The following is a 230,686-nucleotide window of genomic DNA, read 5'->3' on the forward strand; positions in this document are numbered from 1 at the left end:
ATTTTGTTGACACTCTATTTTTCTCATGACCCTCTAAAAAATAGTCGGAAGCCATCCGTCGTGTTGATTTATAAAAATATCAATAATATAAACATAAAAAAACCGACTCCTAAAGGAGCCGGTTCTGTCCTTCCTTGCCTATTCTACTTTAATTGTATCGAAGAATTTCTCCTGCACTGTTTTTGCAGCAGCTTCAAGCTGTGTCTTGGAATCTGTTCCTTTTTTGGAGAACAGCTCTTGAATTACATTGGACATGGTTGCGTAGTAGTCCTGTGTATTGTATTGCGCTTCCGGTTTACCGTCCAGCAAGCCTAAAATATCAGGGCTGTATTGATATACATTTGTATATTTATCATACACAGCTTTTGTTTTCTTACCGAAGTCAGAATCTGAAGAATAGTAATCTAAGAGCGGCGGAATAAAGTATTTGCCATCCGTTGTACGTTGTTGCAGAACCGCATCCAGTGCTTCTAGACCTTTATCGGAGAAGTAATCAAATGTAATATAACGAAATGCCATTTCTTGCTCGTCTGGTGTTGCATTTGGATTGATTACAAGGTAGTCACCACCAAGTACCCCAGTGTGTTTTCCGCCTTTTTCCATCGCAGGCATTGGATACGTAAGTACATCTTCTGGTTTCAGACCGCCTTGATTCAACGCTTGCTCAATAACACCGTCAGATCCAGCCATTACCATTGCTGTACGACTTTGTTGGAATGCGCCTACAGCATCACCCCAGCCCAGTGCCCAGTCCTGAGGAATCGCGTTTGCTTCCCATCTAAGTTTCTTGTAGAAATCCAGCGCTTTAATCCCAGCCTCAGAATTAAAAGTAGCTACAACCTTACCGCCTTCAATCTTCTGAATTTCACCGCCAGCCTCGAACAGGAAGTTGGTCCAGTTCCAGCCTGCTTCATTCCCTTTACCCATTGGAGCAATACCGGAAATCCCTTTTTTGGTATCAGCTACACCTTTCGCGGTATTCAGCATATCATCCCAAGTCCAATCCATAGATGGAACAGCAACGCCTTTTTCATCCAGCATTTTTTTGTTGATCATTGTGGTTGTTACATAACCCTTTTGAGTAACGCCGAATACTTTTCCGTCAATGATAAATTGGTTTTGGAGAACCGGGTTAATTTGATCCTTAAATTCGTATTTATTCCACAGATCCGTAATGTCAGCTACCCAGCCTTTTTCAACTAGGAATTTTGCTTCTGTAGCGTAAGTGTTAAAGAAGGTTGGAGCTTCATTCGCTGCCATTTTGATGCCGATTTCACTTACATTGTACTGCCAATCGTCTTTGACGATTTCAACATTCGGATACTCCTCTTGGAAACGTTTGATCTTGTCATCTTCCTGTGCTCTAACTTCGGTTAGGTCAGGGGTTGGATAGTGAATTTTGATGGTCACTTTTCTTTGTGTGATATCATCAGTTGGCGCTGCTGTAGCACTGCCAGCATTATCTGTTGCAGCATTCGTTGGCGCAGTAGTCGCTTCCCCTTCCTTGTTTCCTGTTGTGTTTCCGTTATTGTTGTTACCGCCGCATGCGGTTAACAATGATCCGGCCACAAGGAGGCTTAGTAGCACGCTAGAGTACTTACGCATTGAAACTCCCCTTTTCAATTCATAGTTATCTTACATATCGATCATAAAAGAGAAATCGTTTACAAACGAGGTGCATTTATATTCCTTTCATGTGCATGTTTACGATCCGTGACTAAATTCGTCGATCCGCGCTTATCCCTTAACTGCTGATAATGCGACGCCACGCATAATGAACTTTTGGAAGATCAGGAAGACAAGGATCGGCGGCAACGATACGATAAATAGGATAGCGAATTTAATATTCGTATTAAGTGCCTTTACATTAATAACGTATTTATAGATTGCTGTCGCGAGCGTATATTTCTCTTCACTGTGCATAACCAGAGATGGCCAGAACCAGTCATTCCATGCAGTAGAAAAGATAAAGATCGCCAGCGTAGCAAATATCGGAACCGACAATGGCACTGCAATGGAGAAAAAGCTTCTCGGCTCAGAGGAGCCGTCAATCCGCGCGGCTTCAAAAATTTCAGGATGTATCCCATCAAAAAAGTTCTTTAAGAGTAGAAAATAGAATGTATTCGCACCAGCCGGCAGCCAAAAGGCAGCGTACTGATTCAGTAATCCAAGCTCTTTTAGATTGACAAAGTTGGGAATCATGTAGCTGGTCGCCGGAATAAATAATGTCATCAGGAAAAAGAAATAAATTGCCTTTCTGTAAGGAACATTCATACGAGAAATGCTGAAAGCAGACATTCCCAATACGACTAGTGTCACGACCATATTCCCCACAAAAATATAAATAGTGTTCTTAAGGAACATCAGCAGATCAATGTAGTTCATCGCTTCTTTAAGGTTGCTGAAGTGCCATTCCTGCGGGAAAAAATGCGGTGGGAATGAGTTCACCTCTTGATTCGATTTCAGTCCGTTAAATAACGTCATACAGATCGGATACAGCATGCTAAACACCATAATCAAAATAACCACGCACATCAAGCCATAAACGATCTTATTGCTTGTTTTTTTCAAATCATGTTCTGAGAGAATCCCTCTATCTGCGCTCTTCATCTTAGTTGTCCTCCTTGTTAAGCTTGAACTGTAAAATGCCCAAACCACCTAGGACTATGAACATTAGCATGCCAAGCGCAGTCGCTGTTCCATAATCGAGTCGCGTAAAAGCATATTTTACGATCAGCAGCGCATAGGTAAGCGTAGTATTATTCGGCCCACCATCAAGCAGCGCCATTTGTGACTGATACCCTTGTGAAGTCCCGATAATCTGTAATATAAACATCAAAATGATCAAATTACGTAGCGAAGGCAATGTGATGTACTTTATACGTGCCCACACACCCGCCCCATCAATCTCAGCTGCTTCATACCAATCCCGCGGAATGCTGAGTACAGCAGCCAAGTATATTAACATCCCTGATCCAAACTGCTGCCACGTCTCCATAAAAACAAGGGAAATCATCGACCACCTTGTATCTGTCAGGAAGGCAACCTGGTCCACACCAAGCGAGCTTAATACTGCATTGATTGGGCCCACAGGATCATAAAGCCATCTCCAGAGTCCATATAGCACCACACCAGGCATTACAAAAGGTAGGTAAGCCGCTACCCGCACAAAGCCCCCAAACCTTCTCAGCTCCGAGATCATAATAGCAAAAGCAATCGGAACCCAGAACCCGATAATAAGACATAGAAGCATGTAATACCCTGTATTTTTTAACGCGGTCAAAACATCCGGATCACTAAGGGCTCTAGCATAGTTCTCAAAGCCAACAAAGCTATTCCCTTTTACAAAATCAACATGGTAGAAGCTGTACAACAAGCCTTTAAAAATTGGCACCCACAAGAACATTACAAAAATAATCACAGCAGGTACGAGGAACATATATCCCCAAAAGTTTTTCTTCCAGCGGTTTTGCTTGTAAGGTGTACCCTTCAGCGCCGGCGGATTTTCGGATACAACTGCGGTTTGATTCATCAGGCTCCCTCATTCCATTTTTCTTTCAGCATTTTTCGCAAAATGCTTCCTACCTTAAATTGTAGAAAATGAGGGTTGTACTGAACATGTCTAAATCTACCGAAGTAGTATGTGTTTTTACTTCTTCAATTCACTGGGGCTAATCCCATAATATTTTTTGAAAATTTTACTAAAATGCTCCGGTGATTCATAACCTACACGCTCGGCGATTTCGTATCTGCGAAGATCTGTGTTCAAAATCATCTCCCGGCTTTCTTCCATCCGCAGCTTAATTACATATTCCCACAGGTTGTAACCTGTATTTTTCTTAAACAGATAGCTCAAATAATTGGGGCTGACATGGTTTTTCTTAGCCACTTCATGGATGGTTAATCCTTTTTGCGCATAGTTCTCGTCAATATACTCTCTCGCTTTCTCTACAATCAGATTGCTGCGTGTATGAAGCTCTTCTACTGAAGGATCGGTTGTGTAGCTGTTCCAATTAAAATCCCCGTAGTAAAACACATAATGGTCATTGTGTTCATTATTCCAGAGAATGGCTTTGGAGGCTTGACGGTTCAATACAGCCATAAAAGAAAGACCCTTGAGAATCTGGCTGATGCCGATAACTGCATTTAAGTGCAGATATTTTTGAATATTAAAATGAAGACTACGGCCAAGGATATCTAGCCTATTAATTTGGCTGGCAGACGAATCTTCATAGCTTTTTTCATCCCACTGAATAATGATCGTAATCTCTTCATCCTCTGCGTAAAAGGCTGTCGAGTTCCACTCCTGATCCATCAGCTCTTTGGCGATATTCAGCGCGGCATAACAAAGAAGCCGTCTGTCCCGCAGGGTGTAGTGCTTCTCCTGATTCGTTCCAGCCAGAGGTACCTTAATTTTTAAGACGGAAAAATACGGCCCTTGCAGCTTCAGGTTATCCAGCTTTTGCAAGCGTTCTGCATCACACAGTACACCTTCAGGCTCAATGAGCAGCTCATTCAATAACTTGCTGTATTCCGGAAGCGGCTCTTCCAGCCGAAAGCTTTCGTTAATTCCTGACATGAAAATATCCAATTCTGGTGATGGTTTCCCCATCTTAAGCAGCACATTTCGCACCGAATCCAGAAATTGCTCACTATTCAAAGGTTTGATCAAATAATCCTTCGCTCCAAGCCTAACGGCCATTTGCGCATATTGAAACGTCTCGTGTGCAGAAATCACGATGGTCTGTACCCAGGGTTTGGCCAATTTTGCATGCTGCATTAGATCAATCCCGCTCATTGCACCCATCTGAATATCAGTAACGAGCAGGTCTATTTCCTCCATCCGAATGCAGTCCAGCGCTTCAAAACCACTGTTTGCTGTATAAATATGGTCTATGTTTAACCCCGAAGAAGCTAATAAATTGCTCAGCCCTTTACAAATCAAGGGTTCGTCATCCACAACTAATATATTGAACATATCTGTATGCTCCCCTTCCTTAGTCCTGATTCTCTGATTTCGGAAGCTTAACCGTCACCAATGTACCGCCCTCTTTACGAGGGGTATAGCTGATGCCATAATCAGAGCCGAAGTGTAAATGAATACGCTGGTTAATGTTGCGAATCCCGTAACCGCTGGCCGGATTTGGACTGTCGTCATTCAGCACAGCTTCGATGGCCTGATAATCAACAGTCTTATAGCCATTATCTTCAATAGTGATCTCGACGGTATCGTCCACACAAACTGCGCTAATGATGATTTCCCCATCCTCGCCCGTATTTTTGACACCATGAATAATAGCATTCTCAATTAACGGCTGCAGGGTAATTTTAGGAATTAGATTTCTTTTCGTATCTGGATGAATCTCCATTACTACACGAAATATATAATCATACCGGTGCTGCTGCAGCTTGATGTAGGCCGTTGCATGCTCCAGCTCTTCTTCAAGGCTAATCAGCTCCCTTCCCCGACTGAGGCTAATCTTCATAAGCTTGGATAATTCCTTGATCATCTCGGCGGATTCAACGTTACCTTCCAGCGAGCTTTTCCAGTAAATACTCTCCAAAGTGTTGTAGAGCAAATGCGGATTGATCTGCTGATAGAGCAGTTGAAGCTGTGATTCCTTCTGTTTTAGCTCCATCTGGTATTTATAAGTAATTAGTCCATTTAGCCTGCGGGCCATGTCATAGGTAGATCCAATCAGCACACTGACCTCATCGTTACTCCCTCTTTTTGGCGTCTCAGGGACACGATTGCCTGGCTCAAACTTCCGGACGAAAAAAGCTAACTTTTGCAAAGGCGTCATTAATGAACGCCAGAAATAAGTAATCATGATTAATCCAAAAACAGCATAGGCCACAGTTATGTATTGAATCACACTTTTCATTTCGTTTTGTTGCTGCAGCAGCGCTTTTACGGCGATTTTGTAGACTAGCTTCTGTCCTAAGGCATGGTTATTATTGACCACATAAATAAAATCCGAGGTAATAACATCCACGGTTCCCTCCAAATCCTCAGCAACGACCGTCTCCGGCAGCGTAATGATCTCACCAGTATTATTCGTAGTAGAAGCGAGTACACGATTATCCAGATCTGTTAAGTAAATATCACCATCAGGCAACGATATGGATTTAAGGGATTCTCCGATTTTTGCGTCCATTTTGGTAATGACTAAAACCCCAATGGTCTCAGCTTTTCTGGAGATGTTATTGACAGCTCTCATATAGGTAAGAGTCTTCAAGTTTTCCGCTTGTGCACTTAGCTTCCCTGTAAATTTTAGAGATCCGCGACCCTTTTTCTGGACAACCTCCTCGAACCAATAGGGCTCTTCCGCTTTGGAAAAGAAATATACTCCCGCCTTCTTAACCTGTGGGAAATTGGGTGCAAAAAAATAATAATCCTCGGGATCGTATATATAAAGGGAATAATAGATGCCGTCCCCACGCTCCGCTCCCTGCGAGTAACTGACCAACAGCTTCTCTATCGTCTCATATCGTTTAACCCGCTCCAGAATGGTATCCGAACCCGTCATATTAATCTGTTGAATCAGAGGATTTTGAATTACAGTGGTAGTAATTTTATTTACGGTATCGATATCTCGGTTAATAATGGTGAAGTTTTGCTTGTTCAGCTCTACATAAGCATTCGTCACATGGCGCTTCAGAATTTGCTCAGCCTTCATATTCCCGTAAATGTTCAAAAACAGAATCGGCGAGATCATAATCAGAAACAGCAGGATAAGCTGTTGTTTGACGTTTAGCTTCAAAATCGGCCTAATCAGCCTAGACAACATCGAGATACACCTCCGGGTTCAATAACTATATCAAAGTGATAAACGCTTACATATGTTTATTTTAAAGTTTTTTATGTTCATTTGTATGTAGTTTTTTCTGTTGGGCGGATAAAAAGAGCATGATGATATGTCCGCCACTACGTAGAGCGTTTGGGCTTACGATCGCTGTTATCCTCAGATTTCCTGATTTTATACCGCTGAGCGGTAGAAATCCGAGGATAAAGGCGACCACTGGCGTTTCTCCAGCTCCAAACCTCCACTTCGCAACTCCATCAACGGAACTCTAAAAACCGCAAACAGAAAAAGTGGGAGGCGACGTAAAGGACACTGCGTGGGGCTAGGAGGAATGAACTCTATATGGAAGAAGTACCATGTATGTTCTTGAACACTTGAACACTCAAGTACTTCAATACTTGAATGTGCTTTGTTGTTGGGCGTCTGGATTGCTTGATGTGCGATGGTGGCGTTGTAGGGCGTTGTGGGCGTTGGATTACTTAATGTGCGACTTACTACTTATTCGGCGTTTTACATTTCCACACACACTCTTTTCACGATGAGCTATCGGACTCAGATGCAGCTATTTGAACAAATTCCTGCTTTTACGGGGAGGTTCGGACTCCAGAGGCGTTATTCGTTCCAAACGTGTGCGATACGAGGGCTTTTCGAGCCAATAGCGACTATGGGGTCCGATAGGATCGCAAATGAGCCGGATTATTACTTATAGCGACTATGCGGTCCGATAAACTGTTGAGCTTTTTGACTAACCTTCTGAATTATTTACTGTGCGACTTGCTGCTTGTTGTGCGTTTGGATTACTCAATGTGCGACTTACTACTTATTCGGCGTTTTGCATTCCCACACACACTCTTTTCACGATGAGCGATCGGACTCAGATGCAGCTATTTGAACAAATTCCTGCTTTTACGGGGAGGTTCGGACCCCAGAGGCGTTATTCGTTCCAAACGTGTGCGATATGAGGGCTTTTCGAGCCAATAGCGACTATGGGGTCCGATAGGTTCGCAAATGAGCCGGATTATTACTTATAGCGACTATGCGGTCCGATAAACTGTTGAGCTTTTTGACTAACCTTCTGAATTATTTACTGTGCGACTTGCTGCTTGTTGTGCGTTTGGATTACTCAATGTGCGACTTACCACTTATTCGGCGTTTTGCATTCCCACACACACTCTTTTCACGATGAGCGATCGGACTCAGATGCAGCTATTTGAACAAATTCCTGCTTTTACGGGGAGTTTCGGACCCCAGAGGCGTTATTCGTTCCAATCGTGTGCGATGTGAAAGATTTTCGCGCCAATAGCGACTATGCGGTCCGATAGGTTCGCAAATGAGCCGGATTATTACTTATAGAGACTATGGGGTCCGATAAACTGTTGAGCTTTTTGACTAACCTTCTGAATTATTTACTGTGCGACTTGCTGCTTGTTGTGCGTTTGGATTACTCAATGTGCGACTTACTACTTATTCGGCGTTTTGCATTCCCACACACACTCTTTTCACGATAAGCTATCGGACTCAGATGCAGCTATTTGAACGAATTCCTGCTTTTACAGAGAGGTTCGGACTCCAGAAGCGTTATTCGTTCCAAACATGCGCGATACGAGGACTTTTCGAGCCAATAGCGACTATGGGGTCCGATAGGCTCGCAAATGAGCCGATTTATGGCTAATAGCGACTATGGGGTCCGATAGAAAGTCTGAGCTAGCTAAATACAGAGACTTTGCACAAAAAAAGACCGCCCCCAAAGTCATCCGCTACTTTGGAGTCGGTCCCATGTTCATTTAGAGCCTTAGTCTGTCAGCAGCTCATACAATCCTTTTACGACCAGATCAGCTTCCTTCAGCACCTCAGGTTTGCCGATACCTACAACCTCCATCCCAGCAGCTTTACCTGCTTGAACGCCTGCCTCAGCATCTTCAAACACAACACATTCATCCGGCTGCAAGCCTATCTCCTGAGCCGCGATCAGGAACACCTCTGGGTCCGGTTTGGCTAGTGACACTTTGTTGCCGTCAATAACTGCATCAAATAAGTCTGTAATGTTCAGCTTATTCAAAATAAACTCAGCGTTCTTACTGGCTGAACCTAACGCAATCCCAATCCCACGTGATCTCAATCCTGTTAGGTATTCTTTCACTCCAGGCAGCAGCTCCGATTCCTCGAGTCGAGAAATGTATTCTACGTACAGGCGGTTTTTCTTCTCCGCCATTGCCAGCTTCTCTGCTTCCTTAAATTCCAGGCCACCCACTTCCAGCAGGATATCAAGTGATCTCATCCGGCTCACACCTTTAAGCCGTTCGTTATCCTCCTCCGTGAATTTAAAGCCAAGCTCATCTGCAAGACTCGCCCACGCCAAATAATGATATTTGGCTGTATCTACGATCACGCCATCCAGATCAAAGATGGCGCCTTTCATATTTTCCAACATTGATTTGCTTCCTCTCCGTTGTGTATTAATATTTATAATCCCGTTTCGTCAAAGGCCAGTCGAAGGGTCTCACCTGCGGAGCAAGACTTGCCTTCTCCGCCTCGCACCGAGAATACTAAGTCTCCACTGTAATCAGCAGCTGTGATCACAGTGACTTCATCCTTTCTGATCCGCAGTTGGATGGTATCGCCGCGCAGGGTAACCGGAAGCTGAACGGACTGCCAATGTTGCGGCAGAGATGGATTGATGTGCACAACCCCTCCATCGTAGTCCAACCCAGCGAAGCCAAGAACCGCAGCCATCCAAGCACCACCATTCGCAGCCGGATGAGTCCCTCCGATGTAGAGATCCCCTACATATTGCTTAGATTCGCCGGTGAGATCGACGGTAGCCGTACGCATAAAATACGGATAGCCCCAATCCGGTGAACCAATATCAGCAGCTACCAAAGCGTAAATACAAGGGCTTAAGCTTGATCCGTGTTCCGTACGCGGTTCGTAAAATTCCCAGTTCGCTTGTTTCACTTCTTTGCTAAAGGAGTGCTTGAACAAATTCAGCATCAACACAACGTCTGCTTGTTTAAGTATGGTTGTGGTGGTAGCTAAGCCATTGCCGCCGCCAAAATACTCATTTTTATTAAGCACACGTGATTTCAGTTCTGTTAGTTCTACATCCTCCAAGGTGAGGTACCGGTCGAATTGTTCAATAACAAGACTGGCAGGATCAGGCTGTGGAACATAAAAGCTATCCAGCATCGTTTTGAACTCCTCTAGGAATGGCCCTGAGCTAAACTGAGCGGACAATTGAATGTAATCCTCAGGATACTTTTCTTGCAGCAAAGCTGCCGTACGCAAGGCAATCTCAAGCGTCTCTTTAACCAGTGCATTCGTAAAAGCATTATTGTTCACACGCTCATGATATTCATCCGGACCTGTAACATCCAGAATCTCAAACCGCTGTTTAACCGAATTATAGTAAGCGTAAGAGTAGAAAAAGCGAGCGCATTCACAAATGACCTCTGCTCCTCCACTAGTAAGCAGACTTTCATCGCCTGTGAATTGAACATATTTCCAGATCCCATGCACAACGTCACCACTGATATGAACCTGCTTATCGCGGAAATAGGTGCGCATCGGCCGGCCTGTAAATACATCATTCACATTAAACAAAGTACAGGCATCGTCTCCCGTATCCTGACTTTCCCAAGCATAAAATGCGCCCAAAAATCCATATTCCGCTGCCTTACGGCGAGCACCATCCAATGTATGAATCCGGTACATCATCAAGTTCCGCGCTACCTTAGGATCACTGTGCAGGAAAAACGGCAACATAAACATTTCCGTATCCCAAAATACAGCTCCCTTATATACCTGACCCGATAATCCCCGGGCTGGAATAGACACCTTCTCCGAAACTGTAGGCGCAATGATTAACAGCTGATAGATACTATATCTCAAGGCAAATTGGGCAGCTTCATCACCTTCGATGATTACATCACTGTGTGACCATCTCTCATCCCATATCAGACGGTGAGCCTTAAATAACGCCTCATAACCCAGCACCTCAGCAGCATGGACAGATTTAACAGCTTCCGTCTCCGGCTGATCCGCATCAAGTCCAGTATAGACTGCTACATACTTAAACCATTCATACGTCTCACCCGCACGGGCATCAAAAGAAATCCGGCGAACAGCAGCCCCATCTTTCAGTAGCTCCTCACCAAAACTGAATACCGCCCTCTCCGCCACAACCACCGGAATCTTCAATTCTCCGCTAACCGATGAAGAGATCAGCACCTCGTCCTTCAATTGCACCGTTTGTCCGTAGAGATGAGGTCCATTGATATCCCACACATCTACGTCAATTCCCGTCTCAATGGCTACTCGACAGTCTTGTGTGCTGCGAATAGAGTATTTACTAACGAGCAAGTGAAGATTATCCTGGCTTACGAAACGATCTGCGGTAAACGTCAACGTCCCTCCGTCAGATACAGCAAATTCAGTGCTCCGATGATGAATGGCATTTCGGATATTTAGCTCCTGAGTATGAGCGACCGGTTCACGGTCAAGCACACTTAAGAGCTGATCATTACAGAAAATTTTGGTCAACAATCCATTAGGGGCATTAACGGGTTCTCTCCATTTGACTCCTGCTCTGTCATATAGACCTGCGAGGGTGACAGCTGCTAGCTCGGTTTTACTGGATTCCTCCAGTGTGCCGCGATATCCCATGTAGCCGTTGCCTAACATATATTTGTTACCGTTCGTCGTCACAAGCTGTTTATCAAAACAACTATCCTTTACGATCCAGTTCATCCTGCCAGCATCCCTTCACCTAGTGGAAGCGTCTTTCCGGAAGCATCCACTGTAATCGACTGTCCGTACACTATAATTTCGGTACTTCCACCATTAACCGCAGTGATTGTTACTGAATTTTTGTCGACCACAATTCTCAGAAGCACTCCTTCATACAACACTTGGAAGCTATATTCATCCCAGCGTTCTGGCAGGGTTGGCTGAAAGGACAGACGCGCTCCATCCGATCGCATTCCGCCAAAGCCGTAAACAATATTCATCCAAGCAGCAGCAATTGAGGTAGTATGCAACCCTTCACGGGTATTGCGGTTATAGTTGTCTAAATCCAGTCGAGTAGCGAATTCAAAAAACGAATATGCTTCCTCGGGTTTGCCAATTTCACTTGCCAAAATGGAGTGGATCGAAGGTGACAGCGAAGACTCATGAATACATCTAGGCTCGTAGTATTCGTAGTTCGCCAGCTTCGCTTCTTTAGAGAATTGTCCGCTGTACAAGAACATAAACATAAGTACATCCGGCTGCTTAATCATGTCATAGCGATACAAACGATCATATGACCAGTTCGAATATAATGGGAATTCTGTTACCGGAATCGAATGAATATCAATATGTGGCATATCGAAGAACCCATCATGCTCTTCATAAACTCCTGTCACTTCGTCAACCGGAATCCGCATATGCTGCGCCTTATTTTCCCAATCGGTGAGTTCCTCGTCATGGAGTCCAGTTTTTTCTACCACAGCTGCAAAAGCAGCAGGAACCTGTTCTTTCATCTCCCGAAGAGTCTCTAAGGTGTATTCAAAAGATTGTTGAGCCATCAGATTAATGTAACAGTTGTTATTGACCATCAATTGGAACTCATCAGGGCCCATTACGCCAAAATAACCATATTCCCCGCTGCGTTGCCCCCATTGACCACGTGTAGCATAGAATCTGCTGATCTGAATCAGCATCTCAGCCCCTTTACTATGCAGGAAGCTTTTATCACCGGTATTTTTGACATAATGCCAAATGCCATAAGAAACAGCAGTCCCTACATGAAGCTGAAGATTAGAGTGCTGCCAGAGATCACAGCTTTCTGTTCCATCTATAGTAGCAATAGGATAGCAAGCTCCCTCACAATCCACCTCTTTAGCGCGCTGCATAGCCTGTGGCAATGTTTTATATCTGAATTCCAATAAGCTCCGGGCAGCCTTTGGATTATTGAACATATAGAACGGTAAGCAATAGGATTCTGTATCCCAAAAAGCCAACCCACGATATACTTCCCCCGTCAGCCCTTTGGCACCAATATTAAAACCGGGATGATCGCCATGATAGGTCTGATAAAGCTGGAAGATACAGAAACGAATACCCTGTTGATTCTCAGGATCGCCCTCAATTCGGATATCACTTGTCTCCCAGATGCCCTTCCAATAAGCTGTCTGATCAGCGATTATTTGAGTATCCGTCAATTGGCTTGCGGTTTCAGCAAGAGACAGACCTTTGCTCCACAGCTCTTCAGCTGTATGGGCAGAATCACTATCCGAATAGTTCATAACCAGTTTGGTAAAATAGGAGACTTCTCCTTTCGTAAGGTCCAGGGTGAAATTTTGACCAACAAACTTATCACTCTCGACAGCAGTAAGCTGCAACGGCTGCGAGGATTGTAAGGTAAAGCTTGAGAACAGCTTGTTCCCAGTATTCACGGTACTCGCCATAATAGCAGAGGACGCTCCACTTACTCCGCTGCGGAGACTGTTCCACATACATTCGCCGCGTTCTTCATGAATAATGTCGAAATCAAGACCTGCACAAATGTCCACGCTCCCCGAGAAATTAAGGGGTTCAAATTCCACCCGCTGCAACCCCAAATGAGACATAGTCATGCTGACCAGACGTGTAAAGACTACTTTTAGCGACTTGCCATCGTTTAGATGCCAGACTAGCTCTCTCCGATACGTACCCTTACGAAGATCCAACCTACGCACATAATCCGTTACGTTACTTTTTGCTAAATCAAGCTGTTCACCATCTACAGATAGACGTGTATACAGCCAGTCCACCGCATTCACCATATATCTCAGCGAGCGAATAATCCCTTTGTAGTGATTGCCAATATCCAATTGTTCATTTAATCCATTAAAATAACTTCCTTGCAGGGTGTCACCTGAATACCCTTCCTCTGCATATCCCCGTACACCCATATATTCATTACCCAATGAAAAAATAGATTCCGAAGTCCGGTTTCGCTCTGGATCAAAGCCCTCTTCAATAATTGCCCACGGATCAACCTTAAGATATTTGTCTGCTACTTTTGCCATATATGATTTCTCCTTCTCCTGATTTTTGCTCCAATTTCAGGATATCGCTGCATAGCAGTAGAGCCAATGTCCGACCGTAATGAAGATGTGTGCATTTATACGGAGTTGAGATAAAACTAATTTCTTGAACATGAATTTCAACTGTGTTATATGTTACAATCTAACGGGGACGCAAAAAAACAGCGATTAACCCAGTATTTGAGAATAATGGATAGCCGCTGTTCATATATCATAAACGTGAGATCACTTACTCTTTTTTAGTTAAAAAGAATATTACATCGAACACTTTAGAAGTGAAATTTATCACAATGTTGAAAATTCGACACTTTTAAACGATTTTTTATAACCAATTCGAGGGATTTTCAAGGTATAATTAATTTAAAATTTACTGAAAAACTGAGGGAATAAAGGGGATGTCGATTATGCTAAAAGAACATTACAATGTTATCGAAGCCCACGGAAATACAAACTGTTTCTCCGAACAGAATTTCAACAGACTTCTAGTTACAATGAAAGAGCGCATAGTTCCAGAGGGTTCACATCTATTCTGGGAAGGCGACTACTCGGATAAATTGTTTTATATCAAACGTGGACGTGTGAAATTAACTAAATCTACTGATGAAGGTAAAGAACTCATTCTTTATATGTATCAAGCTGGTGATATGGTAGGTCAAGCAGATCCATTCTTCAGCACTAAGCATAGCTTTACAGCCGAAGTGATTGAAGAAAGTGAAGTTGGCGTCATCGAACAAAAGGATCTAGAAATTCTCATCTGCCAACATTGTGACTTTGCTATCGACTTTATGAAATGGATGGGTATTCATCACCGTCTCACCCAAACTAAATTCCGTGATCTAATGATGTACGGCAAACCAGGTGCACTCTGCTCCACGCTCATTCGTCTTGGCAACACCTACGGTGAGAAGAGCAGCGATGGTGAGAATATCCTTATCAACAAAAAAATTACGCATACAGATTTGTCCAACATGATCGGTGCCACTCGTGAAAGTGTTAACCGGATGCTGAGCGACCTGCGTAAAAAAGATGCTGTTGAGTATGAGAACGGTATGATTGTCATCAAGGACCTTGGCATGCTGCAAGAAATTTGCCACTGCGAATTGTGTCCGAACGAAATCTGCCGGATCTAATTCCGTTATAATATACCCTCTATTCACCTCAATGAAACATACATGACCCAATTATTCTGCATAATATAAAATAGAGTGGTCCAAGGCGCCTAATGCAGGTGTCTTTTTTTTATATTCAACAAAAAAAGAGCTAAACCCAAGATCGGTTCAGCTCTAATATAGTTAATTAAAAATGGATCTTAACGGTTGTTGCGAGCACCACGCACTGGTGAGATCACCCAATAGGCCATACCGACGAATACGCCTCCACCAATGATATTCCCCAAAGTTACAGGGATCATATTATGCAGCCATCCAGCTATCGTAATGGTTTCCGGATGATTTGGAAGCAACACAGCAACACTAAGCAGAGTCATATTAGCCACACTATGCTCATATCCGCTTGCGATAAAGGCGAACAGACACCACCAGATTAAAATTAGCTTAGCAGATTCACTTTTAGCGCGTGAGGACATCCATAGCGCTAAACAGACCAGCCAGTTACACAGGATTCCACGAAAAAACAGCTCGGAGAACGGGAGACTCATTTTTTTAGCAGCGGCTGTAAAAATCAAATGCTCCGGCGGCGCAGCACTGAACAACCCAGTCCCACGAATTAAAAGTGCTAAAATCACTGCACCTACCACATTCCCGATGAATACAAGAATCCAGTTCTTAACGGTATCCCAGATACTGGTTCTGCCTGCCAGTGTACTTACAGTAAAAAACATATTATTCCCGGTAAACAGCTCTGAGCCTGCAAATACTACAAGCGTCAGGGCGATGCCGAAGGATGTGCCCATAATAAGCGGTTGGAAAGGAGATTTGGCAGCCGCTAGCGGTGCTCCTAGGGAGAAAATAAGGATAATCCCAATACCTACATAAGCACCTGCCAATAGGGCTGCTAGAAAATATCTTGGTATGCTTTCATTCATTTTGTCCCGCTTACTGACTGCCGTCTCTACGATGCTCTCCACACTTTGCGTAAACATAATACTCCACCCCACCGTTTTCTATTAAATCTATTACTACAAGCTTCGGTGTCTACACGCTCACTGTAACTTTCTCTCCGTCCAGTGTGACTGGATAAGTCACCACACTACCTTGGTCTGGTGCCTGCACCTCACCCGTGCGCAGATCGATTTTCCAATCGTACAGTGGATCGTACAGATAGTGACCTGACACGATCCCTTCAGCAAGCGGTCCCCCCTTAGGATGAGGACTGCGATTCTCTACTGCATAGATGGCTCCGTCAGAGGCACGGAACACAGCCAGTTCAATATTTCCAGCAATCACTACGCGGCCAATTTGCAGCAGGAAATCCTGTACTGATCCTATTGCATACGTTTGTGTGGTCTTATTCATTGGTCTCTCCCCTTCTGTGTGTGTTATATCCGTTAGACTCTTGTTTCTTCAAAAAGCGCAGTACGAGTGCTGCTGTCATTGAGCATTTTTTTCCAAGGATCCGTAACCTGAGTCAGAGCAAAGTCAATCCGTGCGGCCAGCTCTTTGCGGTTATCTTCATTATTCAAAATGACCATTTGAATCTGCTCAAGTCCCATACGCTCAACCCACTCGGAGGTTCTCTCCAAATAATTGCCGGTCTCACGGTAATATTGCATCACAGCGGAGCACACTTCGATCAACTCTTCATCGGTCTTTATTTTGCAGAAGGAGTCAGCGATCCGTGGCTTGATCCCACCGTTACCACCGATAAACACTTCCCAACCGCCATCATTACCGACGATGCCAATATCCTTCGTACAGGATTCCGCACAGTTACGCGGGCAGCCGTTGACAGCTATTTTAAACTTGGCAGGAAAATCAAGACGTTCATACTTACGTTCTATGAGCGCGCCCATTCCCAGCGAATCCTGTGTGCCGAAACGGCAGAACTGTGAACCCACACAAGTCTTAACGGTACGTAGCGACTTGGCATAACCATAACCTGATGGCATATCGAGCTCTTCCCATACTTTCGGCAGATCCTCTTTTTTCACCCCGATTAGATCCAGGCGTTGCCCACCCGTCACCTTCACAACTTTTACATCATATTTAAGGGAGACATCGGCGATTTTCTTCAAATCCTCCGGTGTCGTTACCCCGCCATACATGCGTGGAATAACGGTATAGGTTCCGTCTTTCTGAATATTGGCTCCCATACGTTCATTAACAAAGCGTGATTCCTTCTCGTCTTGATGTGTATCCGGATTTATCATCCCCAGATAATAGTTAATCGCCGGACGGCATTTAGAGCAGCCTTCCTCTTGTTTCCAACCCAGTACATGCATAACCTCTTTAGTAGTACTAAGACCTTTAGCTGTAATCTCAGCAACAATCTCATCCCGGCTAAGCGTTGTGCAGTTACAAATTCCTTGCTTGGCAGACTGCTCAAAACTATCACCCAGGACAAATTGTAAAATTTGTTCTACAACCGGTTTACAACCTCCGCAAGAGCGCGTCGCTCCTGTACATGCTTTTATTTCGTCCACAGTAGTAAAACCATTTTCTATGACCGCATCCACAATCGCTTTTTTCGTAACCCCGTTACAGCCACAAACGATTTCTTCGTCCGCCATCGCTTCTACGGATGTGCTCTTTTTGGCTCCATTTCCGCAGCAGCCCGTACCCATAACCTCTGTATAAATTTCATCGGTCATTACAGCGCCTTGTTTTACTAACTTTTGCAGGTTAGCCGACTCTGTCACATCCCCGAACAGGACTGCACCAACAATGACATTGTCTTTGAGCAGAATTTTCTTATAGGTTCGCTTCCATTCATCTTTGCTTGAGATTACAGCATGTTCAGGAGAATCCATAAACTCACCTGCAGAAAATACATCCACTCCGGAAATTTTTAATTTGGTGGAGACAACAGAACCTTCATATGGGTTTGTATCGCTTCCGCAGAGATGTTTAGCTAGAACCATCCCCTGCTCGAATAGCGGAGCTACTAATCCGTAACAAACTCCGCGATGTTCGGCACATTCGCCAATGGAATATACATTTTGCATAGAGGTCTGCAGATAATCGTCCACTACAATCCCACGATTAACAGCAATTCCGCTTTCTTTTGCCACAGTTATATTCGGTTTGATGCCTACAGCCATAACTACAAAATCAGCCGCAAGTGAAGTGCCATCACTAAATTGTAATCCACTTACTCTCTGTTCCCCGGTCAATTCTACTGTTTGTTTGCCCATAGCAAATTTCACGCCTTGACGCTCTAGCTCAGCCTGCAACATATAGGAGGCATTACGATCCAGCTGGCGCTCCATTAGATCTTCCATCAGATGCACTACAGTAACGTCCATGCCAAGGTTCACAAGACCCTTTGCCGCTTCCAAGCCAAGTAACCCCCCGCCGATTACCGCCGCTTTGTTGTATTGTTTAGCCGCAGCCAGCATTGCATCACAATCTGCAATATCCCGGAAACCCACAACGCCTTCCTTATCACAACCAGGTACAGGTAAAATAAATGAATTCGAACCCGTTGCAATAATCACTTTATCGTAAGAAACAGCCATACCGTTATCTGCAATTACTTGCTTAGAATGCTCGTCAATTCGTGTAACTGTTGTTGCTGTATGCAAGGTAATGTTGTTATCTTCATACCAATTCCAGTCGTTTAGGATGATATCATTGATGGTTTTGCTGCCTTCGAGAACATAGGACAACATGATCCGATTATAATTGGGATGAGGTTCGCTTCCAAAGACCGTAATGTCATAAGCTCCACCTAGCTTCAATATCTGCTCTAGCGTACCTATGCCTGCCATACCGTTGCCTATTAATACTAATTTTTCTCTCTTCGCTGCCATGGTTAGGTGCCTCCTCATTCTTATCCGTTCTTGTTGAACTTTGCTTCAACTTCTCTTCTACATAATGGAATTATACATTTCAAAATTTAAGAGAGATTGTGATTACAGTCACATTAAATGTGAATGTTTTCACATAAAAGTAAGGCAACTTTATTAGGTTATAACTTCCAATAAAAAAAACCAGATCACGGGTTCTGAGCAACCGTTGATCTGGCATTTATGTACTTTTTTTAACGTATAGCCAATAAAATCTCCAATTCATCCTGCACTCTAAGCTTCATGTCCATTCCATTCTCAAGCAGCTGCTTCCCATTCACCTTCATCTTCCAAACTTCATTGCTAAGAGGAGTATAATCACCAATGGATAACACCTTTTTGTTGTCTTCGGTCAACTGCACCACACTGCTGTTCTTCAACAAACCTCTCACTGTTAAATCTTCAGTAAATCCCATAACATATGAATGATTCAAATTCACTTGCTCACTTCCACCATTCACGGTCAACAACACAATTTGAAGGGGTTCCTCTTGTTCCTTAGACATCGCCGTAATTACTAATTTTGATTCATGCCCGACTGTTCGACCCCAATCCTCAGGTCCAATGGTCTCCCCATCCATTTGCAGCTCCCAATTCATTCCTGGACCGAGTGAAATATTATTTACCGTTAGAATGCTTGTGTTATCCTCAGAAAAGGTGGCCTTCCCACTACCTTTCAGTAGGTCAAAGATCGTTATCCCTTTTCTGTAGCTCTCGCTAAGCTGCTTGTCCAAAGGGTTGGTAAGCAAGTCATTTCCCGCAACGATAAGCGAAAGCGTAGGCCCGTCTGATCCTGCTAAGCCATTATTCCCTTCATTATTAATGTCAGCAAGAGTGGAACACCCACCTATTATGAATACGATGACTAATCCTAGTAACAACCTCCACATATATTTCGTGGGCATAGTGACACCGCCTTGTCCCGCCTAATGACCACACAGCGTCTCAGGCTTGTAGTAAGTTATGCATACTGTCTATTTAAGAATAACGTAAATAAGCTTTGTTCTCAAATATAAAAAAAGTCCCCTAAGGGACTCTATGAAAACTCATTTTTTCTACTGGAATCTAGGGAACAATATATTATTCTCCAGATGAACATGTTCAAAAGTCATGCTCTCCAGCTCCTCTAGCCGGGCATAAGTCAAACGATAGGTTGTACAAGCATGAGCCGGTGGGGTGAAATCAGCTGTTATTTTGCGTATTTGTCTCAATATATCGCCTGCTGTGTCATGTTCACTCTCAAGGTCAACTAATGCCTCACGAAGTATGGTCAGCCCTTCTTCACTTGGATTGGCATCATACGCTAATAATTTTGGAAACTCGTCTTCCTCTTCTTTAGCTGTATGCTGAAGCAGATCTTCCTTGAGTGCATTAAACAAACTATATAACTCTTCTAAATGAGGGGAATCTCCGCCATGAACCCGGTATACCTTAGTTACATTTTGGCTAATCAGGGGCAGCTCTTCACGCAGGTAATGGTGATGTTTACTCACGATATGCTCGATTAACTCTGCAGAAGGTGCTGTGTTCCATGCGAGTTCTTCTTGAGGTACCGGATATTCCTCGAACAGCTTGTTGAGATCACTAATGATCATCTCTTGATCTAGTCCACGCTCTACAGCTGCTTCAGCAAGAGGTTTGGCGCCTCCACAGCAGAAATCAATCCGTTTGGACTTGAAATAATCCGCAGCTTTTGGGAATTGCAGTACAATATCTTTTACCAGGGCATCTGGAGTAAATCCAGGTTGCACCGATTGCTTATGCTGTAAATCCGAAATTCTATCATTAGGTTGTTTAGTTTCCATAATAGTTCCTCCTCGGGATATGTGATCAGGTTCTGAAAAAATCTTTTCTACCTGTTCACCTTAACCCTGAAAGGAGTTTTGACTTGTGATTGTACTCACGAAAATTGTATCTCTTTGTTGAACGAAAAAGGTCAATTATGGTGATCTCTGACCACAATCAACCTGTTTACATAACGCTTTAGCGTACTTTAGGTTAAAATTACCAAGCATTATTGTATGTACAAACGAAATGACGAAATTTTATACAGGTATTATATGTGTTATTGGCTGAATAATAGATTACTTAGGCACTCGGTAGCCCCACCAAAAGAAGAAGCTTGAGCAATACTTAAAAAGTTTCTTCTGTTACAGCCTTAAAAGGAGCGTGTCCAGTTTCTGCATTTCTTAATAAAGTCGGCTTTCTAAACCTTAAACTGCACCGCAACTTATAAATAGCCGTGTCTTCATTCATTTCAATGAAGATTACATCTATCCATATTGGTACTAATGGTTCTAGTCCACAAAGTATATTTATAGTTTTATCCAGCGTTAATTGCTTATTCCCAATGTTTTCTTCACTTAAAATGTTTAGCCTCATCATATCATCTGCACCGTTTAGCGGCTTGTCTTTTTCTTTCACAGGCTCTATAACAAATTTACAATCGGTAAAAATCAATCCTTTCTTTCTTGATATTTCCTCAATAGTTTTTAATAAATTCCCTTTAAAAATATCTTTATTCATCTGTTTTATCTCTTCCACGTTCATCACCTACTTTATCTGAATACTAGAAATCTTAACAAGTTCATTTGTATTAACGTAACCTGAAGGAGTTGTTTCTATGGTGTATATTTCAAGCCATGCATTTTTAGTTTTCACCCCTATTTGCTCAAGAACTTGTGAGAATAATTTTGCTTGCTCAATTGAAGGAGTATAGTGACCGGATAAGTTAGATATGCTTCGGACCTGTCCCTGATTATTAAGTTTTAGCTTTCCTGCCGCTTGAACAGACTCCCCATTTGCCAAAAAGGAATGCCCTCTCCCAATATGAAGTTTGCCATTCATGTCTACAACAAAATCAACCTCGGAAAGACCACTGTTATTTTTCAAGTATCCATTTTCGATATTGAAAGAAAACTCTTTTCCAGTTTGAATATCATTTGGAAACCTATTATTGATTTGTTGAACAGGTTTAACATTTCCAGTCCCCTCAACCGCCTTCACGTGTATGTCACTTGGTTGAACCTTAACTTCCGGTAGTTCTATCACGGGTGTTTTAACAGTTTGCTTAGGAATTTTCACCGAACCTTTAGGCAGCTTTAAGTTCTTATTCAGCCCCCCACGGCTAACGCTAATTCCTTGGAAATTATAGAGTATACCACTAATAATAATGGAATACGCCTGTAATTTCGATATCTTTTCTCCTGTGAAATAATTATAACCTTCTGTTGCCGCTATCGTCTGTTCCAGTATGATATCCACACCTGGTTCTTCTCGCTCTAGCTGGATATCTCCATTTCTAATAGCTTCCTGATAGGCGATGCTCGCTTGGGCTGCTTTTTGATCTGTCACACCGTTTTTACTGAGGACCCACGTATTCCCCATTAACTTTTTATCATATTCACTAAAATCAAAGGCTGATTTGCCCTTTAGTTGATTCTCTGCTTGTTCGATTTCCAGCCGCTTCCCTGCCAATTGACTCTTGGCCTGCTCCCCAACACCTTCCTTTTGCATCGCCATTCGCAGTAGTAAGAGGTATTCTTCATTTTGGAGTAGGGGCACATTAGACGTCGTGATCGATGGATCATAATCACACGCCTGTACCGCTGGCCTCTTAAAATTAGCGCTTAAATTCTTACCCAACTGGTACTGGACTTCGCCTATACCCAAGGATTCCAGCTTCTTACGTGCGTCATCCGCCAGCTTATGCATTGCATCCATTTGCGTCCGATTTCCAAACGCCTGATATACCTCATAGGCGGTCTGTGCCTTTGCGATTTGATTCCGTGCCTGGTAGATATCCTTCAGCTTGCTTTGTGCGGCAATGGAATCAATCGTTCCCAGTCCCGAATTCTTAACAGTTGTTTGAAGCTTCTTCACCATAGGATCGCTATCCAGCTCATCCTTTCCCATTAGAGCAGCAATCGAGGTGATCAGATTCGTGACCGCCTTCTGAGCTGCTGGTGGGATCGAAAACTGCCCAATTGCGCTGTCTCCTCCTAGCCTTCCGAACATACTTCCTAAAGCGCCAAACTGCTGAAAGAGTTGATTCATCTGGCGTTTATTCTGATCCTGAACACCTTGAACACCCTTTACAGCTGAACGAATAATATCTTCAAGCTTCTCAGCCTCTACCGTCAATTCGTTGATAAGCACTTGGGCTTTTATCTGGTTTGATCCCAGCGGGATACCATCCCAATTATTTATTTGACCTTTCAGTTGCAAGTACAACCGATTGGTGTCCTGGCTAACCTGTCTAATTTTTGTCTGCAGTCGTTCAACTTCGTCTTCTTTGAATACCATTTTGTTAGATGCCATTCATGACCTCCAGTTCTTACACTTAGACCATCCAATGTGCTACACTCTTCGACTCATCATTCCAGAGCTTTATGTACTATTTTATCTTTAAATACTTAAGTAACAGGAGCGCATATCTAACCTATATATCGGCTTAACTTCCCATTATTTTACTTTAAATCCTTTCTTTTAATTTTTTAATTCTAATTACTGCCCTGAAAATAGCAGATAACAAAAACAGGTCAATCATGGAGATAAATCTCCACAATCGACCTGACACTAAAATCTGTATCTTCTATTGAACATAAGCCTGCATATACGTTCGCTTACCCTTTGCGTCCTTCAAATAAGGTCCTAAGCCAGCAAAGCGGGAGTGATCCATATAAACACCAGTCATCCATCTGCCTTCTGTTAGGCCTCCGTTCCATTTGAGGACAAGGTCAGGGGCGGATATCCATTCCTGATATATCTTTATATTCTGATCTTTGTACTCTTTACAAGGCTTAGACTGCTCCAGAAGACGTAGATCATTAAGGTAAGTTGGCACGAAATAAGAGGATATCGTATGCAAATCATCTTCATCAAAAAAGGGCTCATCCCCTAAAAAGGGTTTGAATAATACGGTATTCTCGTACATGGACCAAATTAGGGCTTGTAGCACCATGCTTTGGCGAATGCCATTATGGAACTTATATTGTCGTTGATTACTGGCCACATTCACTTCTTGAAGAGGTTCCGTCGACTCCAGACAATGCCGTTCACAGCCGATACATTTCCAGCCAGAAGGACTTTGAATCCATTTTTGAAAAATAGTCCCGCTATCATTGTTGCCTTTGTAGAGTGAAGAGATAATGCTGTAAGGCACGCCAATCCACGCATCCCATAAGGAATCTGGAAGATGGCTATGCAGCATGAACAACGTCTTGTCATAGATGAGCTGTACTTTGATCGAAGCGTTCTCCAGCTCAGCAACATCCTTTTTTCCATACGTTATTTCCCGGGAAAACAGGGTGGTCTTCATCTCCCTCGCCTCCTAATAGTTTTGCTATGCCTGTACTCCAGCTGAGTAGATTTGAGCAAAAACCAATATTGCAAGCGTTTCCATGCAAGGAACATACAACGTTTTTTCTATTATATTACAGATTTTTTCGATCTGTGCAAGGTTTTTATTTAAAAATTGAAAAGCCCTCCTCCGTTCTTCAGGAAAAAGGGCCACAACACGACTTTGATTTCTACTCTACCCAGCTCTCAGCCCAAGACTGAATCTGCTGCATAACAGGCTCCAGCGCACGGCCTTTGTCTGTTAGTTCATATTCAATACGCACAGGTGTTTCCGGGTATACATGTCTAACCAGAATACCCTCACCTTCCAAATCCTTCATCCGCTCGGACAGCATCTTATCGCTCATTGAAGGAATGAGGCCGGAAATATCTTTAAACCGCTTCGGTCCACTCATCAATGTCTGAATAATAAGTCCATTCCAACGTTTGCCTAAGAAAGAGAAGGCTGTCTCAAATCTGGGACACATCGAAATTTGATGTTCTTCCATTGTTCTCACCTCTCACTAGCGAAACTTACTATTAGTTAGTATATATAATATTAACACATTTCATCCCTGATGAACATCGTTTACTAAAAAAAGTTCATCTGACATTATCATTATATCCTCGTTGTCAATCCCCTGTATGTGCTTTAGATTCCCTTTTAGAGATCGCTTCTGTCACGATTTGCGCCAAGTCATCATTTCCGAATAAGGAGAGTACGCCCAGAACTGTGTCATCAGAAATATCCCCTGCTTCCTCCGCAGAAACCGTTAGGGCAAGCGCTTTTCGCAAGGCTTCATTCCCTTCTTGCTGTGGATAAGCCTGTAAATATAAACTGTGCGGGTCGAGTCCTTGATTCACGCACCACTGGGCGAATACAAGGATCATCATCTCTTCCTCACGCTTATAGCTTTCGATGATTTGTTCCTCCACTAATTTACGGTTGTCTTCCATATTTTACTCCTTTCTTAGAGACCTCATTCAGCAAGCTGAGCTGCCAATCTATGACTAGGCAGAACTGCTGAAGCAGCAATACTGCATAACTCTGGTGTATTTATATTGTTCAGGAAATGATCTACCACTCCACCAAAACCTCTTCTATCCAGCACCGTATCCCAGCTTCCAAAGCTCTGGGTCCGTGGCAAAGTATTTTTTTCATATAAGATGGCTTGGTCCAGATCTGCCACTTCCACCGAACGTCCATTACCGTGCAGCTCCAGCTTCTCCAAATCAACACCCGCCTCACGAAGCATGCTATACATCCCCACTGAGCCTTGCTCCCAACCCAGCATTCCAGATGCCTGCACAAGTCGCCCCTCTCCATTGGATTGAAGATTACTGCGAAGCAGCTCATACTGATCTCCACATAACCATAACAGCAGATCAAGCATATGAATCAAGTCGTCATGCACAGTCTCACGGCTGCTGCCTAACTGCAGCTTTGTGCGATGTTTAATCGCATGGCAATGGCTAATGCCTCCGGCTTCCTCGAGCCAACTCTTGGCAGTGACATACATTGGGGCAAACCGCCGATTAAAGCCCACGCCTAGCAGCAGCCCTTTATTTTCTGCCAGCTCTGCCATCCTTCTGGATTCTTCCAGATCATAGGACAGCGGCTTATCTACATACACCGAAATCCCATGTTCGAGACATTTTGTTACTATATCATAATGGGTCGTCGTTGGGCTATGCACAAATACTGCATCCAGGTCCCAAGACAACAGCTCGTCCAAATTTGTCGTTCCTTTAGGAAAACGGTAGGCATTAACAGCTTGCTCTACTGTTGTGGATGAGTGACTGAGAACCCCCACTACCTCAACTTGTCCATGCTGAGAGAGCAGTGGCAAATATACTTTGCGGGCGATATTGCCAATCCCGATGATGGCGACTCTTTTGCGTGCAGAAACGATCACTGATTTAACTCCCCTCTTTATAATTCAAGAATTTATCTCTCTCTTTGTTCTCTATAAATGTTATTATACCTGCTTGGCGTTCGCCGACAATGATCTTCACTTCAATATTTACTTTTTATCCCGTATGATGAGATGAATGAGTGGAAGAAAGGGTATATTAGCTATGAGAAAATGGTTCTCGATTATTCTTTATGTTTCGGGCACAATCCTTGCGTTTATCTACAGATATGACATCCTTAGCTGGATGAAAGAGGATCATAATCTTTTCGGCTCTATAGGGATCGCAACTTTACTGGCTCTCTTTCCAGTTGTACCGTACAAAGCGGTCATCGGATTTTTTGGTTATGCATACGGAAGTTTGGCAGGTGCTTTAATTTGCTGGGTAGCTACAACCCTTGCTGCCGCATTCCTTTTCGGCGTAGTGAAGTTCTTATTTCAAGATCAAGCGAGAGCTTATCTGACTTCTATTCCCCTACTCGAGAAATTCACAAAAGGCATAGAACGGCGGCCCTTTGCTTCTATTGTCTTAGCACGTCTCTTGCCGATTATCCCGCAGACAGCAGTTAACATCTATGCCGGAGCAGCCGGGCTGCCCTTCTGGAGTTATCTAGCTGCCTCAGCTATTGGAAAAATCCCAGGCATCGCCTTGTATGCCTTCCTTGGGGATCAACTGTTCCAGAACCCTGGAAATGCGATTATAGCCATCATTGTTTATGCCATTGTGCTTATTATAGCCGGACTAAGCTTTCATTACAGTTCACAGGAAGTAAAAAACACTAGGTAACAGAGAGCTTATTTGGCGTAAGCTGGCAGGCTGTGGTTATTTGCTTTATAATTAGATTGTGATCTATTTAATTGCATTACATGAATGGAGGGATATTAATGAGTGAACATCAGACTAACCATATAAATTCCAAGGCGGAAAAAGCAACCTTTGCAGGTGGATGCTTCTGGTGCATGGTCTCGCCGTTCGAGGAATTGCCAGGCATTATTAGTGTCGTCTCCGGCTATACTGGCGGGCATACAGTGAATCCTACCTATGAAGAGGTATGCTCCGAAACTACAGGACATGTTGAAGCCGTACAAATTACGTTCAATCCAGAAATTTTCCCTTATAGCAAGCTGCTTGAGTTATTCTGGCAGCAAATTGACCCAACCGACGCGGGTGGACAATTCCATGATCGCGGCACCTCTTACGGAACGGCTATCTTCACCCATTCTGAAGAGCAGAAGCAACAAGCAGAGGCTTCCAAGGCAGCTTTGCAAGAAAGCGGCCGATTCGCTAGCCCGATTGTTACCCCGATCCTCCCGGCAGCAACCTTCTATCCTGCCGAAGAATATCATCAGGGCTACCATCGTAAGAACCCGGGCCACTACAAACGTTACCGTAAGGGTTCCGGACGAGAGGATTTTATCGAAACCCACTGGACACATAAAGAAGACAAACTAAGCTTGAAAGAACGTCTGACGCCACTTCAATATGAAGTCACTCAGAATAGCGCTACAGAGTCACCTTTCCGAAATGATTTTTGGGATCACCACGGAGAAGGCATTTATGTAGATATCGTATCTGGTGAAGCATTATTCAGTTCGCAGGATAAATACGATTCCGGTTGTGGCTGGCCCAGCTTTACACGTCCGATTCGCGATTACGCCGTGAAGGAAAAGACGGACCTCAGCCATTTGATGGTTCGCACAGAAGTGCGCAGCAAAGTAGCAGATTCCCATCTAGGTCATGTCTTCGACGATGGTCCAGGGGAAAACGGCCTGCGCTACTGCATTAATTCAGCGGCACTGCGCTTTATACCAAAAGAGGATCTGGAGAAAGAGGGCTATGGCGAGTATCGTGTACTCTTCCAGCCTGCCTAATCTTCGATAAAAGCGAAATACTGTACTGTCTTACAGAAAAGAAAAGCCTCCAATTCACGGTATACCATGAATTGGAGGCTTTTTAATTCATAGGAGCTTATTCTTTATTCTCGTCCTCGTTAGCTTTCTTATCCTTTATTGAGGTTGTCACCTTTGGCTCTGCTGGTCCAGGGAGTACCGCCTTGTTCAGTTCCCGATTTTCCTGCCGTATCCGCTGGGTCTGCTGCTCCCGTCGTGCACGGATATTTTTGCGGGCAAACCAAACGATGACTAAAATAATGCCCGCACCGATTAGAATCGGCAATGCACCTGCAAGAATTACAAAAATCCACTGAAACATAACAGATAGTGCGTTCAGGCTTCCTTTTAAAGCATCCGATGCCCGTTCTAGCAATGGACCTTGCTCTGCCTTTTCCTTCACGGCTAAGCTCTCATCCGTCTGGTACACTCTAAGCTCTACCGTTGAAAAAGATACGTTCTGATCTATATATCGCATTCTGCCTTTGATCTGCTCAATCGTTTCTTGAATCGAACCAAGCTCGTTTGCAAAGGCGACCAGATCACTTGATTTCGTTGCTTTTTTCATAAACTCTGTGTATTGAGCTTCCATTAACTGCTTTGCCTTTAGACGCGACTCCAGATCAACATACTCCTCCGAGACATCCTGACCTTGAATACTGCGCTGTAGCGATTCGTGTTTTACTTTTTCCAAATTATTCAGAAAAGGAGAGAACCCGGAGGCAGGCACCTTAAGGATAAACGTCCCTCCTTGCTCATATTGCGACATGTTTTCGTTAAACTCTATAATATATCCTTTAGCCATCGTTACCATGTTGCGGATTTCAGTCTGAGCTTTACCGTAATCTTCTACTTCCATAGTCAGATTGGCATGATAGATTAGCTTCTTGTTCAATCCTTCCACGACATCACTGCCCGTGAATCCCGCGTTCCCTTGATCCGTGTTCTCTGATGTCAAACCTTTTTCAACTGGGGCTTCGTTGCCTCCCGCTGCTGTCTCAGCTTCTGTTGAGGTGCTCTTATCCGCTAATGTAGCTTTCGAAGATTGCTCAGTGGTTGCTGCAGCAGAATTACTCGTATTTCCGCCGTCACCAGCTAATTTGTCTGCCGCCGAATTGTTATCACCCGAGCCACAACCTGCCAATACCACCGCAAGAATTAATAAACATAAGTAATGCAGACCCCATTTGCGCATTCTCATTCCTCCAAAAGTGTAGTGGTTATCCCTAGCATTGTAACGTTACGGAATGTCATGTTCTGTACAGATCTCTTCCGTCTCTCATTTCTATAACGCCCCAAAACTTGGAAGGTTGCACTGGAATATGGAATTTCGGTAAATTTCTTTTGGTTTTTCTTGTTGAATACACAAAAAGCCGCATTTCTGCGGCTCTTATTGGACATATTTTTGATGTGGGAAGGTGACCCGAAAGTTAAAGAACTTATTTGCTTACAAACTCATTATTTGGTACAATTACCACGTCTAACCTAGTAAAAAAAGCCAAATACCCTCTATTCATAATGAATGAGGGCGTGACACGGCTTTGTTGAGACAAGCTCCACCTTGCTGAACAGAGCCGTTCATTGAATGATACTATCAATTACTATAAGGGGAGGTGAACCCTCATGGCAAAAGACGTAGTTTGTGAAGTTAACTCCTGCACCCACTGGGCAGAAGAGAACAAATGCAGCGCTGAATCGATCTTCGTAGCTTTCCACAGCTCCCAAGAACCAAAACGCGCAGAAGAAACAGATTGCAAAACTTTCGAAAGTAAATAAGTAAATGCCTGAAGGGACCCTCCACGGTTCCTTCTTTTTCTTTTTCATTCTAACAAGATTGAGAATTATTATCAAGTAGCTGATTATAAAAAAATAAGTGAACTAAAAAGCCAGGGTAAATTACCCTGGCTCTAATTTATTTATGTCTATTTTGATGCAATAACCCCTGACTTTTCCCTCGCAATAGCAGCAGCGCTTACCATGTTACGTAGTGCATCCTCTGTCTCCTGCCAGCCACGTGTTTTCAGACCGCAATCCGGATTAATCCAGAACTGTTCAGGGTCCAGCACCCGCAGCGCACGATCGATATTCGCCGTCATTTCTTCTACAGCCGGAACCCGCGGGCTATGGATGTCATACACTCCAAGACCGATTCCTTTATCATAGGCCTGCTCCTCAAAGCTGATAATCAGCTCCCCATGGCTACGTGAAGTCTCAATGGAGATTACATCAGCATCCATAGCCGATATGGAATCGATCATGTCATTGAATTCGCTATAGCACATATGCGTATGAATTTGTGTCGTAGCCTTCACATGGTTCGTAGCAACGCGGAACGACTTCACTGCCCAGTTCAGGTAATGCTCACGGTCTTCTGCCTTAAGCGGAAGTCCTTCACGTATAGCCGGCTCATCCACTTGAATCATTTCGATGCCTGCATCTTCCAACGCTTTTACTTCATGGCGAAGGGCAAGAGCAATTTGATTGGCTACCTCTTCCCGGCTGAGATCATCACGTACAAATGACCAATTGAGGATAGTTACAGGACCCGTCAACATTCCTTTAACCGGAAGCTTCGTCAACGATTGTGCATAGACACTTTCTTTAACAGTCATAGGCTGTATAAATGCAACATCCGCGTAGATCACCGGTGGCTTAACGCAACGGGAACCGTAGGATTGAACCCAGCCATTACTAGTAAACAAGTATCCATCCAGCTTTTCTCCGAAAAACTCCACCATATCTGTACGCTCGAACTCACCGTGGACCAGAACATCCAGACCTAGCTTTTCTTGGAAGGTAATTGCATCCGCGATCTGCTCACGAACAAATCCATCATAACGCTCCTGATTCCAGACCCCTTTACGCCATTTCAATCTCGCCTGACGCACTTCTACTGTCTGCGGGAAGCTACCAATTGTAGTGGTTGGCAGAAGTGGAAGCTGCCATTTCTCTTGCTGCACCTTTAAGCGTTCAGCAAAAGGCAAACTGCGTTGGTCCGGCAAAGCTGCAAGTGCAAGCACTTGCTCCGCCACATCCTTACGGCCACGCTCAGGTAGTGCGCGGAATGCTGCAATAGCTTCACGACTAGCGGCCAGCGCTGCTTTAGAAGCTTCTCCTTTATCTGCGAGGGCTGCTCCGAGCAAACTAAGCTCTGCAAGCTTCTCATCGGCAAAAGCTAACGCATTCTTAACTGTCGCCTTCTGCTTCACCTCACCTTGAACGGTGACTGGGACATGCAGCAGACTGCAAGAAGGCTGAAGAATAAGACGATCAAGCGGCACATGAACGCTGAGCTTTTCTACCAGTTGCAGCTTAGCGTCTAAATCGGAACGCCAGATGTTCCGTCCATCAATAATTCCGGCACCCAGCCATTTGTCCTTCGGCCAGCCAAGACGTTCGATAGAAGCCAGATTCGCTCCACCATCGTGCACAAAGTCAAGACCCAAGCCTTGAACAGGCAACTCTAGCAGTGCCTCCAACGGTTCAGCAGCTTCGAAATACGTCTGTAAAATAATATTCAAGCCCGGCACGGAGCCGGCAATTTCTGTGTATATCGAGTTAAGCAGTGTTAATTCTTCTTTACTTATGCCTGTAACAATCGCTGGCTCATCGATTTGTACCCAGCTTACCCCTTCTTGCTTCAGTTCCTGTAGCAGTTGAACATAGACTGGAACAAAACGTGCAGCAATCTTGGCGATATCTGCCGCTGCGTAACCTTTGGACAGCTTAAGGAAGGTATACAGACCTAAAAGTACCGGTTTACCTTCAATCCCTGCCTGCGATTTAGCAAAACGATAAGCCGCTAGAGGTTTATTTTCAGTCAGGCGTGGTGTTTGTGTGCCGATCTCTGGAACGATATAGTGATAGTTCGTATTGAACCATTTGGTCATCTCACAGGCAGTAGCCTCAGTATTACCACGGGCCATTGCAAAATAAAGATCAAGCCCGATGTCGCCGCCATCATACGTGTACCGTGGAGGTACAATTCCAAACATAACAGCCGTATCCAACACATGGTCATAAAAAGTAAAATCATTCACCGGAATAAGCTCAATTCCTGCCTCTTGCTGGGTCTTCAAATGCTGCAGCTGAATTGCTGCCATTTCGGAGCGGAATTGCTCTTCATTTATTTTCCCCTGCCAGTAGGCTTCCAGTGTCTTTTTCCACTCGCGGTTCTTTCCGATTCTCGGATATCCAAGATTACTTACTTTTACTTTATTCGTCATCTCGATACACTCCCTCTTCCATCTCTTATTTCAAACTCCAAAGCTACTTGCTTTCCTATAAAAAAGAGCGCCCTTCCCTAAAAAAGTCAAAGGGAAAGACGCCCATGATATACCCATGGTTAACGTCTAACACCTCCCTATCTTCCGTAGGTGAAGCAGTGCTGTTGAAACAGGCAGGTCTCCTGGCTAGCGGCGTCAACATCTTGAGCAGTCTTCCCAGCAGTAGTAAATTGCCAGTGACCTCTGTTGCTCGAGATTCTTCCGTTACAGTGGCGGGACCGCATCGGCTTCGAACCGAATTTCCCTATTAAGCCTACCGAATTACTATTTTCCGGTCAGCACCTGTCTCCGATATCATTCATCATTTGAGTGTCTTAATCTGATGTCATCATACGTGAAAGCCCCAGCAATCTGCAATAGATTACTGGGGCTTCTGTTATATCGATTCCTTATAACGGACTTAGAAAAATACGAAATATACTACAGCAGCAAGAATTATACGGTATATAGCAAACGGTAAGAGCTTGATACGATTGATCAGTTTTAAGAAGAAACGCATCGATAACAGCGCAAATAGGAAGGCACTAATAAAGCCTGCAATAAAAAACGGCAACGCGTCCATGGTGAAATATTGCCAGTTTTTCATCAGTGACAACAGACTGGCACCTGCCATGATGGGTACTGCCATAATAAACGTAAAATCAGCAGCGGCACGATGGCTCATCCCGAGGAGTACTCCACCAGAAATCGTCGAGCCCGAGCGTGAAAATCCAGGCCATAACGAAAAACACTGTACAAGACCTACACCAAGTGCCTGTTTGTATGTAATCTGATCTACACTCTCAGTTCTGATCTTCTTCGGCCCAAACAGATCGGCAATAATCATTAATATAGCCCCAATCACTAGACCAATTAACACTGTTGAGGTAGAGAATAAATGCTCATCAATATAATCATTAAACAGAACACCTAACACACCTGCAGGCACTAACCCTACCAGAACCTGAGTCAGCTTGAGATGCCCGCCCTGCTCCAACTGCGGTAGCTCCTCTGTTACAGGATCCAACTGCTTACGGCTGAAACGCTTTAAGCCTAACAAATCAATGAACCGATTTCTAAAGATCACAACAACCGCTAATATTGAACCCAGTTGAATAACTACTTTGAAGGTATTTGCTGTATATTGTCCAAATAACTCCTGTGATTTCAGCCACATATCATCAACAATAATCATATGACCCGTGGAGGATACTGGAGCAAATTCGGTTAAACCTTCAACAAGCCCCAAAATAATGGCTTTAATAATCGTTAATAGCTCCATTTGTTTCCCTCCTTTTTAATAGTCATTTCTATTATCAGTCCACTACCCGCTTAGCCCTCAGTGTTCATTCTCCGGCTGCGTTTGCGGAAGTACAGAAACCCAAGAATAACTAATCCGCCAGCAATTAGTACATAGACTACATTGGAGTACACATCCATGTACACGGCAATGTCTTCCCAGGATTCGCCCAATACCGCGCCAATAAGCACAAGCAGCAAATTCCATCCCAATGTGCCAATCGTTGTGAAGATCATAAATACTCCAAATTTCATGCCCGACATTCCCGCCGGAATCGAAATCAGACTGCGGACCAGCGGAACCATCCGACAAAACAATACAGTCCAGTAGCCATATTTATCAAACCAGGCGTCAGCCTTGTGGATATCTTTTTTACTGACCCTAATTAGGCTACCCCAGCGTTCAACCAGTTTCTCTAACCGGCTCACATCCAATAATCGGCCAATATAATAGAGAATTACTGCACCCAGTAGTGAACCAGCCGTGGCAGCAATGATTACACCAGGGATCGTCAAGCTCGTCGTAGTCGTCATAAATCCTCCAAAGGGCAGGATCACTTCTGAAGGAATTGGTGGAAATATATTTTCAAAGGCCAGCATCAGAAAAATACCGAAGTAACCAAACTGCTCCATAAAATCTGTAATCCATGCTTGCATCTTGTTACCCCCATTTCTCATATCAAGTTCTTCTTCAGGTTGCGTAAATAGCGGCTGCGAATAAAAAAGAAGTATAGTCCTTGAACAGCCAAATATCCGAGTAACACCGCGCCTGTCTCCGTTGCGATAGATAAGTAGAACAACCGTTGAAGCGCAATAAAGGCAAACACACTGTGTAAAATAGCTATTCCGACCGGCACAAAAAACAACAAAGACAGCTGAATCGTAACTATTCGATTGAGTTCTTTATCCGTAAGTCCCATCTTGGACAAAGTGGAATATTGATTGCGATCATGATCAAGATCGGTATATAACCGGAAGTAAAGAAAGCTGCCTGCCGCAATAAAAAAGACAGTACCCACCAGCAAGGAAGCAAAAAGCATTGTGTTATACAATGTTTTCTGAAGCTCAAACAGCGTGCCGCTGATCACAATCGCATACGGAGAATCACTTTCATAGGACTGTTTGCCTTTATGGGCAAGATCAGCTGCGATACCTACCGTCTGCGGAAAATCCTCTACATAAAAACCTGTATAAAGATCCGTCTGCACGGGATCAATAGCACTGTAAAGCTCGTCACTGATCACGACACCACTAAAATCCCCGCCATCTCTACCATCCAGCTCCGGCAATAAATATTCGGCAATGGGGACTTGCTCGGTATAACCTATTTCTTTAATGGCAAGTCCTTGCTGCAAGGAATAGACCGCTTTTACTCTGCCTTCTGTTAAACTGCGATCCCGCTGCGAACCAATCATCACCAGACCTTCGTTGCCCACCAGAGCACGCTCATCTGTTGGGAAACCTGCACGTTGCAGGGCGAGATTATAATCACTGAAAGCAATCAAGGGAAGGCGTAAAGTGCGATCGGGTCCAGTCTGAGCTTCGACCTCAGCATATTTAATCGGGATACTAAGCGCTTCATAAGGGAGTCCGTGCGTCTTGAGCTCTTCCTTAATTTCGTTCAGATGCTGATCAAAGGGTACACCCGTCTGATTTCCTTTGGCTACATAACCCACTGCTGCAGGATAATCCAATTTCAGCTCTCTGGAAAGTGTATGTATCGATGCAAATACCCCTACGGAAGTGAAGGAGACTGCGGATACAATCGTCACCATAAAAAACATTCGGCCATTCTCTTTCCAGCGGTAGGACAAACCGGATAAAGTGATGATATTCGTACGATGCCAATACAAGCGCCGAATGTCCTTAAGCAGCTTAACCAAACAAATACTTAGCTGGGTATAAAAGAGATACGTCCCGATAACCGTAATCGCAACGACCGGAAACATGACTTTCTCTACGGAAGCAGCTTTTGCAGTAGCCGCCATATAATAACCACTGATCAGCAGTACAGCAGAAATAATAGATAATACAAAGGATACTTTGGGTTCTTCTTCTGCCTTACGCTCTCCCTGAAACAGACGCATCAGTGACTCATTGCCGATAAAAACAAAGGTGCAAAGCGATATCAGAAAAAACAATAACACGAAGCTGCAGATCGTAAGCACAAGTGCCTGCCATGGGAGATGAAAGGTTAACAGGGGAATTCCCAAAAAAGTGGATCCGATCATCAAAAATAATTTGCCCAGAAGTAACCCGAGAAGGGTACCTGTCAGGATGGCAGAGGTGCCGATCATCATATTTTCCAGAAAAACCATGGTGTTCAGCTGTCTCTTCGTCATTCCGTGCATCAATAAAATTCCGAACTCCATCTTGCGCGACTGCAGGAAGGATCCAACGGATACGAGTACGAACAAAGAACAAAAGACATAAATAATTGCCTCTGCCACCATCATCGTATGAGCCGCCGTACTATAAATTAAGCTCTTTGAAATATCCGGATGGTAAATAAACAAAGCGCACACGAAAAAGATCATCACCGAAAAAGCACTGACGACAAAATAAGCGGCATATTTGCGTTTATTACGTGTTACATTCCTATAAGCGAATTGCCGAAAGGTCATGGCTGGTTCCCCCAAGCAGAGACAGCATATCAATAATACTTTGGAAGAAAGCGCCTCTATTACTGCCCTTGTACATTTCACTATAGAAACGTCCGTCTTTAATAAAGATGACCCGGTTGCAAAAGCTTGCAGCCACTGCGTCATGTGTGACCATCAGTACCGTAGCTCCTTCTTCCTTATTCACCTCTGTCAACATATTCATGACTTCCCCTGAGGCTTTGGAGTCCAGATTGCCTGTGGGCTCATCCGCCAAAATTAACGATGGACGATGAATCATCGCCCGGGCGATAGCCGCCCGCTGCATTTGTCCGCCTGAGACCTCGTACGTGCGCTTCTTCAGCAAATGTTCGATGCCAAGCAAGGTAGTGACCTCTTTCAGCCTGCTCTCCATCTCTGGGACACGAGCACCTGCAAGCGTCAAAGGTAATACGATGTTTTCCTCTATAGTGAGCGTATCCAGTAGATTAAAATGCTGAAAGACGAAGCCTAGCTCATGACGGCGAAAAAGCGCCTTTTCTTTTCTGCTAAGCAGATTAGGATCTCGGCCGTTGATCAGAATCTGACCGGAGGTCGGTTGGTCGATGGTGGCAATCGTGTTGAGCAGCGTTGTTTTCCCGCTCCCGGATGGACCCATTATGCCAACAAACTCCCCCTTTTCTACAGAAAAGCGGATATGATTCAGCGCCTGAGTGGACACTTTACCCTCATATATTTTTGATAAATTATGAACATCTAGAATGGGCAAGTGTTACCTCTCCTTCTTTCGACTGGATTGCCTTCATTATACAAAGTGTACACATAGGCTGCTATTTCTGAAACTTACAATGCCCTTACACATTTGTAAGGTTTGTTATATGCTGCTCCCTAAATACAATCCGCACGGTGGTCCCGCTTCCTTCTTCGGAACGGATACTCACCTCATGTCCAAGCTTGCCGCAGATCTGCTTCACGAGATATAAACCCATCCCCGTAGATTCCTGGAAGGTTCGTCCATTCACCCCGGTAAAATAAGCATCGAACACGCGCGGCAGATCTCCTGCTGGTATGCCTACTCCTTCATCCCGGATCTCAAGCACAGTCTGCTTATCTTCCGTGACCATCCCTTGGAAATAAACATGTTTGCCCTCTTCTGTCGTATAACGTACAGCGTTCGTAATCAGCTGCGTAAGGACAAAAGTGAGCCATTTTTCATCCGTGGTTACGGTAATCTGCTCATCTATTTGTATAGCTGGAAATACTCTTTTTCGAATAAAAAGACGCTTCTGCTCAGAGGTCACACCACGTACGATGGTCTCCAAATTCAGCCGTTCCACATAAAAATCGTGCTCGAAAGTATCCAGACGGGCCGTATAAAGCACGGTATCCAGTCCTTTTTTCAGACGATCCAGTTCATCACCAATTGCCGTAAAAGGAGGGCCATCCTTATCCTGAATGATCAGATGAATGACAGACAACGGCGTCTTCATGCCATGTACCCATTGATTAATAAAGTGAATATGTTCTTCTAATTTGTGGCGGTAGCTGTGCAAATCATTTTTGTAGAGGCGGAATTGCGACCCCAGTAAACCTCGCAAGCTTACGGCTAGCGGAGAATCCTGTGTAGGGCCACCTGCCTCATCGAGAGAGGAGGGCGTAGTCTCCAAACGTTCATAAAACGTGCGATTGGTGACGTAACGGTAAGCGAGGTAGCCAATCAGTAGACAAGTGCTGAGTAGCGCGGCATATAAACTTACATTCAGACCGCTGCCTCCATCCAGCCGGTACACTAATGTGATCAGGACTAGCTGGGCTAGATAGACCACGATCAGGGGGAACTGTTCCCGTAATAACAACTTCATTCCTCATCCCCCCAATTCGGAATCAAACGATAGCCTTGACCGCGCACGGTTTGTAGTCCATCTGTGATAGCGAGAGCGGCAAGTTTTTTGCGTACACGTGTAACATATACATTTAAGGTATTTTCATCCACGAAGGCTTGATCATCCCAGATTTTTTCGAGCAGCCTGTCCCGGGTAACGATGACGCCTGATTTTTGCATTAGCTCATCTAGTATCTTGGCTTCCGTGTGGCTTAAGTCCACTTTAGCTTCGCCTCGGGTAAGGATTAGCCGCTCTACATCCAGCGTCATTCCGGCAACGTTTAGTGTGCGTTCATTATTCCCACCGGCATAGGTGCCGTAGGCGCGCCGCAGCTGACTTTTGATTTTGGCCATCGCGATTTCGTAATCAAAAGGCTTAGTGATATAATCGTCGGCTCCATTTTCCAGCGCCATTACTTGGTCCATTTTGCCATCGCGGGCAGATATAAAAAGAATAGGGCAGGTTGAAATTCCGCGAATCTGGCGGCACCAGTAATAACCATCGTATTTTGGCAAATTAACATCAAGGAGTACCAGATGTGGCGTGAACGCCTCAAACTGAGTGCGGACCCGCTCAAAATCACTCACCGCCTGCGTTTCATATCCAAACTTATGTAAATAATCCTGCAGCAAAGCCACAAGTCCACGGTCATCTTCTATAATAAATATTTTGAACATATCATGCCTCCGGTCCAGCCTTAACAATATAAGGGGGTCTGCCAAATAATATATACACCGTGCATAGGGTTAGTCAAATCGGAAGGAAGAAAAAAGAACCCATGAAGCACCTGTTTACGGCACCTTCTAGGTTCTTGGATAAGTTAGGTTTAAGGATATCAACTAGTCCCATTGTTTCTTCTGAATCCCGGCAAGAACTCTCTCTACAGGTGCCCAGCCGATAAGTTCTGGTTGGCTCCAGCCCGGAGCAGCTTGCAGATGGCAAATTTCCATGTAGTGATCTATCCTAACTTTATCCCAGGCATGAATGGCCCCGCCATTCCCAAGGGCCAAAGCTACATGCCCCCAATCCTTAAACTCACCGTCCACCAACCCTGAGCAAGCATAAAAAACAAACGCGCCAGCTGGCGGAGCCCCGGTATTCTTGTGCGCATCGTACAGCTCTGCGGATTCGCGTGCATCGCTGCCTCCCCACATTTCGATCCCATTGCTTCTTTCATATGCATCTTCAACAAAAGCAAGACAACGCAGCGGATACTCCTGCGACCCCAGTTGCACCTTAGCCCAACAAATAGCACTCTCAATTTCCTTGCCAAATTCCACGTCCATTACCAATATACATTCCTCCAAAGTACGAAATAGTGTTGAACACATCATACCTGAACCAGCTACTCATGAGCTGGTATTATATAGTTATCAATTAAACTATCCCAATTGTACCTGAGTGGTCATCTACTTCGGCCAACCATTACTTAAAAAACATAAAAAACCGTAAATGAGCATAGCTCATTACGGCTCTAACAAACTATAAATTGGTTTAAAGATGCAGGAGTGGTGGTGATAGTGTAGTAGTGGTGATAGTGTAGTAGTGGTGGTGATAGTAGTGGTAGTGGAGGACAATGTAAAGTTGATATTGCAGACGCCGAACGGTGATATCCCATCGAACATAAGTAACTTATTGCTTGTTGGAGTAACTCATTTGCGGGATTTATACCGTACATCTGACCGTATACGCTCGATTGTCTCCATTCTACGGGATTTATACCGTACATCTGACCGTATACGCTCGATCGGCTCCATTCTGCGGGATTTATACCGTACATCTGACCGTATACGCTCGATCGGCTCCATTCTACGGGATTTATACCGTACATCTGACCGTATACGCTCGATCGGCTCCATTCTACGGGATTTATACCGTACATCTGACCGTATACGCTCTATCGGCTCCATTCTACGGGATTTATACCGTACATTTGGCTATATGTGCCCCATCGGCTCTATCTGCGGGATTTATACCGTACATTTGACAGTGTCGAGTAAATCAAAGGCAATTTCACTCTTCTTTCGCGCCACACTAGCTCATTCGAGTAAATCAAAGGCACTTTTGCCCTTCTTTCGCGCCAAACTAGCTCATTCGAGCAAATCAAAGGCAATTCTGCCCTTCTTTCGCACCACACTAGCTAATACGTGCGAATCAAAGGCATTTTTGCCCTTCTTTCGCGCGATACTAGCTCATTAGAGTAAATCAAAGGCAGTTTTGCCCTTCTTTCGCGCGATACTAGCTCATTCGAGCAAATCAAGGGCACTTTTGCCCTTGTCTCACGCGATACTAAACCTTTACAGCAAAACAAGGGCATTTCTGCCCTTGTTTCACCACACCCTATAGCGCCACCGCTGAAACGACGCGTCCTCTTGTAATGTTGTATACCTCGTATGTTCCACATTTCGCACGCTCTCTGCTTCATATACTAAGCATTTCCATGCTCACTCCACATCTCGCACGCTCTTTGCCTCATATGCTCAGCAATGCCACGCTCACTCCACATCTCGCACGCTCTTTGCCTCATATGCTCAGCAATGCCACGCTCACTCCATATTTCGCACGCTCTTTGCTTCATATGCTCAGCATTTCCACGCTCACTCCACATTTCGCATGCTCTTTGCTTCATATGCTCAGCATTTCCACGCTCACTCCACATCTCGCACGCTCATCGCCTCATATGCTCAGCAATTCCACGCTCACTCCACATTACGCACGCTCTCTGCCTCATCTACTCAGCACTTCACACGCTCACTCCACATTCTATATATCCTCTACTTCCACGCTGTGCAATGCGCTCACGCAGACTTATCTACCATCCAGCAAATTGCCGAGTCCGCCAAGTACGCTTCCTTCTTCTTTCCGACCGCTGTTGCCAGCAGCGGACAGGATGCGATCGGCCATTCGGCTGAATGGCAGCGACTGTACCCACACCTTGCCGGGTCCGCGCAACGTTGCGAAGAACAGGCCTTCGCCGCCGAACAGCGCGGTTTTGACCCCTTTTACAAACTCAATATTATAATCCACCGAAGACGTCATAGCGACTAGACAGCCAGTGTCCAGCTTAAGCGTCTCTCCCGGTTGAAGTGTGCGTTCCATAACATAACCGCCAGAGTGTACAAATGAAAGTCCGTCACCCTCCAGCTTTTGCATAATAAAACCTTCACCACCAAAAAAGCCGGTACCCAGCTTACGCTGAAATTCAATACCGATTGAAACGCCCTTTGCCGCGCAAAGGAATGAATCCTTTTGACAGATGATTTTCCCACCGTATTGCTGCAGGTCGAGCGGGATGATTTTGCCTGGGTACGGAGCAGCAAAGGTGACACTTTTACGTCCATAAGAACCACTGTGTGTAAAGACGGTCATAAACAAGCTTTCACCTGTCAACAGACGTTTGCCCGCGCCCATCAGCTTCCCCATCAAGCCACTTCCACGCGAGCCTCCGCTGCCGTCGCCAAATATCGTCTCCATTGTTATTTCCTGATCCATCATCATGAAGCTCCCGGCTTCGGCAATTACACTCTCTCCTGGGTCAAGCTGCACCTCTACACACTGTATTTCCTCACCCATAATGGCATAATCAATCTCATGAGCACTCATCCCGCAGTTCCTCCTTATAATTAAAGTCAACATGTGACTTATGAATGAAAATATATACGTGCGTTGCGATTCACGGTTTCGCTAATCCTAACTATCCATGAAAACCGCCTATATTCAGCAAAAAAATCAACCAGAGGTTCTGGCTGACCTTAATCCGGTATCCCTGAAAAATGTTATTTATTCCAGCTTTCTTCAGGTTACTGTACCACATCTCTTGTCAATACTTGATAATATGTCACAATACTTTTTATACTTAAATGTTTATTTAGTAGTCTAATTCTAATGATAAAGGTGAAAAGAATGAATCCACAATCGGAATATGCAATTCTGCTATACTATAAATTTGTAAAAGTGCCGGATGCAGAACTATTCGCCCAGGAGCATTTGGCTTACTGCAAAGAGCTTGATGTAAAGGGACGAATTCTCATCTCAGATGAAGGCATTAACGGAACACTATCAGGTACGGTTGCCCAAACCGAGCAATATATGAAGGATTTGCGCGCAAACCCTCTGTTTAGCGATATCGTCTTCAAGATCGATGAGGCTGAGGGTCATGCCTTCAAAAAGATCTTCGTTCGTTATAAAAAAGAACTCGTGACGTTCCGGGTCGAGGATGAACTGGACCCTAACGTGATTACCGGAAAGCATCTGGCGCCTAAAGATTTCTATGAAATGATGCAGCGCGACGATGTGGTGATTCTGGATGGTCGTACCGGTTACGAATTCGATCTTGGTCATTTCCGCGGCTCCATCCGCCCCGAAGTAGACAGCTTCAAAGAATTCCCGGACTGGATTCGCGAGAATATGAGCGACCTTAAGGATAAACCAATCCTGACCTACTGTACAGGCGGGATCCGCTGCGAGAAATTAAGCGGGTTTATGATGAAGGAAGGTTTTGGACAGGTGTACCAGCTGGATGGCGGCATTGTGACTTACGGTAAAGACCCTGAGGTACAGGGCCAACTGTTTGATGGAAAATGTTATGTCTTCGATGAGCGGATTTCCGTACAGATTAATCATACCGACGAGGATATCGTTGTCGGACGATGCCATCACTGCGGTCAGCCAGCTGACCAATTTATCAATTGTGCTAACGATGCTTGTCATCTTCAGCATATTTGCTGTGAGGACTGTGAAACACAGCACAGTGGTCATTGCTCGGACGAATGCGAAGCTATCACGAATGCTGTGGGCTAAATAAAAGGACAAGCTGGCCGCAAATGTTTCTGCACGATTCAATTACGAGCACTAGTGAGTCTTAAGTTAACTAAAAGGTGGCGTACAGGATTTTCACTGTACGCCACCTTTTGTTATGAGCGAAACGTCCGAGCAACGCCCCTAAAGACTACACCCTTTAAATTACGTCATATCCAGCAAAAAAAAGTCAACCAGAAACTCTGGCTGACCTTAAATGTAGTATATCCCCGAATAAGCTGTTTATACCAGCCTTCTTCACATTACCGTACCATCATGCGGTTTACGCAGTGTAGATTGAATCTTTGGCGCCTTCACTAGCTTTGGTTTGCCTAAAGAGGTTGTAAAGGTGATCACATAGCCGGCTACGACTACTGCCATCACTGTATACATCGTTTCTTTAACAGGCATATAAAAGAGTGATAGTGCCAGAACGATTACATCCATCATGATGAATACCGTACCTACTTTGATTCCCTTCCATTCACTAACCAGCAGCGACAAAATATCGTCTCCACCGCTAGCCCCGCCACTCCGCAGGATAATTCCCGCTCCTAAACCTGTCAGTACGCCGGACAAAAGAGCTGCTAATGCCAAATTGTCCTGCAAGTTGATGACCAAACCGGAATAACGTTCCATGAGACCATAGAAGATTGTAAAAGCTCCTACAGAAACAAAAGTGTTGCACACGAACGCTTTCCCTTTGAACATCCATGCTATCAAGAGTACTGGAACGTCTAGAAGCAGAGTTGAAATCGAAGGTGAAATTCCTAATACGTATTTGCCAAGCAGCGATAATCCTACGAATCCGCCCTCTGACAAATGATTCTGAAAATTGATGTGATAATAAGTAAATGCAAGCAAAAATGTTCCAAACAAAATGACTGTCAATCGGAGCAGTACATTCACTCCGTAATTGTGGTTCCTCATACAGGTCTCCCCTTATCGTATATGGCGGCTAGACGTCCCACCAACCTCTACGACGGGTAAAACCGGAGGTATTGCTCCTTCGCATATATATACTCCTTCCCCTCGCAGAGGCGGTTCGTCAAGTAACAACGGTTTACGCACCTTCTACAGGGAAGCTAAGTATAAGACAGATCATAACGTTTCCAAATCGTCCTTTGGGGAATCGTCCTTCGGGGACACATGGTATCCTGATCCTTTCTCTAATTTGATAAGTTCTGTTTACATTATACCACGGAGCCACCCTACTCTAAACAGTTTGCCAGAAAAAAGCAGGAATCACTCTGTACTCCGCAGCAAACGGTTGATTGTTTCACGTCTTACACCGATCAATTGTCCTATTTCTTCCTGGGTCAATAACTCTGTTAGCGCTGCGCCATGAGAGTAGTCATTAAACCAGCGGGTTAGCAATTCCATACGTTCTGCAGGTGTACCTACAGTAAGATGATCCAGCCGTGTCTGCATAAACCGTACCTTCTCCTGAAGCAGTCTGGCGATTTCCATCGCTTGACCAGAATCATCCCGCAGTTGTTGATACCATTCTGCTGATGGAACTGCCTCCACCTCGCTCTTCATCATCGCAACTGCCGTTCCATGCGCCTCCTTTGGCGAAATGAGTGAATGATGGGGAACCATCTCACCGGGATACAGGATGTTGAATAACACCATGTTCCCATTCTCATGAAGTCTTGTGACCTTGAACAGCCCGCTTTTTACCTTAAATAAAAAATCACAGCTGTCTCCTTGGCGGAACAAGACTTCCCCCTTATGTAATATCATCTCGCTCGCTCCTTTTCCTTCTGATTATATATATTTTCAATTATATAAAATTAAACCTCATTTATGGAGATAAATCTACCTATGGGCGAGGAGGTGGGTGATTAAAATCCATGCAAAAACTGCTGGGTGCCAGAATGAAAATTCTGGCACCCAGCAGTTCAATTTATTTATAAAGTTACTTTGCTTCAAGCGGTTTCTTCCATAATCCGAGCATCAATCCGGAGATGACCGAACCGATCAGAACAGCTAAGAGGAACAACAGCGCGTGGCTTGAAAGGGCAGCTACAAAGATCCCGCCATGCGGAGCCGGCACGTTGATATTCCAAAGCTGTGTAAGACCTCCAGCAACGGCCGAACCAAGAATACAAGAGGTTAGGACACGAAGCGGATCGGCTGCGGCGAATGGAATGGCCCCTTCCGTAATGAACGACAAGCCCAGCACATAGTTCGTTAAGCCTGATTTACGTTCTTCTTCCGTGAATTTATTCTTAAAGAAAGTAGAAGCCAGTGCTATTGCAAGTGGAGGCACCATCCCCCCCGCCATTACAGCAGCCATCATGAAGCCGTTGGTATTGCCACTGGTAGTGAATACACCGATGGCAAAAGTATAAGCAGCTTTATTGAAAGGTCCACCCATATCTATGGCCATCATGCCACCGAGAACCAGACCCAGAATAACAGCATTAACAGTTCCAAGATCATTAAGCCAATCAATCAGTCCTACATTGATCCAGCTAAAGACCGGATCGAACAGGTAATACATCAATCCACCGGTAATTAGAAGCCCGAATACCGGATATAACAGGATCGGCTTCAGTCCGTCAAGTGTTTTAGGCAGTCCTGCAAATACTTTACGTAATCCGATAATTACATAACCCGCCAAGAAACCAGCAGCCAGCCCGCCGAGGAACCCAGCGTTGGAATTCAAGGCCATGTAACCCCCAACCATACCTGGCATCAGAGCCGGACGATCACCAATGCTAAGCGCTATAAATCCAGCAAGGACTGGAATTAGGAAATGGAAGGCACCATCTCCACCACCAATTGTCTGCAGTAACTGGAACAGCGGATGATCTGCTCCACCTACTTGTTCAATCAGGAAGGAGATTGCTAGCAGAATACCGCCACCGACTACAAACGGGAGCATGTGGGAGATCCCATTCATTAAGTCCTTATATATTTTACTGCCGATACTGCCAGATTTCTCTTTAGACCCTTCGTCATTGCCACCGCGACCTTCATTGTGATAAATCGGCGCTTCCCCATTCATAGCTTTACGAATAAGCTCTTCCGGCTTACGGATGCCATCACTTACAGGTCTTTGCAGTACAGGTTTACCGTCAAAACGGGCCATTTCCACCTTTTTATCAGCTGCAACAATTACACCGCTTGCACGCCGAATCTCATCAGGGGTAAGTACGTTTTTGGCCCCTTCTGAACCATTCGTCTCTACACGGATATTAACTCCCATTTCCAGAGCTTTTTTCTTAAGGGCATCTTCAGCCATAAAAGTGTGTGCAATGCCTGTAGGACAAGCAGTTACAGCTACGACAAAAGCTTGGGAATCCGGGTTGCCCACGATTACACGTTCAGGCTCTGACTTCGCGGCAGTTTCAGCAGCTTCGTTCTCTTTCTCCTTAGCTTCACCTTCCGCCTGCTTGGCATCAAACAAAGCTGATACCTCGTCAGGAGTCTGAGTATTCATAAGCTGTTCAATGAACTCGCTATCGATCAGTAGTCTGGACAATGAGGCCAGTGTACGAAGATGCATATTGCCTGCTCCTTCTGGAGCGGCAATCATAAAGAAAATACGTGCTGGCTCATCATCAAGGGATTCAAACTCCACTCCCCTTGCGCTCTTAGCAAATACAACCGTCGCTTCATTTACCGCTTTAGTCTTAGCGTGCGGCATTGCAATGCCGCCGCCAATCCCAGTGCTGGACTGCTCTTCGCGCTTCAGAATCATCTCTTTAAAAAGGATCGGATCATTAATTCGGCCACTTGCAGCAAGACTCGCAATCAATTCATCAATTGCAGCTTCCTTAGTTGTAGCTTTTAGATCCATGATCATCGTTTCTTTTATCATTAAATCCGTTATTCTCATCATGCTCAACTCCCTTAAGTACTTTGAATGCTGTCGGCTTACACTTCTGAGATTTGGATCAGCGGTCTCAGCTGTTCAATGAATTCTCTGTCCGCTAAGTCATCAGAGAATGCGGTTGCACTGCCCGAGGCAACGCCTGCACGGAACGCCTCCAACAAGTCTCCTGTCAAAGACAGTGTCCCTACAAAACCAGCGATCATGGAATCTCCTGCACCTACAGAATTTTTCACTTTACCTGATGGTGCGTTGGCGTGGTATACCCCTTGCTCCGTAATGAACAAAGCCCCTTCACCCGCCATGGAAACCAGTACATTTTTCGCTCCTGCATCCAGCAGCTTGCGTCCATAAGTAATAATCTCTTCCCTCGTATCTATGGTTACGCCGAATAGCTCTGCGAGCTCATGATGGTTCGGTTTAACCAGCAATGGCTGATACGCCAGTGCTTTTTGAAGTGCAGCACCAGTAGTGTCAATGACGAATTCCGCTCCGCTCTGTTTGCACACAGCTATAAGCTTGTCATAGAAATCTGCACCCAGTGATGGGGGAACGCTTCCCGACAAAATCACTACATCCTCCGCGTTCAAGGCAGCCAACTTTTGCAATAGTGCATTGGCTTCAGGATCATGAATGACGGGTCCAACACCGTTAATCTCCGTTTCCTCTCCATGCTTGAGCTTGATATTAATCCGCGTATCATCGGAAACAAACACGAAATCGCTTGAAATTGACTCTTCGTGTAACCAATCCTCAATATATCGGCCGGTGAAGCCTCCAAGGAATCCCATAGCCTTATTCTGAACCCCAAGCTGATTAAGCACTCGGGATACGTTAATTCCTTTCCCTCCCGGAAGCTTCAAATCACGTTTCATCCGGTTCAAGTCACCCAGTCTCAAATCTTCCACTTCCACGATATAATCAATGGAAGGATTAAGCGTTACAGTATAGATCATGATTATCCCTCAATTATGTTGGTTTTCTAAGCCATAGATTACCGATCACAAGTACGGCATCTGTAATTTCTCCAAACGATCACACGGTAATTCATAATTGCTTATCCTATATAAAATTTATACCAGCGTGAAATCCACACCCAATTGCGTGATCTCACGGATGAATTTGTCAGACGCTCCTGAATCTATAATGCAATGATCCATTTCCGTCACATCTGCAACCTTGCTAAAGGATATCTGCCCCAGCTTACTGTGATCTGCCAGTAGAATAACTTGCTTGGCGACTGCGATCATTTTGCGTTTTGTAGCTGCCTCTAACATGTTCGGAGTTGTGATGCCTTCCCGCAAATCCAGTCCATTAGTGGCAAGAAAAGTTTTATCTACTCTCACCATATCTAAGGAACGCTCTGTCATCGGTCCAACAAAAGCCATCGTATCCGGGCGAAGCATACCGCCTGTAATTGAGACTTCGATATTGCGGCAATCCCGCAGCTCATTCAGCGCCATAATCGAGTTCGTAATGACTTTGATATTCGAAAAGTTCTTCAGTTCTCTGGCAATCTGCAGTGTTGTTGTTCCTGCATCAAGCAGTATTGCGTCCCCCTCCTGAATCATCTCCACGGCCTTACGGGCAATCCGTTGCTTCTCATCCAACAAATGGTCTTCCTTATCAGGATAAGCCGCTTCAAAATTGACGCTCTGCAGGGAAACCGCTCCGCCATGAGTACGCTTTAATAGCTTGGCTTCTTCCAGCTCCTTCAGATCACGGCGCACAGTAGACTCAGATACGCTCATTTCCTGACTTAGCTCCTGTACAGAAGCTCTGGAGTTCTTTTCCACAAAAAGCACGATTTTTTGTTTTCTCTCTTCCTCAAACATCATCGTGGCTCGCTCCTTTATGTGACAGCGCGACCTGTGCAATTCCTTGCGCTCATCTATGAATTTTCTTGACCGTTAATTGATTATATGTGACCGTTATTGATCGTTTGTGCTCGTTTATGATTTTAACAGCGTTTTCATCCTGTGTAAAGTGCTAAAAAGAGACAGTGCAAAATTACATCCGAATTGCCTATCTCATATGCGGCATTTATAACATATTAATAATACATACCGGGAAAAGCGGGTGATCAGAAATGGCCAATGGAAGAAACAGCGGGAGAAATAAAGGCAACAGCAATGCTAATAAGAATGGGACCACCAATAACAATAATCCAGTGGAATCCGCAGAACTTAGCGCTGAGGATTATGAGATCATCGCAGCTGGACTTGTAGCCTTAGGTGAGATTTTTTCCTTTTTATCTCTTGTTAAAGCAAGACAAGTTACCAAAGAAACCGGAGGCGAAGATGTAGTTCCTGAAATCTTCACTTTATCCACTAGAAAATCTCATAGACGAAAGTCAAGATAATCTGTGAAAAAGCAGAGAAATAGTTATATCCCCTTGTTAAATTGCGAACTTTTTACTTGGCGTAACCTTTTTAACTAGAACCTCTATATGGGTATGCCAAGAACTACCTAAAAGGAATTGCCCGCTTTTGAATCAATACTTGTAAATTAGGGTTATTAAACTACATAGACATAAATTTGAATTTTGGGGGATGTTTTTATTGCCACAACAGAAGTATTTTCGGACAAGCCTTGCTATTATCGCCTTTTTACTGATTTTGTACTTAGGCTCCAAAGTAATGTTTCTCTTCGCCCCACTGGGTGCCATTTTCAAATTATTACTTGTTCCCATGATGTTATCAGGGTTCATGTACTACCTGCTGCGTCCGTTAGTAAGAATCCTTGAGAAAAGAAAATTAAACCGGGCGTTCTCCATCCTGCTCATTTATTTTCTGATTGCCGGCTTGTTCGTTCTCTTCTGGATTCTAGTCTGGCCGACACTTCAAGAACAAATTCAGAACTTTATTGATAACACTCCTTACCTCGTGCAAGGTTTGCAGGATCAGTTCAATGCATTGAGGGAGAATCCGACACTTTCGCGTTTTTTCAAAGGGGATTCCGACGTCGCAGCCCGTTTATCAGAATTTCTTAGCGATACTATTACCTGGGTTACCAATTCCATGTCCAATTTGATTGGCGTTGTTTCCAGCATTGTAGTGTTAATCGCAACTTTGCCCATCATTCTGTACTACATGCTAAAAGATGACTATAAGCTATCGCCTAAACTTCAAGGCTTAATTCCGAGAAAATATCGTAAGGAAGGGCAAGAGATGTTTGGAGATATCGACAGCGCCTTAAGCAGCTTCATCGTCACACGCGTGGTGCTAAATGTCGTACTCGGTATTATGTTATATATAGGGTTCCTTATCATCGGACTGCCTTACTCCCTGTTGCTCGCCGTAATTTCAGTGCCCCTTAACTTCATTCCATATGTGGGATCATTCTTAGCAGCGATTCCGGTAATTATAGTGGGTTTCATTGAATCACCGACGATGGCCATATGGTCCCTGGTTGTAATCTTCATTGCCCAGCAGATCCAGGATAATGTACTCTCACCGATTATTTACGGAAAATCATTGGATGTTCATCCACTGACTACGGTCATCCTTGTCCTTATAGGTGGAGACTTCTACGGTATTATCGGAGTTCTTATTGCGCTCCCTGTTTATATGATTATAAAAATTGTTTTCCTGCGCGTGTATGAGATTATTATTGCAGACCGGATAGATGAAACTGAGCCTATCAAAAAAGAGGAGCTATAACGGTTGTAATCTACTTCGTGAACGGGCGGAGCTTATCTATAAAATAAAAAAGGGTACGTCTCCAATCACTCGGAGTCGTACCCTTTTTTATTCTTTACAGGTGCCTGAAATCATCCTCGTAAAGAACGAACTACAAAGATGTGATTGCCCTTCATCAGGTTTTGGCCGTTCTGAAGAGTAACTGAACCTTTCGTATGTGAGGTAATAATCGTATTAAAGGCAATAAGCTGATCTTCTTTCCAGACGCTAACCGCCGAATTAAAATACACTGCATTGTCAAATTGCTGCCGATCCCTCATCACATAACCTACGGAATGGAGAACTGGAGGCAGCGCTCTTTCTTTTGGAGCCAGAGCCTTAATAACAACAATATCCCGAAACGGCACAGCAATTTCCTGATGGCCAATCACCGCCACCGATGCGGAAAGGTCCCATTTGCGGAGGATTCCCTTCATAATGGTATAAGGTTTCTCCCCGCAGTACATTATAACGGGTTTACCTACCCAATGCTTCATAGCTACCTCCCCTTCGCATCACTCCATAAATTATAAGTCCGGAATGAACCAATCTATTCCTGCCAACCCCTGCGACTCTAAAAATTGGTTGGCCTTTGAGAACGGACGACTGCCAAAAAATCCACGATGCGATGAAAGTGGGCTTGGATGAGGCGATTGCAGCACCTTATGCCGGCTTTGATCGATGAAGGCGCCTTTTTTCTGCGCATGACTTCCCCATAATATAAACACCATAGGCGTAGATCTTTCATTTAGCTTTTGCATAATAGTGTCTGTGAATGTCTCCCAGCCCAGACCTTTATGCGAACCAGCCTCACCTTCACGTACCGTCAGCACGGTGTTCAGCAACAACACTCCCTGCTCTGCTAAGTGCAGCAAAGAGCCGTGGTTCGGAACAGGCACACCGACGTCCTCCTTCAGCTCTGCATAAATATTGCGCAGTGACGGAGGGATACGTACCCCCAGATTGACAGAGAAGCTTAGTCCGTGCGCTTGTCCGGGACCATGATAAGGATCTTGACCTAAAATAACTACATGGGTCTCCTTATAAGGCGTTAATTTCAATGCTGTGAACAATAATTCTTTTGGCGGATAAACGGTATGTTCCTTATATTCTTGTGTTAGTGCGTCCATTAATTTTAGAAAATAGGGCTTTTGCATTTCATCCTGCAATACCTCATCCCAATCGTTGCCAAACATCCCCAAACTCCTCCTTTAACCGAAACCATAGCGATATAGCTTTTTTATTTCCGACCATAATCCGCTTTGATCTCGCCCCACTCTTTGGTCTGCCACTTGAGCACCTTATTGTCATATGTATTGGTTTGCAACCAACGCTCTGCCCGATCAATAAGCACCCAAATTTCCTCTGTTGAAGAATCGCGCGGCAAGGTTGTTGCCACCTTCTTCTGCTTCACCCACTTCATTGCATTTACTGAATCACTGTAGACCGTTTTATCGCTTCCCTCTTTCTTTAACAACGCCAAGGCATGAACAATCGCTAAAAATTCGCCTAAATTATTAGTGCCCTTTTTGATCGGACCACAGGAGAAAATGATATCTCCCGTTTGTGTATCTACACCCTTATATTCAACAGGCCCCGGATTACCACGAGTCCCCACATCTACTGAAATACTGTTGTAATCAATCTCCTCAGAGGTCTCTACTGTAGCACTGCGTTTAAAAGAACTAGTCCCCTTAGACTTTGCTGCACCAGCTGCCCCTGTTCCCCAATTCCCCTTCCAGCCCGCTTTATATGCCGCATCAGCTGCTGCTTTGGATTCATAGGATTTATATTTTGCACCGGTATAATGATCTGTCTGTGCCTGGCATTCTGCCCAAGTGCTATAGACTCCCGGTTGTTTACCTTCCCAGACTACATAATATTTCTGTTTGGCCATGGATAATGCTCCTTTTCTACTGCCTGTACTTATTGTAATCCATATTGCTCGTGAATTCATCGGATAAATCACATTTTTCAGGTCATACTATACGCCAGAGATGTCCAGGCCTATATTACCATTTGTAGATTGATTGGTAAATTACTAACTAATCACTCTATAGTAAGCTCGAAGGATATCAGTACAATTACTTAGGGAGGTTATACAGATGAGAAAGATAGCAAGTGTTGCTGCGGTATTTGCTTTTGTGTTAATGGTCGGATGTGGAAATGCAACAAACAATGCCAATAATGCTACTGCAACAAGCACTCCTGAGAACACGAATAATGCGGGAACCACTAATAATACAGGCACCGCTAATAATCAAAATAACACCACAGATGCTGTAACCTCAGCTTCCGTAGTAGATAATGAAGAAGCCTTCAAACGCGCCATCAGTCCAGAAGGAACCTGGATTGCTGCCACACTTAAAGACTTAACCTTCACCGAAGATCTCGTGGTGGATGGAGAATTCATGAATAAAGAGGAACCCGCCAGAAAAATTGCTCTATACACACAAGATGCGGATCACAACATCACCAACTCCTTTAAACTGACTGCTCCAAAATTGACCATCAAGAGTAAAAATGCCCGCATCCAAGGCGGCACTTTTATTGGAGATGTATACGTAGAAGCGGATGGATTTACCCTAGTGAACGCAACCGTTGAAGGTAATGTTTACTTCGCAAACGATCAATATAAATCCACCTTTAATTCATCCGATCAAGGAAAAGTAACTGGTGTTACAGAAGTGAAAAAATAAACTTCAACCCCAAAAAGGTGATCTCAAGTCGTTAAGACTTGAGATCACCTTTTTTATATACACCCTTATTCTTGATAAAAACCATCTTTGAAAAATTTGTACCATCCCTCGACGGTTTCGATTGGGAAACCCTCTAACTTCTTCATAACTTCCCTTGCAAATTCTAAAGAAGCTGTGCCATTAGCTGTAATAATATATTCACTCGAAACTGCCTGTTTTTCTATATAATTTGCTTCTCCTTTATAATTAGGAGCATTTTGTTTTAAATAATCCAATGAATTTCCGGTATGCGGTATGTTGTCTAAATAGCCATGTTCAGCCAAAAAAGTTGTAGCATCACATATAGCGGCTATAGGTACACTCTCCTGCAGACATTTTTCAATCATTGGAGTAATAGCTGAATTATCATTCCAGCCTGTGCCACCGATTAAAATTAACATTTCATACTGAGCAGGTAAACTGTCTAAAGTATAGTCAGGTACAACAGTAAATCCACCCATAGATTTGACATTGTCGCTAGTTAGAGCAACTGTTCTTACTTTATATTCACTTTCCTGCTTATTTAGTTCGGCACTAATATATCCGCTTTCCCAATCAGCGTAGCCATTGGATAGAAACATCAAAACTTCTTTTTTCATATATTAGCACTCCCTTTAAGTTCTAACGCCACTTCCGCCACTTCTCGCCCATTTACCAGCAGCACAATCCGGTGCTCTCCTGGATAATGACGCCGAGTTGTTAAATCAGCCCAACGATGTGTCCGTTTACCTGACAGAATTGTACCTCCAGGTACGGTCTTATCCGATAACAAAAAAGATTTACGGGAGGTTCGACCTGCCGCTTTCACGAAATAGATTCCGTATTCAATCCGAATCCGTGCCGGAGCTCCCTCACGAACTTGAAGCTTATACTGTAATTCAGAGCTTTCGCCAATGGTCAGGATTGAAGGTTCCAATAGAATGAAGGCACTCGTTATAAGTGGAGCAGCTTCGTCTGTCTGCTCTGCGTATCCGAATAAAGCCATAATCTCTGGCTCAGCTTTACGAATCAAAGAACGGCAGCCGTGCCGCACAATCCAGTCTGTATCGGGATGTGTTCCCTTCCAGCGCCGAGCGGTATCGAGCACCACTTCCGGATGATCCTTTGCAATATCATTCAAATGATTAGCGACACTTTTACGTACATACAGGGATGTATCCGCCTTAAGCTGCTCAAGTACAGGTAATACCGGAGCTGGGTCAAGCTTGAACATGGGAAGCGCCTGTCCCCAAGGCAGACGAGGCCGACAGCCCTCACTAGCCAGCCTACGTACATGCTCATCAGGGTGCTCCGCCCATACCAGCATTTGAGCCATCATCCGCTCTGGTTCCCGTAAGAGAAACGGCCTAACTGCAAATTCAGCCGATGATTTCGCTGTGAATCTTTCCAGCGCCTGCATAGACAATTCCCAATGATCGTCTCCCTGACCATATACCTCAACAAAATCCGGAAAAATCAAATAAGGAAATCCCACGCAATCGTCAGCAATGGCGAATAGGATAGCCAGCGCTTCCTCATAAGGAAGCTTTAAGTGGCTGCCCAACGTCTCGGTGATCCGCCGCATTCTTGCCTTCAGCTCAAGCGTTTCCCACGGTTCAGTCATGGCTGAGCTTACAAATGCCTCAGTCTCGAAGACATTATGTACGCCACGAATCTTTTCGCCGAACTCACGCAGAAATTGTTCATTGTACATTGCTTTTAAAGGTTCAGCCATTCGATAATCCCTCATTTTCTTCTTTAAATCAGCAGACTTGATTCTGTCAGGAAATCGTAGCACACCCAATTTGACAACAGTATGTCAACTTTGGCAGCTAATAATTAATAAGTACCTTTACCTCTTCAATCCCTTGTTGGGCTCGACTGTTTAACGCGCGCTTATCTTTAAGGTTATGTTCTTTAAGTTCGTGTCCAGGATCAATGACCAGCGGCTGTGAGATTACATCCTCGAGAATTTGCACAGCAACCTTACAGCCTTGAAATAACAGTTCTTTTGTGATCACCTGGTTATGAGAACGAATGATTTCAAGCATTTTTTCCGCATAAATCAGTCTAACCAAACTATCGGCGCTCATAATATTCCGCGAAGCAAAAGAAGCCACTTTTTCCACAATCCAGCTATCCTGATAATTCCGCGAGATGGATTCCAGTATCGTAATCGCATCCCAGTCCCGTATCGACAACTGCTTGACATGCTCCATAGCCCATTCCTGCAGCCATTCCAGCTCCACTTCTCTTGGAATTTCAAAACTCTTGTACTCCTTAAGTACTCCTGCTTTATGCATATTTAAAAAATGACCCAAAAACTGAATGTACAGCTCCTTGGCTCTTTGTGTCGGTTCTGTCATCTGGCAATCATCCTTTCATTATCCAAATCATATCCATTCCCCGGTTTCTTTTCAAATTAAAATAAAAAAGGACAGGTAGCGAAATCATCGCAATACCTGCCCTTTAATAACTTTGGGTTATGGTAAATAGTTTGCTTCAACCGGAGGGGTTTTCTCCACTATTTTCAGTTCTAGTCCTCCGAATCTCTTCGCCAGCTTGTTATATACCAGCGCTACCAGCATACCCACCAAACCATAAATGAGTATCAAAATAACCGGCATAATCAAATAAGGGATACCCATAACAACAATAAACGGCTCTTTAATGATAAGCCCGACCACCACCATCCCTAAACCTACTATAAACAATAGCAGTGTAGGAATGATCATAAAATAGATAGTTGTTTTAAAAAAACTCTTTTTGTTAATTTCCAGCACTTCATAGTCTTTCATTATGTAATCCCCTTAATTTATTTAGAGTGGTAAAATTACCCTCTTCGTTTCATTAAAGACGATCTTAAATACAATTTCAACCAAATTTCTCATATTTTCGACTTTTACCAAAGAATTCTTCCTAAAACTCAACGATAAATCATGGTAAAATAACTCCTATGGTTTAATATATCATCATGTACAAGATGTCACCGGAGGGAATAACATGCCACAAACACTAGTGAAAAATATTGATTTTTTTATAGCTGCCTTATCCCAAACCTATATTTCTGCGCTACAGCTTGATCCTGATGGAATGTATTCAGAGGTTGCTTCAGGAATTGTTGAACTGTTCTCTGATGAACAAGTACGGCTGAGAAGATATGACGGATCAGTATCCCATTATGCAAGAGACAACACCAAATTTCAGCGATGACAAAAGGACGTGAACTGGAAAAAGGTCATTGTGAATGATCCTCTTCCAGCTCACGTCCTTATTCACTCTACACACAACTAATCTAGCACGATCCATTCGCCTTCAGCATCCGCTGACTTCATTTCTGCTTCCACGATTCTTAAAGACTCCGCTGTACTCTCTGGCGTACAAATAATGATAGGCTTATCCTGGATAATAACATCCAGAAAATATACAAGCTCTCTATAGTAGCCAACATCCGGTGAAAGTTCCGCTAAATAGCCTGCCCCGTCATTCGGATTGACCTTGACCTCGCTGCCGTCAAACACTATATTTCCACGTTCAAAATTAACCCGGTACCCCATGTAAAAACCAAAATCACCTTCCAGCGTCCAATCCACCTGAGCATTAATTACTTTTGCATCCTTATAAAAATAGTGAGTCGATGCGATATCATATCCGCTTCCCGAAAGGACATTACGTCCTAAGGATGATACTTTATCCGGTCTGCCGAACAGATAGTTAATCATATCCGTATCGTGAATATGCATATCCATAATGCCTCCACCGCTTAGTGTCTCATCAAGAAACCAATCCTTAGGAGCACCAGATCCCCTGTAAAAATACCCTTCCGTGACCTGACCGAACTGCCCGCTCTCTATCACTTCTTTTAAATATTCATACCCCGGCCAAAAACGGAGACAATGTCCGATCATCAGTTTTTTCCCACAGCGGGCTGCCGTTTCCACCATTTCCAGCGCTTGTACGGAAGTTCTGGCCATCGGTTTCTCACAAAAAACATGATATCCACGCTCCAGCAGCGAACAAGTCATTTCCGCATGCAGATAAGTAGGAACCGCAATGTCGATCATATCCAGTTCCTCACTGGCAATCATTTTCTCCAGATCATCGTATAGATTGTAAGCTGACAAATCATAGACTTCCTGGGCAGTGCTCATATTCCCGGCTGCTTTTCCATCCTTTAATTCCTCAATTCGCAAATCACAGATGGCTTTAAGGGCAATGGGCTGCCCCTCTTTCGTTAAGCGCACATAATTATCAAAATGCATCCGGCCCATAAATCCAAAGCCGATCAAGCCTATTTTCAACATCGTGAAGTCTCCTTTACTAAAAGTATGGTACTTAACGTATCCGTATCCAGGCCCCTTCTTGATCAGCCGATTGGATTTCAGCCTCAATGATTTCTATGGACTGGGCAGCACTTTCGGGCATACATAGGGTCACTGGCTCATCGTTCTGGATGATTTTCAAGAAATATACCAACTCTCTGTAATATCCGGTATGCGAAGAAAGCTTCGCAATGAACCCCGGTTGACGATTAGGATTTACCTTAACTTCCGCGCCATCAAAGACTACATTTCCCCGTTCAAAATTAATCCGATAGCCCATGTAAAAACCAAAGTCGCCTTCCAGTGTCCAGTCCGCTTGGGCATTGACCACTTTTCCATCCTGATAAAAATAATGAGTGGAGACGATATCATAGCCACTTCCCGGTAAAACCTTCCGCCCAAGCGTTGATACTTTATCTGGTTTCCCAAACAAGTGATGGATGATGTCCGTATCGTGTACATGCATATCCAGCATACAGCCGCCACTTAGCTCATCATTGACCAACCACCCTTTAGGACCACCGGAACCCCGGTAAAAATAAGCCTCTGTCACTTCACCGAACTCACCGCTAGCTATAACCCCCTTCAAATATTCATATCCCGGCCAGAAGCGAAGACAATGACCAATCAGCAATTTTTTTCCGCTGCTTTGCGCCGCCGCTACCATCTTCCAAGCTTCTGCGGAATGTCTCGCCATCGGCTTTTCACAGAACACATGATACCCTCGTTCCAGCAGCGAACAAGCCATTTCAGCATGCAAGTACGTAGGTACTGCAAGGCTAATAGCATCTAGTTCTTCTTTTTCGAGCATATGCTCCAAATTCTCATAAAGGCTGTAAGGGGATAAATCATATACCTCGTGGGCTGTGTTCATATTCCCCGCGGATTTAGTATGTTTAAGGACTTTAATCTGCGGGTCACAAATGGCAACCAGAGAAATCGGATGGCCGTCTTCCTGCAATTGAACATACTGATCAAAGTTCATTCGGCCCATAAATCCAAAACCCATCAGCCCCACTCTGAGCACAGCCTTCACCTCTCTTAAACTTAGTAACTAGTGCGTCCTAAAATAGCATCCATCGCTGCAGAAGTATTAAAAATGATTTGCTCCGAATAATGCGTATATGGCGGTATCATTTCTCCAGTAACATAATTGCTGTAGCCGATCTCCTGCAGTGCTTCCATAACAGCAGGATAATCCACATCCCCAGCAAGTAGATCAACAAATCCATGAAGTCCTCCGGCTGCCCGGCGGTAATCTTTGAAATGCACCTTCTTGATTCTATGGCCTAGAATCCGTATCCACTGCTCTGGATAACCAGAATGAACGATATTCCCTACATCCAGATAGGAACCTACATAATTGGAGCCTACAGCATCTATAAAAGAACGTAATTCGAGCGGAGACAGCAGGAATTTATTCCACACATTTTCAATCCCAATAGAAACACCCGCCATTTTTGCATCCTGAGCTAGATCACTGATCGCCTTCAAGGCTCGATCATAAGCTTTTTCATAATCGACTATTTCACAGCCCTCAATAAAATCCACACCAACCGCACCAGGAATGACAAGAATCGTATCTACGCCAAGTGTTGCTGCCAGCTCCAATTGTTTTTTACATACATCGATAGCCTTCGTCCGGTTCGCCGCGGATTCACTTGTCATGGCATATGACCAATATAGTCCTGTCGCCAGTCCTGCAATTTCTAACCCCATCTCCTGAATGGAATTTTTGATCTTAATAGCTTCTTTCTCAGTGGTTTGCAAGCCAAGTTCACCCGATTCATTCAAAGATAACTCAATTCCGTCGAAACCTGCCGCTTTAGCCAGACGTGCACATTCTTCGATCTCAGTACCTTCGCGAAACGACCAAATGTTTATTCCCTTCTTCATCTGAATCCTCCTAAAATTTGTTATTTTCCGTTTTTTAAGATTTTTCCCTAAGTGCGCTTATATCCTTGATTTATTTATATTATAATAGATTGTAAGTTGAATTTATTTAGGTGAACAAGAGATTTGTTGCACGATTCCGGTCTATTTAAAAATTCATTTTATACTGTATGGGAGGTTTATTCGTGGCTGAAAAAGAACCCCGTTATCCCCTGAGAAAACAGGTCCCCTCCCGGGAGTGGTCACCTGGCATTCACTACGCACAATTCCAAACCCTCTCACCTTGCCTCTTTCCAAGAAGAAGATTGTATGATTTCGAGCTGCTATACGTTCGCCAGGGGAAATTATCAACAAAGATGGATACGGAGGAATATATCCTGAATTCAGGACAACTGATATTTCTTTCTTCCGGGGTATATCATCAAAATGCGATTGTCTCAGATTCGGAAACCAAACTCATTGGGATCCATTTTGATTTTTTTGGGGAATCGATTATTACAAGCGATGAAGACATGCTGGTCAATGAGGAGGAGGTTATGGACGAGAAGTTTGCCTTGGAAGCTGTGACCGCTCCTTTTATGCCATTGTCACAGGAGCCCATTTATACCCCGCCACCCGAATGTATCCATGCGATGGAACAGCTCGTGCATGAATTTACGATGCGGCCTGCCGGTTATGAATGGGTCTGTCGGGGGTTACTGCTCGGCGTTCTAACCTCGCTGCTCCGAACACAAAGCTCCCGGAATACAGCCAAATCTTCCGTTCATACCGGGCGGATCAGAGCTTTAATCGATGAGATGGATTCAAAGCTAGCAGACCGCTGGAGCAATAAATCCATGGCTGGTGCCATGAATATGCATGAAGACCATTTCTCCAAGTTATTTCGTGAGGTGGCTGGCATGCCTCCTGGTGAATATCTCCGTTCCATCCGGCATCGAGAAGCACGCAAGCTGCTGCGCGAAACGGATTGGCCGATTGAACAGGTCGGGGATAAGGTTGGTTATCCTGATATCCATTATTTCAGCAGGGTATTTACTGCGAATGAGGGAATTTCTCCGCGGGCTTATCGCAAAATGTCCCGGATACTCTAGATACGGAAAACTCAAGATATCTCAATCCAAGTAAGAAAAACTTGCCAAAAACATTGAGGGTGATGGGTCATCTGCTTTGTGTGATACCTGTGGGGGCCGATAAACAATATACATTGTACGGTGAGATGTGCAATATGCGGGGCGGCGAACGTTCGTGTTTTCTGCGTTAATGCAGTATGCGGGGACGGCTCTAAAACTAATTAGGGAAAAACTCCCTGAAAACAGCCAATATTCGCTCTAAATGAACGAAATCAGGGAATTCCTCCCTAATAATAAGAGGAATAACTATAATTGCTAACGAATCAGCTAAACTTTGGGGAGGTTTTCCCTGATTATTAGTCTGATGACCAAATATCCCGGAATTTCAGGGAGAAATTCCCCAATCACTCTATCGAAGCAGTACAATTCAGGAAAGTTGGAGATAACAGCAGCCGGAAGTCTAATTATTCGCCGTAGTTACGGCTGACTCTTAATGTATGATCTCAAATTGAAACCACACACTTTCCATCCCACCCAACTCTATTTCTTGGATCACGGCGTTATCCATCAGGATCGTCGTCTTTTGGATCTCGGAAGTGTTATTTACGGCACAATATCGACCCATCTCAGGATACGCGTGACATTCAACATTCGGATTCACTGAGAACCATGAATACAATTGCTCCTCTTGATGTGCGGCCCAAAAGATCGCTCGGCTGAGTAGTCTGGTATTCTGAATACTATAGGGAAGCCCCGCGATATAAACGCCCCGCCCCTGACCAAATGAGTTCACGGCAAGATTGCAGCTGCCTTGATGCACGTCCAATATTTCTGCTCCGGCCTCCGCTTGATAAATCATGGTCATCCCTTCACCATAATTAATCTCACCTTCCAGATCTTCCGTTATGAAATGACCCTGCACAGGCGTTACCTTGGGCTTATTGATGCTTGCTGTAAATCCAATTTCCTTCTGAACACCTAGGATATCCGCTAGTTGAAAAAGAACCCCTTGTTGTTCATAAGCTGATGGATCACCAATCCCAATAAAACCGCCCCCTTGCTCCACCCACTCACGAAGTGTTGCCACAACTTGCGGATCGCTCCATTGATCTCCCCCGCTCCAAGAGGTGTGTACATCACCTGCGTTAATAATCACACCGATACTAGGATCAATCCCACACAACCTGATGTCATCAAAGCTTATAAACTCAATGTCGAACGGCAAGCCCGCCAGTGACTCTAATGCCCCTATGTAGGAATAACATCTTTGATTCCATAATGAATGAGCCACTTGATGTGTCTGCCAGCTTCGAAGGGAGCCCCAAGTATTCAGAACCGCCACTTTAAAAGGAGCTTTAAAAGGCTGTGTCCCTTCTGCATTGGCATGAATCCCTTTGAACTGCTTCGCAATCTCTGTCACATGATCTATAAAATCCGGGAATTGATGCGCTAGACTTAAATATCCGCCATACCCCATCCTGCCAACTGGTTTACGCATGAGCGCACGCCGGCATTTGATCCAGATCGGCATGGACTCTCCGACAGGGTCTCCCCCTTCAAAAAAGATATCTGGAAAGAAGTAAGGATAGAAACGTGCCTCGGTATCCTTAATAGGTATATCCGCAATCATACGCGTTGTAACGCCATCTCCTGCTGCCCCTACCACTGCATCGAGCCCGATCTCCGGAAAATATTTGCCATAAGGCTCTGTGCCAGCCCAGTGATCCCCGAAGAACATAATCGCTTTCTTCCCGAAATCATGCACCATATCTACACATTGTTTCGCATAACCTGCGATGAATTTCTGATTGAAGTCCATCCAGTCCAGATATCTTTGGGTCGGGTTCTTAAATGGTGTGTTATATCGCCCCTGATCCACAAAATCTTCCGCAGTCAATCGGTACCCATAAGCTTGCTCGAATTGCTCTAACGCAAGTGGACTCACACAACTCAGATAGCCAAACCAATTCACCTGTTTCTCCTTACCTTCCTTGTTAAATATCAAATCAAAATTATAAAAGAAGGTCGTAAAACGTACGATATCAGTCTTGGGATGTTTCTTCAGCCAATCTTCCAGCACCTTCAAAACATGCTCTTGAGCCTCGGGATAACGAACATCCAACGGAAAACGATGCTCCTCATCCCAATCATTCGTGATGTGATTGTACATGGAGACCGGCTCCCATTTCTGGTAGGCCAAGAAACTGACCGTATATTTGTGAAATTGTACCGCCTGCTCAAGTGTGACAATCCCCTCTGCATAACTCCAACATTCAGAAGGTAATACTTCTCCTGTAGTCCGGTTTACAACCTGCCAATATTTTTTTATATCCACATCTGTGTTAGGAATAAATTGATCGGCAAAATAATCAGCCATAATATCGATGGTCTTCACCTTTGAAGTTACTATTACTGGAGCAGACATCAGATAAATCTGCTGTCTATATTGCGGATGCTGCTTCGCCCACTCGTTGTCCTCACGGACAAGACAAAGCGTTGAATAAATTTGCAGACCCATATCGAGAATGTCCTGCGATAGATTCGTGCCATCACTGTCACGTACGGCATCTACACCCCATTTTTCGACGAGATCGGCTATGACCTCTTCCATCCCTGTTTCACCAGGCAGTGTAAATCTTCCTTTGTCCACGTAACTTCCCTCCATGTCTTTGTTGTTCAGCCCTTAATTCCGCCTGCGCTTATTCCTTGGAGCAATTGCTTTTGTCCTATCACATATAAAAGAATCGTTGGAATCAGCACTAGGATCAGCGCGGCAAAAAGTGCACTCCAATCAGTAGCATAACGTTGAACCTCAAAAAGATTGGCTAAACCTACTGGCAATGTTTTTTTGCTATCACTTTGAATTAAGACCAATGCCAGCGGATACTCATTCCAAAAGCCCATCGCTGCCAGCATACAGACCGTCACAATGCCCGGTTTAGCAAGCGGCACAACAATTCTGACGAGCACTCCCGTGTTGCCACAACCGTCAATCTTAGCGGCCTCTTCATAATCTCTAGGGACGGACTTCAGAAATCCACTTAATACAAAGATGGCAAAGGGAAACTGCAGAACAGCATAGATTAAACTGAGCATCCCGCGATTGTCTAACATCCCGAACGAATTCACCTGCAGAAATAAAGGAACCATAATATAGGAGGCTTGCAGAAAAATACAGGCCATATAAAGGTTAAGGATTAGTTTGGAGCCCCAAAACTTAAATCTCGTTAAGACATAAGCCATAGGAACCACAAAAATAACTAAAATCGCCGTGGATAACACCACAAGAAAGATAGAGTTCAGGAAATAACTCCCCATCTTGGATTTCTGAAAAGCACGTACATAGTTATCGAAGTGTAGGGCTTGTGGAAAGGAGAAGGGGTCGGTCAGAAATTCTGTATTGCTTTTAAATGAGGCTAAGAGATTCCATATAAACGGATATAACAAAACAATGGTGGCTACAATCAGAAACAGCCGCGTGATCCAGTTAGCAATATTCATTTTTAGAAGACTCTGCTGATTGCTTGTCATCCTTCTCCCCTACCCTTCTGCTCGATTTGTAAGTAGTCTGGACAGAAAAGAAAGCACAAAGGCGAACACCAGCGTAAATATAGCTATAGCCATGGCATATCCAAAGTTCGCATTTTGGAAGGCCTGCGTGTACATGTAGTGGAGTAAAACAGTAGTTCCACCTGCCGGACCACCACCAGTCATTACAGTTACAACTATAAAACTTAAATTGATCGTACCAGCCAGAGACAACACAAACGTAATGCCAATAATATCTTTTAGCAGAGGGATCGTAATACTGGTAAGCTTCCGGAAATATCCCGCACCATCAATAGTCGCCGATTCAAACACATCCGCAGAAATCCCATCAATCGCAGCGATATACATGACCATATAATAACCAACCGCTTGCCAGATCAGTGTAACGGCTACACACCACAATGCTGTTCGGCTATCTCCAAGCCAGGGTCTGCTCAGTTGATCTAATCCGATGCTCCCCAGAATATTATTCAAAATGCCCATGTTGGGATGAAACACAAAGGACCAGATAATTCCGACTACCGTCAAAGAGATGATACTAGGAAAGAAAAATACGGTTCGGTAAAATCCTCTTTCCTTCAGCTTCGTCTGCGTTAATAAAAAAGCGAGCACCAGCCCAAAAATCAACGTAATCACTGGCACGACCAGCATCAGTTTAAATGTATTGCTCAGAGCTTTGAGGAACATCTCATCTTGAAACATATATTTATAGTTATCCAAAAAGATAAACTTGTTCTCATCACTCATCCCGGTAGCATCCGTAAAAGACATAAAAAATGCCCGAAAGGTTGGAATAATCATAAATACGAGGGTCAACAGGAGCGTTGGAATCGTGCATACCGCTATGAATAGCTTAGGATTTCTGGTTTTCGCTGTCCTAATCTTTGATTTCCTCTGTCTAGGAGCTACTTCTGCCAGCTGCATTTCAGACATTTTTCTCACTCCCCTTCATACAAAATGCATCCCGTTCATAGATAACCTTATCCATTCCTAACAGGATGCATTTGCATGAGATACTATAGATTATTTACTAGCCGCTTTCTCTTTACGAATCTGTGCAAAAGCTTTTTCCACATTATCCATCCATTGATCTGTGGTCATTTGGCCTGTCATCACTGGTGTGACCGTATTCTTGAACATTTCAGTGACTACACTAACCTTGGAACCCTTCGGTAACGATTGCCAGCCCTGTAGAATAGAAATGGAACCATTATAAGCCTCGAACATGTCATAGACACCTTTAGTCAAAAATGGCTTAGACAGCTCCTTCGCATCGTTAAGCGCATACGCCCCATTCGCTTTTTCCGCAAATAGTTTTACAGACTCATCGGTATACAGGAACTTTAAGAATTCCTTAGCGAGCTCAGGATTTTTGGCCTTAGCAGGGATGGAGAATTGCTCGTAGCTGGAAAGCACATACTTCTGATCGCCTTTATTGAACACAGGTACTGTTGTCATCCCAAATTCAAATCCATTTTCTCTAGGTGAATCCTTCATTTCATTTTCCATCCAGTTCCCGTTTACGATAAACAAAGCTTTACCCATCATCATATCGGTCTGCGACTGTGTATGGTTCAAGGCAACCGTGCCGTCCATCAGATAACCGTCTTTAGAGATTTTATAGAAAATATCCAGTACTTTTTTGATCGTGTCGTTCTTAAATGAACCTTCCTCATAAGCAAAGACTTTATCCAGCGTTTCTTTTCCCCCCGCACTCGCAATGGCCGGGTAGAGAATTTCCTCCAAATAATCCGGATAGATGCCTTGGTAAGTGAATAAAGCCCGCTTCGTTTTGGTTCCATCTGCATTAACCAGATAGTTCTCCTCTTTGTTCAGCTCATCCCCTAAAGCAAAGAACTCCTCCCAAGTCTCAGGAACACTCCAGCCTTTTTCTGTGAACAGTGTTTTATTGTAAATCAAGCCCATCGGTCCAGCATTAAAAGGTGCGAGATACGTCTTTCCATCTTGATAGGGCTGAAATCTTGTACTGTCCAGCATCCCCGGTAGAATCATATCCTTAAGCGTCTCCTCTTTATCAAGCGCTTTGCTTTCAAATACATCGCTGATATCTAGCAGTCCTTTTTCTTTAATCAGTGAAAGCACGATGCCACTTTGCTCTGTATCTGTAACGGATAGGAAGTCGGGAGGATTACCCGCAACAATCTGCGGCCGGATTACTTCACCAACTTTAGGATTAATCGTCATGTTCACTTTCACACCTGGATAAGCACTTTCGAATTTGCTGACAATTTCATTCCAATAATCCGCACCATATCCCCCTTGGAATACAGCAATGCTAAGTTCCTTGTTATCAAAATCTTTAGCAGGTTCTTCTTTAGTCTTCTCGGCGTTCGTTGTACTTGTAGCTTGCGCGGTGCTCGTAGCTTTCGTTGAATCAGATTCATTCGAGGCAGCAGGTTTATTATTGCTGTTCCCACAGCCGAGCAACCCCACACCTAGCAGCATTACTGCTAATAATGTACTCATAGTCTTTTTCATAAACGCCCTCCTTAAGATATTCTTGTAAACGCTTTTTTAATAATCTAAGTATAGAAGGATTTACGCTATATTTACATTTACAATACAAACCTACCTATGTATTATCTTATCCATCTTCCAATGCGAGCTCGTGTAAGCTTATTCATCAGGGTCACATAACCTGTAAACTTAGCTGTTAACGGAATGGATAATATTATCCATTCCATAGATTATTCTCACTTTTCGCCGCTGCATATATATTCCATTGTTCTTTTTATGTTAACTTGTAAGTAAAAGATAGTGAATGGGAGGTCATCCACCTGAGTCGACGCAAAGGGAAGCTGCATTTTCCTAGTCCTCCGCAAATCATGCGCAAGGTTAAAATTCAAAATCGCTTAACCGTCATTTTCTTAATCGTATCCGTGATCCCAATCATCTTTATAGGTTTCTACTCCTACACCATTTACTCCAAATCTATTAACAATAAATTAAGTAAATCCACATTTCAGGCCTTAACGCTGCTTAATCGAACGATGTTAAGTGAACTTAACAACTATCAATATCTTGCAGGCTCTGTTTCTACCAATAGTATTATTCAGGAGCGTTTATCGGCAGCACCAAGTGAACCCGCGCCTAGCAATGCTGCCATTAATCATGCCATGGACAATTTATATAGAACCTTCTACCCCGGATATGTCCAGAACGTTCGGGTCATCGACGCCAAGAACCAACCTATTTATGAATTAGGCTACGACGGCATCCCCAATCCTATGTATGAAGAAATTATGAAACAAGTAGAGCTGAATGCCCCCTATGACAGTCTTAACTATGTAAAAAGCTATCGCGCTTACAATACCATTGTCCTGGGCCGGAAAATTTTTGATCAAGATGACATTGGCGTTCCCTTAGGTCATGTGTTTGTTTTTATTGGTGGGGAGTTATTTTCAAAAGTCATTCTTTCCAGTGTGGATTTAGGTACAGGTTCCAGTCTCCTTATTATGAATAGGGAGGGAAAAGTAATGTCTTCGAATCAAAAGGATACTCCGCTAGGAGAACCCTATTATAAAGATGAGCTTTTTAAGCAAATCAAGACACAAGAGGCAAAGAAAAACCATTCCTTCCAAGGCATGGTCAATGGCAAAATGCAGCAAATCTCCTATATTAACAATAATCAATTAGGCTGGTACATGATTTCTACCGTGCCCTTCTCTTATATCAATTCAGAGACAAGTAAAATCACCACTGGACTACTTATTGTTGTCAGCATCATTGTAGTCGTGTGTATTCTAATTATTATCGTATTGTATAAAAGCATCCTAAAACCAATCAAACAAATCATCGTCTTCTGCAATCAAATTTTTTATGGTGATCTATCGAGCCGGATCGAAGATCACAGCAACGATGAAATGGGCGTGTTGGCCAATAGAATTAACAGCATGGTCAGTAGAATGGAACAGCTGATGAAGGATCAAAAGAAAGATCTGAAAAGAAGACGTTCGCTCGAATTGCAAATGCTGCAATCGCAGATTAATCCTCACTTTCTTTTTAATACACTTAACTCCTTACGATGGCTGGCGATGATTAACCAGGTTCCCGTCCTCAGCGACGGCATCTCCTCACTAGCTGAATTGCTGCGTAGTACCATTATCGATCAAGATGAGCAAATCACCATCAAGCAGGAGCTGAACAATCTGGATCATTATTTTGCCATTCAAAAAATACGTTATGCCGACAGTTTCGACATTGAATATGACTTGGATGAGTCTTTATTACAGAGCATGATCCCCAAGCTCATCCTGCAGCCGATCGCAGAGAACGCGATTCTTCATGGAGTTACAGATATAGGAGGAAAAGTTCTAATCCAAATTAAGGTATACGCAAAAAATGAATACACCCTTATTATTGAGATCATCGATAACGGAAAAGGGTTTGACACCACCAAATCTGAAAAAGCTGACAATCTGTCGGGTATCGGAATTTCAAATGTGGCCGATCGCATTAAACTTCAATACGGTGAGAGTTACGGGCTGTTCATCACAAGCTCAATGGGTCATGGAACCTGCTGCCGCCTAATTATCCCTAAACAAACATACGAACTTAAGGGGTGATACTATGTATCCTATGTATAATGTAATGCTAGTGGATGACGAACCTATTGTTAAAGTCGCGCTCAGAACCATGATTCCATGGGAAGAGCTTGGATACATGATCTGTGCTACTGCCTCTGACGGAGTGGAAGCCTTAACACTTGTAGACAAGTTTAATCCCCATATCATCATTACAGATCTCAAAATGCCTAATATGGATGGTCTGCAGCTGATAAAAGAACTGAATAACAGAGGGTTTGCAGGAAAAATTCTGGTGGCGAGCAACCACGGGGAGTATGAGTTAGTTCGTGAAGCCTTAGTGCTTGGGGCTATAGATTATATGCTGAAGATTAGTATGAAAACGGGGGATTTGATCCATTTGCTGGAGAAATCTACGAAGCTAATTCAAGAGCAGCTTCAATCTAGGCAGCAGCAGGAGACCCAAACACAGTTATTACAACACAATTTAAAAAGCGTGAAAAATGCGCTTCTAAAAGATTATTTCACCGATCCTTATTACGATGTGCAGCAGCTTGATCAGCATGATGCTATAAGTTTCGCTTTCAGCGAAAGCAGCTGTTATTTATTCTACGTGACTTTTGAGCAGAATAACGCCACCCAAAACGAAAGACAAAATCACATCTCCGTATCCTTTATTGAAAACATTATCTTGGATATCTTGGAGACCGTAGATCAGTTAGAAATTATTCAGCTAGAATCTAATGGGCTGCTGCTTCTAATCTCCTGTGATACCTTAGACGATCATCAAATTATCCGCACAGACTTTATCCAGAGGGTCATTCGGTTAATCAAAATGTATATTTCTATCACCCCTACTATTGTTTTTTCTGATCCTGTACGGGGATATGCTGAAGCAAAACGAACCCTAGAGCGATGTAAAGAATCCTTGCAAATCCAATTTTACAACGAAATAACGATTATAGATCCAAAGGATGTCCATTTAAAGGATACGCTGGACTTCGAGGATGTACATGATTTCTCGACGCAATTAATTCAGAACTGGAAGCTTTCAGGGGTTGAAGCCGTTAATCAAGCAACTCAGCAATTTCTCGACACCTGTAAATCCAAGCAGATTAATCCTGCTGAAACCAAAAAGTTCATCGTAAATTGTCTGCATTATCTTCCCTTATGCGATGCTCATCTCATTGTCGAGGATCCGAAGCTTTTGAAGACCTATATAGAAAATATCGCCAGCAGTAAACGTACCACTGACGTTCTATCTATAATGGAGCTTGTGTTCCAACTATTCTCCCATCAAAAGCAACAGATCGTAACTACACACAATAGAGATGTTAAACAAGCGATTGACTATATCAACACACATTATCAGAAGAAGCTCACCTTATCTCTGATTGCCAAGCATGTCAACTTAAGTGAGAACTATCTGTCCAGAATCTTCAAAGAAGAAGTGGGGCAAAGCATCATTCACTACATTAATACTGTGAAAATGGAAAAAGCTGCAGAATTAATACTTAAAGGGAATCCATACATTAAAGAAATTTCCACGCAAATCGGTATACACGATCAATTTTATTTCACCCGGTTATTCAAAAAACACTTTGGTGTTAATCCTAGTGAATATAAGAATCACGTTCAGGCCACGCTTGGTTCAGGAAATTAAGACCATTCCAACTCTTTTTATTGGAACGCGGTTCCTGATTTTATGATCCTTTCACAACCTGAATGTTATTGATGAACCCTTCTTTAGGTGCAAATATGGAATTAAACAACAACTCTTTGTTTAACCGCTCCAGCTGCAGTAGATGATGACGATAGTGCATTTCAATAAGTAGGAACCATTCCTCCGCGCATAGTCCACCGAATCGCGGGTGAGATACGGTATTTTGTTTGGACGCTTTTTCAAGAGAGGGTTCGATCTCTCTCATTCTTTGAATGACTGTACGTAACCCTTGAATTAATTGTTCTTTGCTCTCCGGCTGCTCCGGCGTATATTGGGCGGAAGGCGGAACCTGAATACGAATGGGCGGAAAGCTTCCTTGCGCAAATATAGCCGCACCATTCTCAGTTTTCCCCACATGAGCTACTAAGGGATCTTGGTCTAGCACAAGGCATTGATTAATATTACGAAGCTGCATATACAGCGCCGAGTTAATGAGATGCTGAAACATCTGTCCGATGGACCAGGCGTTTTCACTCGGCTTTTGCTTCAACTGCTCCAGATTGAATCGCTCCAATTCTTGAATATAGTATGTCGCAGTTTCTTCAAATCGTTGTAAGACTTCTTTTGTTGTAATCATCATATATCAGCTCCTGTAGTCATTGATGGTCCAAGTATACAAAAACGCTACTGACAGCGTTATGTCAGTAGCGTTTTAACATTATTTCTATTTCATTTCTAACCTGATCACGGAAAGATTCGGGCTCCAGCACAACCATACCGCCTCCCCAGCCAAGCACCCATTGCAGCAATTCCCCTGGCTCGCGAACGCGAAAAGTAACAAGTACCCCCTCCGCATGCTCCTCAATAGTTTCCATATAGAAATTATTTGATTCCCTTACCTTATCGGCTATGTCAGCTTGGACTAAGATAAGCACATGAACGTTGCGATCATCAGGAGGTTGGTATACCTCCAGATGAAAATCTGCTGGCAGTATAAATTCATCTTTCAGATTAATAAGCTCCCTCATTCGGGATAACCGGAAATGACGGATGTCTTGACGCAATTCACACCAGGCGATGAGTACCCATGACCCGTGATGAAGCACAAGTCCATAAGGAGCAACCGTACGAATACTTTGACGGTTCCCATCGGCTTCGGCGATTCTTTTGGAATAACGAAATCTTATTTTCCTTCCCTCCAATATCGCTCCACGAATGGCTTCCAAACATGCCTTCTCTTGTATGGGTGCTATATCTTCTGCGGATGCAAATAAACGAAAACTTTTGCGAATCTGTGATGCTTCACTGCGGATAGCTTCCGGCAGGATGGCTTCTATCTTTGCTTTAGAACTTCTAGCCTTATTACCATAGTGTGCATCAAACCGCTGCTCGATAAAATCAGTTCCGATAAGCAATGTCACTGCTTCGTCCAGCGTGAAACTAACGGGTGGCAGGAAATACCCCTCGATTTAGGAGTAACCCTGTCCTGGCGCTCCTATAATGGAAACGCCCGCTTCACTCAGTGCCTGAATATCCCGATAGATCGTTCTTACGCTCGTTTCAAACGTAGCAGCCAAATCCTCCGCCCGCAACATTTTGTTACGCTGCAGTTCAAGCACTATAGCTAACAACCGGTCCATTTTGTTCATACAACTCCCCCTCCCCGAACAATCTCATCAACAGCTCGTCGATACCCACCCGAGTTCCGAAACGATTCACTGATATTGGAGACAGCTTTTTTATAAGATAAATCGCTTAATATATGATCTACTGCTTCTCGTAGTTGAGTTGCAGTTAAACTTTGCATTTGTAACTTAATGCCTGCTCTGACATGGACGACTTGCTCCGCAATTATTGGCTGATCCGCACTTTGTGGAATTACAATTAGCGGAACCCCGTAATAAAGCCCTTCATTGATACTGTTCATTCCACCATGTGTAATAAATAACTTTGTGTATTGCAGTATATCCGTTTGTGGAACATAATTTTTCACGAAAAAGTTTTGCGGAATTTCCCCTAAATCCGTGATTTGGACTTTATCTCCAATTGACATCACAATAGTGTACTCCGTGTTCCCCAATGCTTCAAAACAAAGCTTATAGAATTCAATGGCTTGGTTAAAAACTGTGCCGAGTGAAATGTAAATTAGACTTTTCCCCTTAATTGCCATGAGGTCGAAGTTTTCTGGAGCTAATCGTGAAGAGATGGAGGGTCCTACAAAGATATAAGACGGGTCGAAAGCTTCTCCCTCAGGTTGAAACTCCCTAGTTGTATAAACGATAGTAAGTGGGGCAGGATTACAAAACACTTCATAAGGGGATTGGATGTCCACATCATATTTGCCCTTCACCATTTGCGTCAAGCTTTGGAATTTATCCTTTATAGGATTAGTTACTTCTGCAGGAACTGTAGTATAAAATTGTTCTAACATTTCATCGAATGCTGCTTTTGTCTGCGCAAAAGAAGTACAGGAGCTAATGGCTGGAAGCTTAAGAATTTGAGCTAGCAAACGTCCACAACCAAACATAGAATCATGGATGATGTAATCAAAATGCTCCCCTTTGATCTGTTCAAGAACGCTTGGAATAACTATATCTGTCGTAAGTAAAAGACCGTTGATTCTTTCGAGTACATAATTTCTTCCACCTGAGATAAAAGCATGGATAAATTTCTGATCGTCAAATGTTCGTACTGTAGCCCCCGTCATCTCCATACGTTCTCTATAAGCTTCTATACAAAAGTACACTACCTCTTCGCCACGAGAAATAAGCTCTTCCACAACGCCAATCGTGGGATTAATATGTCCCTCTGATCCACCATTAATAAATAACACACGCGCCAATTGTAATCCTCCTTAACTATAAATCATTTTTATATTAGATATTATAAACATTAATTTTACTTATATCGCTCTAAAAGGGTATAGTAATATAGGCTTTAAAACCATTTTAATAATATAGAGTATACCCTTATTAGAGGAGAGATCATATTGGAAAGAGTAGTTGGAACAGTTGTACGTGGACTTCGCGGACCTATCATTAACAATGGGGATAACATTGAAGAAATCGTAGTTCAGACGGTATTGAATGCAGCAACAGTCGAGGGTTTTTCGATCGAAGATCGTGACATTGTGACCGTAACTGAATCCATTGTTGCTCGGGCACAAGGAAACTATGCAACGATCGACAATATTGCTGCTGATATAAAGGGGAAATTCGGCGAAGAAACCGTAGGGGTCATTTTTCCAATCCTTAGCCGTAACCGGTTTGCTAACTGCTTACGCGGTATTGCCAAAGGGGCACAAAAAGTAGTCCTAATGTTAAGCTATCCAGCTGATGAAGTAGGAAACCACCTTGTAGACATCGACGAACTAGATGCTAAAGGTATCAATCCATGGACAGATGTATTAACAGAAGCTCAGTTCCGTGAGTTTTTCGGCTATATTAAGCACCCATTCACAGGTGTTGACTATATTGAATATTATAAAGGTTTAATTGAAGCTGAAGGTGTGGCTTGTGAAGTCATCTTCTCCAACAACCCAAAAACCATTTTAAACTATACAAAAAATGTATTAACTTGCGATATTCACACTCGCTTCAGAACCAAACGCATTCTCACAAACAATGGAGCTGAAAAAGTATTTGGTTTGGATGATATTCTTACACAATCAATCGATGGCAGCGGCTTTAACGAAGCTTATGGTCTGCTAGGATCAAACAAAGCTACAGAAGAAAGTGTAAAGCTATTTCCAAACAACTGCCAGCCTATCGTGGATGGTATCCAAGCAAAAATCAAAGAAATTACAGGTAAAACTGTAGAAGTTATGGTTTATGGCGATGGAGCATTCAAAGATCCAGTTGGAAAAATCTGGGAGCTCGCAGATCCAGTTGTCTCCCCTGCTTACACTGCCGGACTTGATGGAACACCAAATGAAGTAAAATTGAAATACTTGGCCGATAACAACTTCTCTCATCTTCGTGGTGAAGAGTTAAAACAAGCCATTTCTAAATACATCCAGAATAAAAATGATGATCTAGTTGGTGCGATGGAAGCCCAAGGGACTACACCTCGTAGATTAACTGACCTGATTGGATCATTATCTGATTTGACTTCTGGTAGTGGCGATAAAGGAACACCAATGATTTATATCCAAGGTTATTTCGATAACTATACAAAATAAGAGTAGTACAACAAAGGGAGTCTCTAAACGAGGCTCTCTTTTTTACTTTCTGGGTTATAATAAAAGCAAACAGCGGCAGGCGGAGGATACTATGAACATAAGAAGGATTAAATATTTTATCGATCTCGTGGAATGCAGAAATTTTACGGAAACAGCTAAAAAGAACTATGTATCGCAGACCACCATTAGTCAACAAATCGCCGCGCTTGAAGAGGAATTCAACATTCAATTAATTGACAGAAAGCAGATCCCTATCGAGCCAAGCAAAGCCGGATGGCTTTTCTATGGCGAAGCTCTCATCCTCTGGAAGCAATATAACCATATGAAGCTGAGCATGGAAAACTTTCAAAAGTATAATACGCAATCCCTGAGTATCGAATATGCGGCGATGACGGATATCCAAAGTTTGTTGAAATTGATTCCCTCGTTTCAGGATCATCATCCGAATATTAAGCTGGAACTGAATAAAGTATTGCTAAAAGATATTGCAGAATACTTGCTAAAAGGGATTTACGACGTGGCTATTGCCTTTGATTCCGAGTTTCAGGGAAAAGAGGACATTGTAACCTATCCCTTATATAAGGGACGTTATTGTGCGGCTGTGAGTCATCACCATCCTCTCTTTCATCATGAATCGATCGCCAAAGAGGAGTTATATGAACATCCCCTAGTCATGCTGAATCCAACAGCTATTGGAAACTCTTATCATCTAATGATCCAGCATGCAATTGAAGACGGCTATCAGCCGAATATTCTTCGAACCGCAGACGATGTGGAGACAGAATTGTTTTATATCATCACGGAGAATTTGATTGGCTTTTTCCCGGATAACTATCAGCTCGCTTATCTTCAAGATGAAGTCCGGCTAATTCCTTTAGATGATTCACACCATACCTTTGCAATCGAAGCAGGTTATCTCAAAAATAATACAAACCCGGCCTTGCCCTCCTTCCTGCAACAAATCCAAATTGGATTTAGCAATCGACCATAAGTTTTATGTGTTAGACTATGTTCTTTTTTTCACATAATATAAGGGTATAAATCATATCCACAAGGAGTGACAACGATCATGGGTAAATTATTGTTGACTGGTGTCGATGGAAATCTAGGGAAGCAAGCTGCGGAATACTTGTTGGAGCTGGTAGATAAAGACCAAATCATTTTTTGCGCTTACGATCCGGCATGTTTGAAAGAATATGCGGAACAAGGGATTGAAACACATGTGACCAACTTTAATAACAAGGAAGGCCTTGCCGAAGCTTTTGCTCATGCCGATAAACTCGCTCTAATCTCCATGCCTTTTGTTGGAGAGAAACGTCAAAATGCACAAAAAAATGTGGTTGATGCTGCAAAAGAAGCTGGAGTCAAACAGATCATTTATACTTCTTTGGTCAACGCAGCCGATGAAAGCAATCCAAGCGTAGAAAAAATTGACCATGTGTATACCGAACGTTATATTCAAAGCGTTGGGTTAGACTATATCTTCCTTCGGAATTCCCAATACGCGGAAGCCATGATAACCAATTACTTTACGTATGTGAAGGGTGACGGGGTATTAACAAACAATCAAGGTGACGGTAAAATGGCTTATATCTCGCGGAAGGATTGCGCAAAAGCCGTTGCGTATGCCCTAGCCTCCAATAACTATCAGGAAGCGATTCTAAATATCAACGGGCTTGAATTGATGACAATTACCGACTTCATTAAGATTGGTAACGAAGTAACGGGCAATCATATCACCTACAAAGAAAATACGGATGAAGAAAATTATGCCGTATTCGAAGCAATGGGCGTGCCTAGAACCACCGATGGTGCATTTAAAGAAGGCTCCGAAGCACCCTTTTCTTCAGAAGGTATGGTTACTTTCGGACAAGCTATTCGTGAAGGAAAAATGGATGTTTATACGGACGACTTCAAACAACTTACTGGTCAAGACCCTCTGACCGTGAAATATATGTTTGAACATGCCGATGAATTCCAGGTTGGCGAAAGACACTCTAAAGACAATTAAAAGCTGCCACTCTTACTTCTTAGGCTAAATCACCCCCATTTATTTAACGGGGGTGATTTCTTTTATACTGAGCGTGGCACAAAAACTCCGTAAAGCTCAATCATATGCTCGCCCTGGAGATAATCAGGGAAAACCTCCCTAATATTCTGAGGATTCTGGTCACCAGACTAATAATCAGGGAATTCCTCCCTAAAATTTAGCTGATTTGGCGGTAAATCTTGATATTGCTCTGTTTTTAGGGAGCTATTCCCTAATTCCATTCATTTAGAGCAATTGTCGGCTTTTATTAGGGAAGTTTTCCCTAATCCTCCATCACAGTATAGATAGAACTGGCCAAGTATATCGGTAAACTCGCTGTAGAACAAAATGCACCTTTAACCGTACGGATGAACATCCGAATGGCTAAAGGTGCATTATCTTTATCTCTGTCTACTTTTTAATTAGAGTTAGTTCCAGATCTCTTCAGCAATTTCTTTAATATAAGCAAGCTTACGCCATTGCTGCTCTTCAGTCAGGTGGTTGCCTTCTTCCGTGGAAGCAAAGCCACATTGCGGGCTAAGGCAAATCCGGTTTAGATCAACATATTGCTTCGCTTCCTCAATACGCTTCAGAATATCCTCCTTGCTTTCAAGCTCACCAAATTTGGATGAGAACAGACCTAACACAACCTGCTGATTGTCTTTCAAGAAGCGCAATGGTTTGAAATCGCCTGCACGTTCGGTATCAAACTCCAGATAATAACCCGAGTAGTTATTGATATTAAGAAGCGTTTGTGCGATAGGCTCGTAGCCTCCACCTACTCCAGCATAAGTCGAAACATAATTGCCCCGGCATACATGGGTCGTTACAACAAGATCTTCCGGCAGACCCGTTACAACTTCCTCGTTCAATTTTGCCAGTTCGCTTGCATATTCAGCTACGTTCACGCCAATCTGATTCATAAACGCTATAAACTGTTCGTCGCAAAGTGCTCCCCACGTACAATCGTCGATTTGAATGCTGCGGCAGCCCGCTGCATAGAAGGCAAGAATCGATACTTTGTATGCTTTGGCAATATCCGAGATAAGCTCTTCACGATTCGGGTATAATTCATTTGTGCTTTCTTTGTTTTCCGCCCGATCTAGCTCGAACAGGAATTGTGCAGCCGCAGGAATCGATTGACGCGCAACAACGTCCTCACCAGCAGCATCTTTTAAAAATTCATAATGCGAAACAAAAGGATGGCTGCTGTAGCTTATTTTCCCGGTCAGTCGGGCTGTTTCTGGTCTAGACTCTGCACCGTTAAATTGGTAACCTTGATCAATAATTGTCCGATCTACACCGTCAAGTCCCCAGAAGAAGTCGAGGTGCCACCAAGAGCGGCGGAATTCACCATCGGTTACCGCTTGAAGACCCACCTCTTTTTGTTTCTGCACGAGCTTAACGATTTCGTCGTTCTCTACTTCCTTCAACTGCTCGGCAGTAATTTCACCATTCTTGAATTTTAATCTAGCCTCTTTCAACGCTTGGGGGCGCAGGAAGCTGCCCACGATATCATATCGAAATGGAGTAACGGTTCGTTTTTGGGGTTTGGTCTGAATGCTCATATATTAATCTCCTCGTAAACAAATTATTAGAATTAATATAGCATAACCGACTGACTATACCGATCTACCAATGCGCTATGGCAGGTTATAAGTATTAACTATAGCTAGATTCAGTGTGATAATTAGAAGGGCATGCCAAAAAAGAAAGAGGCGCATGAGTAGCGCCTCTTCTTTAACAAATCATATCGACGGAAATTACATAGTAATTAAACTCCGCAGTCACCTCGAACCCAACCGACTGATAGAGGGATAATGCATTTCTATTTTGAGTGACCACGCTAAGACGAATCTGGGAATTCTTCTGATCTCGCAAGATTTTAACTACCTCTGAAAGAATTTCACGACCGTATCCTCTGCCTTGACACGAAGGAAGCACACAAAAATCATGTATAACCGCAGTATTTGTATCTAAATCATTGACTCTGATCATCCCAACCGGAATCATGTTGTCCACAGCAATGTAAGTAATCCGTGCCGGTTCTCTGGTACGAGTTAAATAATTCCTAGTCCAGGACTCTGAATCACCAAAGGCTTGTGATGAACATTTAACCATGAACTCTAAATCCTGATCTTCTTCCAATCGCACAACTAAACCGGAGTGGCTTGATCCAGCGATTTGTGCCCGATTAAAAACCTTGAGGAATTCAGACGGTGCAGCACTTGCCCCTAAATACCGTATATAATCCATCCCTGATTCAGAATTAGAAGGTATCCTAGAACGGCAAGTTTGTATGCCTTGCATTTGCATATCTGCTGCGGCACAAGAATGCCTCATCTCCGTCTATCTCCTTAAGGCTTTCTACACCCACCCTCAAACTTGACCTATCGGACGTCTTGCAAAGGTGTTCTAATATTCGGATTTGGTCAATGTAATGCTTTGAAAAGTCTTTCATTGTACTAATGTTATATTCTTGCATCTAGTACCCTCATTCAGAAGGAAATACGCAGTTTATGGACGAGTAGGCGTTATCCTTCTAAATTCTGTCCACCTAATGATAGTTACCAATGGAACCGCCTCCTAAAAGTCAATATCTTCACTCTAAACCAGGGTAATCATAAAACAAACCTTATAACTAAAAAAATGACGGCAATTATAACCACAACGATCAACAGATTGGTTACCTCGCTCCAAAATCCAGGAACGCCTTCAGTATGATATTTTTGCGCATTTACATCATGGTTTGCTTTATGGCCTCCAGGGTCCGTCATATTGGGATTAGGTCCTGAATTAAAAAAGTCAGACATAAAAACAACTCCTTTCCATGATTATAAACCATATTATACCAGTCCATTACCATTTAAACGACAAATTAATGCCACATTCAGTATATCGTTTGTCGGAGGACTTTAGGGAGATTTTTGACAACCCTATCGTAAGAGTGATCAATCATTAAATAGATATCCGACTCTGGTAAGGAGCCATCCAAAACAATCGTATTCCAGTGTTTTTTGTTCATGTGGTATCCTGGCCGAACGCTCTCATGCTGCTCTCGCAAGTTCCCTGCAATCACCGGATCACATTTTAGATTTATGTAAGCATAATTCCCCTTATTCTCAAAAATAAGCGCGAACATTTTACCGGCAATCTTAATCACCAATGGATCGAATCCGAAAGGATAGTCCTTTGTTGCTCCGCTCTTTTTTAAACAGTATTCAATAATATTATGGGTCAAAATCAGTCCCTCGCCTTCTCAGCCTAACCAATTTGGGAATAAAAATAAGATAAGTGTTCCTTTGACAAGGCTTTATCGATTAGTTCTTTATCATAGCCATTTTTTTGTAATGCAGCGATAATCGCTTGTGTCCTATCTGATCTTTTTCGTCTTAAATTAGATTCCAACTGTATTTCTAACGGAACCGTAGGAATAGTATACGGTCCGATCTCCACGTTTTTGAAATGGCTCCAAATGAATTGTCCACCTTCCCATATCCCATCACCATCCATAGAATCAGGAATTCCAGCTGAATTGGAAATATGAACAACCTCCACCTTAAATCCATCGATTATCCAACTCCCTTTTGTCCAAGAAAATCCCGAAGAAAAGGTTTGAGTGAATGTAGGTTCTTCTAAAGAAGATAACCAGTTATCCCCATGAGGAAATTCACATTTATCCAAAAGGGAAAATCCTTTAAGAAGTTCTGCAAATTGGTCAATCCCTTCCTTATTCCTTGTATAAATATCAACGTCTCCTGGGGTCATTTCACAGCCCTGAAGAACCGAACCGACCGAGCCAACCAAGATCCATTCTAAATTCGAATTCATTTTGGATGAAAAATAAAGTTCACATACCTTTGACAAAGCTTTTTTCCAGCTATACATAACTTCACCCCAAATTAACTAGTAAGTTCAAGTGCACGAAACCTGAATAACCTCAAATACGTTAAAGTATTATACAAATCCACAGGAGGTTTTTAAAATGAGATACAGTGCTGCAGGCGCACCAATAATCTGTCCTTGCTGTCAAAACGATACTTTTGATCTGGATTATAAACTGCTTAACACAAGCGGCGCATCATTTTTAGGCTTTGACTGGGCGAACAAAAACGCTGCCATCCTTATTTGTAAGCGATGCACCCATATTTCATGGTTTATGAAAGAACCAACATCTGATTAGTGTTTGGTAGAAATAAAGTATTAGACTGGATCCATTAAAAGAAGCAGCGGCGGACCAAGACTTGATAAATAAAGTCTTAGACTGCCGCTGTTGTCGTTCCATTAACGTTCCACGTGAGCGTAATCACCTTAAGTGAAAAGTCATCTTACCGTCTGGTAAACGAGACCTATGGCTCCAGAATCAAAGGTCTTGTTTTCAATTAGCTTAAGATTTCTCTTCTCCTTGAGACCTTGGAATAATGGCAATCCCTTACCGATCAGGACGGGAGAAACCGTAATTTTATACTCATCGATTAAATCAAGCTGCATAAGGTGGTGTGCGAATCTAGGACTGCCGAGGATGACCATATCCTTGCCGGGCTGCTGTTTGAGGTTATTGATCTCTTCCTCGACAGCTTCCTTCACAAGTCTGGAATTATTCCATTCGACTTTCTCCAGCGTCGTGGAAAAAACGATTTTGGCTGTCTTTTCGATCCACTCGGCATGATTCCGCTCATACTGCGAAGCTGATGGGTTCGAAGGGACTGATGGCCAGTAACTGTGCATCATCTGATAAGTCCCGCGTCCCCAAATGACAGTGTCGGCAGTACTCAGAATTTCTTTCGCATGGTTCTCCAAATCAGCATCGTAGGAAACCCAGCCAATGTCCATCTCACCATTCGGCCCTTCTACAAAACCGTCAAGCGATGCGTGAAGAAATAGAACGAGTTTTCTCATTTTCAGTTCTCCTTTATTCATGAGGGGTATCTACATTAGACATTAACTACATTTTAGCAGATTTCTACTTGGTTTATTTCTTATGGATTGCTAATCTCAAACGCTTTTTTCTCCACTTTGGTATTTTTATCCACATTAACATATTAGCAAACGTACGTTCGTTTGTAAATGCACCTTTTTCTAATTTTCAATTCATCTTTCATTTCTTTAGAGCCGGCATTTTCCTGTGTTTCGTTTGTTGTTCGAATGCAAATGCAATCCGAATGAGTGTCGGTTCACTAAATGCCGTTCCTGCAAATGTGATCCCAAAGGCTCTTCCATTCTCTTGAAAGCCTGCGGGCACTGCTATAGTTGGATAACCTGCTCTAGCACTTAAATCAGCTCCGACATAAGCAGGAAACAGGATTGCATCCAATCCATACTTTTCTAAAGCATGATCGATCCCCATATTTTGCGAATAATATAAGTCAGAGATAGACTCTACTATATATTCCGAATGATTCAACGGTTTATCTAGCTGTGATCGATAGTTCAGCATATCTTGTCCATATTTCAAAGCCTTTTCCGAATTCCGCTCGTTCCATTCCATCAATTCATTTAGGTTATGGACAGGAAGTTGAGCCGGAAGGTTATATAAGTAATTTTCAACGGAATGCTTAAATTCAAGATTCATTTTGTTATATTTCCACTCTCTATGGAACGATGGAATATCTATATCTTCTATTATGTTGGTTCCAGAACCTTTTAATTTAGCCACAGCATCATTAAATAAATGTTCATCATATTCACCCATGTCACAATAATTCTTAGGTAGAGCATTTCTAAAAACGCCTATGGTCGCTTTATTTAATCCGTCTTTATCCAAAAATGCTGTGTAGTCCATAGTAGAATATTCATTTTTCCAAGTAGCAGGATCACTTTCATCTTTTCCCGTAAGCGCATTTAATAAGATCGCAACATCTGTCACATTCCTTGCCATAGGTCCAGCTGTATCCTGAGAATATGACCATGGAATTATGCCTGATCTACTTATTAGACCTACAGTTGGCTTTAAACCAACAATTGCGTTTTGCACAGCTGGACTTAAAATAGAGCCAGACGTCTCTGTCCCCACGGCTACTGTTGAAAAGTTGGCTGCAACGGAAGCGGCAGAACCCGTACTGGAACCTCCCGGAAAATGATCACCGTATGGATTTTTGGTTTGTCCTCCTATTGAGCTATACCCAGCCCACATGTATGATGACATCCCATTTGCCCATTCCGTCATATTTGTTTTTGCAAGTATAATGGCCCCAGCATCCCTTAGTTTTTGGACAAGAAAAGCATCGTTCGAGCTAACATGGTTTTCCAAAGCTAATGCGCCCGCAGTTGTATGCATTTTATCATTCGTTTCAATATTTCCTTTCAATAATACAGGCACACCATGTAGAAGACTTCGTGCTCCGCTTAATTTCCTTTCCTGATCTAATGCCTCGGCAATATAAATCGCATCTGGATTCATTTCCATAATAGAGTTTATCATGGGACCACTCTGGTCAAACGTTGCTATCCGATACATGTAATACATAACAAGTTCCCTAGAACTAACATCCCCTCTATCCATTGCATCCTGCAGTTCGAGTATCGTTATTTCTTCACTCTTTATTTTTGCTAATTCGAAGATATGTTCCATGATAACTCCTGCTTTCCATTTGGGTCATTTATGTAATAGTGTCATGTTCATATATTTTGGTGGGCCGTCCCCACTCGAAGTTATCCAGACCTATCTCCTTAAATCCATATTTCTCATAATAAAGAATATGATCCGTCGCCAAGTAGACTTTTGCATAACCTAGTTGCCCAGCTATTTTTCTGGCATGCTCCAACAAAACGGCTCCTAGTGCTTTGCCCCTCTTACTTTCGTCAATAAACAATGGCGCAATCCAAGGTGATAAATCTTTTCGAGTTATAAATTCCTGCTCAATTAATTGATAAAACCCGATGATTACATCATGTTTCAACAGCAAAAATGTAAAAGGGAACTCCTCATCTTTTGAGATTAAACTTTCTTGTATATTGGGGAGCACAGCTTGTTGTACTTTTGGCCACCGTTTTTTGACATACTCAATAAGCTCATTTTGACGAAGAGGACATTCTTGTAAGGATTTAATATCTAGCATCTAACCATCCCTTCTTGTAAAAAGAAATTCCTATACCCATGCCTGCTCTCACAATAGTCATCCACCAGCTCTCAAAATGCAGAGCAGCAAGCCCCGAGTGGGGCTTGCTGTAGGTTGTAAATACTAAAGTAGTTTATAACGCTGGTTCACTTCATTACTTGGAAACCGGTGTATAGATCAGGCAGCGCAGAGTCTTCTCCGGATAGCGCAGCTCTACCGTGTAGGAGCTACCGTCTTTCAGTTTGACCAAGACCGCTACTACTCCGCTTTTGTCATATGCACTGTCTTTAATGATAGATGAGCTGGTTATCGCACGGGTCTCGCCCTGCTTGTCCACCACAATGGATTTAGCGGCTTGAAGCCAGCTGGAATCCTGGCTAATCTGTTTATTCATAGCTGCTGTAATCGGCGTTCTCTTATAGGACAGGTCCACTATCGTGGTATCAAGTACGGTCCCGCTCTTTGCATCCACGAACGTATTATACATGAAATAAGACTTATCCTGAGCCCGCAGTGTCTCTGCACGGTAAGGTAGAAAATTAACGAACCATTGCCCTTTCGAATCAGGAAAAGGTTTATAATATGAGGTCTGAGCCTGCAACTTTGAGAGATCGACACCGAATAGACGGCTTACGCTCTCTTCTGCTCTGCGTAGGGCTTCATCCTGACTGATGTCCTTCTTATCTGGCTGTGCCACGACAAGATTGAGGCTTACCACATAATTAAAGCGATAATTCCAGTCGATCAATTGCAGCATTTCTTCATCAGTCAGTTCGCGCTTAGGAATTACATAGGTAAATTTGCTTTGATCCAGATAAAATTCGGAACTCCCTGATTTCAAAGGTAGCTTCTGCTGGGGCCGTAAGCCATCGTACTTGTATTGATCATCCAATAACATCCGCCGCTTATTCTCTTGGTCCGTAAATTGCCGCGTAAGCTGTTCATCCTTGCCAGTGAGCCTGGCCTTCTCTGCATACTCATTAATCTGCTTAATTTCTTCAGCAGTGACTGTGCGCTCAAAATACGACTTGATCGTCGAGACCGGTGTTTTGGTTGCAACCTTAAGTACCGGGATCTGGCTGCTCGCCAGTTGAACAGCTGGCTTCTGGTTGAGTTCTTGCGTGTAGGAAACGTCCGCTTGAGACACATTCTGGTTCACTGTAGTATAAGCGACGATTGTGGGCACTGCCAAAGCAGTGAGGGCTAGCAGACCACTGGATATCGCGATCACCCCGAGGGCTGATTTCACATCTTTACTCTTCATTTCTCATAACCTCCATAGTGTAAGTGGGCTTGACTTACATGTACTTTAAGATACGAATGTTATAAAGTACGAAGCCCCTTGTTATGAAGTTGTAAAATCAATTACAGACTCGTTCTAAATATTGGAGCCAAGCAACAGATCAAGGATTGGGAAGCATACACTGCCCATGTTGACATAGTCACAATTACTCATAACAGAAATAGCGATTTTTTTATCGGGAAGCAGGAACAGATTGCTTAAGAATCCAGTATCCCAGCCGGAATGTGAGAGAATACGAGAACCCTTATATTCTCCTAGAAACCAGCCCAATCCTATCTGTGCATTTTCCGGATCATAGCCCGTTTGTGCATGAGGTTTCCACATTTCATTATAGCTACCTGGCTGGAGGACTTCATTGCCGTTCCCGGCTGTTCCACCGTTTAGATGCATCAGCAGATATTGGCACATATCTTCGGCATGGGTATATAAAGTGGAGCTAGGTGCATGAGCCCTGTTATATGGAAAAACACTACTAACGCAGCCACCACATTCATGGGTAGCTCCAAGCACATGAGGTGCAGCAATATAAGCTTCAACCTCCTGTTTAAGAAAAGAACTGGACTGCATTCCTGTCGGTTCAAGAATATTTTTTTCCATATACTGCTCGAAGCTCATATCGCTGACTTTTGCTATCATATCTCCCAAGATCTCATATCCTATATTACTATAGGCAAATTTCTCTCCCGGTTGGCTTAACAGCTTGTGGTGACCTATCCCTTTTACATATCGTTCAAGACTTTGCTCGTCGTATTCAGGGCGGTCCCACGCGTAATCTTCCTCATCAGGCATACCGGAGGTATGATTCATAAGCTGTCTTATTGTTATATTTTGATACCGCTCATCCTCTAACTTAAAATATGACAGATATTTAGTGATGGGAGCATCCAATTCTACCTTACCACGCTCAACTAATTGCATAATGGCAGTTGCTACGAAGGTTTTGGAGACAGAGGCTTGGTGAAACAAAGTGCCACGAACAACAGGATCACCCGTCGATAAATTTGCCGTCCCATATTCACCAGTAAACAGAACTTGGTTGTCCTTTACGATTCCGGCCGCTAATCCCGGAAACTTTTCATTTTCCACAGACTTGATTAGCATTTCATGCAAAATATCCTCTATCTTCTGATTCGTGTACATTTTGACCTCCCCAATGACAATAAAGCACCATTTCCAATAAATTCACCCATACAAATAATAACATCTTATCGACCCTTTATCTGGTAATAAATAATTATAATCAAATAAACAGGTGCTTACTTGAAAAGGCAGCAATTCATTCCCCGAGCTTCCGAGCCAGCCTCCAATTAGAGGACCCACAACGCGTGGTCTTTCTACCTTGCTAATAATATCCATGAATCGTCTTCGCCTGCCCTTCAACAACCATAGATTTTACGGCTGAAACAGACGGCTGCCGCAGCTTGATAACCTCTAAAGCCTCAGTAACAATAGCATCCGCGGCTGATTTCCGGGAAAAACTCTTCATACCCTGTACCTTTTCATCCTTGTACCCAAGATGTTCCAATCTCTGAAGCTGCTCTACTAACTGCTCCTCGTCTCGGGCAATCTCTATTAAATTGTGCTCAGACAACCATTCTGCATTGCCTGCCTCCTGACCGGGGAGCGGACGATAGACAATTACAGGAAGTGCTAGAGCCATCGCCTCAGTCAAGGTAATCCCCCCTGCTTTGGTCAACAGACAGGAGGATATGCACATTAGCTCCTGCATTTCTTCTGTATAACCCCGTATGTGAACCCGAGGATTCTCTTGAAAAAGCTCTTCCGTAGCCATCTGGAGCTTATGATTATTCCCGCACAATACCATTACATCAAAGTTTGATTGCTGCAGCGCCCTTATTATTAAATGGTTAATATCACTCAACACACCGTAAGCCCCTGCCGCAAGTAATAGATAATGCCGATTTCCATCTAGTCCGTGCTTACGTAAAAGGGCTTCACGTTCCTGAGTCTGTTCAAAAGCTTCACGAATCGGAATCCCGCTAACCACAAGCTTTTCTTCAGCAATACCTAATGACATCAGTTCTTCTTTCATGCTTTCCGTAGCGATAAAATACTTTGTGGTTTGTGGATGAAGCCATCTGCCATGAACCACATAATCCGTCATGACAGTGAAAAGGGGGATCCGTCTCCCCTTTGTTGATGCAAGCTCTGCAGCGGCCAAATAAGGAAAGGTATGAATGATAATATCCGGTCCGATCTCATCGATGATCCTTTGCACTTTCCGCTTGCCCATAGAATGAATCCATCTGCCCATGAACTGGTCTGGGTTCATCTTGCTCGTCAACTTGTACACTAATCCATAAAATTCTTGAGTATAACCTGTGCTGTTCAGGTAGAATCTGCGGGACAGCTCATTCAGAGTAGGGTAGACTGCAGCGAAAAGATCCAAGGTGACAATCCGGCTGATCCCTCTACGTCTAAAAGAATGATCAATCGCTTCTGCTACTTTGAGATGCCCGTCTCCAAATGCCGAAGTTACAATAAGCACTTTAGGATCTGTGTTCATGAGAAAGCTCCTTTTTCGCTTGGCCTTCTCTAACTCTAACTCTGAATCGTAAACAGATAGTGATGAGATCCTCAACAGAATATTAACTTCAACATTTTCTATAGCGCGAAGCAAACGAAGAAATCCGCAGAAAAAAACACAGTGTATCAACCTCCAGTAACGAGAGGATTAATGTACTGTGTTTAGTTAAAGGCCAACTGAATCCGGGAGCATCTTCGAACGTGTAATATGATCAAATTTTACATCAAGAGTTATAACAACTGGACCTTCTGGTGGGTTATGAGGAGCTACTTATGAAAAGACCATAATTGCTTTTGCGAAAATTTGTGAATGGAGTTTTTGTTTTTCATCCATGTATTTCCTTTCACTATTAAAATATAAACAGCTATGGCAAAATAAATTGCGCTCCAAATCCAGTCTGAGAGGGTTATTAAATGATGCTCATATAAGTAGTTGATGTACCAGATCCCCACCGGCAAATGTACAAAAATTGCGGAGACTAATCCTGGACTATACATGCTTTTTGCTCTTATATTAATGACGACTCCATGGAAAATGATTTGGAAAAAGCCCATTAAAACAGGTGCCATCCCCAGCCATACTACTGACGGGAAGAATACAGGGAGCAAGTAGAACACATAGGCGATGACCACATTAATAATCATTGCCGACTGTTTATTTAATGGATAGTTGTCAGGGGATTCACTTTTAAAAAGGGCTATATTGAATATGCCTGGAAAGTACCCTGGCCAGCGGTATTCCTCAAATTGATGAAGAAGGATCGCCACAAAGCTTAACCATAATATGCTGTTTATCCGCGGTATTGTTTGCCAATTCATTAGAAGATACATGCATATAACAATGCCAATGAATAGTCCTATATCCTGCCAATATTTTCTTAAAAAATTCATTTAATCACCTCAATCTGAGTTTATTAATGAAAGTATCTTGCAAAGAGCAGGTCAATCTGTTCCTCTATAGGTGCAATCTTCACGGAAGCTCCTGTTTCTAGAATAGGACTCATAAGTGCCGGTAGAAAAAGCGCTCCAAAAATCTGCATCGTCATGGTCATCAGGTGCTCTGGTTGCTGTTCATCGGTTAACTCTCTTAAAGTATTTTGTATCTTAGGAAACCCCAATAGATTCAAAAATGATCCATATTCATGCTGGGAGGAGAAAACGGTCTTGCCCATCAGGATGATTCTGGAGAGCAATTCGGGATATTGAAGGATCACTTGCAAATAATCCAGTAAAAATTGCCTCAATCTATCTCGTGAGGATATAGAGAAATCGTCAAGTATGGCAAAGGTATGCTGAAAGCTGTTCAATATCAATTTGATGGACTCGCTAAACAAATTTTCTTTGGACCCAAAGTAATAGTTAACTAGAGCGACATTCGTGCTTGAGGCTTCTGCAATTTTTTTTATAGTAATCCTTTCAAAGCCTTCTTGTTTAGTCAACTCCAGTGTGGCACGCATAATCTTCTCTTTTGTTTCCAACTTTTTGTCTGTCTCCATACGCAACCTCCAAGTATATTCTCTTTGATTTAAATGACATTTAAAATAACGTTTAATTTTAGTATAGCAATCTTTTTCCTTTTTGCAACTTTTATTTATCCGAAATCAAACCAAGTTTAAATGAAAAAGCAGCCGGTTGTTTGAGCGGCTGCTTACATGTTTTTATTAAATTAACGTTTCCTGTTAGCTTAATTGATTACCTTTGAAAAGTGAGTCTGTATTTGATATATATCCATAAATGAAAAATGTATTATTTTCTTCTCTATACGGAATTCTTAATTCATGTAAAATCGAAAGAAATTCTTTACTTATGTCAATTAATTCAGGAGGAAGCAGATTCCCCTTGTGCTTCTGATACCTTGGTCTAACCCGTATCCATTCTACAGAAAAAAAAGGTGAAAGTCCTTCTATCCAATCCCCTAAATACCAGACGTCGTTTTCGAAGTTCTCTGGATAAGGTATATCGTCTAAGACATACTTAGCTTGATATGGAGGGGTAAAAGGTAGTTTATTTAGTACATCACTTTGTAAGTTTCCCCACTTAGTGTCATTCATAACTGAACATAATTGTTTCTGTTTAATAACTTCATGTACCCTTTTTTTAAAATCCTGTTCATAACCCACAATCAAAAATCCTCCTGAATAAACAACATAAATCCCACGCTGACCTGCCTGTGTGTCATTATTGAGTTAACGTTTCCCGGTAAATTAATTCAAAATTAGTCAAGTTTAATAATCTTATCAAAGCAGTATGAATCTTTGTCATAGCCATTATGCACATAGAAAGCATGGGCGTCGGTTCGCTTAAATCCGCTACATAAAATAATACTTGATATTCCCATTTCTTTAGCATAATTCTCAGTGTGTCTTAGTAGTTCTGTACCTATCCCACTATGCTGTAATTCCTTTTTAACGGCAAGCCCTTGAATATGTAGATAACCATTCGAAGACCCTACGGATAACGCCTGAACTATAGTGACAAAACCAACCACTTCATTTTCAAATAATGCAACGAATGTTTTATAATTCCCAGCCTTATTCATGTTTTCCATAGTAACTCGAAAATTTTCAATATTAACATTGCGAACACCAAGTACATCATTCCATAAAAAAACAACTTCAGCATAATCATTTGCTACAACTTCTCGTATCTTAATTTCCATCCCCTCCTTTATAGAAATATTCAAGCAAAGGATTCGACAGTGGATGAAGCAATCCTGCCCGTTACTTCAACAAATAAAAAAGGAGCATTGCCATGGCAATGCTCCTCAGCTATCGTTTCCCGTAAGCTTTATAGATTGCCTCTTTTTCAGCCTGCAATCCCTAGAATCCAATCTCTCATTAGTTTGTTGATTTATAATATTCTGATAAAATGCCCTCTAAAACTTGCTTATACTCGTTTTTATTATAAGAAGAGTTATCAACTTTTATCTTGGTAATGTTTAATCTGGTAAAAATCTCTTCTTCTAGTTCCCTTCTTGCTTTAAGAACCTGCAGTGTTCCATCTAACCCTTTATAATTTTGTGTTTTTCCATACCCCTGGTTCGTGTAATATTCAATAAATCCCTCTGACCATTCCTGAGGTCTTTCCTTTACAGCCTTTCTGAAAGAATGATCAAGATCATTCTGCTGTACGTATATCAACAATGGATTCAGCCGCTCTACAATTGTTGCCAGTTCAATAACATAACTTATAACGTCTTCCTTCTTCGCAGCATGTTTAATCATGCCTATTGTTACAGGGTTTTGTATAAAACAACAATCAAAAATAAAGGTGTCTGCGCCATACATAACACGATCCTCAAACTTCGTCCATCGTTCTGTTATAAGTTTCCTATTCTGATCTAGCGGCAATTCATAAATATCATGTTTAAAAACTGCGCGATGCAATTCATCTGGAAAACTTGACCAGACTTCACTTTTTATTTTCCGATATTCTAGGAAGTAATCGTTATCTTGTTGAATCATTAGATTACTCAACAAATCTTTAAACTTTTTATGGGTATTCAATAATTCATCCCATTCAGTTTTCTTAAAGAAAGCGACTCCATCATAATCAGCAGGATGTTCCAAATTTCCTTCTAAAAAAAGCTGCGATGTAATGTTCACTTCCGTAAGAATTTCATGAACGAGCTGAGCAGTTGTTGTTTTGCCAGATCCTGGCATCCCCTCAATTAAGACTAATTTCGATCGCATAATAAAGTTCCTCCACTCGCTAGTAGAAGGATAAACAGGTAGGAATCAATAGAGATGCGTTTTCCCACGAATAAAAGCGAATACCATCAGGTATCCGCAGGATGGGTATATGATACACCTTTCCCTGCACACCCTGTAAGATTAAAGAAAAGCACACCTAATAAAATAGTGTAATCACTATTTCAGGCATCCTTTCAAATTGTTAATCTTTACAGAGTATTCCACATGATAAGGTTTATGCTCCTTTGTTAGCATCTCTATTGTTTAGATTAACAGTAAGCATAGGTAAATACAATCAGGGACTTTCTAAACAATCCTGCCCGTTAGCTTAACGGAACTTCGATATTATTGTTATTATCTGATTTAGGATGAAGACGATTTTCTATCACAAAAAAATGATTGAAAATACCTATTACTCGTATTTTGTTATCTGCCTCTCCAAAAATTTTTGTTTCTGCTGTCATAAAAATAATCTGATGTGTGAGACTTGATGATTTCAAGTCATTAATAGTATGAAAGCAATTTGAGCTTTCGGAACTGTCACATTTAAGACCGTGAACCTTATGGAGGTAATTATCATAATATTGACTACTTGGTTTTGTATAAGCCATCACAAATAATAATATGGAAACGATTAGAAAAGCATATTTCTTCTTGATAAAGGCACCTCATCTCTTATGGATAATCGTACTATATATACCGCATTTAACTGCCGAATAGTGCTTTTGAATACACTTATATCCACGTTTGAAACGATTTATTGACCATCTTAACATTGTTCATTTTTGCCCAACTCTCTAAATCCGAGATACCTTTATCTTCATCCTTTGAATACCTAAATGCCATATCTAATGGGACGATCTTCCTCCTGTAAGGTAATATCCCAATAACAGGTTTAAAGTACCCCCTGGTCATTATCACTTTAATATCCTTTGGATTAATCATATTTCCATTTAATATAATTTGCTCATTGGATAGGCATAACTCCGTTGGTTTCTTAAAAAATGTTCTGTACAATGTGAGTAACAATAAAACTAAACACAAAAGAACCACAGTTAACGAAGTGTAGAATACCCCCCTCTGATTCCATAATCTCAATCCAAGAATAGATTGACTCGATATAAGAGCAATCATGCCTATAATAGTTCCAATTCTGGATGGATTCTTAACTGGATATTTTATTTCCGTCAACATGGCTCCCCCCTGTTCAAATCCCATACCTTAGAATACCACATATTGGAAGTATTCTGCCCGTTAGTTGAACATAGGCAGCCGATCCATTGACCGACTGCCTGTGTGTCGTTATTGTGTTATCGTTTCACGTTAGCGTAAAGTTCAGGTAATGAATCGACATGTGATTCGACTTCAAAAATAAATTCTTTGAGGTTATCGCAGTCAAACCAAAAATCAGCGAAAAGGTTCTCTTTGTCGTTTCCCAATCCATTTCTTATTTAATAACCATAGTAGTTTTAGTCCTACTGCTCATTTTTTTAAATAGTAAGAGGGCAAGAAGTAAAGCTATGCATACAGCGGCAAAACCCAGCCAATTCAAATATAGGACAGATGTACGACTGATGACTAACCCGCCTAATCCAGATCCCAGTGCAAAGCCAAATTGGATGAACGAAGTATTTACACTAAGAGCAATGTCCGGATTTCGAGGCGCCAGAGTAACCAGATATAGTTGCTGGGCCGGGGAAATACTCCACGTTGCTAACATAAAAATCATTAAAACCAAGATTAAAACCAACAGATTGACTCCGGCTAGAGCAAATAAAAGCAGAGTCGCTCGTTGTAACAGAAGCCCGAGACAAATGGTAAATTTCGATCCCTTTGCATCTGCCAGTTGTCCGCCCAGCCTTGATCCGACAAAGCTGCAAATGCCCGCCAGGAACAGAACACCGCTAATTTCGGTCATGGAAAGAGAGGACGTGGCTTGCAAGAAAGGCGTAATATAAGTAAACAGTGTAGAATAGCCGCCGACATAAAATAACGTAATAACCAAGGCCATCAGAATGGTTGGATTTTTTAAAATAGAGAGCTGCATTCTGAGGGTAACCTTCTCCTCTTCTTTGATTGCCGGTACCTTTTTATAGATGATAAGTAATGGAAAAATACTTAATAATCCGATTAAAACAAATAGCACTCTCCATCCAAACAGCTCACTAAAAAATGTTCCCACAGGAACACCAAGCACTAGTGAACTGCTAAGCCCCATCAAAATGATACCGATGGCATTGCCCCTTTTTTCTTTTTCAACGAGTCGGGTCGCTATTGCCATGGCTACAACGGTAGCGATTCCTCCGCTAGCCCCTTGGATAATACGTATCCATAGTACTGTTTCATAAGCAAGATCTACAAACATAAGTCCGTTGCTGGCAATAAACACACCTAGGGTGGTCATTAGTAGTTTCTTGCGGTCTGCATTGATCGTTAATGCAATCAAAACCGGAGCGACAATGGCTGCAGAGAGGGCAAACACAGTCACCAATAATCCAACTTCAGAAGTAGATACTCCCAAGTCCACAGCGATCATCTCAATAACTCCTGTAATAATATATTCAATGGTTCCAATCAGAAAAACAGCCAGTGCCAGAATATAAATGATCCGTTTATTTTTCAATTTCCCCCACTCCACTTCTTCTGTTATCTATTTATAATGGGAATTTGTATTTCTATGAATTGTGCATCTCGTTCTGGAGATAACGGTAAATATAACTCCCTGCCCGGTTCGTTCTCCTTGATCTGATAGTTGTTTTTCTCAATCCATTTAGCTAAATGAACACAGGCCGCACAATCAAAACTAGTATTTGAATGAAAAGCCATTGTGGCCATCATCGGTTCAGGAGGAAGAGTCCGTAGCTGAAACGGTTCTGGAAATGATCGCAGCTCACAGGTTAAAAAATACCCGACTTCAAACTCAAACTCATCCTCTTTTCCTTCGACTTCTTTCCACAAAACAACCTGAGGGCCTTGAATGAATTGACGATTTTCCGTCGTTATAAACTGATCAAATTGACGAAGCAAATCCGGAATGTCCTCTTCTTTCCCGCATGCTTTCTGATAAAGAAACAATTGAGCACCCTCTGCTTTGACTCTGATTTCTTGACCCGTTTCGAATTGCCCCTCTTTTTCTATAAGCTGCATACGTTCCTCAATCCTGACGAGTTTAGCTTGTTCCGTATCGATGATATGCTGGATTTCGCTTCTTTTCAGCTTAAACATGCCTTGAATATTTTCTAATGAAATATTTTCCTGAAGCAGCTGTTTAATTTGAGGCAATGTAAAACCCAATTCCTTATAGATTAAAATTCGGTTGAGCTCAAGGAGCTGATCTGCGGAATAGTAACGGTAGCACGTATCCTGATCCACTTTTTTCGGCCTTAGTATGCCAATCTGGTCGTAATAACGCAGTGTTTTTAAGGATACCTTGCTTAGCCTAGAAAATGCACTGATTTTGAACAAAATATCATCTCCAATCTATAACATAAGGTGAGTATACAGTTTCCCGTGTAGGGGAAAGTCAAGGATGCTTTTATTTATTTGAGAAATTACTCTTAGATGAACAAAAGCAGCTGATCGTGTTGATCGGCTGCCTTCTTATTTATATTAAGCTTCTTTCCAAGGTTTAATTGGTGCGTTATAAGCCAATAAACGTTTTCACCTTTGCCCATCCTTCAATTATCGCACGGAGTAGCTAGGTTGGGCTATAGGTAGCTAATTCCGCGCACGGTGCAGCTAGGTTGAGCTATAGGTAGCTAATTCCGCGCACGGTGCAGCTAGGTTGAGCTATAGGTAGCTAATTCCGCGCACGGTGTATAGACGGCTAGTTTAAACACTGGGTAGCACGTTTAGGAGCAAATTTGGCAGGCGGCGTTCTTTTCACCAACTGTTCGGACTCAATTGCTCTTATTTCCACAATTCAGCTCGTTTTGCCACACTATCGGACTCAGTTGCAGCTATCCCCTCAAATGTACTTCTTTTCTACGCAAATCAAGGGCAATAAGAGTTATACAGTCCGAAACCTTCGCAATATGTACCCATATGCTGGAATAGCTGCAATACGGTCCGATACGATCAAGATCGCGCAAAAGGCAGCTAGTTTCGAGACATAGGCGGCTAGTTTGAGCAACAGGTAACAAATTCTGCGCACGGAGTAGCTAGGTTGGGCTATAGGTAGCTAATTCCGCGCACGGAGTAGATAGCTTGAGCTGTAGACGGCTAGTTTAAGCACTAGGTAGCACGTTTAGGAGCAAATTTGGCAGGCGGCGTTCTTTTCACCCAACTGTTCGGACTCAGTTGCTCTTATTTCCATAATTCAGCTCGTTTTGCCATACTATCGGACTCAGTTGCAGCTATTCGCTCAAATGTACTTCTTTTCTACGTAAATCAAGGGCAATAAGAGTTATACAGTCCGAAACCTTCGCAATATGTAACCATATGCTGAAATAGCTGCAATACGGTCCGATACGATCAAGATCGAGCAAAAGGCAGCCGATCACGCAGCTGGCTGATCGTGATTTGAGCCAACGTTTCCCGTTAGTGGAACAAACTACTCCCAGTAAGGAGTCCCACTAAAAAGAAATTCTTCTTTATTTACATATAACTTAAATTCCCGACTTGCTAATTTACTAATATGACTGGGTAACCACTCATTGGATTCAGGCAACCCAAGCCAAAAATTCATTGTTTCGAGTTGGGCAGCTACAAAGAAGCCTTCTAACTGTTGAACATAGTTATGAGGCAGGTCGAATTGTTTGGCGTATGATTCTAGCAACTGGCTTCTGAACGCTGGGTGGATATAAGAAAGTGCCCAACCTAAATCGAATAAATAATATCCGAACCCGCAAGCTCCAAAATCAATGGCTCTAGCTTCTTGTTTATGAAACACATAATTACTTGGAATTAAGTCTGCGTGAATTATCCCCCAGTTGCCAGGTGTTCTTTCTATATCGTTCATCATTAAAATTGCACGCTCACCGGCCAATTGCAGAATTTCCACATCATTTTTATTGAGCTCACCACCGTCAGCAAGCTGTTTGAGCTTTTCTAATGATTGTGAAATTCTAGTATTATCAAAGGATGGTCTAGTAAATGATTGCGGAACCTTCCAAATAGATGATTGTTTATGAAGCTTTCCGATCAATTCACCTACGCACTCGGCATCATTGACTGTTGGAACAAATTGTTTTTGTTCACCCTCTACCCATTTTACCAATGTACAGTTCATGTCAGCTATCTTAGTAACATATTCACCAATGTTATTTTTTATAGGTGACGGTAACACCAGATCAGTATCATTTATTAATGATTCCAGCCAAATCATTTCTGAATGAATGACTTTTTCCTCAGACCAAATACTTTCCATCGAATCATTTTTTGATAGATGTATCCGCAAACTATAGTAGTTACTTTCCTTATCTGTCACTTTATAGATGGTGTTTGCATTTTGGCCAATATGAGCTATTGATTGATAAGTAATCGAATAACAAGTTAATGCTTCTATTGCAACATCATGAGTATTTAACATGTTCTCCTCACTCCCCCTGAAACAACCGAATAAGGACATCGTACCATGACTTTTTCTAATAGTTCGGGAGAGAACTCTTATATTTATATTTTATCCACCACTTAGTTTATTAAGGTAACTTGCCCGTTAGTTGAATAAAGGCAGCCGATCACATTTACTGACGGGCTGCCTTTATCGTGTTTATGGAACTAGCGTTTCCCGTTAGCTTAACGCCATTGCCTATGCATCACCAATCTCCGATATACGTGTCTACTTTACTTTATTTAATAAGTTTGTCACCATTCTACTCAATGTCCCTTGATCGACGAAAGGAGCAAGGCTTGCCAGCAGATCTGGGCTAAGATGTTCAGCTTCGACTCCACTAATTAACTTCTCGAGATTTTCCCTGTCCAGAAAAGGTGCGAGGCTTATGATCCGGTTCGCATCAATAGTGCCATCTGCAACCCGGTCTACCAAGCGGCTTAACGTTTCTCTGCTAATAAAGGGTGCCAGCCCTTGAACGAAATGCCAGCTCAAGCTACCCTCTTCTGCTTGTTGAACCAACCGATCTACATGTTCTCTTTCAAGAAACGGGGCAATTCCAACAAGATTGTGCACTTCTAAGGAACCGTCAATCGATTTATCTACCAGTCGGCTTAATGTGTCGCTGCTGACGAATGGAGCGAGTCCAGTAATGGCATTCCACACAATTTCGCCCTCTTCTGCCTGACGAACCAGTTCATCCAATGTATCTGTTCCAAGGAACGGAGCCAGCCGCATGATCACGTCTAACTTAAGGACGCTGCTGTCTAATCGTTCTGTAACCTTATGCAGAGCGCTTGCTTTTACAAACGGTGCTACTTCTACAAGCTCTTCCACCTTCATCTCACCGGTATTGACCATCTCTGCAACTTGGTCCGGCCTGTTCTCTGCGATCTCCTCAACGATCGTTCCTAGGTGCTGGTGCTCCCGATTTTCTGAGTTGTCTCCTGCATTTAAAATGTCGTCTACCGTTTTGCCGAATAACCTCGCAAACTGCGGAAGCGTTCCGATATCCGGTAGCGAGTCGCCCCGTTCCCATTTCGATACCGCTTGATGACTTACATTCAGTTGATCGGCAAGTTCCAATTGGGTCAAATCCTGGTCTTTGCGAAGCTTCGAAATATAAGCTCCAATTTTACGCAAGTCGAGCATTGTATACCTCCAATAAAACAAAATGTACAGTGCGCACTGTCGAAAACAGCATAGCATTTCCTCAAACGCAATCCTATCAAGCGGTGGTTGAATTTTCATAGGCGCTTTATTCAACTGTCGGTAGAATTCTCCACTTTTGTTACTTTCATTTATAGGTTTTTTTCTACAGTTCATTTCATTATCCTGCCCGCTAGTTGAATTACACCACGTACGTTCATAGGTCCATGCAAGCACAACTTCACTAATTGATCAACATGAAGCTATCACACGGAATCTTTAATGGACACGAGAAATGGATGGAGAACTTTTTTTATTTCCTATAGCCATTTGAACGATAATCTGAAGCACGATGATTACAGACAAACCATAGAATGCTTGAACGAAGCTACCTGTTGCATCGTGGAGCCAGCCAATCGCTAGCGGCCCAAGCGCTCCGAGAATGTAGCCACCAGATTGGGTCATTGCGGACCAGCTACTGGCTTCCTGAGCATTGCTTGTTTCATCAATGGGCAACATCAGTGCAATCGGGAACAGCCCACCCGCCCCAATACCGAGCGGAATCGCCGCGAGCCAGGGGCTAACGGATAGGTTCAGCATCAAGACACCCGTCAACTCTAATATTGCACACCCGACAAGCCAGAATACACGTCTTTGGTAACGATGTACAAGCATCGGAATGAACAAAGTAGAGGGCAGCGATATCAAGGTAAATAAAGTTTGGATTTTGCCGGCCGTCTCTTGACTATACCCCTGGCTTTGGATTGCTGGCGCAAGCCAAGCGGTCAACGAATAGAAGATCGCTGCCATCAGCCCGAAGAATAATGTCAGCACCCAGGCACGTTTGTTGTTCACCGGAAGTGGTGCATTAAGTACACTCGAGATTTTACCGGATTGTCGATCTGTGCGCGCAGACCAGGCTAATCTTAACCAAATCGGCAATGCAATAGCTGCGAGTAATGCCCATACAGCCAACGAGCCTCTCCACGAACCACCCAGCGTATGCTGCAGCGGGACCGATAGTCCCACACTAATGCTGGCCCCCATCACCATCGCTGTAGAGTAAATACCCACCATGGATGCCACTCGGTCAGGGAAGTACTGCTTAATGAAACTGGACAACAGCGGCCCTGCCAATGCAATTCCTACACCGGAAAGAAAAGAAGTGAACATCATCAAAGGAGTTGTACCAACAAACCATCGTAATCCCGTACCTAACCCAATGAGGATTAAAGCCAGAACAATTGCGCCCTCATTTCCCCACCTTCTGCTTAATCGTACGGAGAACGGAGCAAATATGCCCATGCATAATACCGGAAGTGTGGTTAACAAACTGGCGGTAATCCCGCTTATACCCAGATCATTCTGAATGATGCTCATTAGAGGAGAAATGGATGTAATGGGTGGTCGTAAATTCAGTGAAGCCAGGATAAGCGCCAAGACGATATAAAAAAGTTTCATTATGAATCACCTCATGGTAGTAGTATCGCTGCATTCTCCCATGACCCTTTGTTAATAACAGATCTTTGGGAGGGCACGATTAAGTATAGAATCATTACAATGATTGAACAATACTATAGTTTCTATTAAAATGATTACTAAAACCAATGATTAGAGGTCATTCATATGGAGATTCGTCAGATGGAAAACTTCATTGCTGTGTGTGAGGAGCTTCATTTTACACGAGCAGCTGAGAAGCTTGGCATATCTCAGCCTACGTTGAGTCAACAAATACGCGCGCTTGAGGATGAACTCGGAGTTCCCTTATTTGACCGAGTCGGCAAAAAGATTGTGATGACTCAAGCAGGAAATCTGTTTTTGGAGCACTGTGTACAGATGATTCGGCATTTACAGAATACCCAGGATGCGTTAGCTGAATTACGCAATGATCAACGAGGTCGGTTGGTAATTGGTGTTCTCCCTTCCGATCTAGACTACCGGCTCACCCCATTGCTCGTGAATTTTCATACGCGATTCCCCAAGGTGCAGCTGAAGCTTATCTCATCGATCTACGTCTTGAATCAAGTACTGGATAATGAAGTAGACATCGGGATCGAGATCACCTCTGCTCCAGATGATCGGCTTGTACGCATTCCCTTGTGCAGTGAAGAATATGTACTTGTCGTTTCTGAGAATCATGATTGGGCTGAACGAAGCACGATTGTAATCCAGGAACTGCGTAATATCCAAACTGTGATGTTCCCCGAAGGATTTACAGGCAGAGAATTGGTTGATGGCTATTGCCGTAAATATGGATTCAGCTTAAATACGATAATGGAGACCAGTTCGGCAACTTCCATTATTAGCTTGGTGAAAGCCAACGTCGGAGGAACATTGCTGCCTTACCGTTTGATCCAAGCAATGAATGAACCAACATTACGCTGCATCCGAATTACAGACGATCCGCCATATCGTCACTTTGAGATCATTCATCGGTCCGACCGTTTTCTGACAAAATCGGCCAAGTCATTTATTGAGAAAACTATCGAGTATTTCAATTAAAGGTGAGTTGCGAAAGAGATCGCTTCTGCTGCCAGAAGTAGAGTATAGTAGGAATGAAAATATATTAGGAGGCTACAGCCATGTCACAGGAGATTTGGATTAACCTGCCAGTCAAAGATGTTGAGAGGTCAACTGCCTTTTTCAATGAGCTTGGATTCCAAGCGGTGAGTGTTGGGAACGAGAGAGCTAAGCTTGTAATAGGTCAAACAACAATTCTGCTGTTCCCGGATGCGGCGTTTGAGAAATTTACTGGTTCAAAAACCGCAGATACTTCCCATAGCGCTGAAGTAATCTTCTCCATTGGTGCTGAAAGCAGAGAAGAAGTAGATGCTTTTATCCAAAAAGCAGAGTCTGCCGGAGGAAACATCTTTGGCAAGCCAAGTGAAACTGACGGCTGGATGTACGGCGCAGGATTTGCCGACCTGGACGGTCACCGCTGGAATCTGCTGTACATGGATGAGAGCAAAATGCCAAAACGCGAAATTTGAAGCGAAAAGCCAACACCAACAAATCCAAGATATGGTGTAATGATTCGGGCTTATACGTTGATGAAAAGAGCTGGGGAACGGAATGAATAAAGAAAATAGAGACTTCGCTGAACGAGTTCGATGATTTAGCTGGTCAAATGTACCTGAACATTGAATCAAAGTGGACTATATTTGATTCAGTTCCCTCTCAATACCCTAGTAATGAAAGCCAAATTGCAGATTTTTCTGAGGAAGAAAAATACAGTCAGATCATAAAGGTGAGACGTGAAAAGATTATAGATATACAATTGGGAGACAGCACTCCACATTTAATTATAAGCTTTGAATCAGGTAGCATACTATTTGTTATTGGTTTTCATGAGAAGTATGAATGTTGGCAGGTGGGAGTAGAATCTGATAACTGGCTAGTTGTTGCATGTCCAATGAATGGAATTGCTACATGGACTTCAAATAAATTTGAATAATAATAAAACACTCCATTGTCAGGAGTGTTTTTTCTTTTATATACAGATATACATTTAATGGTCAAACTGTACTTTGTGTTTGGAAGCATTGAGGTGAAGCGTATTATATATAATCAATGAATTCATTAGTTTTGTTATATCCATAAATTATGATGGAGTCGGTAGTTACTTCACCTGGAACATGTATTTTTTTCAAGATTTGAATTAAATCAGCATTTATCGAGTCATCTTCAGCATGAATTTCTAACCACTCAATAAATTTGTAACCACCATCTGAAAAATGGTAATACCAATCTCCATCCCAAAGGCTGATATAGCCAGTATCAATGTCTTTAGTCCTCCATTTGGTTGGAAAGGCATAGTTAAGCATTGCTTGTCTTATTTCTTCCCATTTTGTGTTGTTCATTAAAGGTTTTAGTTCATTTGAATCCATATATTCACCTTTTTCATCCATCAGTACTGCACGTGTTTATTCCAGTTCATCATTTTTTCTTGTACAAAACTGCCCGTTAGTTGAATGAAGGCAGCTGATCGCATTGACTGACGGGCTGCCTTATCATGTTTATTGAACTAACGTGTCCCGTTAGCGTAATGCAATCAGTAAAAAAACTTACCCATACCTACGGTTCACCACTTTGGTTGAAGCGGTGAATTTTGGAGCCACTCTTATATCAACCGAGCACTCATTTTCGGCACGTGACAATTTTCCCAATTAGCTTTTATGAACGCCCGATGCATGAGCGAGCGTGTTGTACTTGAGATAATCATCATATTACTGATCGTCACTCTGCTGTGAATTGTTGTGTTGAGTTCACACCCTCCACAACTTGGCCGCTAGACAGATAGTAATCTCTTTGCACTGAACCGTCTGTTTTGGTGCTTTTGACCACAAAGACCTGGCCTACTTCTATCGGCATCAGATAGTTATCGTAAGGAAGATAATTGTCCACCAGTGGAAGGTCTTTGATATCTTCATAGGCGTCCTCCAATCGCCAAAATTCTCGATAGGCGTAATCCTTGAACCCGTTCAAATCCTGCTTACCAAAATAAGATGCTGCATATTCCTTGCCCTGTAAGGAGATGTAATCTACTCTGGATGGCTCAATATCTTTAGCAATCCAACTTAGGTTCTCAGAATAAATGTTATCGCCATAATGCTCCTGTAATTGATTGCCCATACAAGGGATGGATTGGGTCTTATAGTCCATTTCATCAAGCCCGGTATGCGCTGAGCCGTAAATGCCCATAACGCTCTCATTGCCCAACTTCTCAAATTCGCGAATAAAGTTTTCCGTCATCGTGTCTTCCCGATATACGCCGTCTTCTTTGCTGTAAAAAACACGGCCTTGCCTGATCGCTTCCATTGTTAAAGTATACTTCTCCGATTCTCCCAGATCGTTTGCCACAAGATAAGATAAATAGCGGCTCCCGGTAGTTTCATATTGATGCCCGATGTCTGTGCCGTGGAAAATCGTCTCCGGACACTCGCTCTTTATTTTTTTGTAGAACTCTTTGACATCAGGGTTGTGACTACGTGTCCGTTCCCAATCATCATAAATCTCCTCTAAAATATCATCATTGTCCGACTGCATCCATAGATTCAAGTATTCGGCGGTAAAATAGGGCAGCTCGACGAATAAGTGTCTCATGCCCTCGTTATGGTAGTATTGAGACCACAATTTATATTCCTTGTCCAATATCTTGGCTACGCCGTGTGCTTCACCGTACAGATAAATGCTGCCTGATGCTTGCGCTACCACAGGTGTCACTATAGTCGGCTGCGCAGATTTACTTGCTGTCTTGCCTGCGGTGGAATTATCGCAGGCAGTAAGGCTACTGACCACAAGTATAACGATCAGGGCAAGCAGCAAAGGGTATACAAGCATCATTTTCGCTTTTGCTACGAAGATGAGATTATGGTCATTCATAAACTAGGATCAACCTTTCATGTACATTTATAAATCCATAATTTGGTATTCCCTAGCTGATGCAAGATTTCCTGCTATCTCATCTTCAATTCTATATAGATTAAGGGAAAATGTGTCCTTTAGCGCAACGAAGGTAGCCGTTCATATAGACCAGCTACCTTCGTTTTAGATTAAGCTATTGTTTCCTATTAGAATGAATCAAGGCACTTTTTATGTATCTTTTTAGTTTATCCAACTTTTCTTAGGGAATCTACTTTCATATAGGCAGGACTATATCTTGACTCGTTATGAAATGCCTACTGCGAAGTTACTGAGTGGTAATCTCGAACTTCGTACCAGCATCTCCGGCGAAAACAATAGATCCTCCCGCGGGCAGTTCGACCTGATCCTTGCCACCGATGACACTGAAGTAGATGCATTTTCCCCTGGCATTATAAACAGCGAAGGAAGTGTTCGGGGACATGCTCACCTTAACGATCTTCCCCCTGTCCTTTTCGCTTATCGCATACCATTGGGCGTATCCGTCAGGCAGAATTGTAACGGTTGACATCTTAGTGAAGTTAAAAGGCTTCACGGCATCCTCGTTCACTAAGAGGATTTCACCCATCTTTAGGTACTCAACGCCGTCTTGTGTAAAGAACGTAAGACCTAAAAGATCTCGCCCGCTCATTCCCGGTATTTGCAATTCGGAGATGGCCGTATTCGGGCCGGTTATTCGCTTATCAAACACGTATCCAGGCAACTGTTTCGACACATTCAAGTTGATGGTTACCGATGTCAAATAAGAAATCGACGTATACTTCCCATTCAGCAGATAATACTTCTTGCCGTCGCGCTGCATCCATGCTTTTTTTGTCTTTGTCGAAAGATCTTGAGGCTGGAGCTTTTCCGCGTTGTACTCTGACAGAGCCGTCTGCCCAAGAGCTGGCACCGAAACGTATTGACGAATCCATAAGTAAGTGCGGCCATTCTTATTCGTCACAAAGCTGATCATCACTTTCCCATCCGCACTCTTAAACGTGCCGTCCGCAGAATACTCGTAGATCTGTACCGGGTTATCAGATGGCTGCTCCGAAGTAATGGACATGACGCCGCCTTCGTTAATATCGATGTTAAACGTTCCTATATACGTACCATAGATTCCCGAATACTGCAGCATGGATTCTGGCATATCTGCCTTTACCGGCACGCCGTAAGACTTCTCAGGCTTGATTTCAGCAATTATACCTTTCTCCTTCAGCGCCTGAAGTAGGATTTCGTTCGCCAAAAGCTGGTCGTACGTGCCGCTCCCACCGGAAGAGACAACAGCTACCGCCATCTCCTGCTCTGGAAGCACAACGAGTGACGCGTGATAGAGAGTGACGTCCCCGCCTTTGGTCAATGCCTTTATTCCGTATTCGCTGAACGGATACAGATTGACGCTGTCCCAGCCTAGACCGTATTCGATTGAGTTGTCCGCATCGTCAGGCCACAAAGGCATCTTGTACTCGTTTTGCGCCATGGCCGCAACCGATCTACCAGATAAGACTTCTTCCGCTTCCCCCGTGAAAATCGTTGAAAATCGAGCCAAATCCTCTGCCGTGGAATAGATACCTCCAGTCCCTATCATGTTAATCGTCTGGTTGGGAAGTTGTCCTATATAGTTATGATAATAGAGTCCCGCCATCTTCGCCGTATCCGGAGAATCGAGCGGCGTCACCGTATTAGCCATACCCAGAGGTTCTGTAATATATCGATGGATATAAGAGGTAAAGTCCATGCCGCTGACCTGCTCGACCAAAATCTCGGCCAGCGTAAATCCGTCATTGCAGTAAACCGAATAAGCGCCCGGGTCTGCTTTCAAGGTCTGCTCGGACAGTTGCTTCAGCAGTGTGTCGTGGGCATAGGTGTCGTTATCTTCGAATAAATCGGCGTTCATCACCGATGATCCGTTCAGACCGGAAGAATGATTCAGCAGCATGCGCGCTGTAATCTGCTTATAGCGTGCATCCTTCATCGTAAACTCGGGGATATAATGGACAACCGGCGTATCAAGATCGATTTTCCCTTGATCGACCAACTGCATAACGGCAACCGTGGTAAACATTTTACTCGTCGAGGCGATCCCATACATCGTGTCTTTCGTGAGCGTCTTCTGTCCCTGCTCATCATTTCTGCCGGATTGGCCAGATACAACAATGTTGCCATGATCAATAAGGGCGTACTGTACACTGTTAGTATCGTAACCTTTCGTAAGGAGATCGGCTTTCTCATTTGCAGCTTTCATGGTTAATTCGTAGGTGAGTCCAGCTTCGTAAGAAGGCGAGTCCACTTCAATCGTTGACACGGTTATCGGAGCAGCACTTGACTCGATCACCTCAGTCGTATTCAGTCCTATTGCTATGTTCTGCGTCTCTGTCGCTTTGTTGTCGTCGCAGGAGGTTAACAGCAGAAGCAGACATAGCACAGCTAGCATTATCCATCGACTTTCCATCATTTGAACTCCCCTTCCGGAGTTTTGGTAGATATAACACTAAATTGGTATATTTATATATTAATGAAAAATTAGTATTTACGCAAAACTGCCCGTTAGTTGAATAAAGACAGCCGATCCACTGACCGGCTGCCTTATGTCATCATTTAGCTATCGCTATTCGATAGTTTAACAATCAAGATTTCTGCACGCCGTGACCACTCTTCTAATGTCTATGCTCAAGGATGTTGATAAGTTTGCCAAACGGGTCGCGGACATAGAATCGCCGAACACCCCAAGGCTCATCAACAAGCCCATATTCTATCGGAAATCCAGCTTTCTTCATGCTTTCAAATGTAGCATCGACATCATCGACTTCAATTGATAGATCAGGCGTAGGCGTTTCTGAGCCACCCTGTGAGGCAAAACTAATCTGAATACTCATCTCCTCGTCTAAACCATAAGTTCTAATCCAACCATGATCCATCATTAAATCAAGACCGAGCACATCCTCGTAAAAGCATTTAGCTGCCGTGAGATCCTTCGTGTTTATATTGGCGACGATTCGTTTGACCTTCATTTCAAACCTCCCAGACATAAGTAGATTATCCTTGAATATAGAATGCATTCAACATATAACAGTTAATTCTAGCCTCGACGTTCCTGACCTTTATTTATCCATATTTAGCTGCGGAGGCTCACCGAGCAGAAAACACCAGAAAACACCCGAAGAACTGGCATTAAGTCTGGTTACGAAATCTCCGTACTAACCACCTCAACACAAGAAGCACCACGATTCCGCAAATGGTATAACTGATTGGGCGAATAAATTGCTCCACGATACCCCAGTTGTCACCTAAGCGGTATCCCAGATAGATCAAAGCTAAGTTCCACGGGATACAGCCGAGTGCTGTAAATGTTATGAATCTCCAAGCTTTCATTCCAGCAACCCCTGCGGGCAGTGAGATAAAAGTACGAATAAAGGGCAACATACGAGTAAAAAATACGGTACTCTCTCCATAACGCTCGAACCAACGCTCCGATTGCTCCAAATGATGCTCATTTAGGAGAATATATTTTCCGTATTTTTCTAATAACCGGCGTCCACCAGCCTTACCAATATAGTAGGCAATGATGGAACCCAGTAGGTTTCCGAATATCCCAGCGACAGCAACTTCCATAAAAGTAAGCGAGCCTTGCGCAATCAGCCAGCCACCGCTGAGCATAATCACTTCACTGGGAATGGGAATACAGGCACTCTCTAGAATCATCCCTAACCATATGCCCCAAATGCCCATAGAATTGACAAGGTGAAGCGCGGATTCAGATATCCACGTAAATAGTTGATGCATGAGTGTTCACTCCGCTTCATAAATTTTACTATTCCTTAAGAAAGTCTCGTTATAATTGAACAAAAAACGGGGGGAAAACAAAATAATGATGAAATTCAATATACACAAATTTTTGTATGGCATATTCGTTATAGCCGCTATCTTGCTGATGTTCCCTAAATTTTCTTACAATGATCCCGATACCTTCTGGCATATAGAGCTAGGACAATATATGATCGAGCACGGACAAGTTCTACATCATGCCATACATACTTTTTACGGAGATAAGCTGCCCTACGTCCCTCATGAATTCGGATTCCAACTGCTCGTTGCCCCGCTTTATGCAGCTTTTGGATGGCCGGGTGTGTATATTTTGACCGCTGTATGCTTGTTCTTTTTAGTGCTCGGATTGCTTCGGCTGGGCAAGGTTTCACGCAAAGAACTGGGACTTCAAGAAGACCATGTTCTCCTGCTCCCTTTTGTGCTGCTAATTTCTTGCTGGATTTATTATAATTATTTCAAAGGCCGTCCACAGATGATCTCTTCGTTTATGATTGTCTGGTTTTTCGTATATTTACGTGAATATCAAATGAGTTCTCAAAAGAAATATGCCGCTGCGATGATTGCTCTTTCTATTGCCATTGCCAATTTCCATGCAGGAGTATGGCTTGTAATTGCTGTATTTACAGGGATGGCTCTGCTTGAATCCTTGATCCAAAAAACGCTGAATGGGCGTAAAATCATAGTCTTCAGTCTCGTCTGGTTCGTTGGCATTCTAAATCCAGGCGGCGTAAAAAGTCTCTTGTTTATTTTGACAGTTACGAAAAAGAACTTTAACCTGCTGATCAATGAATGGCAGCCGATTCGGTTCAATAGCTTGGAGAATTTGCCCATCTTACTATTGCTTTTGTTCTTTGCCTGCACACTTCCTTTTGCACTCCAGCGTAAACCGTTCCGTTTTTTTCTTATGCTTGGGATTCTATACCTCGGTGTATCAAACTTCAAGCAAAACCTGTTTATGTGGCTGTTCATCCCCTATTTTGCGGCTGTATTTTTTGATGCGCTTCCTGAATTCACCAAAACAGGTATTCTAGTCCGACAAAGTACATTACGAGGGTTACTGGCAGTTGGCCTGCTGCTAAACATTGCTTATCTATTCCTTGTACCACCAGTTATTGACGCCAAAAAATATCCTGTCGATGAAATGGACTATATTCTACAGCATACATCTGAAGGTACACGTCCGAAAGTTCTCGCCCACTACGGTTCATCCGGCTATGTCATGTTTCGAGGGGGAGATGTGTTATGTGATGGCAGACAAGATCCCTTCGTGACAAAAGATTCTCTTGGCGTATTGGGTTGGACTGCTTTTGAACGCTCGATGCACGGATTCTCTGAATACCTTCCCGAGATCGTTAATTACGATCAGCCCGATTATGTAATTACGAGCAAAAAGGTCCCCTATAAACTACTCAAGGAATGGACACAAAAATTTGGTCAGCCCGTATTTACAGGGACCTATGGCAGTGTCTTCTCGTTTATCCCAGAGTGATGATCCGGCTCGTTAATTCCTCACTCTGTAGAACGCAAAAAAACGCTGACCTGAGGCAATCTAGCCAATAGTCACCATCCGCAATTAAGTATTCTGATTAATAACATCCGTATGGTAAGGATATACATAATTACGACAAATAAGAAAAATAAGTTAGTAAAATATCAAATCTAGCGTTGATTGTTCCTAAATTGTATAGTATTTTATGGAAGAAAGGTAATTTAAAAGAAGGGAGGAATTAAAAATGGACAAGATGTGTATGGAAATGATGATGAACATGTGTATGGATGATATGATGTCTAAGATGAACTGTATGAAGATGGGCATGGAAAAAATGTCTGAAATGGGCATGATGGATATGAACATGGATATGATGATGAAAAAAATGCAGGACTGCGATGAAATGATGACTATGTGTATGACAATGATGCGCGAAGGAATGCAAATGTCTAAGTAGCCTATAGACCATCGTAAGTTTGGCAGAGCAGACTAACTGCATGCCTTTTTTTATTTTCTATTTATTATTACAATGTGAGCTTAAATTATATCCTGATATATCTACTCTGAATCTTCTTCGATAGATTAATCCGTTCCTGCTTTAACTCCCAGACTTTCTCTTTCCACCGGTACTGCTCTACTGGATCCGCACTTTCCCTCAGCTTATTAAATAAATCCATTAATATTGCATTTATATCGTCGAATTGAATCCACAGCTCTTTCACACTTTGTTCTGTTGTCTCAGCATGAGAAGCCTTACTCAGCTTATTCAAACGGTCTATGATGTCAGCATGCCACTGTCCATCGTTAATTGCTTTTGCGTAGTTTAGAAGATCCAGATAATCATCGACAGACATTTTCACCGACTCCTTATTCTGTGTATACCCAGTATTATACTCGGCATTATAGAAATTGCAATAGTCTATCTGTAGAAAAGGCATCTTCTCAGATGCCCCCGCAATGTTATTCCCAATCCGTTACTGGATTTTCCCGCCTTCAACGACAAGCTCATCAGTATATCCTTCACCGTAAATTTCATTTAAGGTTTCTTTGTAGGCTTGATGGATAAATTGTTCTTTACCAAGGGTATCAAGTTCTGTATTAATCCAGTCCAGCAATTCCTTATTCCCCTTTGCCACTGCTGGAGCTATTGTATCCTGACCCCCGAAAGCAGGAATGCTGACCGTAAATCCAGGATTTGATTTAGCCCAAGCAATGAGTTCTGTATTATCGTTAGCGATTGCCGCCCCCCGACCATCTTTAAGCGCTGCAAAAATCTCGGTGTACTGATCGAATTTGAGCAATTCAATATCCGGATATTCTTTGGTAAAATAGGTTTCCGCTGTCGTACCTTTAGCTACAATGAGCTTTTGCTTGTTCCCTTTTAATTGATCAATGGAAGTGATTGGAGCACTGTCTGGGGATACGATCCCAAAGGACAATTTCATGTACGGATTAGCAAAATCCACTTTTTCTTTTCTTTCCTCGGTGACCGTAAAGTTAGCCATAATGATATCAACCTTACCCGATTCAAGATATGCCACGCGGCTGGCAGCATCAACTAACACAAATTCAACCTTCGATTCATCCCCTAGCAGATCCTTGGCAAAGCGTTTGGCAATATACACATCAAACCCTTGGTTTTTACCCTCAGCGTCCACATAACCAAAAGGTGGTTTGTCTGCAAATACGCCGATCTTAATCTTCCCTTTCTTCTTTAGCTGTTCAATAGAAGTGAATTTAGAAGATGCTGAGTTTCCGTTGTTATCCGAACTATTTCCGCAAGCAGCCAATCCCATCAATAATATACTTACACCTACCAGCATCGTTAGCCATTTCAAACTTTTCTTCATTTCTCTTCCTCTCCTATTTCTATAATTTTTCGTACTGAAATATATCCAGAAAATGCTGGGCACGTTCTGTCGCAGGGTGGGTAAAAAATTGTTGCGGGGCAGCGATCTCACATATCTTGCCTTGATCCATAAACACGATCCGATCCCCAACCGATTTGGCAAACCCCATTTCATGAGTCACGATGATCATCGTCATTCCTTGCTGAGCAAGCCCTAAGATGACATCAAGCACTTCCCGAACCATTTCCGGATCCAAGGATGCTGTCACTTCATCAAATAACATAATCTCCGGATTCATACATAAAGCTCTTACTATAGCTATTCTCTGCTTTTGTCCACCGGAAAGCTGGCGTGGATAGTCCAGTTTACGCTCAAGCAGCCCAACCCGCTCTAAGAGCTGTTCCGCTTGCTGCGTTGCTTCTTTAAGCTCTCTCTTTTGTACTTTCAGAGGGCCTAGAAGAATGTTATCCATAACCGTCATATGCGGGAATAACTCATAATTTTGAAAGACCATTCCGATATGCTGCCTAACTTCACGCCAATCTACAGCAGCCCCCGCGAGGTTCTGCCCACGATATTGTATCGCGCCTTCCTGAACCGGTTCCAAACCGTTAAGACAACGTAGGAACGTACTTTTTCCACAGCCAGAGGGACCGAGAATAACGATTACTTCTCCTTTTTCGACCTGCAATTCAATGCCGTCCAGAACCTTTCGCTCTCCAAAATATTTGTGTAATTGTGTAACCTCCAGCAGGAGTTCTCCGGAATCTGCCATTACAACCGTTCCTTCCTAAGCCTTAATTTTGCCATCTGCTTTCAACTTTTTTCGAAAGTCTGGATAACGGAAAACATACAGAAAAATATAATATAAAGATAAAGCCGTATACCCAGAATGAAGCGGTGGGCGCTTTTATCACGCCGAGTTCAATGATCTGCTGCCCGATCTTTACCACCTCAATCACTCCAATCAGCACCACCAGTGATGTTGTCTTGATCATTCGTGTGGCAAGATTAATCATTCCCGGCAGCATTCTGCGTACAGCCTGCGGGATCAAAATATGCCGATAAAGTTGACTGCTGCTCAGACCTAGCGCCCTGGCAGATTCCACCTGATGTTTTGGCATAGATTGCAAAGCTCCACGAACAAGATCGCCAATTTCCGCAGCTCCCCATAAGCTGAACACCAATATAGAGGTAGCCTCCCCGCTGATATCGATATGAAGTAATGGAGAGAAACTGAAATGTACTACATACAGCCACACTAGAATCGGAATAATTCTAAAGGTCTCCAAATAAAGACGTAATATAAACCTTAATGGCCTCGATCCCAGCGTCCGGAGCAATCCCATAACGATCCCTAATAACGTACCGATTCCAATAGAGAGAAATGAAATTTCAATCGTTACAAGTAAGCCCCCTAATAATCGTTCGAAATTAGAACCTTCAAAAAGCACCTCAATCCCCGAATTCTGCATATCTCACCTTCCTTTCCACCCAAGTCAATAAAAGCGATAAGGGCAGGACTAACACCAAATAGGCGAGTACCAGAAGGAGCAGAGACTCCGCTGTTTTGTAATGCATGCCGATCAAGTCTTTTGCCACATTCATCAAATCCATTAAAGCAATGGCACCTACAATAGAGGTCTCCTTCAGCAGAAAGATCGCATTTGCCCCTAAAGAAGGAATACTTATCGCAAAGGCTTGGGGAAAAATAACATATCTGACCAGCTGCAGCTTAGACAGTCCAATGCTCTGACCTGATTCAATCTGCGATTGGCTAACTGCCTCGAACCCACTTCGAAAAGCCTCCGTCATATAGCTCCCGCCCAAAAATGTCATGCCTACAATCGCACAGGTCATTTCACTAAAGTGAATTCCGATCTTAGGTAAGCCATAGTAAAGAAAAAAGAGCTGCACAAGTAAAGGGGTGTTCCGTGAAAGCTCAATGTAGATCTTAATAACATCACTGACGATTTTGACCTTATAGTACAAGACGATACTGAACAGTAATCCAATAAGGAGTGAGAATACAATAGCTAACAACGCTAGCTTCACTGTCAGCCACATCGCCTCACCATAAAGCGGCAAACTCTCGTAGATAAACTCCCAGTCTAAATTCATATCTGAGTAACCCGATCCCCTTTTCTTAATTTCTAATAATTATCAAAATCTTACATTAAACCTTACGCGTGGTGATATGATTTTATTCATACTATTCCAAGTAAATAACTACGTTTTAAAACTCTTGTATAATAGTCCACACAAAAAAAACCGCTAAGAGATTAGTCTTAGCAGTTTCCTTCTTCTATAGGATAAACCTTGCCCCACCCTAACATCCCACTACCAATAGCCTCGGATGCCGGTCTGCAAGCGGATCAGCGCTTCCATATAATAATAATCTCCCCAAATCATATGACCATCAGGCACACGTCCACCTCTCACATGATAAGAACCATGCTTTAGAAGTCCCTCTGCTTCCCGATTTCCAGATGTCGCATAATCTTCCACTAGGGATTTCATACTACGGTGTAAAGCAACTTCATAAATGGCCCGGTCCGGATCGTCTACGCCTAGGTGATCGAGCAGTTCCAAAAGACCGGCTGCCGCAATCGCCGAAGCCGAGCTGTCGCGAGGGGTCTCCGCTCCCACTGGCACATCGAAATCCCAATAAGCCACACTATCCTCCGGTAGATGGCTGATAAAATAATCCGCTAGGCTCTTAGAAGTCTTAAGAAAATCCTCATTCTGCGTATAGCGATACGCCAGAGCAAAACCGTATATTCCCCAAGCTTGACCACGTGTCCAGGTCGATCCGTCCTCATAACCTTGATGTGTTCCTCCACGAATTGCATTTCCGGTAGCCGGATCAAAATAAAAAGTATGGTAAGAGGAGGCATCCCCACGCACAAGAAATTTCCGGCTCTTAAACGCATGTTCGAGCGCTATTTCATAATAGCGCTTATCTCCTGTTTCCTCAGCTGCCCAGAATAATAGAGGTAAATTCATCAAGCAGTCAATAATGATACGTCCCGCATTCTCCGGGTCACTCTCCAGTCCCCAGGCCTGAAGAATCCCTGCTGGTTCACGCCAGCGCTTGCACAGCGTGTCCGCAGCTTGCAGACCGACAGCTCGCGCCGCTTCGCTGCCCGTTATTTTCCACTCCGCTACTGCGGTCAGTGTATACAAGAAACCAATGTCATGATGGTCCAGGGCGATGTGCTGATCCAGACGATGCTTGAAGTCCCCTAACCAAGAGGCTGCCGCCTCCTTATAGCATGAATCCTTACTATATTCATAAGCAAGCCACATCATCCCAACATAGAAACCCTCTATCCAGTCGTCGTTGTCTCCCCATTCGTACTGTTGCCCCTCAGCGATATGAGGCAGTTTGCCCGGATGGTTAGCCATATTGCTCCCAACTTTGTGAATCGCATCCTCAATAGCCTTATTCCACATCTTTGTTTCTCCCTTCCCTTAAATCAACAGTATGCAAAAGTGTATCGTTACTAGGTTCGTATACAGCAACCCTTCCGTCCGAGTGCCATTGAATAAGCGGCGGTGAAGCAAGACTTGCCTGGTTCTCCGGAGTATTCGTCGCTCCGAAGACAGCAGATATCAATACTTGATCTCCCGGTTCCAGTCTGGAGCACAAGCTCGGAAGAAGTGTCCGCGGCTTCAGCAGATTGGTATTTGGCTCGGGATATACGCACTCTCCCCGATCAAAGCCGCTTAGCCTATGTATGGCACTGATTCCCAAGGGCAGCTGCACCGAAACAGCAGTGTTCGATACCTTAATGATTTCCCGTTCACTGTGCGAGAAGCCAGCTGACTGGCCAATGGCAAATCCACCCTCCGCTACATCCAGCCGCCGTGCAGTATGAATGCTGTGAACACGAACATGCCATAGACCTGCCGGAATAATCCATGTCTCCACATGTACATCACTCCAGGGATGCCAGCGGGAATATACATAGCTGTCCCCGATTTCCCAGGTCTCGCAGAATCTGCGTACCCGATAGTGTTCATCACATTCGCATAGTGCGAGTGTAGAATCGTAAGCGCCTTGAACCAACCCGTAACCCGCTTTCGGGACACTAAAGCCAAACAGAGTGGAATATGCAAATTTAGAATATTTGGCTGCACTATGGGCCATATCAAAGTTAGCCATCTGGCCAGAGGTATAGGCAATAACCTGCCTGTTTCCTTCCGGACGACTCACAAGCATTCGCGCCTCTTGGAGAGCCCGTACCTCTTTCAAAATAGGCAACGGCTCTTCCTCCGCCTGCCAAAAAGGATGATCATCTGGCAAGGCAAGAATAAGCATAGCTTTAAAGGCCCAATACGGAGATCCGGGGGCGTTGTAGTTCTCTGTCATGACTAGATTCGGATAAGCATATCCGATGCTAAGCAGTCCGTCTAATCCCATAATAGGTTGTTCAAACCACCAACGAAAATGGCGCATAATGATTCCTTTAAGAACGCCATATGAAAAAGGAACCATATCTGCATACACCAGCGCACTCCAGAATGAAACCTGTGCAAAACGATAGGTCAGGCTACGACCAAAAGGAAGTGCGCTTCCGTCCTCAGCGAACCAATAAATGAAATCCTCGGCAAATCGTGCGGATCTTTCCCGATAAACAGCAGCTCTCTGAGGATCATCATCCGCCATCAGCTTAGCGTATATCAGCGTATAATAATGCATAGCAAAAGCAATATAATAGTCCCTCTGATCGGTCAATCCATCGGAATACCAACCGTCACCAAGATAGTAATTATCGATCTGCGCTAGATAATCATCCATTATGCTCTGATCATAAGGTAATCCGACTTTCTTGAAGCCCACATTTACAAGAACCGTGAACATCAGCCAGTTATTCGGATTGGAACGATCCACATGATTAATCTGATTTAGCCAGTTATATACATTTATTTTCTGCGTGTCACTCAGCGGCTCCCACATTTTATGTGGTGCAAGAGCAAGCCCCAGTCCCAACACGGCCTGCTCTACCATACGCTGATCTTTGGTAGTAAATTGCCCCCAATATTCTTCATGCTCCGGGTCTGTTCCGTTGATGATCCCTTCCAGAAACATCGGCCAGAGTGCACTTTCCCCTCCACCGCTGGCATGGGGAACAAGGCCCCATAGAGGACGGGCGAAAGCTTCCATAAGCGCTGTAGCTTCATTGTATATCGATCCTGTAGCGCCCATATTAATTCCTGCACAACCAGAGGTAAATCTGCGCTCCAGTGGAGTATATAGTTCATTTAGGAACATCTGTAATTCATTTTTAGTGCCCTTTATTCCCACAGCAATGTTTCCTCCTGTCCACACTCAATGCCAAGTGGCATATTCACTAGGCCTCATGCCCATTTCCCGTTTAAACAGCTTGATGAAATAACTTTTGTTGGCATATCCCAGATACTCGGAGATCTCTTCCACTGTCTTTTCAGATTGGTTAAGCAGCTCCTTTGCCTTCTGAAGCTTTAGCATATTTACATATTCGATGAAGTTCTGGTTTGTTTCCCGTTTGAATAAGCGGCTGAAATAACTGGCATTTAAGTTAAGGCGGCCTGCCATGTCCTCCAGCGTTATTTTCTCCGTCACATGACTAATCACGAACTGCTGGGCTTTGATGACCTCACTCCGTTTAGACTTGATGGAGAACATACTTATTTTCCGCGCTAATTCCTCCAAGTACTGCACCAGCCATTGTTCCAAATGCTCCAGAGTTTCAATGTCACCAACCACGCTAAATAGCTTTTCTTCGGTTATAGGCAATGGAGATTGCAGAAGCTGTTTCGTCTTCATCTGCAAGTCCATCAGCAAGCGAAGCACACATTCCTTGACTTCATTCGGATGGAATTTTTGCGAGGCCACCCATTCCCTCCATTCCTTTACATGAACGCGAAGCTCCGTGTTCCTGTTCAAGGCAATATCATCATTGATAACAGCGTACAAGGTTCCATATTCAGCATAAATATCTTCTCCGGAAAAGCAGACTTCTTCAAAACGGTGGATTCCCGCCGCAGGGAGATAAAAGCGCTGTATTTTCTCCCTCAGCATCCGCTGCAATGTTCCGCGAATTTCCTCAGGACTGCGCGCCTCAGCGCCAAATAAGCAAGAGACAGAGAGTTTAAGATATTTTTGAACCGCAGAGGCTGCATTTTGAATGGAGTGATAGATAGCCTGGTGATCTTTGGAAGGCTGGTCGCTGCAAAAAAGAATGACAATCTCCTTATGGCTGTATCTCGAAATAAACAGACTGTGATCAGCCTCAAGCACTTCCTGCATAATATTCTCAACCGCAAAAGAAATCGTATATTCACTCATCCGGCGCACCCTTGAAGCTTCCTCTGGACGATCAATTACAATAACCAGCGGGATATAGTTTTTGGCATGGATCATAATTCCGTTTGATCGGGCCTGCTCGATCCAAGCCCCCTTATCCCAGGATTGATACAAGGTATCTTTTAGAAACTTTTCCTTCAGCGCGGCGCGATTTTGAGACTGCTTTTGCTTATAAACCAGCATCTCTGTATGCTGCTGCCTATTCAGTCCCACTTCCGCCACAAGGGTGCTAATCGCTTGCTGTAACTGCTCAATATCCAGTGATTCTTTTAAAATATATTCTCCTACGTTTAATTTCAGCGCTTGCTGGGCGTATTTGAATTCGTTGTGGCAGGAGAGAATAATCGCACGGATTCCGGGCTGCACAGCTCTGAATAGCTCCAGCATCTCCAGCCCGTTCATCTTGGGCATGCCAATATCGGTAATAATAAGATCTGGTGGACTCTGCTGTGCTTTTTCCCAAGCCTCGAGACCGCTATAATAACATCCGATGAGTTCAATACCGAGCTCACTCCAAGGTACGGCCTGCGACAAATAACGGATAACCGGATAGTCATCATCCACCAATATTGCCGTCAGCATTCTCCACACCCACCTTTCCGTAATCCAGAGGAAACTCCAGACAAATCTCTGTGCCCACATCAGGTTCACTTTGAATATTCAGCTTAAAAGAAGCGCCATAAATCATACTGAGGCGTTGGGCCACATTGCGTAAACCTATGCCGGAGAACCCTTTTCTGTCCTCCTCTGTAATTTGTTCGCTGCTGTATGCGGTTTCACGAAGTCTTGTTAAAGTTTCCGGCGACATCCCGATCCCATTATCCTTAATGGTGATAACCAAGCTTCCCGTAGTTGCAACAATACGAGCTTCAATAAAAATCTCGCCACCAAACTGCTCGAAGCCATGGATGATGGCATTCTCGATCATGGGTTGAATCATAAATCGAGGCACCAGTGCTTCAGCGCTACCGTCCGCTAAATTCATTTCCAGCCTGACCTGATTGGCATGGCGGAAATTCATTAAAGTGACATAATGCGATATCGTATCTGTCTCCTCACGAAGCGGGATAAACTCATTGTCTCTGTTAAAGGTCATCCGGAGCAAAGACGACAGCGAACCAATCAACTCAGCATTCTCCCGATCGCCTTGCATCAGGATATTTAAGCGAATCGAATTCAGCAGATTAAACATAAAATGTGGATTGATCTGCGCTTGCAGCATCTCTAGTTCGGCTTTTCTTTTTCCCGTCTGTTCATAAGTGATTTGTTCAATCATAGACTCGATCCGATCCAGCATCTGGTCAATGGTGCGGGCGAGCTGTGCTGCCTCATTATTCCCTCGAATGAACGAACGTTCATCCAACTGACCACGACCTATTCGCTTTACAAAAGCGCTTAATTTTACGATTGGCTGAGTCAGCTTTGAGATTAGAACGGTTAAGAGAACGGAAAACAAGGTAAAGAAAAGAATCTGCACCGCCAGGCTGATAAATAAAATCTGCTTATTTTTCGACAAGGCTGCCTTCAGCGGGATAATGCTGACCATCCGCCATTTGTTACTGCTCAGCTCCTGATCAACATATAAAAACTTCTCTCCGTCGATTTCCACAGTGTCAAGCTCGCCATCCATTTTCAACCACGTCATCGTCTCTCCGATTCGGGTCTTGTCAGCATGGGAAACTACAGTTCCCTTGTCATCCAAAAGCATCATCTCTTTATCATTATCGTTATTTAGATAAGGACGGAGCTTACGCTCATTGATATTAATAATTAAATATCCGATGGTACTGCTGGAGGTCGATTGAATCGGCCTCGCAATGGTTACCCAATCAGCTGAGCCTTTATCAGAATAATTGTAGTACGTATCGTGCTCCGCTCTCCAATAAGTCGAAATGGGTTGAATTTGTTTCAGCAACGATGTCCAATTTTTGTTGTAGAAATTTTTCGGGTTAAAGTCACTGTAAGGATAGCTGGTATAAATCAAACCATTTTTTCCGATTAACGTCACCTTCAAATATTCTGTTAAAACAAACATATCATCCAGCATCCGCGACATACGGTTATACTGAATGATCTGCTTTGGTGCACGGAGCGACTCTGAATCGGCAGACATCATCTGCCTGATCTCGCTGTTCTGGAGCACAAAGTTGGACTGTTCCAGTGTCTGTTCAAATATGGCATTCATATTGGCGCTGGCTGCATTTAAAGATTCTCTTGCGCTACCAACCGCTTTCTCCAGAATGAGATCCCGGGTCAAATAATCTGTAACCATGTAAATGCAGACAAGCGGGATCAGCACGCAGATCAGCGATGACCAGACAAGTTTCTTACGGAGGGATTGATGCTTTCTAAACACGGATTACAGGCCCCACATCTGTTTGAATTTGGAGCAGGAGGCAGAAATGCTTTCCTGCCCCCACATTATAAGCCCCCTTTGAAAAGCGTACAATCAGCCTCCGCTTACTTTCCGCTATTGTTCTGAACAACTTCCGTTATTTTTTTATCGATATTGGCAACTGTGACATCCAGATCCTGTTGGCCAAGGAGATACATCTCCGCTTCTGGAATAACGTTGTTCTTAGCTTCATCCGCATATTTAGCCGGAACCTGCGTTGCACCAGGTGTCGAGTTCTCCATCGTATATTTCAGAGAATCTACATCAATCTTAGAGGAATCCTTAGAACCACTCACAATTGTATCCACTAATTTATTCGTATCCGATTTGGCCCAGCCAGAGAAAACGCGTCCACCGATTTCCAGTCCTTCTGAGGTATACCAGCGCACAAAGGTATAGGCAGCCTCCTTATGCTTGGATTTAGCGGCTATTCCCATGTAGGTCGGCTGTACGGGTGAGTAATGTTTGCTCTCACTGTCAAGACGGGGGATCGGCGCAAACGCGGTAACAAAGGTTGCCGGAATGGCATCCGTTCCACCCGATTCCGCAACCATCCAGTCGCCCATCGGAAGCATCGCTGCTAAACCGTTAAAATACTGATTCCGGTAGGCTAGTTTTTGCGAAATAATATCCTCATAAGGAGTGGCACTCTTATCTTCGTACATCATTTTCTTCATCATCTGCAGATTAGCCTTAAATTGCGGGTCAAGTGCATTGGAGGTTCCATCAGCTTTTAGAAAAGTATTATCCGTAGACTTGCTCATCAGCTGGAGCTGGAAATAATCCGGCCAATTATGCAAATACGCACCAAAACGTTTCGTTGCGCCCTCACCCTTGGTCAATTTCTTGGCATACTCTTCGAAATCCGCCCATGTCCAGTCGGTCGGAACCGGAAGGCCCGCCTCATCTAACATTTCTTTGTTAAGGAGCACGAACCAGCGCTGCATGGAAGACGGTAATGCATAGATTTTGCCATTGACCGTAGTGTCCACCAGATATTCATCTGCGAGTTTATAACCTTCCTTCTGAATATAGTCATCCATCGGTTCCAACAAACCGATATCTGCACGCTGTGAATAGTTGGTATAAGGCAGTTCGACAATATCCAGCGGATCGCTCGCAGCCGCCATCAAATCCAGCTTCTGCATTGAGGCAACCGAATCACCTTTTTCATTCAGCAAATCTACTTCCACATGAATATCGGGATGCGTCTTCTCAAACTCCGCGATAATCGTGCTCCATTTCGCTTTGGCTTCTGTCTGCCAGGTGCTCAGCTTCAGGGTAACCTTCTCTGCTGCAGGCTCTGAATTTCCACCAGCATCGGGTGCATTAGTCGCTCCTGCATTATTGGTTTTCGCATTTCCGCCGCAAGCGGCCAATGATAACGCCATCGATGTGATGATGAATGCAGATAATAATTTCTTTTTCATATAGACCCTCCTATAAATGTGTTGGGCATTACTCGCTTAATAACCAGTGACTATGTAACTGCTTACAAGAACATCCTAACATGCAGGATTGACGAGGAAAGTTCTCATATTCTACCGAAGAGAAACTATTTTGACTTTTATTATCCTTTCACACCTCCGAGGGCAATTCCCTCAATAACCTGCTTCTGTCCGAGTGCAAAAATGATCAGCAACGGCAGGATTGCAGATACCGCACCAGCCATCATGAGTGAATAGACATCCCCGTATTGGTCGCCGAACAACCGGATCCCCAGCTGAATCGTAAACAGCTCCTTGGATTTCAAAAAAATGAGTGGATATTGATAGTCGTTCCAGGTCCAAATAAAGCGCAAAATAGCATAAGTAGCTACAGCGGGACGGATCAGCGGAAAGGCAATCTGTAGAAAAGAGCGAAAATGCCCTGCTCCATCCATCCGCGCCGATTCAAGATACTCGTTGTTTACCCCCATAAAAAATTGCTTGAGCATAAACGCTCCAATAATACTAAAGCTGTTAATCAGGATTAATCCCAAATGTGTGTCAATCAAATTCAGCCAGTTAAACAGTAGAAACTGTGGAACCAACGATGCCTGCGGAGGAACCATATAAAGTGCCAATACAACTATAAACATCGCATCCCTGCCCGGAAAACGCAGCTTGGAGAACCCATAAGCAGCAAGTGCGCATATTAGCACATTAATTATAGTCGTAGCCAGCGTAATATAAATGGAATTTCCATAATAGCGAGCAAAGTCACCCGACCACACCTGTTTATAATTTTCAATGAGGTTCCACTGCTGTGGCAACCATTGAATCGGAAAGTTAAACACATCTTTCTCCAGCTTAAAGGAAGTGGATAACATCCATAGGAACGGTAAAAGAAATGCGATACCTAGCAGTCCCATGGCAATGGTCCAGAAGGTTCTGGATAAAAGCTCTTTTTTCACTGTAATTTCTCCTTTCCGCCTTTAATAGTTGACCCATTTTTTTTGCGCCAACATCTGCAAGGCTGTAATGATCAGGCAAATAAGGAACAGAACGAGTGCCATGCTAGAGGCGTAACCCGTCTTCAGCTGATTGAAGGCTGTATCATATAACTCGTAGACGATAACGGTCGTGGAGTTAGCCGGTCCACCCTGGGTCAATACTTGTATCAGATCAAAGATTTTAAATGAGCCGATAACCCCTGTTACCAGCAGGAAAAAGGTAGTTGGCGAAATGCAGGGAACCGTGATGTTGCGGAATTTGCGCCAGACGTTGGCACCATCAATATCAGCCGCTTCATAAAGATCCTTAGGAATACTCTGTAAACCTGCAATAAAAATAATAATGTTGTAACCGAGCTGAATCCAGACTTGAATCAACATCAGCGACGGCAGAGCATAATGGATATCCGCTAACCATTTGGGTGGGTTGTTCCACCCCAGTGACATCAGGAATTGATTGACGGGTCCCAGTGAAGGGTGAAACATAACCTGCCAAACCATAGCGATGGCAACTACACTGGAAATGTACGGAAGGAAATAAATCACTTTAAACAAATCCTTCAGAAAAACCTGTTTATCAATCAGGATAGCCAGCAGCAGGGCAACGATGATCGTAACCGGTACTGTGATAATAAAGAGCAAATTGTTCAGCAAGCTTTTCATAAAAGCATCATCATGAAACAGTCTGATGAAATTATCTACGCCCGCGAACTTAATCCCCCCTAACCCAGCCACAAAGTTCCAGTCCGTGAAGCTTAACAGCAGTGAGCCCAGCACCGGGATCAACGTCAAGATGATCAGCCCAAGCATAAGCGGAGCAACGAATAGATATCCCGCCATCGCTTCGCGTGTGTCCATGTTAAGATGAAACCTTTTTTTGCGTATCATAGTTCTCCTCCTTTACTTATCCATAATTGTAGAAAAAGTAAGCAGTCTTCATAAGAACTAGAATTGTTCATTTTGGAACGAATTTTACCGATCCTTTAGTTATGAATTCTTTTGCACAACGCAAAAAAAGCGCGAGCCAAGCTCCCGCAGTAAACAAAATCCATATTGAGTTTTACATAAAGCAATCGCGTTATACCGGCGTAACCTCTACAGCACCTTTTCCATCAACGCCCGCACTATTCAGCTTTTTCCGAAAAATCATAAACAAAACCATACCCATCACACTCGTTATTACCTCAGTCACAGTCATCGACCAAATCACACCATGCAGGCCAAAAATAGAATGCAATACGATAATCATCGGTATAAATAATACACCTTGGCTTATCGCCATAATAGTAGTGGGTGTGCCTTGCCCTGTTGCTTGAAAAATGCTCATAAATAATCCGGTAAATCCATTAAATAAAGCGGAGATCAGCATCGCTGCCAAAATATAAGTTCCCATGCTTAACACAGAAGGATCGCCTGAGAACCAATGAAGAATCGTTCCTCTAAACACATATACTAGACTTACAAAAACAACTGCAATGCTGCCTATATATGCAAAAGCGTATTTGATGCTGGATTTAAGTCTCTCCGTATTTTTACTAGCAAAGTTAAAAGCAAATAGCGGAATCAATCCCAAAAATAAACCCATCGATAAAAATTCTGGAATCTGCACAATTCTTAAAGCCACACCAAATCCGGCGACCACACTCTCCCCATATTGAATGGAATAGTTATTTAACAAAAGCGTGCTGACAATTAAAAAACTGGCTTGCAATAGCTCGGCTGTACCTATTTTATAAACCTCAAGCTGATCTCGTACAGATATCTTGAAATGCTTCAAAAATCCTCTTAAATGCTCACTTTTCGTTTCCAAAAAGTAAATATAATAAATGGCAGAGCCCAAATTTGCTAAAACCATAGCCAAAGCAGCTCCGGCAACATGCCAATTCAGCACGAGAATAAATAAAGGATCAAAAATCAAACTTAAAGCCGTACTGATAAAAATACCATACATCGATTCCTTCGAGGCACCTTCCGAACGGACCAGTTGTTCCAAAGCAAAATTAAGCACAACAGCAAATCCGCCTGCAAAAAGAGTGAGCACATAAGACTTCGTAAAGTCTAAGGTAGCAGCATCTGCACCAAGCATTCGCGTGATCGGATTAATAGCTAACCAAGCGATGAGCGCGATAAGAAGCCCCACTACAATACTCCCGTAAAAAGTATATCCGGCAACCTTTTTCCCTTTTTCCGTCTCTTTTTGCCCCGCCAAGCGAGTTATAAATGTTCCTCCGCCTACCCCCAGCACATTTCCAAAAGCCATTAAAACGGTGAAAATAGGCAGGCCCAGCGTGATTGCGGTCAGCATACTGGTATTGTGTAATAAGCCGATGAAGTAAGCATTGATTACATTATAAATAGTACCCACAGACATCCCAATCATCATGGGAATCGATAAATGAGCGATCGCTTTTTTCATGGGCGCCGACTCTAAATAATATTGATTTGAGAACTCATTTGTCATAAGTGAACCTCCGAACGTTTATAAACTTGAACTAACTTTTTGAAGTAACGACTTTAGGGTTGCAGTTTCTTCCGGACTAAGCGCCTTAGTAATGCTTGCTTCTACCTCAGAGAAAATCTCATTGAACTCTTCCACTAAAAGAGCACCTTTTTCCAATACAAAAATACTCTTTTGACGTTCATCATTTTCAGGAGTGACACGCTGGATATACCCTTTCTTCTCCAACCCCTGAAGCATACTGGTAATGCTCGCCCCCTTCCTGTTAAAGACCTCCGCTAAATCCTTCTGAATAACCCCTTCTGCTTGATTCTCAAAAATATAGCCGATCATGCGGCCTTGTTGTGAGTTCAGACCTAACTCATTTAACCTGGTGTCAGCTGTACCTTTTATTTTCATCCCAATCTCTCGTATTAAATTAGAAAATGGTGTGTCTACCACGGGTTTGTTCATTGTTATTTCCTCCTCTTGCGGATTAGTTAGAACTCTAAGTAACATCATTATCATAATAGATAGAACTCTAACTGTCAAGGTTCTAACTAAATACAAAAACTCCTCTCCAGCACTTGTCGAGTAGACAGGTACTGAAGAGGAGTTTATAGAGAGAATTACATCACAAGTTCTTCTAGGTTTCCAAATAAGCCTTTTGTTGATTTCAGCTTGGATTCATTGCCGACAACTGTGAAATAATTTTGTTCCGTCACAGCCTTAAGCAAATCGGCATACTGTCTGATGTCTTCCGGTGTGGTCGACAAGATTTCATCCCGTTCCTGCTGCAGCTCGGCCCCGGTCACCTGTTCAAAATAATGCCGGTCCGCCCGCCGTCCCTGAGCGCTTGGGCTCAGCGGCTGGTCCAACATGGACAGGGTGCCGATAATTGCTTTGGTCATCTCGTCGGCATCCGCTTCATATCCTTCGGTGAATCGGTACGCCTGATCATAAACCTCCAGCGTCTCCTGCAAATTGGGATCACGGTAGGAAGTGAACATCAATATCCCATCTCTGCGCAGCATCAGGCTGCCGCCATAAGCTCCGCCCTTCACGCGCACGGCATTCCACAGATAGGTGAGGCTCATGATTTTTTTGAGCACCTGCATTTTGCCGGAATACGTAAATCCTAGCTTGTTGAAGTCGTAGCCTTTAACCACATATTGCACCTGGCTGGAAGACATAAAACCTTCATTATCCGCATGCCCCTGCGCCGTAATCTTAGGTTTATTCACCACTGGCCGATCCTGAATATCCAGCTTCGCTACATTAGCGGCGAATTCTTCATACAAATCAGGGGTACCCGTCACGCTGATGATTAAATTCTGTTTATTGAATAAAACCGTACAGATATCCTTCAGCGTGTCTGCCACCTCAGCTCCCTGCTGATCGATCTTCTCGGCAAGCTCACGGATAAAGCGGTAATAGGCCACGCCACCCTGTTGTTCCTGATACGCTCCCATGTCCGAAAAATAAGACATCAGGCGGCTGGCCGCGATTTCATTACCTTTTTGATTCAGGACGGATTCCATCTGTGAGGCTTCCCGCCGGACGATTTCCTGTAGCTTCGTCAAGTTATCGAGCGCGCTGGTATAGAGCATCTCACGCAGCAGATCCAGCGATTCGCCAATATGCCCCGCCATCACCTTAACCTGCGCAGTGAATTTAGGCTGATAACTGGCCCCAGTATCTTTTGCAGCGCCAAAGATCTCATTTTTGAAATGAATGCCTCCGGTTTTGATCCCAATTTCACTAGTGAGCTCTTCAATGCTGTAAGAAGCTGTCTCCATTTGGCCCAATACCTCTGCCAGCAGCACAAGATAAGGAATTTGCTCAGGAGCCACAACACTCGTATCCCAATAAAACTTGCAGTACGCAATCTTTTGAGTAGATACGTCATGGTGGATCAGCTTTAGACCCTCAAGGTTATATTCATGGGATGGCACCTGAGGTTCAGCACTGCGGTTAATGTCCTGTAGAGATAAACTTGGCAGCTTCTGCAAATCCTCGGCTGCATCTGCACGACCTTGCCGCGCCAGAAGATGCTGTGTACTCTGCACAAGCTGCTCCAGCTGGTCTGGTTGCTGTGATGATTTGTATTCACTTAATTGACGCTGGGTGCTCGCTTCCTTGTCGGCTGCAATCGTCTTGGACGGGTTCAGCACCACCAGACTGCAATGATCACTGTTCAGTAAGTAGACCTCAATCAGCTTCTCAAAATAACGATCCGTTATCTTTTCCCGAATGGTAGTGAATACCTCTTCATAAAGCATATGAGTAGACGGCTGACCGTCATAGAGCCAGGACTTCATCACTTCGATATTGTAAGTAAGTCCCTTTGGATATCGGCTAAAGTCCGCTTCCCGCAGCTCAAATTCTTTGCTGTTGACCGCCGCCAGCACCAGCTTCTCATCCAGCCCGTTCTTAACCAAACTGCTTAATGTGGTCTTCACCAGCTCCACGAAGGCATCTTTGGCGGAAGCGTTCGAATGTGTCAGAGTAATGCCAAGCAGCGGCTGAACCATACTGTCGGAATAAAAAGCAAAGGCATCTTTGCCCAGACCGCTTTCCAGCAGGGCTTGCTTAAGCGGAGCTGCATTGCTGTCCATCAGCATGCTTTTCAAAATATCAAAAGCCAGATTCAGTTCCCGATCCGTAGAGGTTCCAATTACATAGTTCAGACTCAAATAAGTTTTGTCGTCGGCCGTTTCTGCTTCCAGAATCGGATAATCCGCTACCAGCTCCGTCATTCCGGTAGGCTGTTGTAGGGGAATGGAGGTATCAAAGCTGTTTTTTTCATAACGGCTAAGGTATTCCTGGTCTATAAATTGCAGCTTCTCTTCAATAGAGACGTCTCCGTACAGATAAAAATAACTGTTGGACGGATGATAATAATTGCTGTGCGCCTCAAGGAATTGCTCATACGTAAGCGCAGGAATCTCCTGCGGATCTCCACCTGAAGAATGACGATAAATCGTGTCTGGATACAACGACTTTTTGATCCTGTCCATCAGTACCGTAAACGGCGAGGAATAGGAACCCTTCATCTCGTTGTAAACCACGCCTTTATAGATCAGCTCAGCTTCTGTTTGCTGAAGCTCGTAATGCCAGCCCTCTTGCTCAAAAATCTCCTTTTGCTTATAAATATTCGGCTGAAAAACACTATCCAGGTAGACCTCCATCAGATTGGAGAAATCCTGCTCATTCCGGCTTGCCACCGGATACATCGTCTTATCCCCAAACGTAAATGCATTCAGGAATGTCTGCATCGAACCCTTTAGCAATTCTACAAAAGGTTCCTTCACCGGATATTTCTCCGAACCACATAATACAGAATGCTCCAAAATATGAAAGACCCCTGTACTATCTTCAGGCGGGGTCCTGAAGCTTACGCTGAATACCTTGTTGTCATCCTGATTCTGCACGAAAAGCAGCCTGGCGCCGCTCTTCAGATGTTCCATCGTGAATACGGCGGAATCGATCTCCCGGATAAATTCCTCATTAACGACCTGAAATCCATAATATATGTTGCCTGTGATCAAGCGGCTCATAGATTTGCCTCCTCTGCACTGGATGTGATAACTCTATCTGAAGCTTATCATATCCCTGGACGTTTATTCCATTAATAGAAGGCTTCCGGGATTAATTTCTGCAGTCTGACTAAAATTGCCACTGCCTGCTCACGCACCAGAATCTGCTTTGGATCGAAGCGGCCCCCGCTGCCGGTCATTACTTCATGTTCATTCACGGCCTGAATCGCCTGGCGGCTCGCCTCTGACAAACCGGAAGTATCGGCAAACTTCACACGGTCCGGGCTGCCGTACGTAGACAACCGGGCGGCTTTGGTTACCATAACCGCCGCTTCTTCCCGCGTAATACCGCGGTCCGGCTCGAACTTACCGGTTGGAGAGCTGATAATGCCCAGCTCCTCAGCCTTGGCGATGGTACGGCTGTACCATTTGTCCGCCGGAACATCCTTAAAGCTAGAAGTGGCCTTGGCAGCGGGGAACTCATGCAATAGCCGCAGCAGCAGGGTCAGAAATTCAGCCCGGGTCAGCTTCTGCTTAGGAGCCAGCACATTTCCGCTGGCACTTACGCCCTGAATATATCCGCTGCTGAGCGCTGTTGCGATATCCAAACGTGCCCAAGCTGCGACTTTATTGGCATCCGTAAAGCTGGCCAATTCCGGGGAAGAGACATGCAGCGCAAACGTCCGTTTGGAAAGTGCTGGAGCGGCATCTTTACGGTATTTGGTGACTTGCACAGGATAGACACCGGGCTTCATGCCGGCAAATGACACCTTTCCCATGCTGTCAGCCACTACGCTTTTTCCTTGAAGTGTCACAGTAGCGCCGAAAGCCGGAAGACCGCCCAGCTGACCGTTTGACTTGGTGATATGGAGGGAAAACGGCATATTGGCGCTTGCGTATCCACCCATTTCCTGGCCGTTTTTATCTTTCCATTTCACTTCCATCCGGTCAAGCAGTTCTGTATCGTCCGCGTAGTAAACAAGCAGCTGATCCCCATTGCCTATCATCAGTCTGTACGGGCTATTCTCAGGATACATCCATGCACTGCCCCCGCTGAATACAGCAATCTTCCATTCTCCGCGTCCATTGTATCGCCCGTTCTGAATCCCCTCGATAGCTGTGAAGGCCGGTTTAGCTGCATCCGCATTCAGCTTATACGCCAGACCCTTCGCCTGTAAAAAAGCTGCCGCTGCCTTCACAGCATCTCCGCCAACAATATGCCCCCCGGCAACGGTGCCACCGGGTCCTTCGACCTGAATCGTTGCCCGGTCAAGTCCAGCATGATGCAGTCCGCTATACAGCATGCCAGCCTGCTTGGACAGCAGCTTATAGGAAGTCAGGGCAAGATAGGCTTGCACAGTTGCGGGACTATCGTTCCCTCCGCCTGCTGTCTGTGTAAAGCCGCCACCCGGAAGCTTCCGCGCCAGCAAATGGTCCAGCAGCGAGGCTCCGCCTTCCTTGGTGAAATCTGCTGCATCGACCCCCTGCGAGGATAAAGCAACAATCACCTGCGCTGTCGTCGCAGTTTTACCATCGAACCCTCCGTCTAGCTGCTGCTTGCTCTTAAGCCACAACAAAGCCTTCTCGATCGGCTGCGCTGTTTGTTCTGAACTCACTTCCGAAGCAAGTGCGGTTAGTACCCAGGCAGTAGCTACCAGATCTCCTTGCTTCTGCCCGGCCAGCGGCCAGCTGCCATCCGCTAGCTGCATATCAAGCAACTGATAAAACAGCAAATCGGGGTAACGGTTTGTCCGCTCCAATGAATTTGAAATGGAATTCTTCGAGGTAATATAGGCGGTTGCTACCGCTGCTGCCCCTTCCGAATCAATTCCGGCATGATTCATCAGGAATGGATAAAGATCAATACCAGCGATGTTGTTGATGTTGCCCCCCGCAGCACTGTAAGCCAGCGCTGTTCGAGTTAGCTCTGCCACCTTGGTGAACTTGCCCCGCTGTTCCAGAATCTTATCGGCAGTCTGCTCCAGATATCCCTTGGGCAGACTGCGCCCGTTCTTGAAGAAACCTACGGCTGCTTCGTCCGGGAATGGCTGTATCGTCAGCAGCACATTCTGTGCCCCTTCCAAGGCACTCTGCATCTCCGCTGTGAATACCGCGGTTGTCTTTTGTGCCGGAGACGGCTCCGCCATTACCCTGCCACTCAGCAATACAAGCAAAATACATAATGCGGTAAGTGTAACCTTCCTAATAGTCCGGTTTATGGGTGTAGCTCTCATATTCATTCTCCTCCAATGTAGTTTGCTAGAACTTTATAAGTTAGACGCAGCGAACTGGGATTTTGTTCCTGAATATGTTGTAATATGTAGCTTCATCCAGCTATGAATTAAAAAAAGACCGCACTGCTACCCGCTCACACGATAGCCCTACGATCTTTTCAAAACTCTTATTCAGCCTGAGCAAACCCCAGCTCACGGTATAATGTCCGCTCCAGATAATCGTGAAGATAGAAGCGGGATTTCACAAAATGCTCCGCCATATCGGATGGCTGGTAACGCTCCAAAGCCGCTTTCATGCGAGGCAAAACGTTCTCACGTCCGCGGCGATTTCGCATGTAATTGTTCAGCAGCGAGTGCCTTTCCGCTTCGTCTCCCGGATAGAGCTCCCAGCGGTAGACATATTTGTGGATCGCCCGCGAACGGTCCGTCGCCGCTTCAAAATCATGCATAATGGCAATCAGCTCTGCTTCATCCTTATGATCCTTCACCTTGTCCAACAGCTTCCAGATAACATCATAATAATCTTCCAGCTGATAATTCCCGAGCTGTGCGTGACCTGTTCTAGGACCGATGCCATGAAACTGCTCCATGAATCGATCGATAAATGTTGCTGAGTCCGCTTTACGGTTCCAGGCCAAATCGGCGTGCAGCAGCATCGGATACCAGGTCGTCTCAAAGATCCCATAAGGAACACCAAGGCTGAACGGCCCTGTCCAGTTCGTGGCGACCATGCAACCGAGGTCCAGCTTATCCACTGTCTCCGCCCATTGGAGCAGATTATCCGTCCGGTTCAATAGTACCGGATAATTCTGATGTTCAGCCCAGTCAAAACTGCGAACCGCCGGGGCTCCCATAACCTCGATGCCTAGTGACCTGAATTTATCCGCAAGAGAAGAAACCTCAGCTTCAATATTACGTCCGTTGTATATCCAGATCATCGCTGCACTCCGCTTATCCAGCTTTGCCAGTTCCTCCGGCGGGCATTTGTCCAGCATGTCATGCCAGAAAATCACTTTTTTACCACGGCTGGCTGTAAATTCAATCAAAGTGTTCAAAAAAGCGATAAACGCCCGCTCCCGTACCCCTCCGAACAACGTTTTACAGCGTTCGCATTCACATAAGCTGTACACCTCGTCGCAGCCGAGGTGAATATAACGGGAATCCGGATGAGCATCCATCATCTCCTGTAACAGATCGGTAATCAGCTCGAAGGATTCCGGATGCGACGGGCAGATCTCCCCGAGGGATAACTCCGTTTCGCGCAAGTGCCGCCAAGCGTCGTGGCGGAGTACATACTCAAGATGTCCAAAACTCTGCTGCAGCGGAATGATCTCAATAAAATATTCATGAGCTGTGCGTTTCAGCTCCTCTAGCTGTGTGAGGCTTAACGAATGCTGTGGATGCACGAATTCCGGGTATTTTTGAAATGGAAATTTATCTTCGTATTCAATCAGAACAGCATTCGTTTTATACCGGGCAAAATCCGCCAAATACGATAGCAGCAGCTCTGGCTTGGAAAATGTCTGGCGAAGATCAAAGTTCATCGCCCGCAAGGTAGTGTCAGGCCAGTCCGTGATAGACACAGCAGGAACTTCCCCTACTGACTTAAGCAGTTGTAGTAACGTTTGTAGCCCGTAAAACAGACCCGGCGCATCCAGTGCACGGATTACCACCCGGCGCTCCGACACCTCCAGCCTGTACCCTTCCGCCCGGCCGTTAAGCAATTTCAGATCCACTTCATCTGGCTGTGCTCCTTTCGTTTCTGGCTGCGAGAGACTCTGAAGAATAAGTGAATATCCTTTTCCCGAGATAACATGTGTACATTCCAGCTCCGGAAACGAGCGGCGGCAATGAACCACCAGTCTCGGATCATGCTGCTCCATGTAGAGGCTCAGGCTTACATCCTCGCTGAACTCAAAAGCTTCGCCCTCTTTCACTTGGATCTGCTTCGGTTGCGGTATCAAGCTCTGCATCGTTCTCCTCCTAATCTTTGCTGTAATTAATTACTGCAAGCCCTGCTATGACCCTTTTTCCAGCATTCCAGCACGGTAAGTGTCTTGTCTTCATAGCAGAAGCTCACGAGATCGGCAGGCGCTCCAGCCCTAAGCCCTGCCGCCTGCTCCAGCCCCAGCAAAGTAGCCGGATGAGCAGAAGCACAATCCCAGGCTTCATCCAGCCGGGCTAATCCAGCCTCCGCAAGATAGGCCACCTGATCTGGAAGCATCATGGCGGAACCTGCAAGCAGCTGCTGATTGCCAGCCAGATGCAGCCGCCCTTCTGCTGTTAATACAACTTCCCCACCAATGTGCAGGTGATAAGTTCCCGGCGGCATTCCGCTCAGTGATACAGCATCGCTGACCAAGATGGTGCGGCTGCGCTTCATCCGTAGGATTACTTTCAACAGAGCGGGTGGTAAATGTTGGCCATCTGCAATCATACAGCCGTATAGTTCATCCGCCGCCAGCTGCTCCCACAAATAGTTGGGATGACGGGGCAGCGTCAGATGTGTGCCATTGCCGAGATGCGTAGACATCACCGCTCCTGCGGCAACCGCCTCCCTAATCTGCTCGGGGGAAGCTGCTGTATGCCCTATGGAAACAAGGATGCCTGATTCACTGCACCGGGCGATAAATGCAGCGGCGTTTGGCCATTCCGGGGAGACGGTGAGGATACGGATAAGCCCTTCAGCCGCTTCTTGCCAGCGGCATAACATATCCCAATCCGGCGAGCCAATATGTTCCCTTGGATGGGCGCCGCGTGGACCCTCTTCTGGTGACAGAAAGGGACCTTCCAAATGAATTCCTACAATCCCCCCAGCATCTTCCGGATACAGCGAAGCGGCTTCCGCAATGGCGGAGACCGCTTGAGCCAGCGCTTCTTTGCCATTAGTAATCAGAGTTGGACAATAGCTGGTTACCCCGTTTCCTAGCAAAAGTCCGGATAGTTCCAATACCGTGGAAGGCTGTAAAGGCAGCGTGTTGAGATCCAGCCCCCAGCCCCCGTTCACTTGCAGATCCACCAACCCGGGTGCCAGCCAGGGCCAATCGGCCCTGGCTGGACTCTCCGCAAGTTCGGTGACCGAAGTGATTCGCCCCTGCTCGACACTTACCTCAACCGGCCGCCCAGTTTTATAGTGCTTTCCCTTAATTGGCGCGTTCATAGGCCGAAGGCAGCCCGATCCGTGAACATCGTGATCTCCGGATGGGTGCGCAGAATAGTAGCTGGACATGCCGTGCTGATCGAATCATGAAGTGCCGCGTGTAAAGCCTTGCGTTTGGACACTCCCGGTACAATTCCGTACAGGTGACGGCCAGCCAGCAAGGCTGGTACCGTAAGCGTCAGCGCATGGGTTGGCACCTCGTCCAGCGAGGTAAAACAACCGTCATTCACCTGCTGGCGGCGGCAGGCTTCCTCCAGTTCGACCGCTTTGACCAGCTGCGGGTCGGTAAAATTAGCGACTGGCGGATCATTAAACGCGATATGCCCGTTTTCCCCGATCCCGAGGCAAACGACATCAATAGGCGCCTCGCTCAACAAAGCCGAATATCTCTGGCATTCCTGCACCACATCAGCGGCGAGACCATCCAGCAGTTCTACCCGGCCAGGGTTAACCCGACTGTATAGACGATCTGTCAAAAAACGGCCGAACCGCTGGGGAGCCGAAGCCGCAAGGCCGATGTATTCATCCATATGAAAAGCATTGACCCGGGACCAATCCATCCCCTGCTCCCGAACCAGCCCCTCGTACAGTTCATTTTGCGAAGGTGCGGCAGCAAACACAATTCGGACCTGACGCGCAGAATCTTGAAGCAAAGCTCTAATTTTCTGCGCGACCTGCGATGCCGCCGCAGCGCCCATCAGGTTACGATCTTCGTAAACCTGAACGGACATCTGCTCCACTCTGTGTGTCTCTAAAGGCTTAATGATGTCATTCATCCCGCTCATCCTTTCCGGGCAACTATTGTCCTTGGCACCAGACAGATTAATTCCCGTTTAACTGAATGTTCTGAACACGGTCGTAAGCTTCCCTATAAGTAGCCAGCAGCTTATCCACGCCGAGATTGTTCATCTCCTCCACATATTTGTCCCAGTCGGCCAGCTTTCGGGAGCCGGTAACAAACTTGGCAAAGCTTTCATCGCGGTGTTTTTGGATCGCTTGGCCGGTAATCGCAATAATTTCATTCTCTTTCTCCGTAAATGCAGGCCGTGGCTGCATCATGGACGGATCATATTTCGTCGCTTCTTCAAAGGCATACTTCAAATTGTCTGAGAACAACGACAGATGTGCACCAAAGTCGATCCAGGTGTACGTTCCGCTAGTCTGAAGTCCTGTCTGTTTCCGCATTTCGATCACATCGTTGTACTCTGGTTTGAACTTGATCGTGTCGCCTTCCTTCACATATGTCTCACCCTCCACGCCCCAGCTGCTGAGCGTACGTCCCTCTTCGGAATAGAAAAAGTCCATATAACTCATCACATCATCGATGTTCTTCGAGGTTGAAGCCACGGTTAGGCCACCTTCCATATAATGAAAATACGGGTTCAGTTGCTTGCCGCCGGCAATGCCCGCTGGAGGAGCCATAAACTGCATGTTGAACTCCGGATTTTCCTGCTGCATCGCATTGTTAAAAAAATCGATCCGGCTGATGTAATCAATGGTCACAAACGATTTGCCCGTGGATACCATGTCCTGCCATTGCTTAGTTTGCAGAGATAGAAAGTCGGGCGGAATCAGCCCTTCGTCATAAAATATTTTCCACATGCCAACCATTTCCTTGTAACTCTCTTCCGTGGGTCCAAAAAGCCACTCTTTTTTATCAAAATCATAATAAGCCCCTTCACCCGTCCCGTAATTCACAGTCATATTGGCATTCATTTCATCCGGAATTTGTCCGTAGCGGATCGAAAGCGGATAGCTGTCCGGATATTTCGCCTTCAAGGTTTTTAGAGCTGTATGCAGCTCCTCATATGTGGCTGGTGCCTGGATTCCTTCTTTGTCAAAAATGTCTTTACGGTATAACCAGATCATGCGGTTCGTCTCGCCAAAGCCCTGATTCGGGAACATATACATTTTGCCATCAGCAGACAGTGCAGCCTTCGCTTCCTGTGGATACTGCTTTACCCAGGCGGTCAGATTCGGCATTTTGTCCATATACTCCATCAAATCCACCAACGCACCCTGTTGCCCGAACTTATTCGATTCTTTGCGGTTAGGCATATACATCAGATCCGGCATTGCCTTCGAGGCAATCGCCAGGTTCAAGCTCTCTTCAAGCTTTCCGGAAGGGGTCTGTACCTCGAGTGTGACACCGGTTTTCTCCTTCAGCCAGCTCCAAATAGGCCAGCTTTTCGAATAAGGGAACGTAGCATTGTTGTCTAAGAGCGCAGTGAAGGTTTTTTCCGTTTTGGACGAATCAGCAGGTGAAGCGGTACTGCTGCCCTGAGTATTACTCTGCGGCGAGATGTCATTGCCCCCTCCGCTGCAGCCAGTTACTACGGTTGCTGCAATCATCAGTGGCAGCAGTACAGATTTCCATTTATTCATTACGATCTCTCCCTTATGCTGAATTTTTGACGGTTCCACCCGCCTATCCCTTAACCGCGCCAATCATGGCCCCCTTAACGAAATACTTCTGTACAAATGGATACACAATCAGAATCGGAAGCGTCGAGACCATAATCGTCGCGTACTTCAGCGATTCTTCTATCACCATGTTGTCACCTCCAATGCTAGTAACATCCCCCGAGCTAGCACTGCCAGCCAGCACCAGATTGCGCAGCAGTACTTGCAGCGGGAACAAATCCGGTGAGCGCAGGTAGAGCAGCGGGTAAATAAAGTTATTCCACATGCCAACCGCGTAAAAGAGCGCTATGGTGGCGAAGGAAGCTTTGGAAAGCGGAACAATAATACGAATAAATATACCGATATCATTCAGTCCGTCAATGCGGCCTGACTCCTCCAGCTCTTTAGGAATGCCGGAGAAAAAGGTCCGCATCAGAATCAGATTCCAAGTGCTAACCGCACCCGGCAGCACCATGCCCCATACGGTGTCGACCATATCCAGGGAGCGAACCACGAGGAACGTGGGAATCATTCCTCCGCTGAAAAACATCGTCACCACAATCAACAGGGTGAAGCTCTTGCGCAGCGCCATATCACTGTGTGAGAGTGCATAGGCACCCGTGGAGGTGACCAACAGCGAGATAAGGGTGCCAAGCACGGTGTAAATGAGTGTATTTTTGTAAGCCACCCAGATTTGCGAATCTCCGAGTACAAGCTTATACATATTCAGGTTAAATCCCTTAGGCCAAAAAGAAACGGTATTCTTCATGACATGCACATCACTACTGAGAGAGACAGCGAGCATATGCAGGAACGGATAAAGCGTGACCACCACAACCACGAGAAGGATAAAAGTGCTCACGACATTAAACCAGGATAAACGGGGTGATCTCATCACCACACCTCTTTTCTACCATAAACTTGTCTCGCTTACACGGCGGCTGATGTAATTTGCTGTATAGATGAAGATCAAGCTAATCACGCCCATAAAAAGATCAATAGAAGCGCCATAGCTGAAGTTCCCCTGCACCATACCCACCCTATAGACATAAGTACTGATAATATCCGCTGTGTCGTAGATCGCCGGATTCTGCATCAGGAACACCTTCTCGAAGCCAATCTCGAGTACTTTACCGATATTAAGAATCAAGGTGATCACGATGGCGGGTGAAATGCCGGGCAAGGTGACATGCCATATTTTACGCATGCGGCTGGCTCCGTCCATATCAGCAGCTTCATACAGCTGCGGGTCGATAGCGGTCAACGCGGCCAAGTAGATAATGGTCTCCCAGCCGATATGCTGCCAGATCTCCGACAGGACATAAATACCGCGGAACAATCCAGGATCGTTCATGAAATTGATCGGTCCAATCCCTATGGCACCAAGCAGATTATTAATCAGCCCTCCGGTTGGGGATAAAAACATGATCACCATACTGGCAACAATGACATTTGAGATAAAATGTGGAAGATAACTTACGGTCTGCACAACTCGTTTGAAAGCAGCCTTGCGCACCTCATTAAGCAGAATCGCCAGCAGAATGGGTGCCGGGAAGCCAAAAAACAGCTTATATAAACCAAGCAGAAAAGTGTTTTTCATCAGCGGCCAAAAATCGGGATTCTCTATAAACATCCTGTAATATTTGAGTCCCACCCAATCACTGGCCCAAATCCCTTTAAAAAGATTGTAATCCTTGAAAGTGATAACTAATCCAAACATCGGTGCATAGCGGAAGATCAAATAATACAACAGGCACGGCAGGAACAGCAGCCAGAGCGCCTTGTTTTTATTCCAAGTTCGAAGGATTCCCGCTTTGTGGCGTTGAGGTCGTTGGGGTCGCCGGTGCACTTTCTTTCGCATTTTGTCCTGCACTACGCTAGCTTGGGCCATATGCATGTCTCCTCTTGTTAAAATGATCATAACTCATATAGATGTCAGATTACTTCCCCCTTTTTTCCGGGATTTGTCTCCGAATTATAGCTGCATTTCTTTGGAAAGCGCTATCTACATGTTATATAACATTTCGCCTTAACTGCGGATTTCCATAGAATAGCGTACAAATCAGCAAAATTGCATATTGTTGGTGTTAGCTTTTTGCCGCTATGATAGAATTAATCCAATTCTTTTACGGGTGCATCCAAAGGGGGATACATATGAAGGGATCCGTTACAGGCAAATTTGCGCTGAATGCCCTGTTCGTTAAGCTGATGCTAAGCTTCCTCAGTGTCATCTTGATTTTGGCATCATTTAATCTGTTCTCCCATCTGTATTTAAGCGGCAAAATCTATAAGGAGATGATCCGGCAAAATGAGCTTGGCCTCGCACAAACGGTCGAAGGCTACGAAAATCATTTCCGGTTGACCCAGAACATCATTCTTGCCCTCACCCAATCCGATTCATGGACTGCCAATCTGGGCATTCTAAGCCACCTGAAAGAGAACCGTCGATATGATATCCCGGCAGAAGTGATATCGGATCTCTCAACGCTGTATGCTAATCCTTTTCTGCATATCGAAAATTTCATTCTCTATTTTAAAAAGGAAAATTATGTACTGGAGAGGGAGGGCCTAAGCAGCGCCGCAGATATGTTCGGTAAATACTACTTCAGTGCAGAATACCCTCCGGAGTACTGGAGCCGGCAAACGATGGACAATCAATTTTTAAAAGTCATGCCCGCCGTAACCTTTACCGAGAAAACCATACATTCCACCCGTACGCTCGGAAGGTTAATGCCAGTGCTGGTCAAAGCGATTCCTTATGAGGAAGTGTACGGCATTGTCATGCTGAATCCGCAGCTGATGCAGGCCGCCTACGGAGATGCCGGCAATACCCCGTTCTATATCCTGGATGCGCAGAAGAATCTATTGTTCACTACATCAGAGGGTAAACTGCAAACAAGCCAGCTTCCGGAAAGTGGCAATGCCCATGAGCGGGTCGGAGACCAATATTACTTCTATGAAAAAGGTAAACAGACTGGATTCACCTATATCCGAGTGACCCAGGTGGCGGCTATTGCTGCGGAAATGCGGGGGATGCAGCTATTGCTGGCTGTATTACTCTCTGCCGCAGTACTGATCAGTGTTCTCTCATCCCTAATCTTCAGCCACCGGCTTAACCAACCGCTCCAGCGCCTGATTGCCGCCTTGGACCGTAAGGCAGGCAGCCGGCCTGAAAAATTGAGCAGTGTGAAGGAATTCGCCATTATCGGCGAACGCCTGAGCTCCATTTTGGAGAGTAACCGCTTCATCCAGACCGATCTTGATCATAAGAACTCACTGGTGCGCCAATATGCCTATACTCATAAAGTGAAAAATATCCCGCTGAGTAAAAGCCTCGCGGAGCTTGAAGATGTAAGGCAATCCGAACAGCCCTATGCCTCCATTCTGTTCAAGGTCAGCTTCAAAACCTTGCCGGACGAATTGGAAAAACACACACTGATGTTATGGAAGCTGGTTCAAAACTTGATCACTGGTGGTGAAAGCGAAAGCGTCGCACTCCAGCCGGAACATGATCAGCTCATGCTGCTCCTGTTCAATCCCGGACCGCAGAGCAGTTTTCTGCAGGCTCTTGATACCCTTAAGGAGCTGCTGGATTCGGAGACATCCTTATATCTGACTATTGCTGTAAGTCCGGTATATTCAGGCGAAACCTCATTTACCGATGCCTACAATAATCTATCGATGTTGTTAAATGAGCGTAGATTGAACGGGGAAACACAAATTATCGTAGAACCTAGAGCCTCATCCGCCAAATCCTTTCATTTAAAGGTGACACACGGAGAGGAGCTGCACAATCTGCTGCAGTCTGCCAATGAGGAGGCTGTATTCGCTTGGTTGGATCGTCAGCTGGAGCAGCTGCAGCACAAGGACGCGGCGGCGGCGGATTTTCGGGCATTTGCCTTGGGAGCAGCGGAACAGACAAGCAAAACGGTGACGAGGCTGAATCTGTCCCAAGCGGAAGCGGAGCGTCTCTTACCACCCCGACTAGAGCCATTTAACGCTTTCCACTCAATGGATCAATACAAGGAATGGCTGCGTGATCTGGTTCGTCCTGTGCTCGTGGTCATCAGTAGCCGCTCGGAGTCGCGCGACCCCATTATCAGCTTTGTGCTGGATTACTTAGACAAACATTACGGCGAGGACATCAACCTCAACCTAGTAGCAGACAAGTTAAATTTAACTCCAGGTTACCTGTCCAGCATTTTTAAAGAGAAAACAAACATCAACTTCAGTGAATATCTGAACAATCTGCGGATTGAGCGGGCCAAAGAGCTGCTAATGAATCTGGAACTGCGGATTCAGGATATCGCGCTTCAGGTCGGTTATCAGAACGTAAATTCCTTCATCCGTATGTTCAAACGTTGTGCCGGAATAACTCCGGGCGAATACCGCAAGCGCTATTCCCGTGATGATTCACTCCCCTCCTCCGGCCTTGGCTTGTAAAGAGGCTACATTGCAGAGGAGAGGACAAAAAAGGCCCCCCATTGGCTGGGGGCCTTTTTGTTGTAAAGATTTGCAATCAGAATCCCGTTTTCGGAATCTCCATTGGCACAATATTATAGGGCGCTGTCATACCCGTCCGCACCTGATACATCTGGTCATGGGCCTTTCTCGCTGCTTGCACGAAAGGTTCATATGGACGGTTGCAGACATCCACTACACCGATTTGATAGTTTTCTCCGTCATAACGTCCGAGCACAGGCTGATCATTCCATTGAAAATAATGAACTCCGATGAGCTGCGGGATGGCTGCCCCCTGCTCCACATAATAACGGTAAGCCTCACCGCGCTCCTTCTGGGTTGCCACCGCACGGATCCCATAAGCCAACATGCTGCCTTCAGCCGCACCAAAATGATATTCCCCAATCATGACTGGTTTGTTCAGTCGTCCGCTGATCTGGGCGATCTGGTCCTTGTCAGGACTGAACTGATAGCAGTTCATAGAGAATACATCAAACCATTCGCAGCCCTCCAGCACCTCATCACTGCCAACCCAGGCATAACGCATTCCCAAATTCAGATGATTCGGATCCGTCTGCTTGCAAAGACGGGCTGGCACTTCTACATACCGTCGAATCATGATCCGGTTAAACTGGTTATAATCCACTTCTCGGGCAGAAGTGAGATTATCCCCGGTTACATTCACATTCGATACATCGTATAAATCCTCGAATTCTTCAAAAACGCTATCCCACGCCATGTTTAATCGTTCCACTGTTTTGTACTTTTCTGCAAGCCAGCGAATGAATTCCTTCTTACTGGCATAACGGACCGGAGATTTCAGCATCTGCCCGGTCAAATTCAACCCATCCACGAATGCCCAATGCGGCTCATTACGCATGAAATAACCGACCATTCTCTGGTCTTCCCTTAATGGAAGAAGCTGCTCCGCAAAGCTCCCGGCATTCCGCTCATACTCCGGGCTAAACACATCCGGGAAATCCCGGAAAATAGTCTGCTCCGTCATAGGAAAGTCCACTAGAGGATAAACATACGGAAGCTGGGATTCGTTGATAAATCTATCATTGGACCAGTTACCGATGGTGTTGAATCCCCATTGTTGTAAGCGAAAATCCGTCATAGCCACCCAGTTAGAGCGCCACTCCGCCCCAAAAGCAGTGATCAGATTAGCAATCTCGAAGCTGAATTCCTCGCCATCCTGTGACCAAGCTTCTTGATAGATTCCTTCCCGCTCCGGCAATGAGGGTATCAAGTGTTCCATGCCAGTTACATGCATAGAACAAGCTGGACCCACACAGTCCATCCCCGTACTGAACAGGGCATAACCCTCTGGATCAACGAACCACCAGCGGCTGCCGTCAAACTCCGTGCGGAAATATCCAGTTGCCGCGAATCTCAGCGCCTTCCAACCTCCGTACCTGCTGAGGTCACCTCCATTGTGATCAGCATGTTCCGCAAGTTTCCGCTCTGTGCGCAGCCGATCCGTCATCGCTTCTGCATCAACCGTTTTCCCTGGCCAATCCCTTCCCTTTAATTGGCCCAGATCATCTATATATGGTTGCTGTTCATACTCAAAGACGGGCTCAGTTAGACTTAGAGCCAAGCCACTAATTTGCACAGCTCTACTTGTTGTTGAAGGGAGAGTAGCGATAGAGAATCGGGTGATATGCTTGCGATCGATGCCTGCATCTCCCCTCAGTACTGTCTGCATCACACCCGGATAACGGGGAAGGAACAGCTTCTCACCATTTAAATGAATCAAGGGTAAACAAATTTTCGTGCGCACACCGGGTAAAATTCCTACATGATAAGTAATGACGCGATGATCCCGATCATAAAAACTGAATAACAGCACCAGAACGTCACGGCTTTCATGGTAAACCTCCGCATTAACGAAACCATAATCGCACCAAGCGGCGGATTCCAGATGCCCTGACTGAAGCTCAAATCCACCACCTTCTGGTGTAGTGATGAACTGAAACGTCTCAGAGGAAGTCGCAGTAAGTTGTGTATGGGGGTCACTTTTAAACCATTCCATAGGGAAGGAGACAGATAAACTCATCGGTATACCTCTTTTCTCTAAACTGTTTACCTTACTGAAATCAGTTGAAAAAGCTGCGGGTCTGCACCTATACGGGGATCATGGCAGCGTTTGGATTCAAGAAACACACAACCCCAGCCCCCACGCTGTTCTCCTGCTACGGTAAGAACTCTTCCGTCATTGCTCCCAATAGTCAGTGAACCTGCTTCTGTCTCTGTAAGCAACCATATAAACTGATCTTCGTTGTCACGAATAGGCTCCAGCAGCAAGGAATTCAACAGGCCAATAGATAAGGCCTTTTCACTGTTTCGAATTCTCACCCTACCCTTCTCCCCGTATTCAACCGTCCATCTCTGCTGCTGATCTTCATACGAAAGCGTCCGGACTTCGACGTTCAGGGTCTCCTCATGTTCAATGGATTGATTTCCCGCCGCCAGATAAAGCCCCATTCCTAAGCTTTTCAATCTGAACAGACCACTACCAGAGCCGCATTCCACAGCTACGATTCCCTTCCTTAGGTCAATCACCGTTCGCTCTGCCCAGTCAAGCTTCATTTCCCGGTCAGAAGGAAAGCTGAGCGGCAGAAATACATAGGAAGAGGCATAATAATCCGCAGGGTCCCAGCGATCCCCAACATACAGGTAAGAGCACTGGTCATTGTCTGTTCCTACAATAGGAACTATAAAAGCAGGCTGGCTGTCGTATGTAGTGATGTCGCCCAAAGGCAGCAAGGGTGACCAACGACCAAATAATTCCTCGGACCAGGCATAGGTTCCTTGGTTAGGCAACCAGCCCGTACAGGCGGACGAGATGAGGAAGTATACACCCTGACGTTTCATTAATACAGGTGCTTCACGCGCTTGTCCGGGCCACAAGGTCTTGACCTGTTCTTCTATGCTGAGGTAATCAGGTGACAGACGATACATAATAAGATCAGCATTTTCCCTTGCCGCGGAGATAAAATATGCCGTCCCATCGTCATCCTGGAACAAGGTGCAGTCCCGAGACATGTTACCTATCGGATTAAAGCTGCCCCGGTAAACATAATCCCCATCTACCGTCCCGCAATCAGCGATCGCGCAGCGCGCATCAGAGTAGTCGCGTCCATTTTCCCAATGCATCCACATAACAAATCTCCCTGTAAGTTTGTTGTAGAGTACTTTTGGGCGCTCAATTACCGCACCCGTTGGGCGCCCCTCCCTGTCCAAGGGTTCAAGCTCTAATGTGGTGCGATGATAAATCGGCTGTACCGGTGAATCGAGTGTGAGCACATCATTGCGCCATTCCCAATTCACTAGATCCACAGATCGGTAGCAGCTCACTCTCCGCCGATCCATCCGGTTCTCACCAAACCAGTAATAATATCCATCCGTATAGAGCATATGTCCACCATGTGCATGTACAGGATTTCCGCTCATATCCAGAAGTGGAGCGCTATTTAGTAGGGTGACTGTACTCGCATTTTCGTCCATGATTAACCTCCAGAGGATCAGATTTTTAGACAAAAAAGCAGGTCCGGCCAAGGATGACCTTAACTGAACCTGCTGTTCTTGCGAACTTATTTCAATCCCATCTGAGACATCACATCCACCTTGCTAGCATTGTTATACCATTCGTTGATTTCTTCGGAAATTTTCGTACCGCCTTTGTCATGCCATTGCTTCACGAAGTCATCGTACGCAGTTAGCGGCTCTTTACTGTAAATAATTTTGGTGAAGGTTTCCTTTTCCATCGTATTCAGTTGCTCCCAAGTTGTCTGCATGGTCTTGGTAGGTGGACCGTTAAATGCATTTGGAAGCAGTGACTCTCTATTCTCATAGGAAATCACATATCCCTCTTTGGCTGTTTCATCATTTGATGCCGATCTGATCAAGACCCCATTCTCAGCTTTTGCACCTTTGGAAAGATCATAAAAAGATTTACCTGGGCCATCCACACTTGGTGTATTTTTGGTAAAAGCCATTTTCCCTACACCTTGAGCGGCATCCAAAGGCGTATTGAATTTCTTGGAATCGAATACCACTTCATCGCCAACGATGTCATAATCATATCCCTGAGCATAACCATATTTGAAATCTCCGGTACCAAATGCTGCATCGTAAAGCTTGTCATAATACAAGAAGAAAGCTTCCATATTGTTAAAGTCTTTATTAAACATAAAGACACCATCGTTCTGTTGACCGGATTGGTAGGTTCGATCCCCACTTACACCGTTAATTGTTGGGTAAGCTTTGATTTTAGCCCCTTTTACGTTAGTTTCCACATCTTTAACACTGCCGTACAGCCAAGGACGGCCAATAATAATCCCTGCTTTACCTTCAGTGAAATCCGCCAGTGCATCCCATGCACCCTGTGTAGCCAACTCCTTATTTAAATACCCTTTGGAGTACCAATCGCGAAGTTTAGCTAACGCATCTTTTGTCCCATCAGCGACGGAACCGTAAGTGAGTTTTCCATTGTCGTTATACCATTGGCCGGGGAGACTCTTCCCTGTATAAGCACTAAAAATCATTACAGAGTCGCTTACCCAGCCCGTGTTGTAAGAATCTTTTCCCGAGAAATCAAATCCATAAGTATCATTTTTTCCGTTACCGTCCGGATCATCATTCGTAAAAGCAGCGATTACCTGTTCAAATTCATCTATATTTGTTGGCGCTTTTAAATTTAATTTATCTAACCAATCTTGACGGATAAGCATGACTTCACCTTCAGTGAGATTGGGCGAGATCGCCATCCCATAAACCTTGCCGTCCTGGATAACCGGGTTGAACGTTGTTGGATATTGTTTATATATTTCTTTCAGACGCTCAGGCATATATTTGTTAATGTCTTCCGCAATATCTTTTACAAGTCCAGATTGAATCAGATCATTTTCTAATGAGGTGTCATACACTGGCAAAACATCCGGAAGCTTCTCGGAACCAGTGAGCGCTAAACGAAGTTTCGTATTATATTGGGAGGCATCACCGCCCAAAAGAGTAGTTTGGATGTTAATCCCTAGATTCTCGACACCCCAGCGGGTCAACACATTATCATTTAAGCTCTCCCCGTTGATATATTTACCGGCATTCTCATCTTGTTGCTTGGCGATGTTGATAGTAATAGGAGGATCGTATTTGCCGTCTTTGAGAACCGCTTCTGCCGCAGTAGATTCTTTACCGTTTGAGCCGCAGCCCGCTAGCAATCCTGCCATCAATACAGTAGTCGTTATTAAGGCCCCTGTTTTTTTCATCAATAAGCTCCTTTGAATTAAAGTTTTATATGTTGGTCACGTTATTCTTTTACAGCACCCAGAACGATGCCTTTGACAAAATACTTCTGTAGAAAAGGGTACACAAGGATAATGGGCAGTGTGCTAATAAAAATTTGCGCAGCTTTGATACTCTGTTCTGACAACGCGGCTGCTTCTGATTGACTAAGTGCCATACTCTGCGCTGAACCTTGCACCACTACAGTCTGTAAGAATGAAGCTAACGGATAGTCCGTTGTATTCGACATATACAAAATCCCATCAAACCATGCGTTCCAGCTCCCCACCATGATAAACAATCCAACGGTTGCCAGACCGGGAAGGGAAAGCGGAAGATAGATTTTCCGGAAAATGACGAAGAACGAAGCCCCATCGATAAATGCCGCCTCTTCAAGCGCCTTAGGGATTGTTTTAAAGAAATTCATAATCAGAATCAAATTATAAGCTCCGAAGGCACCGGGAAGCACGAGCGACCAGATCGTGTCCTTGAGCCCAAGTTTCGTAACCAATATATAAGAAGGAATCAATCCACCGGAAAACAACATCGTGAATATAAAAATCCACATTAAAGCATTACGCCCACGGAAATCTTTGGACAAGGCATACCCCGCCGTTGTAATAATGAACATGCTGATTAACGTCCCCAGTACCGTCCGGACCACTGAGATTCTCATGGAGCCTGTAAAATTCGTGTTTTTAAAAGTTTTAACATAGGCTTCGATATTAAAGTCCACCGGCCAAAAGGATACCAAATTCCCATTTACCGCTGTCTTACTACTAAATGATTGTGCTAGCAAATGAAGCATAGGCAATAAACACGATAAGGCTACTAGAATCAGGAGGATATGATTGAAAATCGAAAATATCCTATATCCCTTGGATTTATAATACACTCCCATTCCTCCTAACAGTTTTGTAAGCTTAACAACTTCGACTTAAAATATTTTATAGTTAGCTACCTTGTAAGCAATTCGATAGGAAATTACGATTAATATGAAGCTGATGCCGGATTTAAATAATCCAACAGCGGTACCAAAACCGTATTGGCCATTCAATAAGGATGACCGGTAAACATAAGTATCGATGATATCCCCCGTACTATATACGAGTGGATTGTATAAGTTAAAGATTTGATCAAATCCTGCATCCAGGATATTTCCAAGGCTTAACGTTGCAATTACGATGATCATCGGCATCATACTCGGTAAGGTAACATGTCTTATTTGTTGGCGGCGTGACGCGCCGTCGATCTCAGCTGCCTCATAATAAGAAGGATCGATCCCTGTAATCACCGCTAAGTAGACAATCATGCCAAATCCGAAGTTTTTCCATAAATCACTGATGATGATCGTCGGTCTGAACAGCGTAGGATCGCCCAAAAAGAAAATCGGTTTCAGTCCGAGGAAATTCGTAAGAAAATGATTTATGCCCCCATCCAGACCTAAGATATCAATCATGATTCCGGCAACGGTTACCCAAGAGAGAAAATGCGGTAAATAGACCAAGGTTTGAATACTCTTTTTAATCCCCATGTTTCTAATCTCGCTTAGCAGAATCGCCATAAAGATAGGAACAATAATTCCGACTATAATTTTGATTACAGCAATAATAAGGGTGTTGATAATGGATTGTGTTGCCTCTTTATATTGAAAGATTCTTGCGAAGTTATCCCAACCAATCCAAGTTGAACCTGTAATTCCAAGCCAGGGCTTGTAATCCTGAAAGGCCATCACTAATCCGACCATAGGACCGTAGGCAAAAATTAGAACGAATACCAAAGCTGGGATACATAAAACATACAATGGCCAATTTTTTTTGATTTCCTTTTTCCAAGGATTCTTTCTGCTTTTTTTAACGTTGGATTTCTTACTCCATTTGAGCTGGGTATTCATTATCTGTGCTATTGTGCTTACCCCCTTTTACATTCTTGGCTGCTAATTTCTTTCTGGTTTAATGTTAACAAAAGCGCTTTCATTCGAAAATGTCTCAAATTAAATATCATAACCACTCGCTAAACATCTTTATAAACGCTTTCATTTTGCGAGAGCTCTTCTCTTTTTCTTTTGGAATATATGGCTTATGATGAATTCACACGAGTCCTAGCGACAGGAGTAATGCTTATGATTAAAAAAGTAAATATGAAACGATTCATATATTTTTTCGTTTTTTTCCTTTTACTTACCTTAAGTTTGTTTTTCGTAATGAACTCCCTAGGTTCCAAAACCATTCAAGAGAGCTTGGTTAACTCCTCCAAAAATCAGCTAGCCTATACGGAAAGCATTCTGGATGGCATCATCTCTGAGGCAAGTTTGTATGGCATCCAATATACAGCCGACACCTCCGTACGTTTCTATCAAAGCAAAATACAAGAGATGAACAATTACGATGCCCAGATGAAAAAAAACGATATCTATGACCGCATATCAGCACCACTTCTCTCCAGTCAGGCGATTGAATCTATCGGTATCTACTGGAAATCGGACGGCACTTTTATTTTTACGGGTCATGATTCGCTTGCCAAACAGCCCTTTCAGAAGGTCACGCAGCGAGGCTGGCAGATTGTTAATAACAATTTGTATTATTTTTCAATCTACCCTTATATTCATGAACCTAAGAATCCTGCCAATATTCAGTACATCGTGGGCGTTAAGCTGAAAAAGGAGTATTTAACAAGTCTTTTAGAAAAAGCAGTGAGTGGCGGCGAGAGCTCCAATGCCTTTTTACTTGTGAACAAGAGTTTAATGATTAGCAATAAAGCGGTGGATATTCGAATCGAGGAAAAAGCCAAGGAGACGATAACACCCAATGCACATGAAATTCTAAAGTTTGACTATCATATCAACGATGACGATTATTATGTTTTATCAAAGTATATTGAGCCGATTGATACGTATCTTGTTACCTATACGCGAATGAGTGATTTTTTGAATCCGCTTAACCGGAATAAACAGGTGTTTTTTGTCAGCATCTTAATGATCTTGATCATTGGTCTTATCGTGATTTTTATGTTCTATCGAAACTATTATCGCAATGTATATCTGCTCGACAAGAAATTCTACCAAGTGGAACAAGGGAATTACAGCACCAGAATTAGTGAGAACCCGGACAATCAATTTTATAGTCTATTTAAAAGCTTTAACCACATGGTCGCCAAAATACAGGCTTTATTCGCTTCATTAAAAATAGAAACCGAGCTGCGCAGAAACGCCGAAGTGAAACAACTACAGGCTCAGATCAATCCACATTTTCTTTACAATAATCTGTTTTTTATTATGGCAGTGGCAAAAACTTCACCGGAAGCCGTAATGCAGATGAGCAAGCATTTAGCAGAGTACTATCGTTATTTAACAAAAATGAATTCAGATAATGTTACGTTGGCTTCTGAATTGCAGCTTGCCGATCATTTTTTATCCATCATGTCACTTTCCAAAAAAATAAATTATGAAATCAACCTGCCTCCTGAACTGGGAGAGCATCTGATTATGCCACTGATTATCCAGCCTATGGTCGAGAACGCAATCCAGCATGGGATTGAAGAACAGCAAGGGGCTTATCGCGTTACTATAGATGTAAAAGAACTTGATACTGGAGCATTAATTATTGTTGCCGATGACGGTAAGGGGCTTACTGCTGAGGAAATACACCAGCTAATGGCCAGACTTGAGAATGAATCCCCACCTGAAGGATCAAGAGGAATTGGTCTTTGGAACATTCATCATCGCCTCAAAAATGCGTATGGTGAATTAAGCGGACTGCGGTTCTTCATCAATGACTGGGGTGGTTTATCCGTGCTGGCATTCATAGATTTCTCGCTGGATGAAGGAGGACAATATGCGATTATTGATAGTTGATGACGGACATTACATCGTTGAATATTTAAAACACCTGCTGGATTGGAGCAAATTTGGAATTGAGCATATTGAGACGACAACAAATTCGATTGAAGCCAAGGAGCTATTGAATCAGAATCATATAGATATCCTTATTACAGATATTCGTATGCCCGAGGTATCCGGCATTGATTTACTGCATCATGTTCATGAGAAAAAGCTCAATACCAAGGTAATTTTCCTTTCCGGTTATTCTCAATTTGATTATGCACAACAAGCCATCCGTCTGGGCGCTTTGGATTATTTACTCAAGCCGGTAGATAAAGAGGATATGGAAAAAGCCATGAGTCAAGTTATTAAGAATATCGCTGAGAAACCCCCAAAAACCCCAGTGGCAGAGAAAAAGATAGATGGGCTAGGTTACTTGCTTTCTGTTATTAGCGGACCTTCCCCACTACGTTATGATCACAGCACACTCGACACTGCTTTACGGAATGAGCACTTTTGCTTTTTTCACGTCTCAGGGGCTAGAGGGAAAGATGAAATGATGTTAAAAGATCATAATGGTGGACGGGACTTTATTTGGATCACTCCATCAGCCATTACTGGAATTATTCCAGAATCCAATACCGAAACTGTGGCAAGCAGCGTCGATTCCATTTCTTTTTCCGAGCCGTTTGAATTTTCTCAAAAGCATGCTGTTCGGCATATTTTTTATCATTTCTTTTTTAATGAAAATATTGGGACCAGTGACTTTACTATGCTGAGTGCCTCTAGTGCTCTCCCTAAATTAGAGCTTGGAGAATGGGAACAAACCAGAAAAAACATTTTAAAAAACTTTGCCAAGCTCACTGTCAAAAAACAAAAGCTCCTCTACCTGCTCGAATTCATTAATTTGCTGTATTCCACAACCGATAAAATCCAATCAGCTGAGGTTGCAGACTGGATTTTCAATCAATTATCAGAGCCAGATACGGCTCTTCAATCCATCTTGCAGAGTCTCACCCAATTAGATAGAAGCGCTAAATTTTCCAATCAAAACATTGTTCATACCATTCAAGCCTATATCTCCAATCATATTAGTGATTGCTTGAGCCTGGAGGACTTAGGGAAAATTGTTCACCTACATCCTGTTTACCTGTCCAAATTTTATAAGCAGGAGACGGGTGAAAATTTATCGAGCTACATTTCTTCTAAACGCTTGGAAAAGGCCTCCAAGTTATTAATCGATTCCAACTTACATGTGCTCGATATTTCACATCTAGTCGGCTACAAAAAGCCACAATATTTCATTAAGCTGTTCAAAGATCAGTATGGCATTACGCCTTATCAATATCGAAGACAGCAGATTAAATGAAACAAAAATTGAACAGATCAACAAAAAAGTTTACACTTTGAATGAAGTAACGAACCACGGAAAGGAAACCTGCTAATGTTGCGCTCCTCCTACACCATTCGCTCGGAAGAACAAGCTTCTATGCTTCTGTTTGATTCTATTGGCTGGGAACAAGCCGAAACTCCGGCATATTCATTCAACGGCCAGAACCGGACGGAGAGAAGTTGTGTTATTTTTCAGTACACCTTATCTGGAGAGGGTAGAATTGAAATAGACGGGGTTGTTCACCCATTAACGAAGGGCAAAGCTTTCCTAGTGACTGTCCCCAGTATACACAGATATTATTATCCGGAGGAAGGTACAGAGCCCTGGGAATTCATTTGGCTGAATGTACGAGGACCTCTAGCTATTTCACTCTGGAACCAGCTGATTGCACATGGCGGTCCTATTATAGAACTCCCTCAGGAATCGGTTCCGATGGATTTATTGTGGAGTATGTTCAAGGACATCCAGGTTGATGAAGAAAGAGATTTGCATTTTCTAACGGGGAAAGCCTTTCAGTGGATATTGTCCATGGAGAAATACCTCAAGAAACCGAGTTTGTTAACCACCTATATAAAAAATGACAAACTCCATGCCGCTATACAATTCATGAAAAATGATCTGCACAATAATAACCTTAGCTTAGACGATGTCGCCGCACATGTTGGAATTTCTAAACATCATCTTTGCAGGCTATTTCAAAAAAACATCAATCTCTCGCCTTTTGAGTATTTAAGAAGGAGACGGATCGAGCTGGCAGCATCTATGCTGAAAACAACAGATCAGACGATCTACCAGATCGCTGTGGACACCGGGTTTGACAATGCCAGCTATTTCGGCAAAGTTTTTCGTTCCTACTTTGGAGTTAGCCCCTCCACTTACCGCGAGCAGGACCTAGAGTTCCTGTCCAAACATGTGTTTTTTGAAAATTGATGTTGCTAGGCATATCTATTCGGCTTCGATAGAGCTGAGTGGCAGGCGTGGCAGGCGAATTCGGGGCCGGTGGATGCAAGTAGTAACCATTCAGATCTGGTGGTGCCAACTCACAAGCACCCTCCCCCGCTTTCGGACCCAGATGAAGCTATTTGCCAATTTTTCGCCTTTTGAGCACAGTTTCGGACTCCAGTGCAGCTATTCCTTCGAAAGAGGTGCATATTAGGTACTTTTCGAGCCAATAGCGACTATGCGGTCCGATAAAACTCCAAATGTGTGAAAAGACTGCGGTTAGCGGCATTTGAGTCCTATAGCACCGTGTTGGTTGGGTAAGCAACTTGCATGTCGTACTAATTGGCGTCCAGCGGCCCACGGCTAAGGAAGCAACTTGCTAAACACCCTAATTCGCGTACGGCAGCCCCCGCCTAGGTAAACATCCTGCTAAACACCTTAATTCGCATACGAAAGCACCGAGTCACCCCCCTCTACCGCCGCTTTCGGACTCAGATGACGCTATTTGCCAATTTTTCGTCTTTTGAGTACAGTTTCGGACTCCAGTGCAGCTATTCCTTCGAAAGAGGTGCATATTAGGTACTTTTAGAGTCAATAGCGACTATGCGGTCCGATAAAACTCTAAATGTGTGAAAAGACTACGATTAGCGGCATATGAGTCCGATAGCACTGTGTTGGCTGGGGAAGCAACTTACATGGTGCACCAATTTGAGCCCGCCGACTCGAGTTATAAACACTCAACTCCAGTGGCGTCAAGCTACTTGCAAGGCGCACTAATTCGCGTACGGCAGCACCTGGCTAGCAAAGCATCTTGCTAAACACCCTTATTCGAGCCCGCTATCCCCGGCTAAGGCTAGGTAAACATTCTGCTAAACACCCCATCCAATAACAGCTTCGGGCGCGCAGCTAGTCACAAAAGAACTCAAAAAAGGAGAAAAAAAGGAAGGTGCTCAGCAGCCAATGGCTTTTGAGGCACCCTCCTTTTTTGATTAAACTTCTCTAAGCACGAAAAGTAGGCTTCTGAAATCGCCCTCAAGCTGTGGAAGCGTGAGTCCGAAGTGCATCAGCTCATCCCCTCTGTATACTCCGCCGTTAAGCTCAAGCTTATACGATTTCGCAGGGTCGAGTCCTTTCAGACGCAATCTGCGCAACGGTGGATTAGGCCCGGCCAAAACTTGGAAGTAGGTGGCGAAGGCTTCTTTTTTATCAGCGGAAACAAACATCCATGCCGTCTCGTTTCCTTCAAAAGGACTAAGCAGTCGATAGAAATCACCGTACTGAATCAGCATTCTCAGTTCCTTGTACTCCGAAACCTGCTTGCGGATATCCTCGCGCTCAGCTTCAGTAAGCTTGGTCAAATCCAGCTCGTAGCCGAAATTACCCGACATCGCGACATGACCACGTGTCTCCAAAGGTGTAATACGATGTACCTGATGGTTAGGAACAGCCGACACATGGGCACCCATTGAACTCGCAGGATACACCATACTTGTTCCGTATTGGATCTTCAATCTTTCCACTGCATCCGTATCATCGCTAGTCCAGGTCTGTGGCATATAATACAGCATTCCCGGGTCAAATCGTCCGCCACCGCCGGAGCAGCTTTCGAACAAAATATGAGGGAAACGGGAAACGATACGTTCCAGCACATCATAAAGTCCAAGGATATAACGGTGTGCCGTTTCACGTTGACGTTCGGCTGGAAGAAGCGCTGATCCAATCTCCGTCATATTCCGGTTCATATCCCATTTCACATAAGTAATCGGAGCGGATGATAATACCGAGCTAACTGACTCGACGATATAATCACATACATCCTTGCGGGATAAATCCAGCACTAGCTGCTGGCGGGCTAATGAACTTTTATGCCCAGGTACATGGAGACACCAGTCTGGATGTTCACGGTAAAGATCACTCTCAGGCGATACCATTTCTGGCTCGAACCATAATCCGAATTCCATGCCCATTGCCGTGATATCTTCGCCTAGCTTTCCAAGACCTTCAGGCAGCTTGCGACGATCCTCTACCCAATCTCCCAGGGAGCTGTCGTCGTTATCACGTTTGCCGAACCAGCCGTCATCCAGCACGAACAGCTCCAGGCCTAGCTCTTTGCCTGCTTTAGCAATCTCTTTGATTTTATCCGCATTAAAATTAAAATAAGTCGCTTCCCAGTTGTTGATCAGAATAGGACGCTTGCTATCGCGGAATTCACCTCTGCATAACCGGGTCCGATACAGACGGTGATAGGTTCTCGATAAACCGCCAAGCCCTTCACTGGATCTTACTAATACTGCTTCAGGTGCCTGAAAGGATTCGCCCGGTTCAAGCAACCACTGAAAGTTGAAAGGTTGAATACCGATCCCTACTCTGGAAATTCCGTATTGATCCACTTCTGCTTGGGCGAGGAAACTCCCGCTATACACAAGGCTGAATCCATAAACTTCGCCATGGTCCTCTGTCGCATCTTTTGCAAGCAAGGCCATAAAAGGATTCTGCTGATGGCTGCTGGAGCCGCGTTTGCTGTCAATCCGCTGGATGCCAGGAACGAGGGGTCTTTTGTGAATATGGCGTTCTCTAGTCCAAGTACCGGATAATTGCAGCATGTCATAGTCAGAATCATGGAAGTCAACATTCGCGCTTAATACTCTTTTCAAAACCAGATTGTCCTTACCCAGATTCTCAATCCGCACGGAACGTGTTATAACATCCTGATCGTTAAATACGGTATAGCTCAAGGCAGCGATCAATCCTGTTTTATCATCTTGCAGTATAATTTCCAAGGTCTCTGCTTCTTCATCACTTTCAACATAAGTAGCAGGCAGACCTTTGAGTGCAGGTTTTCCTTTATTAATGGTGTAGCTCTTATAACGGAAATCCGTTACGGTCGTGCCATCTACTAGGTGAACCTCCAGTGCCGGTTCGCGGAAATCCCCGTTTCCATAGGAAGGGAATTCGCTTGGCAAGGTGTCGAGGGAGATATTTTTATCCTCCTGCAAATAAGTTGGGCTAAAAGAGCAACGTTCCACCAAATTCAACGGGTGTTGAAATTCTCTCCCTGCCAATTGTGGGCCCCAGTAGACATGCGCTGGAATAACACCTTTGATCATTTCAATAATATAGCTGGATTTCTCTGACTGTAAATGAAACACCTTGCGGTTGTCGTCATAATAAATACCCATATGTTTGCACTCTCCTTAAGGTAGCTCAATAGAACGTTTATTGTTTGTAGTTAATGCTTCTTCGAAGTCTATTTTAGAGTGAAATGGAAGGGTATACAATCTTAATATCTATACCTATTATAGTAAAATATTGATCTATCTATACACAGGATCTAAACCACTAGAATATATATCATCAAACTGTCATTTGGAGATTGGTAGCCTAGGATATAGTAGGAAAATAACCTTTTGCTTAAATATCAAAGACGGAACGTACAGTAAGCTGGGCACGCAGTTCCTCAGCCGTAGCTGGTTTGTCGAGATCTTTTTTGGCAACCGTAACGATTCTTGAAATGCCAGCTGACAGGTCGAAATAGTTATCACTGAAGATCGCATCTCTTTCCTTGAAATCAAGTCCAACGAAACGGGCATATGCTTTTGACTTCACAGTATTTTGAAAATTATTAATAAAGACCCTTTTGACCTTATGTAACGTGATGGAAATCACATGTTTTAATGTAAAATAAATGAATAATTTAGAAATGAAATACAATTATCTTAATCGATGCATGATATGCTCTAGAAAGGGAGATAGGATTGAAGTTGGATTTGGAAGAGTTGAATGTGGATTCCTTGATTCAGATGCTTAAGGCATCATTTTCATTTGAGAATTGGGATGCCATGATTGAAATTGCAGACAAGCTACATGAACAAATTTCCATCATATATGAAAACAATAGTAACCTCATAAGAGGTCCTAAACTGAAGCGGAGTATCCCCTATTATTTTGGATATAGCTCCTGCGCAAAAGGTATAGCACTACAAAAGTCCGGTAAGTATGACGAGGCAAAACTATGTATTCAGAAGTATGCTGACCTGGGCTGGATAGTAGGTTTAGATGAAGAGGCCATTTATGAAGTCGAATATTACCGCAATATAGCAAAAGCCAATTCATACGTTATCGATCTGCTGGAAGGCAAAATGGGAGTGCTACATAAATACGTTGAGTTTATTAGAAAAAGTGATGATGAAGAATTATTGCCGGGACTCATTACAATCTTAGAATCTTCGATAATACATGATTATTCCGTTGATTGGATTCTGAAGGAATTCAAAATCAATGTTGATGACATAGGAGAACATGAGACTATTGTGAATATCAAATACCATGAGGATTACATTTATTTGCTGGCGATGTACTACTATAAACAAGAGAATATGTACGATACAATCAACACTATTCTAGAAATCTTGTTATTAAGCATCAAGCTAGACGATGATACAGGCTTCAAAAAATCAGCAGCGCTCTTTGAACTCCTTAGAGACCACGCCGATCAATCACAACTCAAAGTGCATCACAATATCATGAAAACAATAATCGAAAAAGAGTTTACCAGGTCCTTCAGCTCGCGAATCGAGTTCAACAAAATACACAGTTAAGCATCACGGAGGTCGTCGTTGATCGGATTATAAAGTTGGTTATAAAAAAGGAGTGGTTCTCCGGTTAATGGGGGGAATCACTCCTTTAGGGTGTATTGGTCCCGGTCCATACGGTGCATTCTGCGGGATTTATACCGTTTATTTCGCCGCTTCCACTCTATCCCGTACATTCTGCGGGATTTATACCGTTCATTTCACCGTATATGCTCGATCTGGTGACATTCGCTCGATCCGCCATATTCTAGGGCATTTATGCCTCTCTTTTCCCCACATTCGCTCGATTCGCCACATTCTAGGGCATTTTTGCCTCTCTTTTCCCTGCATTCGCTCGATCCGCCACATTCTAAGGCATTTATGCCTCTCTTTTCACCACATTCGCCCGATCCGCCACATGCTAGGGCATTTATGCCTCTCTTTTCGCTGCTTCCACTCCATCCTCCACTTTCTAGGGTATTTATGCCTCTCTTTTCGCCACCTTCACTCGATCCGGTACATTCTGCGGGATTTATACTGTAGATTTCTCCGTATTCGCCCGATCAGCTGCATTCTGCGGGATTTATACCGTTCTTTTCGCCACATTCGCTCGATCAGCTACATTCTGCGGGATTTATACCGTAGATTTCTCCGTATTCGCCCGATCAGCTGCATTCTGCGGGATTTATACCGTTCTTTTCTCCGTATTCGCCCGATCAGCTGCATTCTGCGGGATTTATACCGTTCTTTTCGCCACATCCGCTCCATTCGCCTCATTTTAGGGCATTTTTACCTCTCTTTTCGTCACATCCGCTCGATCCGCCACATTCTAAGGCATTTTTGCCTCTCTTTTCGCCACTCCCACTCCATCCCCCACATTCTAAGGCATTTTTGCCTCTCTTTTCGTCACATCCGCTCGATCCGCCACATTCTAAGGCATTTTTGCCTCTCTTTTCGCCACTCCCACTCCATCCGCCACATTCTAGGGCATTTTTGCCTCTCTTTTCGCCACTTCCGCTCCATCCGCCACATTCTACGGTACAACTCCCGCTCCCTTTTCGCCGCTTCCACTCCAGCCGAGGTCTATCTGCCCGCCCCAGCATAAAGGTTTTTCACTCCCCCTCAGAACCTCGCTTAATAAAATCACTTAATAAACTTGAACCCATTAAGATTCAATAAATATCCGCTAGAACCGGTAAATTTTAGATATACATTATGCGTGCCGGTGGCGCCGCTGATTGCACATGTTTTAGTCACCCAGGTCTGCCAGCCGCCTGTTCCCGCTACCGGACAAGTTCCAACCAGAGTTCCAGTTGAGCTGTCCAGTCTAATTTCGATAGTTCCTCCCGATGTACCGCTCGCTACTCTTGCTTCGAAACTTGTGGGTCCGACGCTTCCAAAGTTAACATTATTAAACGCGATATAATCGCCATTCTCTATATAGCCGACATTCTGACCGCCTTCGGAACTCGCTTCATTTTTCACACCAGACATGCTGGTATAACGTTCTGCTTCGATCGTCGAATAGGCATCATAATAATTTGTTTTTAACCACTCCGCAGTGTTCCAAGAAACTTTTGAGACCCCGGCATATTGATTTACTGTGGAGACAACGCCAGATAGAGGAACTGTTTTATAAGCATAAGGCAATTGCTCGTTATACCCATAAGTGAATGTAAAAGGTGTAGATGGCGGGTTTGATTTACTCATATTTTCAATTCCGACTATTGATGATGACCAAGCCCACTGGCCAATGGTTGCTTTGTTATTCCAATTCATTCCGTTAGTAAAGGCATTAACGCCATTATTATCCCAGCTGCTGCCTGTATAGGTTGTTCCGCTACTAGTTGTTACTGTAGAATTTACAATTAAACTATGGTTCATCGCATCCTTAAACAATACGTCAAAAGGTGCATTCATATTAGCAGTATCATCCCCTTGAAGCTCCGCACCAATCAGCGGTTCATTAAAAGCATTATAGACATTGGTGTCCCCCGCTATAGAAGCTCCATTTCTGGCGTTCATTCCACGCGATAATTTATCATGGCCATATTTGGAGATTGCAGTAACGCTGTCGAGTACATTCTGATGTGTAGAATTATCAAAAGAATTATTAAATAGATGCCCGACTCCTTGACGAATCATTGGCAGACGCGACCCAACATTTGTATAACGATTGTATGCTAAAGTTAAGCGAAGTCTTTGATTTCCATCTTTAATTTCCACACCGTTAGAACCCACATAATTCGTATAATCCTTGTCACCCGATCCTACCAAATGAACTTTGGAGTGATAGGCGGCATAAGCCATAATTTGATTTTTGGTAGCCCCTTCGTTACGCATTTTATAATAAAGGCTGGTGGAGGAGTTCAGTGATCCTGTTGCATATTTTTGCTCCATATATTCAATTGACTTATAAATAGAGCTACTAGTCGCTGGATTTTGAGCTGCCGCTAGACCAAATTCGTTCCAAGAATAAGTTACATTCGTTGAACCATTTTCCATATCAATCATTCCATCCGCGGCTATCGAAAACTTACAGTGGTCTATCCATACATTGTTTGCGCCATTTACCTTGATAAAAGTCCAGCCTACCTCTTTGTGCTCACCTGTATCATCCCATTGCCACATTTCATCAAAATTGAGATTTCTAATGACAATATCGTTCACTGAGCTCTGCAATTTTAATTCTGCGTGTTTAATAGTTTTACCTGGAGCTGAAAAAATCGTTAATCCATCAATATTGGCTATGCTTAATTTGGATACACCGGAGGTTATTAAGAGTGGGTTCGTGAATCCGTTTGATGGATCAGGATATTTTGTAACAAAGCTATATTTTGAAATTTCAGTAGAATTTAGTGCTAATTCAGTCCACCCTAAGTTTAGATTATCTGTAACTTCAATAACTTTTACAGCACCACTGCCTGCATCCAAGATTGCTTGTAAAAACTCTCGGCCACTGCTGACCGTTCGATAATATGAGGTACCTGCATAACTGCTTCTATCTTTTACACCTAATGATGCAAAACCAGGAACTGATAAAAAACTGCTGTCATAACCCTGCTCAACCTTAGACGCGTTAGGAATTGTATTTACCGCTGCCGCCTCTGCTTTGCCTGCTAGATTAGAACAAGTTAAAGTCACCAATAAACTTCCCAGCATTAAACTACGTAGCACTTTTTTAATCATTTGATCCGATCCCTCCTACTTATTTTAGTGAAACGACCTTACCTGAATGATCACCCCCTTTAATGAAAGCGCATCCAATCATGATATAAAAAGATCCCCTCCGATTGACGGTGATTAGACTCATCTACCATGAGGTCTGTTTCCACTGCCTACCTGAGGGGAATCCTACAAAACCATTCCTTGTTGCCATACAAGTCTATCTATACTAAATTTGGATCGATCATTCGCAGCGTTCCGTCCGCATTATACTTTAATTCAGTAACCTTCACACAGCGCTTATGGCTCACACCGTCCGACAAAGAACTATCATGATAAAATAGGTACCATTTGTCCCGAAAGTTCACGATGGAATGATGCGTTGTCCATCCGATCACCGGGGTCAGAAGTGTGCCTTGAAACGTAAAGGGTCCCAGCGGATTGTCTCCAATGGCGTAGACGATTTTATGTGTGTTCCCTGTAGAATAACTGAGGTAGTATTTCCCCTCGTATTTATGCATCCAAGGACCTTCAAAAAATCTTCTTTCTTCATCGCCTGCCAGAATAGGACGTCCTTCAGTATCAATGATGGAGATTTCCATTAATTTGTCCTGAAAGGACAACATATCCTTGCTTAGCTTTGCCACGCGAGGTCCCAATGCAGGTTCGTGTGGAGCCGGCCCTGTGCCATCAGGCATGTAGGTATCCGTACTCCACTTCTCCAGCTGCCCCCCGCGAAGCCCTCCTAAGATCAGATAAACCTCGTCGTCATCGTCGTTGAATACGGCCGGATCAATGCTGAAGCTTTCCTCCATGTAATCCGCCTCCGGCGTAAAAGGTCCCGCCGGTGAATCCGCTGTCGCCACACCAATCCGAAACACCCCGCTGAGATCCCGCGCCGGAAAATAAAAATAATATTTGCCGTTTCGGAAGCCAGCGTCTGGAGCCCACATTTGCTTGGATACCCACGGGACATCCTTCATATGGAGTATTTCACCATGGTCTACGAATTCTGCTGACCTATCATCCATAGTTAGAACATGGTAATCCTCCATAGCATAATGATCTCCATCTAAGTTGTTGGGAACGCTGATTTCAAGATCGTGAGACACATAAATATATAGTTTATCCTCAAAAACATGAGCCGACGGATCAGCAGTGTAAATATGTTTTACCAGAGGCTCTTTCCGCTTCGAAACATTCAGCATAAGCTTCTCCTTTGTTTTGGGGTTATTCGGTTACTTGGTTATTCACTTACTTGGTGATTCGGAACCAACCGATATCAAGATATCCTCCATTGCCGGAACCTACGGCAAATAGACCTGTCTTAGCTCCCACCCAATGTCCTTCTATAGCTTGAAATGACTCTACAGGTACGGAAGTGAAGTCTGTACCCTCCAAGCTGTAGCCGAAATGGCAAGTCGCATCCTCTAATACCTCGACCCGCAGGAAGAGATTATCCGTGTCTATCAAAGGATATGACCACATTTCTGTCTCTCCCGTATCATCTCCTTGCATAAGCGATAGGGCTAGCGTCCCCTTCAGTTCTTGATCCTCTAATCTTCGTACCACCAAGCAACAATAACGATAACCAAAAATCATCAAACCTCCGGACTCCCCTATTCCCAAGCCCGAAGGGTCAACCTTGCAGGCTGCTGTAAACGAAAGTGCTGGGAATTTCTGCAGCAAGAGCTGCGGACTATGGTATAGCCCTTTGTTGTCTACGGGTTTATGTTCAGCATTTAACCGAAGATAGCTCTCTCTTGCCTCGAGACTATACCAAGACGATTTGGGGTTAGACAGCCACTGCCACTGCAATCCAAGCGTTGAAGACTCGAAATCGTCAGAAGTTGCAGGCACTGACACTGCGTATGCCTTCCCGACCTCAGGCTTTCGGTAACGTATCACTGGCACTCCAGCTCCATCGCTTGCTTGAAGCTCTCCCATCAAAGGCCAGTCATCTACCCAACTGACCGGCTGCAAATGAACGACCCGGCCATAAGGTCCTTTATCCTGGAAATGGATAAACCACGATTCGCCCGAATCCAGCTCCACTAGTCCGCCTTGATGCGGGCCGTTTACTGAGGTCTGCCCTTGTTGCAGAACGATTCGGTCCTCGTAAGGGCCCCAGATGTTTCGGGAACGGAACACTGTCTGCCATCCGGTTGCCACGCCCCCTGCCGGAGCAAGGATATAATAATATCCGTTGCGCTGGTATAACTTTGGTCCTTCCAGAGTCGGATGATTTTCGGTTCCATCATAGATAATCCGGCCTTCGTCCAGCAGCCCTTTACCGTCAGCGGACATTCGGCACAGCCGCAGCTTGTGCTTAATGCCGCTGCGGCTCTTCGCATAGGCATGAATCAAATACGCCTGTCCGTCCTCATCCCAGAAGGGACAAGCATCAATTAAGCCTTTGCCTGCCTGAACCAGATGCAGTGGCGTCCATTCTCCGGCAGGGTCCACCGCCGAAGTCATCATGATGCCGACATCTGGATCGCCATAGAAGATCCAGAACTTCCCGCCATGGAATCTCAGGCTAGGTGCCCAAATGCCATTGCCATGCTGCGGACGGTCATACCCCTCCAAGTTCATCTCCAGCACAGCATGATTGATGATTGCCCAATTGACTAAGTCCTTCGAATGCAGGATCGGCAATCCGGGAATGTGCCCGAAGCTAGAAGCGGTCATATAAAAGTCATCACCGACGCGAATTACGTCCGGGTCCGAATAGTCCGCATGCAGGATTGGATTGATATAAGTTCCGTCTCCCTGATCTGAAACCCAAGGCTCTGCGTATTCTCCAAGATTCATATAGTAATCCTCCCCATGTCCTTTTCCTTTTTATCCTTTGACCGAACCGCCTGTCAGACCTTGAATCAGATAACGCTGAATAAACATAAAGAGCACAATAGGCGGTATCAATCCAATAATGCTGCCTGCTGCGAGCGATCCATACTCTACACTGTACTGGCCGATCAAATACTTCAGTCCGATTGGGATCGTAAATTTGGACGCATCTGTCAGGAATGAGAAAGCAACCAAGAACTCATTCCAGCAGCCGATAAAGGCGAATAGAGCAGTCGCTACGATCCCCGGCAGAATCACTGGCGTAATGATCGTGAACAAGACCCGGAATCTTCCTGCACCGTCGACCATAGCAGCTTCGTCAATTTCCTTCGGAATACCAGATACAAACCCTTGCATCAACAGCGAGTTGAACGCAACCTGTGAAACGATATAGAACAATATGATCGCAAAAGGCGTATTCATAATCCCCATGCTCTTAAAAATCAGGAACAACGGGATGACGAATAAGATTACCGGAAGCATCTGAGTGCCCAGCATCATAAGCATAAAAGCATTTTTTCCAACAAATTTAAATCTGCTCAAAGCATAGCCGTTGAAAATCGACAGCAATGTAATAAAAATCACCGACACCGTACAGATGAAAAGACTGTTTACAAAAAATCTCGAAAAATTGTTGACACTCCACACCTTTATGAAATTATCAAACGTAATTGGATGCGGAAGGTAACGAATCGTGGAGCTGATAATATCATTCTCATGTTTAAGGGAAGTTGAGATGTCCCAAAGAAAAGGCAGCAGGACAAACAACAACGTAACAGTCATAGGAATATAGAACAAACACAAAGTGGTTAAAAAACGTTTAAGCTTACTCATTTTGGCCACCTCTGCTTAATTTCATATAGACGACCACGAAAATCATTAGAACAGCGAAGGAAAGGACCCCCATAGCCGAACTATAGCCATAATTCCCGTTCAAAATTGCCGTCTGGAACATATAAATCGGGAGAGTGGTTGTCATATTCATTGGACCGCCGTTTGTCATCGTGAAGATCATATCGATAGAGTTGAACTCCCAGATGGCTCTTAGCATCGTAGTGAAAATAATACTTTCCTTAAGATAAGGCAGGGTAATGGAAAATAACTTTCTTGCCTTTCCGCAACCGTCGACTTCGCAGGACTCGTAGACTTCTTTCGGAATAGACTGCAAGGAAGCAAGTAGTGCGACTGCAAAGAACGGGATCCCTCTCCACAACTCGGCCAGTACAACCGAACCGAATACGGTATGGGTGTTCGACAGCCAAGCGATATTCTCGTGAATAATCCCTAACCTCTTCAAAAGATCGTTAATGACTCCGATATGCTGGTTGTACATGAGCGACCACAGCATTGTCGTAAGAACGCCTGATACCGCCCAAGGAATCAGCACGAGCGAACGTATAACGCCTCTAAACCGGAAGGCCTGATTAAGCAGCAGGGCCACACCTAAGCCGAACACGAGCTGAAGAACGACTTCAATAACCACCCACTTGATGGTTATCCATAGCGAGCTTGGGAACAGATCGTCATGGAATAAAATCTGCTTAAAGTTACTCCACCCGGCAAAACCGTCATCCATCGGCCGAGTCAAGTCATAGTTCTGAAAGCTTAGTTGGAAGACTTGTAAAATAGGGTAGAACATAATGACCGCCATGAGAACGACAGTCGGGATAATCAGAACGTAAGGAAATATCCTGTCGCTGCCGATCATCTTGTTTTTTCTCTTGGACGTTCCCGTCACTTGTCCTGTTGCTAATTGTTGTTTCACCTTCATGAAATAATCACCTCAATAAGAATAATAGGCTATGCATGAAGCTAGCTAAATAATATATCTTGCAAAGTTTGTTTGTTTTTTTGAAAATAAAAAATAGCAGCAAAAAAACAACCTCATCCCAATCATTGACTGGAATAAGGCTGTTTGTGAACGCTTTCCAACTATTACGAGCTATGCTGCTGTCTATACTCCATCGGGGTAAACCCTGTATGCCGCTTGAACAAAACACTAAAATACTGGGTATTCACATACCCAATTTTCTCAGCAACCTCATATACTTTTAAATCGGTATGCACAAGCAGTTCAGTAGCTTTATCTATTCGCACTTGGACAATATACTCACAAAAATTAACATCCGTATACTTTTTAAACAAAGTACTGACGTACGATGGTGTAATGTGGACCGTCTCCGCTACTTCTTTTAAGTCCAGATTCTCATTCTGATAATGATTTGCGATATAATCCATAATTGTGCGAAGAATAGCTTGATGCGAATTGCTTGAATATTTGACCTGATCATAGAAAATAATCGATTGATCCATCCGGACATCCTTCATCTGTGTCGCAATCAATGCTTCCTCGTAGGAGACGCCAATATGTTTAAACCCTTCACCAATACTGCCTATACCGATCTTGGCGTGAACTTTGAGATATTGCTCAATCATCACTGTTAAGCGGCGGGCAATAAGCTCGGTATCCTGCTTCAGCTTCTCCACACCCTCGTTTCGGTAGTTGAACAACAGATTGATCCGGTGGTTATATTGAATCGCATACACCTGAACCCCGTCGCAAATTGCAGATTCTAGCACCTCATTGCAGAGGTTTTTGAGAGTGAACAATAATAGCTCCAGATCGACGGGTTTATTGGGTTTAAGAAACCTTCCGACACCATCCAAGCTCAGAACAGCCATCACGAACACCGAGCCGCAAAACGTTAAATCGAGCAGCTTCGCCTCCCTATCAATCGCTTCCTCATTCCCCGACCCAGAGATCAACTCGCTAAAAAATTGGTTCACGATAAGACCATGGCTTTTTATATCCTTCTCACGTTTTCTCCGCTCTTCCTCCAGTGCCTCAGACGCATTCATGATTGTCCGCAGGATTTTATCGTTATCTTCATACTTTAATATGTAATCAAACGCTTGAAGCTGTAGCGCCTCCTTAGCATAAGAAAAATCATCATACCCCGTTAAGAAGACAATCTTCAAATCTAAGCCATTCTCCTTCACTTGGGCGGCAAGCTTCAGTCCATCCATAAAAGGCATGCGAATATCCGAGAGCAGTAGATCCGGCTTCTCCCTTTGGATAAGTTCCCAAGCTTCCTTCCCGTCCACTGCAACTCCTGCCACCTGAATATTACCCTGATCCCAATGAATATTCCTGCGAAGCCCTTCCCTAATCCATTCATCATCGTCTGCAATGACCAGCTTATGCACGATTCGTCACCTCATTTATCGTATATGGAATCCTTACAGTCACTATGGTATAAACCCCTTCTTCACTATCCAGCCGAATCCCGAACCCGTAGCCGAATTGCAGCGCCAGCCGTCGGTGAACATTACGCAGCCCGAATGTCACTGGAGCCTCTTGAACATTCTGCGCTTGAATAGAAGTATTCATCTCCTGTACCTTCTCTACATCCATCCCTGCACCATCGTCGAAGACTTCAATTATTGCTGCATCCCCGCTTGGCCTTCCTGTTATTCTGATGATCCCTTTCCCCTTCTTGTTTTTGATGCCATGATAGATGGCGTTCTCGACAATTGGCTGCAAGGTCAGTTTCATGATAGGAAGATGCATAATGCTCTCTTCAACTTGAATCTCAAATTCAAAATCTTTCTGGTAACGGATATTTTGAATTTGCAAGTAGCTTTGAACATGCTCGATCTCTTCTCTAAGCGTTATGACCTCCCGCCCTCTGCTAATGCCGATCCGAAAAAAGTGGGCCAGCGCACTAACCATAGTCGATGCCTTTTCCTTCTCACCCAAATCAATCATATGTTTGATAGATCCGAGAGTGTTGTATAGAAAATGTGGTTGAATTTGCGACTGCAATGCTAATAACTCCATTTGCCGCTTCTGTTCCTGTTCATCCTTAACTTGCTCCAGCAATTGGCGAACCGAATCGACCAAATTCTCCAACCCACTGGCTAATACACCAATTTCATTTTGCTCTTTCAGCTGAAAGTTAACATTTAGGTTCCCTTGTCTAAAACTCTTCACTTGTTTGGACAAATAACGGATGGGATTCGTCAGGCTGCTCGCAAAATAGGTTGCCATAATAATAAAAACTACGAGAATAACAGCTACGATTGTAAGCGTTATCGATTTAATCTGGCTTGCCTTGGCTAAGATATCGCTTTCAGGAACAATGGCGGCGAGCTTCCACCCGTTCAGCGATAACGTTGTATAGTGAATCATCATACGTTGGTCCGACTTGCTGGCCGCCCTTAAATCTCCTTGGTGATTAGCGTTATTACGGATATCGTTCACGATCTCATCGCCGATAGCGTACTCTTTGGATAACGGCTTGGAATACATCACCCCATCTGGACTGATCAGAGCCAGCGAGCCATTGGGACTAATATTGACATTCTGTAAAATGTCGAGCAGATAGGATTCCTTCATATTAATGAGAGCCATGCCACTGACCTCGGAATCAAGATTTCCGATAATTTTAAATACGCTTACAACATTACGTTTCGTGACAGTTGTAAACACTTGATCCTCATGCGTATTCAACCAGTAATAACTGCTTTCTGCATCCTTTTGGTTGTATTCGGCCAGCCATTCATTAAGATTCACACCGACATGCCGGGGAATAAAGTCCTTCTGTATGTTGAAGGTCCGGCCATTATTAAACGTGACAAAAATTGAATCGATGACTTGCAAATGATTCCGGTAGGCTTCCTCGAACTGTTTATGAAGATCGATGATATCATCGTAGCGATGTTCTCCTTCGTCTTGTCCATTATCTAATAAAATATATTGAAAAGCCGAATTGTTCTCGATTGACACCAGCTGTTCGAAGATCGTATAAAGCTTGTCGTTAAGAAAAAAGCCCGTTTGCTCGGTCGTATCGCTTAGCAAATAATAAGCGTTTTGTTCGAGCTGCTTAACGGCAGTGAAATAGGAAAAAAAACCGGTAAGCGCAACGGATGACACAAGAATAGGCAAAAAATAGATAAGCAGCTTAATTTTGATTGGGCTTCTAGAAAGATACGAGATCATGTATTTCCCCCAAATGAAGTCGTTTCGGATTCTCCTCTTATAATAACTCTTAGCTCGAAGAGATGGGTTTGTTTTTTATCAAACCTTGTTTGTTTTTATTCAATTTCTCAAAAAAAGAAGACGAGCCCCTGATTGGGACTCGTCTGTGGCTACTTTATGGATGTAGTATAAGCTGGGCTAACGCCGCAAGATCCACAATATCCAAAAGACCATCTTTATTCAGATCATAAATCTGATATCGGATCCAATCCGTATGTGCGGAGCTTATACCGTAATGAGCGGACAAAATAGCCAAATCACCGATACTTGCTGGATTGGCCGAGCTCAAGAAAGTTGCCAGCGCTGCATCCAGATCAATGATTGCCTGCTCCACAGAAACCTTAGTTGCGTTCGGATTATTCACGACCTGCATAGCTTTACCGATTGCATTATTAAGCTCATTCACTACCGTCTTCGTATATTGCCCCCATTTACTGCCAATAGTGGCGTAATCGGATGTTGCTTGTGCTATAGCAATCTTTAATGCCAGAGCCGATTTGTCCGAGGCGCCGTCTAACCCATCCATAGCCAACTGCAAGTTCGAGGCAGCTGCATTCACCTGATTCTGTGTAGCTTGCGATCCAGCAAGAATCACTTTCGCAGAGGTTAGATAGGTTTGCAAGATTAACCAAGTGGATGGATTGTATTGATCTGCCGTAAGGCTCTTCGCTACATCAACCCTGCTGGCTAGGACCGTTTTGTCTATCATGATCTTCATGCCATAGATCGTATTAGATAGCTTTGATACCGTTTCGCTCCCATCGGCAATCAAAACGGGGTGCAAATGAAGATAGGCCGTCGTATCGCCGGCATAGTTCAGGTTTGATGAATGCCAGAGCATCTTGAGCATGTCTCCGCTTAGAAGGATACCAGCTCCAGTGCTTGCGAGCTTGATTGTGATTTTTCCATTCACCTCATCCTTATCGACGGATTCCACTCCCCATTCATCCGCTAAGCATTCTACCGAATCGTAAAGAATTAGGTCCGGGTCATACTCAAACGTCAACTCTTGACCATAAACAGCAGTGCTGACACTTTCTGTAACGTAATCATTATTTAAGCCATAAACCAAACCAAATTGTTGGCCGGCAAACGTTGTTCCTTCTCCCATAACCGTAGCATAGGGAAGACTTAAGGACGGAGCATTTACAACCGCGCTGACCTCGTTAGAGTTATCGCTCTCACCTCCAACATTAACTGCCGTAATCACATAATAATAATTACCAGCAGTAAGATCGGCATTGTCCAAATAAGTGCTGTCCGTGACATTGGAAGCAATGGTTACATACCCCTCTGAGCTATTTACGCTTCGCTTCACTGCATAATAATTAGCTCCGGCAACCTCATCCCAGCGTAGCAAGATTTCGGCCCTGCCCGTAGTTGCACTTACGTTTGCGGGTGCTTTAGGAATCTGAATGGAACCCGGATTAGAGACCGTAATAACTGAAGGACTTATGCCTGAATCCAAGTGAAACGGTATCCCCGCCTGCGAAAAATCCGTATCCTGCAATAGGATATTACTCGCGAATCCCTTCAAATGGATAAAGGTGCTTGTGCCAGGCGGACAAAGAACGTCATTTAATAAAATATCGGCTGCATTGTTCATGGTATAGAGGGTTCCGTTCGCCGGAACGATCTGAACATGATTGAATTGAATATCAGTCGTATTACTGGACACGAATCCAGTTTGAGTCGACATTTTTACATTGGTCAACTCCACATTACGCAAAGGCACATTGGCCAGTGCATCGATGGACACTGCTTCCGAAGCTCCGTCCACCGTAACGTTACGAATGTGGATATTTTTAACCTCTGGAACCCGGTTATCGACTCCCAGCTGCGCATTATCCACTGCTTCGCTGTGCCCCGTATAGAAATCATTAATGGATAATGCCGTATAACCAATATTCTGCATATGGAGACCATCGATATAGATATTCTCGATAGGACCACCACCACCAACAAAGCTTTTAATATTGATCCCATTATCCGTTCCGATATATTGATTGTTGCGAACCGCAAGGTTATGAATGCCTCCGGATGTGTTACTTCCGATAGACAATCCGCCATGGCCACGAAAAACAATGTTGTCGGCAATTACGACTTCGGACAAAGCGTTTGTCGGACTCGGGTCATAGCTGGCCTTCATCCCGATTCCATCATCTCCGGCATTCACCGTGTTGTGATATAAAACAACATTCTGCGAAGAAGTGACATCAAGACCGTCTCCGTTCTGGTACCAAGCGTCGTTATTGACCGTTGAATTACGGATCACCAGATTCCGAATCTTCGTAAAGCTAGTCGCAAATTGTGGTGAATTCATAAAGGTAGGTCCATCGACTAACACATTGCTGCTATTATAGATGTCGACCATGATAGGACGATATACCCCAACAGCTTGTTGAGACGGATACCAAACACTGCCGTTATCGGTCAACACTCCGCCCAAGGACAACAGATAATTCCACTGCGTGGTTGTGACCTTGCCCTTCTTCACATAACGCCAATATTGCCCATTGCCATCGATAACACCTTTTCCTGTGATCGCGATGTTGCTGAGCCCCGATGCCGCCAGCATCGGTTGATATTTTGCATTCACCAAATTGTAGTCATCATAGTCGGGACTAAATTGAATGAGTGCACCAGCCTCTACATGCAGATCAATATTACTTGCCATTTGGATACTTCCTGTCAGCCATACACCAGCAGGTACGACGACACGCCCTCCACCTGCCAGTGTAGCCGCCTCAATTGCCTTTGCGAATGCCGCCGTATTTTTGGTTATACCATCTCCAACAGCGCCATAATCTTCAATATTAAAATCTACGTTTGGAAATGTTGGAAGCGTAATCGCTGGCATATCGAATGGCAGATCTTTTTGATACGTTTGCAAGTCATCCCCGCCCGTTACAACCCCCACGGAATCCGCGGATTTGACGCTAACCTTCGCAGTCGCCTTTACATCGGTGCCCGTTACAGTTCCCTGCACAGTGAAGTTCCCCACAGATGCATACTTAGCTGGATCGATTGAACTCCACACGACAGCCAATGCTTTCTCCGATCCATCCGTAAATTGAACGGGAACGATGCTTGGCAAAAATGGAGCTACCCCCTCAAGGCTATAAAGCTCCAGTGCCGGTATGTTCGATAGGGTCTGTCCCGGCAGCATGGTGGAATTCACAACTTCTATGGCTAACAGAATTTTAGTACCGGAAGCGAAAGTGAAAGTTAGTGTATTTTTTCCAATCGGCAACTGAGACAAGAAGACATCACGAAGAGTATAAATACTTCCATTGGCAGTGTAATCGGTCCCCTTATTCAGTGCATGGGTTCCGAGCATAATTCCCGTCATTGTGTCTCCCGAGCGTTTAACAGATACAGTCAGATCCGCTTGATTCTCATGATTACGATCAAATTTCACCGGAGCTGAAGACAAAGATACTTCAGTTGAATAGACGCTCTCTCCATTCGCATTCACAGCAGTTACTACATAATAAAAAGGAGCTCCTGTGTTCACAACCATATCCGAATATTGAACCTTATCTTTCACTCCCTCCGTCAAGCGGAGCCAGTTCAAGTTGTAGCTCCCCGTTACGGAATAAAGGCGTAAAGTTTGATTCCCAGCGGGAAGATTGACATTCACACTGACCGTTGTCCAGCTCTGCCAATCACCGGTTTGCGGAATATCTACGGTGCTCAGCACGCTGCCATTCCCACTCTTTAATTGAAGCTGTTTACCGCTGTCCGGAGCAGAGACGCGCAGATCCAAGGTGTAGAATCCACCCGCAGGAACCTGTATCGCGTAATCCATCCAATCTCCCGGATCGATATAACTGACATTTAGACCTCCGCCTTCATCACTCGTATTCTGAGTTTTGACACCGTACATCGCTGTCCAATCCTCACCTTGGATCGTTGCCAGCGGGGAAGTGGATGACGGAATCAGATCGGATGCAATCGGCAAGTAAGGACCACCCGCTTCGCTTCCGCGATAGACACGATAAGAACTTGCTCCTTCAACCGTGTTCCACGACAGAGCTACGGGAGAATCGCCTAATGTCGCATCAACACCGCTCGGGAAAGTCACACTCAGTCCGGTTGGAGAAGCAGGTTGCTGTTCATTCTGTTCATGCCCAGGAAGCGTGCCGAACAGCGTAGGATCCCACCCATCCGCTCCTTTCAGCACATTCTGAACGGTGTATTGATTGGCTTCGTCAGATGTCAATTGGCTCGACCAGCGATAGCGGCCCTTCGCATTGGCACCTGGTCCCGAAGAGTTGTATTCACCATACCGCGCCGTCGATTCGTTAGAAGGATTTCCCCAATTATCCCAACCTACTGCTTTGATATGCGCATCCATCCAGGTATTAATGTACTTCACGTTGGCGTTAGCTCTCCAAGGTCTACCCAGATCTAGCGAACCGTTAGTAGCAGCCAGCTTAGTGTCGATATCCCATTCCGGTCTCCAAGGATCATGAGTCACCGATTCCTTCAAAGAAGAAGTACCGCGGGTCAATCGCGAGTTCATGAAAACATAGCCAAACTCAGCTTTCTCATCCGTAGAGGCTGCCGTCATATGACCGCCAAAGCCACCAACGAACTTAATCTCCGAATCGTAGAAATAAGCCGCAGCATTCCCAAAGATCCAGTCGACGTCCCCTTCAATTATGCATCGGTTAAAGTACTGTCGCCCGCCGTTTGCGTACAAGGTATCTTGGAACCCTGCCAGATAAACGTTCGTAAAAATTGCTCTGTCGCCCGTTACATTAAGTGCGACTGCGGGACCTACATTTCCTCTCTCAAACGAAGTATTGCGAATCGTCATATTTTCTGCCGTAAAGTCGCTGGCAGAAACTAACAACGTGTGGCTGTTTCCAGTACCTATTCCGGAATTAGCATAATCGTCATAGGTCAAAATCGTTCCGTCTCTGCTTTCACCAACTAAACTAACTAATGGCTTAGAATTCGGAACGGCTACCTTTTCATGATAGATACCGTCTTGGATATAGATCACCCGCCGGGTCGAATTCCCAGTTGGAATCGAATTCAGAGCATCCGTAACGGTCGTATAATCTCCCGTTCCATCCTTCGCAACTACAATTACTTTAGCTGGAGTGGCGATTTGGATCAGGCTATCTGCTCCCGAGCCCCTCGCATTAACAGCAGATACAACATAATAATAGGTCAGACCGTTTGTTATGCTGTTGTCCAGATAGTTTGTTTGGGTTACGCTAGCGATCGTTGTAAAGGGTCCCGCCAACGAAGCCGCCCGTTTAACGAGGTATGAATCAGCCTCAGCAACCTCGGTCCACTGCAAGTTAACCTTGCTAACTCCCGCTTGTGCTGTTACTTCATTCGGCGAAGAAGGTACCCCCTGCTGGAAATGAACCGGAGATACGCGTGCTTGATCGGAATTCATACTTTCCGTCTGAGCACTTAAGGCAGATACAACATAATAATAATTCGTTCCGTTGTGTACGGTGCTATCAGTAAATTCCGGAGCGGTCAGGTTGCTAGCCACGACCGAATACGTTCTCCCCGATATTACACTTCGCTTCACTGAGTACGAGGAGGCTCCCGGCACAGGGTTCCATGTTATATCCACGCGGGCATCACCAGGAACAGCAATCAATCCAGCTGGTTTCGCTAAAGGGGCAACTGGAGAAATCTTAGCGGAGACCGAATTTTCGCTTAAGCCACCCGCATTTTGAGCTTGAACGGTGTATTCATATACCGTTCCGTCAGTCAATCCGGCGTCGTTATATTGGGTTGCCGTCAAATCCGACGCGATGACCGAATACTTAGTCCCTCCGTCATCCCTTCTGAGCAAATGGTATTGCTCCGCACCTTCGACAGACTCCCATTTCAGGGTCACTTGGCTGTCCCTTGCTATTCCCGTCAACCCTGTCGGAGCAGCTGGTATGTCGGGTAGCAGAATTGGCGTGATGTCTACTTCCATGGAATTTGGGCTTTCGCCGGAATCGGTTACTGCACTGACGACATAATAATAGGTTTTATCGTTCATCAATTTGCTATCTACATACCGGTTGGAATCCATGTTCTTAATCAGCTCGTAGGGCCCGCCAGTTGTTTCACTACGCTTCACATTATACGAAATCGCTCCGGTAACCGCTGGCCAATTAAGCATCGCTTGTGTATCACCAGCCTTGCCGGTTACTCCTGTCGGGGTCGAGGCTGATAATACATCAGTGAACATCATCCAGTTAATATTGAAGTTGCCGGTATTCGTCGTGATGCGCAGGGTTTGCGGACCCGCACTCAGATTTGCCGACACGCTTACGGTCGTCCATTTTTGCCAACCGGTCGTATTTGGCACATAAACCGCTGCCAGAACAGTTCCGCTGCTATCTTGCAATTGAAGCTCCTTATCTGAATACTTCGTAGCAAGACGAAAATCTACGGTGTAGATTCCTGCGGAAGCCACATTTACCTTGTATTCCAGCCAATCTCCGGCTTCAATATTGCCCACATCTAAACCGGCTCCAGTATCCGTGGTTGCCTCGTTCTGAACCCCTTGCATGCTGTCCCAGTTCTCGGCTTCAAGCTTGCCCGGAATCGGCTTGCCATTCTTCGCCCAATACGCCACCGCAATTGAAGGTTTCAGCCCTTCCTCCGAGGTGTGTGCTTGTATACACTGATATTCCAGATCATTATAGATGACCCAATCGTTGATCGTATAAGTGGTATTCGCCTGCCAGCTGGCAGCAGCGGCCGCAGCGGTTCGCGGAGAATAACCATATAAAAGACTCATTATCATCGCCACGATTATGGCTATAGCCGTTACTTTTCGGCTTATGGTGTCTTCTTGCCCCCAGGGTGCGGTCCTGTTCATATCTTCTTCCTCCTTAGAATAGAAGTGCACGAATACTATCAGAGGTTATATATGTTGTACATTAACACAGCTGCTTCCGCTCGTGTCGTCGTAGACTTAGGCTCGATTTGGCGGCCATTCCCGTGAATCAAACCCGCTTTCACTAGACTTGCGACAGATTCAGACGCATAGGCAGAAATCTTCGCAACATCGCTGAACGGTTGAAGCACGGATGTATCTCCACCTGTAACCTGTTGACCTGACGCCTTCAAGGCTCTGGCGGTTAGGACCATCATGTCCTCACGGGTGATTGGCTCAAGCGGTTTGAACAAGTTGTCTCCTGAGCCTTCCGCAATGCCAAGTGCCCGAGCAATGCCAACGGCCTCGTAATAATAAGCTTGGGATGGGACGTCCGCGAAGGTATCTCCAGCTTTTCCGCTCAGTTCTAGCGTCCTAACGAGCAATACCAAAAAGTCGGCTCTAGTAACAGCTTGAGATGGGCGGAATTCTGTATCGGACACACCACTAATAATTCCCTTGGAAGCCATAACCTCGATCGGATTTTTAGCCCAAGCCACAGACTCAAGATCCTTAAAGGATTTATTCGTATAACCAATTGCATACATGCTGAAATGTGTAGTCTTAAAGCTGACGCGACCGGACTTCGCATCATATCTACCACTAGGAACCGAAGTAAGTTTCCCTTGACTGTCTACATACCACACAACGATATGCTCTGGATTAAGCAGCTCTTGTGCAGTAGGAACGTAGGGGATGCTGACTGTGACCGGAGCTTGGCGATTATCCCAGGTTATGATCTTGCCACCCGACGTTAAAGTTAATTGAATGACGGGATGGTTGCCGATTTGGTTTTGCACGGACGGCTGCAAGGATTTAGGATCAACACTTGTGATATGAAGACTTATTTGTTCATTGGAGGTAACCCCAGCTTGCAGCATATTATCAGGGAGAGTGAGGTTAGCCAGTGGTGTTACAATTTCAATTTCCGCCTTTTTGACATCATTGGATATAGCCGAAGTTGGAATCGTCTGAACGTACTCTTTTGCCCCGGGCTTCGACTCGACTTCAATGATTACTTTTTTTACTCCTTTGTCGTTGGCGGTAGTTTGGTTAAGAGCTTTCTGCAGTGATTCTAGATCCACGGTTGATTGTACCGATTGTGCAGCTGCGTCATAACGAATCACCGGTTTGATCGTAGAACCGTTGACATTACTCGGAGTTGTAGGCTGGATCGAACTGCCGTTTCCTTCCGCTCCGTTGTTACTGTTGTTTCCATTATTACCGTTATTGCCGTTGTTTCCGTTGTTGTCATCGATACTAACAATATGCGCGATCGCCGATGCATCAGGGGTATAGTTAACCGCAGACAGTTGCGAATCTACTAACTTCACACGGGATAGAACGATTTTGACATCGCCACTCTCAAGCGCTTTGAAAGTAACTGTGGCCAGTTTTAGATCTCCGTTCTTGCCAGATTTCTTCTCAAGCTCTGTATGCGCTAGCCGCACGCCGTTATTCGTCAATAGGGCGTCAATGTTGAAGCCGCCCTCGCCTGCTGTGTAACTCACGAACTCCAGCTTTGAGCGATCATAGGTCAGATTCAACTCGTACGCGTACAAATCCGTCATTAGGTTCGCTGCAATCTCAACAGTAAAGGTACTGTTGAGGATAGGACTTTCTTTTGATAACACAGTTTGGAAGTTGGGTTCACTACTAGCCTGCGTTACCACAGGTCTCGCTAGAAAAAAGACAAGGAGCATAAGCATCGCGATTCTGAGTTTAGCCATTTCGATTCATCCACCCTTTCAATAGCAAGATAGGAGAGAGCGCCGCTGCCGTTGAGTCAGCGCCCTCCAGATTTAGCAAACTTAATTTGAAGTGATTTTACGGGCCATTCCAGCCAGATCGACGATGTCGATCTGCTGGTCTTTATTCAGATCATACCTACTTACCTCACTCCAACCGTTATCACTTGAAGTGATGCCATATTTGGAGCTCAGAAGAAGAAGATCATCCATGCCGGCCTCGAGATTCATCGCTGTAGCGAGCTTTTGAAGTGCAGTAGACAAATCTTGAGCCGCTAGATTCACTTCCTCTTGTGTAGCATCGCTGTCGTTTAAGACAACGGTTGCGTTCGCAATGGCATCCTTAAAGATAGCAATAGCTGACTGCGAATATTGCCCCCAAAGTGTACCCATCGATGCCGACGCCAAAGTGCTGGCGGCTTCGTGAAGGATAGACTGGAGTGCTGTTCTAATGACATCTCCCGAACCTGTATCAGTCACAGTAATGTTAACCTGATAAGCAGTGCCTTCCACAGAAGATTCATTACCTTCGCCATCGCTCATAATAATGCGGGTCGCTTCTAATGAAGCAACCGTCGCTTCCGTTACATCTTTTGCAGTGAAGTGAAGTTGAAGAATTCTCGGCAAATCGCCGCTCATGCCAACCCCTGGGGTTGTGCTTGCCATGAGAATCCGTGTTTGTCCCTCATTATCAAAGGAATCGATGACACGAATTCCATCCAGCAAGGATTCCGCTGCCACGAACTGAATTTGCTCAGGATCGTAGTTCAGCGTCAAATCCAAGCCATATACATCACTTGTAACACGAGACATGCCATATACGACTTCAAAGGACTGCCCCTTCTCCACAGAGCCCGGTCCGGTTAAAAAACTTCCCGATCGAACAGTAACTTTGGCTTCGGCCTTTAACTCCGTGCCATAGACAGCGCCCGTAACTGTAAATCGCCCTTCTACCGCATATAACTCAGGGTTGATAGCTTCCCAAACGACAGGCACTTGCTTCACTGTTTCATCTGCATAAACAGCGCCTACAACTGTTGGCAAAATAGGAGCCACACCTACTGGTGTCTCAACATGAACTGGCAGAAGCGATTCGATTGGATTGTCGGAAGCGAGCTGGGTAGGATCCCAATCCTCTCTCCCGTTGATCGCACTCGTTGCGCTGAAAATACTGTGCAATGTATACGCTTCGGCTTCCGTGTCCGTTAATTGATGGGTCCAGTTCATTCTAGCCTGCGGATTTGCTCCCGGACCAAAGCTTTGATATTCACCGTAATATGCGGTTGCTTCGTTTTTTGAATTGCCGAAGTTGTTCCAGCCACTTGGAGCAATGTGATCTCCCATATAGCTGTTCAGATATACAGTCTTCGCATATGGACGCCATGGTCTTCCCAAATCAACAGCGGATATAGACGAAAGCAACGCTTCGCCGGTCACTTTGCTGTTCAGGAATACATAGCCATACTCCTGTCCCTCAGGAGTGGAAGCTGCCGTCACATGCCCAGCCAATCTGGAATGAATCTCGCTGTTATCAAAAACAGCAATACCCGGACCAAAGATAAAGTCTACCGAACCCGAGATGAAACAATCCTTGAAGTAGGAACGATAGGATTGAATGGTTGCATTATTGGCATAGTTGTTAGGATCCGCGTTATCGGTCAGATTGCGGGTTAACAGTGTATCCTGATAACCGATGATGTTGCAATTTTCGAAAAAAGCTTTATCCGCATATACGTCGACGGCAACGGATTGACCTGCTCCGGAACCCGAGGAATTAATGACCGTTAGATCCTTGGCATAGAAATCATGGCCTTTAATCATGAGCGTATAATCCGTATAAGTGCCCAAACCTAACGAGGTACCATCCGGGGCCGTTTTTTTCGGATTATCATCGTAGGTGAGAATCGTTCCATCCTTGCTCTCACCCATTAAAGAGATGTAAGGCTTGGTATCTGGAATAAGAACCTTCTCATAATACAAGCCGTTTTTCACAAAAATAATGATGCGATTGCGGTTCTGGTCCGGGACTGCATCGACAGCAGCTTGGATACTTTTATAATCTCCGCTTCCATCTGCGGCAACGACGATAACCTTCGCGTCTGGAGCGATATCAGACAGAACATATACATGAGCAGTAACCGGTAGGTCCGACCCTTGTACCGTACCCATAACCTTGAACCCGTCAATATTTGTATCCGCATACAAGTCTGGAGAGATGGGTTCCCAGGACACTGGCAGAGATTTGGTCATTTGATCATTGAAGATCGCCGTTACGTGATCTGGCAAACTCGGTGCGATGCCCTTCGCAGTTGTCGCGATGACAGGCCGATAACCGGTCATGCCAGCCGAAACCACTTCCACTTGAATTTCAGCTCTTGCTGAATATCCCGTTACTGTACCCTGTAAAGTGAATGCTCCTATCTGCTGATATTCAGACGCCGGAACTAAATCCCAGATTACCGGAGCATAACTTACCGCTCCATCCTCTCTCAAAATCGGCATCTGATTCGGCAGATTAGGCTTCGTGCCTAATGCGGTCGTTACCTGTAAGGACTTATAGCCAACAACTGTTTCTTGTCCTGTTATGGTGATTGGCATCAATCCGATAATCGCTGTTCCGTCATTCATCGTCGCTGCGACGATGACTTTACCATTGCTATTAGCGGTCAGTACTCCATTATCGTCCATTGTAGCCACATCTGTAGGGGTCAGATCACTATTATAGACAGCCCATGTAACCTGCGAAGTTTCTCCCGTAGTTTTGGTGGCACTAAAGGTTAAACGCCCTCCTTTATCGGAGATTGAATTCGTCGAACCTGAGTGTGTTAGCTGGATTCCATAACCGCTGGTAGCTTCCTCAGAAGCACTAATGTACAGATTATCCAAGTAAACTTGAGATGCCACTGTCGTATTATTATTAGGCCCTATGGATTTGAAGGTGCTAATATCCGCCATCGCCAGGGTTGAATCATAGAATGGCTGTTTGCTTAACACCTTCGTTCCGTTGTAATAAACATCCACAAGCTTGTTTGGAAAATCTACCACAGTCTTGACTGTAAACCACTTATCAAGCGGGATCGCAGGAATGATGATAGGAGATGTTTTTCCGTTGATGACATAACTTAATGCTCCCGAATTCTCAGTGTTTAACCAGACGGCTACTTTACCATTCGATCCGAGCAGCTGAAATACCCGATTATTCGAGGTAGGTTTGTTCGCATAAGTACCGTTCGGCACACCGTTCGTTAAGTTGGGAGGGGCCGGGAACTTCATATGCACTTCTGCCGATAAGGTTCCCGTCTGCGAACCAAAACCACGGGATGCACTTACATAACCGCTATCCTGGTCATTAAGGAAAATACTGTTCGGATTCAAATCTCCGTCCGCCGCAATAGTGATCAGACCCGGGGCATAGCTCGAAGCACTCCAATATCCGCCCGGCGTATCCCCGGTTTTGTATTCAGTGAAATCCTCGTGAACCGGGAAGGCTTTATCAGTTACGACCACACCATCCTGAACGATATTCGCACTGTTCGTAGCGCTAATTCCTTTGGGCAAGCTGCTATTGGTGAAAAAGATATTCTCCGTGTAGGCTAATTGAGCTTTAGCAAAAGCACAATTAATGAACTGCAAATTCTTCAAAGCGTTATCAGCTGTTGAAGTGGAGGCTGCCCCTGTCAACGAAATAATGTTATCCGTTCCAGAGATATCGTTGTTCCGCAGGTTGGTAAACCGGAAATTACTCATGTCCGGTGGGTAAATATCAGGAACAGGAAGCTTGTCATAGTTGGAATTCAGATCAATCTTGTTGATAAGCGAATCCCTCACTTGAATGTTCCGAATGTAGCCGCCCCGGGATGTGCTTGTTTTGATCTTAAAGCCCGGTGCCACAGTGTTCGACTTGACGTCGAGGGGAATCAGATTGCAGTCTTCCACGTAGATATCGCTTATTCCGCCAGACATCTCGCTTCCGATAACGACCCCGCCGTGTCCACCACTAAAGGTATCTCCGCGATAATAAATAAATCTGGAGGGTCTGCCGATATCCCGGCCTTCTTGATTGATCCCGGATTTAATTGCACTGCCGTCGTCCCCGGTTTGAAAGGTAGAATTCAAAATGTAAACGCTCTCGGAAGAATTCGGATTAAAGCCGTCTCCATTATGTTGCGTGGTGTTAATATCGAGGTTATAGGCGGTGATGTCTTTGCTGTATACAGGTACTACGGTCCACATCATTCCATTGCGGATTTTCAATCCATCGATATAGACATTGTGTGCGTTATTAAAAGATAGCAGATGTCCACCACCGTAGGTTGTTCCAACTTCAACCTTGTCGTTATCGTATTCCTCACGCAGCTTCAAGCCGCTCTCCTCGTCACCAATTGTTCCGGGTCCAAGGAATGTAATATCAGTTACACTATAATCATCGTACTTGTCATGATCCATAACTCCGGCGTTAAATAAACTTTGATAAGCCTCGGGTTCCTCAATACTGTGTCTGGCCGTTACGAACGGCAAGAAGTCAGCCTTGTGTGAACTAGGCATCACTTGAGCCCCTGCATCTACAAATACAGTCATATTGCTGTGCAGGAACAATCCGCCAGTCACATACTTCCCGGGTGGAAAGTATAAAGTGTCTCCTGGAGTAACCGCGTCAATCGCGGTTTGAATTGCCACGGTATCCAATGTGTTGCCATCTCCGGATGCTCCATAATCCTTAACATTAAACCTGATGCCCGTCTTTTTAGTTGTGATTTGGACCGTATTGCTATCTAAAGATTCGTTGCCAGATGTATCCTGGGCTCGTACCGTGTAGGTATATGTCCTCTCTGGAGTTAATCCTAAAAACTTATAGTAAGTTTTGTCCGTCGAACCAACCCGGTTTCCATCACTGTCATAAATATTGTACTTAGTAATGTTGGAATAAAATAGCGGTTTCTCCCATGCTAACACTACGGTTGTATCCGTATTAGAGGCAGGTGCCATTCGTAAATCCGTCGGGGAGTAAATATTAGCCGATAAGGAATCATTAATGTTCGCAGCGGCATAAGCCGTGTTGGTCTCTCCGGCAAAGGCGATTTCAGGTACGATCGGGATGAGCAATAGAGCGCATAATGCAATAAGGACACTCTTAATTCTTTTCATAACTTACCTCCTGTTCATTTGCAGGTGATGAAAACGCTGTCAATTAGTGGCATTAATCATTAGGGAGTTGTCATTCAAAAGACAGGCGGCCCAAGTATCGTCAAGAGCCCGCCTGCTGAGATTATTTATTGTTCGGGGATATTAACTGTTTTATTTCGAAGAGTCAAAACTTGCTTTTTCTTTTTCAAGCTGCTTTGCCCATTCATCCAATAGTTCTTTGGCACTCATCTTTTTGGCCATTACCTTCTGGATCATAGGCTCCATATTCGTCTGAACCTTGTTATAGCCCGGCAGATAAACGGGATTATCGGTAAACTTCGTGTCCGGTGAGCTCATCAGGTCTGCGCCCGTCTTCACGTAAGGCACGTTTACAATCCAATCAGCATCCAAAGCATCAAGATAAGTCGGAATTTCGCCATAGAGCTCTCCGTACTCACTATCATTGTGCGTTACGAAATACGTCATGAATTCCCATACTGCTTCCTTATTCTCGGAGTTCTTTGTCATCATCATCACCGATGGTGTAACGCCGGGGTGAACGCGATAGCCTTTGGCACCCATAGGGAATGGAACAGCTGTAAACTTGGTTAAATCGTCATTGAATGCTTTACTGTGAGCGCTTGCGGAACCAAGGTTATGGAAAATCATACCTACCTTGCCGGACTGGAACGAAGCAGCCAATTCCGTCCAACCTTTGTTCAAGTCATCTTCAGGTGTATTGACATTATAACCGCTCAAGTATTTCTCCAGAAACTCTACATTCAGTGGATCGTTGATCGTGGCTTTGCCTTCTGGCGTGAAATAGTTCGTAATTCCCGAGTATGAATACATAAGATATTCCAGCGAGGTTGCACTTCCGGCTCCACCCCGTATAGAGTATCCGTAACGATCCTTGGACTTGTCAGTCAACTTCTGTGCGTTGTCAAAGAATTGATCCCATGTGTCCGGATTCGGTAGATTTGATTCCTTCAGCCAATCCGAACGAATCCATTCCATCCAAGGCAGAACGCCATAAGGCAATCCATATAACTTCTTGTCAACCGGATCCGCTGCTCTCATTGAGGTAACCGAACCCGTTGTGATCTTGTCCTTTCCTTCCCAGCTATCGAAATAAGAATCGATTGGCTCAAGCACATCGCGTGCAATAAAGTCGGACGTAAAGTTATTGATCAGGTCCGGCCCTTGTCCAGCAGCAATAGCGACATTCAGCTTTTGTATATAACCGTTCAAATCTCCAGGCACGCCCAAGTATTCGATTTTAATATTCGGATGCTCAGCCATGAACTCCTTCGTAACTTTTTGCCAGAATACATCACGGTCCGGTGTAGTAGCCGCAGCCCAGAACGTAAGCGTTGTCTTCTTGCCGGAATCTTTCGTTTCAGTACCACTGTCGCTAGTCGAGCTGCTTGGCTGGGGACTGGTATTCGACGAGTTGTTGTTATTGTTACTGCTTCCGCAACCACTTAACACGCCTCCAGCCAACATGACCGAAGCCATGACAAGTGCCCAGCTTTTTTTTCTTTTGAACATGGTGTTGAACCCCCTCAAAATTCGTCGCTCAGTTGACGAACACCGGTTATTCGTCATGTGTTTAGTTTAACTTTCGTCCTTCTCATTTTACATAAGATTCTTTTCACACTTTGTTTGGATTTTTTAAAATCATACAAAAAAAAGCCCCGATTGATTGCCTCGGGACTTTTTTCGCTTTATTTTTCTCCTATATTAATTCAAATCTACTTAACTGCCTAGCTTTCACTTTAAATAGTGCTCTAATGTTCTCCGTACCGCTCCTGGGCCTGCCATCATTTCTTGGAACATAATCTCAATCTTATCACCTAGACCAATCTCGTACAACGGAACCCCAAAAAGTCGCTCATCTTCAAGAATAGGGCGCACACTTGCGGTTTGGTCTCCAAGCGAAACTCCCTGCAGGTAACCTTGCAGTGTTTCTAGTAACGGATCTGAACTCAATGTGAAGACCTCTCCAGCATCATTCACTCCAAGTAAGTAACGACACCACACAGCGATAGCCAGTGGAATCGCCGTTAGCTGCGCTGGATCGAGCTCCTCCCGTCGAATATAGGATTTAATAGTTTCACCGAACCGTATACCCACCTTCTGCGAAGTATCTGTAGCAATCCGCTGCGGAGTATCGGGGATAAATGGATTGGCAAAACGCTCCGTAAGGACTTCGTCCAGGAACTGCTTTGGACTGAGAATCCCCGGGTCCACTACGACGGGCAGGCCTTCTTTGTAACCGATTATCTCCACAAACCTCCGCAAAGTATCGTCCTTCATCTCATCCGCGATCAAGGTGTAGCCAAGCAGACAACCGGAAACAGCAAGCGCCGTATGCAGCGGATTAAGGCAGGTCGTTACTTTCATCGTCTCCACCTTGTTGACTGTCTCCCGGTCCGTAAAAATAATTCCGGCTTCCTCTAGTGGTGGACGTCCGTTCGTAAAGTTATCCTCCACTACAAGATATTCGCTGATCTCAGCATTTACGAAAGGAGCGGTATATGTGTTTTTGGAGGTAATGATCACATCCATATCACCAATTCCCTGTTCCAGAAGCGCTGCCTGTACACTCTCCGAAGGACGTGGTGTGATTTTATCGATCATGGACAATGGAAAGGTTATTACTCGTTCATCTTCCAGATAACGCACAAAGTCTTCTATAACAAGTCCTCTTTGGGCCCATTCCTTAGCGATGGACACAACACCGTTCTTCAGCTTGTCGCCATTGTGTGAGCAGTTGTCCATGCTGACAAAGGTCATCGGATATTGGCCTTTCAGATATCTTCGATAAGCAAGCGAAGCTACAATGCTCATGACATGAACAGGATGCTCCGGTCCGCTCTCAATATCCTTTTCCACAATGCCAAAATATTTATCGTACGGATCCGTCAACGAGTAACCCTTCTCCGTGATGGTGAAGCTGGCCATTTGCAGGCTAGGATTCTCGAACACCTCGATCAATCGACGGTACTCCGCTTCTCGGTTTTTGTCCGCTGCGATTCCCTCCACAATACTACTGACTACTCTTTTCTGGAAATCACCACGAGCATTCATCAGTACTAAAAGGGTCAGATTGTCGTAGGGCTTGTAGACTTTATCAATCATTTCGAAATCAAAGGTTTCCACCGCAATAATACCTGTATCCGACTTTCTGCTATCCAGCAGCTTCTGATGAGCATTTGCCACGAATCCCCTGAAAATATTACCTGCACCGAAATGAATCCATTCCGGTTTAAGCTGTGTATTGTTTGCTACCTGCTCATAGTCGAACTGTGGAAGCTCCACACCAGCAGCTTTCCAAGCTGCTTTTTCCCCTTGGATACTGCTTCTGGTCAGATGCAGCATTTATTTTGCCTCCTTGACATTATCCAAGCTATCCCAGACACCAAGCAAATACATGATGCCCATAGCTCTATCATACAAGCCATAACCCGGTCGGCAGTTCTTCTCTTCCCCCCACAGATGCCGCCCGTGATCCGGACGTACATAACCAATGTATCCGTTCTCATGATAGGCTTTGACCACCTCGGCCACATCAACACTTCCGTCACGCCCACGGTGCGACACCTCAATGAAATCACCATTCTCAAATACCTTCACATTGCGGATATGGGCAAAATGAATACGATCATGGAACTCGCGGATCATCGCTGGCAGATCGTTATCCGGATTCGTGCCGAGTGACCCTGTGCAGAACGTCAAACCGTTGTACGGGCTGTCCACCAAATCCAGAAAGCGGCGGATCATATCCCGATTGCGGATAATACGCGGCAGTCCAAAGATCGGCCAAGCCGGATCATCGGGATGGATAGCCATCTTGATGTCCACTTCCTCGCATACTGGAATAATGCGTTCCAGGAAATACTGGAGGTTGTCGAACAGTTTATCTTCCGTCACATCCGCATAAGCCGCAAACAGCTCATCCAGCTTTGCCAGCCGCTCCGGCTCCCAGCCTGGCATCGTGAACTTTCCAGCTCCCTTCAGAATCCGGTCCACCATCTCACGCGGATTATCGGTAATGGCAGCCTTTTCATAAAAGAGAGCATTCGAGCCATCAGGCAACTCTTTATACAGCTCTGTGCGGGTCCAATCGAAAACAGGCATAAAATTATAGCAGATCACCTTAACGCCAACCTTGGCGAGTTTACGAATGGTGTCGATATAAATATCGATATATTTATCACGGGTCGGCAAGCCGATTTTGATATCATCATGAACGTTGACGCTTTCTACTACAGCCGTGCTGAAACCCTTGCTGGTGATTTGATCCGCCACTTCTTGGATCCGTTCCATTTCCCACACTTCTCCGGCTACTTTCTCATGCAAAGACCAGACAATCCCCATAACACCCGGAATCTGCCGAATATGATCCAGCGTGATATTGTCATTGCCCTCGCCATACCATCTCCACGTCATGTTCATTGATAAACCCTCCTGTGAATTCGTTTTCAACTATCTTGTATACAAGATTTACTTGATCATAGAATAAGAACAATTCTTTGTCAATCACAATTTGATCAGGAATTTTATCCTGAAATCAAGGAATATCCACCCTATTTTCATCCCAATGATTTTAATGAACGAACTTATCATGTATACTAGTACTGTATCTGTCATCAACAATTGAAAGCAGGAACAGAAATGTCAATTAAAGCTGAAATTCTAAACACACTGAAGCAAGAAATCCTCACGCTGGCGTTAAAGCCAGGCACCATTCTGAGTGAAACAGCCTTGTCTGAGCGGTTTCAGATTTCACGTACGCCGTTGCGTGATGTTCTCAAACAGCTTGCACTGGAATCTTATACCGATATCTATCCGAAAAAAGGTAATATTGTCTCCTTTATTGATCTTGAATCTGTTGAACAAATCACATACTTGCGTTGCACACTGGAAAAGGAGATCCTCAAGGATCTTTCTGCACAGCTTTTACTACCAGGAGTGCACGAGCTTAAAGAAATTCTTAAGAAACAGAAAGAGGTCATCGGGCAGGAGAATGCTGTAGATTCTTTCCTTAATTTAGACGACGAGTTTCACCGGGCCTTGTACAGGCTTGCTGGACGTGAGTATCTGTGGACTCTGATCCAGCAGTCGAATGTACATTATCTCAGGTACCGCAGACTGCACATGCTTAAGACCGACAAGCTGGAAGAAATCTGGAACGAACACCAATCCATTCTTGAGCTTATGGTGCAAAAAGAAACCGCCAAAATCGGCCCGCTAATCCACCACCATCTCCGGGAAGATATTCATTCACTGGATTTTCAGGAGAATTTCTCGGAATATTTAAAGAAATAGTCAGCTAAAAGGCAGCTTGCCCATAAGTTAAGTGCCTTCCCGGATAAAACTTCGTTATAAGAAGAAGCACACACGATCTCTATTCCCTATTAAAAAAACAAAAAAACCTTGATTTCTCAAGGTTTTCGTAAAAAATGAACAAGAACTATAACCCCGCACTAATAGCTTAAATCTGCACCGTTAGAGGTTATGACCTTTTTGTACCAGTAAAAGCTGTCCTTACGCAGACGCAGCAGCGTTCCATTGCCTGCATCATCCTGATCAACATAAATGAAGCCGTACCGCTTGCGCATCTCTGAGGTGGAAGCCGAGATCAGATCAATACAGCCCCAGCTGGTGTAGCCCATCAGCTCCACGCCATCGGCAATGGCTTCCGCCATCTGCTCAATATGCTGTGCCAGATACTCTATCCGGTATGGATCACGGATCGTGCCATCCAGTTCGAGCACATCTGCAGCACCCAGACCATTCTCTACTACGAACAAAGGAAGCTGGTAGCGGTCATGCATCTCCTTGAGCACAAACCGCAGCCCCTTTGGATCGATCTGCCAGCCCCAATCGGAAGTTTTCAGGAAGGGATTCTTCAGCCCTGAGGACAGGTTACCTTCCGTGGTGGCCGTGATATTCTCATCTACACTGACTACTGAGGACATGTAATAACTAAAGGAAAGAAAATCCACAAGATTGTCCCGCAGCAAAGCTTCGTCTCCCGGCAACATGGTTATTGTCACTCCATGCTGCTCCAAATGCCGGCGGATATAAGAAGGATAATAGCCTCTAACCTGAACATCGGAGCAGAACATTGCCATTTGGTTCTCAGCTTGTGCTTTCAGCACATCACCGGGATGACAGGAATATGGGTAGAGCAGCTTGCGGGCCAGCATGCAGCCGATCTGGAACTGCGGATTGATCTCCCGGCCCCGCTTAATCGCAAGCGCACTGGCTACGAACTGGTGATGCAAAGCCTGAAAAGCAATCTGCTTCTCATTTGACTTGCCATCCAGAATAATCCCTGCGCCCAGAAACGGCGCTTTGAGCGTACAGTTGATTTCGTTGAAAGTCAGCCAATACTTCACCTTATCCCGGTAACGGGTGAACACAGTCTCCGCATAACGGACGAACAGTTCAACCAGTTCTCTGGATTCCCAGCCGTTGTATTTGGTGACTAGGTGCACCGGCATTTCATAATGGGAAATGGTGACCAGCGGCTCGATATTATATTTGCGCAACTCATCAAAAACATCGTCGTAGAAACGCAGTCCTGCCTCGTTAGGTACCTGCTCATCGCCATTCGGATAAATACGAGGCCAGGAGATGGACATACGGAATACCTTAAAACCCATCTCAGCGAACAAGGCGATATCTTCTTTGTAGCGGTGGTAGAAATCAATCCCTCTGCGTTTGGGGTAATTCCCCTGATTATCATCCTGTATGGCCTCTTCTAGCTGTGGACCAGACATGGACAATAGCTGTTCCAGGCTCTTCCGTTCCTTAGGAGGACAATATTTGACTACGTCAGCAGTGGACAAACCCTTGCCGCCCTCATTATACGCGCCTTCGACCTGATTGGCGGCTACCGCACCGCCCCACAGGAAGTTTTCCGGAAATGGATAAGTCATCGGTTGAGCCTCCTTTTATTAATGGGCGGCAGCGGTTGCTGCCGCTTTAGCTTCAGCCTGCTGCTCTTGCTCCAGCGCTTCGGCATCGGCTTTTTTGAAGAATGGATAGTAGATCATGAAGCTTGCGCCAATCATAACCAGCTGGAACGCACTTACGCGCCAGCCCCCGTTCATCCAGCCATTGACCAGCACCGGAATGCCCAGCGGTACCTGAATCCCATGCAGCACAGGAAGGATACCCAGCGTCGTCAGAAGAATCGCCAGACCACTACTCACCAGCGGAGTCAGGATAAATGGAATCATAAACCGAACATTCAGCACCAATGGCATCCCGAAAATCACCGGCTCATTGACACCGATCAGACTTGGGATAATTGCCAGTTTACCAAGTGTCTTATAACGTGTAGATTTGGCAAACAGCATCGCAATAATAAGACCTAACGTTGCCCCTGCACCACCGATCAGTACATAAACCGGGAAGAACGGCGAACCAATGATATGCGTACCTTCCACACCTCTTTGGTAAGCGTCCAGATTCTCAAGTCCCAAAGCCACCCAAATCGGGCCGACAACGGAATAGACTACCAAGGTGCCGTGAACTCCAAAGAACCACAGCAGGTGAATTACGAAGATGCAGATCAGCATCGCCCACCAGGTACCCCCCAGACTAGTCAGTGGCAGTTGGATGATCGAGAAGACAAACTCGTGCATATTGCCATATTTCGTTGCGGCGAAAATCGCCGTCAGCACCAGCATCAGAACCGCTACGATAAAACCAGGCGTAAGCGCGGCAAAAGATTTCTCAACCGTGGGCGGAACACCCTTCGGCATTTTGATATAGAATTTCTTTTCCAATACAAAGGTATAGATCTTACCTACCAGCAGTGCCAGGATGATTGCCACGAACAATCCCTTGGCGCCCAACCAGGAGTAACCAAATGCTTTGGTCACACCGTCATCCAGCAGTCCTTTTGGTGTAACTAGCAAGAAACTCATCAGCGCCAAAATCCCTGCCGAAAAACCTTGCTGCTTATGTTGGGTAGCGAAATTGTAAGCGATGGAGAACACCGCGTAGAGTGCGATCAAATCGGTGGTTACAGTTGCCGGAATCGAAGTATAAGTTTTGAGTCCAGTGCTTTCCAGGAAATTCTGATAAGGATCAAGCTTGAGTGCATTAATCAGGGAAAAAATAGCGCCCAGAATCAAAATTGGCATCAAGGCCATCAGACCGTTGGAAATAGCGCTGATATAGGTGTTTTTTTGGATTTTCGTGCTGACTTTCTGGATCTTGGCTCTCCATTCTGCGCCGCCTGCCATGACTTAAGCCCCCTTCTCCATCAGTTCAAGTGCTGTAGCCAGCACCTTGTCCCCATCCATCATGCCATAGTCCATCATATCGATCGTAGTTACTGGAATGTTCGGATATTCTGCGGCCAGATCGCCTTCGGCGTGTCCCATTTGTGGTCCAAGCATAATGATGTCAAAAGGCTTTTGATCGGCGATGTCACTCTCCGCCACCGCATCAATAACCACTTCAACCCCTTGTGTCCGTGCCGATTCTTTCATCCGTTCCACCAGCATACTTGTCGAGAATCCGCCTGCACAGGCGAGCAATATTTTTTTCATCTTAGTTCACCGATCCTTTCAATTCTAGTTCGAGCGCTTTGCGTTCTTTGATTTCTTCGATCAGTTCCACAGCCAGTTCTCTAACCGTCAGGGCATTCATCAAATGATCCTGCGCGTGAATCATCAGCAGCGTAATTTCTGTCTTTTCACCCCGGCCTTCAGCCTGGATCAGCCCCGTTTGCACTTTATGTGCTTTGGTCAGGCTGGTCTTGGCGTTCTTAATCATCTCGCCCGCTTCTTCCAGGTTTCCGGCGCGCGCGGTTCTTACCGCTTTTAGGCTAAGGCTTCTTGCCTCTCCGCTGCTGGCAATAATCTGCATAATCGTTTGTTCATAATCCATGGGTTCTCCACTCCGTATCGTCATTTTTTTATAGTAGGTTCTCTATCTCATTCATAAATTGCTCATAACTATTCGTGTTTAGCAGCCGATTGCGACTGTCTTCCTTCTCCATTAGAACCAGTAGCAGCTTGCTGATCTCTTTGTGCAGGAACAACTGCCCCGGACCCAGATTGATCAGAAAAATCAATTGGACCGGCTTCCCCTCATAGATCAGCGGTTTCTTCAACACGGTTACACTGATACAGTCGCGGATCGCGCTCATCCGCATCGGATGCGGGCCGGCCACCCCATTTTTGTAAATGGTGGTGAATTTCTGCTCTCTGAGCAGCACTTGTTCGGGAAAATCGTCAGCTGCATAATGATTGCCCACGATCTCCCGGCAGCGCTGCTTTAACAGCTCCATGTAATCTTCGTCCGAACCAGACAGATGAAACAGCTCCCTGCGGAACAAATCCTTGAAATCCATCAGCTTGTAGGACGGTTCTGTGCGATTAATCTGCAAAGACAATATCTCTTTGATCCGCTGAATCTCTTGATCATCCAGCAGCTGTTTGATATGGATCACCGGTTTTTCCTTAATCTCTGTTGCCAGCGGTACAGTAGAGAGAATCAGATCCACAGGCTTGCTGCTGATCTCCTCCACCTCCGTGATGGAGGCTGTGATCACCGACGCTTTGGGGAATACCGCTTCCAGCTTCAGCCGGATTAACTGGGCACTGCCCCCTCCCGTCGAGCAGATCACGGCAATCCGCTTGAACTTCTCCAGATTGCGCTGCTGCATCCGTTCCAGATGGGTGGCAAAATGCAACGCGACATACCCTGCCTCATCGCGCGACATCCGAAACCCGTACTGCTCCTCTACAATCTCAGCGAAGCGGAAGGAAATGACGAACACATTGGCATACTGGCTGTAAACATCCTCCACCAATGGGTTGCCGAGCTGAAGATTGTAATACAACCGGTTCAGCAGCGGGAACATATGCAATAGCAGTGCTTCGCGCAGCTCTTGATCTTGAGTGAATCCAGTAAGGAACTCGCGGTCCAAGCGCTCCAGAATAGCCGTAATTCCCTCCCGCAGATGCGATTTGGTCTCTTCCGACATCCGCTCCATAATGGTCTTGCCAGAAATGTGCAGCGCCAAATAATCAATCTCATCCGCCGGAAGCTTAATCTGGTATTGAGAGGAGATGAAATCTGCAATACTCCCGGCAATATCCTGATACAGCGGCTCAGGTGTTCCCTGCAAGGCTTGTCCAGCCACAATGAAATTGTGCTTGGAAACTCTGTAAAGAAGAATGAACAGATGGGTCAAGATATTATCCAGAAACACATCCGAGATCTTCAGTTCTTTTTCCTTGAGGATTTGCAGTAGAAATCCCTTAAGCTGCTCAGCATCGAAGTCCTGACTAAAAGCATGAAAATCCTCCGTATGCTGCAGCGTATGACCCGATTGCAAGATAAAGTAAGAAAAGGCTTTACGGAAGTCTTGCTCTTCCCCCTCGATTTTCATGCCATAATGAGCCCGGCGTTTCAAGCTAAGCCGGAAAGCGGCAAGTCGCTGCTCTACTTCCTTCAGATCGGAAATAATAGTAGAACGGCTAACGCCGATTTCTTCCGCCATGTTATCCATAGACTGATAGCTATCGTTCTGCAAGAGATAGAATAGTAAATACTGCTGGCGTGATTGCTTATTATCGAGATCCACCTGATCCAGCTGCAGCATTCCTTTTTCCTGGTAGCTACTGAATTTGGCTTCATCGCCAATCTCCAGTAGATAACCCTGGCCGCGGATCATACGGATACCAAAACCATTCGCCTCTCCTGTTTTGTCGAGTGCACGGATCACGTCACGGAGAGTCCGTTCGGACAACCCCACTTCGGCAATCAGCTCACTCATGCGCACAGGACTCTTGCGGGTATATAAAATATTAACAATCGTATATTCTCTCACCTTAAATTCCCTCATTTGTGATACTAGTATCGGATGAAGCACTCAGCTGGTTATGAATACATCATACGTGGAAGCGTTATCTTCTGAACAGTTTGTATTCTGCTGTTTGGAACGGCAGAAACTGACGGATAGGTAAATAACGGATTAAATTCTTAGCATACATTATTTGTGGCCACAAATCAGGAGGAAATATACAACAAAGAGGAGAGTGTGATGTGAGGGGAATAGGATCAATATGTAGAGTCAAAAATCCCAAGGTCAGTATGACCTTGGGATTTTGATTATCTTCTGCGGGAAATCCCGCATGGCTTTGCAATATGTTATCCACTACATGCCCACAGCTGAGGAAACTGCAGCAAAGATTGCCGCCACCAGCCAAAGAATCGGAAACAGCTTGAGTATTACCTTTAACCATTGTCCAAAATTGATCCGGGCGATGGCCAAACCTGCCAGCAGCACACCGCCTGTTGGCGAAATGAGATTCGTTAATCCATTTCCAAATTGGTATGCGGTTACTACCGCTTCGCGGTTAACACCCACAAGATCGCCTAATGGTGCAAGCACAGGCATCGTCAAGGCCGCCTCTCCGGATGAAGAAGGAACCAAGAACGTAATAATATTATGCACGACCAGCATGATGGTGGTGAACAAGTAATTCGGCAAACCCTTAAGCATAGTAGCCAGGCCATTCAAAATGGTATCGATAATCATCCCGTTCTCTGCAACGACGAGGATCCCCCGGGCCAAACCGATGATCACGGCAGCGTAGTGTGAGTTATATTTCATCTTGGCATTAAAAAGGCCTCAATTCGGCGATTCTGCCACAACAATAGCTAGATCCATCTTATTGCAATTAACTCAAACCGTTTCCATTCTATTTGAACTGGAACCAGGTTAAATTTGCAACTGTGGTTGAATCTGACTTAACAAAAGTTACATATACGGTATGGGTCCCTACAGCGGTCCCGGCATTAAGCGGGATATTCTTGACTGACCATGTCTGCCATCCGCCTGTGCTTTCTGCTGTCCAATAACCCAGCATAGTGCCCGTAGGACTGTCCAAGTGGAATTCTATTCTTCCGCCGGAATTAGCGGATGCAACCTTCAAATCAATACTTGTTTTAGCTGTACTACCAAAATCTACATTTTTAAATGCTATATAGTCACCATTACTCCCTCCACCAACATCCAGCCCACCATCAGTGCTTGCCTCATAGGAAATAACACCTGAACTAAGGTTATAGCCTTCCGCTTCAAATTTCAATGTGTTGAATTTTGGAGCTGCAGCATAGCTGTTAGTATCTGTTATTTTCAATTCTGCCAATGTAGTTGCCGCAACTCCACCGACGCGAACATTGTTTAATGTAACTCCGGAGACAGTAGATGTGTCACTCCAACCCTTCATTATTGAAACTTCACCTAAAGCGCGTAAATTTATATTATTATAGACCACATTTTTTATCGGACCGGTTTTCGCAGAAAGATCAAACCATCTGGAGTGAACACCGGATCTTGGCCAGAAGCCTTCTACATCTATATTGTCAAATATGATGTTTTGTGCTGCTGGAGTTCCATAAAGATGACCTACTGCTAAAGCACGCCAGCACCGGTATACATAAGAGTTTTTAACAACTATGCCATCCTGAAGCTGTTTCACTCCATCTCCAACCTTAAATGCTCCACATCTGCTCCAAGCCAAAGCATCATCCACAACTACATTTGACTGGCTTTCAGGACTTCCAGGCCAGTTTGCAGCTATATCCGTAGTTTCTACATCCCATGTCTTAAATGAGTATGTGTCATCCTCCGATACTGCTACAGTGTGCTTTATGAGTACATTCTGGCTCTCTTGAATGTCGATTGCATCATTTTCATAATCAAGTTCATTGTTGTTGAAGTGCTTTGTATTCTGGAATGTTACGTTATTAGATCTTGTAACTATTGTAGCCCAGCCACCGCTGTCTCTTATTGTTATGCCGTCAACCGTGAAGTTGCTGCACTGCAAGGGTACAAGAATATTGTTCAAATAATTGTTTGTATTTCTCATATAATGGCCATTGCCGTCAATAGTCCCCCTGCCGTATATCTTAATATTGTTTGCATTTGTTTCAGTATAAATAAACCATGTTCCATCCTTACCCAGAGAATTCTTATGAAAATGGGTAGTGTAATCGCTTGGATTTCCTGAACCCCTTATAACAGAACCACCCTCCAGATAAACCGAAACATTGCTTTTTAAAACAAGGTTTCCGCACTTATAAACACCGGCTGGAACGTATACTATACCGCCACCTGCTGCGTTAGCCGCATTTATGGCGTTTTGTATTGCAGTTGTAGCCATAGCGGCACCGGTACTGTCGGCACCGTACCCGGTTTTAACATTGTATATACCTGTACCGGATGAAGCCGGAACATTGGTTTCAAGAGCATCTGCCGCAATAACCAGATCTTTCAGGTTGTTGATTTTAACTATAAGATATGTTGGTGATGAAAGTGTAAATGTAAGTGTATTTCCGCTCTTTGTTGCAGTGATTCCCAAAGCTTTGGGAGAAATATTATAGGTATTGATTGTCTCGCTTGCTGTTATTGTGATTGTAGTAGTTCCTGAAAAAGAGAAATTACAATAATTATAGTTTACAAATACCGCCGAAGTGTCGATTACCGGTATATTTGTAGAGTCTGCTGTTACCGTGTATTGACTGGTCGTGGTATAGATCGACGGTAATGGATAGCTTACAATTGTGCCCGCCGCTCTTGCTGTCAAAGGAACGACAGCTAAAAGACTGGCGAGCATACAAACAATTAAACTTAATAGTTTTAACCTTTTTAGCATAAATAAACACCTCTTTCATATCTTCAGAAAATACTCTGTCATCAGTGAATAATGATTTCACCAGTGATGCTCTATTACTCTTTTCATAAAGTCGTCATATTCCTGTTCAGCTTCGGAAGTGGCAGAGTAATACTAACCTTTTCTGCATCAGCAAAGTTTCCTTTTAAAATACGGCCCCGGTTTTGTTCACCTTGTGCAGGATTTCTGCGTTGGTCGCTACTACTGAGCTGTATTGTTGCATTTTATGCACAATCTCCCCACGGTCACTGCTATTGATTTAGCATTGTTGCACTTCATGCACAATCTCCGCGTAAGCCGCTCCAATCATTGCACATGGCCCTACTGTTACTCCGCATTTCCGCCCTCAGCCTGCTTCCAATCTTATCTATGCTCCGGCTCCAGACAGAGCCGGAGCAGATCGTCCACATGGGCCGTTGCCAGACATTCCACCGTATCCGCAGAGCCGTAATAGATCTTGACCTCGCCGTCATCCTCCAGAATCATCCCTCCCGGAAAAATCACATGATTGCGGAAGCCCCCGCCAATCTCATAGTCTGTCTCCGGTGCCAGCAGCGGCTGCCTGCTCATGCCGATCACCTTGCGGGGGTCCTCCAGATCCAGCAGCATAATTCCGGCGGTATAGCGCTTCTTCCAGGTGTCCTCCCAACCTTGCTTGCCTCTGGCCGGGTCCACATCCACCGCATGGAAGGTGGTCAGCCAGCCCTTATCCGTCCGGACCGGAGGTGCGGCCGGGCCAACCTTGTCATTGGCAAACGGCACCTGCTCGACGGCGAGCAGTAGGCTGGAGTTGCCCCAATGCTTCAGGTCCGGTGACTCGGAGATCCAGGCATCGAAGCGGTCCCGGCCGCCGCGGCTGTATACCGTGAAGGGACGCTCCAGCCGGACATACTTGCCGCCGATCAACTCGGGAAACAGTACCATATTGCGCAGGTCCGGTGTAGACAGGCTGAGCACCTCGAAGTGTTCCAGATCATCGGTAACGGCAATTCCGCCGCGGATGCCATGGTGCGTATCCACGGCAAAACACATATAACAACGGCCGCCGATCACGGTCAGGCGCGGGTCGTAGGCGCGGATAATTTCCTCGTCATGAATTTTGAACACTGGCTTCGGGCCGGCGGTCCAGCTCAGCCCGTCGTCACTGTAAGCAATGCCGAGATCCGTGGTGTGGTGCGGCTCAAGCGTCTGATCTACCAGTGAGCCGTAATCATTACGGAAGATCATCACATACTTGCCGTTAAATTTCGTTACACCGGCATTGAATACCAGTGCGGTGGGGTAAGGAACCTTCGTTGCATCCAGCACAGGATTGCCCGGATACCGCCGGATGAACGGGGCAGATTGCAGAATTGCCGGAGCGTGTTGAGTCATGGGGTGTACCTCCTTGAATGTTAAATATGGAATATGGGTTGCGCAGGGCCGGACCGCTACCCTTTGAGGGAACCGGCTGTCATCTGCATGAAGGATTTGTTGGCGAACAGATAGGCTACGAGAATCGGCAGAATGGACAAGCAGGCGCCTGCCATCATATAGTGGGTCTGGGAAGCGGCCGAAATCCCGTATTTCAGGTTCGCCAGCCCGACAGTCAGCGTCTGCAGCTCCGGCTTCGTCATCGTGAACACGAGTGGCAGCAGATATTCATTCCACGCGCCGCGGAAGGTGAACAGCGCACCTACGCCGAGTCCAGGTCCGAGCAGCGGCAGAATAATCCGCCAGAAGGTGCGGCCGGGGGAGCTGCCGTCCATCAGCGCCGCCTCATCCAGCTCACGGGGAATCCCCTTCATGAAGCTGGACAGAATGAAGAAGATCGAAGCATGGGCGGAGATCAGAATCAATATGACCCCCCACAGGCTGCTGTGCAGATGAAGCTTGACCATCAGATCAAACTGCGGACGCAGCACGACCGCCCCTACTGCCACGAACATAGTGAAGGATTGCAGGCCGATATACAGTTTCTTGCCTGCAAAATCCATCCGGTCCACCACATAAGCCGCCATGGATGATACCAGCAGCGTGCCAACCACCGCCGCCAGAGAGACAATCAGGCTGTTCAGCGTATATCTGGAGAAATTCGCCTGCGCCCAGGCTTCGGCATAGTTCGAGAAGTGCCAGCTATCCGGCAGGAAGGTGGCTCCCGCAGTCAGTTCGGCATTTGTCTTGAAGGAGCCGAGAATGGTGATAACAACCGGAATCAGGGTGATAAAAGCAAATGCCAGCAAAAAAATCCACAGGATGATATTGCCCAGTATGGTTCTTATTCTCATAATAGCCTCTCTCCTCAATCGGTCTGATTCATACGTCTGGATGCGTAGAAATAAATGAGCGATATGATCCCGACGATGACCGCAGACACGAAGGCGACCGCACTGCCGTATCCGAACTCTTGGACCTGGACCGCCGCGCTGCCTCCGCCGACAGGGAAAAATAATTTGTACAAATACAGGAACATCACCTCTGTCTTGCCTACAGGACCGCCTTCGGTCAGCACCAAAATGCTCTCGTATCCCTTCAAAGCTGTAATGATCGCCAGCATAATGACCATCTGCATGACAGGCCCGAGCATCGGCAGGGTGACATAGCGGAACTGCTGGAGTCTGCCTGCTCCGTCCAGGGAAGAGGCTTCATAAACATCCTCCGGGATATTCTGCAGACCGGCGAGGAAGAGCAGCATGTAATTGCCGACCGCCCCCCAAGCCGCAACCAAAATGACGGTGAGCATGGCATATTTCGGCCCCAGCCAGTCCACACCGGAATCGGAAAGGCCCGAACGGATCAGGAACTGGTTGAGAATCCCGTTATACGAGTTAAAGATCGTGAAGAAGACTACGGCCATTACGGCGGTACTGATGACGGTCGGCATGAAGAAAATCCCCCGCAGCAGCTGTCTGCCCCGCAGCCCCCGATTCAATATGGAGGCCAGCAGCAGAGCCAGCGGAATAGTGATCAGCAGCTTGCCGCCTGCATAGACAAACGTGTTCACCACCGAATCCCAGAACTGGGTATCCTTCAGGATGCGGCTGAAATTGGCCAGCCCGGTAAACCGGGCCGTTCCGAACCCTTTGTAATCATAGAACATATAGCGGAACGCCCAGGCAATCGGATAAATCCCGAGGACCAACGTGAGCAAGGCACTTGGAAAGATAAAGCTGTATGAAAATAAGGCTTGTTTTGTTTTGTTCATCTGGTTTCTTCCGGCTCCTCTCCCTTGCGGCCAGAGCAGAGGGATGGGAAAGCTGCTTCCTCATCCCTCTGCTTTGGCCTATATCTCTATTCCTGACCTTCCATCTACTTGGCGAACTTGCCGCCCAATGCGGCGGGGTCAAAGCCGGCATCCGGCTCGGCCTTCACGCCATCATTCGCAATCACGCTGTCCAGTGCAGTGTTATAGCGTTTGTTCAGATCGGCGATAATTGCCTTCAGATCGCCGCCGTTCAGCATATACTTGAAGAAGGCGTCATCCGATTTCATCCCTTCCGGTGCTACAGACGGATAGACCGGCCACACTCCATCGTGCTTGTTCGGCAGGAAGCCTTCAATGCCGTTCACATCCGGTGTCTTGGCTACTGCGCTGACGGATGGAACCATGGAGATGCCAAAGCCTTTTTCCTGATAATCCGTCAGCACCTGATCGCCGTACATGAACTCCATGAACTTCCAGGCTGCTCCTTTGTGCTCCGACTTCGAGCTCAGCGCCAGCCACTGGCCCCCGAGGAAGCCCGAAGCCCCCTTCACGGTGCCGTCGATGGTCGGAACCGGAGCGGCTGCCCAGTCAATCTTGGCCGGGAACTGATTCTTGTAGACGCCCGGCTCCGAGGAGTAGGACATATACATTCCGATTTTGCCCTCTGCAAACTGCGCCCGCAGCGGATCAATATCCAGCGATTCCACACCCGGCAGCATGCTGCCGTTGTCCCGGATCTGCTTAAAGGCATTGATGATCGACTCGAAGCCGCTGAAATCGTAGCGGGCCGTCTTGAAATCATACCCGAAACCGCCGTAGCCGCTCATCTCCGCAATCACCCGCGCCGAACGCGCAAACGCGCTTCCGGGGCTTTTGAAGTTCTGGGCGAAGCCGTAAGCGCCGTCCGCTTTACCGGCTTCCGTCAATTTTTTGGCGGTATCCACCAGCTCCTGCAGGGTAGCTGGCGGATGCTCAACGCCTGCTTTGGCGAACAGATCCTTGTTGTATACTAGACGCATGGTTGTTCCATAATTCGGCAGACTGTAACGCTTGCCGTCAAATTCATTCAGATCCGGCATGACCGGGAATTTCGTCTTCAGCTCATCGGTGAGGAACTCGTCAATGGGAGCGAGAAAGCCTTTTTTGTAGAAGGTCTGGATGGTATTCTCCTTCACCCGGATTACATCCGGCGCATCGGAGGTCTGGAAGGACAGATCGAGTGCGGTATCGAAGTCGTCGCCCTTGACGACCAGCTCCACCTCAATCCCGTCAGTATTGGTTGCGTTGAACTCGGCTACCTTGTCCTTCACGAAATCCGCATCATGACGGTCGCCGGTCCAGTAGCTGATTTTGGTCTTGTCCCCCGAGCCGCCTGTCTTCCCGTCTCCCTTACCTTCTGCAGCATTGCCACCGTTGCCGCAGGCTGTCAGGCCAAGTGCCAGGACCAGGCTCAGAGATGTTATTAGCATACGCTTCATCATTGGTAGTTCCCCCTTATATATCCCTGTTGTATTCGCTTACAACCTGATTATAGACGGATTGGCGCATCCGGATAAGGCGGGTAAGCCCACTTTAAGGGCAGATTTCTGCAGGAGCTTTATACAGTGAAGGGAGGCCACCTCCGCCCTGCGGACATGCCTCCCCTGCGCATTTTTATTCTTTTCCAAGATAATGCAGTTTGAACTCGGACGGGGTCATTCCGGTATATTTCTTGAACACCTCGCTGAAATAGCGCCTGTGCTCATACCCGAGATCCTGGGCGATCTCCTGAACCTGCCGGCCGCTGATCAGCATCGCCTTGGCCTTCTCCATCTTCTCGTGCATCACATACTGCTGAAACGAAATCCCCTGCACCTTCTTGAACAGGTTGGAGAAATACCCCTGGCTGAGGTTAATCTGCTTCGCCACCTGCTCCAGCGACAGCCCCGTATCCAGATGGCTATCGATATAAGCGGCAGCCTGGCGGATAATCCGCGTGGACTCCAGGGAACGGGCCTCCGTAACCAGCGCACAGGCCTCCCGGCACAGCCCGGACAGCAGGTCCCGGATATCCTGCAGGGAAGGATGCACCCGGTTCTTCAAGACGGCAATCCTGTGCTCCAGCGGCTCCACCTGCCCGTAGGGGAACTGCTCCAGCAGGACCCGGCAGATCCTGTAGCCCAGCTCATAGCCGACGCTTTCCACATAACGCGGCTCAGGCAAAAGCCCGCTGTCCAGCAGCTCCGCGAATAGTTGATCGAGCATCTGCAGGCTTTTGGCAGAATTGCCGGAACGCAGGGCGAACAGTAACTCCTGCTCAACGGCGGCGGAGTAGCTGTGAAGTGCGAGCGGTTTATTCTCAATATTGCTGTAAATGTAGACCCCGTTTCCTCCGGTGTAGAAATGATAACCCAGCGCGCTAATCGCCTGCCTGTACGCTACACCCAGCTCCTGGATCGCCGCTACGCCCAGCCCCACGCCAATGGAAAGCGTATGCCTGGAGAATCGGCTTACATTCGTGCAGCAGGTCTCCGTAACCAGCGCCGCCGTATCCGGGTCCGAGCCGTTCATGATGCAGACGTACCGGTCTGTCGCCTCCCGGATAATGACGCTGCGGGTCCAGGCGGAAATCGTCTCTTCGAGAATATTATGCAGGCTGAACCGCAGCAGCTCGACCTCCTGCACAGGCTGGCCGCTCAGCTTCTCCGTGAAATGATCGATTTCGGCGACAAATACGAAGAAATCATGCTGGTCCAGAGGGATATCGAGATAGGCCCAACGGGAACGTGCATCCGATTCTGTCGTCTGGTGGTGCAGCAGGAAGATGAGATATTCCTGGCGGAGAATAGGTAGACTTTCTCTAATTTTGGCCTCCATCACAGCAAGTCTGGTGGTCTCCTGACGCTCCTCCCGGCACAACTCCCTGGCCTTCAGCACAGCCTGCACAATCTCGTCCAGGGAAAAGGGCTTCTTGACGAAATCAAGCGCCCCTAGTCGGATAGCTTCCTGGGCATAAGAAAACTCCGAGTAGGCGCTGAGGATAATAATCTTGCAGTCCGGCAGTTCCTCCAGAATCGCCCGGGTCATCTGCAGACCGTCCATTCTTGGCATCCGGATATCAGTCAGCACAATGTCCGGCCGGGTCTCGCGGATAATCTGCAGCCCCGCTTCACCGTCCAGCGCTGTACCGACTACCTCAATACCGTGCTCCTGCCATGGCGGCTTGCTCGAGACCATCTCCACCACACTTTTAATATCGTCGATTACACATAATTTGAACTTTTCCAGCTCCAGCTTCCGGTCCATCCTTCATCTCTCCTCTTCTGAGGGAATCCACAGATCCGTCCATGATCCCTTACTTGGTTCGCCGCCCACATCCATACGGGCTTCGTCCCCGTAATACAGCGCCAGCCGGTGCCTGATGTTGAACAGGGCATAACCTTTCCTCGACTGCGGAGCACTGAGCATCCCCTGCTTGACCCGTACAGCATCAAGTCCCCGTCCATTGTCGGTAATGCAAATATGCAGCAGCCCCTGCTCCCGGCTGACCGTGATGTCTATCCTGCCTCCTATAGTCCGGTCGCTGAATCCATGCTGGATGCTGTTCTCCACCACCGGCTGCAGGATAATCTTGGGCATCAGACAGGTAAGCAGTGCCTCATCCTCTACCGTCACCGTGTATTCGAACAGACCTTCATAGCATTTCTGCTGAATAGCGAAATACTGCCGCACGTGGGACAGCTCATCCGCAAGGGTAATCAGATCCTTGCCGCCGCTGAGCCCGATCTGGAACATCTGCGACAACGACAGGATCATCTCATTTACATCGTCATTCTCCCCCATGACCGATTTGCAATAGATGGTATTGAGTGTATTGTACAGAAAGTGCGGCTCCATCTGGGCCGTAAGCGCGCGGATCTCTGCATGCCGCTTGTCCTCCTCCTTGGTCTTCACATCCGCGATCAGCGTCTTAATCTCTGACATCATCCGGTTGAACTGAAAGCCGACCTGGGCAACCTCGTCCTCATAACGGCTCTCATACACCACGCTGAGCTGGTTCTCTTCGACTCTGCGCATCAGCCGCCGCAGCTTGAACAGGGGCTTCAGCAGCACAGATGTCAGCTGGTTGGAGATCAGCCAGGTGGCCAGCAGGAAAACAACGATGACATAGAGGGTAATGCGCTGCACCCGCTGCAGCTTGCCCAGCAGCTGGTCCCGCGACTGCATGCCGGAGATGATCCAGTCGGGTGATACCGCTGAGCTTGTATAATTAACCAGATACTCCTTGCCGCCATAGCTGTAGTAGTGGTCCTGCGGATCGGCCGCTTTCCCGGCTTCGGCAAGCACCAGCTTCCAGGGGAACCTGCCCCGGAACGGCCAGCGGGACTCCACCACCGCCTCTCCTTCCCCGCTCACCAGATAATAATTTCTCCCTGCTTGTTCTCCGCCTGTATTCAGCAGCTCATCTATCCGGCTCTCCCTGATATTGACCACAATAAATACATTGCTGATCGGCGTGTAAGGGTATTCATAAATCCCCCGGACTACGAAGGAGACCACCCGCTGGCTGCCCGTGAACAACCGGTCATAATGTCCTTTGGCCCAGTAGCCGCCCGGCCGCTCCTTGCTCAGATCATATAATTCCGAGCCGTAGAACGAGTTGTCCTGCGCCCGGATCTGCGTAGTGGAATAGAAATCGCCAATCGGGGTAACGATCAGCACGTTTTCGATGATCGGCTGATTGAACGTTACCTGGGAGAGCACATATTGCAGATCCGACAGATGGACATAGTAATTCGACACATCATGGCTGAACACATCGAGCATCATCTTGCGGTACGCATCGCTCAGCATCAGGGACTGCACAGACAGCGCCACATCATTCAGGCGGGAATCCAGCAGCTGTGCCGTCTTGCTTACGGTCTCCCGGCTGCCGGCGTAGGCATTATCCTCGATCTCCTGCGCGGCAATCCAATACGAGAAGCTGCCCATTGCACCGATGGACAGCGTAATCAGCACGATGAACGAGAACAGAATCCTCTGTTTGATGGATATCCGGTAATACCTGCCGGCGATCTGCTGCCGGATCTTACGGCCATAGGCTGTGAATGTATTCATAGTTCCCCCTTCTTGAGCATGTATCTCCCTATGTTTGTATGTTCTTGTCACTTGTACCATATGGCTGCTCCAGTCCGGTGTCAAGACAGGGCATGATTATTTAGCGGATTCCGTCCCTTATTATCAATAGGCAGGGGGCCCTCCGCATAACATGGTGCGGATTCACTAATCATGGCTCAAGTTGACGGGAAGCTGCGCGATTGAGTAATTATGCTTGTGACGGTCAGTCCATTCCGTTTGATGCCTTTCTGCGGCAAATGTTGAACGATCCAACAGTAGCAGAGCTCACTGATTTTGTTGCCTCATACGTAAAAAATAATACAATTAGCCAAACTGACGGTTTCAAGGGCGATTCTATGAAGCATGAAACAGAGATGGGGGGAACGTTGAGCGAAGTCCTGCCCCAACTGAATACTGGCGGCAACGCAGTGTTCACTTATTATGGCGGCGGGCAATCTGGTCTGCTTCATGTGGTATTCCATGTATAGGTCTGGTAACAATATACTGCTTCCATTTGCTGCTTCGACATCTGGATGTGAAGATGTAAAACTACGTCAAAATTTCAATTTTACGTTTTTATTTCCGCTTGATCATCTTTACAGTAAATCACGCTTAATTTTTGCGATCTGTCACAGTTCTAGCTGTTCTCTAGGGTTAAGCCCCTTAACAGTCTGCAATAACTCCACTACTGTACCACTTAATTCACCAAAAGTTGAATGCTTCTTCCCGGTTAAAAGCCATTCATAAGAACAACCGAACTCAGAGCAAATTGAGAAAACCGTCTCTATTGCCGGCTTACCTTTTCCAGATTCCAAATCACTAAGGCTGCCTTGAGAAACACCGATTTTATTAGCTAAATCCGTTTGATTAAGATTATGTATTTTTCGTAGTTGTTTAATATTTGCCCCAATAGTGTTCATTTAACCGCCTCCACACTACGATTTGTGCCAACAATTGATCCACGAGCTTTTGAACCTAAAATCAGTTTTAGCCATTTAGAGTATCTTTAATAATACTCAAGGAAAACCATTAAAAAAGCCCTGATAAATCAAGGGTTTCTTGACCATCAGGACTAAGATACTTGTGCCAAAAATCGTTACAAACGCAACAAGATAAATTACAACTCACACGTAGATAAATTCTCCGCAACCTTTAACAAAATTCTCGGCAATTTCCTTTTGACTCATCCGGGTGACAATCCCTGAAAAAATACCAAGTGCAAAGAAAAGCGCTCCGATCTCAGTCATATACCAGCCTTTGCTCAGTATTCCCCAGACAATAAGTCCCAAGGTAAAGATGAAGCCGCCAATAATTAATTTATCCCGATTCGAGAAACTTACTTCTATCCCATCGTTCTCCTTGATGAAGCGTTGGCGGTTTAGAATATCATTTTGGAATACCGCTGAAAATCACCATGGCTATCGGAATCAGTAATATCCCTTTACTTTTGAGTCTTCCGGCTAAAGCCATCAGTGCCCGGTCAATCGCCCCCGTCTGCAGAATAATTCTAAAAGCTCCCCCTACAATCAGGACGAAGGCGACGACATCAGCAGCATTGATGATTCCCTCCAACGGCGCACTGGCAATTTGGGCAAATCCTTGTCTCAAATCCCCTTGCTCACTGATTTTAGGAACGGTATGATAGGTTCCCGGGATGATGGCTGTTCTCGAGGAACCATCCACCAGCACTTCCTGGCGGTCAAATTGGCCGCTCGGGACAATCCAGGTTAATCCGGCAATAGCCACGATAATCAGAAAAATCAATGTATAACTATGAGGAAGGGACCATTTTATTTTAAGTTTAACCGTTTCCATTTCTACCCATCGTAATCGGAACATTGGCCTCAAGCATGGACTTGTAATTATAAAACCGGCTTTCATTTTCTTTTCCGGCCACAGCAGCCATATAAGCATCCAAGCGCGAAATGGACCTGCAACGGCAGCTCTCCCGCTGCTTCCAGCTCTTCAAGGACCGGCAGCAAACCGCTATGCCTGTCAAAGCCTATATCTTTTATCGAAGTTACACCCCGCTTAGCAAGCATTCGGACAAAGTCCAAAAACTCTTGTCTGACTAATTCCTGATCCTGCATCATGTCATGAAGGAGACGGGCGCGTGATTCCGCGCTGCATTGGTTAGGGAGAAACTGATACTTATCCTGGGCAAGCTTGTTCATCCAACAATAGCTTTTCGTCAAATTAATGGCGATTACAGCCCTGTCAGTAAAAGCTTCGTCTAATAAGCTTTGCCCCGGAAGCTCGCCCCAACACTCTTCACTCCACCCGTAAGCGTATACATTTTGCTATAAGGTTTTTTTTGCCTCTTGTTTTAGCAACTCTAAAGCCTCTTGGATTGTAGCGACATTCGTCAGATCCACTCCACGGTGCATGGACATGTAACCGGTAAAAAATACATGGTTATCATGTACACCAGGCATAATGAACGCATCCTTCAGATGATGAACAAATGTTACCGGTCCTATCCATTTCTCTGCTTATTAAGCAGCTCCACGATAGCCGTAACCTCTCCTGCATAACAAGGTTGAATACAATACTTGCTGCGCCACTGTTTTTTTGCGCCAGAACACTTATATTATTTTCATGATTGCTGGCTGGTTAAACTATGTTTTTCAAAACTTTTTTTAACTTCTTCTTTACTCGCTGAACCCGTTTTTTACAGGCCTCTACAGAAATCCCAATTTCATTAGCCGCCTCCATCATTGAATACTTCTCCAGAGTAATTTTTTTAAGTAATTTATAGTCTTCAATATTGGTTAAGTCAGAAAATATAAAGTCAACATCAAGTACGTCACTATCCTCAAAGATAACGTTTTCATCTATTTCGAATGAAGTTACTACTATATTTTTAAGGTATGCCCGACTGCGAACTTTGTTTTTAATAACATTCTTTAATGTATTAAATAGCCAGCCTTTCGGATTGGAACAAAATAGAAATTTGTCGGCTTTAGCACATGCGATTCTAAATGTGTCCTGAACGGCTTCTTCGGCCAGTGTGCGGTCATTCAACTTGCTTTGTGCATATGCCAACAATGAACTATACATTTCCGTATAATACTTTTATGGTGCGACGTTGATTATCATTTAGCACCGCCTTCTCACCACCATTTCCTTTTTATGAAATACAATCTACTTTAGTTATAATTTTATATAAACATATAAATATTGGTATTTCAATACTACCCTATAAACAGATAATAGGAACACTTTTTCAAAAAAAATTAAAAATAAAAAAGCAACCCTCTAAAAGGTTGCCTTCTTCCTATTCATCATTTATATCCTAGGTTATTTGCATAGCGGCGCAATAGCTCTTTGAGGCGTGTTACCTCATTAACAATTTCACTATCGCTATCAATATTGTCATTTCTGTCATACGACGAAGTAACAACTTCGGTAGTAGTAGATGCTTGAGGTTCATCTGCGTTAGCTGAAACGGTTAACGCGGACCCTATCCATATAATTGCTATCAGCGCCACACAAAGGAATAGAACACCATTTTTCTTCTCTTTTAGGTCCATGATTGAAGAAATGCGATTTTTCAAACCTTTTTTCCCTCCATAAAAATTACTTGATAATGCTGTTTGGAGCTTCGCCCCATTCCTCGCAACAGTAATAATGATTTCCCCATATTGTATTCGCCGTTGATGATCTGCGTTTTGTAAAACCAATGCGTCACAAGAGATTTCACATTGTTCCGCTGCCGCTTTTGCCATAAGATAGACAACTGGATTGAACCAATGAAACGAGGTTGCAATCAAGATCATGGCCTTGCACCAGAGGTCATGCCGTTTAAGATGAATCAACTCATGCTTTAGAATTAGATACACTTCATCATCTGATAGTTTCACTCGCGGCAGTAAAATGACAGGCTGTATAAAGCCAATGAACATAGGACTTGTAACGCTTTCACATACGCATAAACCTATATGCTTTTTAATCCCGAGTTCCGACCTTACACTGTCTAAAATCCCTTGAACCTTCGCATCGGTTACAGGATCACTCCAACGACGTACCGTCTTCATAAAACGACTATGCCGTAGAGCATGATACAGTATTATGATTACAATACCGCACCCCCAAATCGCTGTAAGCACCCACCATAAAGAGATTGTTGCCCAAGCATCCCCCCTATCCCCAAAGTCCATTAAGGGGACAGTACGGATTATGGATGGAACAAGCGTTGCAGGAAGATCCGGCATGGTCACAGGGAGAACTAATAGGTCAATCTGTGGACGAAAGGGGAATATCCAGCCTACCGCAAGCAGCAGCCAAACCCTATAATTCCACTTTGCGACATATCGTTTGGATATAAAGGGCTGTATTGCCGCGTACACAAGCGTCAGCAATGACATAGATACAGAGCATTGGAGCACGGTAACTAAAAATCCCTGCATATCACTCCCTCTTATCTTTCAGCCAATTTTCCAATTGATCGAGGTCACTGTCCTTTACTTTGTTACTAGCATATAGCGTAGCAACCAAGCTAACGAATGAATTCGCATGAAAACGCTCCATAAAGTCGCCTGTTTCAAATTTCAGGTACTCCTCTTTGTTAATTAAAGGGAAATAAGTGCGCTCTTTTCCCTTTTTTTCAGTTCGAATAAAGCCACGCTCAACCAACCGTAACATAAGAGAAATGACCGTTTGCGCTTTCCATTTCCTATCATTTCCAAGCTGTTGCATAATAACATTAGTCGTTATAGGTGAATCATTGGCCCACACAACTTTCATGATATCAAACTCTGCATCTGGCAATTTTCTCATTATTTCTATTAATCAACTCCTTTAAGACAACTGTCTACAATGATATTCTACATTTGTCTTGAATTCATGTCAAATCTATAAAATAGAAATATTTTATCCTATTTATCACCCACAAAAACAATATTGGGATATTTTTGAAAATCTTTGTCCCCAATTCGATACATTAAGACATATATATTATGAAGAAGCATTTTCATAGTTTAACACTAATGAAACGGAGGCAATTCCGATGAACAATTAACGAATACTTTCACGTTGAACGAAAAACCAAATTCCCAATTTTAGAATGGAGGCTACTAATTAATGAAAAAGAAATCTCTCTTTGTTTTCTCGGCCCTGGCTCTCCTCCTCCTCCTCACTCCAAGCTTTGCGCTTGCAAGTAATCAGCAGAACTACTTCGCTTCCCTGTCGGAAGAGAAGCTCGCTTATCAGGATGTTGACGCAGCTCCTACGGAATGGAAAGACGACATCTTGAATGCAAGGAATTCTATAATATACAGTACTTCTTGGACTGTTGATGGTCAGGTTGGCTATGAGTTGCCCGATGGAATGTTAGTAGAACTTCCAGAATTTTCGGACCTTTTTCCAGGTTGGGATGTTCCTAAATTGAAAGAAGATGTACGAAAAGAACAGTTAACTAAGCCTCAAACTTATGATTTTCATACCCTAGCCGCGAATTATGTTGGGTTTGTCTACTTATTTGAACCCTCAAATTCTGGAGCGTCACTACCGTTTTACACCTTTTATTCCAGCGCTAATAGAGTCACAATGATAGGTGATTCTTTACCAGGGACAAGCTATAATGCCGGTTTCACAAATCTTAACACTGGTTCGGATGTAGGTTATGCAAATAACTTACCGCAAGGTGGAAAACTATATCTCACTAAACTGAATTCAAACACTGCATATGGGGCTCGGGCTAGCACGTACAGCACAACAGGATATGCGCAAATGAGCGTAGTTGACGGCTAAACTCATCATCTGATTCTGTAGTGTCGGGTAGATGTTTGAAACGTAGATTGATATGTATGGGTAATCAAGGACTGCTTGTTCATTGAGGTTATTCGCTTTCTTCTAATTGATAGACTGTTTAATGCTTCTTCCATTATTGCTATTGCTGCCTTTTTAACTTTTGTTAAACGTATAGCCATTGACAAAACCTCCTTCTACTTCATCTGATTTAGTCAGATATAGCAAAGGAGGTTTATATGCTTCTATATTTCGAGCCATTGTTTCAAACATCAGCGACCATAGTCTGGTTTCTTCCCCTGCTCTTGGCCAAGTATAACGCCTGATCCGCCTTCTCCAGCAGCCCCTCCCGCTCCAATGTATGAAAAGGATAATGGGCGATTCCTAGAGAGATTGTAACCTGTGTCTCGATTGGCCCCCTGCTTTGTTCCATTGCCCGCCGGACTCTTTCAGCTATGATGAAAGCTTCCTCAGGTCTTGTGTGGGCTAGCAAGATGATGAACTCTTCACCGCCGTAGCGGTAGCAAACATCGTCTGGACGAACCGAGGTAACTATAACTTTGGCTACATGTTTCAGCACTTCGTCGCCGATGAGATGACCGTAAGTGTCGTTCACGAGTTTGAATTTGTCTACATCCAGTACAATGAGCGAAAACGGTTGTCCTGAGTCAATCCACTGACTCATCGTATACTCTAACGATCTCCGGTTCATTAAACCGGTCAGAGCATCCGTCGTAGCCTCTTGGGTCAGTTGATCCGTCTGCTTCTGAATATCCGTCACGGCAAGCAACACAGCCTTGGTCAGCAGATCTGCCTCTCGGCTCCATTGCGGCTTCGCTTCTGGCAATTCAATCTTCTCCTTGCCCATCCTGCTCACCAGATTTGCCAGGTACACAAAAGGCCGGGCCAGCTTGCGTGCTACGAGAATGACGCCCATCAGGAGGATAATGAACGGAAACAACGAATACCAGAGAATGGTCCGAAGGTGCCCCATCAGTTGATGATGGATGACACTAATCGGCGAAACGACCACAATTCCCCATCCGTTGGCTGGAACGCTGGAGTATCCGGCAAGCATTTCAACGTCACGGGTGTTACGCACTTGCTGTTCCCCACTCTCCCCATTCATGAGTTTCTGCACAACCTTGTTATTGCTGACATCCTCCCCAATGAGCTGCTTATCCGGGTGGTACAACAGATGCCCGCTGGAATCCACAATATAATAATAGGAGCCAGAATCGTCCACGTTATTGTCGCCAAAAATCATAGACAAAATATTGTTCTCCTGCAGATAAAATGTGCCGCTCAAAATACCGCGATATGTACCATTCTTGCTAAAAATCGGCTGACTCATAAAAACGATTAGTCTATTGGTGGTTTGGGTCATGTAGGGGGAGGATATGTAAGGTTTTTTTAACGCCAGAGCTTCCAAACCGACCTTAGAAGTAATATGGTTTCCTACTGACCCCAAACTAGCCGGTACTACATTGCGGATCAGCCCGTCGGCATCGAGCACGGCGATAGAATTGAAGTAATTGCTACTATTGCGCATCAGTTCCAAATTATCATCCACTTGCTTCGGCGTTGAGGTTTCGTCATCGGAGAGTGTGTCAGCACTGTATTCCAAACTGCTGCGCATGGACTGAAATAAGGAATCCATTGTTTTGGTCATTCGGTCAGCGTTGTAGTAATTCAGATGGAGTGTAGTCTCCATCAAGGACTGTTTTTTGGACTCGTAAGAGCCAATCAGAAGGATGCTTGAGGTTAGTAGAACCACCAGCGTAACCAAGCCCGTAAGCAGCGATGTAAGACTGAGCTTTTTACTTTGACCCGGGTCGGCTCTTCTCAGTGTAAGCAAACTTTAACCCTCCTTGGTTCTTGAAAACTAGATTAATCAATAATACAACAAATTAAGATGTTATTCGACAGTAATCAATGGGCTCGGATCTCTCATTTCACTGTACGTACCGTTTGATATACGGCGGTTCATGAAATCTTACATATTAAAAAACTCCCTCCAGAGCTTGTGATTAGACAAGCTCTGAAAAGGAGTGTTATTACCCTGAGTCCTGTGTGTTTGAATGTGATTCCCAGATATACAGAACCTTTTTTGTGTTCCACACTCTCTGCGTTCAGATATTTGGATATGCAGCCATGTTAGCAAAAATGTTAGCAGAAAAATATGAGCAGAGCCTTACGATCCTGCTCATTTCACTTCCAAAGACGGTAAGGGGACAATCTATGGACCCTACCCATTCGTTATAAGGAAGATTTCAGATTCGCAAGGGAAATGCGGAAGAAAATTAAGCAGGGCATGTATTTGAGCATTTTGCATTAATCTAAGTCCTTGCTACACAAAGGAATTTTGGATATAAAAAAGGACTTCACCCCAACTTGGAGAAGTTTTTTGGTGACGAAACCAAAACACTCAAGAGGAGGAAGCCCCCTTTGTATATTCTCCAAGAAAGTCTATTTTCCTTTGAAGAGCTTCAAAAAATGGATTCCAAAGAACGTCTTCCCATCTTTTTCAGCGCTCTCGACCTGCGTCCTTATGCGAGAGAATTGAGAAAACCTTCACCCCGAGGAGCGGAGGGGCACTGTCGGCAAGGCATTCTTCGTGCCTTACTCGCGGCTCCCTTGGAGAACATCGATACGTTCACTGGCCTCGCACGCAGACTGGAGTTTGACCTTCGTTTCCGTTACCAATGTGGACTTCGGCTAGACATCCCTGCCCCTTCGATTTCCACTCTAAGCCGGGTTTTTACCGAGTTGACTCAGAAAAGCCTTGCCCAGCAGTTGTTTGAGGATCTTGTGACTCAGTGCCAAGAAGCTGGAATCATCGACGGCACTCATGTCGCCATCGACAGCGCATCCATTCACGCTTACGAGAAAAAAGAACCCAAGCGAAAAAGCGAGCTCACTGGCAATGCCAACTGGGGTGCAAAGTTTGACACCTTCGGCAATAAAATCAAGTGGTTTGGCTATAAGCTGCATCTGGCCGTCGATGCCAAAAGTGAACTTCCGATGGCACTGAAGGTAACCCCTGCCCATGTGAACGACGGAGACGAAGGGCCTGCACTCACGACGCTGGCTGCTGCAAAATCCAAAGTGAAATTCTTCATGCTGGATGCGGGCTACGACCAAATGAAAAACTACGAGGGAGCCCGGAACGTCAAGGCACAAGCCATTATTCCGCTGAATCCACGGAATGAAAAGGAACCGCCAGCAGGAATTACGCGCAAAGGTACGCCCTGTTGTTCGATGGGCTTTCCCATGACGTATTGGGGGCAAGAGAAGACATCTTTGAAATTCCGTTGTCCACATGCGACAGGACATGTGAATTGTCCTTTAGGCATGGCCGCTTGTTCGTCCTCTAATTATGGAATGGTGGTCAAAGTTGACAGCCAAACGGATCTTAGACGTTACGCTCTACCGCATCGAGAAAGCCGAGGCTGGAAGGAGCTTTACAATAAACGGACCAGTGTAGAACGCTGTAATTCTCGAATGAAGACCTATTTAACCGCAGACCAGCTCCATGTCTGGGGGATTCAAAAGGTAACAACCCACCAATATTTAAATGCGATTGTGTTACTTGCTGCTGCACTTGCCATTGCGAAGCAACGAGTCCAAAACGCCGCTTAAAATTTATGATTCTCCGAAATTCTGCCCGTCTGACCATTTATAACCGAAATCACAAAACGGGGCTTTGGAAGTGGTTAGACTACGACCTTAGAATCGAAAATTGAATTATGCAAAATGCTCAAATAGGTATAAGATCATAAAACTCAACGCTTAATTAAAAGATCAGAACCATAAACTTACGCCTATCAATAAAAGTATACTTGATTTCACTTTTCTCAACTCAAAATGAAAATATACTTTCTTCAACTTGCGCACGTGGATGTACTCCGATTTTAAATACTAGATTTTTATCATTAATAGTTCTCCATATTCGTTTGACTTCCACATAATATTCAAAACAGCATAGCTTAAACTTTTTATTACTCCCACAACCACAATAGTCATTTCTGCCCAAATTATTGAAGTCTCTAAAATGCATAGGATCAGTAAAAAGCTCCCAAGCTCTCTTCTCCTTCTCATAAAAGAAGACTTCATTTTTTAGTGTTGATCCACTTACTTTGCCAGAGTTGTGGCCAATATAAATTGCAGAAGGAGATCGCCATTCAAAATAAGGTAGGGCCTCTTGAAGTGTACTCTTTTCTTTCCCAACACATTTTTTATAGGAATTATTTATGATAACTTTGTTAATTTCGAGTACTTGTTCGTCAGTAAGATAATTTATGGATTGAGGTCGAATATATTCTGGTTTATGTCCATGATAGAAAATTGCATAATACTCATTGGAAAGAGGTACTAATATTAGAACCTCAATAAGTCCTAAATGTCTATTACTAATATCAGAGAATCTACTTTTAATTCTTAATGCAGCTGTAGAGATGTACTGATCGCTGATTAAGAAATTCCCAGATTTGCTTCTAATAATAGCAAAATCATAATATTTTCTGATAGTTTCGCTAAGATTGTTTATGTAATTCGTATTCGATAATTTGTTAAGCATCGTTGAAATCCGATTCTCTTTACTTGTAGTCTCATGTTCAAATTCATACAATAACGCACCACTTCGATAGTAATAAATTATTATTGCATTAAGGTAGGAACGGATATACTCTTCAACACTACTTAATTTCCCCTCACCACAATCAACCTGCCTTAGTAAACGTAATACTTCAACAATAGCTGGCCCAAAGTCATCCTCAATTTTTTGAAAAAAGTTTTCTATTGCGTTGGTCGCTAATTGTGAATGCTCATTTGTAAAGCGTTCTGACATAGAATTTCGATAAGGGATTTGGTACGGATCGGCATTTTTTTTCAACCAACACTTCAGAAACTTTACCCTTATCAGCAAAATGTTTAAGAACATTCTGTGGAATATAATGTTGATTTTTCACTATTTCACCCATTTAATCACCTACCATTAATGTCAAATCATCATCTTCAGTTGCTTCAACTACAATTCTATATCAACCCAAAATTACAAACTAAGGCCTAGCCCTTCGATTCAATTACGTTTAAGATATCCTCTATTTTTATCCATTCTGATTGATCTCCAATAGTTCTCAATTCAATTCGTTGTAACTGATAATCTACAGTCATTACGATACCGTGTAGCACTCTATCATAATTAGGATAAAATACTTTTAACCATAATGGACTATGATCTTCAATAGACTTATTTATGGCACTTTTTATCACTAGTAATTGAACCCTAGTAAGTTTAGGTTTTGTACGTAATATAATATTTTCTTTATCCAATAAATCCCCATCTATTTTTCTTTTCATCTATTATCCTCCTGATAATTTGTACAGTAAGTCTAGCAAACACCTATAAAAGAACATTTGTTTGTATTATATATATGCGAACATCTTTTATCAATGATTAACTTAGTATCACTTGCATATATTGCTCAGTGGTGGCGTTATAAATTTATTAAATGATAACTTACATCAGTAGTAGCTAAGTACTCTCGAAATGGCTAAAATGAATTTTGATTACACAAAAACAAAGACTGTAACTCACAACGAGTATACAGTCTTTGTCTTAGCAGCAAGCTCGGCCTGCTGGGTAATTCTACCCCAAGCTTCTTAAGTACCGTACCATTCCATTACATTCATGGCGATCATCTTTTTGACTTTGATTAAGATTAATGGCATTCGCAAACGCTATACATATGACTGGTATTCCTTTCCAACCTTTAGTCTTCCTCCTGCAAGCATTTGTAGTGCACAGAATGAGGAGAAAATAGCAGAAATATTAATAGCATCAGGCTTCTGTTGTTCTACTTGAAAGGTAATTTATAACAAAAAATAGTGAAATATTCCGTTTAAACGGAATATCTCACCTATTGAATTATTGGTTAATATCTATATTTTGGACCGTAAAACATGTACCTACTGCATATTGATTCCTCTATCGAAGCCCTTAGGGGTAACTTGATAATTCACATTAGATTTAACAGTTAACGCTATCAAGATCTCTTATCAGAATAAAAACATCCCCACGATGGAGACTTCTCATTCTCGCAAGGCCAGTTGGCATTGGCAAGCGTTTCCGTTCTAACTTCGCCGCTTCCGGCTATAACAATCCAATCCCCCTCTTGGAGACATTGCCAAGCAGTACATCTCCTGCAGTAAATACATGAGATTTCTCAATATCTTTAATGAGAAGCATCACGGAAGCTCCGCCTTTAGCCACATTGATAGTATCCGGATTTAACTGCTGAATTAAGTCCTTAGTCCTCGAAATTCAGGAGGTCTTTAACCTCCAGCTTATCCAACTTGTTTATGATCCAAGTGATACATAATTATTATATATATTGCTTAATAGATCGATCTTTTGAACTTATATCTGGGATGTTTTGTCATCAAGTGATATAGCATAGCTGGCGGATATCAGAATCGTACTGCAAAGAAACGTCCAGATCAGCAACCCTAGTAAAACCCACATTTTATCTCCTCCTTCACTCTATTGTTTCTCTGTTCCCCACTGATGGTGGCCGAGCAATTGTTGACCAAGTTCAGTAAGAAAAGCCGGGGGATGTTGCCCCTCGAGATATTGCTGCTCCCGCTGTTTGATCAAGGCATGATTGTTCTCTTGAGCCGGAATATACCTTAGGGGGAACCAATCTCTATCCGTATAACTCGTAATCCGCAATCGCCGCTGGTCAATAATAATTAAATCAGCCAGGTTGGCTTCAAGAGCTAAAATTCGATTTCCATCTTGCATGTTAATACTGCTTCCGTCTATATTAACGGACAAGAGTCTAGGATACCCGTCGATTTCGCACTGCAAAACTCCACCCAGATAGCGGGAGTATTCAAGATAACGGCAAATGCCGAATATATCCGTGGCATAGACCGGATGTCCCAGATATACTGATGATGATTCAAGGAACCCGTCAATGGCTGACTCTCCATTTGTCTCCACGCTTCAAAACGCAACACGTAGAAAAACGGAACTGCTTTTCGCATGTGCACGTATCCTTTCTCTTCCCAGGTATGGCGAACCGCGCCGTGGTCAAGTATCAATATGTCACCACATCCATTCGCTTAAAATCTCTTCTTATCCTCATATCAATTTTACAAATGAACCGAACGGGGAACAATAAAGGTTGTTGTTGTCTTTCGGTAAAATATGATATATCTTGTCATTATAATGTCATCCAATCAATAATGTTTGAAAGTAGGTGTCTTATGCGCGAGAGCAACGACTTATTATTAACCCATACTTCTTTCGCCTACAACAGCAAGCTGATTTACGCTGGTAAGTTAAGCGACAACCCGGAGTGGAAATTTGCGCTTCATAAGCATGAAGATTTGCATGAAGTTATTTTTATTGAAGGCGGAATCGGTTCGTTTGTGATTGATGGTAAGGCCTATACTGCAAAAAAAGGGGATGTATTGATTTATAATCGGGGGATTTTGCATGAGGAGCAGTCTGATCCAGACAAACCATTGTTTACCTATTACTGCGGATTTCGCTTCAACTCTCCTATTGCCGAACAACGTGATTGGGTCATTCAACCCGACCGAGAACCAGTCATTCGTTCGAACCATTATTCAAATGAGCTGTCCTTGCTGATGAAGACATTATTTGGCGAGTTTTCGCTGCGAAATAGTGGTTATGAACAGATCTCTCAGCATTTATTAGAAGCTATCCTGCTCCTGCTTGAACGCATGCTTCTTTTGCAGCATCATACTACAAAGGAAGGGAAATCCCCGCTTGCCAATCAAATCAAAGAATATTTAGACACTAATTACAGACGCAAGCTAAGCCTTATGGACCTGGCACAATTTTTTCATATCGACTCCTATTATCTGGTTCACATATACAAGAACAATTTCGGAATCTCACCGATCAACTACTTAATTCAGCGCCGTATGGGAGAAGCCATGAGACTATTGGCCAGTACCAACAAGAAGGTATGGGAGATCGCCAAAATGGTTGGATACGACAACCCCAATTATTTCTCCATTCTGTTTACCCGTGTAATCGGTGAATCCCCCCGCAAATTCCGAGAGAGGAACCAGAAGGATCTGTATAATTAATGATTCAACTTCAGGAGTTCATTTTTCTAAACAAAACCTTTCTTATTACAGGGTGAACTAAAGATCCAACCTTCAGTTGATAGAAACGGACGTTCTTGTTCTTCTTAGTTTTGGTGGGGGCATTTTCGAGAATTCAAGGTATGAGTTGCTGGAGTGGGGTCTGAAAAACCAGAATCACTAGCCTCATCTGCGAAGAAAAAAAGAGCCTCTATGTATGTATAGACCTCGGAACCGGAGGGTCACAATATCTTATTTGTTTTAATAGATTCTTAACTCCCTTGTATAAAGGGGAGGGGTACTGCCCTCGACGAGCTGCGAGCGTTGGGAGTCTAAGCTTGTTCGCTGTCATGTACACCATCGCAATCAAGTTTTGGACATTACGGTAGTCCCGCGTTTTTCTCTTTACCGCTTGGATGAGCCCGTTAATAACTTCAAGGAAGCCATTCGTCATTCGACTATGAAACCATCGTAAGATGCATTCTTCGTGTCGCTTCAAGGTAAGCGTCAAACCTAGCCCACCTGTAAACCTGACGCCAGTCATGAGATCATAGGCATATCTTAAATCAAGGTTTTGGATAACTCCATCATAGGTTTCAGTTGGGAGCGTCTAGCCCCAATGTTGTCAGGTTAGTAGAAATTGGTATAGCAGAGGTAAACGATAGGAATGGATGAATCCGTGTGAAAAAACAAATCCACTACGATATCCCATGTGTTTAACAAGATGAAAAGCGATGAATTTAAAGAAAGTGCAAAGCGGTACGAGAAAGATTTTAAACGAAATCGAAAAATGGGATTTATTCCGTTGCTGCTGCTCGTCCTTCGAATGGTTCGAAAACCAACACAGTTAGAGTTGGATGAGTTTCGAGAGCGATTTATGCCAGAAGAAGCAGCAAAAACCACATACACGAAACAATCGTTCTCCGAAGCCAGACAAAAATTCTCTCCCACTGCGTTTACGATGCTGAACGACGAATTAGTTCGAGCCTTCTACGAAGAGAATGCTTTAAAAACGCACCACGGTTTTCGGCTACTGCCGATGAATGGCAGCGTGATGGAACTACCCAATACCTCGGAAACTCGGAGTGTTTATGGGTATACCACAACATACAAGATTGGGTTTCGGATCGCCAGAGCTCTCTCTTCCCATTTGTACGAAGTGGAAAACAAACTGATTGTAAGCACCTGTCTCAGTCGATATGACGATAATGAACGCGATTTGGCCAAACGCAATATTGAACATCTGTTGCAGTTGGAGTCATCCTCAGTTCGAAATCTAATTCAATTTGATCGTGGTTATCCGTCTGCGGACTTCTTGTTGTACTTGCAAGAGAGAGGGATCGCTTACTTGATGCGGGCACAAGGATCATTCTACAAAGAAATCATGAACACCATTCAGCCGGATGAAAACGTAACGATAGAAATTACGAAAGCCAGAGCCTACCAGCTTAAGAAGCAGGGTAAGATCATTCCGCCGGGAACAGTGTTGCACGTTCGAGTCTAGAAAATAGAGCTGTCCACCGGCGAAACGGAAATCCTGCTGACGAACGTCAGCGCGGATGAACTGAGTTACGAAGCGAGTAAGCCGCTGTATTTAAGATGGGGAAATGAAACTTGCTTTGATGATTTGAAACAGAAGTTTGAGATTGAGAATTTTCGGGACAGGAGCCCCAACTCATTGAGCAGGACTTCTACGCTAGGGTTCTGCTGCAACATGGCTTCCGTAAGGGAACAAGAGGCTGAGGAACAAATGATGGAAACTAAACGAACGGAGCCCCTGAAGTACAGCGAGTATCGAATAAACCAAAATATCTTGGTCGGCAAACTACGTAACCGGCTCATTGAAATGGCGTTGGAAGAGGATGATGGAAAACGGGAGACTCTACAGGCTCGCTTTCTGGAAGAACTACAGCGTAATATTGTTCCTGTCGTCAAGGGTCGCTCCTTCACGCGCGACAAACAGACAAAAGCTAATAAAAAAACCAAGAGGCGAGGGCTATAAATGCTTAACCTGACAACATTGCGTCTAGCCCACCCCATCCATTCCCGTAAATAGACATCGGCTAGAATTTGAGGCTGTGTCCGGAGCTCCTGCAGAGATAGCTTTAAGCGGTAAGATTTTCCCATTTGGAAGTGCCCGTCCTTTAGTTTTTCCAGTTTCAGCTTCTGTTCGTTCTTTAAGGTAGATACCTTTTTAGCCACAGATATCGACTGTTATTCAATTCAGGAACTCGCTTTTGTTCTTCTTTGCGAACTTCATCAACGGCCCCATTCACCATTTTCATGACTTGAAACTTATCAAAGGTACTCTCAGCCTCAGGGAACTGTTCCTGAATGCCTCGAATGTCTCTAGCGTCTCTTTACCCTTTCCTTCATTTGCAAACAACACCGTTTTGGTATCTACATCTACAAATAAAGTGATGTAGCGATGGCCCCGACGGGATGAAGTTTCGTCTACAGCAATTCGTTTCATACCCGTCAGATCCAGTTCATTCATGGCTACATAGACGTAGTAATGAAAAATCAGACACATCCGTGTATTGTGTTCTCGAAGTTCTCTTGCGGCTGCATTGACCAACATCTCCGCCATAAGCCGCATGGCCCAAGCATCGAATTGCAGCGTGAGGTGGGATAGGGGACGTGACCACTTTACAGGAACGAGGGTCACCTTGTGCAGTTTGTGCAGTTGGTCCGAGGGACACGGGCGTGCATATAAGTTTTCCAATTCCAAAAATCCAGATGACACCTTCTTCTCCGCATCATAGGCTTTACATGCAGCACCACAGGACGGACAAGAGAACATCGCGCTCCGCTCGAAGTCGATGAATAGATACCAGGCCTCGTCTTTATTATCATATTCTATATGTGTCAATTTCCATGGTTCTTCGAGCTCTAAGGCAACCTTAAACATTTCAGCAATCATATTATCTTTAGTACTTACTGAGGTTAGGCAGTATCGACAATTCCTCTATTAAACAGATATCGGGCATTCACTACAGTGAGGGAGCAAATAAAGTAACGTTTTACTCTATAGCTACAGATGAATTCATTTTGTTCCATAGAGTGCATTCAATTCTTCTTCCTTCATCGTAAAGGAGTGTCTCTCTTCAGGAAACTGACTATTTCTCACATCAACAGTATACGCTTTAATAGCGTCTAATATTTGATTATCCATTGATTGATACTGTTTTACAAACTTAGCAACTCTCTCAACACCATAACCAATTATATCATGGTAGACAAGAACCTGGGCATCTACATCTACACCGGCACCTATACCTATGACCGGAATCGAAAGTACTTGGGATACTTCCCCTGCGAGTTGTCTTGGTACACATTCCAAAAGAAGAGCAAATGCCCCTGCAGCTTCACATTTTTTAGCATCTTCCAACAGTTTCTTAGCTGCTACTGCATCTTTCCCCTGTACCTTATATCCTCCTAAGACGCCGACTGTTTGCGGGGTTAAGCCAAGATGCGCGCAACTAGGAATCCCCGCACTCGTCAGGGCTGCAATATGTTCGATTACGTCATCGGCACCTTCAAGTTTCACTGCGTGGGCACCGGCTTCCTGAATTAATTTTCCGGCATTAAGTAATGTATCTTTAACTGATAGATGATAGGTTAAGAAAGGCATATCTGTAATGATAAAGGTCTCTTTTGCTCCTCGTTTGACGGCTTTTGTATGATGAATCATATCTTCGAGTGTAACAGGAATGGTTGAATCATATCCCAAAACAACCATTCCTAGTGAATCCCCAACTAAAATGACGTCTACGCCCGCTTTCTCTGCAAGTTTTGCAGAAGGATAATCATAGGCAGTAATCATTACAATTTTATCTTGATTTCGCTTCATTTTTAGTAAATCAGTTGTTTGTATCAAGCACACTTCCTCCTCAAACTGTTGAGTTAGTATATCATTAGTTTTTTATATGTGACATGTAATCAAATGCGGTTGTCCCATAAACATTCTTAAATAATTTATTTAAATGAGTTAAATCTACAAAACCACACATAGCTACCGCTAAATAAATATCTCCATAGGTTTCAATTATCCGCTTCGCATAGTCAACCTTTAAATTAAGAAAGTATTGATATGGAGTGATTCCCGTATGCGCCTTAAAAAAACGGATGAATTGAAATTTAGATAGATCAAGCTCACTACATATATCATCGATTCTAAGCATGCTCTCCAAGTTCGTTTGATGAATAATATTTTTCGCTCTCCGAATTACAGTATCATCTCTTTTATAATCTGAAGAGAGATCGGTTTGCATAAGGCTTTCTATTAAAGTAATAAACAAGTCGTAGCATAATGCCTCATCTCTTTCATTTGATATAGCGCGAAAAAGACTTAACACTTTTTGTCTTAGCTTAGAACTGTACACAACAGGTTCTAAAAGACGTACAACATCCTTTTTCTCTATAAGATCTAGAATCATTTGTGGTTCGATATAAAGCATAATATAATCAAGCCCTATTTTGTCATATGCTCTTCCGTCATGTGTTTGTTCCGGATTAAATAACATAACTCCTTTTGGATGAGATAGCTGTAAGTTGCCATTCAAATGATAATGTTGAATACCGCGTAATGTTACGCCAATTGCATATTCTTGATGAGAGTGATTTTTGTACTCAAAATCGCTAATCTGTGCTGATAACGCAGTAATACCAGCTGATCTCTTATAGATAAATTTGTTCACGAAACATCCCTCATCCCTATATCCAGATCATTACTGCTGCGTACACCATAAATAATGCCATAAGGAAATTAACTACTTTCTGGTTTCTCTGTAAAAACTCCTTGAAGATTGTACCGAAAAGAACCCAAGTTGCAAATGCTAAAAATCCGATAAGGGTTACAACCGCAACACTTATTGAAATTACTGGTACCGAATCATAATATGGCATAATAAAATTCGGCAATACCGTCAACGTAAATATGATTACCTTAGGATTTAAGAACTGCATGAAGAAGCCGGATGAAAAAGTACCCGTTTGGTTTGTAGATGATTTAGAAGTATTCATTTTTGAGATTTGATACCCCAAATAAAGCATATATAAGCTACCAATAATTTGCATATAAATTAGTATCTTCGGAATAATTGTGATTAGAGCAGTATTCAAAACAGCAGATACCGCAAGAAGCATGCCAAAGGCAATGGTTGCTCCGTACGTATATCTCATAGCTTTTTTTGACCCGAAATTATTAACAGTAGATAATATGACAATGTTTGTGGGTCCAGGCGTAAAAGTAACAATAAAACAATATAATAGGAATGATACGATATTCACAGTGAGGCCCCCTTCAATATATTCTTTAAGAATACATCGAAAGAGTCGATTGAATGTAGTACATTATTGCAGCAATTATTATATAGATTTCTAAAAAGTCTCTTAGAACCTATTTTCGAACGTTTATGTTCTCATGACCCAAGGAAAGAATGAGTCTGGCAATGGTTTGCGGGCTTTCTCCGTCATTTGACGCGAGCCACTGATTAATAACTCCAATCGACCCATGAACCTTGTATGTGAAGGAATAGTCCATTATAAACGGTTCGTTCGAGTTTTGCTCAAGTAAGATTCGTGTTAAAAACCCGCTTTTTCCACTCTCCGAAATTAGGATCTGATACATGGTTTTCTTATCTTGAATGATGTTCAACAGGTTGATCATGGATTCTTCAGATGTACAGGGCTTGTCTCCTTCTTGCAATGTTTCCGCTAATTCATTATTAAATTCATTCTGCATAACTTCAAATAATTCATAAGGATCTTTGTAGTACAAATAAAAAGTACCACGGTTAATATCTGCGCGGTTGCATATTTCAGTAACCGTTATTTGCGGTAATTTTTTGGTTTCCAAGAGAAACAGGAAGCTCTCCTTAATGAGATTGATCGTATATTTAGTTCTTCTATTATTCTTAATTCCAACCATAAGCTCCCCCTTGTTCTATCCGATCAACATAATAGATGTAATCTGTTTACTTCATACCATTTGCAAATACATTGATGATTGTGATTGCTTAGATGTGTAGATTATACTGTCTTTACGATATTAAATCAACAAGTGTTCACTTAATGAATCGTTAAGGAGATGAACTACAATGACAATTCCCTCAAATAAAACAAACATTCTTATAGTAGGTGCTGGAGCAGTAGGTTTCTCTGTAGGATACCATCTCCACTTATCAGGCGCCGGTATTACCTTTCTTGTACGAAAAGGACGTAAAGCAGCCTTCGATCCTCCTCAGAAGCTATATTGCTATGACGATGCCACGTTGAAAGAATTCAGCGGCTTTAATGTCATAGAGGATATAGAAGAAATACAGCCTCAGCAGTATTCATTTATTATTATTACATTAGACGGCAGTGTGAGCCGTTCACCAGAAGGCGCAGCTATGTTATCCCGATTGGGTGATATCGTTCGTAACTCTACAACTACAGTAATTATGAATGCGTTTGGAAGCGGGATTCGTGAACATTATCTTCTAACCATGAGAATTCCGGAAAACCAACTGTTGAGAGGAATACTGGGGACATTAAGTCATCAGTCCAAGGCAGGCTTGCCTGTACGTGAACCCACAGACCCCAAACTCATTGCCCAAGCCATTGTCTGTTACAAACATCCAGCGAACAAGATCGGTTTCCAGGTCGAAAATAATAATAAACTAGCAGCCAAGCAATTTGTGGCACTGTATAATGAATCCGGGGTCTCACGCTGTGGTCAGGTCAGTCCGGCTATGTTCAATATTTACTCAAGCATAGGTTTTCCCGTGTATGCCGCCTGTGATATCGCAGGCTGGCCGAATTTCACGGCCGTTATCGCCAATAAAGATCTTTGGCGGCTCGCCTGCCGTGCGCAGGGTGAAATAGCAGCCTTGCCCAAGCATGGTCTGATCGGCAAGATTATGGGTTTAGTGATGGGCCCCTACCTGACAGCCAAAATACATCTTAAAATGGAACAAGATATGCTGCCGTTAGATTATCAGGCGTTCAATCGTTTCCATCATGGCGGTAAGGTGAAGGCCCAGGATGTAGAATCTATACGGAATTCGATTGCAGAGGGGCAGCTTCAGGGCAGAGGTATGAAGGCTTCGAAGGAATTATTGCAACGTCTGGTTGAACATGAAGCTAAGAGTCGAGCCACGTAAAGATTACCTATTACCATCCGCACAAATAAGGGCTACACCAAGCAGCCATTTCATGGCGTTTGGGATAGCCCCTTCTCTCCTAATCTATTCAACAGCGAATAACATTTCCCCTGTTCAACTTGGAAAGCAACACTTCCATCCGTCATTTGCTGCCCACTGACTTCGTTGCCGCCGGAGGTGATATGCAGCATGCGGTCAGCCCGCACATGGCAGGTCTGCGTAATCGAAGCTCTAATCTCCGCTGCTGATAAGTGCCCGTCATTCCATTCCACATCAACCTCATAGCCTCCTCTGGCCCGCAGTCCCTTGACATAACCGTCCCTCCAATTCCCGGGGAGCGCCGGCAACAGCTCGATATAGTCTTGATGAGACTGCAGCAGCATCTCTGCAATTCCGGCCGTTGCTGCGAAGTTACCGTCAATTTGAAATGGAGGATGGGCATCGAACAGATTGGCATACACGCCCCCTCTACGAGTTTCCGAATCCCCCGAACTTACAAGTGTCAGCAAATTCGAGAGTAAGCCTAAGGCGCGGTTGCCCTGTTTGAATCTGGCCCATAGGCTGATCTTCCATCCGAGACTCCATCCCGTTCCTTCATCGCCCCGGATATCCAATGATTGCTTAGCTGCCTTATACAGCTCCGGGTCAATATGCTCTGTAACCGTCCGTCCCGGATATACTCCTGCAAGGTGGGAAACATGACGGTGAGGTACATCCTCATCCTCATAATCCCCGGCCCATTCCTGTAGTTGTCCTTTACTGCCAATCCGAAGGGGTCTTAACCTCTGAAGCCGGTTCGCCAGTATTGCGGTGAAATCCTGATCTACATCCAGCTGCTCTGCGGCCTTAGAGCAGTTGTCAAACAGTTCACGGATTAATATAAGATCCATAGTGGAAGCCTTAGTCACTTCATGCAGCCCATTATCCGTCCGGAACCTGTGCTCCGGGGAAGTGGATGGTGAGGTCACCAGGAAACCTTCATCATCCTCCACCAGCCAATCCAGGCAGAATAACGAAGCCTCCTTCATTACCGGGTAGGCTACATTTCGCAGGAACTCCTTGTCACCGCTAAAGGCATAATGCTCCCATAGATGCTGGGTTAACCAGACGCCGCCCATTGGCCATAACACCCAGACCGGCTCCCCATGCCCGTACTCACCAGCCGGCGCCGTCTGCGCCCACAAATCGGAATTATGATGCACCACCCAGCCCCCTGCTCCGTAGTTAATTTCCGCCGTCTTTTTGCCGTTCTCGGACAGCCGCTCAATAAACCGGATCAACGGCTCATGTAGTTCAGCCATGTTACAGGTCTCTGCAGCCCAATAATTCATTTCGGTATTGATGTTCAGGGTGTAATTGCTGCTCCAGGGTGCCCGGGTGTCTTCGTTCCAGATTCCCTGAAGATTCGCCGGCTGGGTTCCCTGACGCGAGCTCGCGATAAGCAGATAACGTCCATAATGGAACAAAAGCTCTACTAAGCCGGGATCGCGGGCTCCGTACTCGGCGATGCGCTTGTCAGTCGGCATGTCTTCAGGAGCGGGACTCTCTCCGAGATACAGGGAGACTCTGCCAAACAACCGGCGGTAATCCTCAAGGTGTCGGTTGAAGAGATCAGAGTACTCTTGAGCAAGGGCTGCCCCCATGATTTCAGTTGTAAGCTTCTCAGGGTCCCGGCCGGGGCTGCTGGCGCCTGTATGTGTATCAAACGATGTGCTTGCGCTGAAGTAAAGGGTAGCACTGGTGGCACCGAAAACATGCAAACCGTTCAGATCTGCCTTTAATCCCCCGCCTTGGTGAATGATGGCTAACCGTCCTGTGTAATTTAATCCCTTCTCTCCATACCGGACGGGTTCCTCGATGTTGAAGTAGTTAGGGGAGACATGCTCCGGCGCTGTTCCAGACAGGATGAACTGGCTTCCGTCTACCGAAACTACAGAACGGAGAGGACTCTCCAGGCTGGCACGAAAATATTCTGGGACAAGTCGACATCCAAAATCCTACTCTCATATCAGTTCAACCGGAATGCTTCATTTAGATAACGAAAAACCAAATGATAAAATCTGCAATATAAGCGAACGGACAGAAATATTATGAATGCATTTTTAGAGCTGCTGCAAAATAAGCCCTTCGAGAAAATTATTGTCAAAGATAAAGCAACCAGTACATTTCAGCGAAATCAATGATCTGAGCAGCGCATATTTCATTAAAAATAGAACCGCGTTAAAATCTCTGATGAAAATCAGGACGGAACAAATAGATATTATCAGCGCATTAAAAAAATTTATTCAGGAAGAATATCTTGCTTCTTCTCATGGACCTCATGCAGAAATGGAAGCAAATATGTGCGCTAATATCGCAGTTGGTTTTATGACCCATTATATTGAAAATGATAATATCTCAACGGATTATCCTGAGATATTTGTGGAAGTATTTAGTTGAGAAGGGTGTAGCGTTACATTTGGATACTTTCGCTGGAGTCGATGTTGCCATCTTTAAACCTGAGAATCCTATTAGTAATAACATCGTCTATTATGTTCATGGTGGAGGATTAGTTACGGGAGATCGCCTAACTGCAGGCCCGTACTCTTCTCAGTTAGCGCTCGCCACAGGTTGTACAGTAGTTGCCTGTTCATACCGATTAGCTCCGGAAGATCCTTTTCCTGCAGGATTTGATGACTCCTACGCAGTTTATAAACATCTAGTCGAAAAAAATCCAGATAGCAAAATAAGCATTATTGGAGAAAGTGGCGGCGCTTATTTATCTTTAGTGATTGCCTTAAAGGCACGGGATGAGAAGTTCAAATTACCTGCATCACTTGTTATTAATAGTATTGTCGCAGATATGTCAGGTAGAATAGTGAGAAAAGATAGTCCTGATGAAACAACAGTATCCGCTGCTGGTATGAATCAGCTTACAAAGATGTATGCCCCTAATCAAGATCTAAAGAATCCTTATATTTCACCTATCCTTGCTGATTTTAAAGGTTTGCCACCAATGAAGATTGTGTATGATAAAGGTGAGTTTCTGGCCATTGACAGTAAATATGTTGCTGAGAAAGCCAGAAAAGCAGGTGTATTCGTTGAGACAACCGAGTATACAAACTGTTTCCATGCTTTCACCACTACAGGCAAGGACACTCCAGAGAGTAAGAGAGAATTATCTGCATCCGCAAAATTTATGTTAAATTCATTTATTTGATATTAAATTCACCGTACTTCTTACTAAAAGAGTCCGAGTCAGACCCTCTATAGATGCAAGGTCTGGCTCAGCATAAAAGCAATCATACTATTATATTCTAAATTTAGACACAGCTGTCAGTAACTTTTGTGCGGTTTCCTCTGAGACTTTCATGAGCTTAGCTACTTCCGCAGATTGGCTAAGCAATTCCGAGGATCGATCCGCAATGTCGCTTGTTCCTTGAGCATTTTCATTATTTGAAGCGGTGATTTCATTAATGGAATAAACCACATTTTGTATGGAAGCTAGTAATTGTTCTGCGGTCACACTGAAATCTGTAACCAGAAGTTGTATAGACTCAGCATCTTTGTAATATTGTTCCCCAGTATCGACCATCGCGTTATAATCCTTAATGACCTTCTTATCAATGAACTCTAATGCTTTTCTAGAACTTAATGTTAATCCCTTTACAGAATCAATTACATTATATGTGACCCTCTGGATCTCACTAGCCGTGTTTGCCGAATTCTCTGCCAATTTCCGAATCTCGCTTGCAACTACAGCAAATCCTTTGCCTGCTTCCCCAGCACGAGCAGCCTCTACTGCGGCATTTAACGACAACAGATTCGTTTGAGATGTAATTTGCAGAATAGAGTCTGTCAATAGATGAATCTGCTCAACAGCCGTGACTTGTTCAATCGCTAATCTAGATTCTGTATCAATGGCATTGTATATTATATGTGCTGCATCCCTTGAGGCTATTGCTGTCTCCTTCAACTGTTTCGCTCGATCAGAAATCATTTCAGCCATAGCAGATCCAACTTGAGCCTTATCAGCAATCGAACTTACGGCTTGCTTAATCTCCGCAGAAGTTTCGCTCATTTGCTGGGCCATCGCCGCTGTTTCTTCCATACCGGCTGACATCTCCTCGGTTGTTGCTGAAACCTCCTCAACCTGAGTTCCCAGCACGTACATGCTATGCGCAGAATGGGTGATATTAGATTTCACATTCGATGTTTCTTCGTTCACCTGATTAAGGATCTCACGAATAGATCCTGACATTTTCTCCAAAGATTGAGCCAATTGCCCTACCTCATCTTTGCGCTTTGCTATATTCGCAGGAATAACTGATGTAAAATCAGCTTGCGCCATAAAATTCACAAACTTAGAAAGACGTTTTATGGGAGTAGTAATTAAGCCTGTTATAGTGATTGAAATAAGAATTACCAATACTATGGTAAATATAATGATAATCCTGGTAGTTGTAAGTGCTGAATGAACCTGTGCATAGGCTTCTTCCTCCGGCACAGTAACGAGTACTTTCCAACCTGTACTTTGAACTGTAGAGAAAGCTGCAGTTCTCTTTATACCGTCATCATCGGTATAAAGAATTGATCCGTGTTCCTTTACTAAAATTGAATTAGTGAATGCATCAAGCATACTTTCGCTTTTTAGCGTATTTTGATAATTAGTGTTCAATTTTTCAGCATCAGGATGATACATGAAGTCTCCTTTGCTGGATAGCAGTACTCCATATCCTGTTTTCTCAAGTTGAATTTGTCCAATGGATTGCTTCAATGCACTCCCAGTAAAAACACTTATAATCATACCTTGATACTCATTCTTGTCATCCAGATATGGGACAGCGAGCATAATTAGGTTCGCTTCAGTTGTAAAACCGGGGAGTAAATCGCTTATGACCGGTTCTTTCGTATTCCTTGCTCTTTGATAAAACTCTTGATTTGCCAAGTCACTATCTTCCTCGTTACTTGCTTCTATAACAGTGATTGAAACGACTTCCTCATCAGTCTTATCAACCGCTTGAACGGCAGCTAATTTCTGTGATGCGTCTAGTTGATAATATCCTTTCGTTGCACTCAGCACCTCATTAATGGCTGAAACCTTAGTGTTCAGCCAGCGGTCAATGGTGGTAATATTGCTTTCTGCTAAATCCAGTTTTTGGTTATCAATGCTGTGAGTGGTTCCGCTTTCAAACTGATTAATTTGAAATATGGCAAGGCTAAACAGAGGTATGAGCGTCAGCATCAAAATGAGTAGTGTTAATCTAAAACGAAGTGTTCGGGTAATATTCAATTTAGTTAAACTCCTTTTCTTCAAGGTGCAGCGGAAGTATTAATTCATTCGGATCATAATGCAGACTGCAAAACCTCTCGTACCTTCTGTAAAGCAACTTCTACAACCTTATCCATATCATAATACTTGTATTCCCCTAGGCGGCCGCCAAATATAACATTGCTTTGAGTTTCTGTTAATGCTTTATACTTTTCATACAGCACACTGTTTTTGCTATCATTTATGGGATAATAGGGCTCGTCCCCCCGTTTCCATTCTTCACTGTATTCTCGGCTAATCACTGTCTTAGGCTGAGTGCCAAATTCAAAGTGCTTATGCTCAATTATGCGAGTATACGGTGTTCTGCTGTCTGTATAATTCACTACAGCATTTCCCTGATAGTTAGTCATATTTATAACCTCTGTTTCAAACCTTAAGCTTCTATACTCTAAAACACCAAATCTGTAGCCGTAATACGCATCGACTGGGCCTGTATAGACTATCTTTTCAGCGAGTTCATCCCATTTCACTTTATCTTCAAGGTAATCTGTCCCCAGCCTCACTTCAATGCCTTCAATCATTCGTTTAATCATTCCCGTATATCCGCCTACGGGTATACCCTGATAGGGATCATCGAAATAATTATTATCGTAAGTAAATCTAACGGGCAGTCTGCGGATAATAAATGCAGGTATTTCTTTGCAGGAACGACCCCATTGCTTCTCCGTGTAGCCACGAATGAGTTTGTTATATACATCTAGGCCAACCAGGTTTATAGCCTGCTCCTCTAAATTCTGAGGGTTCTCAACATAATTTTCTTTACGCTGCTGTTCTATCTTCTTCTTGGCCTCATCCGGTGTTACAACTCCCCACATTTTATTAAATGTATTCATATTAAAGGGCAAATTATAGATTTCACCATGATAATTTGCTATAGGACTATTAATGTATCTGTTGAATTCAGCAAACTGGTTTAGATAAATCCACACCTCCTTATTACTGGTATGAAAAATATGCGCACCATATTTATGCACCTGAATACCATCAACCTTTGCGGTATATATATTTCCTGCGATATGGTCCCGTTTATCGATGATCAGGCATGTTTTCCCTGCTTTTCTCAATTCATGAGCGAACACAGCACCATATAAACCTGCCCCTACTATTAGATAGTCATATTTTTTATTCATAAATGTCACTCTCCAATAATATTTTGCTATGCAAAGAAAAAACGAGTGCAGAGATGGAACCACGGCGAAATGGTTCGGAGTCTCTTCCACACCCGTTCAAGGCTTATAGCGATTATCAATGTTTTAGTTAAAACCAACTAGTCTTTGTGTTATTTTGTATGCTCCAACTGAAATACTGCGTCCCGGGCGGCCTGGTAAGTTCAATAAACCACCCATAATACCATATCTGAGATCACGATACAGCTCTACGTCTTTGTGCTTGATATACCTCCATAGTTCCTTCTTCTTCTCAAGATTCTCAGCCGTTCCTGAACGTATTAAGAAGAAACCGGATATAACCGTCACTATTTCCAAATGATGAAGCATATATTGCTGAAGCTTTGGACTTTCAATATTACTAATTTGTACCTGCTCAATCATAAGCTTGTTAACCTTAATCTGTTGATCGATTCTTTTAATCATGACATTTTCTTGGACCGATTGATCTTCTCTGCCAATGAAATATCTGTAAAAATCCACATTGATATAGTACATTTTCTTAACATGCTGGAGCGGTACATATACGAATAAGTTATCTACATAAAAGGTGTGTTTCGGAAGCTCCAGTCCACAGTCCTTTAATAGCTGGGTTCTGTAAATTAAAGAATGCATCAAGATATATTGTCCTTTACGAAAACGCTTAATATCGTCCCAGGAGAAAACGATTCCCTCTGGAAGCACATTATCATATTTCATAATTTTCTTATATTTTGCGCCTTCTTTTTCATATAC

General features: G+C 44.4%; 190 protein-coding genes, 2 pseudogenes and 1 riboswitch (1 of these 193 only partly in view). Of the genes and pseudogenes, 37 read left to right on the forward strand and 155 right to left on the reverse strand.

The window, feature by feature from the left end; all coding sequences use genetic code 11:
* Window positions 1-138 precede the first annotated feature (138 nt).
* The 8 genes from NSQ91_RS22665 to NSQ91_RS22700 form a co-directional block, all read right to left on the reverse strand.
* Window positions 139-1,605: an ABC transporter substrate-binding protein gene (locus NSQ91_RS22665; protein ID WP_076303977.1), complete on the reverse strand. Its 1,467-nt coding sequence runs from the start codon at window positions 1,603-1,605 to the stop codon at window positions 139-141.
* A gap of 132 nt (window positions 1,606-1,737) precedes the next feature.
* The gene (locus tag NSQ91_RS22670) at window positions 1,738-2,610 is read right to left on the reverse strand and encodes a carbohydrate ABC transporter permease (protein ID WP_036682930.1); all 873 of its coding nucleotides are present in this window, start codon (window positions 2,608-2,610) and stop codon (window positions 1,738-1,740) included.
* A 1-nt stretch (window position 2,611) separates the two neighbouring features.
* Window positions 2,612-3,439 (reverse strand): carbohydrate ABC transporter permease, encoded by an 828-nt coding sequence (locus tag NSQ91_RS22675; RefSeq protein ID WP_370510708.1) that lies wholly within the window; start codon window positions 3,437-3,439, stop codon window positions 2,612-2,614.
* 210 nt (window positions 3,440-3,649) lie between these two features.
* Complete coding sequence (locus tag NSQ91_RS22680; protein WP_076278412.1) at window positions 3,650-4,978, reverse strand: response regulator; 1,329 nt, start codon at window positions 4,976-4,978, stop codon at window positions 3,650-3,652.
* A gap of 19 nt (window positions 4,979-4,997) precedes the next feature.
* The gene (locus tag NSQ91_RS22685) at window positions 4,998-6,791 is read right to left on the reverse strand and encodes a cache domain-containing sensor histidine kinase (protein ID WP_340919922.1); all 1,794 of its coding nucleotides are present in this window, start codon (window positions 6,789-6,791) and stop codon (window positions 4,998-5,000) included.
* Window positions 6,792-8,598: 1,807 nt separating this feature from the next.
* A complete protein-coding gene (gene pgmB, locus NSQ91_RS22690; RefSeq protein ID WP_076193075.1) occupies window positions 8,599-9,237 on the reverse strand; it encodes a beta-phosphoglucomutase in 639 nt (212 codons plus the stop codon).
* A gap of 32 nt (window positions 9,238-9,269) precedes the next feature.
* Window positions 9,270-11,552, reverse strand: coding sequence for a glycosyl hydrolase family 65 protein (locus NSQ91_RS22695; protein WP_076304681.1), 2,283 nt, complete (start codon window positions 11,550-11,552; stop codon window positions 9,270-9,272).
* A complete protein-coding gene (locus NSQ91_RS22700) occupies window positions 11,549-13,855 on the reverse strand; it encodes a glycoside hydrolase family 65 protein (RefSeq protein WP_076304680.1) in 2,307 nt (768 codons plus the stop codon). Before NSQ91_RS22700 ends, NSQ91_RS22695 begins: the two co-directional genes overlap by 4 nt.
* 422 nt (window positions 13,856-14,277) lie before the next feature.
* On the opposite strand from NSQ91_RS22700, the gene NSQ91_RS22705 reads away from it, so the two are divergent.
* Window positions 14,278-15,003 (forward strand): Crp/Fnr family transcriptional regulator, encoded by a 726-nt coding sequence (locus tag NSQ91_RS22705; protein WP_036682945.1) that lies wholly within the window; start codon window positions 14,278-14,280, stop codon window positions 15,001-15,003.
* Window positions 15,004-15,182: 179 nt separating this feature from the next.
* Here the strand turns inward: NSQ91_RS22705 and NSQ91_RS22710 are convergent, their stop codons facing one another.
* The 11 genes from NSQ91_RS22710 to NSQ91_RS22760 all read right to left on the reverse strand — a co-directional run bounded on the left by NSQ91_RS22710 (window position 15,183) and on the right by NSQ91_RS22760 (window position 26,092).
* Window positions 15,183-15,974, reverse strand: a complete 792-nt coding sequence (locus NSQ91_RS22710; protein ID WP_076280502.1) for a formate/nitrite transporter family protein — start codon at window positions 15,972-15,974, stop codon at window positions 15,183-15,185.
* Between the two features lie 52 nt (window positions 15,975-16,026).
* Window positions 16,027-16,347, reverse strand: coding sequence for a nitrite reductase small subunit NirD (nirD, locus tag NSQ91_RS22715; protein ID WP_076193069.1), 321 nt, complete (start codon window positions 16,345-16,347; stop codon window positions 16,027-16,029).
* Window positions 16,348-16,379: 32 nt separating this feature from the next.
* Window positions 16,380-18,803, reverse strand: a complete 2,424-nt coding sequence (nirB, locus tag NSQ91_RS22720) for a nitrite reductase large subunit NirB (RefSeq protein WP_076304679.1) — start codon at window positions 18,801-18,803, stop codon at window positions 16,380-16,382.
* 230 nt (window positions 18,804-19,033) lie between these two features.
* Window positions 19,034-19,744, reverse strand: coding sequence for a hypothetical protein (locus tag NSQ91_RS22725; RefSeq protein WP_076130686.1), 711 nt, complete (start codon window positions 19,742-19,744; stop codon window positions 19,034-19,036).
* A 150-nt stretch (window positions 19,745-19,894) separates the two neighbouring features.
* Window positions 19,895-20,590 (reverse strand): iron-sulfur cluster repair di-iron protein, encoded by a 696-nt coding sequence (ric, locus tag NSQ91_RS22730; RefSeq protein ID WP_076184247.1) that lies wholly within the window; start codon window positions 20,588-20,590, stop codon window positions 19,895-19,897.
* 382 nt (window positions 20,591-20,972) lie between these two features.
* Window positions 20,973-21,365: a hypothetical protein gene (locus NSQ91_RS22735; RefSeq protein WP_081387696.1), complete on the reverse strand. Its 393-nt coding sequence runs from the start codon at window positions 21,363-21,365 to the stop codon at window positions 20,973-20,975.
* 27 nt (window positions 21,366-21,392) lie between these two features.
* Window positions 21,393-23,159 carry a hypothetical protein gene (locus NSQ91_RS22740; protein WP_076304678.1) on the reverse strand — a complete coding sequence of 589 codons (1,767 nt, stop codon included), beginning with the start codon at window positions 23,157-23,159 and terminating at the stop codon, window positions 21,393-21,395.
* A gap of 274 nt (window positions 23,160-23,433) precedes the next feature.
* A complete protein-coding gene (locus NSQ91_RS22745; protein WP_076302708.1) occupies window positions 23,434-24,159 on the reverse strand; it encodes a hypothetical protein in 726 nt (241 codons plus the stop codon).
* A gap of 211 nt (window positions 24,160-24,370) precedes the next feature.
* Entirely contained in the window at window positions 24,371-24,688 is a 318-nt protein-coding gene (locus NSQ91_RS22750; RefSeq protein WP_036682958.1) for a winged helix-turn-helix transcriptional regulator, read from the reverse strand.
* Window positions 24,689-24,812: 124 nt separating this feature from the next.
* Window positions 24,813-25,136: a hypothetical protein gene (locus NSQ91_RS22755; protein WP_076184188.1), complete on the reverse strand. Its 324-nt coding sequence runs from the start codon at window positions 25,134-25,136 to the stop codon at window positions 24,813-24,815.
* Window positions 25,137-25,159: 23 nt separating this feature from the next.
* A complete protein-coding gene (locus NSQ91_RS22760; RefSeq protein WP_370510789.1) occupies window positions 25,160-26,092 on the reverse strand; it encodes a Gfo/Idh/MocA family protein in 933 nt (310 codons plus the stop codon).
* A 166-nt stretch (window positions 26,093-26,258) separates the two neighbouring features.
* Between NSQ91_RS22760 and NSQ91_RS22765 the strand changes: the two genes are divergently transcribed.
* A complete protein-coding gene (locus NSQ91_RS22765; RefSeq protein WP_076304676.1) occupies window positions 26,259-26,879 on the forward strand; it encodes a TVP38/TMEM64 family protein in 621 nt (206 codons plus the stop codon).
* A 98-nt stretch (window positions 26,880-26,977) separates the two neighbouring features.
* Window positions 26,978-27,964, forward strand: a complete 987-nt coding sequence (gene msrA, locus NSQ91_RS22770) for a peptide-methionine (S)-S-oxide reductase MsrA (protein ID WP_038572566.1) — start codon at window positions 26,978-26,980, stop codon at window positions 27,962-27,964.
* Window positions 27,965-28,061: 97 nt separating this feature from the next.
* On the opposite strand, the gene NSQ91_RS22775 is transcribed toward msrA, so the two are convergent.
* Window positions 28,062-29,177, reverse strand: a complete 1,116-nt coding sequence (locus NSQ91_RS22775; protein ID WP_179088194.1) for a DUF4349 domain-containing protein — start codon at window positions 29,175-29,177, stop codon at window positions 28,062-28,064.
* Window positions 29,178-29,605: 428 nt separating this feature from the next.
* Here NSQ91_RS22775 and NSQ91_RS22780 point away from each other — a divergent pair, with 428 nt between their 5' ends.
* Entirely contained in the window at window positions 29,606-29,758 is a 153-nt protein-coding gene (locus NSQ91_RS22780; RefSeq protein ID WP_076098619.1) for a DUF1540 domain-containing protein, read from the forward strand.
* 146 nt (window positions 29,759-29,904) lie between these two features.
* Here NSQ91_RS22780 and metE read toward each other — a convergent pair whose 3' ends face one another.
* The 8 genes from metE to NSQ91_RS22820 all read right to left on the reverse strand — a co-directional run bounded on the left by metE (window position 29,905) and on the right by NSQ91_RS22820 (window position 39,321).
* Entirely contained in the window at window positions 29,905-32,208 is a 2,304-nt protein-coding gene (gene metE, locus NSQ91_RS22785) for a 5-methyltetrahydropteroyltriglutamate--homocysteine S-methyltransferase (RefSeq protein WP_076130698.1), read from the reverse strand.
* 155 nt (window positions 32,209-32,363) lie between these two features.
* A riboswitch (cobalamin riboswitch) is annotated at window positions 32,364-32,569 on the reverse strand.
* Between the two features lie 99 nt (window positions 32,570-32,668).
* Window positions 32,669-33,529 carry an undecaprenyl-diphosphate phosphatase gene (locus tag NSQ91_RS22790; RefSeq protein WP_076130699.1) on the reverse strand — a complete coding sequence of 287 codons (861 nt, stop codon included), beginning with the start codon at window positions 33,527-33,529 and terminating at the stop codon, window positions 32,669-32,671.
* 50 nt (window positions 33,530-33,579) lie between these two features.
* Window positions 33,580-34,203 (reverse strand): DedA family protein, encoded by a 624-nt coding sequence (locus NSQ91_RS22795; RefSeq protein WP_076281532.1) that lies wholly within the window; start codon window positions 34,201-34,203, stop codon window positions 33,580-33,582.
* Between the two features lie 17 nt (window positions 34,204-34,220).
* Window positions 34,221-36,170 (reverse strand): FtsX-like permease family protein, encoded by a 1,950-nt coding sequence (locus tag NSQ91_RS22800; protein WP_076193048.1) that lies wholly within the window; start codon window positions 36,168-36,170, stop codon window positions 34,221-34,223.
* A complete protein-coding gene (locus tag NSQ91_RS22805) occupies window positions 36,145-36,915 on the reverse strand; it encodes an ABC transporter ATP-binding protein (protein WP_076304673.1) in 771 nt (256 codons plus the stop codon). The genes NSQ91_RS22800 and NSQ91_RS22805 overlap by 26 nt, the downstream gene beginning before the upstream one ends.
* A gap of 85 nt (window positions 36,916-37,000) precedes the next feature.
* The gene (locus NSQ91_RS22810; protein WP_076130702.1) at window positions 37,001-38,008 is read right to left on the reverse strand and encodes a sensor histidine kinase; all 1,008 of its coding nucleotides are present in this window, start codon (window positions 38,006-38,008) and stop codon (window positions 37,001-37,003) included.
* On the reverse strand, window positions 38,005-38,706 hold the full coding sequence (locus NSQ91_RS22815; RefSeq protein WP_038572574.1) for a response regulator transcription factor: 702 nt from the start codon (window positions 38,704-38,706) through the stop codon (window positions 38,005-38,007). Before NSQ91_RS22815 ends, NSQ91_RS22810 begins: the two co-directional genes overlap by 4 nt.
* Window positions 38,707-38,868: 162 nt before the next feature.
* On the reverse strand, window positions 38,869-39,321 hold the full coding sequence (locus tag NSQ91_RS22820) for an NlpC/P60 family protein (RefSeq protein ID WP_218641829.1): 453 nt from the start codon (window positions 39,319-39,321) through the stop codon (window positions 38,869-38,871).
* 404 nt (window positions 39,322-39,725) lie between these two features.
* Between NSQ91_RS22820 and NSQ91_RS22825 the strand changes: the two genes are divergently transcribed.
* Window positions 39,726-40,016 carry a hypothetical protein gene (locus NSQ91_RS22825; protein ID WP_340919941.1) on the forward strand — a complete coding sequence of 97 codons (291 nt, stop codon included), beginning with the start codon at window positions 39,726-39,728 and terminating at the stop codon, window positions 40,014-40,016.
* A gap of 821 nt (window positions 40,017-40,837) precedes the next feature.
* Here the strand turns inward: NSQ91_RS22825 and NSQ91_RS22830 are convergent.
* The gene (locus tag NSQ91_RS22830) at window positions 40,838-41,632 is read right to left on the reverse strand and encodes a TIGR00266 family protein (RefSeq protein ID WP_038572584.1); all 795 of its coding nucleotides are present in this window, start codon (window positions 41,630-41,632) and stop codon (window positions 40,838-40,840) included.
* A gap of 300 nt (window positions 41,633-41,932) precedes the next feature.
* Between NSQ91_RS22830 and trhO the strand changes: the two genes are divergently transcribed.
* Window positions 41,933-42,829 carry an oxygen-dependent tRNA uridine(34) hydroxylase TrhO gene (gene trhO / locus NSQ91_RS22835; RefSeq protein WP_340919944.1) on the forward strand — a complete coding sequence of 299 codons (897 nt, stop codon included), beginning with the start codon at window positions 41,933-41,935 and terminating at the stop codon, window positions 42,827-42,829.
* 255 nt (window positions 42,830-43,084) lie between these two features.
* Here the strand turns inward: trhO and NSQ91_RS22840 are convergent, their stop codons facing one another.
* The 5 genes from NSQ91_RS22840 to NSQ91_RS22860 all read right to left on the reverse strand — a co-directional run bounded on the left by NSQ91_RS22840 (window position 43,085) and on the right by NSQ91_RS22860 (window position 48,508).
* Window positions 43,085-43,756: a YitT family protein gene (locus tag NSQ91_RS22840; protein WP_076130250.1), complete on the reverse strand. Its 672-nt coding sequence runs from the start codon at window positions 43,754-43,756 to the stop codon at window positions 43,085-43,087.
* Window positions 43,757-44,071: 315 nt separating this feature from the next.
* Window positions 44,072-44,572 (reverse strand): Crp/Fnr family transcriptional regulator, encoded by a 501-nt coding sequence (locus tag NSQ91_RS22845; RefSeq protein WP_076134543.1) that lies wholly within the window; start codon window positions 44,570-44,572, stop codon window positions 44,072-44,074.
* Between the two features lie 175 nt (window positions 44,573-44,747).
* Window positions 44,748-46,676, reverse strand: coding sequence for a PTS fructose transporter subunit IIABC (locus NSQ91_RS22850; RefSeq protein ID WP_248548397.1), 1,929 nt, complete (start codon window positions 46,674-46,676; stop codon window positions 44,748-44,750).
* Between the two features lie 38 nt (window positions 46,677-46,714).
* Window positions 46,715-47,626: a 1-phosphofructokinase gene (pfkB, locus tag NSQ91_RS22855; protein ID WP_076184203.1), complete on the reverse strand. Its 912-nt coding sequence runs from the start codon at window positions 47,624-47,626 to the stop codon at window positions 46,715-46,717.
* Between the two features lie 117 nt (window positions 47,627-47,743).
* Window positions 47,744-48,508: a DeoR/GlpR family DNA-binding transcription regulator gene (locus NSQ91_RS22860; RefSeq protein WP_340010867.1), complete on the reverse strand. Its 765-nt coding sequence runs from the start codon at window positions 48,506-48,508 to the stop codon at window positions 47,744-47,746.
* Between the two features lie 251 nt (window positions 48,509-48,759).
* Here NSQ91_RS22860 and NSQ91_RS22865 point away from each other — a divergent pair, with 251 nt between their 5' ends.
* Window positions 48,760-49,032: a hypothetical protein gene (locus NSQ91_RS22865; RefSeq protein WP_076130246.1), complete on the forward strand. Its 273-nt coding sequence runs from the start codon at window positions 48,760-48,762 to the stop codon at window positions 49,030-49,032.
* A 190-nt stretch (window positions 49,033-49,222) separates the two neighbouring features.
* On the forward strand, window positions 49,223-50,332 hold the full coding sequence (locus NSQ91_RS22870) for an AI-2E family transporter (RefSeq protein WP_076130245.1): 1,110 nt from the start codon (window positions 49,223-49,225) through the stop codon (window positions 50,330-50,332).
* Window positions 50,333-50,442: 110 nt separating this feature from the next.
* Here NSQ91_RS22870 and NSQ91_RS22875 read toward each other — a convergent pair whose 3' ends face one another.
* From NSQ91_RS22875 to rnhA, 3 genes are read right to left on the reverse strand one after another with little or no spacing between them, the layout of a single operon-like run.
* Window positions 50,443-50,847, reverse strand: coding sequence for a hypothetical protein (locus NSQ91_RS22875; RefSeq protein WP_340919952.1), 405 nt, complete (start codon window positions 50,845-50,847; stop codon window positions 50,443-50,445).
* Between the two features lie 30 nt (window positions 50,848-50,877).
* Complete coding sequence (gene ung, locus NSQ91_RS22880; protein ID WP_340010869.1) at window positions 50,878-51,546, reverse strand: uracil-DNA glycosylase; 669 nt, start codon at window positions 51,544-51,546, stop codon at window positions 50,878-50,880.
* A 44-nt stretch (window positions 51,547-51,590) separates the two neighbouring features.
* Window positions 51,591-52,247: a ribonuclease H gene (gene rnhA, locus NSQ91_RS22885; protein WP_076184205.1), complete on the reverse strand. Its 657-nt coding sequence runs from the start codon at window positions 52,245-52,247 to the stop codon at window positions 51,591-51,593.
* Between the two features lie 208 nt (window positions 52,248-52,455).
* On the opposite strand from rnhA, the gene NSQ91_RS22890 reads away from it, so the two are divergent.
* Complete coding sequence (locus NSQ91_RS22890) at window positions 52,456-53,049, forward strand: hypothetical protein (protein WP_076130242.1); 594 nt, start codon at window positions 52,456-52,458, stop codon at window positions 53,047-53,049.
* Window positions 53,050-53,114: 65 nt separating this feature from the next.
* On the opposite strand, the gene NSQ91_RS22895 is transcribed toward NSQ91_RS22890, so the two are convergent.
* From NSQ91_RS22895 to NSQ91_RS22910, 4 genes are all read right to left on the reverse strand, one after another.
* Entirely contained in the window at window positions 53,115-53,687 is a 573-nt protein-coding gene (locus NSQ91_RS22895; protein WP_340919957.1) for a type 1 glutamine amidotransferase family protein, read from the reverse strand.
* Entirely contained in the window at window positions 53,684-54,802 is a 1,119-nt protein-coding gene (locus NSQ91_RS22900) for a hypothetical protein (RefSeq protein WP_076130241.1), read from the reverse strand. Before NSQ91_RS22900 ends, NSQ91_RS22895 begins: the two co-directional genes overlap by 4 nt.
* A gap of 97 nt (window positions 54,803-54,899) precedes the next feature.
* The gene (locus NSQ91_RS22905; protein ID WP_076308953.1) at window positions 54,900-55,433 is read right to left on the reverse strand and encodes a hypothetical protein; all 534 of its coding nucleotides are present in this window, start codon (window positions 55,431-55,433) and stop codon (window positions 54,900-54,902) included.
* 117 nt (window positions 55,434-55,550) lie between these two features.
* Complete coding sequence (locus tag NSQ91_RS22910; protein ID WP_340919962.1) at window positions 55,551-55,865, reverse strand: hypothetical protein; 315 nt, start codon at window positions 55,863-55,865, stop codon at window positions 55,551-55,553.
* Between the two features lie 205 nt (window positions 55,866-56,070).
* On the opposite strand from NSQ91_RS22910, the gene NSQ91_RS22915 reads away from it, so the two are divergent.
* Window positions 56,071-56,280 carry a hypothetical protein gene (locus NSQ91_RS22915; RefSeq protein ID WP_036683023.1) on the forward strand — a complete coding sequence of 70 codons (210 nt, stop codon included), beginning with the start codon at window positions 56,071-56,073 and terminating at the stop codon, window positions 56,278-56,280.
* A gap of 77 nt (window positions 56,281-56,357) precedes the next feature.
* Here NSQ91_RS22915 and NSQ91_RS22920 read toward each other — a convergent pair whose 3' ends face one another.
* From NSQ91_RS22920 to NSQ91_RS22930, 3 genes are read right to left on the reverse strand one after another with little or no spacing between them, the layout of a single operon-like run.
* Window positions 56,358-57,371, reverse strand: coding sequence for a Gfo/Idh/MocA family protein (locus NSQ91_RS22920; protein ID WP_340919966.1), 1,014 nt, complete (start codon window positions 57,369-57,371; stop codon window positions 56,358-56,360).
* 31 nt (window positions 57,372-57,402) lie between these two features.
* Entirely contained in the window at window positions 57,403-58,416 is a 1,014-nt protein-coding gene (locus NSQ91_RS22925) for a Gfo/Idh/MocA family protein (RefSeq protein ID WP_340919969.1), read from the reverse strand.
* Between the two features lie 20 nt (window positions 58,417-58,436).
* Window positions 58,437-59,285: a sugar phosphate isomerase/epimerase family protein gene (locus tag NSQ91_RS22930; protein ID WP_076130236.1), complete on the reverse strand. Its 849-nt coding sequence runs from the start codon at window positions 59,283-59,285 to the stop codon at window positions 58,437-58,439.
* A gap of 182 nt (window positions 59,286-59,467) precedes the next feature.
* Here NSQ91_RS22930 and NSQ91_RS22935 point away from each other — a divergent pair, with 182 nt between their 5' ends.
* Window positions 59,468-60,373 carry an AraC family transcriptional regulator gene (locus tag NSQ91_RS22935; RefSeq protein WP_076184211.1) on the forward strand — a complete coding sequence of 302 codons (906 nt, stop codon included), beginning with the start codon at window positions 59,468-59,470 and terminating at the stop codon, window positions 60,371-60,373.
* Window positions 60,374-60,842: 469 nt separating this feature from the next.
* On the opposite strand, the gene gnpA is transcribed toward NSQ91_RS22935, so the two are convergent.
* The 4 genes from gnpA to NSQ91_RS22955 all read right to left on the reverse strand — a co-directional run bounded on the left by gnpA (window position 60,843) and on the right by NSQ91_RS22955 (window position 66,400).
* Complete coding sequence (gene gnpA / locus NSQ91_RS22940; protein ID WP_340919974.1) at window positions 60,843-63,002, reverse strand: 1,3-beta-galactosyl-N-acetylhexosamine phosphorylase; 2,160 nt, start codon at window positions 63,000-63,002, stop codon at window positions 60,843-60,845.
* Window positions 63,003-63,028: 26 nt separating this feature from the next.
* Window positions 63,029-63,883 carry a carbohydrate ABC transporter permease gene (locus NSQ91_RS22945; RefSeq protein WP_340919976.1) on the reverse strand — a complete coding sequence of 285 codons (855 nt, stop codon included), beginning with the start codon at window positions 63,881-63,883 and terminating at the stop codon, window positions 63,029-63,031.
* 9 nt (window positions 63,884-63,892) lie between these two features.
* Window positions 63,893-64,834, reverse strand: coding sequence for a carbohydrate ABC transporter permease (locus tag NSQ91_RS22950; RefSeq protein WP_244886367.1), 942 nt, complete (start codon window positions 64,832-64,834; stop codon window positions 63,893-63,895).
* A 90-nt stretch (window positions 64,835-64,924) separates the two neighbouring features.
* Window positions 64,925-66,400: a carbohydrate ABC transporter substrate-binding protein gene (locus NSQ91_RS22955; RefSeq protein WP_076308958.1), complete on the reverse strand. Its 1,476-nt coding sequence runs from the start codon at window positions 66,398-66,400 to the stop codon at window positions 64,925-64,927.
* A gap of 347 nt (window positions 66,401-66,747) precedes the next feature.
* Here NSQ91_RS22955 and NSQ91_RS22960 point away from each other — a divergent pair, with 347 nt between their 5' ends.
* A complete protein-coding gene (locus tag NSQ91_RS22960; protein ID WP_340919980.1) occupies window positions 66,748-68,487 on the forward strand; it encodes a cache domain-containing sensor histidine kinase in 1,740 nt (579 codons plus the stop codon).
* Between the two features lie 4 nt (window positions 68,488-68,491).
* A complete protein-coding gene (locus NSQ91_RS22965) occupies window positions 68,492-70,108 on the forward strand; it encodes a response regulator transcription factor (RefSeq protein WP_076279199.1) in 1,617 nt (538 codons plus the stop codon).
* Window positions 70,109-70,148: 40 nt separating this feature from the next.
* On the opposite strand, the gene NSQ91_RS22970 is transcribed toward NSQ91_RS22965, so the two are convergent.
* From NSQ91_RS22970 to NSQ91_RS22980, 3 genes and pseudogenes are all read right to left on the reverse strand, one after another.
* A complete protein-coding gene (locus NSQ91_RS22970; protein WP_340921538.1) occupies window positions 70,149-70,742 on the reverse strand; it encodes a DinB family protein in 594 nt (197 codons plus the stop codon).
* A gap of 67 nt (window positions 70,743-70,809) precedes the next feature.
* Window positions 70,810-71,757 (reverse strand): annotated as a pseudogene (locus tag NSQ91_RS22975) (helix-turn-helix transcriptional regulator).
* Window positions 71,754-72,950: a macrolide family glycosyltransferase gene (locus NSQ91_RS22980; RefSeq protein WP_340919984.1), complete on the reverse strand. Its 1,197-nt coding sequence runs from the start codon at window positions 72,948-72,950 to the stop codon at window positions 71,754-71,756. The pseudogene NSQ91_RS22975 and the gene NSQ91_RS22980 overlap by 4 nt, the downstream one beginning before the upstream one ends.
* A gap of 147 nt (window positions 72,951-73,097) precedes the next feature.
* Between NSQ91_RS22980 and NSQ91_RS22985 the strand changes: the two genes are divergently transcribed.
* The 3 genes from NSQ91_RS22985 to NSQ91_RS22995 all read left to right on the forward strand — a co-directional run bounded on the left by NSQ91_RS22985 (window position 73,098) and on the right by NSQ91_RS22995 (window position 76,299).
* Complete coding sequence (locus tag NSQ91_RS22985; protein WP_076130227.1) at window positions 73,098-74,288, forward strand: coenzyme F420-0:L-glutamate ligase; 1,191 nt, start codon at window positions 73,098-73,100, stop codon at window positions 74,286-74,288.
* A gap of 91 nt (window positions 74,289-74,379) precedes the next feature.
* Window positions 74,380-75,279, forward strand: a complete 900-nt coding sequence (locus tag NSQ91_RS22990) for a LysR family transcriptional regulator (RefSeq protein ID WP_076130226.1) — start codon at window positions 74,380-74,382, stop codon at window positions 75,277-75,279.
* 78 nt (window positions 75,280-75,357) lie between these two features.
* A complete protein-coding gene (locus tag NSQ91_RS22995; protein ID WP_076217959.1) occupies window positions 75,358-76,299 on the forward strand; it encodes an NAD(P)H-binding protein in 942 nt (313 codons plus the stop codon).
* A 446-nt stretch (window positions 76,300-76,745) separates the two neighbouring features.
* Here NSQ91_RS22995 and NSQ91_RS23000 read toward each other — a convergent pair whose 3' ends face one another.
* From NSQ91_RS23000 to NSQ91_RS23020, 5 genes are all read right to left on the reverse strand, one after another.
* Window positions 76,746-77,885 carry a 5-methyltetrahydropteroyltriglutamate--homocysteine S-methyltransferase gene (locus NSQ91_RS23000; protein WP_340919989.1) on the reverse strand — a complete coding sequence of 380 codons (1,140 nt, stop codon included), beginning with the start codon at window positions 77,883-77,885 and terminating at the stop codon, window positions 76,746-76,748.
* 172 nt (window positions 77,886-78,057) lie between these two features.
* Window positions 78,058-78,660: a GNAT family N-acetyltransferase gene (locus NSQ91_RS23005; RefSeq protein ID WP_340919992.1), complete on the reverse strand. Its 603-nt coding sequence runs from the start codon at window positions 78,658-78,660 to the stop codon at window positions 78,058-78,060.
* A 278-nt stretch (window positions 78,661-78,938) separates the two neighbouring features.
* On the reverse strand, window positions 78,939-79,130 hold the full coding sequence (locus NSQ91_RS23010; RefSeq protein WP_339281257.1) for a hypothetical protein: 192 nt from the start codon (window positions 79,128-79,130) through the stop codon (window positions 78,939-78,941).
* Between the two features lie 77 nt (window positions 79,131-79,207).
* Window positions 79,208-79,558 carry an MmcQ/YjbR family DNA-binding protein gene (locus NSQ91_RS23015; protein WP_076130222.1) on the reverse strand — a complete coding sequence of 117 codons (351 nt, stop codon included), beginning with the start codon at window positions 79,556-79,558 and terminating at the stop codon, window positions 79,208-79,210.
* A 23-nt stretch (window positions 79,559-79,581) separates the two neighbouring features.
* Entirely contained in the window at window positions 79,582-80,205 is a 624-nt protein-coding gene (locus NSQ91_RS23020; protein WP_076130221.1) for a hypothetical protein, read from the reverse strand.
* A gap of 97 nt (window positions 80,206-80,302) precedes the next feature.
* Between NSQ91_RS23020 and NSQ91_RS23025 the strand changes: the two genes are divergently transcribed.
* The gene (locus tag NSQ91_RS23025) at window positions 80,303-80,500 is read left to right on the forward strand and encodes a hypothetical protein (RefSeq protein WP_076130220.1); all 198 of its coding nucleotides are present in this window, start codon (window positions 80,303-80,305) and stop codon (window positions 80,498-80,500) included.
* A 140-nt stretch (window positions 80,501-80,640) separates the two neighbouring features.
* Here the strand turns inward: NSQ91_RS23025 and NSQ91_RS23030 are convergent, their stop codons facing one another.
* The 17 genes from NSQ91_RS23030 to NSQ91_RS23110 all read right to left on the reverse strand — a co-directional run bounded on the left by NSQ91_RS23030 (window position 80,641) and on the right by NSQ91_RS23110 (window position 99,078).
* A complete protein-coding gene (locus NSQ91_RS23030; RefSeq protein ID WP_076184220.1) occupies window positions 80,641-81,216 on the reverse strand; it encodes a dihydrofolate reductase family protein in 576 nt (191 codons plus the stop codon).
* A gap of 199 nt (window positions 81,217-81,415) precedes the next feature.
* Window positions 81,416-82,888, reverse strand: a complete 1,473-nt coding sequence (locus NSQ91_RS23035) for an amidase family protein (protein WP_076304656.1) — start codon at window positions 82,886-82,888, stop codon at window positions 81,416-81,418.
* Window positions 82,889-82,916: 28 nt separating this feature from the next.
* On the reverse strand, window positions 82,917-83,375 hold the full coding sequence (locus NSQ91_RS23040) for a GNAT family N-acetyltransferase (protein ID WP_076304655.1): 459 nt from the start codon (window positions 83,373-83,375) through the stop codon (window positions 82,917-82,919).
* Window positions 83,376-83,529: 154 nt separating this feature from the next.
* Window positions 83,530-84,639, reverse strand: coding sequence for a hypothetical protein (locus NSQ91_RS23045; protein WP_076304654.1), 1,110 nt, complete (start codon window positions 84,637-84,639; stop codon window positions 83,530-83,532).
* A gap of 114 nt (window positions 84,640-84,753) precedes the next feature.
* Window positions 84,754-85,818 (reverse strand): serine hydrolase domain-containing protein, encoded by a 1,065-nt coding sequence (locus tag NSQ91_RS23050; protein ID WP_076304653.1) that lies wholly within the window; start codon window positions 85,816-85,818, stop codon window positions 84,754-84,756.
* A gap of 202 nt (window positions 85,819-86,020) precedes the next feature.
* Window positions 86,021-87,205 carry an MGDG synthase family glycosyltransferase gene (locus NSQ91_RS23055; protein WP_076304652.1) on the reverse strand — a complete coding sequence of 395 codons (1,185 nt, stop codon included), beginning with the start codon at window positions 87,203-87,205 and terminating at the stop codon, window positions 86,021-86,023.
* A gap of 287 nt (window positions 87,206-87,492) precedes the next feature.
* Window positions 87,493-88,116, reverse strand: coding sequence for an HXXEE domain-containing protein (locus NSQ91_RS23060; RefSeq protein WP_076304651.1), 624 nt, complete (start codon window positions 88,114-88,116; stop codon window positions 87,493-87,495).
* A gap of 23 nt (window positions 88,117-88,139) precedes the next feature.
* On the reverse strand, window positions 88,140-88,721 hold the full coding sequence (locus NSQ91_RS23065) for a TetR/AcrR family transcriptional regulator (protein ID WP_076184227.1): 582 nt from the start codon (window positions 88,719-88,721) through the stop codon (window positions 88,140-88,142).
* Window positions 88,722-88,904: 183 nt separating this feature from the next.
* Window positions 88,905-89,345: a DUF6678 family protein gene (locus NSQ91_RS23070; protein ID WP_081391890.1), complete on the reverse strand. Its 441-nt coding sequence runs from the start codon at window positions 89,343-89,345 to the stop codon at window positions 88,905-88,907.
* A 95-nt stretch (window positions 89,346-89,440) separates the two neighbouring features.
* Entirely contained in the window at window positions 89,441-89,884 is a 444-nt protein-coding gene (locus tag NSQ91_RS23075) for a GNAT family N-acetyltransferase (protein WP_076279211.1), read from the reverse strand.
* A 178-nt stretch (window positions 89,885-90,062) separates the two neighbouring features.
* On the reverse strand, window positions 90,063-90,917 hold the full coding sequence (locus NSQ91_RS23080) for a hypothetical protein (protein ID WP_076184228.1): 855 nt from the start codon (window positions 90,915-90,917) through the stop codon (window positions 90,063-90,065).
* A 735-nt stretch (window positions 90,918-91,652) separates the two neighbouring features.
* The gene (locus NSQ91_RS23085) at window positions 91,653-92,111 is read right to left on the reverse strand and encodes a hypothetical protein (protein ID WP_076184229.1); all 459 of its coding nucleotides are present in this window, start codon (window positions 92,109-92,111) and stop codon (window positions 91,653-91,655) included.
* 253 nt (window positions 92,112-92,364) lie between these two features.
* The gene (locus tag NSQ91_RS23090) at window positions 92,365-93,540 is read right to left on the reverse strand and encodes an MFS transporter (protein WP_340920015.1); all 1,176 of its coding nucleotides are present in this window, start codon (window positions 93,538-93,540) and stop codon (window positions 92,365-92,367) included.
* Window positions 93,541-93,563: 23 nt separating this feature from the next.
* A complete protein-coding gene (locus NSQ91_RS23095; RefSeq protein ID WP_076194965.1) occupies window positions 93,564-94,382 on the reverse strand; it encodes a MerR family transcriptional regulator in 819 nt (272 codons plus the stop codon).
* Window positions 94,383-95,469: 1,087 nt separating this feature from the next.
* Window positions 95,470-96,447 carry a phosphotransferase enzyme family protein gene (locus NSQ91_RS23100; RefSeq protein ID WP_076304648.1) on the reverse strand — a complete coding sequence of 326 codons (978 nt, stop codon included), beginning with the start codon at window positions 96,445-96,447 and terminating at the stop codon, window positions 95,470-95,472.
* 249 nt (window positions 96,448-96,696) lie between these two features.
* On the reverse strand, window positions 96,697-97,620 hold the full coding sequence (locus NSQ91_RS23105; RefSeq protein WP_076218443.1) for a helix-turn-helix transcriptional regulator: 924 nt from the start codon (window positions 97,618-97,620) through the stop codon (window positions 96,697-96,699).
* 276 nt (window positions 97,621-97,896) lie between these two features.
* A complete protein-coding gene (locus tag NSQ91_RS23110; protein WP_076304647.1) occupies window positions 97,897-99,078 on the reverse strand; it encodes an MFS transporter in 1,182 nt (393 codons plus the stop codon).
* A gap of 180 nt (window positions 99,079-99,258) precedes the next feature.
* On the opposite strand from NSQ91_RS23110, the gene NSQ91_RS23115 reads away from it, so the two are divergent.
* From NSQ91_RS23115 to NSQ91_RS23125, 3 genes are all read left to right on the forward strand, one after another.
* The gene (locus NSQ91_RS23115) at window positions 99,259-100,119 is read left to right on the forward strand and encodes a LysR family transcriptional regulator (protein ID WP_254848766.1); all 861 of its coding nucleotides are present in this window, start codon (window positions 99,259-99,261) and stop codon (window positions 100,117-100,119) included.
* A gap of 80 nt (window positions 100,120-100,199) precedes the next feature.
* Window positions 100,200-100,607: a VOC family protein gene (locus NSQ91_RS23120; RefSeq protein WP_076279218.1), complete on the forward strand. Its 408-nt coding sequence runs from the start codon at window positions 100,200-100,202 to the stop codon at window positions 100,605-100,607.
* Window positions 100,608-100,744: 137 nt separating this feature from the next.
* Window positions 100,745-101,071: a hypothetical protein gene (locus NSQ91_RS23125; RefSeq protein WP_143763901.1), complete on the forward strand. Its 327-nt coding sequence runs from the start codon at window positions 100,745-100,747 to the stop codon at window positions 101,069-101,071.
* A gap of 103 nt (window positions 101,072-101,174) precedes the next feature.
* Here the strand turns inward: NSQ91_RS23125 and NSQ91_RS23130 are convergent, their stop codons facing one another.
* The 5 genes from NSQ91_RS23130 to NSQ91_RS23150 form a co-directional block, all read right to left on the reverse strand.
* Complete coding sequence (locus NSQ91_RS23130; protein WP_218641827.1) at window positions 101,175-101,525, reverse strand: DUF6678 family protein; 351 nt, start codon at window positions 101,523-101,525, stop codon at window positions 101,175-101,177.
* Between the two features lie 328 nt (window positions 101,526-101,853).
* Window positions 101,854-102,999 (reverse strand): hypothetical protein, encoded by a 1,146-nt coding sequence (locus tag NSQ91_RS23135; RefSeq protein WP_076304646.1) that lies wholly within the window; start codon window positions 102,997-102,999, stop codon window positions 101,854-101,856.
* A 307-nt stretch (window positions 103,000-103,306) separates the two neighbouring features.
* A complete protein-coding gene (locus NSQ91_RS23140; RefSeq protein WP_081387971.1) occupies window positions 103,307-105,475 on the reverse strand; it encodes a serine hydrolase domain-containing protein in 2,169 nt (722 codons plus the stop codon).
* A 202-nt stretch (window positions 105,476-105,677) separates the two neighbouring features.
* Complete coding sequence (locus NSQ91_RS23145) at window positions 105,678-106,031, reverse strand: VOC family protein (RefSeq protein ID WP_076186911.1); 354 nt, start codon at window positions 106,029-106,031, stop codon at window positions 105,678-105,680.
* Window positions 106,032-106,191: 160 nt separating this feature from the next.
* Window positions 106,192-106,803 carry a DedA family protein gene (locus NSQ91_RS23150; protein ID WP_076130264.1) on the reverse strand — a complete coding sequence of 204 codons (612 nt, stop codon included), beginning with the start codon at window positions 106,801-106,803 and terminating at the stop codon, window positions 106,192-106,194.
* A gap of 85 nt (window positions 106,804-106,888) precedes the next feature.
* Here NSQ91_RS23150 and NSQ91_RS23155 point away from each other — a divergent pair, with 85 nt between their 5' ends.
* Window positions 106,889-108,334 (forward strand): hypothetical protein, encoded by a 1,446-nt coding sequence (locus tag NSQ91_RS23155; protein ID WP_340394401.1) that lies wholly within the window; start codon window positions 106,889-106,891, stop codon window positions 108,332-108,334.
* A 244-nt stretch (window positions 108,335-108,578) separates the two neighbouring features.
* Window positions 108,579-108,791 (forward strand): hypothetical protein, encoded by a 213-nt coding sequence (locus NSQ91_RS23160; RefSeq protein WP_038572647.1) that lies wholly within the window; start codon window positions 108,579-108,581, stop codon window positions 108,789-108,791.
* 85 nt (window positions 108,792-108,876) lie between these two features.
* Here NSQ91_RS23160 and NSQ91_RS23165 read toward each other — a convergent pair whose 3' ends face one another.
* From NSQ91_RS23165 to NSQ91_RS23270, 22 genes are all read right to left on the reverse strand, one after another.
* Entirely contained in the window at window positions 108,877-109,188 is a 312-nt protein-coding gene (locus NSQ91_RS23165; protein ID WP_076304685.1) for a hypothetical protein, read from the reverse strand.
* Between the two features lie 120 nt (window positions 109,189-109,308).
* On the reverse strand, window positions 109,309-110,184 hold the full coding sequence (locus tag NSQ91_RS23170; protein WP_036683125.1) for a cysteine ABC transporter substrate-binding protein: 876 nt from the start codon (window positions 110,182-110,184) through the stop codon (window positions 109,309-109,311).
* 19 nt (window positions 110,185-110,203) lie between these two features.
* On the reverse strand, window positions 110,204-110,959 hold the full coding sequence (locus NSQ91_RS23175; protein WP_076134604.1) for an amino acid ABC transporter ATP-binding protein: 756 nt from the start codon (window positions 110,957-110,959) through the stop codon (window positions 110,204-110,206).
* 22 nt (window positions 110,960-110,981) lie between these two features.
* Window positions 110,982-111,659: an amino acid ABC transporter permease gene (locus tag NSQ91_RS23180; RefSeq protein ID WP_076130269.1), complete on the reverse strand. Its 678-nt coding sequence runs from the start codon at window positions 111,657-111,659 to the stop codon at window positions 110,982-110,984.
* Window positions 111,640-112,305, reverse strand: coding sequence for an amino acid ABC transporter permease (locus NSQ91_RS23185; RefSeq protein ID WP_076186917.1), 666 nt, complete (start codon window positions 112,303-112,305; stop codon window positions 111,640-111,642). The genes NSQ91_RS23180 and NSQ91_RS23185 overlap by 20 nt, the downstream gene beginning before the upstream one ends.
* Before the next feature lie 219 nt (window positions 112,306-112,524).
* A complete protein-coding gene (locus NSQ91_RS23190; protein ID WP_076218435.1) occupies window positions 112,525-113,640 on the reverse strand; it encodes a glycoside hydrolase family 88 protein in 1,116 nt (371 codons plus the stop codon).
* Window positions 113,630-115,495 carry a DUF2264 domain-containing protein gene (locus tag NSQ91_RS23195; protein ID WP_340920031.1) on the reverse strand — a complete coding sequence of 622 codons (1,866 nt, stop codon included), beginning with the start codon at window positions 115,493-115,495 and terminating at the stop codon, window positions 113,630-113,632. The genes NSQ91_RS23190 and NSQ91_RS23195 overlap by 11 nt, the downstream gene beginning before the upstream one ends.
* Window positions 115,496-115,519: 24 nt before the next feature.
* Window positions 115,520-117,118, reverse strand: a complete 1,599-nt coding sequence (locus tag NSQ91_RS23200; protein WP_076130272.1) for a response regulator transcription factor — start codon at window positions 117,116-117,118, stop codon at window positions 115,520-115,522.
* The gene (locus NSQ91_RS23205; protein ID WP_076281335.1) at window positions 117,093-118,892 is read right to left on the reverse strand and encodes a cache domain-containing sensor histidine kinase; all 1,800 of its coding nucleotides are present in this window, start codon (window positions 118,890-118,892) and stop codon (window positions 117,093-117,095) included. Before NSQ91_RS23205 ends, NSQ91_RS23200 begins: the two co-directional genes overlap by 26 nt.
* 104 nt (window positions 118,893-118,996) lie before the next feature.
* Complete coding sequence (locus tag NSQ91_RS23210; RefSeq protein ID WP_340920036.1) at window positions 118,997-120,361, reverse strand: ABC transporter substrate-binding protein; 1,365 nt, start codon at window positions 120,359-120,361, stop codon at window positions 118,997-118,999.
* Between the two features lie 140 nt (window positions 120,362-120,501).
* Window positions 120,502-121,284 (reverse strand): carbohydrate ABC transporter permease, encoded by a 783-nt coding sequence (locus NSQ91_RS23215; protein WP_052097522.1) that lies wholly within the window; start codon window positions 121,282-121,284, stop codon window positions 120,502-120,504.
* A gap of 63 nt (window positions 121,285-121,347) precedes the next feature.
* Entirely contained in the window at window positions 121,348-122,253 is a 906-nt protein-coding gene (locus NSQ91_RS23220) for a carbohydrate ABC transporter permease (RefSeq protein WP_036683142.1), read from the reverse strand.
* A gap of 190 nt (window positions 122,254-122,443) precedes the next feature.
* Entirely contained in the window at window positions 122,444-123,826 is a 1,383-nt protein-coding gene (locus tag NSQ91_RS23225; RefSeq protein ID WP_076302667.1) for an MATE family efflux transporter, read from the reverse strand.
* A gap of 18 nt (window positions 123,827-123,844) precedes the next feature.
* Window positions 123,845-124,276, reverse strand: a complete 432-nt coding sequence (locus NSQ91_RS23230; RefSeq protein WP_038572665.1) for a MarR family winged helix-turn-helix transcriptional regulator — start codon at window positions 124,274-124,276, stop codon at window positions 123,845-123,847.
* A gap of 155 nt (window positions 124,277-124,431) precedes the next feature.
* Window positions 124,432-127,362 carry an insulinase family protein gene (locus NSQ91_RS23235; RefSeq protein ID WP_340920039.1) on the reverse strand — a complete coding sequence of 977 codons (2,931 nt, stop codon included), beginning with the start codon at window positions 127,360-127,362 and terminating at the stop codon, window positions 124,432-124,434.
* A gap of 71 nt (window positions 127,363-127,433) precedes the next feature.
* Window positions 127,434-129,575 carry an S-layer homology domain-containing protein gene (locus NSQ91_RS23240; RefSeq protein WP_340920042.1) on the reverse strand — a complete coding sequence of 714 codons (2,142 nt, stop codon included), beginning with the start codon at window positions 129,573-129,575 and terminating at the stop codon, window positions 127,434-127,436.
* Window positions 129,576-129,742: 167 nt separating this feature from the next.
* The gene (locus NSQ91_RS23245) at window positions 129,743-131,548 is read right to left on the reverse strand and encodes a DUF4838 domain-containing protein (protein WP_340920044.1); all 1,806 of its coding nucleotides are present in this window, start codon (window positions 131,546-131,548) and stop codon (window positions 129,743-129,745) included.
* A 26-nt stretch (window positions 131,549-131,574) separates the two neighbouring features.
* A complete protein-coding gene (locus tag NSQ91_RS23250) occupies window positions 131,575-132,735 on the reverse strand; it encodes an N-acetylglucosamine-6-phosphate deacetylase (RefSeq protein ID WP_340920046.1) in 1,161 nt (386 codons plus the stop codon).
* The gene (locus NSQ91_RS23255; protein WP_340920049.1) at window positions 132,732-133,511 is read right to left on the reverse strand and encodes a glucosamine-6-phosphate deaminase; all 780 of its coding nucleotides are present in this window, start codon (window positions 133,509-133,511) and stop codon (window positions 132,732-132,734) included. Before NSQ91_RS23255 ends, NSQ91_RS23250 begins: the two co-directional genes overlap by 4 nt.
* Before the next feature lie 46 nt (window positions 133,512-133,557).
* Window positions 133,558-135,120 carry an extracellular solute-binding protein gene (locus NSQ91_RS23260; protein ID WP_340920052.1) on the reverse strand — a complete coding sequence of 521 codons (1,563 nt, stop codon included), beginning with the start codon at window positions 135,118-135,120 and terminating at the stop codon, window positions 133,558-133,560.
* Between the two features lie 43 nt (window positions 135,121-135,163).
* Window positions 135,164-136,033 carry a carbohydrate ABC transporter permease gene (locus NSQ91_RS23265; RefSeq protein WP_340920055.1) on the reverse strand — a complete coding sequence of 290 codons (870 nt, stop codon included), beginning with the start codon at window positions 136,031-136,033 and terminating at the stop codon, window positions 135,164-135,166.
* Between the two features lie 15 nt (window positions 136,034-136,048).
* On the reverse strand, window positions 136,049-137,029 hold the full coding sequence (locus NSQ91_RS23270) for an ABC transporter permease (protein WP_081383385.1): 981 nt from the start codon (window positions 137,027-137,029) through the stop codon (window positions 136,049-136,051).
* Between the two features lie 263 nt (window positions 137,030-137,292).
* Between NSQ91_RS23270 and NSQ91_RS23275 the strand changes: the two genes are divergently transcribed.
* On the forward strand, window positions 137,293-139,581 hold the full coding sequence (locus NSQ91_RS23275) for a helix-turn-helix domain-containing protein (RefSeq protein WP_340920058.1): 2,289 nt from the start codon (window positions 137,293-137,295) through the stop codon (window positions 139,579-139,581).
* Between the two features lie 76 nt (window positions 139,582-139,657).
* Here the strand turns inward: NSQ91_RS23275 and NSQ91_RS23280 are convergent, their stop codons facing one another.
* From NSQ91_RS23280 to NSQ91_RS23300, 5 genes are all read right to left on the reverse strand, one after another.
* Window positions 139,658-141,661: a beta-galactosidase gene (locus NSQ91_RS23280; RefSeq protein ID WP_340920061.1), complete on the reverse strand. Its 2,004-nt coding sequence runs from the start codon at window positions 141,659-141,661 to the stop codon at window positions 139,658-139,660.
* Window positions 141,662-141,687: 26 nt separating this feature from the next.
* A complete protein-coding gene (locus NSQ91_RS23285; RefSeq protein WP_339281276.1) occupies window positions 141,688-143,112 on the reverse strand; it encodes a family 43 glycosylhydrolase in 1,425 nt (474 codons plus the stop codon).
* Window positions 143,113-143,198: 86 nt separating this feature from the next.
* Window positions 143,199-144,872 (reverse strand): hypothetical protein, encoded by a 1,674-nt coding sequence (locus NSQ91_RS23290; RefSeq protein WP_076147914.1) that lies wholly within the window; start codon window positions 144,870-144,872, stop codon window positions 143,199-143,201.
* Between the two features lie 41 nt (window positions 144,873-144,913).
* Complete coding sequence (locus tag NSQ91_RS23295; protein WP_081383383.1) at window positions 144,914-145,783, reverse strand: carbohydrate ABC transporter permease; 870 nt, start codon at window positions 145,781-145,783, stop codon at window positions 144,914-144,916.
* A gap of 42 nt (window positions 145,784-145,825) precedes the next feature.
* Window positions 145,826-146,782: an ABC transporter permease gene (locus tag NSQ91_RS23300; RefSeq protein ID WP_340920066.1), complete on the reverse strand. Its 957-nt coding sequence runs from the start codon at window positions 146,780-146,782 to the stop codon at window positions 145,826-145,828.
* A 228-nt stretch (window positions 146,783-147,010) separates the two neighbouring features.
* Between NSQ91_RS23300 and NSQ91_RS23305 the strand changes: the two genes are divergently transcribed.
* The 3 genes from NSQ91_RS23305 to NSQ91_RS23315 all read left to right on the forward strand — a co-directional run bounded on the left by NSQ91_RS23305 (window position 147,011) and on the right by NSQ91_RS23315 (window position 151,031).
* Window positions 147,011-148,741: a sensor histidine kinase gene (locus NSQ91_RS23305; RefSeq protein WP_076219545.1), complete on the forward strand. Its 1,731-nt coding sequence runs from the start codon at window positions 147,011-147,013 to the stop codon at window positions 148,739-148,741.
* Window positions 148,722-150,077 carry a response regulator transcription factor gene (locus NSQ91_RS23310; RefSeq protein ID WP_076304629.1) on the forward strand — a complete coding sequence of 452 codons (1,356 nt, stop codon included), beginning with the start codon at window positions 148,722-148,724 and terminating at the stop codon, window positions 150,075-150,077. The genes NSQ91_RS23305 and NSQ91_RS23310 overlap by 20 nt, the downstream gene beginning before the upstream one ends.
* Window positions 150,078-150,152: 75 nt before the next feature.
* Window positions 150,153-151,031 carry a helix-turn-helix transcriptional regulator gene (locus NSQ91_RS23315; RefSeq protein ID WP_076130289.1) on the forward strand — a complete coding sequence of 293 codons (879 nt, stop codon included), beginning with the start codon at window positions 150,153-150,155 and terminating at the stop codon, window positions 151,029-151,031.
* Window positions 151,032-152,032: 1,001 nt separating this feature from the next.
* Here the strand turns inward: NSQ91_RS23315 and NSQ91_RS23320 are convergent.
* Entirely contained in the window at window positions 152,033-154,222 is a 2,190-nt protein-coding gene (locus NSQ91_RS23320; protein ID WP_076279238.1) for an alpha-galactosidase, read from the reverse strand.
* A gap of 232 nt (window positions 154,223-154,454) precedes the next feature.
* The gene (locus NSQ91_RS23325; protein WP_256716530.1) at window positions 154,455-154,709 is read right to left on the reverse strand and encodes a glycoside hydrolase family 2 protein; all 255 of its coding nucleotides are present in this window, start codon (window positions 154,707-154,709) and stop codon (window positions 154,455-154,457) included.
* An 89-nt stretch (window positions 154,710-154,798) separates the two neighbouring features.
* On the opposite strand from NSQ91_RS23325, the gene NSQ91_RS23330 reads away from it, so the two are divergent.
* Window positions 154,799-155,641 (forward strand): hypothetical protein, encoded by an 843-nt coding sequence (locus tag NSQ91_RS23330; protein WP_076304599.1) that lies wholly within the window; start codon window positions 154,799-154,801, stop codon window positions 155,639-155,641.
* Between the two features lie 1,116 nt (window positions 155,642-156,757).
* Here NSQ91_RS23330 and NSQ91_RS23335 read toward each other — a convergent pair.
* The 13 genes from NSQ91_RS23335 to uxuA form a co-directional block, all read right to left on the reverse strand.
* A complete protein-coding gene (locus NSQ91_RS23335; RefSeq protein ID WP_076304600.1) occupies window positions 156,758-158,803 on the reverse strand; it encodes a carbohydrate-binding protein in 2,046 nt (681 codons plus the stop codon).
* A 200-nt stretch (window positions 158,804-159,003) separates the two neighbouring features.
* On the reverse strand, window positions 159,004-159,987 hold the full coding sequence (locus NSQ91_RS23340) for a glycoside hydrolase family 43 protein (protein ID WP_340920074.1): 984 nt from the start codon (window positions 159,985-159,987) through the stop codon (window positions 159,004-159,006).
* 46 nt (window positions 159,988-160,033) lie between these two features.
* The gene (locus tag NSQ91_RS23345; RefSeq protein WP_076304601.1) at window positions 160,034-161,593 is read right to left on the reverse strand and encodes a glycoside hydrolase family 43 protein; all 1,560 of its coding nucleotides are present in this window, start codon (window positions 161,591-161,593) and stop codon (window positions 160,034-160,036) included.
* Window positions 161,594-161,623: 30 nt separating this feature from the next.
* Window positions 161,624-162,463 carry a carbohydrate ABC transporter permease gene (locus NSQ91_RS23350; RefSeq protein ID WP_076128910.1) on the reverse strand — a complete coding sequence of 280 codons (840 nt, stop codon included), beginning with the start codon at window positions 162,461-162,463 and terminating at the stop codon, window positions 161,624-161,626.
* Window positions 162,456-163,400 (reverse strand): carbohydrate ABC transporter permease, encoded by a 945-nt coding sequence (locus tag NSQ91_RS23355; protein ID WP_076128908.1) that lies wholly within the window; start codon window positions 163,398-163,400, stop codon window positions 162,456-162,458. The genes NSQ91_RS23350 and NSQ91_RS23355 overlap by 8 nt, the downstream gene beginning before the upstream one ends.
* A gap of 164 nt (window positions 163,401-163,564) precedes the next feature.
* Window positions 163,565-164,836: a response regulator gene (locus NSQ91_RS23360; protein ID WP_076128906.1), complete on the reverse strand. Its 1,272-nt coding sequence runs from the start codon at window positions 164,834-164,836 to the stop codon at window positions 163,565-163,567.
* Complete coding sequence (locus NSQ91_RS23365; RefSeq protein ID WP_076304602.1) at window positions 164,829-166,631, reverse strand: cache domain-containing sensor histidine kinase; 1,803 nt, start codon at window positions 166,629-166,631, stop codon at window positions 164,829-164,831. Before NSQ91_RS23365 ends, NSQ91_RS23360 begins: the two co-directional genes overlap by 8 nt.
* 154 nt (window positions 166,632-166,785) lie before the next feature.
* Entirely contained in the window at window positions 166,786-173,523 is a 6,738-nt protein-coding gene (locus tag NSQ91_RS23370) for a pectinesterase family protein (protein WP_076304603.1), read from the reverse strand.
* Between the two features lie 38 nt (window positions 173,524-173,561).
* A complete protein-coding gene (locus NSQ91_RS23375) occupies window positions 173,562-175,310 on the reverse strand; it encodes an S-layer homology domain-containing protein (RefSeq protein ID WP_076304604.1) in 1,749 nt (582 codons plus the stop codon).
* Window positions 175,311-175,391: 81 nt separating this feature from the next.
* Complete coding sequence (locus NSQ91_RS23380) at window positions 175,392-180,473, reverse strand: pectinesterase family protein (protein ID WP_340920083.1); 5,082 nt, start codon at window positions 180,471-180,473, stop codon at window positions 175,392-175,394.
* 150 nt (window positions 180,474-180,623) lie between these two features.
* Window positions 180,624-182,003, reverse strand: coding sequence for an ABC transporter substrate-binding protein (locus NSQ91_RS23385; RefSeq protein WP_076304606.1), 1,380 nt, complete (start codon window positions 182,001-182,003; stop codon window positions 180,624-180,626).
* A gap of 222 nt (window positions 182,004-182,225) precedes the next feature.
* Complete coding sequence (locus tag NSQ91_RS23390) at window positions 182,226-183,836, reverse strand: mannitol dehydrogenase family protein (protein WP_340920087.1); 1,611 nt, start codon at window positions 183,834-183,836, stop codon at window positions 182,226-182,228.
* Entirely contained in the window at window positions 183,837-184,913 is a 1,077-nt protein-coding gene (uxuA, locus tag NSQ91_RS23395) for a mannonate dehydratase (protein WP_076128893.1), read from the reverse strand.
* A 219-nt stretch (window positions 184,914-185,132) separates the two neighbouring features.
* Between uxuA and NSQ91_RS23400 the strand changes: the two genes are divergently transcribed.
* Window positions 185,133-185,786 carry a GntR family transcriptional regulator gene (locus NSQ91_RS23400; protein ID WP_076128891.1) on the forward strand — a complete coding sequence of 218 codons (654 nt, stop codon included), beginning with the start codon at window positions 185,133-185,135 and terminating at the stop codon, window positions 185,784-185,786.
* A gap of 158 nt (window positions 185,787-185,944) precedes the next feature.
* Here NSQ91_RS23400 and NSQ91_RS23405 read toward each other — a convergent pair whose 3' ends face one another.
* The 13 genes from NSQ91_RS23405 to NSQ91_RS23465 form a co-directional block, all read right to left on the reverse strand.
* On the reverse strand, window positions 185,945-187,405 hold the full coding sequence (locus NSQ91_RS23405; RefSeq protein WP_340920091.1) for a glycoside hydrolase family 1 protein: 1,461 nt from the start codon (window positions 187,403-187,405) through the stop codon (window positions 185,945-185,947).
* A gap of 18 nt (window positions 187,406-187,423) precedes the next feature.
* Window positions 187,424-188,722: a PTS sugar transporter subunit IIC gene (locus NSQ91_RS23410; protein WP_340920094.1), complete on the reverse strand. Its 1,299-nt coding sequence runs from the start codon at window positions 188,720-188,722 to the stop codon at window positions 187,424-187,426.
* 3 nt (window positions 188,723-188,725) lie between these two features.
* A complete protein-coding gene (locus NSQ91_RS23415) occupies window positions 188,726-189,031 on the reverse strand; it encodes a PTS sugar transporter subunit IIB (protein ID WP_036683292.1) in 306 nt (101 codons plus the stop codon).
* 1 nt (window position 189,032) lies between these two features.
* Window positions 189,033-189,371 carry a PTS lactose/cellobiose transporter subunit IIA gene (locus NSQ91_RS23420; protein WP_038572728.1) on the reverse strand — a complete coding sequence of 113 codons (339 nt, stop codon included), beginning with the start codon at window positions 189,369-189,371 and terminating at the stop codon, window positions 189,033-189,035.
* 28 nt (window positions 189,372-189,399) lie between these two features.
* On the reverse strand, window positions 189,400-191,322 hold the full coding sequence (locus NSQ91_RS23425) for a BglG family transcription antiterminator (protein ID WP_076191835.1): 1,923 nt from the start codon (window positions 191,320-191,322) through the stop codon (window positions 189,400-189,402).
* Between the two features lie 327 nt (window positions 191,323-191,649).
* Complete coding sequence (locus NSQ91_RS23430) at window positions 191,650-192,108, reverse strand: TIGR00366 family protein (protein WP_248549335.1); 459 nt, start codon at window positions 192,106-192,108, stop codon at window positions 191,650-191,652.
* An 88-nt stretch (window positions 192,109-192,196) separates the two neighbouring features.
* On the reverse strand, window positions 192,197-194,155 hold the full coding sequence (locus tag NSQ91_RS23435) for a carbohydrate-binding protein (protein ID WP_076279257.1): 1,959 nt from the start codon (window positions 194,153-194,155) through the stop codon (window positions 192,197-192,199).
* Between the two features lie 381 nt (window positions 194,156-194,536).
* Complete coding sequence (locus NSQ91_RS23440; RefSeq protein WP_143763897.1) at window positions 194,537-195,547, reverse strand: glycoside hydrolase family 130 protein; 1,011 nt, start codon at window positions 195,545-195,547, stop codon at window positions 194,537-194,539.
* A gap of 56 nt (window positions 195,548-195,603) precedes the next feature.
* The gene (locus NSQ91_RS23445) at window positions 195,604-196,440 is read right to left on the reverse strand and encodes a carbohydrate ABC transporter permease (protein ID WP_036683306.1); all 837 of its coding nucleotides are present in this window, start codon (window positions 196,438-196,440) and stop codon (window positions 195,604-195,606) included.
* 14 nt (window positions 196,441-196,454) lie between these two features.
* Window positions 196,455-197,357, reverse strand: coding sequence for a carbohydrate ABC transporter permease (locus NSQ91_RS23450; protein WP_076304610.1), 903 nt, complete (start codon window positions 197,355-197,357; stop codon window positions 196,455-196,457).
* 104 nt (window positions 197,358-197,461) lie between these two features.
* Window positions 197,462-198,838 carry an ABC transporter substrate-binding protein gene (locus NSQ91_RS23455; RefSeq protein WP_340920101.1) on the reverse strand — a complete coding sequence of 459 codons (1,377 nt, stop codon included), beginning with the start codon at window positions 198,836-198,838 and terminating at the stop codon, window positions 197,462-197,464.
* Window positions 198,839-199,010: 172 nt separating this feature from the next.
* Entirely contained in the window at window positions 199,011-200,642 is a 1,632-nt protein-coding gene (locus NSQ91_RS23460; RefSeq protein ID WP_340920104.1) for a response regulator, read from the reverse strand.
* Window positions 200,643-200,645: 3 nt separating this feature from the next.
* A complete protein-coding gene (locus NSQ91_RS23465) occupies window positions 200,646-202,454 on the reverse strand; it encodes a cache domain-containing sensor histidine kinase (RefSeq protein ID WP_340920106.1) in 1,809 nt (602 codons plus the stop codon).
* A gap of 200 nt (window positions 202,455-202,654) precedes the next feature.
* Here NSQ91_RS23465 and NSQ91_RS23470 point away from each other — a divergent pair, with 200 nt between their 5' ends.
* Window positions 202,655-202,942 carry a hypothetical protein gene (locus NSQ91_RS23470; RefSeq protein ID WP_036683320.1) on the forward strand — a complete coding sequence of 96 codons (288 nt, stop codon included), beginning with the start codon at window positions 202,655-202,657 and terminating at the stop codon, window positions 202,940-202,942.
* Between the two features lie 141 nt (window positions 202,943-203,083).
* Here NSQ91_RS23470 and NSQ91_RS23475 read toward each other — a convergent pair whose 3' ends face one another.
* The 8 genes from NSQ91_RS23475 to NSQ91_RS23510 all read right to left on the reverse strand — a co-directional run bounded on the left by NSQ91_RS23475 (window position 203,084) and on the right by NSQ91_RS23510 (window position 207,233).
* Complete coding sequence (locus tag NSQ91_RS23475) at window positions 203,084-203,374, reverse strand: helix-turn-helix domain-containing protein (RefSeq protein ID WP_340920110.1); 291 nt, start codon at window positions 203,372-203,374, stop codon at window positions 203,084-203,086.
* A gap of 204 nt (window positions 203,375-203,578) precedes the next feature.
* Window positions 203,579-203,839, reverse strand: a complete 261-nt coding sequence (locus NSQ91_RS23480; protein WP_305953628.1) for a hypothetical protein — start codon at window positions 203,837-203,839, stop codon at window positions 203,579-203,581.
* Window position 203,840: 1 nt separating this feature from the next.
* Window positions 203,841-204,269 carry a hypothetical protein gene (locus tag NSQ91_RS23485; RefSeq protein WP_076317111.1) on the reverse strand — a complete coding sequence of 143 codons (429 nt, stop codon included), beginning with the start codon at window positions 204,267-204,269 and terminating at the stop codon, window positions 203,841-203,843.
* A 62-nt stretch (window positions 204,270-204,331) separates the two neighbouring features.
* Window positions 204,332-204,628: a hypothetical protein gene (locus NSQ91_RS23490; protein WP_076191851.1), complete on the reverse strand. Its 297-nt coding sequence runs from the start codon at window positions 204,626-204,628 to the stop codon at window positions 204,332-204,334.
* A gap of 126 nt (window positions 204,629-204,754) precedes the next feature.
* A complete protein-coding gene (locus tag NSQ91_RS23495) occupies window positions 204,755-204,889 on the reverse strand; it encodes a hypothetical protein (RefSeq protein WP_256715948.1) in 135 nt (44 codons plus the stop codon).
* Window positions 204,890-205,067: 178 nt separating this feature from the next.
* Window positions 205,068-205,514, reverse strand: coding sequence for an RNA polymerase sigma factor (locus NSQ91_RS23500; RefSeq protein WP_076191854.1), 447 nt, complete (start codon window positions 205,512-205,514; stop codon window positions 205,068-205,070).
* 224 nt (window positions 205,515-205,738) lie between these two features.
* Window positions 205,739-206,863, reverse strand: a complete 1,125-nt coding sequence (locus NSQ91_RS23505) for a M56 family metallopeptidase (RefSeq protein WP_076191857.1) — start codon at window positions 206,861-206,863, stop codon at window positions 205,739-205,741.
* 1 nt (window position 206,864) lies between these two features.
* A complete protein-coding gene (locus tag NSQ91_RS23510) occupies window positions 206,865-207,233 on the reverse strand; it encodes a BlaI/MecI/CopY family transcriptional regulator (protein ID WP_036683325.1) in 369 nt (122 codons plus the stop codon).
* A 303-nt stretch (window positions 207,234-207,536) separates the two neighbouring features.
* Between NSQ91_RS23510 and NSQ91_RS23515 the strand changes: the two genes are divergently transcribed.
* Complete coding sequence (locus NSQ91_RS23515; protein WP_036683328.1) at window positions 207,537-208,205, forward strand: hypothetical protein; 669 nt, start codon at window positions 207,537-207,539, stop codon at window positions 208,203-208,205.
* 262 nt (window positions 208,206-208,467) lie between these two features.
* On the opposite strand, the gene NSQ91_RS23520 is transcribed toward NSQ91_RS23515, so the two are convergent.
* A complete protein-coding gene (locus NSQ91_RS23520) occupies window positions 208,468-210,060 on the reverse strand; it encodes a sensor domain-containing diguanylate cyclase (protein WP_076191859.1) in 1,593 nt (530 codons plus the stop codon).
* A gap of 590 nt (window positions 210,061-210,650) precedes the next feature.
* On the opposite strand from NSQ91_RS23520, the gene NSQ91_RS23525 reads away from it, so the two are divergent.
* Window positions 210,651-211,844 carry a transposase gene (locus NSQ91_RS23525; RefSeq protein ID WP_076191862.1) on the forward strand — a complete coding sequence of 398 codons (1,194 nt, stop codon included), beginning with the start codon at window positions 210,651-210,653 and terminating at the stop codon, window positions 211,842-211,844.
* Window positions 211,845-212,064: 220 nt separating this feature from the next.
* Here NSQ91_RS23525 and NSQ91_RS23530 read toward each other — a convergent pair whose 3' ends face one another.
* From NSQ91_RS23530 to NSQ91_RS23540, 3 genes are all read right to left on the reverse strand, one after another.
* Window positions 212,065-213,096: a DUF4238 domain-containing protein gene (locus tag NSQ91_RS23530; RefSeq protein ID WP_179086284.1), complete on the reverse strand. Its 1,032-nt coding sequence runs from the start codon at window positions 213,094-213,096 to the stop codon at window positions 212,065-212,067.
* Between the two features lie 173 nt (window positions 213,097-213,269).
* Window positions 213,270-213,563 carry a YolD-like family protein gene (locus tag NSQ91_RS23535; RefSeq protein WP_076191864.1) on the reverse strand — a complete coding sequence of 98 codons (294 nt, stop codon included), beginning with the start codon at window positions 213,561-213,563 and terminating at the stop codon, window positions 213,270-213,272.
* 1,183 nt (window positions 213,564-214,746) lie between these two features.
* On the reverse strand, window positions 214,747-215,208 hold the full coding sequence (locus tag NSQ91_RS23540) for a hypothetical protein (RefSeq protein ID WP_179086285.1): 462 nt from the start codon (window positions 215,206-215,208) through the stop codon (window positions 214,747-214,749).
* A 266-nt stretch (window positions 215,209-215,474) separates the two neighbouring features.
* Between NSQ91_RS23540 and NSQ91_RS23545 the strand changes: the two genes are divergently transcribed.
* Window positions 215,475-216,329, forward strand: coding sequence for an AraC family transcriptional regulator (locus NSQ91_RS23545; protein WP_076191869.1), 855 nt, complete (start codon window positions 215,475-215,477; stop codon window positions 216,327-216,329).
* A 208-nt stretch (window positions 216,330-216,537) separates the two neighbouring features.
* Here the strand turns inward: NSQ91_RS23545 and NSQ91_RS23550 are convergent, their stop codons facing one another.
* Window positions 216,538-216,870: a transposase gene (locus NSQ91_RS23550; RefSeq protein ID WP_081387827.1), complete on the reverse strand. Its 333-nt coding sequence runs from the start codon at window positions 216,868-216,870 to the stop codon at window positions 216,538-216,540.
* Window positions 216,871-217,050: 180 nt separating this feature from the next.
* On the opposite strand from NSQ91_RS23550, the gene NSQ91_RS23555 reads away from it, so the two are divergent.
* Both NSQ91_RS23555 and NSQ91_RS23560 read left to right on the forward strand, forming a co-directional pair.
* The gene (locus tag NSQ91_RS23555) at window positions 217,051-217,830 is read left to right on the forward strand and encodes a hypothetical protein (protein ID WP_076191875.1); all 780 of its coding nucleotides are present in this window, start codon (window positions 217,051-217,053) and stop codon (window positions 217,828-217,830) included.
* Window positions 217,831-218,004: 174 nt separating this feature from the next.
* On the forward strand, window positions 218,005-218,328 hold the full coding sequence (locus tag NSQ91_RS23560; protein ID WP_076191877.1) for a hypothetical protein: 324 nt from the start codon (window positions 218,005-218,007) through the stop codon (window positions 218,326-218,328).
* 175 nt (window positions 218,329-218,503) lie between these two features.
* On the opposite strand, the pseudogene NSQ91_RS23565 reads toward NSQ91_RS23560, so the two are convergent.
* The 5 genes and pseudogenes from NSQ91_RS23565 to NSQ91_RS23585 form a co-directional block, all read right to left on the reverse strand.
* Window positions 218,504-219,249: pseudogene (locus NSQ91_RS23565) on the reverse strand (transposase).
* 123 nt (window positions 219,250-219,372) lie between these two features.
* Window positions 219,373-220,206 carry a 3-methyl-2-oxobutanoate hydroxymethyltransferase gene (gene panB, locus NSQ91_RS23570; protein WP_076191882.1) on the reverse strand — a complete coding sequence of 278 codons (834 nt, stop codon included), beginning with the start codon at window positions 220,204-220,206 and terminating at the stop codon, window positions 219,373-219,375.
* 37 nt (window positions 220,207-220,243) lie between these two features.
* Window positions 220,244-221,026 carry an AraC family transcriptional regulator gene (locus tag NSQ91_RS23575; RefSeq protein ID WP_076191884.1) on the reverse strand — a complete coding sequence of 261 codons (783 nt, stop codon included), beginning with the start codon at window positions 221,024-221,026 and terminating at the stop codon, window positions 220,244-220,246.
* Window positions 221,027-221,042: 16 nt separating this feature from the next.
* Complete coding sequence (locus tag NSQ91_RS23580) at window positions 221,043-221,618, reverse strand: LysE family translocator (protein ID WP_076191887.1); 576 nt, start codon at window positions 221,616-221,618, stop codon at window positions 221,043-221,045.
* A gap of 109 nt (window positions 221,619-221,727) precedes the next feature.
* The gene (locus NSQ91_RS23585) at window positions 221,728-222,258 is read right to left on the reverse strand and encodes a TetR/AcrR family transcriptional regulator (RefSeq protein WP_076304613.1); all 531 of its coding nucleotides are present in this window, start codon (window positions 222,256-222,258) and stop codon (window positions 221,728-221,730) included.
* A gap of 169 nt (window positions 222,259-222,427) precedes the next feature.
* On the opposite strand from NSQ91_RS23585, the gene NSQ91_RS23590 reads away from it, so the two are divergent.
* A complete protein-coding gene (locus NSQ91_RS23590; protein ID WP_076191892.1) occupies window positions 222,428-223,474 on the forward strand; it encodes a ketopantoate reductase family protein in 1,047 nt (348 codons plus the stop codon).
* Window positions 223,475-223,524: 50 nt separating this feature from the next.
* Here the strand turns inward: NSQ91_RS23590 and NSQ91_RS23595 are convergent, their stop codons facing one another.
* The gene (locus tag NSQ91_RS23595; RefSeq protein WP_076191895.1) at window positions 223,525-225,234 is read right to left on the reverse strand and encodes a glycosyl hydrolase family 95 catalytic domain-containing protein; all 1,710 of its coding nucleotides are present in this window, start codon (window positions 225,232-225,234) and stop codon (window positions 223,525-223,527) included.
* Window positions 225,235-225,613: 379 nt separating this feature from the next.
* On the opposite strand from NSQ91_RS23595, the gene NSQ91_RS23600 reads away from it, so the two are divergent.
* Window positions 225,614-225,913, forward strand: a complete 300-nt coding sequence (locus tag NSQ91_RS23600) for a hypothetical protein (protein ID WP_076191898.1) — start codon at window positions 225,614-225,616, stop codon at window positions 225,911-225,913.
* A 19-nt stretch (window positions 225,914-225,932) separates the two neighbouring features.
* Window positions 225,933-226,673, forward strand: a complete 741-nt coding sequence (locus NSQ91_RS23605) for an alpha/beta hydrolase (RefSeq protein WP_076191900.1) — start codon at window positions 225,933-225,935, stop codon at window positions 226,671-226,673.
* 90 nt (window positions 226,674-226,763) lie between these two features.
* Here the strand turns inward: NSQ91_RS23605 and NSQ91_RS23610 are convergent, their stop codons facing one another.
* The 3 genes from NSQ91_RS23610 to NSQ91_RS23620 all read right to left on the reverse strand — a co-directional run.
* Window positions 226,764-228,746: a methyl-accepting chemotaxis protein gene (locus tag NSQ91_RS23610; protein ID WP_076191902.1), complete on the reverse strand. Its 1,983-nt coding sequence runs from the start codon at window positions 228,744-228,746 to the stop codon at window positions 226,764-226,766.
* A 53-nt stretch (window positions 228,747-228,799) separates the two neighbouring features.
* On the reverse strand, window positions 228,800-229,915 hold the full coding sequence (glf, locus tag NSQ91_RS23615; RefSeq protein WP_076191905.1) for a UDP-galactopyranose mutase: 1,116 nt from the start codon (window positions 229,913-229,915) through the stop codon (window positions 228,800-228,802).
* 123 nt (window positions 229,916-230,038) lie between these two features.
* A protein-coding gene (locus NSQ91_RS23620) for a glycosyltransferase family 2 protein (protein WP_076191908.1) crosses the window boundary here: on the reverse strand, window positions 230,039-230,686 show its 3' portion. Its footprint extends 369 nt past the window's final position; only the last 648 of its 1,017 coding nucleotides appear in the window; the start codon falls outside the window, past its right edge — the gene reads right to left on this strand; the stop codon is at window positions 230,039-230,041.

This window comes from Paenibacillus sp. FSL R7-0048 (assembly GCF_038004505.1).
GTDB lineage: Bacteria > Bacillota > Bacilli > Paenibacillales > Paenibacillaceae > Paenibacillus_AQ > Paenibacillus_AQ odorifer.

What these genes read in the sequence shown, in the direction of transcription:
- NSQ91_RS23125 (WP_143763901.1), top strand. Translation starts at nt 100,745, where the DNA reads ATGTACCTGAACATTGAATCAAAGTGGACTATATTTGATTCAGTTCCC.
- NSQ91_RS22950 (WP_244886367.1), bottom strand. Translation starts at nt 64,834, where the DNA reads ATGTCTGAAATGCAGCTGGCAGAAGTAGCTCCTAGACAGAGGAAATCA.
- NSQ91_RS23150 (WP_076130264.1), bottom strand. Translation starts at nt 106,803, where the DNA reads ATGCATCAACTATTTACGTGGATATCTGAATCCGCGCTTCACCTTGTC.
- NSQ91_RS23405 (WP_340920091.1), bottom strand. Translation starts at nt 187,405, where the DNA reads ATGACTTATCCATTTCCGGAAAACTTCCTGTGGGGCGGTGCGGTAGCC.
- NSQ91_RS23285 (WP_339281276.1), bottom strand. Translation starts at nt 143,112, where the DNA reads ATGGACGAAAATGCGAGTACAGTCACCCTACTAAATAGCGCTCCACTT.
- NSQ91_RS23400 (WP_076128891.1), top strand. Translation starts at nt 185,133, where the DNA reads ATGTCAATTAAAGCTGAAATTCTAAACACACTGAAGCAAGAAATCCTC.
- NSQ91_RS23275 (WP_340920058.1), top strand. Translation starts at nt 137,293, where the DNA reads ATGAAGGGATCCGTTACAGGCAAATTTGCGCTGAATGCCCTGTTCGTT.
- NSQ91_RS22665 (WP_076303977.1), bottom strand. Translation starts at nt 1,605, where the DNA reads ATGCGTAAGTACTCTAGCGTGCTACTAAGCCTCCTTGTGGCCGGATCA.
- NSQ91_RS23440 (WP_143763897.1), bottom strand. Translation starts at nt 195,547, where the DNA reads ATGACTCAACACGCTCCGGCAATTCTGCAATCTGCCCCGTTCATCCGG.
- NSQ91_RS23215 (WP_052097522.1), bottom strand. Translation starts at nt 121,284, where the DNA reads ATGGGACTGCTAGGTATCGCATTTCTTTTACCGTTCCTATGGATGTTA.
- NSQ91_RS22710 (WP_076280502.1), bottom strand. Translation starts at nt 15,974, where the DNA reads ATGTTTACGCAAAGTGTGGAGAGCATCGTAGAGACGGCAGTCAGTAAG.
- metE (WP_076130698.1), bottom strand. Translation starts at nt 32,208, where the DNA reads ATGACGAATAAAGTAAAAGTAAGTAATCTTGGATATCCGAGAATCGGA.
- NSQ91_RS22680 (WP_076278412.1), bottom strand. Translation starts at nt 4,978, where the DNA reads ATGTTCAATATATTAGTTGTGGATGACGAACCCTTGATTTGTAAAGGG.
- NSQ91_RS22830 (WP_038572584.1), bottom strand. Translation starts at nt 41,632, where the DNA reads ATGAGTGCTCATGAGATTGATTATGCCATTATGGGTGAGGAAATACAG.
- NSQ91_RS23165 (WP_076304685.1), bottom strand. Translation starts at nt 109,188, where the DNA reads ATGTCTGTCGATGATTATCTGGATCTTCTAAACTACGCAAAAGCAATT.
- NSQ91_RS23055 (WP_076304652.1), bottom strand. Translation starts at nt 87,205, where the DNA reads ATGAACACAGATCCTAAAGTGCTTATTGTAACTTCGGCATTTGGAGAC.
- NSQ91_RS22695 (WP_076304681.1), bottom strand. Translation starts at nt 11,552, where the DNA reads ATGAACTGGATCGTAAAGGATAGTTGTTTTGATAAACAGCTTGTGACG.
- NSQ91_RS23300 (WP_340920066.1), bottom strand. Translation starts at nt 146,782, where the DNA reads ATGAATACCCAGCTCAAATGGAGTAAGAAATCCAACGTTAAAAAAAGC.
- NSQ91_RS23545 (WP_076191869.1), top strand. Translation starts at nt 215,475, where the DNA reads ATGCGCGAGAGCAACGACTTATTATTAACCCATACTTCTTTCGCCTAC.
- NSQ91_RS23465 (WP_340920106.1), bottom strand. Translation starts at nt 202,454, where the DNA reads ATGAATACATTCACAGCCTATGGCCGTAAGATCCGGCAGCAGATCGCC.
- NSQ91_RS22670 (WP_036682930.1), bottom strand. Translation starts at nt 2,610, where the DNA reads ATGAAGAGCGCAGATAGAGGGATTCTCTCAGAACATGATTTGAAAAAA.
- NSQ91_RS23490 (WP_076191851.1), bottom strand. Translation starts at nt 204,628, where the DNA reads ATGAACAAGCTTGCCCAGGATAAGTATCAGTTTCTCCCTAACCAATGC.
- NSQ91_RS22810 (WP_076130702.1), bottom strand. Translation starts at nt 38,008, where the DNA reads ATGAAGTTGTTATTACGGGAACAGTTCCCCCTGATCGTGGTCTATCTA.
- nirD (WP_076193069.1), bottom strand. Translation starts at nt 16,347, where the DNA reads ATGAATAAGACCACACAAACGTATGCAATAGGATCAGTACAGGATTTC.
- NSQ91_RS23040 (WP_076304655.1), bottom strand. Translation starts at nt 83,375, where the DNA reads ATGCTAGATATTAAATCCTTACAAGAATGTCCTCTTCGTCAAAATGAG.
- NSQ91_RS23080 (WP_076184228.1), bottom strand. Translation starts at nt 90,917, where the DNA reads ATGCGATCGAAATTAGTCTTAATTGAGGGGATGCCAGGATCTGGCAAA.
- NSQ91_RS22890 (WP_076130242.1), top strand. Translation starts at nt 52,456, where the DNA reads ATGAGAAAGATAGCAAGTGTTGCTGCGGTATTTGCTTTTGTGTTAATG.
- NSQ91_RS23065 (WP_076184227.1), bottom strand. Translation starts at nt 88,721, where the DNA reads ATGGAGACAGACAAAAAGTTGGAAACAAAAGAGAAGATTATGCGTGCC.
- NSQ91_RS23430 (WP_248549335.1), bottom strand. Translation starts at nt 192,108, where the DNA reads ATGAAATATAACTCACACTACGCTGCCGTGATCATCGGTTTGGCCCGG.
- NSQ91_RS22685 (WP_340919922.1), bottom strand. Translation starts at nt 6,791, where the DNA reads ATGTTGTCTAGGCTGATTAGGCCGATTTTGAAGCTAAACGTCAAACAA.
- NSQ91_RS23365 (WP_076304602.1), bottom strand. Translation starts at nt 166,631, where the DNA reads ATGATCTCGTATCTTTCTAGAAGCCCAATCAAAATTAAGCTGCTTATC.
- NSQ91_RS22725 (WP_076130686.1), bottom strand. Translation starts at nt 19,744, where the DNA reads ATGCCCACGAAATATATGTGGAGGTTGTTACTAGGATTAGTCATCGTA.
- NSQ91_RS23410 (WP_340920094.1), bottom strand. Translation starts at nt 188,722, where the DNA reads ATGGCAGGCGGCGCAGAATGGAGAGCCAAGATCCAGAAAGTCAGCACG.
- NSQ91_RS23250 (WP_340920046.1), bottom strand. Translation starts at nt 132,735, where the DNA reads ATGAACGCGCCAATTAAGGGAAAGCACTATAAAACTGGGCGGCCGGTT.
- NSQ91_RS22800 (WP_076193048.1), bottom strand. Translation starts at nt 36,170, where the DNA reads ATGACCTTTCGGCAATTCGCTTATAGGAATGTAACACGTAATAAACGC.
- NSQ91_RS23495 (WP_256715948.1), bottom strand. Translation starts at nt 204,889, where the DNA reads ATGCCTGGTGTACATGATAACCATGTATTTTTTACCGGTTACATGTCC.
- NSQ91_RS22840 (WP_076130250.1), bottom strand. Translation starts at nt 43,756, where the DNA reads ATGAGGAACCACAATTACGGAGTGAATGTACTGCTCCGATTGACAGTC.
- NSQ91_RS22965 (WP_076279199.1), top strand. Translation starts at nt 68,492, where the DNA reads ATGTATCCTATGTATAATGTAATGCTAGTGGATGACGAACCTATTGTT.
- NSQ91_RS23315 (WP_076130289.1), top strand. Translation starts at nt 150,153, where the DNA reads ATGTTGCGCTCCTCCTACACCATTCGCTCGGAAGAACAAGCTTCTATG.
- NSQ91_RS23500 (WP_076191854.1), bottom strand. Translation starts at nt 205,514, where the DNA reads ATGTATAGTTCATTGTTGGCATATGCACAAAGCAAGTTGAATGACCGC.
- NSQ91_RS22930 (WP_076130236.1), bottom strand. Translation starts at nt 59,285, where the DNA reads ATGAAGAAGGGAATAAACATTTGGTCGTTTCGCGAAGGTACTGAGATC.
- NSQ91_RS23310 (WP_076304629.1), top strand. Translation starts at nt 148,722, where the DNA reads ATGCGATTATTGATAGTTGATGACGGACATTACATCGTTGAATATTTA.
- NSQ91_RS23030 (WP_076184220.1), bottom strand. Translation starts at nt 81,216, where the DNA reads ATGAGAAAACTCGTTCTATTTCTTCACGCATCGCTTGACGGTTTTGTA.
- NSQ91_RS23085 (WP_076184229.1), bottom strand. Translation starts at nt 92,111, where the DNA reads ATGTTGACGGAAATAAAATATCCAGTTAAGAATCCATCCAGAATTGGA.
- NSQ91_RS23505 (WP_076191857.1), bottom strand. Translation starts at nt 206,863, where the DNA reads ATGCAGGGATTTTTAGTTACCGTGCTCCAATGCTCTGTATCTATGTCA.
- NSQ91_RS23155 (WP_340394401.1), top strand. Translation starts at nt 106,889, where the DNA reads ATGATGAAATTCAATATACACAAATTTTTGTATGGCATATTCGTTATA.
- NSQ91_RS23350 (WP_076128910.1), bottom strand. Translation starts at nt 162,463, where the DNA reads ATGAGTAAGCTTAAACGTTTTTTAACCACTTTGTGTTTGTTCTATATT.
- NSQ91_RS22735 (WP_081387696.1), bottom strand. Translation starts at nt 21,365, where the DNA reads ATGAATAAAGATATTTTTAAAGGGAATTTATTAAAAACTATTGAGGAA.
- NSQ91_RS23305 (WP_076219545.1), top strand. Translation starts at nt 147,011, where the DNA reads ATGATTAAAAAAGTAAATATGAAACGATTCATATATTTTTTCGTTTTT.
- NSQ91_RS23420 (WP_038572728.1), bottom strand. Translation starts at nt 189,371, where the DNA reads ATGGATTATGAACAAACGATTATGCAGATTATTGCCAGCAGCGGAGAG.
- NSQ91_RS23105 (WP_076218443.1), bottom strand. Translation starts at nt 97,620, where the DNA reads ATGCTCGACTTGCGTAAAATTGGAGCTTATATTTCGAAGCTTCGCAAA.
- NSQ91_RS23585 (WP_076304613.1), bottom strand. Translation starts at nt 222,258, where the DNA reads ATGGTTGGAATTAAGAATAATAGAAGAACTAAATATACGATCAATCTC.
- nirB (WP_076304679.1), bottom strand. Translation starts at nt 18,803, where the DNA reads ATGGCAGCGAAGAGAGAAAAATTAGTATTAATAGGCAACGGTATGGCA.
- NSQ91_RS23435 (WP_076279257.1), bottom strand. Translation starts at nt 194,155, where the DNA reads ATGCTAAAAAGGTTAAAACTATTAAGTTTAATTGTTTGTATGCTCGCC.
- NSQ91_RS22745 (WP_076302708.1), bottom strand. Translation starts at nt 24,159, where the DNA reads ATGAAGACCACCCTGTTTTCCCGGGAAATAACGTATGGAAAAAAGGAT.
- NSQ91_RS22875 (WP_340919952.1), bottom strand. Translation starts at nt 50,847, where the DNA reads ATGAAGCATTGGGTAGGTAAACCCGTTATAATGTACTGCGGGGAGAAA.
- NSQ91_RS23515 (WP_036683328.1), top strand. Translation starts at nt 207,537, where the DNA reads ATGAAAAAGAAATCTCTCTTTGTTTTCTCGGCCCTGGCTCTCCTCCTC.
- NSQ91_RS23145 (WP_076186911.1), bottom strand. Translation starts at nt 106,031, where the DNA reads ATGAAGGTCAAACGAATCGTCGCCAATATAAACACGAAGGATCTCACG.
- NSQ91_RS23445 (WP_036683306.1), bottom strand. Translation starts at nt 196,440, where the DNA reads ATGAGAATAAGAACCATACTGGGCAATATCATCCTGTGGATTTTTTTG.
- NSQ91_RS22960 (WP_340919980.1), top strand. Translation starts at nt 66,748, where the DNA reads ATGCGCAAGGTTAAAATTCAAAATCGCTTAACCGTCATTTTCTTAATC.
- NSQ91_RS23020 (WP_076130221.1), bottom strand. Translation starts at nt 80,205, where the DNA reads ATGTATAGCTGGAAAAAAGCTTTGTCAAAGGTATGTGAACTTTATTTT.
- NSQ91_RS23450 (WP_076304610.1), bottom strand. Translation starts at nt 197,357, where the DNA reads ATGAACAAAACAAAACAAGCCTTATTTTCATACAGCTTTATCTTTCCA.
- NSQ91_RS23270 (WP_081383385.1), bottom strand. Translation starts at nt 137,029, where the DNA reads ATGGCCCAAGCTAGCGTAGTGCAGGACAAAATGCGAAAGAAAGTGCAC.
- NSQ91_RS23060 (WP_076304651.1), bottom strand. Translation starts at nt 88,116, where the DNA reads ATGAATTTTTTAAGAAAATATTGGCAGGATATAGGACTATTCATTGGC.
- NSQ91_RS23185 (WP_076186917.1), bottom strand. Translation starts at nt 112,305, where the DNA reads ATGAATTTAGACTGGGAGTTTATCTACGAGAGTTTGCCGCTTTATGGT.
- NSQ91_RS23130 (WP_218641827.1), bottom strand. Translation starts at nt 101,525, where the DNA reads ATGGATGAAAAAGGTGAATATATGGATTCAAATGAACTAAAACCTTTA.
- NSQ91_RS23555 (WP_076191875.1), top strand. Translation starts at nt 217,051, where the DNA reads ATGAAAAGCGATGAATTTAAAGAAAGTGCAAAGCGGTACGAGAAAGAT.
- NSQ91_RS23035 (WP_076304656.1), bottom strand. Translation starts at nt 82,888, where the DNA reads ATGGAACATATCTTCGAATTAGCAAAAATAAAGAGTGAAGAAATAACG.
- NSQ91_RS22915 (WP_036683023.1), top strand. Translation starts at nt 56,071, where the DNA reads ATGCCACAAACACTAGTGAAAAATATTGATTTTTTTATAGCTGCCTTA.
- glf (WP_076191905.1), bottom strand. Translation starts at nt 229,915, where the DNA reads ATGAATAAAAAATATGACTATCTAATAGTAGGGGCAGGTTTATATGGT.
- NSQ91_RS23375 (WP_076304604.1), bottom strand. Translation starts at nt 175,310, where the DNA reads ATGGCTAAACTCAGAATCGCGATGCTTATGCTCCTTGTCTTTTTTCTA.
- rnhA (WP_076184205.1), bottom strand. Translation starts at nt 52,247, where the DNA reads ATGGCCAAACAGAAATATTATGTAGTCTGGGAAGGTAAACAACCGGGA.
- NSQ91_RS23245 (WP_340920044.1), bottom strand. Translation starts at nt 131,548, where the DNA reads ATGCAGAGCTTGATACCGCAACCGAAGCAGATCCAAGTGAAAGAGGGC.
- NSQ91_RS23110 (WP_076304647.1), bottom strand. Translation starts at nt 99,078, where the DNA reads ATGAAACTTTTTTATATCGTCTTGGCGCTTATCCTGGCTTCACTGAAT.
- pfkB (WP_076184203.1), bottom strand. Translation starts at nt 47,626, where the DNA reads ATGATCTATACTGTAACGCTTAATCCTTCCATTGATTATATCGTGGAA.
- NSQ91_RS23200 (WP_076130272.1), bottom strand. Translation starts at nt 117,118, where the DNA reads ATGCTGACGGCAATATTGGTGGATGATGACTATCCGGTTATCCGTTAT.
- NSQ91_RS22995 (WP_076217959.1), top strand. Translation starts at nt 75,358, where the DNA reads ATGGGTAAATTATTGTTGACTGGTGTCGATGGAAATCTAGGGAAGCAA.
- NSQ91_RS22750 (WP_036682958.1), bottom strand. Translation starts at nt 24,688, where the DNA reads ATGGAAGAACATCAAATTTCGATGTGTCCCAGATTTGAGACAGCCTTC.
- NSQ91_RS22675 (WP_370510708.1), bottom strand. Translation starts at nt 3,439, where the DNA reads ATGTTCCTCGTACCTGCTGTGATTATTTTTGTAATGTTCTTGTGGGTG.
- NSQ91_RS23005 (WP_340919992.1), bottom strand. Translation starts at nt 78,660, where the DNA reads ATGAGGCATTCTTGTGCCGCAGCAGATATGCAAATGCAAGGCATACAA.
- NSQ91_RS23175 (WP_076134604.1), bottom strand. Translation starts at nt 110,959, where the DNA reads ATGGCAGATTCCGGAGAACTCCTGCTGGAGGTTACACAATTACACAAA.
- NSQ91_RS23230 (WP_038572665.1), bottom strand. Translation starts at nt 124,276, where the DNA reads ATGAACAAACCCGTGGTAGACACACCATTTTCTAATTTAATACGAGAG.
- NSQ91_RS23225 (WP_076302667.1), bottom strand. Translation starts at nt 123,826, where the DNA reads ATGACAAATGAGTTCTCAAATCAATATTATTTAGAGTCGGCGCCCATG.
- NSQ91_RS22780 (WP_076098619.1), top strand. Translation starts at nt 29,606, where the DNA reads ATGGCAAAAGACGTAGTTTGTGAAGTTAACTCCTGCACCCACTGGGCA.
- NSQ91_RS23240 (WP_340920042.1), bottom strand. Translation starts at nt 129,575, where the DNA reads ATGAGAGCTACACCCATAAACCGGACTATTAGGAAGGTTACACTTACC.
- NSQ91_RS23335 (WP_076304600.1), bottom strand. Translation starts at nt 158,803, where the DNA reads ATGATTAAAAAAGTGCTACGTAGTTTAATGCTGGGAAGTTTATTGGTG.
- NSQ91_RS23025 (WP_076130220.1), top strand. Translation starts at nt 80,303, where the DNA reads ATGAGATACAGTGCTGCAGGCGCACCAATAATCTGTCCTTGCTGTCAA.
- NSQ91_RS23135 (WP_076304646.1), bottom strand. Translation starts at nt 102,999, where the DNA reads ATGAATGACCATAATCTCATCTTCGTAGCAAAAGCGAAAATGATGCTT.
- NSQ91_RS23415 (WP_036683292.1), bottom strand. Translation starts at nt 189,031, where the DNA reads ATGAAAAAAATATTGCTCGCCTGTGCAGGCGGATTCTCGACAAGTATG.
- trhO (WP_340919944.1), top strand. Translation starts at nt 41,933, where the DNA reads ATGAATCCACAATCGGAATATGCAATTCTGCTATACTATAAATTTGTA.
- NSQ91_RS22700 (WP_076304680.1), bottom strand. Translation starts at nt 13,855, where the DNA reads ATGGCAAAAGTAGCAGACAAATATCTTAAGGTTGATCCGTGGGCAATT.
- NSQ91_RS23160 (WP_038572647.1), top strand. Translation starts at nt 108,579, where the DNA reads ATGGACAAGATGTGTATGGAAATGATGATGAACATGTGTATGGATGAT.
- NSQ91_RS22910 (WP_340919962.1), bottom strand. Translation starts at nt 55,865, where the DNA reads ATGAAAGACTATGAAGTGCTGGAAATTAACAAAAAGAGTTTTTTTAAA.
- NSQ91_RS22870 (WP_076130245.1), top strand. Translation starts at nt 49,223, where the DNA reads ATGTTTTTATTGCCACAACAGAAGTATTTTCGGACAAGCCTTGCTATT.
- NSQ91_RS23380 (WP_340920083.1), bottom strand. Translation starts at nt 180,473, where the DNA reads ATGAAAAGAATTAAGAGTGTCCTTATTGCATTATGCGCTCTATTGCTC.
- NSQ91_RS23045 (WP_076304654.1), bottom strand. Translation starts at nt 84,639, where the DNA reads ATGAAGAGTAAAGATGTGAAATCAGCCCTCGGGGTGATCGCGATATCC.
- NSQ91_RS23140 (WP_081387971.1), bottom strand. Translation starts at nt 105,475, where the DNA reads ATGATGGAAAGTCGATGGATAATGCTAGCTGTGCTATGTCTGCTTCTG.
- NSQ91_RS22765 (WP_076304676.1), top strand. Translation starts at nt 26,259, where the DNA reads ATGAGAAAATGGTTCTCGATTATTCTTTATGTTTCGGGCACAATCCTT.
- NSQ91_RS22955 (WP_076308958.1), bottom strand. Translation starts at nt 66,400, where the DNA reads ATGAAAAAGACTATGAGTACATTATTAGCAGTAATGCTGCTAGGTGTG.
- NSQ91_RS22815 (WP_038572574.1), bottom strand. Translation starts at nt 38,706, where the DNA reads ATGTTCAAAATATTTATTATAGAAGATGACCGTGGACTTGTGGCTTTG.
- uxuA (WP_076128893.1), bottom strand. Translation starts at nt 184,913, where the DNA reads ATGAACATGACGTGGAGATGGTATGGCGAGGGCAATGACAATATCACG.
- NSQ91_RS23265 (WP_340920055.1), bottom strand. Translation starts at nt 136,033, where the DNA reads ATGAGATCACCCCGTTTATCCTGGTTTAATGTCGTGAGCACTTTTATC.
- NSQ91_RS22845 (WP_076134543.1), bottom strand. Translation starts at nt 44,572, where the DNA reads ATGATATTACATAAGGGGGAAGTCTTGTTCCGCCAAGGAGACAGCTGT.
- NSQ91_RS23370 (WP_076304603.1), bottom strand. Translation starts at nt 173,523, where the DNA reads ATGAACAGGACCGCACCCTGGGGGCAAGAAGACACCATAAGCCGAAAA.
- NSQ91_RS23255 (WP_340920049.1), bottom strand. Translation starts at nt 133,511, where the DNA reads ATGAATGACATCATTAAGCCTTTAGAGACACACAGAGTGGAGCAGATG.
- NSQ91_RS23390 (WP_340920087.1), bottom strand. Translation starts at nt 183,836, where the DNA reads ATGCTGCATCTGACCAGAAGCAGTATCCAAGGGGAAAAAGCAGCTTGG.
- NSQ91_RS23510 (WP_036683325.1), bottom strand. Translation starts at nt 207,233, where the DNA reads ATGAGAAAATTGCCAGATGCAGAGTTTGATATCATGAAAGTTGTGTGG.
- NSQ91_RS23290 (WP_076147914.1), bottom strand. Translation starts at nt 144,872, where the DNA reads ATGAAAAAAACAGGGGCCTTAATAACGACTACTGTATTGATGGCAGGA.
- NSQ91_RS23010 (WP_339281257.1), bottom strand. Translation starts at nt 79,130, where the DNA reads ATGTCTGACTTTTTTAATTCAGGACCTAATCCCAATATGACGGACCCT.
- NSQ91_RS23385 (WP_076304606.1), bottom strand. Translation starts at nt 182,003, where the DNA reads ATGTTCAAAAGAAAAAAAAGCTGGGCACTTGTCATGGCTTCGGTCATG.
- NSQ91_RS23000 (WP_340919989.1), bottom strand. Translation starts at nt 77,885, where the DNA reads ATGAGCATTCAGACCAAACCCCAAAAACGAACCGTTACTCCATTTCGA.
- pgmB (WP_076193075.1), bottom strand. Translation starts at nt 9,237, where the DNA reads ATGTTGGAAAATATGAAAGGCGCCATCTTTGATCTGGATGGCGTGATC.
- NSQ91_RS22895 (WP_340919957.1), bottom strand. Translation starts at nt 53,687, where the DNA reads ATGAAAAAAGAAGTTTTGATGTTTCTATCCAATGGCTACGCTGATTGG.
- NSQ91_RS22775 (WP_179088194.1), bottom strand. Translation starts at nt 29,177, where the DNA reads ATGCGCAAATGGGGTCTGCATTACTTATGTTTATTAATTCTTGCGGTG.
- NSQ91_RS23100 (WP_076304648.1), bottom strand. Translation starts at nt 96,447, where the DNA reads ATGTTAAATACTCATGATGTTGCAATAGAAGCATTAACTTGTTATTCG.
- NSQ91_RS23050 (WP_076304653.1), bottom strand. Translation starts at nt 85,818, where the DNA reads ATGTACACGAATCAGAAGATAGAGGATATTTTGCATGAAATGCTAATC.
- NSQ91_RS22990 (WP_076130226.1), top strand. Translation starts at nt 74,380, where the DNA reads ATGAACATAAGAAGGATTAAATATTTTATCGATCTCGTGGAATGCAGA.
- NSQ91_RS23235 (WP_340920039.1), bottom strand. Translation starts at nt 127,362, where the DNA reads ATGAGCCGCTTGATCACAGGCAACATATATTATGGATTTCAGGTCGTT.
- NSQ91_RS22795 (WP_076281532.1), bottom strand. Translation starts at nt 34,203, where the DNA reads ATGCAAGCATGGATTACAGATTTTATGGAGCAGTTTGGTTACTTCGGT.
- NSQ91_RS23355 (WP_076128908.1), bottom strand. Translation starts at nt 163,400, where the DNA reads ATGAAGGTGAAACAACAATTAGCAACAGGACAAGTGACGGGAACGTCC.
- NSQ91_RS23075 (WP_076279211.1), bottom strand. Translation starts at nt 89,884, where the DNA reads ATGGAAATTAAGATACGAGAAGTTGTAGCAAATGATTATGCTGAAGTT.
- NSQ91_RS22860 (WP_340010867.1), bottom strand. Translation starts at nt 48,508, where the DNA reads ATGATGTTTGAGGAAGAGAGAAAACAAAAAATCGTGCTTTTTGTGGAA.
- NSQ91_RS22945 (WP_340919976.1), bottom strand. Translation starts at nt 63,883, where the DNA reads ATGACAAGCAATCAGCAGAGTCTTCTAAAAATGAATATTGCTAACTGG.
- NSQ91_RS23210 (WP_340920036.1), bottom strand. Translation starts at nt 120,361, where the DNA reads ATGAAAAAGAAATTATTATCTGCATTCATCATCACATCGATGGCGTTA.
- NSQ91_RS22905 (WP_076308953.1), bottom strand. Translation starts at nt 55,433, where the DNA reads ATGACAGAACCGACACAAAGAGCCAAGGAGCTGTACATTCAGTTTTTG.
- NSQ91_RS23120 (WP_076279218.1), top strand. Translation starts at nt 100,200, where the DNA reads ATGTCACAGGAGATTTGGATTAACCTGCCAGTCAAAGATGTTGAGAGG.
- NSQ91_RS23340 (WP_340920074.1), bottom strand. Translation starts at nt 159,987, where the DNA reads ATGCTGAATGTTTCGAAGCGGAAAGAGCCTCTGGTAAAACATATTTAC.
- NSQ91_RS22790 (WP_076130699.1), bottom strand. Translation starts at nt 33,529, where the DNA reads ATGGAGCTATTAACGATTATTAAAGCCATTATTTTGGGGCTTGTTGAA.
- NSQ91_RS23190 (WP_076218435.1), bottom strand. Translation starts at nt 113,640, where the DNA reads ATGTGGAATAAGGCTATTGAGGATGCGATTCACAAAGTTGGGAGCAAT.
- msrA (WP_038572566.1), top strand. Translation starts at nt 26,978, where the DNA reads ATGAGTGAACATCAGACTAACCATATAAATTCCAAGGCGGAAAAAGCA.
- NSQ91_RS23220 (WP_036683142.1), bottom strand. Translation starts at nt 122,253, where the DNA reads ATGATACGCAAAAAAAGGTTTCATCTTAACATGGACACACGCGAAGCG.
- NSQ91_RS23260 (WP_340920052.1), bottom strand. Translation starts at nt 135,120, where the DNA reads ATGAATAAATGGAAATCTGTACTGCTGCCACTGATGATTGCAGCAACC.
- NSQ91_RS23320 (WP_076279238.1), bottom strand. Translation starts at nt 154,222, where the DNA reads ATGGGTATTTATTATGACGACAACCGCAAGGTGTTTCATTTACAGTCA.
- NSQ91_RS22705 (WP_036682945.1), top strand. Translation starts at nt 14,278, where the DNA reads ATGCTAAAAGAACATTACAATGTTATCGAAGCCCACGGAAATACAAAC.
- NSQ91_RS22755 (WP_076184188.1), bottom strand. Translation starts at nt 25,136, where the DNA reads ATGGAAGACAACCGTAAATTAGTGGAGGAACAAATCATCGAAAGCTAT.
- NSQ91_RS23485 (WP_076317111.1), bottom strand. Translation starts at nt 204,269, where the DNA reads ATGGAAACGGTTAAACTTAAAATAAAATGGTCCCTTCCTCATAGTTAT.
- NSQ91_RS23345 (WP_076304601.1), bottom strand. Translation starts at nt 161,593, where the DNA reads ATGAATCTTGGAGAATACGCAGAGCCTTGGGTTTCAGATCAGGGAGAC.
- NSQ91_RS23550 (WP_081387827.1), bottom strand. Translation starts at nt 216,870, where the DNA reads ATGACTGGCGTCAGGTTTACAGGTGGGCTAGGTTTGACGCTTACCTTG.
- NSQ91_RS23280 (WP_340920061.1), bottom strand. Translation starts at nt 141,661, where the DNA reads ATGAGTTTATCTGTCTCCTTCCCTATGGAATGGTTTAAAAGTGACCCC.
- NSQ91_RS23535 (WP_076191864.1), bottom strand. Translation starts at nt 213,563, where the DNA reads ATGAAAAGAAAAATAGATGGGGATTTATTGGATAAAGAAAATATTATA.
- NSQ91_RS23115 (WP_254848766.1), top strand. Translation starts at nt 99,259, where the DNA reads ATGGAAAACTTCATTGCTGTGTGTGAGGAGCTTCATTTTACACGAGCA.
- NSQ91_RS23460 (WP_340920104.1), bottom strand. Translation starts at nt 200,642, where the DNA reads ATGGACCGGAAGCTGGAGCTGGAAAAGTTCAAATTATGTGTAATCGAC.
- NSQ91_RS22740 (WP_076304678.1), bottom strand. Translation starts at nt 23,159, where the DNA reads ATGGCATCTAACAAAATGGTATTCAAAGAAGACGAAGTTGAACGACTG.
- NSQ91_RS22865 (WP_076130246.1), top strand. Translation starts at nt 48,760, where the DNA reads ATGGCCAATGGAAGAAACAGCGGGAGAAATAAAGGCAACAGCAATGCT.
- NSQ91_RS22850 (WP_248548397.1), bottom strand. Translation starts at nt 46,676, where the DNA reads ATGAGAATAACGGATTTAATGATAAAAGAAACGATGATCATGGATCTA.
- NSQ91_RS23475 (WP_340920110.1), bottom strand. Translation starts at nt 203,374, where the DNA reads ATGAACACTATTGGGGCAAATATTAAACAACTACGAAAAATACATAAT.
- NSQ91_RS22900 (WP_076130241.1), bottom strand. Translation starts at nt 54,802, where the DNA reads ATGGCTGAACCTTTAAAAGCAATGTACAATGAACAATTTCTGCGTGAG.
- ung (WP_340010869.1), bottom strand. Translation starts at nt 51,546, where the DNA reads ATGTTTGGCAACGATTGGGATGAGGTATTGCAGGATGAAATGCAAAAG.
- NSQ91_RS23455 (WP_340920101.1), bottom strand. Translation starts at nt 198,838, where the DNA reads ATGATGAAGCGTATGCTAATAACATCTCTGAGCCTGGTCCTGGCACTT.
- NSQ91_RS23590 (WP_076191892.1), top strand. Translation starts at nt 222,428, where the DNA reads ATGACAATTCCCTCAAATAAAACAAACATTCTTATAGTAGGTGCTGGA.
- NSQ91_RS23170 (WP_036683125.1), bottom strand. Translation starts at nt 110,184, where the DNA reads ATGAAGAAAAGTTTGAAATGGCTAACGATGCTGGTAGGTGTAAGTATA.
- NSQ91_RS23180 (WP_076130269.1), bottom strand. Translation starts at nt 111,659, where the DNA reads ATGCAGAATTCGGGGATTGAGGTGCTTTTTGAAGGTTCTAATTTCGAA.
- NSQ91_RS22920 (WP_340919966.1), bottom strand. Translation starts at nt 57,371, where the DNA reads ATGTTGAAAATAGGCTTGATCGGCTTTGGATTTATGGGCCGGATGCAT.